The following is a 225,719-nucleotide window of genomic DNA, read 5'->3' as shown; positions in this document are numbered from 1 at the left end:
CCGGTCCCGGAACCCACCGCGTTCACGGTGCTCGTCCACCTCGCCCGCGGCCGGATCACCGTCCGCGGTGACCTCGACCGTGCGCACGTCTCCCAGCTCCTCGACGCAGTCGACGTCCTCTCCTGCTCCCACGCCGCGCAGTGGACCATCGACGCCGCCGGGATCACCTTCTTCGACGTCGCCGGGTTGCGCGGTCTGCTCCACGCCCGCGCGGTGGCGGAGCAGGCCGGGTGCACCCTGGTGGTGACCCGACCGGGCGGCATGCTGGCCCGGATGTTGGCCCTGGCCGAGGCGGGCACCGCCCAGCCGCGGCGCTGACGGGCCCCCGGCCGCCCTCGCCGGCCGGCGGTCAGATCGGCTCGACGACCTCCGCCTCACGCGGGACGCCCTCATCGACGACGAACGGCTCACCGCGGCGCGGCCACACCCGGTAGTCCCGGAACGTCATGGGCAACGCCGTCGCCTTCACGGCGTCCGCGCGGTCCATGACCTGCACGTGCACGTGGGGCTGCGTGGAGTTGCCCGAGTTACCGCAGCTCCCCAGCTCCTGGCCGGCCTCCACCACCTGTCCGGGGGTCACCTGGAGCGAGCCGGCGCGGAGGTGGGCGAGGAGGACGTAGCCGCCGTCCGCGCACTCGAGGACGACGTGGTTGCCCGCGATCGCGCCGGCACCGCCGCGCACCCGGGCCGCCTGGGTCAGGGCGTAGGGGATCAGCGCCGGCTGGGATCGCCGCGCCTCGTGATCGGGCTCGCCCTCGTGCACCGAGACGACCCGCCCCGCCGCGGGTGCGAGGATCGGTTGCCCGAAGGCGAGGAACCGGTCGACGGGTTCGGTGGACAGCACGGTCCGCCAGTCCCGCGTCGTGGCGGTGCGCCGCCCGCGGACCGCGACGAAGTCCATGGCGTAGGTGGTGGCGAACAGATCCGTGCCGTGGCTGGGCACTCGCCGGGCGGGGCTGTTCTGCGCGATCCAGGTGCCGCGGAACGGCAGGGCGAGCGCGACGGGGTCGGTCGTGCCCATCGCGCACCCTCCCGGGCCGTGGCCGGTGTTCCTGCCGACGACCATGATGCCGGTGGAGCAGACCGGCGCGGCGCGAGCCCCGGCAAGGACCCGGGGTCAGGCGGCGGTGCGCTCCCTGCTCCGGGTGGGGACGGAGGGCGCCTGCCCCGGTGTCGTCCGGCCGAGCCGACCCTGGAGGCGTTCCAGGTAGGCCCGGGCATGCTGATGCAGGGTGGCGGAGGACGGGACGACCGGTGCCGGCCCGGTCTCCAGCTCCGCCCGGAGGGCGTCGCGCCGGTGCTCGAGCTCGGCCGTCTCCGCGAGGAGGGCGGCACGTCGGGTGGCGGCATCCCGGTCGAGGCCCTCGCGGATCGCAGCCGCCTCGGCGTCCGCCCGCCGCCGCTGCTCGCGGGCGCCGTCCAGCATCCGCACGATCTCGGCACGGGCCTCGAGCCGGGCGGCCAGCGCCTCGGCGGCCGCCTGCTGCCTGATCCGGTCGGCCTGCTCGAGAGCGCGGGCCTCCACGGCCCGTGCCTCGTCGAGGAGGGCCGCCGCTTCGGCGCGTACGGCCTGCCCGGCCCGCTCCGCCTCGGCGGCGACGAGCTCCGCCTGCGCGGTCGTGTCGGCCAGCTGGACGGCGGCGCGGGCGGCCGTCCGCGCCGCCTCGGCCTCCGCCTCGGCGAGCACGCGTCGGGCGTCGCCGGTGACGACGGCTGCCTGGGCGCAGGCGACGGACCGGTGGTTGTCGGCCTCGGCCCGGATGTTCTGGGCCTCGTCCGCCGCGGCCGCGAGCATCGCGCCGATCCGCTTCGACACCCGGAGGAACTCACCGCCGGCCGCCGAGTGGGCGGCCAGCGTCCGGGCATCGGCGAGGGCCGCCTGCGTCTCGAGGTGGCGGGCCAGCAGGTGCTCGCGCTGGCGATCCGCGGCCGCGAGCTCGTCCTCGGCCCACCGCACGTACGTGTCGACCTGGAAGCGGTCGTAGCCGGCGACGGTGCGGCGGAACATCGGCCCGGCCTGGAACAGCGTGGGCAGGTCGCCGGAGAGGTTCGGACGCGCGCGGTCCGGTGAACCGGCGACCGCGTCCGGAGCCCCCGTCGCCTCGCCGTCGATGTGCAGTTCGTTGCTCAACCCAGCCGCCTTCCGACGCTCGTCGCTCCCACTGCAGGAAACGCTACGTTCCGTGGTGGCTCGATGACATGCCGTACTGCCTGGCCGTCACCCGGAGGAGCGGGGTGGGGCGGCCGACTCCCTTCCGCCCGGGCCGGGCGACGTCGGAGGAGATCTCGCTCCCGGGGGTGAGGGAGGGGCGCCGGGCGTTTCGGGGACCACGACGGAGGCGCACTCTCGTCGCATGACCCCCGCGACCACCCCGCCGGCTCCCGGCAGCATGACCGTCCCGTTCCTGTTCGGGTGGGAGGTCGTCCTGGTGGGGCTGGTCCTGCTGGTGGTGGTGGCCGTCGCGTTCCTCGCATTCGGTGCCCTGCGGGCCGGACGCGACGACCGGACGGAGTGGCAGGCCTGGCTGGACGCACGGTCGAGCCCGCGGCCCGACCCGGCGACCGACGGGCACGACCGGGTCGCTCCGCGGGGATGACCCCGCGCCGGGTCAGGCCGGGCTGCCCACCGGAGCCGCCGCACGAGCGGCGTCCATGCGGCCGGCCCGGGCGATGACCCGGCGGCAGCGCAGCTCCAGGAGCACGACCGCGACGCCGAAGAGCCGGAACTGCTTGTTCGTCGTCTGCCGGGTCATGTACCGCTGGTAGACCTGCTGGGCGATCACCGCGACGCGGAACAGGCCGAACACCTCGTACCAGGCCCAGTCGCGGTGGCTGACCCGCTGCCCGGTGCGGTCGGCGTAGTGGGCGACGACCTGCCGGCGGGTCATCATCCCCGGCAGGTGGGTGGGCTGGCGCCGGAAGGCCTGCATGAGCCGGCCGTCGTCGGCCTGCAGCCAGTAGCCCAGCGAGCCGGCGAGGTCCATCAGCGGGTCGCCCACGGTGGCCAGCTCCCAGTCCAGCAGGCCGATCGGGCGCATCGGGTCGTCCGGGTCGAGGACGACGTTGTCGAAGCGGAAGTCGTTGTGCACCAGGGTGTGCGGCCGGTCCGCCGGCTGGTTCTCCTCGAGCCAGCGCATGACCCGCTCGAAGCTCCCGACGTTCCAGGTGCGCGCCCGACGGTAGCGCTCGGTCCAGCCCTCGACCTGCCGCCGGACGTAGCCGGGACCCTTGCCGAGATCCGCCAGGCCAGAGGCGGCGACGTCCACCGAGTGCAGCTCGACCAGCAGGTCCACGACGTTCCGGCAGAGGTCGGCGACCTGCTCCTCGGTCAGCCGCATGCCGGGTGGCAGCTCCTTGCGCGGGATCGGACCGTCGATCCGCTGCATCACGTAGAACGGCGTGCCGATGACCGAGGCGTCCTCGCACAGCGCCACGGTCCGCGGCACGTAGGGCAGGACCCGGCCGAGCTCGGTCTGGATGCGGTGCTCGCGGGCCATGTCGTGCGCGCCCTTGTGGTGGGTGCCGCCGGGCGGGCGGCGCAGGATCAGGTCACCGTCGGGGTAGCGCAGCAGGTACGTCAGGTTCGAGACCCCGCCGGAGAACTGGCGCACCTCCGGCACCGCCGACACGTCGACGCCGGCGCGCGCCGGGTCGGCGGACGCCGCCAGCCACGCGGCCACCGCCGGGACGTCGAAGGCGTCCTCGGCCCGGACGTCCCGGGCGCCCGCGGTGTCCGGAGCCGTCACGCCAGCTTCCGGACGACGGACAGCGGCAGCACGCGCATGGCGAACCCGATCGGCACCCACGGCCAGGCCGGGACGTAGGCCTTCGCCCGGCGGGCCTCGATCGCGGCGACCATGCTCCGCACACCGGTCGCGGTGTCGACCATGAAGCGGGTCTTCTGCTGCACGTGCGCGTTCATCTCGGAGCGGATGTAGCCCGGGTAGACCACCGACACGTCCAGGCCGGGGATGCGCTCCGACCGCAGGCCCTCGGCGATCGCGGCGACGCCGGCCTTGGTGGCCGCGTAGGTCGTCATCGACCTCCGCATACCCCGCAGCGCCGACATGGAGGAGATCAGCACCAGGTGCCCGCGCTGCTGCCGGCGGAAGATCTCCAGCGCCGCCTCGGTCTGCGCCAGGGCGCCGACGAAGTTGGTCATCGCGGTCTCGCGGTTGGCGTCGGCCCGGCCGGTGCCCAGCGGTGCGCCCTTGCCCAGGCCCGCGTTGACGACCACCCGGTCGATGCTGCCGAAGGAGACCGCGAACCGGGCGAAGACGGCGGGGACGGCATCGGCGTCGGTGACGTCGAGGGCCGCCGTCTCGACCCGTCGTCCGGTCGCCGTCCGGATCTCGGTCGCGAGCGCGTCGAGCCGCTCGGTCCGCCGCGCGCACAGCGCGAGGTCGTAGCCCAGGGCGGCGAACTGGCGGGCCATCTCCTCGCCGAGGCCGGAGCTGGCCCCGGTGACGAGGACGGTGCGCGTGCTCACGCGTCGCTCTCCTGCCCGGCGCGGTGGATCCGGGCCCCCATGCCGCGCATCTGCCGGTCGTACAGCGGCCGGGCCAGGCGCTTGGTCCAGAACGCGAGGCGGGCGTTGCGGTCGGGGAGGACGAGGAACCGCTTCGCGTCGACCGCGGCCACCACCCGGTCGGCGATCTCGTCGGCGCCGAGCTTCGACCTCTCGATGAGCCGGGTCGCCACCGTGTTCATCAACGGGTCGTCGTCGCCCAGCGAGGCTGCCAGGTTCGTGCGGAAGAAGGTGGGGCAGACGACGGAGACGTCGATGCCCCACGGGCCCAGCTCCCAGCGCAGGCTCTCCGACAGCGCGACGACCGCGGCCTTGCCGGCGTCGTAGGAGGTCATCGCCGGCGGGTGCACGAGCCCGGCCGCGGACGCGACGTTGACGATGTGGCCCGCGCCCTGCTCCTTGAACAGCGGCACGAAGGTCCGGCAGCCGGTCACCGCGCCGAGCACGTTGATGTCGAGGACCCGTCGCCAGTGCTCGGCGCCCAGCCGGTCGATTCGCCCGCCGGCCGCGATGCCGGCGTTGTTCACCAGGACGTCGAGGCCACCGAGGTCGGCACGCACGCGTCCCAGGGCTGCTGCCCAGTCGTCCTCGGAGGTGATGTCCAGGCGCGCGTAGGTCGCGCCGGCCGGGACGTCCGCCGTCTCGGCCAGGTCGGTGACCAGGACGCGGTCGCCCCGGTCCGCGTACCGGGCGGCGAGGGCCGCGCCCAGCCCGGAGGCGCCCCCGGTGACCAGCACCCTGCGGCTCATCGGGCGCGGTCCGGCTGGGTTCCGACGGGCACGCCGCGGCGGGAGGTCATGCCGGCACGCTACGGAGGCGTCGCAGGTCCGCCGCGAGTGACCCGTGCGCGCGGTCGGGCGATGACTTCCCGGGATCCCGCCGGTCGGAGCTGCGAGGAGTCGGGAGAGGAGCGGTCATGGGCCGGGTCAGGCTGTACATGTCGATGTCGCTGGACGGGTTCATCAGCGGCCCCGACGACGGTCCCGAGCAACCGCTCGGGGTGCGTGGCGGACGCCTGTTCAACTGGCTCGACCATCGGCTGGAACCGGGGCCCAGCGGTCAGGTGTACGTGGAGGCGCTGGACACCGGCGCGGTGATCACCGGCCGGCGCACGTTCGAGCTCGCCGGACGATGGAACGGCGACCACCACGACCAGGTGCCGATCCTGGTCCTGACGCACGAGATCCCGGACGACGATCCGCCGGGGTCGGCGCGCTACGTCACCGACGCCGCGGAGGCCGCGACCCTGGCCAGAGCCGGTGCGGGGGAGCGCGACGTGATGGTGCACGGCGCCGGCGCCGCGCAGGCGCTGCTTCGGGCCGGGCTGCTCGACGAGCTGGAGATCCACCTGGTGCCCGTACTGCTCGGCGAGGGACGGCGGCTCTTCGACCACCTCGGTCCGGACCACGTCGAACTCCGGCTGACCCGCACTCTGCACGCCCCCGACGTCACCCACCTGCGCTACGCGGTGGAGGGACGCCCGGCTCGGCCGATCCGCCGGTAGGTGAGGTCGAGGTCGTCGTCCCAGGTGACCCCGTCGCGCGACAGCTCGCCGTGCCCGACGATCGTGTCCGGGCTCAGGGTGCCGGTGAACCGCTGCGAGAAGCCGGGGGTGTCGTTCCGGTAGCGCCACGTGCCGGCGGTGATCTCGACCTCGAACACCCGGTGCACGCCGCGGGGGTCGAAGTAGTGCATCACCGGCTTCCCGTCGAGGATCCCCGTGACCGTGAGCCCGTCGGGGATCTCCGGGTGGTCGTAGTGCGAGCGCTGGATCAGGAACGCCTGGTCCGGCAGCCACTCGAACACGGCGTGCCCGTGGACGACGGTGCCGGGCAACCCCGGGTGGGTCCCCTCGATCGACCACTCCCCGAGCAGGGGTCCCCACGGGTGGGGTCCGCCGGACCGACGCTGTGGCTGCGTGGGTGGCTCTGTGTGTGGCTGCATGGCGGCTCTCCTCGACGGGTGGCTGCTCCTAGGACGTGTCGAGCGGCGAGAACTCAGCGGGCGCCGGCTCAGGGCAGGGCGGCCCAGGGGTCCTCGCGCCGCCACACGGTGGGCAGGTGCAGGCCGATGCCCTGCTCGCCGGCGAGGCGGGTCAGCACCCGGAGGGTGACGTCGAGGTCGTCGCCGGCATAGGGCAGGGCCCGCAGCGGCCGGTCGAGGGGGCGGAAGAAGTCGTCCCAGTGGGTCAGGACGACCACCTTCGCGCCCACCGCCTCGACGGTGTACCGCCAGTAGTCCCGGAGGTACGGCTCGTCCAGCACGCCGAGCTGGCCGACGCCCAGGTAGGCGACATCGGCCGGGCAGCCGTCGAGTGCCCCGGGCACGAAGCCCGCGCTGCCCTGCACGAGCGCGGTGCGGCCGCTGTGGTGGCCGACCAGCAGCGACCACGCCTCGCCGCACCGGTAGGCGGCGGCTCGTACGGGTGGGACGACGGGCTCGGTGATCTCGCCGGGAAAGCGGTCGGGCGGGCAGTGGTCGGACACCACGGCGGTCACGGTGAAGCTGCCGAAGGTCATCGGCTCGTGCGGTCGCGCGACACGGATCCGTTCGGCCGGGAGACCGGCGCCGCGGCCCACGTTGGCCGCGGATGATCCGCCCACGAGCACGGCCCCGGTGCGCTGCGCGACGACAGCGGAGTCCAGGACGTGGTCGACGTGCGTGTGCACCGGCAGGACGGCGCGCAACCGATCGCCGAGATCCAGTCGCCCGAGGGCGGCGTCGATGCGCGCGTCGTCGGGGGCGATCGTCCGCAGCCCCACCCGCAGCAGCGACGGGCGGGAGAAGAACCCGTCGGTCATCAGCGCGTGCTCGCCGTCGTCGAACAGCAGGCTCGAGACGCCCAGGAAGGTGACGCCCACGGGCCCGGTCGCCGCCGGGACGTCGAACCGGTCGGCGTAGGCGGTCAGGTCGGGGCGGCCCCGCTTCAGGCGCACGGCCCCTCCTCGAGGATCTGCCGGACGTGCGCCAGCGCCGTGGCCAGCTCGCCGAAGCTGGTGCTCAACGGCGACAGCCCGACGCGCAGGCCCCGGGGAGGGCGGAAGTCGGGGATGACGCCGCGGCGCCACAGCTCCTCGACGACGGTCCTCATCGCGTCGTGCTCGAGAGTGACGTGCCCTCCTCGGACGGCGGCGTCCCGCGGTGAGGCGACGACGACGCCGAGCGGGGCGAGGACCTCGTCGGCCACCTGGATCGCGTACTCGGTGAGCCGCACCGATTTCTCGCGGACGGCGGGCATCCCGGCCCGCTCGATCAGCGCCAGCATGTCCTCGATCGGGATCATCGACAGGATCGGGGGAGTGCCGCTCAGGAAGCGGCGGATGCCGGTCGCCGGCACGTAGTCGGGCCCCATCGCGAACGGCTCGGCGTGCCCCATCCAGCCCGGGATCGGCTGGGTCAGCTCGTCCTGCAGCCGCCGGGCGACGTAGCCGAAGGCCGGTGCGCCCGGCCCGCCGTTGAGGAACTTGTAGGTGCAGCCGACGGCGAGGTCGACGTCGGCGGCGTCCAGCTCGGTCCCCACCACGCCGGCCGAGTGGCAGAGGTCCCAGAGGACCAGCGCTCCGGCCCGGTGCGCGGCGGCGGTGATACCGGGCAGGTCGGCGATGTAGGCCGACTTGTAGGCGACGTGGCTGAGCACGACGAGCGCGGTCCGGTCCCCGAGCAGCGCGTCCACCTCGTGCCTCTGCACGCCGGTCGCCGGGTCGGGTTCGATCCAGCGGATGGTGCGGCCGGTCTCCGCCGCGATCCGCGCGAGGACGAAGCGGTCGGTCGGGAAGTTCTCGGTGTCGGCGACGATCTCGGTGCGCTCGGGCCGGGCGTCGACCGCGGCGCGGATGAGCTTGTAGAGCATCACGGTGGTCGAGTCGCCGACCACCGTCTGTCCGGGCGCGGCACCCAGGACGGCGCGCCCGACCTGGTCGCCGACCGTCGTGGGGCGGTCCATCCACGACTCGTCCCAGGCGCGGATCAGCCGCTCGCCCCACTCGCCGTCCACGAATCCGGCGAGACGCTCGCGGGTGACCCGCAGCGGCCGGCCGAGGGAGTTGCCGTCCAGGTAGGCGAGCACCCCGTCGGGCAGCACGAACTCCGACCGGTGGGCGGCCAGCGGGTCGCGTCCGTCCAGCTCCGCGGCGAGGTCGACGAACTCCGATGGCAGCCGCACCTCGTCTTCGGGCACGGTGCCGTCCGTGGCCACACCGACGTCGACGGCACGGACCCCGTCCTCGATCGTCATGGCGCCTCCCTGGTCCGCTCCGGACGTTATCCGGCGTGTCGATCGGCCGTCGTCCCGGCAGGAAGGACGCCGGCCGCGGCGAGCAGCACCGCCGCGCCGGCCCAGAACGCGGTCTGGGTGCCGGCCTGGTCCGCGAGGACGCCGGTTGCCAGCGCGCCGACGGCCTGCCCGGCCGTCAGGGCGGTGAACAGGGTGGCCGTCCCGCGGCCCGCGGCGGCCGGCCGCAGGACACCGGCCCAGGCGATGAGCACTCCGCTGAGCGCGGTGTACGCGCCGCCGAACACCGCACCGGCGAGAGCTGCGCTCGGCGCCGAGCCGGGCGCGAGGGCGAGCACGGCGGTACCGGCGGCGGACAGCGTCGCGGTCAGGCCCCATGCGCGCCGGAGGCCGAGCACCCGGACGGCGTCGCCGCTGAGCGCCCCGAGCACGGCCGCCGCACCGAGCAGGCACCAGAGCACCGCGGTGGTCCGCTCGGGCAGGCCGCCGGTGGTGGTGATCAGGTCGCGTCCGAAGGTCCACACCGCCGCGCTGCCGGTCCCGGCGACGGCCGCGGCGAGGACAGGACGCCGCATCGGCGTCGCGGGGGAGTGCGCCGTGGCTGCCGGACGCTGGGCGACCGCGGGCCAGCGGGCGCGGCGGTCCACCGCCGCGGCGGTGAGCAGGGCGGCGGCAGCGGCGCCGACCCAGACCGGGCGCCAGGCCTGCGGCGCGGCCAGGACCGCGGCGCCGGTCAGCGCGACGCCGAGGCCGGTGCCCGCGTTGACCACCGCCTGCGCCCGGGCGGCCAGCGGGTGGCGCACCGTCGAGGCGATGGCGACGACCAGGGCCGGAGAGGCGGCGCCGGCGGCGCTGCCCGCCACGAGGACGCCCAGCGCCAGGGTCGGCGCGGACCAGGACAGCGCGACCAGGAGGGCCCCCGACGCCGCCAGACCGGCGGCCAGCCACAGGAGCACCCGGGCTCCCCGACGGGCGATCATCCGCTGGGCGGCCAGGGCAGCGGCGCAGTAGGCGGCGAAGCTGCCCGCTGCGATGGCGCCCGCTGCGCGCGGCGACAGCGAGAACTCCGCCGTCAGCCGAGGGAGCTGCAGGCCGTACCCGTAGCGGACCACCCCGTAGGTCACCGCGATCAGGCCCGCTCCCGAGGCCACCAGGGCCGGTGCCCCGGTCGTGGCCGTGCCGGACTGAAACGATCGCTTCACCATAGTGATCGTTACAGTAGGGGACGTGGTCGGGGACAGCGGGCGGGCACCGGCGCGCGAGCGTCTGCTGGACGCCGCCGAGGAGCTGTTCTTCGAGCGCGGCATCGCGGCGACCGGTGTCGACGCCGTCCTCCGGCGAGCCCGGGTGGCACCGGCGACGCTCTACGCGCACTTCCCGGGCAAGGACCACCTCGTCGCCGCCTACCTGCGCCGCCGGCACGAGCGGTGGCGCGCGGCGTGGGACGACGCGCTGCAGCGTTGCGGCGACGACCCCGACGCGCGCGCCCTGGCGGTCTTCGACGCCCTGGACGTGTTCCCGGGCCCCCAGGGGTCGACGCGGGGGTGTGCCTTCCTCGCCGCCGCCGTCGAGATCTGCGACTCCGGGCATCCGGCGCAGGAGTGGCTCGTCGCGGACACCCGGCTGCTCGACGACCGGTTGCGTGCGCTGGCCGCGGACGCCGGTGCTGCCGACCCGGACGCCCTCGCTGCCGAGCTCCTCCTCCTCTACGACGGCGCCCTCGCCGCGCGCACCCGTCACCGCCTCGTGCCCGGTGGGACGCCACCGCGGGCGCGCGCCCTGGCCGCCGCCGCGATCGCCCGGCACCGCTCCTGACCTGCCCCGGCGCCGGGCGGGGTACTACTGGCGCATGGGGAGCCGCGCGGAGGACCGGTCGGTGCTGAGTCGTCCCGCGCCGGCACCGGACGCCGTTCGGGCGTTCGGCACCGGCGACCAGGTGGCCGACGTCCGGTTCGCCGGGGGATCGGCGGCCGACCGGCCGGTGCTCGTCGTGGTGCACGGCGGGTTCTGGCGCCCGTCGTTCGACCGGGTGCACCTGAGGCCGCTGACCGAGGCCCTCGCGGCGGCCGGGTGGGCGTCGGTCATGCCGGAGTACCGGCGCGTTCCCGGCCGGCCGGACCTCGCCGTGCGAGACGTCCACGAGGCGGTACGGATGGTCGCCGGTATGCCGGAGTTCGCGAGCCGGCGGGTCGTCCTCGTCGGGCACTCGGCCGGAGGCCACCTGGTGCTGCAGGTCGCCGCAGCGCTCGAGGAGCCGGCCGGCGTGCTGGCGCTGGCTCCGGTCGCGGACCTCCGTCTGGCCCAGCAGCTGCGGCTGGACGGGAACGCGGTGCCGGCCTTCCTGGGGGAGGACGCCGACGCGCGCGCGGACCTCGATCCCGCGCGGCTGCCCGCACCCGCGTGCCCGGTCCGGATCGTGCACGGCATCGAGGACGGCATCGTGCCCCTGGAGGTGAGCGAGTCCTACCGGCGCTCCCACCCCGGGGCGGTGCTCACCCGCGTCGACGGCGGGCACTTCGCGCTGATCGATCCGCGCAGCGCAGCCTGGCCGGCGGTGCTGGGCGCCCTCGGCGACCTGGGCTGATCAGCCCCCGTCGGTCACCAGGGGGATTGACGTCGCGGATCACCACTCCGCGAACGAGCCGTCGGGATGGCGCCAGACCGGTCCGCGCCATGCGTGCCCGGTCTCAGCCGCCCGCCGGACGGCGGCCTCGTCGATCTCGATGCCGAGGCCGGGACCGGTGGGACGGGCGCACCACCCCTGGTCGAACGTGAACACGGTCGGGTCGACGAGGTAGTCGAGCAGGTCCGAGGTGGTGTTGTAGTGGATGCCCAGGCTCTGCTCCTGGATCAGCACGTTGGGTGTCGCGAAGTCCACCTGCAGGCACGCGGCGAGCGCGATCGGCCCGATCGGGCAGTGCGGCGCAAGGAGGACGTCGAACGTCTCCGCCAGGGCCGCGATCCGGCGGCACTCGGAGATGCCGCCCGCATGGGACACGTCCGGTTGGGCCACGGCGATCCCGGCCCGGAGGACGGGGAGGAACTCGGTGCGGCTGTAGAGGCGCTCGCCCGTGGCGATAGGGATGGTCGTGGCCCCGACGACGTCGCGGAGACGGTCGCCGGCGTACTCCGGGAGAACGGGCTCCTCCACGAACAGTGGTCGCAAGGGCTCGAGCTCCGCCACGACGCGACGCGCCATCGGCGTCGTGAACCGGCCGTGGAAGTCCAGGGCGAAGTCGCCGTCGGGCCCCATGGCCTCGCGGGCCGCGGCGGCCAGCCCGAGGGTGTGGTCGATCGCCGCCGACGTGTCAAGCAGGCCCATCCGGCCGGACGCGTTCAGCTTCACCGCGGTGAAACCCGCGGCCCGTTGCGCCGCGGCCCGATCGGCCACCTCCGCCGGCTCGTCGCCACCGATCCAGCTGTAGACCCGCACGCGGTCGCGCACGGGGCCACCGAGCAGCTGGTGGACCGGCGCGCCGTAGGTCCTGCCGGCGATGTCCCACAGCGCCTGGTCCAGCCCCGCGACGGCCGACGCGAGCACCGGCCCGCCGCGGTAGAAACCGGACCTGGTCATCACCTGCCAGTGGTCCTCGATCCGGAGCGGGTCACGACCCACGAGGAGGTCCGCCAGCTCCTGGACCGCCGCCTGGACGGTGGCGCTGCGTCCCTCGAGCGTCGCCTCGCCCCAGCCGCTGACGCCCTCGTCGGTGGACACCTTCACGAACAGCCAGCGGGGCGGTACCAGGAACGTCTCGATCTGCCTGATCCTCATCCGGCCGACCGTCCGGCGGGTCCGGCGCTTCCCGGGCCCCCCAGGAGGACAGCTGTGCGGCCGCTCTGCACGATGGCAGTGTGCTGCGGCCGGGCGGGTCCCGCCATCGCTCCGCGCACGACGGAGGCCGCCCCGGCGCCGTCGGACCGATGGAGGCGGTCATCCGATGAAACTGCTGCTGCCGGACTCGCTCCCACTCGACCCGACCCTGCCCGAGGGGGTCGAGGCGGTGACCTACGACGTCTCGGCCCCGGTCCCGGACGAGCACCTGGACGCCGAGGCGCTGGTGGTCTGGGGCAATGCGGTCGACGACCTCGCCACCGTCTCCGGCCGGATGCCAGGGCTGCGCTGGGTGCAGACCCTCGCGGCCGGGCCGGACGCCGTCCTCGCCGCGGGCTTCCCCGGCAGCGTGCTCCTCACCTCCGGCACCGGTCTGCACGACCGCCCCGTCACCGAGCACGCGCTGGCGCTGGTGCTCTCCCTGGTGCGCCGGCTGCCCGCCGCGACGGCGGCGCAGACCGCACACCGCTGGGCCGACGAACTGGGTGGCCTGCAGCCGCTGCACCCGGCCGGCGCGGTGACCACCCTGCTGGACGCCCGCGTCCTCGTCTGGGGCTTCGGCAACATCGGGCAGACCCTCGCCCCCCTGCTGCGCCGGCTGGGGGCCCGCGTCCGGGGGATCGGCCGCAGTGCGGGGGAGCGGTCGGGGTTCCCCGTGGTCACCGAGCACGACCTGGAGGCGGAGCTCGGCCCGACCGACGTCCTCGTCATGATCCTGCCCTCCACCGCGGGCACCCGGAACGCCCTGGACGCCGCCCGGCTGGCCGCTCTCCCGTCGCACGCCCTCGTGGTCAACGTCGGGAGGGGCTCCACCGTCGACGAGCCGGCGCTGGTCGCGGCGCTGGCGGAGGGGCGCATCGCGGGGGCCGCGCTCGACGTCACCGCCGTCGAGCCGTTGCCGGCCGACTCCCCGCTCTGGGACGCGCCGAACCTGCTCCTCACCCCGCACGCAGCCGGCGGCCGGCCGGTGGGTGCGGACGCGCTGATCTCGGCCAACCTGGCCGCGCTGCTGGCCGGTGAGGAGCTACGGAACCCGGTCGAGCGCTGACGCGGTCGGCGTTGCCGGGGGACGCGGCGGAACGGCGCCCGGACCGCCGAGCTGACACTCTGGGTGCACCCGTCCCACACCGGGACGACGACGCGAACGCCCGATGGACACGGGGGTGAGGGACATGGGGGCCGAGGAGCCGCTTCCGCCGGTCCGGACCGTCCGGCAGGTGCCGAGGTGGTCCGAGCTCCGGGAGCTCGTGCAGTTCCGGAGACCCCGGTTCGGCCGGACGGCACGACGTCTCGACGGCGCGCTCACCGTCCGCGACCTCCGTGCGGCGGCGCAGCGGACCACGCCGCGGGCGGTCTTCGACTACGTCGACGGCGCGGCCGAGGAGGAGATCACCGCGGCCCGCAACGTGGCGGCCTACCGGCGGGTCGTGTTCCGGCCGGACGCGCTGCGCTCGGTCGCCGATCCCGACACCGGCGTCGAGCTGCTCGGTCGGCGGCTGCCGCTGCCGCTCGTCTTCGGGCCCACCGGCTACACCCGGATGATGCACCACCACGGCGAGGCGGCCGTGGCGCGCGTTGCCCAGCACGTCGGGGTGCCGTACGCGCTGTCGACGGTGGGTTCCACGTCCATCGAGGACGTGCGCGCCGCCGCGCCCGGGGCCGAGCTGTGGTTCCAGGTCTACTACACGTCGGACCGGGCGATGAACGAGATGCTGCTCTCCCGGGCCGAGGCGCAGGGCTACTCCACCCTCGTGCTCACCGTCGACACCTCGGTGTCGGGCATGCGTCTCCGGGACGTCGTCAACGGCCTGACGATCCCGCCGACGCTCACGGCGAAGACCTTCCTCAACATGTCGCGCTTCCCGGGATGGTGGTTGCACAAGCTGACCACCCCGACCATCGGCTTCGCCTCGCTGGACGAGGTGGAGGGGAACCCCTCCCCGGCCGAGGTGGCGAGCATGCTCTTCGACCCCGGGCTGGACTTCACCTCGCTGGACTGGCTGCGTGCTCGATGGGCCGGCCCGATCCTGGTCAAGGGGGTGACGAACCCGGCGTCGGCCCGCGAGATCATGGACCACGGCGCCGACGGGGTGGTCGTGTCCAACCACGGCGGGCGGCAGCTGGACCGCACCCCCGCGACGCTGGACGTCCTCCCCGCCATCCGGGCGGCCGTGGGACCGCGGGCCACGGTGCTCATCGACGGCGGGATCCTGCACGGCCAGGACATCGTCGCCGCCCGCGCACTCGGTGCCGACGCCGCGATGATCGGCCGGGCGTACCTGTACGGGCTCATGGCCGGCGGCCAGGAGGGCGTGCTGCGCGCGTACCGGATCCTCGCCGAGGAGTACCAGCGCTCGATGCAGCTGCTGGGCGTGCGGCGCACCGAGGACCTGTCCGACCGGCACGTCGGCTTCACGCCGCACGGAACCGGCGGCTACCCGGACGTCTCGGGCTGATCACCGCGCCGGGGTTGCCGAGCGGCTCCCGACGTGGCAGGAATGACCCGCTCGCATGTGACCCTGGGCACAGGAGACGAGATGGCCACGACCCGTCAGTCGGAGGGGCGCCCCTCCTCCGTGGTGGACCGGTTCCCGACCAAGTACCTGGCCGCGCCCGCGGTCCGGGACATGCCGGAACCGCCGTCCAGCTTCCGCAAGGTCATCGGGCCCGGCATCATCGCCGCCGGCGTCGGCATGGCCAGCGGTGAGTTCATCCTCTACCCGTACATCGCCTCCCAGGTCGGGCTGGTGTTCGTCTGGGCCGCCTTCGTCGGCCTGGCGACCCAGTACTTCCTCAACATGGAGATCGAGCGGTACACGCTCGCCACCGGGGAGACCGCGCTCACCGGCTTCAGCCGCTACTGGCGGCACTGGGGCCTGGTGTTCGCGATGCTGGCGTACTTCGCGAACATCTGGCCCGGCTGGGCGACCAGCTCCGCCACGCTGGTGACCTACCTGGTCGGCGGCAGCGTGGTGCCGATCGCGATCGGCATGCTGCTGGCCATCGGCCTGATCCTGACGATGGCCCCGGTGGTGTACCAGGCCCTCGAGAAGATCCAGATGGTCAAGGTGGCGGCGGTGCTGCTGCTGATCGTCGTCGCCTCGTTCGCCGCCATCGGCGCGTCGACGTGGGCCGACACACCCCAGATCATCACCGAGGCCGGGCTGCCCGCCGAGGAGCTCGGATTCGCGCTGCTCATGGGAGCCCTGGCGTTCGCCGGGGCCGGGGGCGGTCAGAACCTGTGCCAGAGCAACTGGATCCGCGACAAGGGCTTCGGCATGGGCGCCTACGTGCCGCGGATCGTCAGCCCGGTGACCGGCCACCCCGAGGCCGCGCCGTCGACCGGCTTCGTGTTCGAGCCGACCCCCGACAACCTGGGCCGGTGGCGGCGCTGGTGGAGGTTCGCCAACACCGAGCAGCTGACCACCTTCGTGCTGATCAGCTTCCTCACCATCCTCTTCACCTCCCTCCTCGCCTATGCCACGGTCTTCGGCCAGGAGGGGTTGGCCAGCGACATCTCCTTCCTCGAGGCGGAGGGCGACGTCCTCAACGACACCGTCGGTGGCTGGTTCGGCACCTTCTTCTGGATCATCGGGGCCTTCTCGCTGTTCGCGGCGGCGCTCGGCATCGTCGACTACACCAGCCGCCTCGGCGCCGACGTCCTCAAGACCGCCTACCTGAAGGACGCGAACGAGAGCAAGATCTACTTCGGCCTGGTCTGGGGCCTGGTCCTCATCGGCGTCGTGGTGCTGCTGTCGGGGCTCGACCAGCCGCTCGTGCTGCTGGTCATCGCCGCCGTCACCGGTGGGCTGATGATGTTCATCTACTCGGCCCTACTGCTGCTGGTGAACCGGCGGACGCTGCCGAAGGAGATCCGGCCCGGCGCCGGGCGCATCGCGGCGCTGGTCTGGTCCTTCCTCCTCTTCGGCTTCCTGTTCGTCCTCACCTTCAACGAGCAGATCCGCAAGCTCTTCGGTGAGTGAGCCGACGGCGGACGCGGCACAGGTCCGGGTGGTCACCGCGGGTGAGACGATGGTGCTCGTCGTCCCCACCGCTCCGGGCCGGCTCCGTCATGCGGGGGCGGTGACGCTGTCCATCGGCGGTGCCGAGAGCAACGTCGCCATCGGTCTCTCGCGGCTCGGCGTCCCGGCCGCCTGGGTGAGCGCGGTGGGGGAGGACGAGCCGGGGGAGCTCGTCCTGCACCGGATCCGCGCCGAGGGCGTGGACACCAGGGCCGTGCGGCGGGTGCCCGACCGGCCCACCGGGCTGTACCTGCGCGAGGAGGTGGCCGGCGCCCACCGGGTGTACTACTACCGGCGCGGATCGGCGGCCTCGACGCTCGCGCCGGGCGCGTTCGACCCCGCGGTCCTCGGGGGTGCCGACTTCCTGCATCTCACCGGGATCACCGGCGCGCTGTCGCCCGAGGCGGCCGAGTTCCTGCCGTGGGCGGCGCGGACCGCCCGGGCGGCGGGTGTGCGGGTGAGCTACGACGTCAACTACCGGAGCCGGCTCTGGGACGCCGCGGCGGCGCGCGCGGCGAGCGAGGCGATGCTGCCGCACGTCGACGTCCTGCTCGTCGGCGACGAGGAGGCCCGGGCCCTGTGGGGCTGGGACGAGGACACCTGCCTGGACCACCTGGCCGACCGGGGCCCCGGGGAGGTCGTGCTGAAGCTCGGCGCCCGGGGCTGCGCGGCGGTCGTGGACGGGGAGCGGCTGAGCTCTCCCGGCTTCCCGGCGCGCCAGGTCGACCCGATCGGCGCCGGCGACGCCTTCGCCGCCGGCTATCTCGCCGCCCGGCTGTGGGACATGGACCCGGCGGAGCGCCTGCGGACGGCGAACGCCATGGGCGCCTACTGCGTGCAGAGCCTGGGCGACTACGAAGGGCTGCCCAGCCGCCGCGAGCTGACCTCGTTCCTCGACCGGACCGTCGACCTCGGGAGATGACCCACCCGATGACCATGCCCCCGGCCCCAGCGGCCAGCGTCCTGCAGGGTGTCTACGCCGCCAACGTGACGCCGTTCCGCGACGACGACCGGTTCAGCATCGACGTCGACGCCTACCTGGGTCACGTCCGGTGGCTGGCCGCATCCGGCGTCACCGGCGTGATCCCGTTCGGGACCAACGGCGAGGGGCCGTCGATCGCCACGCACGAGAAGCGCGCCGTGCTGGACGCACTCGTGCCGGCGGCGGGCTCCCTGCACGTGGTCCCCACGGTCGCCGAGGGGAACCTCCCCGACACCCTGGACCTGCTGGCCTATCTGGACGACCTCCCGGTGCGGGCGGTCCTGGTGCTGCCGCCCTACTACTTCAAGCCGGTGTCGGCCGAGGGGCTGCGGCTGTTCTACGACCGCGTCCTGGCCGCCACCCGCCACCCGGTGGTCATGTACCACATCCCGAAGTACGCGGTCCCGCTCCCGGTCGACCTCGTCACCGGCCTGCCCGCGTGGGGCGTGAAGGACTCGGGCGGCGAGGCCGGCTTTGCCGAGGCGGTCCATGGCGCGGGGAAGGGGGTGCTCGTCGGCACGGAGGACGACCTTCCGGGGCGGTTGCCGACCGCCCAGGGCTCGATCTCCGCGCTCGCCAACATCGTCCCCGAGCAGGTCGTCGCGCTCTACCGGCACGTCCGAGAGGGACGCCGGGCCGAGGCGGCCGCGCTGTCCGCGCACCTGCAGCAGGTCCGGGCGATGACGAAGGAGTACGTCTCCGCCGGGGTGCTCAAGCGCGTCGCCGAGGCGCGGCACGGCCACCCGATGGGCACCGTCCGGCCGCCGCTGGAGCCCCTGCCGCCGTCGTTCGACGCGGCCGCCGCGGCCGCGCGGGCCACGACGGCGCCGACCGGCTGAGGAGCACCGGCGTGCGCGTGCTCGTCACCGACGCGGAGTACGACGTGCTGGACATCGAGGAGGAGGTCCTCGCCGCCGCCGGCCACGAGCTGGTCACCGCCCGATGCCGGACCCCGGCGGACGTCATCGCGGCGGCACGCGACGTCGACGCCGTCCTCGTGCAGTACGCCCCCATCACGGCCGGCGTGCTCGAGGCGCTGCCGGGGCTGCGGCTGGTCAGCCGCTACGGCGTGGGCGTGGACGTCGTCGACCTCGAGGCCGCCAGGGCGCGAGGCGTCTGGGTGTGCAACGTGCCCGACTACGGGACCGTCGAGGTGGCGCTGCATGCGGTCGCGATGCTGCTGGCCCTGCTGCGCGGCCTCCCGGAGCACGCCCGGAACGTCCGGGCGGGACGGTGGGACTACCGGCTCGGCGGGCAGCTCCGGCGACCGGGGGAGCTGACCCTGGGGGTGGTCGGCCTCGGCCGGATCGGACGGATGACCATGGAGCGGGCGTCCCCGTGGTTCGGGACGTGCGTGGGGTACGACCCGCACCTGCCGGACGACGCCTGGCCCGCCGGCGTCGAACGGGTCGGGCTCGAGGAGCTGTTCACCCGCAGCAACGCGGTGACCCTGCACCTGCCGCTGACCGCGGAGACGCAGGGGCTGGTCGGGACCGACCTGCTGGAGCTCCTGCCGGCCGGGGCCTACCTCGTGAACACCGCCCGGGGCGCGCTGGTCGACGTCGACGCGGTGCTCGGGGCGCTGACCGGAGGTCGGCTCGGGGGCGTGGCCCTGGACGTGCTCCCCGAGGAACCGCCGCCGGCGGACCATGCCCTGCTGACGCACCCGCTCGCCCTGGTCACCCCGCACGTCGCGTGGTTCTCCGCGGAGTCCGAGCGGGAGCTGCGCCGCAAGGCGGCGCAGAACGTCGTCACGTGGGCGCGGACGGGGCGCCCCGACCACCCCGTCGTCGAGGGTCGCTGACGGTGGGGCCTCCGGGGGACGGCGGGGGATTGCCCGCCGCCGCCGGACGCACCAGGCTCGCCCGGGATCCGGCCGCGGAGCGGACCGCGTCGGGCGAAGACATCGGAGGGGGCGCGGTGCAGACCTACGACGTCAAGAAGGAGCGCAGGGACCTCTACGCCCCGAGACGGGGCGTCATCGAACTCGTCGACGTCCCGGAGATGGGCTTCCTCATGATCGACGGGCACGGCGACCCGAACACCTCCGTGGCCTACCGGGACGCGGTCGAGGCGCTGTACACGCTCTCCTACGCGGTCCGGGCGGTCGCGAAGGCGGAGCTGGGGACGGTGCACACGGTGGCGCCGCTCGAGGGGCTCTGGTCCGCAGCGGACCTCGACGTCTTCCGGACCCGGGACAAGAGCGCCTGGGACTGGACGATGATGATCGCCCAGCCGGACTGGATCACGGCCGACATCGTCGACCACGCCCTGGGCACCGTGCGGGAGAGGAAGCAGCTGCCCGCCGCGGGTCTCGTCCGCGTCGAGCGGTATGCCGAGGGGCCGAGCGCGCAAGTCCTGCACATCGGCTCCTACGACGACGAGGGCCCGGTGCTGGCACGCCTCCACGACGACTTCCTGCCGGCCAACGGTCTCGCCCCGGGAGGCCCGCACCACGAGATCTACCTCTCGGACGCGCGGCGCACCGAGCCCGCGAAGCTCCGGACCATCCTGCGGCAACCGGTCACGGCGGCCACCCGAGCGGCCACCACCGGCGCCAGGCGGCCGGTGCGCTAGCTGGCCTCCGGCGGTCGGCGCGGCCGCGACCTGCACGTCTGGACTCAACTCCCGGTCGTGCCGGCCGTAGTCAGACGTGCGCGCCGCGGGGGCGTCGATGGACGGAGAAGCGCAGCCATGAGGATCGCGACGAACATCGCCGCGCTGAACGCCTCCCGCATGCTGTCGCTGACCGACGCCTCCCGAGCCGACGCAGTTCGTCGGCTGTCCTCGGGGCAGCGCATCACGAGCGCCGCCGACGACGCGGCGGGGCTGGCCATCTCCGAGGGGCTGCGGTCCCAGGTCCGCGGGATGGCGCAGGCCGTCGACAACGTGCAGAACGGCATCAACGTCGTCCGGACGGCGGAGGGCGCGCTGCACGAGGTCTCGGCGGTGCTGCGTCGCATGCGGGACCTGGCCGTGCAGGCAGCCAGCACCGGCGTGATGGGTGCGGACCCGACACGGGCCGTCGGCGTGGAGTTCGAGCAGCTGAAGGCGGAGATCGAGCGGGTCGCGCGCACCACCGCGTTCAACGGCATGGCGCTGCTGGACGGGAGCTACGACGGGATCCTGCAGATCGGATCCGCCCCGGGTGACACCCTGCGGATCGCCATCGGGTCCGTCGGCGAGGGGATGGGCGCCGTCGATCTCGGGCTGTCCGCGGTCCACATCACCCGGTACCGGAGCGAGGAGACGGGTGAGTGGGGGAACGGCTGGGTCGGCGTCCAGGCGGGGCGCGTCCCGGCTGTCTCCGACGACGAGGGCACCCCGGCGCCCGGCACGCTGACCCTGCACGGCGGTGACTTCGTCACCGGCGAGTACGAGGCCGGCTTCCGCGCGTTGACGGGCTGGGTGCGGTACGGCGACGACCACCTCGACCTGTCCGCCGTCGACTACTCCGGCGCGGACACCGCGCAGGAGCACCTCGACGCGCTCAACGCGGCGGCGCAGGCGGCGCTCGGCCCCGGGTTCACCCCGTTCACCGCGACCGCGACGGGGCTGACCACGACCGGCGCGACCCCCGGTCCCGGCTCGACCGCGGAGGACGCGGTCGCCGTCAGCCCCCGGTACTACGTGCATGGCGGGATGGCCGCGGTGATCCGGGCGGTCGACGCGGCCATCGGGCGGGTGTCGGAGGTGCGGGCCGACCTCGGTGCCTACGAGAACCGGCTGGAGCACACCGTCCGGCGGCTGGGCGTGTCGATCGAGAACGGGACCGCCGCCGAGTCGCGCATCCGCGATGCGGACATGGCCGCCGAGATGGTCCTGCTCAGCCGGAGCCAGGTCCTCGCCGAAGCCGGTACGGCGATGCTGGCGCAGGCGAGCAAGGCGCGGGAGAACGTGCTCCGGTTGCTGGGCTCCCCCTGAGGCCCCGTGCCTAGCGGGAGCCGGCGAAGTCGGCGGGCGTGAAACGCCCGTCGGACAGCCGCTTCTCGATCTGCTCCAGGCTGCGGCCGGTGAGCTCGGGCATGCGCCGGTAGAGGAAGACGAAGCCGGCGACGTTGAACGCGGCGTACAACCAGAAGGTCTGGCCGGTGCCGATCGTGTCGATGATGCTCAGCAACGTCAGGGTGATGAGCAGGTTGGTGCCCCACAGCGACGCCGACTGCGCGGCGGCCCCGGCCTCGCGGGTGGCGAGCGGGTAGATCTCCGACCCGGTGAGCCACCCCATGAGCTGGATGCCGCCGGCGGTGAAGGCCATGAAGACGATCAGGGTGGCGACGATGTAGGGCACCTGCGCCTCCCCGTCGTTGCCGGTGACGAAGAAGGTGCCCAGCACGATCAGCGCCAGCGCGGCGCCCGGCAGGGTGAGCAGGGTCAGCCGCCGACGGCCGACGCGGTCGATGATCGCCAGCCCGATCAGCTGGGTGATCAGGTACGTGGCGCCCAGGGCGACCGACACCCGCAGTGCCGCGCTGTCGGAGAAGCCGTTGTCGGTCAGGATCGTCGGCGAGTAGTAGACGATCATCTCGATGCCCGAGAGCTGGGTGAAGATCGCCAGGCCGCACCCGACGATCAGCGCCGGGCGGACCCAGGGCTTCCGGAGCCCCCGCCAGCCGCTGGTGCTCGCCGAGCGCTCGGCCTCGACCAGTTCCTCGATGTCGCGCAGCTCGGGGGAGACGTCGGTGCCCTGCGGGCGCACGTCCTCCAGCGCCTGACGCGCGCGGTCGTCCTGGCCGGCCTTGACCAGCCAGCGGGGGCTGTCGGGCAGGCGCAGCATCAGCAGGAGCATCAGTGCGCTCGGTACCACGGCCGCGCCGATGGCGAGCCGCCAGTCGACGCGCTCCGTCGCGCCGACGATGGTGGCGATGAGGATGCCGACGCCGATGGCGATCTGGAAGAACAGCACCAGGCGGCCGCGGTACTTCGAGGGGGCCAGCTCCGCGACGTACACCGGGGCGGTCTGCGTGGCACCGCCGACGGCGAAGCCGAGCACGACCCGGGCCACCGACAGCGTCACCGGGTTCGGCGCCAGGGATGCCGCGAGCGAGCCGACGACGAACACCGCGGCGACGATCAGCAGCGTGGTGCGCCGACCCAGCCGCTCGCTGAGCCTGCTGCACACGAGGGCGCCGATCACCGCGCCCGCCAGGATCGAGGCCGCGATCACCTGCTCCCAGCCGCTGCCGATGCCGAACTCGTCACTGATCTGCAGCAGCGCCCCGGAGATGATCCCGGTGTCGTAGCCGTACAGGAGACCCGAGATCGCCGACACCAGGGCCACGACGACGACGGCACCGGTGAGCCCACCGCCGTCGTGCTGCTCCGCGTCGCCGGTGGTCGTGGTGGACGGACTGGGGGCCTGGCCCTCGGACGCGGTAATCGGATTCTCCCGGTGGGCGTGAACGTGCGGCGTCCGCCACCGTACGGCCGCCGGCAGGAGGTCGCCTGCCCGGACCGCGCATCCCCGCTGCTCAGGCGGGTACCTGCTCGTCGAGCCAGTCGAAGATCCGCTCGCCCCGCAGTCCCGACGCCACCGGTTCGCAGTGCGAGTCCGCCCCCTCCTCCGCGGTGAACGGCAGCAGGGTGACCGGGCAGGTGAGTGCCGCGGCCAGCCGCGCGGACTGACCCGGCCAGAACTGCTCGTGCTCGGGATCGGTGATCAGCACGGGACAGGCGACCGCGGCCAGCTGCTCGTCCGTCAGCGCGTACTCGCGGGCCGCGGTGAAGAAGTCGAAGGGCGAGGTGACGCCGTACGGGCGCATCCGCCAGCGCAGCAGGGTGCGCGTGGCAGGGGAGACCTTCAGCGCCCAGGCCATGTCCGCGTCGAAATTCTCCCGGTTCCCGGCGTCGAGGAGCTTGATCAGGAAGTGGGGCAGCTGGGCGAGCATGGTGGTGGAGACGTCGACGACCCCGGGATCGGCGACCGCGGCGGCGATGCGGTGCTCGAAGGCCGCCGCGCGGGGGACCCAGTAGCCGCCCTGACTGATGCCCATCACCGCGATCCGTGCCGGGTCGACGTCCGCCCGCTTCGTCAGGTGGTCGAGGACCGGCGTGAGCACGTTCTCCCAGTCGGGGCGGAACGGCAGCCCCTGACGCATCAGCGCGGCGTTCTGGCCGGGGCCGTCGTAGGTCATCGCGTTCCAGCCGCGGGCGAGCGCGTCGGCGATGCCGCGGCTCCACGCGCCGGTCACCGAGCCGTCGCTGCCGTTCGTGTGGACGAGGGTGCGTCGGGCACCGTCGGCCGAGGCCCGGCGGAAGAAGTAGCCGGGCAGGGTGGTGCCCTCGTAGGGGATCTCGAGGCGCTCGACGGCGATGTCGCCGATCTCCGCGGTGAGGTCCACGAAGCGGTCCCACGCATCGCGGTGCCGCTCCCACAGGTCTGCGAAGCCGCCTGTGGCGTCGGCCTTGTCGGACGCCTCGGAGTAGTAGCTCGAGGCACGCAGCCAGCGGGCGGCGGCGGTGCGGACGTGGCCGGCGGCCTCGGCCGCCCGCGCCTCGGCGGCGATCCGGTCGGCCGTGGCGCCCCACTGCTCGACCCAGGCCTTCGCCGAGCGGTTGGGGATGCGGTCGACGGTCGTCAGGACCTCGCCGATGTCGGCCGCCCGGGTGTAGGCGCTGCCGAGGACGTTCTCGACGGCGAACTGGAAGTCGTCGTCGGTGAAGAAGGCGTGCACGTCGGTCTCTCCGATCCCGGGAGGCGGTGTTCCCGCCAGCTGAGCGGACTGTGCAGGTGCCGGCTCCAATGCGTCTCCAACGGCGTCGCGGGATCCCGACCGCATGCGTCCGGAGCGCCGCTCGGGTCGGCCGGGCTCAGGCGGGCACCGGCCGCCCGGGCCCGTTCGGCCTCGACGGGTTCCAGCGAGCTGGTCACCTCGGGCGGGACCCTGGCCGTCGGCCCCGTCGCCGGCCGGCGCGGGCCGTTGCGCGGGGCCTGGAGGCGGGCGGCGCAGAACGACCGGACCGCCTCCCGGTGACGTCCGCCGCGGCCTCTGGGCCGGCAGCCCGGCGTCGTCGGCGAGGATGCGGCCGTGCAGCTCACGCAGCTCGCGGCCCGGTTCGAGGCCCAGCTCGTCGAGCAGCATCGCGCGGATCCCGGCGTAGCTGCGCAGAGCCTCCTCGGTACGGCCCAGGCGGTGCTGGGCGAGCATCCGCAGGACCCACAGCCGCTCGCGCAGCGGGGTGTGGGCCAGGCCCGGGGCGATCGCGAGGAGTGCCCGCTCCGGCGATCCGGAGGACAGCAGTGCCTCGGCCTGCATCTCGCGCAGCTGGTCGCGGACCTCGGTCATCCGGGCCACCGCCGGGACGGCCCAGGGCTCGTCGTCGAAGCCGGCGTAGGGCCGGCCCCGCCAGAGACGGAGCGCCCGCTCGGTCTGCCGGAGGGCGTCGATGGTGCGGCCGGCGGCGAGCAGGTTCCGCGCCTCGTCGGCCGCGGCGCCGAACGTCAGCGAGTCGATGGTCGCGGCATCGGCCACCAGCCGGTACCCGCCGAGGTCGTGGCGCAGCACCGTCGACGGGGCGCCGCGCTCCCGGTGGGGTTCCAGTGCCTTGCGCAGCCGCCAGATGTGCGAGTCGAGGGTCGAGGACGAGCGGGCCGGGGACTGCGCCCCCCACATCGCGTCGGACAGGGCGTCGACGCCGACGTGCTGTCCGGCGTTCACGAGCAACAGGGACAGCGCGGCGCCGAGCCGGGTGCCGGCCAGGCCGACCGGGATCCCGGAGCGTTCGACCTCGAGCGGGCCGAGGTCACGGATGTGCAGAGGACCGCCGGGGGGTTCCGACAGCACCGGGGCCTCCTACCGAGCCGTCCCCGTGACGTGGTGGAGGTGGGCGTCCCCACCTCGGTCGACGTGAGCGCCGCGAGGCCGCTCGGTCACCGGGTGTCCCGATGCGTCGTCGGACCCCTGCGTACCGCATCCGACGCGACGGCGGTAGGGGGCCGGCGGCGGCGCGCCACGGGGGACCAGGGCCCGTGGGACGACGCGGTCATCGTCCGGGACCGACCGGGCCTCCGGGTGACGGCTGGGGCGACGGCTCGGCGGCGCGGCGCGCGAGCGTGACCACGAGGGCCGGCAGCACCAGCACCGTCACCGCGCCGGCACCGACGAGCGCCGCGGCGTCCTCCGAGGTCAGCGTGCCGCTGCGGACGGCGATCTCGGTGAGCGCGACGAGCACCGGCAGCGCCGTCGCGCTCACCAGAGCGCACTGGCAGCGCTCGCGCCAGGCCAGCGCTCCGCGGTGGACCAGCAGGACCGGCCCGCCCCGGACGGCCAGGAGGAGGAGCAGGAACATGACCACCGCCAGCGGGGCCTCGCCGATCGCGTGCAGGTCGAGGCTCATGCCGGAGTAGACGAAGAACAACGGGACGAAGAAGCCGTAGCCCACGGCGTCGAGCTTCGACTCCAGCAGCGGGGCGGCGGTGCCCACCCAGTGCCGGAGCACCAGGCCGGCGAGGAAGGCGCCGAGCACCGCGTCGAGGTGGAACCGGTCGGTGACGGCGACGAGCGCCAGCAGCAGCAGGATCGTGCCGCGCAGCGTGATCTGGGCGGTCTCGTTCTGCCCCGCACGGACGACGTCGGCCAGGCGGCTGCCTTCACGCACGCCGTGCCGCAGCAGCCCCAGTGCGAGGGCGAGGACCGCCACCCCACCGAGGGCGACGACGGCGCTGGCGCGGCCCTGGCTGCCGAGGAAGACGGCGATCACCAGCACCGGCAACAGCTCACCGACGCCGCCGGTGGCCAGCAGGTACCGCCCGAGCCGGCCGCGGAGGAGACCCGCCTCCCGCAGGACCGGCAGCAGCGTCCCGAGGGCCGTGGTGGTGAGGCCCAGGGCGATCGGGAGGAAGGACTCCACCACCCCGGCGGCGCCGAGGAGGCCGACGACGCCGGCTGCGAGTCCGAAGGAGACCGCCCACGCCAGCAGCGCGCGCCGTCCGGCGTCCTCCCGGAACAGCCGCAGGTCGATCTCGTAGCCGGCCAGCAGGAAGACGAAGCCGAGCCCGACGTCGGCGAGCACCCGCACGTCGGCCGGCGTGCCCAGCGCCAGGACGTCGGGTCCGATCAGGATTCCGCCGGCCAGCAGCAGCACCACCTGCGGCACCGGAAGGCGGGGGAGCAGCCCGGCCAGCACCGCCGCGATCAGCGCGACCGCGGCGACGGCGGCGAGCGTGTCGATCGAGACGACGTCGTCCACCGCTCCTCCTCACGGCCCCCGCGGCCGGCGGCGTGCGGGCCATGCTGCCGTGCGGTGCTCCAAGCGGGCGCCAACGCGTCGCGGCAGCCGGAGGCGCCGGGCGCCCTGCGCCGGCGGTTGGAGTGCGCTTGGAGAGGGCGGGGGCAGCGTGAGGAGCATGAAGCCCGCTGCCTTCGTCTCCGGATTCCTGCCCTGGATCGCGTTCACCGTCGTGGCCCACCGGCCGGCGGCCGACGCGGTGGCCTGGGGCGCCGTGCTCGCGGTGGCGATGACCGTCGTGGCGCTCGCACTCGCGGGGCGAGGGCACGGACCGGTGACCCTCGACGCGGCCTCCCTCGTGCTGTTCGCCGTCGTCGCGGTGGCCGGTTTCATCGGTGGCCGTGACGTGGACGACTGGCTCTACACGTGGGGACGGCCGCTGGTCGGGGTGGTCCTCGGCCTGTTCGTCCTCGGGACCGCGTCGGTGCGGCCGTTCACGGAGGAGTACGCGCGGCAGTCGACCCCCCGTGAGTACTGGGGATCGCCGACCTTCCGCTCCGTCAACCGGGTCATCAGCGCGGCCTGGGGTGGCGGGCTCGTGGTGATCGGGTCGGCGGGAGTCCTGGTCACGGTGCTGGACGCGCACGCCACGAGCCGCGCGTCCGGTCACCTGCTCGAACTGGCGCTGAACTGGGTCGTGCCGATCGCCGTCCTGTGGGGCCTGGCGGAGTTCACCGGGCGATATCCCGACCGGGTGACCGCGCGACGACAGGCCGCCGTGCCGGCCGACGACCGCGCCCACCGGACTGCCTGACCCCAGCGCGCGAGCGCGTGCGCGCTCCGGCAACCGGGTGCGGCACCGTCGCCGCGTCACTCCGGGGCTGCCCCCGGTGTCGGCGACGGAGCCGGGAGGAGCGCGAGCCCGGTAGCCACGGCGCCGTAGACCAGGGCCGGACCGGTGTGCGGCAGCCGCTTGCCGGCCGCCGCCCGCGCCTCGCCGTGCCGGAAGGCCCAGCGTTCCGCGATGCGCGCGCCGCTGACGGCGCACGCGAGCGCAGCGCCCACGACGCCGAACACGACGACCTTGCTCCGGAGTGGCAGCGAGCCGAGTGTCACGCCGTCGGGGTCCTGCTGCTCGCGGGACCCGGCCCATGCTGCCCGTACCTCCGGCACGGCCGCGGCGGAGGAGATCGCGACCAGTCCCGCCTTGACCCAGCCGCGCGCCCGGCGGGACGTGACGAGATCCGGCGTGGCGTAGTACGCCGTCGTGGCCGTGCCCGCGACCAGGGCCGCAACGGTTCGTGACGGCTTCGGAGGAACGTTCATGCCGCCATCCTGCCGGAGGAGGCACGGGATCCGGGTCCGGCCAGGGTCGGGCCGCCGGGTGTCCGGACGCGGCCGGGTCGGGGCCGGCCGGGCCATGCCGAGGAGCAGTCGGTCGTTGGTTCCGTCCACCGCGACGGGCAGACTGCCGACGTGATCGACGGCGGCGAGGCGACGACGGAGCCCGATACGGACCCGGGTATCGCGCTGCCCACGCAACAGGACGCCCGCGACGACGGCCGGCCCGAGCAGGGTGCACCGCTGCTGATCCCCGGGGAGACCTGCTGGCGGGTCGAGCGGGCCACCCGCTTCGGGATCTTCGTCGACGCCGCCGGCTACTTCGCCACGTTGAAGCGTGCCGTGCTCCAGGCCGAACGACGGGTGCTCTTCATCGGCTGGGACTTCGACCCGCGGATCCGGCTCGATCCCCTCGGCGGCGGCCGGCCGGAGGACGATCGGCTGGGGGCCGTCCTCGAGACGGCGGTGCAGGCCGAGCCGCGGCTGGAGATCGGGGTCCTGCAGTGGGACCTCGGCATGCTGCGCGCGCTCGGTCGGGGCCTCAAGCCCATCGTGCTCCTCGACCGCCGCACGCCCGACCGGCTCACCTTCACCGTGGACACCCACCACCCGGTCGGCGGCGCGCACCACCAGAAGATCGTCGTGATCGACGACTGCCTGGTCTTCACCGGCGGCATCGACGTCACCGCCGACCGGTGGGACACCTCCGACCACACCGACGCCAACCCGCACCGGCGCCGCCCGGCGACCGGGCGCGTCCCGGGCCGGCTGACCGGGCCCTGGCACGACGCGACCAGCATCATGACGGGGCCCGCCGCACGGGCAGTTGCCGAGCTCGCGCGCGAGCGGTGGCAGAGCGGCACCGGGGAGCGGCTCGAGCCGATCCCCGAGTCGCGGGACTGCTGGCCCCAGGACGTCGAGCCCCTGCTCACCGACGTCGACGTCGCCATCTCCCGCACCCACCCCGAGCACGGCGGGACGAGCCTGGTGCACGAGGTCGAGCTGCTGTGGCTGGCCGCGATCGCCGCTGCCGTCCGGTCGATCTACGTGGAGAGCCAGTACTTCGCCAGCCGCCGCATCGCGGAGGCGATCGCCGAGCGGCTGCGCGAGCCGGACGGGCCGGAGGTCGTCGTGCTCAACCCGTGGACCGCCGACGGGTGGCTCTCCGAGAAGGCGATGGGAACCGCGCGGGCCCGGGTCCTGGAGATCGTCCGCGAGGCCGACGTCCACGACCGGTTCCGGCTCTACACCCCGGTGACGGAGCAGCGCGAGCACATCTACGTGCACGCCAAGGTGACCGTGATCGACGACCGTCTGCTGCGCCTGGGATCGAGCAACGTGAACAACCGCTCGATGGGCCTGGACACCGAGCTCGACGTGGCGGTGGAGGCGGTCGAGGGGCGACCGGGTGCCGACCGGCTGGCCGCGACCATCGTCGGCATCCGGGACCGCCTGCTCGCCGAGCACCTCGGCTGCGAGCCGGACGAGGTCGCCGCCGCGGTCGCCGACACCGGCTCGCTCGTGCGGGGCATCGAGCGACTGCGCCGGCCGACCGGTCGCTCGCTGGTGCCGTTCGAACCGCCCGAGCTGGGTCCGGCCGACCGGGCGCTCGCCGAGTCCGAGCTGATGGACCCGGAGAAGACGCCGAACCGCTGGCGACGGGTGGAGCGGTTCTTCGCCCGCCGCCGGAAGCCGCGGAACCGGACGCGCTCCTGACGGTCGAGCTACCGGGCGGCCTGTTCCCGGAGGGGCTGACGCCCGGAGTCCTGGTGCTCCTCCTGGTGGCGGCGCTCGCGGCCGGGTGGATCGACGCGGTCGTCGGTGGCGGCGGTCTCCTGCAGCTGCCGGCCCTGTTGCTCGTTCCCGGGATGAGCCCGGTGCAGGCCCTGGCGACGAACAAGCTGGCCTCGGTCTTCGGCACCACGACCAGCGCCGTCACCTACTACCGCCGGGTGCGCCCCGACCTGCGGACCGCGCTGCCGATGGCCGGCGTCGCCCTGGTGAGCAGCTTCGCCGGGGCGTCCGTCGCCGCGGCGCTGCCGGCCGAGGTGTTCAAGCCGGTCATCGTCGTGGCACTGGTGGCCATCGCGACGTTCACCGTGCTGCGCCCGGCACTGGGGGAGGTGACCGCGTTGCGGCACACCGGGCGGCGACACCACGGCGTCGCCGCGGCGGTGGGCGGCGGCATCGGCTTCTACGACGGCGTCCTGGGCCCCGGGACCGGTTCGTTCCTCGTCTTCGCCATGGTGTCGCTGCTGGGCTACGACTTCCTCAACGCCAGCGCCAAGGCCAAGATCGTCAACGTCGCCACCAACGTCGGGGCGTTGCTCTACTTCGCGCCCTACGGAGCGGTCTTCTGGGGCCTGGGGCTCGTCCTGGGTGCCGCCAACATGCTCGGCGGCTATCTCGGTGCCCGGACGGCGACCGCCCGGGGCAGCCGCTTCATCCGGGTCGTCTTCCTCGTGGTCGTGACGGCGTTGATCGGCCGGCTGGGCTGGGACGTGTGGGTGGAGAACATCCGGCCACTGCTGGGGTGAGGCGCCGTCGGCTCACGCTCCCGGCCCCTCCCCGGCACCGCGTGGCGGTGCCGACGTCATGGCGGCGTCGACCAGCCGGACGACCAGGTCCTCGTACGACACCCCCGCCGCCGCGAACATCATGGGCACCTGGGACCGGGCGGTCATCCCCGGCATCGTGTTGACCTCGTTGAGCACGGGGCCGTCGTCGGTGAGGAAGAAGTCGACGCGCGCGACCCCGGCGCAGCCGAGGGCGTCGAACATCCGCAGCGCCGCGCGCGTCAGTGCGGCGCACTCCGCGTCGCTCAGGTCGGCGGGCACGGTGAACCGTGCGGTGCCGTCGTACTTCGTGGCGGTGTCGAACAGCCCGTCGGCGTGGATCTCCAACGGCGGCGGCGCCCAGCAGCGCCCGTCGGCCTCCCGCAGGACGGCGACGTCGATCTCGCGGCCGCGGACCACCCGCTCGACCAGGATCCGGTCGTCGTGGCGGGCCGCGGCCCGAAGCGCCACCGCGAGCCGGCCGGCGTCGCGGGCGAGCCCCACGCCGTGGCTCGACCCGGCAGAGACCGGTTTGACGACGACCGGCTCGTCGAACTCGATGCCGGCCACGTCGCCCGCGTGCACCAGCCGTCCGGGGGCGGTGGGTATCCCGATCGCCTCGGCGACGAGCTTGGTGGCCCACTTGTCCATGCCGATCGCGCCGGCCCGCGTGCCCGAGCCGACCACCGGGGTGTGGGTGAGGGCGCACAGCGCGGCGAGCGTCCCGTCCTCGCCCAGCGGGCCGTGGATCGCCGGGAAGACCACGTCGGCCCGGGCGAGCAGCGGTAGGGCCGCGACCACGGAGTCGGCCGCGTTCGCGCCCAGCGGTTCCGCCTGGTGCCTCCATCGCCCGTCGCGGCCGACGGTGACGGCGGTGACCTCGATCCCGCGGCTGCGCAGCGCCTCCTCGACGCCCGCTGCCGATCCGAGGGAGACGTCGTGCTCGGCGTTCTGCCCGCCGCCGATGACCAGCACGTGCGGGGTCATGCGACCGTCCGTCGCACGCGGGGGCCGATGCCCGTGACGACGGTGTGCGGGATGGTCCCCGCCCAGCGGGCCCAGTCGTGGACGGTCGGTGCCGCGCCACCCCGTGGGCCGAACACCGTCGCGGTCGTGCCGAGCGGGAAGGCGTCCGCACCGGTGTCGATGACGATCTGGTCCATCGAGACCCGCCCGACGACCGGGTACCGCCGTCCCCGGATCTCCACCGAGGCCGCGGAAGCGATCTCCCGCGGGATCCCGTCGGCGTACCCGAGTGGCAGGACGCCGAGGTTGGTGGGCCTCGTGGTGACGAATGCTCCGTCGTAGCCCACCGGTGTCCCCGGACCGGCGGTCGTCCGGTGCACGATCGGGGCGGTCAGCCTCGACGCGCCGTGCAGGTCGGTCGTCCCCGACGGGTCGATGCCGACGAGGCCGGCGCCCACGCGGACCATCCCGAAATGGGTGGCCGGGTCCGTCAGCGTTCCGGAGGTGGCGGCCAGGTGGGTGAGCGGCGCGCCGAAGCCCGCCGCCGTGAGCGCTCGCCCGGCGCGCCTCAGCTGCACGACGGCTGCCTCGTTCGCCTCGGGTCGTGCCCGGTCGGCCGACGGGAGGTGTCCCATGAGGCCGACGACGCGGATCCTGCCCTGTCGCTGTGCCTGCTGGGCCCGCGCGATCAGTGCCTCCCATTCGGGTGGAGGGCACCCCTCCCGCGCCATGCCGGTGTCCATGTTCAGGTGGACCCGGACGCTGCGGCAGGCGTCCGGCAGCCATGCCTCCAGTTCGTCGACGGAGCCGACCGCGACGTCGATCCGGTCCACGGCGGCGGTCTCGGCGTCCACGCCGGAGGGGTGCAACCACGTCAGGATCGGCACGGTGAGCCCTGCCGCGCGCAGCGCGGACGCCTCGGCGACGTCCGTCGTCCCGAGCCAGTCCGCGCCGGCCTCGACCGCGGCGTGCGCGACCGCGCGGGCACCGTGCCCGTACCCGTCGGCCTTGACCACCGCCATGACCCGGGCGCGGGTCCGTCGCCGGACGATCGCGAGGTTCTCCGCCACCGCCGCGGGCAGCGTCTGCAGCGTCGGCGGGACGACGCCGCCGAGGTGAGGGCGCGACCGGGCCAGGGTGCCGGTCACTGCTGCGTCCTCGGGTCGTGGGTGGGGTCGGCGTACATCCGCGGGCACCCGTGGTCGATCGCCTGGGGACGCAGTTCGTAGTGCCAGGGCTCGTTCCGGTAGATCTGGCACAGCCCGTACCCGGCGCCGTGCTCCGACAGCCAGTCCGTGGCCTCGGCGGGCCCGAGATCGACCCCGTCCCCGGTCACGTGGGTGGACGTGTCCGGGGTGGAGACCCAGCGGGCTGCCTCCTCGGCCGAGCCGTACTCGGCGATGGCCTCGCGGAGGAGTTCCTCCTGGTACTCGGGGGAGCGCCAGCCGCTGTTGACGGTGAACCGGACGCCGTCGTCCTCCGCTGTGCGCGCGGCCTGGCGGAGGGCGGCCAGGAGCGCCGGATCGAGGTTGGCCACGGCGGGTACTCCGTCGTCGAAGACGGTCACGCCGGCCGGGACGACGCCGTCGTCGACCGTCAGGCCGCCGGGGACGGCCCGCCCGGGCGCACCCGGCGGGCCGTGCGCATCGGGGACGGTGCTCCGGGCCTCCGGTGGGTGCGGGCCGGGGGTGTCGCCGAGCGCGACGAGCGGCGACGCCGTCGAGGAGGACGGGGCGGTCACCGCCTGGTACCCGAGGATCGCTCCGACGATCGCCGCGATCGCCGCGGCCAGGACGACGACGGGGGTCGATCGGCGGTGGTGGGTCGTCGTCCGTTCCTGCGTGGTGTTGGACATGCCGACAGCGAAGCCAGCGGCGTGTTGTCACCCCGTACGCGCATTTCGATACGCCGGCGATATGCACCGGCGCTCTAGCCTCGGAGCCGTGCGCGTGCTGATCGTCGAGGACGAACCCTTCCTGGGTGAGGCCATCCGGGACGGGCTGCGTCTCGAGGCGATCGCGGCCGACCTCGCCGGCGACGGGGACACCGCACTGGAGCTGCTGGGCATCAACGCCTACGACATCGCCGTGCTCGACCGCGACATCCCCGGCCCCTCCGGTGACGAGATCGCCACGCGCATCGTCGCGTCCGGCAGCGGCATGCCGATCCTGATGCTCACCGCCGCCGACCGCCTCGACGACAAGGCCTCCGGGTTCGGGCTCGGCGCCGACGACTACCTCACCAAGCCGTTCGAGCTGCGGGAGCTCGTGCTCCGGCTCCGGGCACTGGACCGCAGGCGTGCGCACAACCGACCACCCGTGCGGGAGATCGCCGGTCTGCGGCTGGACCCGTTCCGCCGGGAGGTCTATCGCGAGGGCCGCTACGTCGCGCTCACCCGGAAGCAGTTCGCCGTGCTCGAGGTCCTCGTCGCCGCCGAGGGCGGTGTCGTCAGCGCCGAGGAGCTGCTGGAACGGGCGTGGGACGAGAACGCCGACCCCTTCACGAACGCGGTCCGCATCACCGTCTCGGCACTGCGCAAACGCCTCGGTGAGCCGGGGATCATCGGCACGGTGCCCGGCGTCGGGTACCGGATCGACACGGCCCCGGGCGCCGGGCGCGCGGAACCGGGCCGTGGATAGAGATGCAGGTGGATAGAGCAGCAGGTGGATAGAGCAGCGGGTGGATAGAGCAGCGGGTGGATAGAGCAGCAGGTGGATAGAGCAGCGGGTCCCAGTGCACGCCTACGGCTCACCCTCAGCTATGCCGGCTTCCTCCTGCTCGCCGGAGGCCTGCTCCTGGCGGTCGTGTGGGTGTTCCTGCTGCGGTACGTGCCCGACGGCGTGCTCAACGTCCCGTCGCGGCCCGGTAGCGGCCCCGCGCCCTTCATCCCGAGCCGGTCGGACCTCCAGCGTGCCTTCGCGCCGAGGGCTGCGGCCGCGATGGCGTTCCTGCTCGTGCTCGGTCTGGCGGGAGGCTGGATCCTCGCCGGCCGGATGCTCGCCCCGCTGACCCGCATCACGGACGCGACGCGGTTGGCCGCCGCCGGATCGCTGTCCCACCGGATCCGGCTACCGGGCCGGAGCGACGAGTTCCGGGAGCTGGCCGACGCCTTCGACGGCATGCTCGCCCGGCTGGAGGCGCAGGTCGCCGAGCAGCAGCGGTTCGCCGCCAACGCCTCCCACGAGCTGCGCACCCCGCTGGCGGTCACCCAGACGCTGCTCGACGTCGCGCGCAAGGACCCCGGCCGCGACACCGGCGAGCTCCTCGACCGCCTCTACACCGTGAACGCGCGGGCGATCGAGCTCACCGAAGCGCTGCTCCTGCTCAGCCGCGCGGATCAACGGTCCTTCATCCGGGAGGACGTCGACCTGTCCCTCCTCGCGGAGGAGGCCACCGAGACCCTGCTCCCGCTCGCGGAGGAGCGCGGCGTCACCATCACGACCTCCGGCGGCATCACCCCCGCCTGCGGGTCGCGCGCGCTCCTGCTGCAGATGATCACGAACCTGCTGCACAACGCGATCGTCCACAACGTCCGCGAGGACGGCGCCGTGTGGATCAGGACCGGCGTCCGACCCGGCGCCGCGGTGCTCACCGTCGAGAACACCGGCGCGACGCTGACGCCCGGGCTGGTCTCGACGCTCGCCGAGCCCTTCCAGCGCGGCACCGAACGCATCCGCGGCGACCATGCGGGCGTCGGGCTCGGCCTGGCGATCGTCAAGAGCATCGTGCAGGCGCACGACGGGGAGCTCACGATCGCTCCGCGCCGAGGCGGCGGGCTCCGCATCACGGTCGAGCTGCCCTCGGCGGGCGGCCGGGGAACCGCTCCGTAGCCGTGGTGGCACGGCGCCGGCTCCGCCGATCGCTTGCGCCCCCGAGAAGTCGGGTCGGCCACCGGGACGCGGTCCGGTCTCCCGGCTCCGGTCCCCGGCCGGTTCGCCCTGCCCGCACGGCGCGAACGGGGCACCATCGCTTCGATCGACGGAGGTCCCTCCCTGTTCCTACGGGCCCGGCGAAGGAGTCGCGATGACTGAGCAGGAGCACGGCGGATTCATCCGGACGCTCGGCCGGTGGGACGTGCTGGCGGTGGCCTTCGGCGCCATGATCGGCTTCGGCTGGATCGTCCTCACGGGCGGCTTCCTCGAGGGCGCCGGCACGCTCGGGGCCGCCCTCGCCTTCGTCATCGGCGGAGTTGTGGTCGCCCTGGTCGGCCTGACCTACGCCGAGCTGGTCTCCGCGATGCCCCACGTGGGTGGAGAGCACAACTACGCCCTCCGTGCGCTGGGCAGCCGACCGGCGTTCGTGACCTCGTGGGCGCTGGTCCTCGGGTACGTCTCCGTCGTCGCGTTCGAGGCGGTCGCCCTGCCGCAGACCATGCTCTACCTCTTCCCCGACATGCTGGCCGGGCGGCTGTGGACCGTTGCCGACTACGACGTGTACGCCAGCTGGGTCGCGATCGGCGTGGGCGCGGCCGTGGTGATGACCGCGTTGAACTACGTCGGAGTCCGGCCGGCAGCGGTCTTCCAGACCGTGGCGGTCCTGTTCCTGCTCGGGGTCGGGCTCGCCCTGGTCGTGGGGAGCTTCGTCGGCGGTGACACCGCGAACATGCAACCGCTGTTCACCGGGGGCCTGGCCGGCCTGATCACGGTGCTGGTCGCGACGCCGTTCCTGTTCGTGGGGTTCGACGTCATCCCGCAGTCGGCGGAGGAGATCGACATGTCCTACCGCCGGATCGGTCAGCTGCTCCTGGTCTCCGTCGCACTGGCCGTCGGCTGGTACGTGATGATCATGCTGACGGTCGGCTCGTCGCTGCCCGCCGGCGAGCTCGCCGCCTCGGACCTGGCCGCCGCCGACGGCATGACGGCACTGTGGGGCAGCGGCCTGATGGGTGACGTCCTGGTGATCGGCGGCATCGCGGGCATCCTGACCTCGTGGAACGGCTTCCTCATCGGGGCGAGCCGACTCCTCTACGCGCTGGGTCAGTCCGGCATGGTGCCCGCCTGGTTCGGGCGGTTGCACCCACGCTTCCGGACGCCCGGCAACGCGCTCCTGTTCATCGGAGCGCTGTCGGTGATCGCGCCGTTCTTCGGACGGCAGACCCTGGTCTGGATGGTCGACGCCGGCGGGTTCAGCATCGTCGTCGCCTACGTCATGGTCGCGGTGAGCTTCGTCGTGCTCCGGCGCCGGGAACCGGACATGGACCGCCCCTTCCGCGCGCCGGGGGGCCAGACGACCGGCGTCCTCGCGGCCGTGCTGGCCATCGGCCTCGGTGTCCTCTTCCTGCCCGGGATGCCGGCGGCGCTGATCTGGCCCTACGAATGGCTGGTCCTGGCGGCCTGGTGGGCACTGGGGCTGTTCTTCCTGCTGCGCCTGCCCTCGGTCGGCCCGGGGCCGGATGCCGAGGCCCGCATCCTGGCCGCGCGCGGCCGGTGACGCCGGGGGAGTTCAGCGCGGGGAGACGCGGAAGACCGGCCAGCCGATCTCGGTGCGCCAGGCGCCCGGGTCGGCCGTGTCGCGCGGGCCCACCAGGTAGGTCTCGCGCACCGGGCCGGCCACGGCGAGCGCGTTGCCCACCACCCAGGAACCCAGCTCGCCGTAGGTGACGTCGATGTCGTGGTGCTCGCCGACGTGGGTGGTGACGGCCAGTTCGGCGGCCGGGAGGGTCACCGGGTGCACGCGGCCGCTGCGCGGGGGGCGTGCCGTCGGCCGGTACACGAGCACGTGCCCCCGGCCGTCCTCGAACAGGGCGTTGTCGTACAGCCCGCCCGGCGCGCCGGTCGGTTCGTCGACGACGGCGTCCAGCTCGGCCATGGCGCCGGCGTACCAGGCGAGGACCTGGTCGTGCGCCACGTCGTCCTCCACCGCGGCCACCGTCGTCGCCGGGACCGCGCGCAGCTCGACGGCCAACCGCGCCGGCTCGGGTCGCAGCAGGCGGCGCAGCGAGGCCACCGCGGAACGGGTGCGGTCCAGCTCCACCTCGAGACGGCGCAGGTGGTCGGCGACGAGGCCGGCACGGGCCCGCGGGTCGGGGGAGCGCAGGATGCGCTGCACGTCGGGCAGGGGGACGTCGAGCTCGCGCAGGCGGTGGATGACCTGGGCGGTCGGGATCTGGTCCGCGCTGTAGTAGCGGTAGCCGGTCACGTCGTCCACGGTCGCCGGCTCGAGCAGGCCGGCGTCGTGGTAGCGGCGCAGCGTGCGCACGCTGAGGTGGGTCAGCCGGGAGAACTCGCCGATCGCCAGCACCCCCGCACCCTGCACCCTCCCCCCGGGGGAAGGTCCAGATCTTGACCCTCCCGCGCCGGGAGGCCGCACCGTGGAGCCATGACCACACCGACCAGCATCCAGCCGGATCAGCTGCCCGCCACCATCCGCGGCTTCCTCACCGCGCACGTGACCCGGAACGCCGACACCGCCCTCCGCGCCTTCACCCCGACCGCTGTGGTCGTCGACGACGGCACCACCTACCGGGGGTCCGAGGAGGTCTGGCGGTTCCTCACCGAGTCGGGAACCGAGTTCAGCTACACCACCCAGCTCGTCGGAGCCGAGCGCGTCGACGAGGCGCACTGGGTCGCCGTGAACCGCCTGGAGGGCGACTTCCCCGGAGGCGTCGTCGAGCTCCGCTACCGCTTCGCCCTGGACGGCGACCTCATCGCCGAGCTCGTCATCGCGCCATGACGACGAGGGGCCGCGAGCAGTCACCCCTCGCCGCTCGGCAGGCTGTGCCAGGTGTCGTAGGCGACGGCGGCCGCGCCCTCGGTGTCCCCGGCGGCGCAGAGCCGGATGAGCTCCTCGTGCTGGGTGACCGACACGGCGCCACGGGAGCCGAACCGCATCCGTTCGGCGCGACGCACCGTGGGCGTGAACTGCTCGAGCACCGTCGCGACCGCGCGATTTCCGGAGAGGCGCACCAGCACGCCGTGCAGCTCGTCGTCGACGCGGACGGCGGCCTCCACGTCGCCGGACCCGACGGCGGCGGCGAACCGGCGGTTGGCGTCGCGCATGGCATCCAGGTCCGCCTCGGTGACCACGGGCACGGCCTCGCGGACCGCGAGCTCGTGCATCGCCGCGACGACGTCCCGGGCGTCCCGGACCTCGCGGACGTCGAGCGGGCTCACGACCGTCGACCGGCCCGGGTGGGCCAGGACCAGCCCGCTCTGTGCGAGGCGCAGCAGCGCCTCGCGGACCGGTGTCCGGCTGACCCCGAGCCAGGCGGCCAGCTCGAGGTCCTTGAGCTGTTCGCCGGGGGCGAAGGTGCCGTCGACGATCGCGTCCCGGAGGTGGCGGTAGACGTCGTCGCGGAGCAGACCGCGGTCCAGCCCGGGGTCCGTCGGGGGGATCGGCATGTGGGGCCTCTCGGGGCGGGAACCGGGTGCTCGCTGCGGAACGAAGAAGGGCGGAAAGAAGTCTTCCGGACCACCTATTCAGCATGCAATATATCGCATACCAGCAGCGTTGGCGGGGGACGGCGCACCTGGAGCCCAACGGACGGGCGAAGGAATCGTCCGCAACCCAGAGAGGACCGACCCATGACCAGCAGCACGCTCGACTCCCGCACCGGCACGACCAAGCCCACGGTGGTGCTCGTGCACGGCGCCTTCGCCGACTCGTCGAGCTGGAACGACGTGATCGCGCGGCTCCGGCAGGACGACTATCCGGTGATCGGGGTGGCCAACCCGCTCCGCTCGCTGCACGGCGACGCAAGGTTCCTGCGCGACGTCCTGGACGGCGTCGACGGGCCGATCGTCCTCGCCGGCCACTCCTACGGCGGCAGCGTGATGAGCGAGGCAGCCGACGGGCACCCGCAGGTCAAGGCGCTGGTGTACGTCGCCAGCTTCCTCCTCGACGAGGGGGAGAGCACCGGCGAGCTGGCCGGGAAGTTCCCCGGCAACGAGCTGGGGTCGGCGCTGCGCCCGGTGACCGTCCGCGGTCCCGGCGGGCAGTCCGTCGACGACCTCTACATCGAGCAGGAGAAGTTCCGGGCGATCTTCGCCGCGGACGTGCCGGCGGACGTCGCCGAGCTGATGGCCGTCACGCAGCGGCCGATCATCGGGGACGCGCTGGCCGACAAGGCGACCGCGGCGGCCTGGAAGACCATCCCGTCCTGGACGCTCGTCACGCTCCAGGACCTGGCCGTCCCGGCCGAGGCCCAGCGCTTCATGGCCGAGCGGGCCTCGTCGACCGTCGTCGAGGTCGACGCCTCCCACGCCGTGACGGTCTCCCGGCCCGACGTCGTCGCGCGGCTCATCGACGACGCCGCACGCGCGACGGCCGCCTGACCCAGGACGGGCCGGGTCCGCTCCGTCGTCTGGGCAGGGCAGCGGAGCGGCCCGGCGCCGACCCGGAGCAACCGTGCAGACCATCGATCTGATCGGCGTCTTCGCCTTCGGGGTCTCCGGAGCCCTGATGGCCGTCCGCCGCGACTTCGACGTGGTGGGCATCGCCATCCTGGCGGTGGTCACCGCGCTCGGCGGCGGGATCGTCCGCGACCTCGTGCTCGGCGACACGCCACCTCCGGCCTTCACCCGGTGGGAGTACCTGGTCGTGGCGCTGGCAGCAGCGGCGGTCACCGCCGTCGGGCACCGCGTGTTCACCCGGCTCGCACGGCCCCTGCTGGTCTTCGACGCGGCCGGCCTGGGGCTCTTCTGCGTGGCCGGTACGGAGAAGGCGCTCGACCACGGGCTCGCACCCGTGGCGGCGGCCTGCCTCGGGGTCACGACCGCCGTGGGCGGCGGCGTGCTGCGGGACGTCATCGCGCGCGAGGTCCCTGCTCTGGTCCGCGCGGACTCGGAGCTCTACGCGCTGCCGGCGGTGGCCGGAGCGCTCGTCGTCGGCATCGCCCCGACCGTCGATGCCGACAGCACGGCGCTGCCTGGGCGTCGCCGCCGCCGTCTTCGTCGTCCGCGTGCTCGCCCTGCGGCGCCACTGGCGCGGTCCGCGGGCACGAAGGCGGCGGTCCCCGGTCGGCCCGCCCCCGGTGGACCGACCCCCGACTCACTGACGGAACGAGAGGACACGAAGACATGACGAGCGACGAGAGGTACGACGTGGTGGTCGTCGGCGGGGGCGCCGCCGGCCTGGGCGGGGCGCTGGCCCTTGCCCGGGCGCGGCGCAGCGTGCTGGTGGTGGACGCCGGCACCCCGCGCAACGCCCCCGCAGGGCACGTGCACAACGTGCTCGGCCGCGAGGGGACGCCACCCGCAGAGCTCGTGGCGATCGGTCGCCGCGAGGTGGAGGGCTACGGGGGCACCGTGGTGGACGGCTGGGTCTCCGCGCTGAGCCGGGGGGAGGGCGACTTCCGCGTCGACCTGGCCGACGGGCGGTCGGTCCGGGCGCGCCGGCTGCTGGTGGCGACCGGCCTGACCGACGAGCTGCCCGACGTCCCGGGCGTGGCCGAGCTGTGGGGGAGGAGCGTCCTGCACTGCCCGTACTGCCACGGCTGGGAGGTGCGCGACCGGGCCATCGGCGTGCTGGGCTCCGGACCGCAGAGCACCGTCCAGGCCCTGCTCTGGCGGCAGTGGAGCGAGGATGTCGTCCTCTTCCCGCACACGGGCTCGCTGCCGACTCCGGAACAGCAGGAGCAGCTCGCGGCCCAGGGGGTGCGCGTGATCGAGGGCGCGGTCGCCGCGCTCGACATCACCGACGGGGCGCTCTCCGGCGTCCGGCTGACCTCGGGCCAGGTGATCGCCCGCGAGGCCCTCGTGGTGGCGCCGCGGTTCACCACCAATGCCGGACTGCTCGGCGGACTGGGCATCCAGCCGGTCGACCAGGTGGTGCACGGTGCCGTCCGCGGTACCCGGATCCCCGCCGACCCGACCGGCCTGACGGAGGTGCCCGGTGTCTGGGTGGCCGGCAACGTCGCCGACGTGACGGCCCAGGTCATGGCCTCGGCGGCGCAGGGGATGGCCGCCGCGACGGCGATCAACGTCGACCTGGTGTTCGCCGACGCCCAGGCCGCTGTCCAGCTGGGGCGGAGTCGGCAGAAGGCGTCGTAGGACGCGGTCGCGCGGCCGGGGAGCCCCGGCCGCGCGGCCCCCGCCCCACGTCCCAGGCCGGTGTCGTCCGTGCCGGGGTCGCGTGCCGGGGTCGCGAGCCGGGGTCGCGAGCCGGGAGGAGGGAGGACATGCTCGTGGTGCCGCCACCGGGACGTCGAACCGTGCGCCCGGACCACAGAGGGAGGGCCTACGTGAGGATCACCGCTGCCGTCGTCGAGGAACTGCACGGCCCGTTCGTCGTGCGGGAGGTCGACCTCGACGAGCCCGGTCCCGGCGACGTGCTGGTCAAGGTCGCCGCCACCGGCTTCTGCCACACCGACGGCATCGCCCGGGACGGCGACCTGCCCTTCCCGCTGCCCGGTGTGCTCGGCCACGAGGGATCCGGCACGGTGGTGGCGGTCGGCGACGGCGTCACCGGGGTCAGCGAGGGACAGGACGTCGTCCTCGGCTGGCCGTCGTGCGGAGCCTGCCGCAACTGCCAGGCAGGCGAGCCGCGCTATTGCCTGCGGATGGGGGAGCTGGTCGCCGGGGGACGCCGCCTCGACGGGTCGTCGGCACTGCGCGGCACCGATGGTTCCCCGCTGGCCAGCCACTTCTTCGGGCAGTCGTCGTTCGGCACCTACGCGATGGCCACCGCCGCCTCGCTGGTCCCGGTACCGGCGGGGCTGCCGGTGGAACTCATGGGTCCGGTTGCCTGCGGGCTGGCGACCGGCGCCGGGGCGGTCTTCAACACGCTGCGGCCCGAGCCGGGGAGCTCGATCGTCGTCTACGGCGCCGGCACCGTCGGCCTGGCCGCGGTGATGGCCGCCCGCAACTCGGCGGCGACCACGATCATCGCCGTGGACCGGCACGCCGCGAGGCTGCGGCTGGCCGAGGGACTGGGCGCGACGCACACCATCGACGCGACCAGCGCCGACCCGGTGCAGGCCGTGAACGACATCTGCGGCGGCCCCGCTGACGCGTCGCTGGACTGCACCGGCATCGTCTCGGTCATCCGCCAGGCGATCGACTCGGTGGGCATGCTCGGGACGGCTCTGCTCATCGGCGGTGCCCCCGCGGGGGCGGAGTTCAGCGCCGACCACCTGACCACGCTGTGGGGCAAGACCATCCGCGGCACCCTGGGTGGCAGTGGCCACGGCCAGCAGCTGATCGCCGCCCTGATGGACCTGCATGCCCAGGGGCGGTTCCCGTTCGACCAGCTGGTCCAGTTCTTCCCGCTGGACCGCATCGAGGACGCCGTCGAGGCCTCGTACAGCGGAGCGGTGGTCAAGCCCATCCTGACCATGCCGCACTGACCCCCGCCCTCGCCCCGACACTGGCTGGGGCGGGTCGGCGCGATCGACGGCCGCGCCCGGCCGGGCAGAGCGACCGGCATGACCGTCAGGACCGGGGCAGGCGGGCGAGGATCTCGGCGGTCGTCGCGTGCAGGACGCCCATCCGGGCCGCCTCCTCCAGGTGCAGCGGCTCCACACCCGAGATCGCGTCCTGGGCGATCAACGTCCGGTAGTCGTGCTCGCTGGCCCCGTACACGGTCGCCCGCGGACAGTTGGCGTAGTTGCAGCCGGCGACCACGACGGTGCTGACGCCGAGCGCACGCAGGTGGGCGTCCAGCGGCGTGCGGTGGAAGGCCCCCCAGCGCGGCTTCCACATCGCCCACTCCCGGGGGCCCAGGGGTTGCAACTGTCCGGCCAGCAGGTCGCGTGGCGACAGTCGGGCGTCCGGCGCAGGCCGCAGCTGGGGGGCGAGCTGCGACCCTGCGGAACCCGGGCGCACCACGGGGGCCCCGGAAGCGACGAGCGAGCGGCGCGGCAGGTCGACGTCGTCGCCCTCGTAGAGCCGGACGACGTGCACCACCGGGCGCGCGGCATCCCGGAAGCCACGCACGAGGCGCGAGATGGTCGGCACGACGGCGCTGGTGCCGGCAATGGGGCTGCTGCCCCCGTCGAGGAAGTCGACCTGCGTGTCGATCACCAGCAGCGCGGACCGTTCCGGCTCCGGGGCGATGTGCGGGTCGACGTCGGCCGGCCAGTGGGACACCACCGCACCTCCCGTTGAGCGGGCGACGTCTGCCGGAGGTCACCGAGGAACGATGCGGTTCCGTAGCCTTGACCTGCACCGACCCGGCCATCATGATGCCGCACGTGACGCAGATCACCACGCCCACCGCTGTCGGTCCACGCTCGGACGCACCCAGGCCGGGGGCCGCACGATGAGGCTGGTGTCCTTCCACGGGGACGGGGGGCTGCGGCTCGGTGTCGAGACGGAGGCGGGGGTCGCCGACGTCACCGAGGCCGCGGGGGACGGCAGCCGCGCGTCGGTCCGGTCGCTCGCCGGCGCAGGGCCCGAGGCCCTGCTGCGGGTGCGACAGGCGGCCGAGTCCACCTCCGACGTCGTCGCCGTGGAGCAGTTGCGGCTCGCACCCGCGGTGCCCGACGCCGGCAAGATCATCTGTGTCGGCCTGAACTACCGCAAGCACGCCGCGGAAGGCGGCATGCCGGTACCCGAGCGCCCCATCTACTTCGCCAAGTACGCGAACAGCCTTGCTGCCTCCGGGGAGGCGGTGGTCATCCCCGCCGTCGCGGAGAAGGCCGACTACGAGGTCGAGCTGGTGGCCGTGATCGGACGGCGCGCCCGGAAGGTGAGCGAGGACCGCGCGCTGGAGCACGTCTTCGGGTACGCGACCGGCAACGACCTGTCCGCGCGCGACCTGCAGATGCGCAGTTCGCAGTGGATGTACGGCAAGGCGATCGACGGCTTCGCCCCGCTGGGGCCGTACGTGGTCACCAGCGACGAGGTCCCCGACCCGCAGGCCCTCGACCTGCGGTGCTCGGTCAACGGCGACCTGCGCCAGGACTCCAACACCAGGGACATGGTCTTCTCCGTCGCCGAACTGGTCAGCGACCTCTCCCAGATCATGACCCTGGAGCCGGGGGACGTCGTCTACACCGGCACGCCGGAGGGCGTGATCCTCGGGATGCCCGAGCAGGTCTGGCTGCAGCCGGGCGACGAGGTGGTGTGCGAGATCCAGGGCCTGGGGCGCCTGGTCACCCCGTTGGTCGCCGACCCCGGCTGAGCGCTGTCCCGCTCCGCGGCCGCCGGCAAGCAGCACCGCCGTAGACCAGGGGGCACCACACCCGCACCATCGAGGAGGGCTCGTGGAACCGTCGATCCTGTCGCTGCTGCCGCCGCTCGTGACCATCGTCCTGGCGATCGCCACCCGCCGGATCCTGATCTCCCTCGGCGTCGGCATCGTGCTCGGTGCCCTGATGTACGCCGAGTGGGACGTCCTGGGCGCCCTGGAGTTCGTCTGGGAGGCTGCCTCGGGCCTCATCGTCGCCGAGGGTGAGATCGCCGAGGAGGTCTACATCCTCGTCGCCGTCGTCCTCATCGGCGTCCTCACCTCGCTGATCTACGTGTCCGGTGGTCTGCTGGCCTTCGCCGCATGGGCCGTGCGCCGGGTGCGCACCCGCAGTCAGGCGCAGTTCGTGCCGGTCGTCACCGGCATCGTGATCTTCTTCGACGACGCGTTCAGCAGCCTGGTCGGTGGCACGGTCAGCCGCTCGATCACCGACCAGCACCGGGTGTCCCGCGCCAAGCTCTCCTACCTGGTGGACTCGACGGCCGCCCCGGTGATCATCCTGGTGCCCATCTCCGGCTGGGCGGCGTTCATCGCCGCGACCATGACCGGCATCCTCGACGAGAACGAGGTCGGCGGGCTCAGCGGATACGAGGCCTACCTGCAGTCGATCCCGGCGATGCTCTACCCGATCACCGCCCTGCTGCTGGTCGTCGCGGTGGCGTGGTTCAGCATCGACATCGGCCCCATGCGCCGGCACGAGCGGACCGCCATCGAGCAGAACGTGCTGTTCGACGCCGCGCACGGCCTCCCGCCCGGCGAGACGGACCGAGACCTGCCGGTGCGCGAGGACGGCCGCGTCCGCGACCTGGTGTGGCCCATCGTCACCCTGATCGCGGTCACGGTGGCCGGCGCACTGTGGATCGGCATCGCCGGGGCCGAGGGCTCGCTGGCGCCCATGGACATCCTGGCCGCCACCGACGTCATCCTGGCGCTCTTCTACGGCACCATCGTGGCCTGTCTGGTGGCCGCTGCGATGCTGCTGGTCCGGCGGACACCGGGCCGCGTGATCGGCAAGGCCGCGGTGTCCGGGGTTCGGTCGATGTTCTTCGCGGCCGCGGTGCTCTTCCTCGCGTGGATCACCGCCGAGGTCATCGGGGAGCTCGGCATCGGCGAATACCTGGCCGGCGTGATCGACGAGGCCCTGCCGCTGGCCCTGCTGCCGGTCATCCTCTTCGTGCTTGCCTCCTTCATCGCCTTCTCCATCGGCAGCACGTTCGGGACCTTCGGTCTCCTGCTGCCGATCGCGGCCGAGATCGCGCTCTCCCTGGACAGCGCGCTGCTCATCCCGGTCTTCGGAGCGGTGCTCGCCGGCGCGATCTTCGGCGACCACACGTCGCCGCTGTCGGACACCACGATCCTGTCCTCGATCGGGTCCGGGGTGCACCTCATCGACCACGTGACCACCCAGTTGCCGTATGCCCTGGTGGCCGCCGCGGCTTCGGCGGTCGGCTACCTGGTCTCTGGCCTCACGGAGAGCACCGGCCTCGGACTGCTGGCTGCGGTCGTGGCCCTCGCGGTGGCTGTCCTCCTGCTCAAGGGGCACAGCGCCGCACGGGGTGCGGAGCCGCAGAGTGCGCCGCAGATGGGCGGCGTCCAGGGCTGAGGGGGCACCGGGTGGTCGGCCGTCCGGACCGGCTCACCGATCCTCCCGCTCCCCGCTGCCGCGGCGCACCAGACCGCTCTCGTACGCGCGGATGACGATGTGCACCCGGTCGCGCAGACCGAGCTTGGCCAGGATCCGGCCGACATGGGTCTTGACCGTCGGCTCGGCGAGGAACAGGCGTGCCGCGATCTCGCCGTTCGTGGCGCCGTGGGCGATCTCGACCATGACGGCACGCTCGCGTTCGGTCAGGGCAGCGAGCGCGTCGTCCTCGCCCAGCGGGGTGGGCAGGTCCGCGGCGACGTGCTCGAGGAGGCGGCGGGTCGTCGAGGGCGCGATGACCGCGTCCCCGGCGTGCACCGTCCGGATGGCGGCGAGCACGTCCTCGGCCGGGGCGTCCTTGAGCAGGAACCCGCCGGCCCCGGCCCGCAGGGCGGCGAAGGCGTGCTCGTCGAGGTCGAAGGTGGTGAGCACGACGACCTTCGGTCCCTCCGGGTGCCGGCGGAGCAGCTCCCGGGTCGCGGCCACCCCGTCGAGCTTCGGCATGCGGACGTCCATCAGGACGACGTCGCAGGTGGTCCCCGCGACGACGTCCAGGGCCTGCGCCCCGTCGGCCGCTTCGCCCACCACGCGCATGTCGTCCTGCGCGTCGACGATCATGGCCAGACCGGTGCGGATCATCGCCTGGTCGTCGACGAGGACGACCCGGATCTCGGGGGCGCTCACCGGCGCCCGCCACGGGCGCGGCCCGCTCCCGCGGTCGGGATCTCGCCGACGACCGAGAAGCCGCCCGACTCCGCCGGGCCCACGCTCAACCGGCCACCGACCAGGTGCAGTCGCTCCCGCATCCCGGTCAGCCCCCGGCCTCCGGCAGGGACGCCGTCCGTGGCACGGGGCGGCGTTCCCTGGTCGGTCACCTGCAGGCGGAGCGCCTGCCGGTCCCAGGTGAGGACGACCTCCGCCTCGACGTCGGGGCCGGCGTGCTTGACGACGTTCGTGAGCGCCTCCTGCACGAGCCGGTAGGCGGCCAGGTGCGCCGCCCGGTCCAGCGGCCGCGGGTCGCCGTCGATCCGGAGGGTCACCGGCTGGCCCGACGCGCGGATCTGCCGCACCAGCTCGGGCAGGTCGTCGATGGTGGGTTGCGGGGCCGCGGCGGCCGGGCCGGTGGCCGGGTCCAGCACGCCCAGCAGGGACCGCATGTCGGTCAGGGCCGTCCGGCCCGTCTCGGCGATCGTGGCCAGCGCCGTGGCCGCGGCGGCCGGATCCGTCGCCGCGACGTACCGGCCGCCTTCGGCCTGCCGCACCATGACCGTCACCGAGTGCGCCACGACGTCGTGCATCTCCCGGGCGATCCGGGCCCGCTCGTCCGCCGCGGCCTGTCTGTCCCGTTGCTCACGGTCGGCCTCGGCCCGCCGGGCCCGTTCCGCGAGGGCGGCGAGCTGGTCGGCCCGGACCCGGCGGAAGCGCCCCAGCGCCCACGCGGCCGTCACCGCGCCCAGCACCGCGACGGCCAGGAGGAGCAGCTCGCCGGCCCCGTCGGTACCGAGTGCCGTCGTGGGACCGGGGACGGTGGCCACCCGGACCGTGACCAGCAGCCCGCCGACGAGCCCGACCAGGAGCGACAGCTCCGGCCACCGCTGCCGGCCGTAGGCGCTGATCGAGTACGCGCCGATCAGGTAGGCGAGGCTCGACGGCAGCAGGACGGCGGGATAGGTGGTGGCGGGCGCGTCGTCGCCGGACAGGAACGGGGCCAGGGCCAACCCCAGCTCGGCCGTCGCGAGCACCAGGAACGCGGGAACCGGCGCCGACCGGCGGAAAGCCACCGCGAGGTGCAGGCTGCCGAGCAGGCACCAGAGTGCGACCGTCCACCCGCGGTCGAGGCCGGCGGCCGCCACCATGGTCACCGAGACCGGTGCGACCAGGCCCGCGAGGACGGACGCGAGCAGCAGGTCGGTCACCCACTCCCGGCGGCGGACCCAGGCGTCCACCCGCTCCATGGCCGCCCGGTCCGCATGCACGGCTGGAGCCTAGGCAGCGGGGGAGGGCGGCGGATCAGACCACGGTCCCTGCCGTCTCGTCCCGCGGTATCGGAGGCCGGATCCTGCGGTCCGATGTGGTGGCAGGGTGCCGGCGGCCAGGTTCGGAGCATGACATCGAACCCCACCCGGCATCGCACCTTCCGGCCCGCGCCCCGGCGTCCGTTCCCCGGGGAACGCCGACCGTCGCCGCCCGCGCCCCGCATCGTCGTCGTCGGCGGTGGCTTCGTCGGACTCACCCTCGCCCGGCGGCTCGAGCGGCGACTGCGCCGTGGCGAGGCGGAGGTCGTCCTCGTCGACGCCTCGCCGTCCATGACCTACCAGCCGTTCCTCGCCGAGGTGGCCGGCGGCCGGATCGAAGCGCGGCACGTCGCCGTGCCGTTGCGGACGACGCTGCGGGGGACCCGTGTGCTCACCGGACGGGCGACGGCGGTGAACCACGACCAGCGGCGGCTGCACGTCACGCTGCCCGACGGGACGACCATGGGGCTCGACTACGACGAGCTCGTCCTCGCCCCCGGGTCGGTCAGCCGGACGCAGGCCGTGCCCGGGCTCGCCGGGCACGCGATCGGCTTCACCACCCTCGCCGATGCCCTGCGGCTGCGGGACGCGGTGCTCACCCGCCTGGCCCTGGCCGCCGACACCGAGGACGTCGAACGGCGACGGGCGGCCCTGGCCTTCGTCGTCGTCGGCGGCGGCTACACGGGCGTGGAGGCAATGGCGGAGCTGCAGGACCTCGCCCGCTCGACGGCCCGCCGGTACCCGGGCCTGGACACCGGCGAGCTGCGCTTCGAGCTCGTCGAGACCGACGCCGAGATCATGCCGGAGTTGCCGTCGCGCCTCGGGGCCTACACCCGTGCCCGCCTGGCCGGCAGCGGGATCACCGTGCGTTTGAAGACGCAGGTCACCTCGATGGTCGACGGCCTGGTGGAGCTCTCCGACGGCGAGCGGTTCCGCGCCGACACGGTCGTGTGGGCAGCCGGCGTCCGGGGCAACCCGCTCCTCGCGCGGATCGGCCTGCCGGTCGATCCCCGGGGCAGGCTGCGCACCCGCCCGACCCTGCAGGTGGACGGGGTGGCGCACCTGTGGGCCGCCGGCGACGGCGCGGCCGTACCCGACCTCGCCGCAGCCGGGCCGGCGGACGTCTCGGCTCCGATGTGCGGCGCGACCGCCCAGCACGCGGTGCGGCAGGCGAAGGTGCTGGCGCGGAACCTCCTCGCCACGCTGCGCGGCCGGGACCTGGTCGAGTACCGGCACCGGGACGCCGGCTCGGTGGCCGGCCTGGGACTGCACCGCGGGGTCGCCCGCATCTACGGGGTGCCGCTGCGCGGGCTGCCCGCCTGGCTGCTGCACCGCGTCTACCACCTGGCGATGATGCCGACCTGGGGGCGCAAGGAGCGGATCGTGCTGGACTGGACCGCGGCACTCCTCGGCCGCCGCGATCTGACGGCAGCGGACCTGGTGCCGGGCGGCCTCGCCGCACGCACCGACGCCCGCGCGGAGGTGCCGGCATGACCGCGCCGGTGTCGCCCACGGCGACCTCCCGGATCGCCGTCTCGACGGCGGCCTGGGCGCTGTCCTGTGCCGCGCTGGGCCTGTGGTGGCTGCTGGAGCCGGGCGCCTACGTCCTCGACGACGTCACGAACGAGCCGACGTCGCTGATGATGGTGCTCTCCCCGGCAGCCGGATCCCTGCTGTTCCTCGTGCTCGGCCTCCTGGGCGCAGGACTGGCCGTCTCGCTGGTGCAGGCGGGAACGGGCAGCGCCGGTCGGCGGGCGCTCGCGGCGGGCGGGGCCGGGTTCGCGGTGTTCTTCGGCGTGGTCGTCCCCGACCTGCAGGTGCTCAGCCTGCTCGGCTACGCGCTGGCGATCCTCGGGGGTCCGATCCTCGTCGCGATCCTCCTGGCCGGATCACGTCGGCACCGGCGGAACCACCTGGTCCTGGCGCTGATGGCCGCGGTCGTCGGCATCGGTGTCGGAACGGGGCAGATCGGGGCGCCGACGGTCGAGCTGTTCCGCAACATCCGCGACGGGCTGGCCACCGTGGGGCCGCGCCCGCTGGTGCTCGCGTTCATGCTCGCCGGCGGCCTGCTCTTCGCCGCCACGACCGTGACCGCTGTGCACTCAGCGGACGGACACGGCGACTCCCCGGAGCGGCTGCGGCGGTGGGGCCGGCGCGCCACCATCCTGGCCGCGGTGTGCCCGCTGCCCTACGCCCTCCTCCGGATGACCTGGCTGACGCCGTGGCCGCAGGGGCTGGGGGAGGGGCACGAGGAGATGCTCGACGACGGCGTCCGGGTGTTCGGCGTCTCCCTGGGCCTCGCCGCGGTCGGCGGTGCCTGGCTGACCCTCGGCTTGATCTCCCGCTGGGGCGAGGTGTGGCCGGCCTGGCTGCCCGGGCTCCGCGGCCGGCCGGTCCCCGTGCTCGCCGCGGTCGTGCCCGCCTCCGTGGTGGCCCTGGCGCTCAGCGCCGCGTCCGTCAGCCTGGTCGTGATGTCGCTGCAGAACGACGTGCTGTGGCTGCTCCTCATGCTCCCGGCACCGATCTGGGGTCCGGCTCTGGGCCTCGCCACGTATGCCTACTACCGGCGCCGCACCGCTCCGACCGGAGATCCGCGGGCCCTGAGCCGGCAGCCGGCGCCGGACGCCCGGGTCACCTGAGTCGCCGGACCGCCGGTCGCCCACCGTCCGTCCCGGCCCCGCCGGCACCGTCGACCGGCACAGGGGGCGCCGTCGGGTGGTCGCTGGCAGGGTGGAGGGCATGGTGGATGCCTCTCCCGTCGTCGTGGTGACCGGCGCGAACGGTCTGGTGGGCACCGCGGTGTGCCGGGCGCTCGTCGAGCGGTCGGCGCAGGTGCGGGCCGTCGTCCGCCGCGCCGGCAGCGCGCCTGCGCTCGACGGGGTCACCGAGCACGTCGGGAACTTCGCCGACGAGTCCCTCGCCCGCACGGTGACCCAGGGCGCCGACGCGGTGGTCACGACCGTCCACCCGATGGGCTCCCCCCGGGAGGTGCAGCACCGGGTGGGCGTCGAGGGCACGCCGGTCCTCGCCCGCGCCGCCCGGGACGCCGGAGTCGCCCGCCTCGTGCACGTGTCCACGGCCGGGGTGTACGACCGGTCGGCCGGCGTCGGCGACGTGGCCGAGGACGGTGCCCTCGTGCCCGAGGGGAGCGACGACTACGCCGACACCAAGAACGCCACCGACGCCGCGCTGGCGCAGGTGGGCGGGCTGACGACCGTGCTGGTCCGACCGCCGGCGGTCATGGGCGCCGGTGAGACCTCGATCTGGAACTCGCTGCGACCGCAGGACGTCCGCGGCGGTGGGCTCCGGGTGAACCCGGCGAAGACCTGGGGCTGGGTGCACGTCGACGACCTGGCGGCCCTGATCGCCGACGTCGCCACGGGCGCGGTCGCGACGGCCGACGATCCGGAGCGGGGTCCCGTGGCCGGGAGCACGACCGCGGTCATCGTCGCTGGTGAGCCTGCGACGTGGCGGGACTACCTGGGCACGGTGACCGACGCGCTGGGTGTCGAGCCCGAGTGGTCGGACGAGCCGGTCTGGACCGGGCAGCTGCGCTCGGACCGCGCGAGGGGCTGGGGCTGGGCGCCGCGGGTGAGCCTCGCGCAGGCGATGGACGAGCTCCGGCAGGGCCTGACGACTCGCGGCTGACAGCGTCGGGGTCTCCCCGAGGCCCGGTCCCGGTCGGCGGCCCGGCCGTGGGCGCTGACCGGGCGTCCGTCAGCGAGGACCGGGTCCGCGGTCGGGGTCGGGGCCGGCACGCAGGGCGTTCGCGGGTCGCCGTCGGTCCTCGAAGAGGTAGCCACTGACGAGTTGCTCGGCGGTGGAGGAGGTGGCGGAGAACCCGGTGACCGCCGGGACGAGGTGCCTTGCCGCTCCGCCCGCAGCAAGAACGTTGTGAGTTCGCAAACGTTTCACGTCCCGGACAGTTGCAAGGCCGTTAGTATCTCCGGGTGCCCCATCGACCTGACGAGCTCGACGACGTGCTCGTGGACTTCGTGACGCGGCTGATGAGCGGAGGCGAGTCCGACGGGCTCGACGCGCTGATCGGGAGCGACCTGTCGTTCTCGCAGGCACGCACGCTGTTCCTGCTGGCCAAGACGGCCGAGTCGATGCCCATCCACGCCATCGCCGAGGGCCTCGGTCTCTCGGTGGCTGCTGCGGGACGCAACGTCGACCAGCTCCTCGGTCTGCACATGGTCGAGCGGCGGGAGAGCACGAGCGACCGGCGGGTCAAGCTCGTGTCGCTGACGTCGACCGGCGAGCAGCTCGTGGCCCAGCACGTCGAGGCCAAGCGCGAGTCGGTCAAGGCGTTCACGCGCGCCCTTCCCCCGGAGCAGCGCGATCAGCTGCACCGGGCACTCACGGACATCCTCGCGGGCGGCGTCCTCCGCCCACGTACAGACCAGGAGAACTGCCTGTGACCAGCCAAGCCCCGCCGACCGGGCCGGCGTACCCCGAGAAGATCGACGGAGCGGTCCTCAAGATCGCCGGTGTCGTCGTCCTCGGCGCCATCATGTCGATCCTCGACATCACGGTGGTCAGCGTCGCGCTGCCGACCTTCCAGGACGTCTTCGACGCCACCTACGCGACGGTCGCCTGGACCATGACGGCGTACACGCTGGCTCTCGCCACCGTCATCCCGCTCACCGGCTGGGCCGCGGACCGCTTCGGGACGAAGCGCCTCTACCTCGCGGCCCTGTTCCTCTTCACCGCCGGGTCCGTGCTGTGCGCGATCGCCACCTCGGTCGAGATGCTCATCGCCTTCCGCGTCCTGCAGGGTCTCGGCGGCGGCATGCTCATGCCGCTGGGCATGACGATCCTGACCCGCGCGGCAGGCCCCGACCGCATCGGCCGACTCATGGCCGTGCTCGGCATCCCCATGCTGCTCGGCCCCATCACCGGCCCGATCCTCGGCGGCTGGCTCATCGACATCGCCTCGTGGCACTGGATCTTCCTGATCAACCTGCCCATCGGGATCGCCGCTCTCGTGTACTCGCTGCGGGTGCTTCCCAAGGACGAGCCGAGCACCACGGAGCCGTTCGACTTCCTGGGCATGCTGCTGCTGTCGCCCGGCCTCGCCCTCTTCCTGTTCGGCGTCTCCTCGATCGCCGAGGGCGGCGAGGGTGCTTCCTTCGGCCCGAGGGTGTGGATCTCGGGCACTCTCGGCGTGCTGCTGATCATCACCTTCGTCCTCCACGCCCTGCGGGCGGAGAAGCCGCTGATCGATCTGCGCCTGTTCAAGAACCGCCGCCTCACGATCGCCACGGTGTCGATGTTCGTCTTCGTCATCGCGTTCATGGGTGCCGGCCTGCTGTTCCCGTCCTACTTCCTGCAGGTGCGCGGGGAGACGACGCTGATGGCCGGTCTGCTGATCGCCCCGCAGGGCCTGGGCGCCATGGTGACGATGCCCATCGCCGGCATCCTCGCCGACAAGGTGCCGATCGGTCGCACCGTGCCGGTCGCCCTGCTGGTGATGGCGAGTGGGTTCTTCGTCTTCACGCAGGTCGGCGCCGACACGTCCTACCTGGTGCTGTGCAGCGCGCTGTTCGTGATGGGTCTCGGCATGGGCGGCACGATGATGCCGATCATGACCTCGGCGCTGAAGTCGCTGACCAACTCCGAGGTCGCCCGCGGCTCGACGCTGGTCAACATCGTCCAGCAGATCGGTGGGTCCATCGGTACCGCCGTGCTGGCCGTGGTCCTGACCAACCAGCTCACGTCCACGCCGTCGGGCCCGGTGGAGCCGCTGGAGTTCATGGCCGACGGCTTCGGGGCGACGTTCACCGTCGCGTTCGTCCTGATCCTCCTCGCGCTGATCCCGGTCGCGTTCCTTCCCCGCAAGAAGGAGCGGTCGCACCTGCTCGACGACGAGGACGGCGCGACCGCGACGCCGGTGATGATGCACTGACCCAGCGGCACGACGCAGCGACGGCCCCATCGGTTTCCCGGTGGGGCCGTCACCGCATCCGGCGTGCCTCCGCACGGGGCCCGTCGCAGGTCATCCGCCCTGTGCGACGTACCCCGCCGGCGGGTGGACGTCGTCCTCCCGGACCAGCCCCTGCACCAGCAGCCCGAGGCAGCTGACCAGCGCGCCCAGTGCCACCGGGGTGACCAGCAGGACGGCAGCGACCACCTCGGCGAGGCCACCGGTGAACAGGCCGCGCAGCAGGTCGTCGAATGCCGACCACCACACGAAGGCCCCACCGGCGAGCAGTGCCAGGCCGCCGACCACGGTGACGCCGCCGTAGATGGCCATCCACGTGGGGGTCCCGGGCCGGGATACGCCGCGGAGCGAGTCGGCGAAGGCGGCGCGGGCCCGGGGCGCGAGGTCGGGTTCGTCGAGGTAGTCGGCCAGCGCCACGTGCCCGTCGAGCTCGAGCACGGGAAGGAGGTTGGTGACGAGGTCGAGGAGGACCAGCACGGCCAGCCGCCACGCCACACCCGTGACCAGGACCCACGAGCTGAGCTGCGCCACGGTGGCGAGGACGCTGATGCTGACCACGTCCACCGCGAGCCCGGCCAGCGCCTGGACGACCCGCGCGCGGCGCGGCAGGGCCATCGCCTCGGTGGAGTCGACGTAGAACGAGACCGCGCCCCAGTAGAAGCCGAAGCCGGCACGGCGGGGACGGCGCCCGTAGTGCACCAGCGCGACCGCGTGGGCCAGCTCGTGCAGGGCGCTGAGCAGCAGACCGACGACCAGGCCCACCACCGCGTCCACCAGGGGACGGTCGCTCACCGTGGGGCCCGCGGGCTGGCCCTGGAGCAGCGAGACGAACCCGGCGAGCACGACCGCCACCAGCAGGACCCGTCCGGGCGCCGACCCCAGCAGCGGTACCAGGTGCCGGTCGATCCAGCGGGCGGGACGCTCGATGCCGGTGACCTCCAGCCCTGACCTCGTGAGCACGACGCGCCGGCTCGCGGGGCCGGTGGGGTTCGGCCGGGCCCCTCCCGCGCCGTCGGTCAGCACGCCGGCGGCGACCAGTTCACCCACCAGCCGTTCGCCGGCCGGGAGGCCGAGCCGTGCAGCGAGCGTGGGGTGGTCCGGTTCGTCCTCGAGGAACTCCGGTAGCCGGCAGGCGCGGGGGTGGTCCAGGAGCGCGGCGTCCCCGTCGGGAACGGAGATCACCAGACCTCGCTTGCTCGCGCGCCAGACGACGCCCTCGGCGAGTCGCACAGCGGCCCTCCTGCGGATCGGTCCGGGCGTGGCCGACGCCGCGAGCACCGGAACGGGCCGGATGCTCGCGGCGCCTCGAAACGGCTCGGTCCCGAGACGCGGCTCAGGGACGAGCCATCAACGCCAGGATCGGGCGCGAGCGAGTCGACGAAGACGACGCAGCATGTTCCACCCCTCTCACCACCAGGGCGCGCGAGACGCTCCGTCGGGTCCGGCGGAGCCGGGCGGGAGCGTATCCAGCCGACCGCCGCGAAGACAGCAGATACGCAGGAGGGAAGACGTTCCACGCCGATCGGGTGAGGGTCGGCCTGCTGGGGGGACCCGGTCGGGGCGCCCGGGCGCCGTGGCGTGGATGTCCGGCGGAGTCACCCGCCGGTACCGAGTCCCGCGCATGTCGATCCCGTCGTGCGCGCGCGACGAGGAAGCCGAAGCCGATCGCCTCCAGCTCGGCGCGGAGCTGCTCCGATCCGTGGGGGCGGTGATCCAGGATCCGGAGCACGACCCCGATGGCGCCGGCTGCTCCACACATGTCGGCAACCGGCGCCCGAGCAGGTGCGGCCTGGGACGGGGTGCCGGCTGCTCAGGTGCGTGCTCTGTGGCCCAGTGCCTGTACGACGCCGGCGGCGATCTGCAGGTCCTCCCGGGCGCGGACCACCAGCGTGCGCACCCGGGAGTCCGCCCCGGTGATGTCGGCGTCGGGGTTGTCCCCGTCGATGGACCTGACCGCGTCGTTGCGGTCCGGGTCGACGGCGACGCCGAGGTGCGCCAGCCGTTCCGCCGCACCGGACCGGATCGCCGGCGCACGCTCACCGACGCCGCCGGTGAAGACGAGGGTGTCCAACCCGCCGAGGGCCACGGTCATCCCGGCGACGTGGGTCGCCAGGCTGTGCAGGTACACGTCCAGCGCCAGACGGGCCCGCTCGTCGCTGCGGGTCAGGATCTGGCGCATGTCGGCGGTGCCGGCCAGCGCGAGCAGTCCGGAGGCGTGCTCGAGGGCGTCGGCGACCTCGGCCGGGCGCAGACCTTCGTGCTCCTCGAGCCACAGCAGCAGGCCGGGGTCGATCGAGCCGCTGCGGGTGGCCATGACCAGGCCGGCCAGCGGGGTGAAGCCCATGGTGGTGTCGACGCTGCGCCCGTCCAGGACAGCGGCCAGCGACGCGCCGGCGCCGAGATGGCAGGTGATCACCCGCCGGGCGCCGGGGACCAGCTGCCCGGCCCGGGACGACGCCCAGCTGTGGGACAGGCCGTGGAATCCGTAGCGGCGCACGCCCCAGCGTTTCCGCCACTCCTGCGGGAGCGCGAATGTGGACGCAGCTGCGGGCAGGGTGGTGTGGAACGCGGTGTCGAAACAGGCGACGTGCGGCACGTCCGGCAGCAGCTCCTGCGCCGCGGCCAGCCCGTCCAGCGACTTGGGCTGGTGCAGCGGCGCCAGTTCCACCAGGTCCCGCAACTGCTGTTCCACGGCGGCGTCGAGGACGACCGGGTCGACCAGGTCCGGGCCGCCGTGCACGATCCGGTGCCCGACGGCGTCCACCTCGGGTGGGCGGTCGGGCAGCCCGTCGTAGGACGTGACCGCGCGCCCGTCCTGGACGAGGTCGACCTTCAACGAGCTGGAGCCGGCGTTGACGACCAGGACCCGCAGGCCGGCGGTCATCGGTCCGACGAACCGCTCCGTGCGGCGAGGCCGGTCACCCGCCCCACGTCCAGTCGCGGACCTCGGGCATGTCCTCCAGGTGCTCGCGCACGTAGCCGGCGTGCCTCGCCAGCTGGTCCCGGCAGAACCGGGCCAGCTCCTCGCCGCGCTCGGGCACCCGCCGGGACCGGCGCAGCGCCTCCAGCACCAGGTGGTAGCGGCTCATCCGGTTCAACACCACCATGTCGAAGGGGGTGGTCGTCGTCCCCTGCTCCTCGAAGCCCCGGACGTGGAAGCGGCCGGGATTGGTGCGGCCGTGCAGCAGCTGGTGCACCGCCCGCGGATAGCCGTGGAAGGCGACGATCACGTCGGTGTCCCGGGTGAAGAGCTCGAGGAACCGGTCCTCCGAGAAGCCGTGCGGATGGTCGTCCTGGGGGAGGAGCGCCATCAGGTCGATGACGTTCACCACCCGGACCCGCAGGTAGGGCACCCACTGCCGCAGCAGCTCGGCGGCGGCGAGGGTCTCCATGGTGGGCACGTCGCCGGCCGACGCGAGCACGATGTCGGGCTCCCCCCGGACGTCGACGCCGCCGTCCTCGCCCTCGGTGCCGGCCCACGACCACACGGAGGCCCCGGCCGCGGCGTGCGCGGCGGCCTCCTCCAGCGTCAGGTACTGCAGGTGCGGCTGCTTGTCGGCGATCAGCAGGTTGACGTGGTCGGTGCTGCGCAGGCAGTGGTCGGCGACCGACAGCAGGGTGTTGGCGTCCGGCGGCAGCCAGACCCGCACGACGTCGGGTGACAGCGGGATCACCGTGTCCAGCAGCCCGGGGCCCTGGTGGCTGAACCCGTTGTGGTCGTTGCGCCAGCAGGTGCTGGTCAGCAGGATCGTCAGCGAGGAGACCGGCGCCCGCCACGGCAGGGTCGCCGCATGCTGCAGCCACTTGACGTGCTGGATCACCATCGAGGCGCTGACCATCGCGAACGCCTCGTACGTGGCGAACACGCCGTGCCGGCCCGACAGCAGGTAAGCCTCCAGCCAGCCCTGGCACAGGTGCTCCGACAGGACCTCCATCACCCGGCCGTGCGGGGACAGGTGCTCATCGGTGGGCAGCGCCTCGGCCTGCAGGCAGCGGTCGGTGACCTCGAAGACCGCCTGCAGCCGGTTGCTCGCCGTCTCGTCCGGACAGAACAGCCGGAAGGTGCCGCCGCCGTCCGCGGTGGTGGTCCGGGCGTAGACGTCGCGCAGCAGCTCCCCGAGCGGGTGCGTGGTCTGGTGGAACGTGGTGCCGGGGGAGGGCACGTCGACGGCGTAGGTCTCCAGCGGCGGGAGGTCCAGCGGGGTGCGCCGCCGGCCGCCGTTGGCGTAGGGGGTCGCGCCCATCCGCAGGTCGCCGTCCGGGGCCAGCGCAGCGAGTTCGGGCACCAGCGCGCCGTCGTCGGTGAACAGCGTCTCCGGGGAGTAGGAGCGCATCCAGTCCTCGAGCAGCGCGAGGTGCGCGTCGTCGGTCTGGACGCCGGACAGCGGCACCTGATGGGCGCGGAAGGTCCCCTGGACCTGCACACCGTCCACCTCGTCCGGTCCGGTCCAGCCCTTCGGCGTGCGCAGCACGATCGCCGGCCAGCCCGGCCGCAGGTCCTCGCCGCCGTGGCGGGCGGCGGCCTGGATCTCCCGGATCCGGTCGTGCGCGGTGCGCAGTGCCGCCTCGAGGTCGCGGAACACCTGACGGGGATCGTCACCGGCGACGAAGACCGGCGCCCAGCCCTGACTGGTCAGGTAGCCGGCGACCTCGTCGTCGCTGGACCGGCCCCACACGGTCGGGCTGCTGATCTTGTAGCCGTTGAGATGCAGCACCGGGAGCACGGCGCCGTCGCGGCGCGCGTCGAGGAATGCCGGGATCTTCCACGAGCCGGACAGCGGTCCGGTCTCGGCCTCCCCGTCCCCGACGACGCAGGCGACCAGCAGGTCCGGGGAGTCGAACGCGGCACCGGCAGCGTGCACGAGCGCGTAGCCGAGCTCCCCGCCCTCGTGGATGCTGCCGGGGGTCTGCACGCTGACGTGGCTGGGGATCCCGCCCGGGCTGGAGAACTGGCGGAAGAGCCGCAGCACGCCCTCGGCGTCCTGGCTCACCGCCGGGTAGACCTCGCTGTACGTGCCCTCGAGGTAGGTGCCCGCGACGAGCGCCGGACCGCCGTGCCCGGGGCCGGCGATGTAGACGCACGGCGTGCCCGTGCGCCGGATCAACCGGTTCAGCTGCACGTAGAGCGCCGACAACCCGGGACTGGTGCCCCAGTGGCCGAGCAGCCGCGGTTTGACGTCGCTGTGCTGCAGCGGCCGGCGGAGCAGGGCGTTGTCCCGCAGGTAGATCTGCCCGACCGTCAGGTAGTTGGCCGCGGCCCACCACCGCAGGTCCAGTTCGAGGTCGTCCGCGGAGTACTCCGTGAGCTCGGCCGTGCCCTCCCGCATCGCCATGGACCGACCCTGCCGCATCCAGGTGAACACCGCACAGCCCTGGGGTGGCCGGCGACCACGACCCGGCGGGCCCAACCCGCCGCCCGGGGCCGCCGCCCGGCTACCTCGTTCTGGGCGGTCGTCGGCAGGGTCGCAGAGTTCCGGGCGGACGGCTCGGAGCGTCGCCCGAACGGCGGTTCAGCCGATAGCGTCGGGTCAGGGCGGCCGTGGTGCCCGGGTGTGATCGGCGCAGCGGGAAGGAGCACGGGCATGCCCGAGGGTCGACGGCCGACAGGGCGCCCGACGACCCGGCCGGGCCCCCCGCCGGTCCGGGCCGCCGGGCGGGACCGTGAGCCGGGTCCGGTGTCAGAGCCGCGGACCGTGGCGCCCGGGACAGGCGGCGCCGGCGAGGTGCGGGAGCCCGGCGCCCCGGTGCCGGACACGACCGGGCGGCAACGGCGGACCGCGGGGCGGGTCGCGGCGGCGGATCGCCTCCGCCCGTGGTGGGGAGTCACGCTGCCGGCCGCGTGGGGCGCGCTCCTGCTGGTGTCGCTGTCGCTGACGCCGTCGCTGCTGCCGCGGGACGGCCCGGTCCAGGGCGTGGTCAGCGGGATCACCGCCGCGCTGGGCCATGCCCTGGGGCTGGCTGTGGCCGCGGGCTGGCGTGCCTTCGCCGACCGGGATGCCCGGCCGGCACGGCGGGCCGCGTGGTGGGGACTGGCCCTGGGCGGGGGTGTCCTGCTGCTCGTCGCGCTCGTGCTGGGACGGCGCTGGCAGGGACAACTGCGCGCGCTCATGGGGGTGCCGGGCGAGCCGCTGTGGCGCTGGCTGCTGTGGCCGGTCGTCGCCCTGGTGGTCTACGCCGTCCTCATCGCGGTGTGCCGGACGGTGTACGTGCTGGCCGGCCGGACGGGGCGGCTGCTGTCCCGGTGGATGGGGCGGCGGGCGGCCCGTGCCCTGGGGGCGCTGACCGTGGGCGCCGCCGTCCTCCTCCTGGTGACCGACGTCGGCGTCAACGCCTTCGTGACCACCGCCGACAACGCCTTCTCGCTGGCCGACGGGACCACGCCCGACGGCGTCCGGCGGCCGGACAGCGCCCAGCGATCCGGTGGTCCGGGATCGCTGGTCGACTGGGACGAGCTCGGGCGGGAGGGGCGGGTCTTCGTCGACCGCGGTCCGTCGCGGGCGGACATCGCGGCGTTCACCGGGGGCCCGTCCCCGGAGCCCCTCCGGGCCTACGCGGGCCTGGGCTCCAGCGACGACGTCGAGGAGCGGGCGCGGGTGGCGGTGGCAGAGCTCGACCGCACCGGCGGATTCCGGCGTGACCGGCTGCTGGTCGCCACGACGACCGGCAGCGGATGGCTGGACGGGAACTGGATGTCGGCCTTCGAGTACCTGTCCGGCGGCGACTCGGCGATCGTGTCGATGCAGTACTCGTACCTGCCCTCGCCGTTGTCCTACCTGTTCGACCAGACACGGGCGCGCGCGGCGGGCCGGGAGCTGTTCGACGCCGTGTACGAGCGGTGGAGCGCGCTGCCGCCGGAGGACCGGCCGGAGCTGTACGTGTTCGGCGAGAGCCTGGGCTCCTTCGGGGCGGAGGCGGCGTTCAGCGGGGAACACGACCTGCGCAACCGCCTGTCCGGGGCGGTGTTCGTCGGGCCGCCCGAGTTCAACGTGCTGTACGGCGAGTTCCGCGACGACCGCGACCCGGGCAGTCCGGCCGTCGAGCCGGTCTACCGGGACGGGCGCACGGTGCGCTTCAGCACCGATCCCGACACCGGGGCCCCGCCGCGGGGGGAACCCTGGTCGGGCACCCGGGTGCTGTACGTGCAGCACGCATCCGACCCGGTGTCGGTGTGGACCCCCGACCTGCTGGTCGAGCGCCCGGACTGGCTGGCCGAGCCGCCCCAGGCGGACGTGCTGGAGGAGATGGTGTGGCTGCCGCTCGTCACCTTCTGGCAGGTCACCCTGGACATGCCCTTCGCCGCGGACGCCCCACCCGGGCACGGGCACCACTACAGCGCCGAGGCCGTCGACTCCTGGGTGACGGTCCTGCGACCGATCGGCTGGACCGACGCCGACTCCGACCGGCTGGAGCACCACCTGCGGAACTGACGAGGTCCCCGGTCCGGCGCCTGGCACGCCGCTGCGCCCGGCGGCCCGAGTCGGCATGCTCTGTCGCGTGGACGGGCAGAGCGCGAGCCGAGCGCCGGTCGTCGGCGAGGGAGCGATAGGCCCTCCCACGCCGGCGGACCGGCCGGTCACCGGGCCGGCCGGGCTCTCGGTGGCCGAGGTCGCCGAACGGGTCGCGGCCGGGCTGACGAACGCCACGACGGTCCGGACCAGCCGGACGGTCGGCCAGATCGTCCGGGCGAACGTCCTCACCTTCTTCAACGGCCTGCTCACGGCGCTGTGGGTGGTCGCCGTCGCCACCGGGCGCTGGCAGAACGCCCTCTTCGGCGGGGTCGTCATCGCCAACGCGGGGATCGGCATCGTGCAGGAGTTGCGCGCGAAACGGACGCTCGACCGGCTGGCGGTGCTCAACGCCCCGCGGGCGCGCGTGGTCAGGGAAGGCGTCGTCACCGAGCTCGACGTGGCCGAACTCGTGCTCGACGACCTGCTGGAGATCCGTGCAGGGGACCAGGTCCCGGCCGACGCCCTGGTCCGTTCCTCGGTCGGCCTGACCGTGGACGAGTCGCTGCTCACCGGGGAGTCCGAGCCCGTGACGAAGGCGGCCGGCGATCCGGTGCGGTCGGGGTCGGTCGTCGTCGCCGGTAGCGCGCGGGCGCAGACCACCGCCGTGGGGGACGACGCGTACGCCGCCCGGCTGGCCACCGAGGCCCGGCGGTTCACCACGACCTACTCGGAAATGGTGGCCGCGACGAACCGCCTGCTGCGCTGGATCGCCGTCGTCCTGGTGGTGGTGAGCCCCGCGGTGCTCTGGAGCCAGTTCCGCAGCGAGGACAACGAGGGGTGGGCCGACGCAGTCACCGGCACGGTCGCCGCGCTGGTCGGGATGGTCCCCGAAGGACTGGTCCTGCTGACGACGCTCGCCTTCATGGTGGCGTCGCTGACGCTGGTCCGGCAGCAGACGCTCGTGCAGGAGCTGCCCGCCGTCGAGGGGCTGGCGCGGGTGGACGTCGTCTGCCTGGACAAGACCGGCACCCTCACCCACGGCGACGTCCGTTTCGACCGGCTCGACCTGCTCGACGGCGCTGATGCCGACGGCGTGCGGAAGGCCCTGGGCGCCCTGGCCGGTGCCGACGCCGCGAACGCCACCGCGGCCGCGATAACCGCTGCCTTCCCGCCCGCTGCAGGGGCGACGGTGGTCGGTGCGGTCCCGTTCTCCTCGGCCCGCAAGTGGTCCGCGGTGAGCCTGGCGGATGCCGGCACCTGGCTGCTCGGGGCGCCCGAGATGGTGCTGGCCGGAGCCGCCACCGGGGCGGCGGGGACGGCGCGCCACCGGGCCGATCAGCTGGCCGCGGAGGGGCGGCGGGTGCTCCTCCTGGCGTCGTCGCCGCACCCGCCTCCGGGTTCGGGGGAGGACGTCGGCCTCCCGCAGGACCTGCGGCCCGTCGCGCTCGTCGTCCTGGCCGAGCGGATCCGGGAGGACGCCGCCGAGGTGCTGGGCTACTTCACCGAGCAGGGTGTCGCGCTGAAGGTGATCTCCGGCGACAACCCGCGCACCGTGGGCGCCGTCGCGGCCGCCGTCGGCGTGCCCGGTGTGTCCGGGGCGGTCGACGCCGTGGACGCGCGCACCCTCCCCGAGGACGACGACGCGCTGGCCGCGGTCGTGGAGACTGCGAGCGTCTTCGGGCGGGTCACGCCGCACCAGAAGCGGGCCATGGTCCGGGCACTTCAGCGACGGGGCCACGTCGTGGCGATGACCGGCGACGGCGTGAACGACGCGCTGGCGCTCAAGGACGCCGACATCGGAGTGGCCATGGGCAACGGGTCGCCGGCCACGCGCGCCGTCGCCCAGTTGGTGCTGCTCGACGGCCGCTTCGCCCACCTGCCGGCCGCGGTCGCGGAGGGGCGGCGGGTGATCGCCAACATCGAGCGGGCGGCCAGCCTCTTCCTCGTCAAGAACGTCTACTCGCTGGTGCTGGCGCTGGTCACCGTCGTCACCGTGGCGGCCTACCCGCTGGAGCCGGTGCAGCTGACGCTGATCTCGACGGTGACGATCGGGGTCCCCGGCTTCTTCCTCGCCCTGTTGCCCAACCGGCGGCGGTACGTGCCCGGTTTCCTCCGCCGGGTGCTCTGCTTCGCGGTGCCGGTAGGGGTGCTGACGGGCATCGCCGCCTACGCCGGATACGCGCTGACCCGGTGGCTCGTCCCGGGGGCGGGCGTGCCGGCTGCGCGTACCGCGGCCACGCTCGTCGTCCTCGCCCTCGCCCTCTGGACGCTCCTCGTGCTGGCCCGCCCGCTGGACGGTGTCAAGGCGGCACTCGTCGCCACCATGGCCGCCGTCGTGGTGCTCGTGCTCGCCCTTCCGGCTCTGGCCGAGGACGTCGTATTGCTGCAGGTGTCGGCGGCGGTGCTGGGGATCGCGGCGGCGCTGGCCGTGCCGGCGGCGGTCCTGGTGGAGCTGGCCGGCCGGTGGGCACTCGCCGCGGCACGGCCGGACGCGGCGGGCAGGGACGGTTGAGCCGTTGTGCCGGAGGCCCGTGCCCGCCGACGGATCCGCCTGCAGGAGCCGAGTCGACCGCAGCGACGCCGTCTCGTCGATCACCACGAAGTGGACGAGCGCCCCGGGCGCGCGGTCGACAGCGTGCGCCGGCCGCTGGTCCGCTCAGTTCGCCGTGACCGCTGTCTGCGTGCTCACCGCCTGCACCACGTCCTCGATGGCGGCGACGCTGAAGGCGGAGTCGGAGGCGTCGAGGAGCAGGGACGAGCGCGTGGCCGATACGGGCCGGTGGCTGCCCGCGGAGTCGCCGTCGTCACGTTCCCGTCCGCGCAGATCCTGGACGTGATTGGTCCGCAGGAGGTCTTCTCCAGCGCCAGCCGCCTGCTGCCGGCCGCGGAGTACTCCACGCAGGTGGTGAGTACGTCGGGCGGTCCGGTGCTGGGCCAGCTCGGGTCTGTCGTTCGGCACCACGGCGCTCGCCGATGTCGTGGCGCCGGTCGACACGCTCGTGGTGGCCGGCGGTCGGGACATGGACGAGGCAACTGCGGACGAGGAACTGGTGGCGCACGTCCGGCGGCTGGCGGACAGCGCGCGACGGGTCACCTCGGTCTGCTCCGGCGCCTTCGTCCTGGCAGCAGCCGGCTTGCTGGACTTGCGTCGGGCGACCACCCACTGGGCGGAGTACCAGCAGCTGGCGACCGCCCACCCGCAGGTGTCGGTCGACAATGACGCGATCTACGTGCGCGACGGCGACGTCTGGACCTCCGCCGGCGTGACGGCGGGCATCGACCTGGCACTGGCCCTCGTCGCCGACGACCACGCTGCGGGGGCAGCGGCGGCGGTCGCCCGCCACCTGGTGTCTACCTGCGGCGGTCCGGCGGGCAGGCGCAGTTCTCCACGCTGCTCGCCGCCCAGGCGGCCGAGAGCGAACCGGTGCGGGAGCTGCTGGCGTGGCTGCCGACCACCTGACCGCAGACCTGTCCGTGCCCGCCCCGGCCCACCGCGTGCGACCTGTCCGAGCGACAGTTCAGCCGGGTGTTCAAGGCCGAGGTCGGCGTGACACCGAGCGAGCACGTGGAGGGGGTGCGCCTCGAGGCGGCCTGCCGGCTCCTCGAGACCACCAGCCACGCCGTCGACCACATCGCCCGGATCTGCGGCTTCCGGGTGCCGGAGACGATGAACCGCTCGTTCCGTCGTCGGTTGAACACGACCCCGGGAGACCACCGCCGCCACTTCGGCTCCCTCGCCGAGCAGTAGACGTCGCCGTCATCGACGGACCCGCGGGGCCGACGTCGACTTCGCCGGGACCCGCGTCATCCTCCGTGCGGTCGTCACCACCCGACCCGCAGGTCCGCGAGGATGACGACGGCGAGGAGGGCGGCAGCGACGACATCGACGGTGGCGCAGAACGGCGGCCACCACCGGGTGTTCGCCACGAACCCTGTCCGGTGCTGCCAGAGGTCCTTGAGACCGTGCCCGGCCAGCCCTGCGACGAGCAGCCAACCCGACCCGGTCACCCCCGCCGCTGCGACGACGACGAAAGCCGATGCGACGCAGGTCTCGACGGCGATGACCTTGGTCCGCCCGTCGGCGACGCCGAACCCGAGGTAGACCGCGGCGATGAGCACGAGGCCAAGCGCGTAGACGGTTGCCGGCTCGATCCAGAAGAAGGCGAGAGGCGACGCAGCCTGCAGGCAGCCCCCCAGGACTCCCCAGCCCACCGGCGTGCGAAGGGCGGTGAGCGGGCCGAGCCGGCCGAGGTGGCCGCCGGCCGAGCGACGTGCGGAGGCCCGAGCGGCCCCTCGCCGCGCCGAACCGCCCGCGGCGGGTTCCGTCCTCGTGGGTTGCGCAGGCGTCGTCGGCACGGAGCGATCCTGGGTCAGCCGCATCCACGGCGCCAGGACGAGATATTGACGGTCTCGGCCAGGCAGACTCCGTGCGCGTCGAGGGGAGCAGGTGAACGCCACGGCGCTCCGTCCGCGTTGCCGGTCCTGCTGGTTCTGTGGTGCGGCCCCACCCGAGGGTGGCACTGCAGCGCGACCGGAGGCAGCAGGCGGCAGCGGCGAGCGCATGCGCCGACGACTCCGGAAACGACGAAACCCACGGCCTGGGAGCCGTGGGGGTCCAATTCGAAGTGTCCGAGGGGGGACTTGAACCCCCACGCCCGATAAAGGGCACTAGCACCTCAAGCTAGCGCGTCTGCCATTCCGCCACCCGGACGAGTGCCTGACCAGACTACCGGAGCGGCTGCGGCGTTCGAAGCACCCCCCGGCGTTCAGGTCGCGGCGACCGACACCCGACCGCGGCCGGCCCGCTTGGCGTCGTAGAGCGCGGCGTCGGCAGCCGTGTACAGCCCGCGCCGATCGCTGGAGTGCTGCGGCACATGGGCCACGCCCACGCTGATCGACAGCGCCAGGAGCGTCCCGTCGGCCAGGGTCATCGGCGCGGAACGGACGGCGTCGAGCAGATCCTTGGCCCGGTACTCGGCGATCGTGCGGTCGCAGCCGGGCATGAGCACGGCGAGCTCGTCGCCGCCCAGGCGCGACAGCACGGCGTCCTCGGCCCGGACGCGGCCGCGCAGGACGGTCGCGAGGTGCACCAGGACGTCGTCGCCGACGGGGTGGCCGTGGGTGTCGTTGATCGACTTGAACGAGTCGACGTCGATGAGGACCAGGGCGGTCCCGCCCGGGACCGACCGGCTCATCGCCGTCTCGAGGGCACCGTCGAAGGCGCGACGGGTGGCCAGACCGGTCAGCGAGTCGACGGTGAGCTGCTCCTGCAGGGCGGCGACCAGCCGTTCCTGCGTCGTGTTCGCGCGGACCAGCATGACCGCCATGACGACGAGCACGGTGCCGAAGAAGACGAGGTCGGTCATCGCCGCGTCGAAGGGCAGCAGGAGCAGGAGGGCGACGCCGTCGCCGACCACCGCGGTCCCGGTCACCAGGACGACGGCGCCGCGCTCCAGGTGGGATGCCGCCCAGAGCACCGGGAAGGCGAGGAACGCCTGCGACGCGGCGGACGGGTCGTTCGTCAGCACGTTCAGGCCGCAGATCAGCAGCACGCCACCGACGGCGATCATCGTGTAGACGCCGATGCGGTTAAGCTTCTCGGCGGAGACCACCGCGACGGCGGCGGCGACCAGGAGCACGAAGGCGACGGCCGACCAGGCGGCCACCTTCGCCCACATGTTGTAGGGCAGGGGCTGGAAGGTGTTGAACGCGGCGAGCACGAGTGCCGCCACGACCAGGATCAGCACGCCGCTGCGGGCAGCCGACTCCGGCTCCCGCGCCCGCATGCTCGTCCCCGTCACACGAGGAGCATCGGTCGCCGCGCCCGCCAGGACGAGGGGCTCTCACTCCTCCGAGGGGCCCCTCTTGCACAGCGATGCGGACGTCCTCGTACCGCAATCAGACCGCGGATGCCCGGCCCGGACAGCGGACGTCGACGCAGCCGGATCGCAGGGCGGCGACTAGCGTCGGACGGCATGCCGATCGACTTGCCGGAGACCCTGTCCGGGCCGGTCGTCCCGAGCCCGTCGTCGCGGGCTGACGACGACGAATCACCGCTCGCCCCGTCGATCCCCTCGTTAGCGTCGCTGCGCGGTCGGCGGCAGGCGGATGCGATCGACCTGTTGTTCGCCGGGGCGCCCACCGGTCCGTCGGACGCAGCGCCCGCGGCGTCGAAGTCCCCGGCGCCGCGTCCGGCCCAGCCGCGGCCGGCCCAGTGGGGTGACCTGTGGGTCCTGGGCGTGCGCGTCGCCGGGTGGTGCCTCGACCGCTCGGTGGGGCGGGTACGGCGCCTGCTCGGCTGACCGCCGCCGCGACCCCGGTGGCAGGATCGCGGGCATGGCCGAGACCACCCCGCCCCGCCTCGCCGGAGCCCAGGACGAGGTCGCCGAGCTGCTCTCCGACCTGATCCGGATCGACACGACCAACACCGGCGACACCAGCACCAGCGCGGGTGAGCGCACTGCCGCGGAGTGGGTGGCGTGCAAGCTGGCCGACGTCGGCATCGAGTCGGAGATCCACGAGTCCGAGCGCGGCCGGGCCAGCCTCGTCGCGCGCATCCCCGGCGCCGACCGGAGCAGTCCCGCCCTGCTCGTCCACGGGCACCTCGACGTCGTCCCCGCCGATCCCTCCGAGTGGAGCGTGCACCCCTTCTCCGGCGAGGAGCGCGACGGCTACATCTGGGGCCGCGGCGCGGTGGACATGAAGGACATGGACGCCATGGTGCTGGCGCTGGTCCGCGACTGGGCCCGCACCGGCGTGCAGCCGCCGCGCGACATCGTGCTGGCCTTCCTCGCCGACGAGGAGGCCGGCGGGAAGCTCGGCGCCCGCTGGATGGTCGACGAGCACCCCGACCTGTTCGAGGGTTGCACCGAGGCGATCAGCGAGGTCGGCGGCTTCAGCATCACCGTCCGCGACGACCTGCGCCTCTACCTCGTGCAGACGGCGGAGAAGGGCCTGGCCTGGATGCGCCTCACCGCCCAGGGGAAGCCGGGCCACGGCTCGTTCGTGCACGACGACAACGCCGTCACCCGGCTCTGCCAGGCGGTCGCGCGCCTGGGCTCGGCCCGCCTGCCCACGGTCCTCACCCCGCCGATGCGGCAGTTCCTCGCGGAGGTGGAGGACGCCTACGGCATCGAGATCGACCCGGACGAGCCCGAGGAGGCGCTCGCCCGGCTGGGCAGCATCAGCCGGATGATCGGCGCGGCCCTGCGCAACACCGCGAACCCGACCATGGTCGACGCCGGCTACAAGGCGAACGTCATTCCGGGGACGGCGTCCGCGACCGTCGACGGCCGCTTCCTCTACGGCCAGCACGAGGAGTTCGAGCGCCAGCTCGCCGGGCTGATCGGCGAGGGCATCCAGCGCGAGTGGCTCGTCCACGACAGCGCGGTGGAGACGACGTTCGACGGCCCGCTCGTCGACCAGATGGTCGCCGCGCTCAAGGCCGAGGACGACGGCGCGCGCCCGGTGCCGTTCACCATGAGCGGCGGCACCGACGCCAAGAGCTTCCAGACCCTCGGCATGCGCTGCTTCGGCTTCTCGCCGCTGCGGCTGCCGCCGGACCTCGACTTCGCCTCCTTGTTCCACGGCATCGACGAGCGGGTGCCCGTCGAGTCGCTGAGGTTCGGCGTCCGGGTGCTGGACCGGTTCCTGCGCAACGCCTGAGACCGGGCGGGAGACGGCCGGGCGGGAGACGGCATGGTGTGATGCCGTGGTGACGACTCCCACACCCGCGCCCGGCTCCGTCGCTCTGATCACCGGTGGGACGGGGGGCTTCGGCCGCGCGCTCGCCACGAAGCTGCGGGGGCTCGAGGTCACCGTCGTCCTGACCGACCTCGACAGCGAGCGCAACCGGCAGGTCGCCGCCGACCTCGGTTGCCCGTTCCTGCCCCTCGACGTCACCGATCCGGCCGCCAACCAGGCCGTCGTCGCCCAGATCGAGGCCGAGCACGGACGGCTCGACGCCGCCTTCCTCAACGCCGGGATCTCCGCGGCCAAGTCCGACGACGCCCTGGACCTCGACGAGTTCATGAAGGTCGTGAACATCGACCTGTTCGGTGTCGTCTATGGCGCCCAGGCCGCGCGGCCGGCCATCAAGCGGGCCGGGGGAGGGGCGATCGTCGTGACGGCGTCCCTCGCCGGGCTCTCGCCGATGGCCGGAGACCCGGGGTACAGCGTGGCCAAGGGCGGGGCCATCGCGTTCGTCCGCTCCATGGCTCCCCGGCTGGCCGCCGAGGGGACGACGATCTCCGCCATCTGCCCCGGCTTCGCCGACACCGCGATCATCGACCGGATCCGCGACGAGTTCACCGCGGCCGGCTTCCCGGTGCTCACTGCCGAGGAGGTGGCCGACGCGATGGTGATGGCCTGGACGTCGGCCGAGCCGGGCGCCGCGTACGTGATCCAGCCCGGCGTGGGCGTGGTGCCCTACAAGTTCAAGGGCGTGCCGGCTGCGCGGACGGAGACCGGCGAGACCGCCGTCGTCCCCGAGGCACTGCGCCCGCCGTCCATGCGCTGAAAAAGGACCACCCTTCCCCCCACGCCTCGCACGCTCGGCACGGGCCCCTGAAGGGTGGCCGTAGGGTCGGGGCATGCGTGCATGGCGGGTACACGAGCTCGGTGATCCCTCGAAGGTGATGAGCCTGGACGAGGTCGACCAGCCCACCCCGGGCGAGGGTCAGGTGCTGGTCAAGGTGCGCGCGGCGGCGCTGAACTTCCCCGACGTCCTCATGGCCATGGGGATGTACCAGGAGAAGCCGCCGCTGCCGTACACGCCGGGCGTGGAGCTCTGCGGCGAGATCGTCGGGACCGGCCAGCGCGTGATCGGCTCACCGTCGGGCGGCCCGGGTGCCTTCGCCGAGTACGCGCTCATGGACGAGAACAACGCCTGGCCCGTGCCCGACTCGATGACCGACGAGAAGGCGGCGTCGCTCTACCTGACCTACCAGACCGGCTACGTCGGCCTGCACCGCCGCGCGCACATCCAGGCCGGCGACTGGGTGCTCGTGCACGCCGGTGCCGGGGGAGTGGGGACGGCGGCCATCCAGCTCGCCAAGGCAGCCGGGGCGAAGGTCATCGCGACGGCCGGCGGCGCCCGCAAGACCGAGGTGTGCACCCAGCTCGGCGCCGACCACGTCATCGACTACACGACCGAGGACTTCGTCCCGATCGTCAAGGAGGTCACCGGCGGGCACGGGGCGGACATCGTCTACGACCCGGTCGGCGGCGACGTCTTCGACAAGAGCACCAAGTGCATCGCGTTCGAGGGCCGGCTCGTCGTCGTCGGCTTCACCAGCGGGCGGATCCCCGAGGCGAGGGCCAACCACCTGCTGGTGAAGAACTACAGCGTCGTCGGCCTGCACTGGGGCCTGTACCGCAAGTACGAGCCCGCGATCTTCGGCCAGGTCCACGACGAGCTCGTGGCGCTGGTCGGGTCCGGCGCCGTCGACCCCCTGGTCGGCTCCGTGCATCCGCTGGACGAGGCGCCCCAGGCGCTGATGAAGCTGGCCTCCCGGGACACCGTGGGCAAGGTCGTCCTCGTCCCCTGAGGGTGCGCACCTAGCCTGGCGGGGTGACCGAGCTCCCGCTGATCGATGCGCGGGCGCACCTGCGAGCGGACTGCTCGCGGTGCGCCGGGCTGTGCTGCGTCGCCCCGGCGTTCGCGGCCTCGGCCGACTTCGCCATCGACAAGCCCGCCGGGGTGGCGTGCCCCAACCTGCGCGAGGACTTCCGCTGCGGCATCCATGCCCAGCTGCGGGAGCGTGGCTTCCCCGGCTGCACGGTGTTCGACTGTTTCGGCGCCGGACAGCGGATCACGCAGGACACGTTCGGTGGCCGGAGCTGGCGGGAGGCGCCGCAACTGGCCGCCGCCCAGTTCGCCGTCCTCCCGGTGGTCCGCCAGCTGCACGAGGCGCTCTGGTATCTCACCGAGGCGGAGTCGCTGAGCGGTGCGCCGGAGGTACGGGAGCTCCGGGAGCTGACCGAGCGGCTGGCGGGCGGCACGCCGGACGACCTCTCCGTTCTCGACGTCGGCGTCCACCGGGCGCGGGTGGGCGAGCTCCTGTCCCGGGTCAGCGAGGACGTCCGCGGACCCGGCCGTCCCGACCGGCGGGGCGCCGACCTGATGGGGCGGAACCTCCGCCGCGCGAAGCTCAGGGACGGGAGCCTGCGCGGTGCCTACCTGATCGGCGCCGACCTGCGGGGCGTCGACCTGGGGACGGCGGACCTGCTCGGCGCCGACCTGCGCGCCGCCGACGTCCGCGGCGCCGACCTCAGCCGCTGCCTGTTCCTCACCCAGCCGCAGGTGACCGCCGCGCGCGGCGACAGGTCCACCTGTCTTCCGGTTGCCGTGTCGGCGCCGCCGCACTGGGCGGACGGCGTCAGATGACCGGCAGCGGCAGGTAGGACAGGCGGGCGCGGCGGCGCAGGATCACCTTGCGCGTGCCGTCGGCGTGCAGCTGCAGCCGGGCCAGTTCCCACCCACCGGTGTCGGCCTGCAGGCTCAGCATGGTCGCCGCTGCGGACCGGGACGTGCCCGGCGGGATCCGCAGCGGCGCGTACTGGTAATCCGCGGCCGCCTCCATCAGCCCGATTGTGCACGGGCGGCGCCGCGAGGTCACGCGATCGTGGCCCGGCCGACATCTCCGGTCTGCCGCGGCCTCCGACCTTCGGCAGGATGGGGAGGACCCGCCAGCGCACGACGAGGGAGGACGACGTGACCGGACCCGGCATGCCGAGCGAGGCTTCCGACGCCGACCGCGCGGAGCAGGACGCGCTGCTCGACCCGCCCGCCGTCGGCTCGGCAGGAGAGGCCAGCACCCCTGGCGACGGCGTGCCCGAGGCGGACGCGCTGGAGCAGCAGCTGTCGGCGCGCCCCGGGGAGACCGGCAGCCCCGCCCGCCCGGTGGGTGACCTGGAGGCGAACGAAGCCGACGTCCTCGAGCAGGACGCGGACGTCCCCCTGGACGAGGACGACGTCCTGAGCTGACCCGTCCTGAGCCGACCCGTTCCCTCCGGACGCGGGAGGGATCGTCACCTCCTGGGCTGAGACCGCGCCTCGGCGGGCGATCCGGCGGAACTCGGACCGATCCCTACCGACGCCTCCTTCGTATGGTTAGGCTGCCCTAACTGATGGAGGAGGGGTGTCATGGCGACCTGTCCGAGCCGCCCGGCGCCGGAGCCGCAGCGCGATCTCGACCTGTTGCGCCCCGGCCCGGCAGAACGCGCCCGTACGGTCGCCGGCCGGCACGGTGCCACCGTCTGCGCCGCCGGTGTCGAGAGCAGCAGGGTGCTGGCCCACGCCGTCACCGACGCCGACCAGGTCCTGGTCGCCCTCCCTGCCGGCGGTGACCTCGTGGGCGCCGTCCGGGCCGCTCCCGGCGCCGACCTCTCCGCACTGGTCATGGTCTCCGACCACGCCCCGGTGCCCCTCCGGCGGCCGCTCCGCGCCCAGCTCTGGCTCTCCGGCTGGCTGACGCCGGTACCCGACCGGGACCAGCGGGCCGCCGTGCTCGCCTTCGCCGAGGCCCGGCCCGCCGAGGTGCTGCTGGACGTCGGGCGGTCGATCACCCTGCTCCGCCTCGACCTTGCCGAGGTCGTGCTGGGGGAGGGAGGCCCGGCGGTCGACGTCAGCCCGCTCGAGTTCCTGGCTGCCCGGCCCGACCCGCTCGCCGCCCTCGAGGCCGACCACCTGGCACACCTGGACGGCGACCATCCCGAGTTCCTGGCGCTCCTGAGCCGGCTGCTGCCGGCCGGTGCCCTGGGTCCGGCCGATGCCCTGCGGCCGCTGGGCCTCGACCGGTTCGGTTTCCGACTGCGGGTGGAGCGCCCCGGCGGGCACCAGGACGTGCGGGTGCCCTTCGGCCGGCCGCTGACCTGCCCGGGCGAGCTCGGACCGGCGATCGGCCGGCTCGCCTGCGCGGCGCGGAACCGGCTCCGACCCGCCTGACGCTCAGCCGGCGAGGTCGCCCAGCTCGGCGAGCAGGGCGGCCAGCCGGGTGCGCCGCGGCCGGACGTCGATCTCCCGCACCGCCCGGGCCAGGGCGGCGCCGCTGGCGTGCACGATCGACAGATGGCTCTGCGCCCGGGTCAGTGCGGTGTAGATCAACGGCCGCGACAGCATCCCGCCGGCCTCGGGCGGCACCACGACGACCACCCCCGGCCACTCGGAGCCCTGCGCGCGGTGGACGGTGATCGCCCAGCCGTGCCGCAGGTCCGACATCGCCTTGCCCGTCACCGTGACCGGCCCCGAGGCGAACGTGACGTCCAGGGAGCCGTCGCCGGTCTTGGTCACCACTCCCACCTCGCCGTTGGCGAACCCGGTGGGCTCCAGTTCCAGGTGGTTCGCCGTGGCGACCACGCGATCCCCGGCGTCGAAGCCCCAGACGGTGCCCTCGCCGGGGTTGAGGACGGCCTTCAGCGCCTTGTTCAGCTCGATCGTGCCGGCCGGCCCGCGATGCACGGGCGTCACGACCTGCACCGCGGCCGGGTCGATCCCCAGGGCCCGCGGGATCGAGTCGGTGACCAGCTGGACCACCCGCCGGGACGCCTCCGCGCTCCCCGTCGCCGGCACGACGACGACCTCGCGGTCGGGGGAGTCGACGGGCGGCAGCTCCCCGCCCCGGACGGCGGTGGCCAGCCGGGCGATCGCGCCGCCCTCGGCCTGCCGGTAGAGCGTGGTCAGCTCGGTGACCGGGACGGCACCGGAGTCGATGATGTCGCCCAGCACGTGCCCCGGCCCGATCGACGGCAGCTGCGCCGGGTCGCCGACCAGGAGCAGGTGGGTGCCGTCGGGGCAGGCCTCCAGGAGGGCCGCGGTCAGCTCGACGTCGAGCATCGAGGCCTCGTCGACGACGATGACGTCGGCGTCGAGCGGCCACTCCTCGTTCCGCGCGAACCCGCCGGTCATGCCCTGCGCGCCGAGCAGCCGGTGCACCGTCGTCGCCGGGTGGTCGGTGAGCTCCTCGAGGCGCTTGGCCGCCCGGCCGGTGGGGGCGGCCAGCGCGATGTCGCTGCCCTTGGCCCGCAGCAGCTTCACCACCGCCGCCACGGTCCGGCTCTTGCCGGTGCCGGGCCCGCCGGTCAGCAGGCTGACGCCAGACCCCAGGACCTGGGCGACGGCGGCCAGCTGCGCCTTGTCCAGGCCCTTGGCGACGCTGCGCACCGACGCGGGGTCGGCGATCCGTTCCGCCGAGGCGGCCAGCCGTGCGATGCCCTCCGCCACGGCCTCCTCGGCCATTCCGTACCGGGCCAGCGACAGCGACCGCAGCGCGGGATCGGGCTCGGCCTCCGGATCCTCCGGCTCGGGGGGTTCGTGCTCCAGCACGTCGCCGGACTCCACGGCCGCCACGATCGCGGCCGCCGGGTCGGCGATGCCCTCGGCCTGCAGCGCGGCGACCACCAGGTCGGCCGGCAGCACGGTGTGCCCGTCGCGGGTCGCCGTCCGCAGGGTGAGACCGACGATGGCGCGGCCACGGCGGCCGTCCTGCCGGTCCGCGCCCTTGAGGACGGCGATGGCCAGCCGGTCGGCGTCGCCGAGGGTGACGCCGGTGAGCGCGAGCAGCGCCCACGGGTCGTCGCGCAGCCGCCGGGCGGCGTCCGGGCCGAGCGTGTCGGCGACGCCCGCCGCCAGCTTGGCGTTCAGCCCCGCGCCCACGAGCAGCTCGACGACGTCGTAGGTGGGCTGCGCGGCCAGGAAGCTGGAGAAGAGCCGCTCGGCGCGCTGCCGCCCCACGAGCGGGATCTTCACCAGCCGGTCGGCCGAGACGTGGTCGGGGGAGGTGATGCCCGCCCCGGGGAGCTCCGCCGCCGTCCGCCGGCCCAGCCCCGGCCACAGGCCCGCCGCGCAGAACGCGGCGAAGACGGGGTCGCCCCCGGCCGCCGGGGTCTCAACCGCCGTCACGTGTCCGACCGGCGTTCGGGGTAGCTGAAGGCCGGCGCGGAGACGTCCTCCAGGGCGGTGCGGATGGCGGCCGGCAGGCGCACGCCCTCCGCGTCCAGGCTCGCCTGCAGCTGCTGGGCCGTGCGCGCGCCCACGATCGGCGCCACCACGCCCGGGCGATCGCGGACCCAGGCCAGCGCCACCGCCAGGGGAGTGGTGCCCAGACCCTCCGCGGCGGTGATCACGGCCTCCACGATCCGGTCCGCCTTCGCCGAGCGCAGACCGTCGATGAAGCCCTGCCACTGCGGGGAGGCGCCCCGGGACTCCGTGGGGGTGCTGTGCCGGTACTTCCCGGTGAGCAGGCCGCGTCCGAGCGGGGACCACGGCAGGACGCCGAGCCCCAGGGCCTCGGCCGCCGGGATCACCTCGCGCTCGACGCCGCGCTGGAGCAGGGAGTACTCGACCTGGGTGCTGACGAGGGGGGTGCGGCCCGGCCAGGCACGCTGCCAGGTCGCCGCCTGGGCGGTCTGCCAGCCGGTGAAGTTGCTGACGCCGACGTAGCGGGTGCGGCCCGAGGAGACGGCGGCGTCGCAGGCGGCGAGGGTCTCCTCCAGCGGCGTCGACTCGTCCCAGGCGTGCAGCTGCCACAGGTCGACGTGGTCCAGGCCCAGGCGCTCCAGCGACGCGTCCAGGGCGGCCAGCAGGTGCCCGCGGGACGCGCCGCGGCCCATGGGCCCCGGCGAGGTCCGGCCCACCGCCTTGGTGGCGACCAGCACGTCGGACCGCGGGACGACGTCGGTGAGCAGGTGGCCGAGGGTGCGCTCGCTCTCGCCGTCGCAGTACACGTCGGCTGTGTCGACGAGGGTGCCGCCGGCGTCCACGAAGGCCGTCAGCTGCATGGCGGCCTCGTCCTCGTCGGTGTCCCGGCCCCACGTCATCGTCCCCAGCGCCAACCGGGACACGACCAGACCGCTTCGTCCCAGCGCGCGCTGCTCCACGAGGTGCCAACCTACCGGCGAGGGCTGCCCGCCACCGGGGAGCACCCGGGCGCCCGGAGCGGCGCGTCGGGTCGCCGCGCCGCCCCGCCTAGGGTGACCGGTCGTGCCTGCCTGCCCCGCCCGCCGACCTGCCCGCACCCTCCCGACCGGGACACGCCGATGAGCTGGATCGAGGCCGTGGTCCTGGGCGTGGTGCAGGGGCTGACCGAGTTCCTGCCGATCTCCTCCAGCGCCCACCTGCGCCTGGTCGGCGAGCTGTTCGGCTGGGAGGACCCCGGCGCCGCCTTCACCGCGATCATCCAGATCGGCACCGAGGCCGCGGTCCTCCTGTACTTCCGGAAGGACATCGGGCGGATCATCGTCGCCTGGCTGGGATCGCTGGCCGGCCGGCGGAAGGGCGACCCCGACGCCCGGATGGGCTGGCTGATCATCGTCGGCAGCATCCCGATCGTCGTCCTCGGGCTGCTCTTCCAGGACGACATCGAGACGACGCTGCGCGACCTGCGGATCGTGGCGATCTGCCTCGTCCTGTTCTCGCTGATCCTGTTCTGGGCCGACCGGGTCGGGGCGAAGCAGCGGGAGCTCGCCGACCTCACCGTCCCGCACGGCATCGGCTTCGGGTTCGCGCAGGCGATGGCGCTGATCCCCGGCGTCTCGCGCTCCGGCGGGACGATCACCGCCGGGCTCTTCCTCGGCTACTCCCGGGCGGCGGCGGCCCGCTACTCGTTCCTGCTCGCCATCCCCGCCGTCCTGGGCTCCGGCGTCTTCCAGGCGTACGAGGCGCTCACCGGCGACGTCGCCGGCCAGGGCGTCGCCTGGGGGCCGACGATCCTGGCCACGGTCATCGGGTTCGCTGTCGGCCTCACGGTCATCGCCTGGCTGCTGCGCTACCTGGACCGGGGCAGCTTCACCCCGTTCGTCGTCTACCGGATCGTGCTCGGGCTGACCGTCCTCGCCCTGGTCGGCGCCGGGGTGCTCGACCCGACCTAGGCTCCTGCCTGTGACCACCGTGATCCTGCTCCGGCACGGCCGGACGACGGCCAACACCGGTGGCGTCCTGGCCGGCTGGACCCCGGGTGTGCAGCTCGACGAGACGGGCACGGCTCAGGTCACCGCGGCGGCGGAGCGGCTGGCGAAGGTGCCGCTCGCCGCCGTCGTGAGCAGCCCGCTGGAGCGCTGCCGGCAGACCTCGGCGGCCGTGGTCGCGGGGCGCGACCTCACCGTCGAGCCCGACGACCGGCTCGGCGAGGCGCGCTACGGCGACTGGACCGGCCGGACGATCAAGGAGCTGGCCAAGGAACCGCTCTGGAAGGTCGTCCAGCAGCACCCCTCGGCCGCCGTCTTCCCGGGACCGGAGGGGGAGGGGCTGGCCCAGACCCAGGCCCGCGCCGTGTCGGCGATCCGCAGCTGGAACGCCCGGCTGGGCCCCGACGCCGTCTGGCTGGCCTGCAGCCACGGCGATGTGATCAAGGCGATCCTGGCCGACGCGCTCGGCCTGCACCTCGACCAGTTCCAGCGCATCGTCGTCGACCCGGCCTCGATCTCGGTCGTCACGTACACCGACACGCGTCCCTTCGTCGTGCGGATGAACGACACCGGCGGCGACGTCTCCGCGCTCATCCCGCCGCCCCGCAAGCGGCGCCGCGGCAAGGCGTCCTCGGACGCAGTCGTCGGGGGCGGCGCAGGCACGACGGTCTGACCTCGGTGTCGTCGCGGCCGGCCGTCACCCGGCCCGCGTAACCTGGTCGCGTGCCCCGTCAGGTCCATCTCTTCGAGCGTCCGAGCCGTTTCGTCGCCGGCACCGTGGGCCAGCCCGGCGACCGCACCTTCTACCTGCAGGCCTCCGACGAGACCGGTCGCACGGTCAGCGTCGCCCTGGAGAAGAACCAGGTGCAGGTCCTCGCCGACCGCATGAACGAGCTGCTGGACGAGGTCGCCGGCCGCGCGAGCACGGTGATCCCCGAAGCGGCCGAGGTCGACGACCTCGAGCCGCTCACCGCTCCCGTCGACGAGGAGTTCCGGGTCGCCGCCATGGGGCTGGCCTGGGACGGCTCGGCCGAGGCGGTGGTCGTGGAGGCCGTCGCCGCGGGGGAGGAGCCCATCGACGAGGAGGCCATCCTCTCCGACAGCGACGAGGGTCCCGACGCCCTGCGCGTGACCATCACCCCGGTCGCCGCCCGTGCGTTCGTCGCCCGCGCGCGGCGCGTCATCGCCGCCGGCCGGCCCCCGTGCCCGCTGTGCTCCCTCCCGCTGGACCCGGCCGGGCACGTCTGCCCTCGGCAGAACGGCTACCGCCGCTGACCGGCGGCTCCCCATGAGCGAGCAACCGGTCGAGCCGGACCTGCGGCCCCCGGCGGACGACGACGAGGCGCGGCAGCTGCTGCGCGACGGCGTCATCGACCTCGAGGGCCGGATGCTGGACGCGTCGAACGTGACGCTGGTCGGCACCATCCGCACCGGCGAGCTGGTGGGAGAGTGCGTCTACAAGCCCGTGGCGGGCGAGCGGCCGCTCTGGGACTTCCCCGACGGCACGCTCGCCGGCCGGGAGATCTCCGCGTACCTGGTGTCGGAGGCGACCGGCTGGCGGGTGGTCCCGCCCACGGTGCTGCGCGACGGGCCGTTCGGGCCCGGGATGGTGCAGCTGTGGATCGACGGCGACGAGGACGTCGACCTGGCGGCGTTCGTGCGGCGTGACGACCCCGCACTGCGCCGCATGGCCGTCTTCGACGCGGTGGTGAACAACGCCGACCGCAAGGGCGGGCACATCATCCCGATGCCGGACGGCCACGTCTACGGCGTCGACCACGGCATCTGCTTCTCCGTCGACCCCAAGCTGCGCACCCTGCTGTGGCGGTGGGCCACCAAGCGGCTGACCGAGGAGGCCATGGCGGTACTGGAGCGCCTCGGCGAGGAGCTGCGGGGAGACCTGGGCGAGGAGCTGCACGAGCACCTGACCCGCACCGAGGTGCGCGCCACCCAGCGGCGGGTCGCGGAGCTGCTGCGCTCCGGCCGGCACCCCGAGCCCAGCGGCGAGTGGCCCGCCCTGCCCTGGCCGCCCTTCTGAGCCCGACGAGATCTGCACACTCGCCGCCATCAGCGCCCTGGAGCGGGCGAGTGTGCAGATCTCGTCGGTGCCGCGGTCCAGGATGCGATCCATGCCGCATCGCAGCCGCCTGTCGATCCTGTTGCTGGACCTGCCGCCGGAGCACCACGTCGCCGGCACCGACTTCTGGGCCGGGGCCACCGGACACCCCGCCGAACCCGACCACACCGACGAGGACTGGGCGTCGCTCGGCTCCTTCGCCGACGGCTGGCACGTCGAGATCCAGCGCACCGGCGAGGGGACGCAGCCGCGCTGGCACGTCGACATCGAGACCGACGACATCCCCGCCGAGGTCGCCCGCCTGGAAGCGCTCGGGGCGACGCGGCACCGGGACATGGGCTCGTTCTGGCAGATGCTCGACCCCGCCGGGCTCGTGTTCTGCGTCGTCGGCATCCAGACCGGTGAGGCCTTCGAGCGTTACGCGGTGAGCTGGCCGTGAGCACCACCCGGGTGAGCGCTCGGCTGCGGGCGCCGCGGGCCGCGGTGTACCGGGCGCTCACCGATCCGGCGCTGCTCGCCCGGTGGCGGTTCCCCGACGGCATGACCAGCGTCGTCGAGCCACAGGAGCACGGCGCGTTCCGCGTCACGCTGAGGTACGACGCTCCGGATGCGCAGGGCAAGACCACCGCGCACAGCGACGCCTACACGGCCCGCTTCACCCGGCTGGTCCGCGACGAGTTGGTGGTCGAGGTCGATGAATTCGACACCACCGACCCCGCGTTGGCCGGGCCGATGACCCTCACGGTCACGTTGCGCGACCACGACGGCGGCACCGAGCTGCTGGCCGTCCACGAGGGCGTCCCCGCCGCCATCGCACCGGAGGACAACGCGCTGGGCTGGCGGATGGCGCTCGACCGGCTCGCCGCCCTCCTGGCGGCCTGAGCTACTCCAGCTCCACGAGGCCGATCATCGCGGCGGCCTGCAGCCCGTCCCCGTCGACGGTGAGCACCTCCAGCGGAACCCGCCGCCAGGCCGCCAGCAGGAGGTCGCCGGCCGTGCCGGTGAGCGCGGCGATCGGGAACGGTCGCGTGCCGGGGAACAGCGTGCGCTCGGCGTCCGCGTCGACGGCGTGGAAGACGACCGGGTGCGCGTCCGGGGGAGGACCGCCCGGCAGGGCGCCGGGGACCATCACCTCCAGCCACTCGTCCAGCCCGTCGAGGCCGACGTCGGCCGGGATGGGCCGCACGTCACCGAGCACCTGCTCGACGTCCACGGTGTGCACGGTGGCCTCCTGCACCTGCCGGCGGAGCACGAAGGCGACGTCCTGCTGCGGCGCCCACGTCCACACCCGCTGGGCGGGGTCGGCACCGGCGAGGACCGTCTCCAGCTCCGCGTTCTGCGCGGCGATGAACCCGAGCAGCTCGTCGTCCGGCCGGCGCGCGGGCTCCACGTAGGTGCCCGGGTCGGGGGCCCGCGTGCGCACCACCCAGGACCAGAAGTGCTGGACCTCGGACAGGTGCCAGACGAGGTCGGCGAGCCGCCAGCCGGGGCACCCGGGGACCGGGGCCTGCCAGCCGTGCGCGAGCACGGACTCGGCGGCAGCGGCGGTGAAGCGCGCGTTGGTCTTCTCCAGCACCGGCAGGTACTCGTCCAGCTGCATGCATCCTCCTCGTGGCGCCGCCGCCCGGAACGCTAGGGGAGCGGGGCAGCGAACGGGGCGCTCGCGATGCGCGGCGAAAGATGGTCGGCGCCCCGAACTAGGCTCGCCCCGTGCTCTCCTGGCCCGCTCCGCTCCTGCCGACTCTGCCCGGGACCGGGCCCGCGCTCAAGGTCCACGACACCGCCCGCGGCGAGGTGGTGTCCACCAGCCCAGGTCCCACCGCCCGGATGTACGTCTGCGGCATCACGCCCTACGACGCCACCCACCTCGGGCACGCCGCCACCTACCTGGCGTTCGACCTCGTCAACCGGGTCTGGCGCGACGCCGGCCACGCGGTCCACTACGTCCAGAACGTCACCGACATCGACGACCCGCTGCTCGAGCGTGCCGCCCGCGACAACGAGGACTGGGTCGTCCTGGCCATGCGCGAGACGGCCCTGTTCCGCGAGGACATGACCGCGCTGCGCGTGCTGCCCCCCGAGGACTACGTCGGCGCGGTCGAGTCCATCCCGCGCATCGTCGCCCACGTCGAGGACCTGCTGGCCGAGGGGCTGGCCTACGTGCTGGACGACGGCACCGGCGACATCTACCACGACGTCGCCCAGGCGCCCGGCTTCGGCGGGGAGTCCCGGTACGACGAGACGACGATGCTGGGCTTCTTCGCCGAGCGCGGGGGAGATCCCGACCGCCCGGGGAAGCGCCAGCCGCTGGACCCGATGCTGTGGCGCGGGGAGCGCCCCGGCGAGCCGTCCTGGCCCGGTCCACCCGGCACGGCGGGCCGGCCGGGCTGGCACATCGAGTGCGCCACGATCGCGCTGGACACCATCGGCATGGGCTTCGACGTGCAGGGCGGCGGCAGCGACCTGGTCTTCCCGCACCACGAGTACTCCGCGGTCCACGCCGAGGCCCTGACGGCGACCAAGCCGTTCGCCCGCGCCTACGTGCACGCGGCGATGATCGGGCTCGACGGCGAGAAGATGAGCAAGAGCCGGGGCAACCTGGTCTTCGTCTCCAAGCTGCGGGGCGAGGGCGTCGACCCGATGGCGATCCGGCTGGCCCTGCTGTCCGGTCACTACCGCACCGACCGTGCCTGGACGGCGGACCTCCTCGCGACCGCGGAGGAACGGCTCGCCACGTGGCGCCGGGCCGTCGCGCTCGACGCCGGTGCTCCCGCCGCTCCGCTCTTGCTCGGCATGCGCGAGCGTCTCACCGACGACCTCGACAGCCCGGGCGCGATCGCGCTCGTCGACGCCTGGGCGCACCGCACCCTGACCGGCGGGGACGACGTCGAGGAGGAGTCGCCGCGGATCGTGTGCGACGCGATCGACGCCCTGCTCGGTGTGGCACTAGGCGACTGCGGATGAGCACACCCGGTCCCTTCCGGTTCACCGACCGGGCGGCACGGGAAGCTGCGGAGGACCAGCTGGCCCCGGCGGCCACCCGCGCTGTCGCCAGCCGGGGCCGCGTCCGGCCCGAACCCGAGGACCCGTTGCGCACCGCGTTCGAGCGGGACCGGGACCGGATCCTGCACGCCAAGGCCTTCCGCCGGCTCAAGCACAAGACCCAGGTCTTCCTGAATCCCGACGGCGACCACTTCGTCACCCGGCTCACCCACACCCTCCAGGTCACCCAGGTCGCGCGCTCGCTGGCCCGGGCGCTGGGCCTCAACGAGACGCTCGCCGAGGCGATCGCGCTGGCGCACGACGTCGGCCACTCGCCCTTCGGGCACCTGGGCGAGGACGCGCTGGAGCCCTACGTACCCGGCGGCTGGCACCACGCCGCCCAGGGCGTGCGGATCGTGGAGGTGCTCGAGCACCTCAACCTGACCTGGGAGGTGCGCGACGGGGTCCGGTCGCACAGCTGGAAGATCGACCCGCCGCCGTCGACGCGGGAGGGTGAGTGCGTCCGCTACGCGGACCGGATCGGCTACTTGTCCCACGATGCGCTGGACGCGATCCGGGCCGGCGTGATCGAGCTGGGAGACCTGCCGGTCGGTGCCCGTGACGCCTTCGGCGCACCGGGCAGCGAGATGGTGGGCAGGATGATCGCCGCCGTCGTCGAGGGATCGCTGTCGCCGGAGAACACGGCCGGCGCCGTGGTGATGGCGCCTGGTCCCCTCGTGGCGATGCACGAGCTGCGGGCGTTCATGTTCGAGCGCGTGTACGCCTCGGAGACCGCGGCGGGCCAGAAGCACGTCGCCATCGACGTGATCCGCCGGCTGGTCGACCACCACCTGGCACATCCGGAGCTGATCCCCGCGTCCTACCGGGACAGCGAGGCCGATGCGGTCACCCAGGTCGTCGACTACGTGTCGGGGATGACCGACCGCTTCGCGCTGGCCATGCACGACCGGCTCTTCGACGCCGACGCCACGTCGCAGATGACGCCGCTGTTGGGTTGATCTGTCGTGAGGAGTGGGGGCCCGGAGGGTCTCCGCGATCGAACGACGCAGCGGCTCAACGCGGCAGGGGACGGCACGTGGCCGCGGTGCGTCGCAGAGCGTCGCAGGGTGCTCAGCCTCCGGAGGCGCCGCGGCGGCGGAGGTAGCGCTCGAACTCCTTGGCGATCGAGTCGCCGTTGGCCTGCGACAGGTCGACCTCGGTTGCCCGCTCCTCGAGTGAGCGCACGTACTCGACGACCTCGTCGTCCTCGTTGGCCATCTCGTCGACGGTCTTCACCCAGTCCTCGGCCTGCTGCGGCAGAGCACCCAGCGGCACGGTGAGCTCGAGGACCTCCTCGACGCGCTGCAGCAGCGCCACCGTCGCCCGCGGCGACGGAGGCTGGGAGACGTAGTGCGGCACGGCCGCCCAGAAGCTGATGGCCGGGAGTCCGGCCTGCACGCAGGCGTCCTGGAAGACGCCGAGGATGCCGGTGGGCCCCTCGTAGCCGGAGGTCTCCAGGCCGAAGTTCCGGGCCGACTCGGCGTCGTAGGCGGAGCCGGTGACCGGCGTGGGCCGGGTGTGCGGCGTGTCGGCGAGCAGCGCGCCCAGCGCCACCACGATCGAGACGTCCAGCTCGGTCAGGATGGCGAGGAGCTCCTCGCAGAAGCCGCGCCAGCGCATGTTCGGCTCGATGCCGCGGATGAGGACGACGTCCCGCTCGCTGCCGGGCGGCCGGGCCACCGAGATCCGCGTCGTCGGCCATTCGATCCGGCGGCTCACCCCGCCGACGAGGGAGACCGTCGGGCGGTTCACCTGGAAGTCGTAGTAGTCCTCGGGGTCCAGCGCGGCCAGCGGCTTGGCGTCCCAGATCAGCTCGAGGTGCTCCACGGCGCCGGTCGCGGCGTCCCCGGCGTCGTTCCAGCCCTCGAACGCCACGACCACGAGCGGGTCGGTCAACTGGGGCAGATCGTCTGCGGGCGACTTCGGGTCGGTCACCCGTATCAGCCTACGTCGATGCCGGCGCCCCGCCCCGCGGGACGACTCTCGCGGGTGACTGCGGGCTCGCCTCCCGCCACGCGGGCGCGCGGGTGACAGAATGTCCGCGACATCGGGAGCGCCCAAGCCTGGGCCAGCCCGCCGGGGTGCCGGAGCTCCACATCCAGAGCCCGCAGACCCACAGCCAAGCGCCACTGGGGATCACCTGTGTCCGAGAATCCCATCCTCCGCCCGGACGCCACCGCTGAGCTGACCGCGCTGCTCCGGCAGCGCATCCTCGTGCTCGACGGCGCCATGGGCACCGCGATCCAGCGGAACCGTCCCGACGAGGCCGGCTACCGGGGCGAGCGGTTCGCCGACTGGCCGAGCGACGTGCAGGGCAACAACGACCTGCTGAGCATCACCGCGCCCGACATCATCACCTCGATCCACCGCGAGTACCTCGAGGCCGGGGCGGACCTCATCGAGACCAACACGTTCAACGCCACCACGATCTCGCTGTCGGACTACGGCATGCAGGAGCTCGCCTACGAGCTCAACGTGGCCTCCGCGCGCCTGGCGAGGCAGGAGTGCGACGCGATGACCGCGCGCACCCCCGAGAAGCCACGCTTCGTCGTCGGGGCGATCGGCCCGACCAGCCGGACGGCGTCCATCTCACCCGACGTGAACGACCCCGGCGCGCGCAACGTCACCTTCGACGAGCTGGTCGAGGCCTACCTCGAGCAGGCGAACGGGCTCGTCGACGGCGGGTCGGACGTGCTGCTCGTCGAGACGATCTTCGACACCCTCAACGCCAAGGCGGCGATCTTCGCCCTGGAGACGCTGTTCGAGCAGCGCGGGCGGCGCTGGCCGGTCATGGTGTCGGGCACGATCACCGACGCCTCCGGCCGCACCCTGTCGGGGCAGGTCACCGAGGCGTTCTGGCACTCCGTGCGGCACGTCGAGCCCCTCCTGGTCGGGCTGAACTGCGCGCTGGGCGCCAAGGAGATGCGGCCCTACCTGGCCGAGCTGTCCCGCATCGCCGACACGTTCGTCTCCTGCTACCCGAACGCCGGGCTGCCCAACGCCTTCGGCGAGTACGACGAATCGCCGGAGGAGACCGCCGGGATCCTCGCCGAGTTCGCCCAGAGCGGCTTCGTCAACCTCGTGGGCGGCTGCTGCGGCACGACCCCGGCCCACATCGGCGCGATCGCCCGGGTGGTCGACGGCGGGGCGCCCAGGACCCCCGTCGAGACGGCGCCGGCGCTCCGGCTGTCCGGCCTCGAGCCGGTGACGGTCACCGAGGACAGCCTCTTCGTCAACGTCGGCGAGCGCACGAACATCACCGGCTCGGCCCGCTTCCGCAACCTCATCAAGGCCGGCGACTACACGGCGGCGCTCGCGGTGGCGCGGCAGCAGGTCGAGGCCGGGGCACAGGTCATCGACATCAACATGGACGAGGGGATGATCGACGGCGTCGCCGCGATGGATCGCTTCACCAAGCTGATCGCGAGCGAGCCCGACATCTGCCGGGTGCCGACGATGATCGACTCGTCGAAGTGGGACGTGATCGAGGCGGGCCTGAAGAACGTCCAGGGCAAGGCGATCGTCAACTCGATCTCGCTGAAGAACGGCGAGGCGGAGTTCGTCGAGCACGCCCGGCTGTGCCGCAAGTACGGCGCGGCGGTCGTCGTGATGGCCTTCGACGAGGACGGCCAGGGGGACAACCTGGAGCGGCGCACGCAGATCTGCCGGCGCGCCTACGACATCCTCACGGAGCAGGTCGGCTTCCCGGCCGAGGACATCATCTTCGACCCGAACATCTTCGCCGTCGCGACCGGCATCGAGGAGCACGCGAACTACGGGCTGGACTTCATCGAGGCCACCCGCTGGATCAAGCAGAACCTGCCCGGCGCGCTCGTCTCCGGCGGCGTCTCGAACGTGTCGTTCTCCTTCCGCGGGAACAACCCGGTGCGCGAGGCCATCCACTCGGTCTTCCTGTACCACGCGATCGCGGCCGGACTGGACATGGCGATCGTCAACGCCGGCCAGCTCGAGGTCTACAGCGAGGTGCCGGAGCTGCTGCGCGAGCGCATCGAGGACGTCATCCTCAACCGCCGGCCCGACAGCACCGAGCGGCTGCTGGAGATCGCCGGCGACTTCGCCGGTGACGGCTCGGTCAAGGAGGTCGCCACCGAGGAGTGGCGGTCGCTGCCGCCGGGGGAGCGCATCACCCACGCCCTGGTGAAGGGCATCGACGCCTTCGTCGAGGACGACACCGAGGAGCTGCGGGCGCTCATCAGCGAGCGGGGCGGCCGGCCGATCGAGGTGATCGAGGGCCCGCTGATGGACGGCATGAACGTCGTCGGCGACCTGTTCGGCGCGGGGAAGATGTTCCTGCCGCAGGTGGTCAAGTCCGCGCGGGTGATGAAGAAGGCCGTCGCCTACCTGATCCCGTTCATCGAGGCGGAGAAGCAGCCCGGTGACGCCGAGCGCACCAACGGCAAGGTCGTCATGGCGACGGCGAAGGGCGACGTCCACGACATCGGCAAGAACATCGTCGGCGTCGTCCTCCAGTGCAACAACTACGACGTCGTCGACCTCGGTGTGATGGTGCCACCGCAGAAGATCCTGGATGCGGCCAAGCAGGAAGGGGCCGACATCATCGGCCTGTCCGGGCTGATCACGCCGTCGCTGGACGAGATGGTCACCCTGGCGTCGGAGATGGAGCGGCAGGGCTTCGACATCCCGCTGCTCATCGGCGGGGCCACCACCTCCCGCGCGCACACCGCGGTCAAGATCGCGCAGAAGTACCACGGGCCGGTCGTGTGGGTGAAGGACGCCTCGCGCTCGGTGCCGGTCGTCGCGGCGCTGCTCTCGGACGAACAGCGGCCCGCGCTGCTCGCCGAGACCGCGACCGAGTACGAGGCGCTGCGGGAGCGGCACGCCGCCCGTCAGGACAGCCGGACCATGCTCCCGATAGCCGCCGCCCGCGCCGCGGCCACGCCCATCGACTGGAGCAGCTACTCACCGCCGCGGCCGCGGATGCTGCTCCAGCAGGCGATGGACGTGTGCACCGGCCCTGCCTGCGACCACGTGCACCACGCGGCGACGCAGTTCGTGCGGACGTTCACCGACTACTCCCTGGAGGAGTTGCGCGGCTACATCGACTGGCAGCCGTTCTTCAACGCCTGGGAGATGCGGGGCCGGTTCCCCGACATCCTGCACAACCCCACCACCGGTGAGGCGGCCCGCCGGCTCTACAAGGACGCCCAGGTGATGCTCGACCAGATCACCGCGGAGAAGTGGCTGACCGCGAACGGCGTCTTCGGGCTGTTCCCGGCCAACCAGGTCGACGGCGACGACATCGAGGTCTACACCGACGAGTCGCGCTCCGCCGTCCGCACGACGCTGCACCAGTTGCGGCAGCAGACGGAGGGTCGGGACGGCTCGCCGCGCAAGTCGCTGGCCGACTACGTGGCGCCCAGGACGACGGGTCTGCGCGACTACGTCGGGGCGTTCGCGGTGACGGCCGGGCTGGGGTCGACCGAGCGGGTGATGGCGTTCAAGAAGGCGAACGACGACTACAGCGCCATCCTGCTGGAGTCGCTGGCCGACCGGCTGGCGGAGGCGTTCGCCGAGCGCCTGCACGAGCGCGTGCGCAAGGAGTTCTGGGCCTACGCACCCGACGAGCACCTCGATGCCGGCGGGCTCATCGCCGAGAAGTACCACGGCATCCGCCCGGCCCCGGGCTACCCGGCCTGCCCCGAGCACACCGAGAAGCAGACGATCTGGGAACTGCTGGACGTCGAGGCCAACGCCGGGATCCAGCTGACCGAGAGCATGGCCATGTGGCCCGGAGCGGCGGTCAGCGGGCTGTACTTCTCGCACCCCGAGTCGCGGTACTTCGTCCTCGGGCGCCTCGGCCGCGACCAGGTCGAGGACTATGCGGCGCGCAAGGGCTGGACGGTGGCCGAGGCGGAGAAGTGGCTCTCCCCGAATCTCGGCTACCGGACCGAGGACGAATGAAGGACCCCGGTGCCCCCCACCACTCGCTCGCGGCGGAGGCCCTGCACCGGGGCCATAGGCGCTTCCTGACTGTTGCGCGTCCCACTGTTCAGCAAGCTTCTCGGGCGCGTCGCGTGGCTTCGTAGTAGTTTCGTCATCTGTCCGCCGAGCCCTGCTCCTCGACCGAGGACCTCGGCCGGACACCGTCGAACCGGACGCGGCAGAGAGCTGCGACCGGACCGGGGACCCACGGTTCCTCTGGGGTGAATCCTGCGCGCGTCCTCTCGCCGCAGGTAGGGCAACTTCCGGCCCGAACCCGTCAGCTAACTCGGTAGGCGGCTGAGGAAGAACGGAGAGCCGCCCCCGGGCGCCCTTGAACATGCACATTGCACAGACGCACGCTGCACGGAACGACCCGGCACAGAACGACCCGGCACACACCGACCTCGTCGGCGACGACGACGGTTCCGGTGCGACGACGTCCTCCCACGGCACCCACGGCCGGCGTCGGATCTCCGCGCCGCACTCCCGCATCGCGTACTCGCTCGGCATCTCCATGGTCTGCGCCCTGGCCGCGGTGAACCTGCTGACCGGCGGCCCCCGGCAGGCGACCGCCGACGAGCAGTCGTCGGTCGCCGTGGCCGACGCCCTCGGGATCACCGGCTCCGGCATCGAGGTCTCCCCCTCGGAGGACGCCGCGGTGCTCGAGCAACTGGCCGCCAGCAGGGCCCAGCGCGACGGCGAGCAGGCCGCTGCCGCCGCCTCGCAGGCGCAGGCCGAGCAGGCCGCCGCCGAGGCGAAGGCCGCGGAGGAGGCCCGGCTCGCGGCCGAGGCCGCCGCAGCTGCCGAGGCGGCGGCGCAGGCCGAGGCCGCGGCCCAGGCCGAGGCAGCGGCCGCCGAAGAGGCAGCCACCGCTGCTGCGGCGACGGCGGTCAGCGTGATCGCCAAGATCAGCAACAGCTCCGGGCCGGTTCGGCCGCAGGCGCAGGAAGCCGCCAACAAGGTCGTCTCGAACGTGCCCGGCGCGGACGGGATCACCATCGGCGGCACCCGCGCCAGCGCGGCCGACCCGGGCGGGCACCCCTCCGGCCTCGCGCTGGACTACATGTGCAGCCCGTCGCTGGGCGACGCGATCGCCGAGTACCACATCGCCCACTGGGACGAGCTGGGCGTGGAGTACATCATCTGGCAGCAGCGGATGCTGAGCTCGCCGGGCGGGTCCTGGAAGATGATGGAGAACCGGGGCAGCCCCACGGCGAACCACATGGACCACGTCCACGTGAACTACCGCTGACCTGGTCGGGCGGGCGCCCGGCCGGGGCGCCCGCCCGATCGTCGTGGGGAGAGCGACCGTGCGCCTGCTGGTCACCGGCAGCGCCGGACATCTCGGCGAGGCGCTGGTGCGCACCCTGCGCGACGTCGGCCACGAGACGGTGGGGCTCGACCGGCTGGCCTCTCCGCACACCGACGTGGTCGCGTCGATCACCGACCGTGGGGCGGTCCGCTCGGCTCTCGCCGGTGCCGACGCCGTGCTGCACACCGCCACGCTGCACAAGCCGCACGTCGGGTCGCACTCCCGCCAGGAGTTCGTGGACACCAACGTGACCGGCACGCTGGCCCTCCTCGAGGAGGCCGTCGCCGCCGATGTCGGTGCGTTCGTCCAGACCAGCACCACCAGCGCCTTCGGCCGGGCGCTGACGCCCGGGGAGGGCGCTCCCGCGGCCTGGATCACCGAGGACGTCGTGCCGCGACCCAGGAACATCTACGGCGCGACGAAGGTGGCCGCTGAGGACCTGTGCGAGCTGGTGGCGCGCGATCACGGGCTGCCGTGCGTGGTCCTGCGGACGTCCCGCTTCTTCCCCGAGGCCGACGACAGCGAGCAGGTCCGCTCCGGGTATGCCGACGGGAACGCCAAGGTGAACGAGCTGCTGTACCGCCGCGTCGACCTCGCGGACGTCGTCGAGGCGCACCTGGCGGCGGTGCACCGGGCAGCGGCGATCGGGTTCGGCCGGTACGTCGTCAGCGCGACGACGCCGTTCACGCCCGACGACCTGCCGGAGCTCCGCACGGACGCGCCGGCCGTCGTCGAGCGGCTGTTCCCCGACCAGGCCGAGGTCTACGGCCGGCTCGGCTGGCGGATGTTCCCGGGCATCGACCGGGTCTACGACAACGCCCGGGCGCGGCGCGACCTGGGCTGGACGCCCCGGTACGACTTCCGCCACGCGCTGGACCTGCTCGCGGCGGGGGAGGAGCCCCGCAGCGCGCTCGCCCGCAGCGTCGGAGCCAAGGGCTACCACCCGGAGCCGACGGGCCCGTACACCACGCGCTGACGGATCGGGCCGACACGGCTGCCTACTGTGGGCGGCGATGGCTCAGCGACTCCCGGACACCGCGACGGCTCCTCCCACCACGCTGCGGGCGGTGCTCTTCGACATGGACGGCACCCTCGTGGAGACCGAGGAGTACTGGGGCGAGGCGATGTTCGAGCTCGCGGATCGGCTCGGCGGCCGCATGTCGGCCGAGGCCCGCGCACAGACGGTCGGCTCCACCATGCGGCGCTCGATGCAGGTGCTGCACGCCGACCTCGGCGTGACGCGCACCGAGGACCAGTTGCAGGCCGACGCGCGGTGGGTGGAGGACCGCACGGCGCAGTTGATGGGCGCCGGCATCTCCTGGCAGCCGGGCGCGCGGGACCTGCTGGTCGCCGTGCGGGCCGCGGGGCCGGCAACGGCCCTGGTGACGACGACACCGCGGCGCCTGGCCGAGATCGTGCTCGGCTCGATCCGTGCGGACCTCGGCGCCGACCCGTTCGACCTGACCATCTGCGGCGACGAGGTGCCCGCCCGCAAGCCGGACCCGGCGCCCTACCTGCAGGCCATGGCGGAGCTCGGCGTGGACCCGGCGGAGTCGGTGGTGATCGAGGACTCCGTGGCCGGCATCGCCTCCGGACTGGCCGCCGGCGCCGCCGTCCTCGGTGTGCCCGCCCTCCAGGAGGTGGCGCCGGCCCCGGGCCTCGTCCTGCGCGAGGGATTGCTGGGGGTGGGCGTCGCCGAGCTGGAGCAGGTCCTCGCGGCGGCGCGGCTCGGCCGGCGTCCCGCCTGACCACGCCCGCTCCCGTCCGCGTCCGGCTGGGAACGATCCGGCGCCGGGTGTCCCCGGCACGCCTCTAGCCTTCGGCCGTGCCTGAACTCCCCGAGCTCCCGGAGCCCGCGCCCACGACCGACGAGCGGGACCTGCTGCTGGCGTGGCTGGACCACCTGCGGACGTCGATCGTGCGCAAGGTGGCCGATCTCGACGAGCAGCAGTCCCGGTGGACGCCGGACGGTGCCCTCATCCCGCTGCTGGGGATCGTCAACCACCTGACCTGCGTCGAGTGGCGGTGGATGGACGGCATGATGCTCGGGCTTGCGACGTCGCGCAGCGAAGCGGAGTTCCGGCCCGGTCCGGAGCTCTTCGTGGCCGACGCCGTCGCCGCCTACCGGGAGCGTGCCCGGGCCACCGAGGAGCTGGTGCGCAGGCTCCCGCTCGACCGGAGGACCACGGACGGCAGCGGCCGCGACCTCCGCTGGGTGCTGCTGCACCTCATCGAGGAGACCGCCCGGCACGCCGGCCACGCCGACGCGACCCGCGAGCTGCTGGACGGCACCGTGGGATGACCGGGCGTCAGACGGCGACGCCGAGGAGGTCAGCCAGCGTGCGCCGACCGTGCGGAGTGATGGTCAGCGCTCGCGGCACCGCCGCATCCCGGAGGAACCATCCGTCCTCGAGACCTCTCCGCAGCAGGGCCGCGCCCGCTGCGCCGCCGAGATGGCTCCGTCGCTCCGTCCAGTCCAGGCAGGCCCGGACGGCCGGCCGCCGTCCCGGGGCCGACACCTCCGGCTCGGCGCACACCTCGGCGAACCAGGCCCGCCCGGCCGGGGTGAGCACGACGCCGTCGACGGTGCGGAGGAGCCCCGCGCGGGTCAGGCCCTCGAAGACGGCGACGCCCCATGCGCCGGCCAGGTGGTCGTAACAGGTGCGCGCCGCCGCCAGCCGACCCGTGGCCCGCGCCGTCCGCAGGGACGTGGGCCGCACCGGTACACCTACGACGGAGCCGAGGGTCTCGATCACCTCGGCGACCTCCGGGCCGGCCAGCCGCACGTAGCGGTGCCGTCCCTGGCGCTCGTCGGTGACCACACCCGCCGCCAGCAGGGCGCTGATGTGCTCGCTCGCGGTCGATCGGGCGACCTCCGCCGTCCGGGCCAGTTCCCCGGCGGTCCAGGCGCGACCGTCGAGCAGCGCGAGACACATGGCGGTCCGGCTGCGGTCGGCGAGCACACCGGCGAAGGCACTGATCGACTCGGCGGTCACGGGCACGTCCGGCATCCTGCCGCAGGTCGCTGACTGTTCGGTGCCGGCCGAACGGTCCGTGCGCCACGCTCGGCCGGTGGAACTCCTCTCCTCCGCCGTCCTCGACGACGAGCGCTACCGGATGCCCCCGGTGGTGGCCGGCCCGACCGGGCTCGCCTGGTTGCGCGGGCACGTGGCGCGATTCAGCGACGGCGAGGACCATGCCCGCCGACGCGCCCTCGTCGAGCAGATCCTGAGCGGCCTGGCGCTGGAGCCCTCGGCGGACCCGACCGCAGCGCTGGTGGCGGCGATGGGCCTGCCACCGGAGTGCGCCCGGGACGTCGCCCTCGCGGCCGGTGCCTACCAGCCGCACCTGCCGCAGTCGGCGGCGGCCGACGCCGCTGTCGACCGTCTGGTCGCCGTCTGCGGGTCGCGGGACGAGATGACCGCGGCCCGGATCTGCGTCCTCGTCCAGGCGCACGCCGCGACGGCGGCCCTGGTCAGCAACCTCCGTCGAGGATCGACGGCGCCACCGGTACCGACCACCCGCAGGGTGGGTCCGGACGGTGCCCTCGTCGAGGTCGACCTGTCCGACGCCCCGTTCGGCCGGGGGCGCCATGCCTGCCCGGGCGAGGCGATCGCCAGGGACCTGACCCGGGCAGTGACCCGATGACGCCCGCTCACGCTCGGGTGTTCCGCGACCTCCACGCCGGCCCCGGTCCGTTGCTGCTGCCGAACGCCTGGGACGTCGCGTCGGCGCTGGCGTTCGTGGCCGACGGAGCCCCCGCGGTGGGCACCACCAGCCTGGGGATCGCCGCCGCCGCCGGACGGGCGGACGCCACTCGGGCCGTCCGCTCGCTGACGATCGACCTGGCGCACCGGCTCGCCGGCCTTCCCGTCCCGGTGACCGTCGACCTGGAGGACGGCTTCTCCGACGACCCGGGGCAGGTCGCCGACCTGGTCGCGGCGCTGCCGGTCGCCGGCCTCAACCTGGAGGACAGCTCCGCCGGGAAGCTGGTGGCCCCCGCTGCCCATGCCGCCAAGGTGGCAGCGGTCAAGGAGCGGTGCCCGGACGTCTTCGTCAACGCGCGGGTGGACACGTTCTGGCTCGGCGAACGCGCCTCGGCGGAGGCGACGGTCGGTCGCGCGCTGCGCTACGTGGACGCCGGCGCCGACGGCGTGTTCGTCCCCGGCCCGCTCACCGAGGCCCAGGTCCGCGAGCTGACCGGTGCCCTCCCGGTGCCGGTCAACGTCCTCGCGACGCCGCAGCACACCGTGCCGCGTCTGGCCGAGCTCGGCGTGCGCCGGATCAGCACCGGTTCGCTGCTGTTCCGTGCCGCCCTCGACGAGGCGGTCGGCGTCGTCCGCCGGTTGCGGGCCGGCCGGCCGGCCCCGAGTGCCACCGCCTACCGCGACGTGGACGCCCGTACTGCCACCCTCGGCTGACGGTCAGTCGCGCTCGACGATCGGCAGCGTCTGCCAGCCCGCGGCGGCAGCGGCCTCGGCCGGGAACGGCGGGGGAGTGCCACCCCACTCGGGGCAGACCGCCTGGTGGTCGCACCACCCGCAGAGCCGGGTCTTGTTCGGGCGGAAGTCGCCGGTGGACACCGCCCGCTCGATCGCCGCCCAGATGGCCAGCAACGTGCGCTCGAAGCGGACCAGCTCGGCCTCGTCGGGCGCGTAGGTGAGCGTGTCGCCGTCGCCCAGGTAGATGAGCTTCAGCTGGGCGGCCACGACACCGCGGGTGCGCCAGAGGACCAGCGCGTAGAACTTCATCTGGAACAGCGCCTTGGCCTCGAATGCCTCGCGAGGCATGGAGCCGGTCTTGTAGTCCACGACCCGCAGGGCGCCGTTGGGCGCCACGTCGACGCGGTCGACGTATCCGCGCAGCAGCAGGCCGTCGGGCAGGGTCACCTCGACCAGCTGCTCGCGCCCCTCCGGCTGGATGCGGGTCGGGTCCTCCAGGGCGAAGTACTTCTCGACCAGCTTCCCGGCCGACGCCAGCCACGCCTCCACGGACTCGGGCGCGTTCGGATCGGTCTCGGCGCCGTCGTCCTGGGCGACCTGGAAGAGATCGGCGATGCCCGGCTCGTCGCGGAGGTCGGCCCAGGCCGGCTCGATCAGCTCCTGCGCCGCCTCGACCGTGCGGCCGGCCGGCGGGAGGTCGTAGAGCCGCTCGAGCACCGAGTGCACGAGGGTGCCCCGGACGGCGGCGAGGCTCTTGCGCTCGGGCAGCCGGTCGATGGTGCGGAAGCGGTAGAGCAGCGGGCACGTCTTGAAGTCGGCCGCGCGGCTCGGGGACAGCGACGGGCGGCGGGGGGCGGTCGCGGCGTCGTCGACCGTCTCCGCGGAGACCTCGTCAGCAGTGACCTCGGCAGCCGGTTCCGTGTGCAGGATCGCCGTCATGCACCCGAGGCTAGGTCGCGCCTCCGACAGTTCCGAGTCCCCGCGCCGCACCAGGGGGCAGGGTCACAGTTCTCCCGTCCGTACCCTCGTCGTACGTGGACACCCAGCAGGAGCCGACCGACGCCGCCCTTTCCGCGCCGGAGGCGGTCGACGGGACGCCCCGCGAGCCAGTGCTGGGCGCGTTCGTCGCCGGCGACCGGGTGCAGCTGACGGATCCGAAGGGCCGGCTGCACACCGTCGTCCTCGAGCCGGGCAAGCAGTTCCACACCCACCGGGGCGCGATCGAGCACGACCACCTCATCGGGGCTCCCGAGGGCTCGGTGGTCATGTCCACCGCGAACACCGGCTACCTCGCGCTCCGGCCGCTGCTGGCCGACTTCGTGCTCTCGATGCCCCGCGGCGCCCAGGTGATCTATCCCAAGGACGCCGCGCAGATCGTCGGCTTCGGTGACGTCGGCCCCGGCATGCGGGTGCTCGAGGCCGGCGCGGGGTCCGGGGCGCTCAGCTGCTCGCTGCTGCGCGCGGTCGGGTCCTCGGGGTCGCTCACCAGCTACGAGCGCCGCGAGGACTTCGCCGACGTCGCGCGCGGCAACGTCGGGGCGTTCTTCGGCGAGGTGCCGGACAACTGGTCGCTGCGGCTGGGCGACCTCGCCGACCACCCGGCCGAGGAGGTCGTCGACCGCGTCGTCCTGGACATGCTGGAGCCGTGGGCCGTCCTGCCGACGGTCGCCGCGGCGCTGCGGCCCGGCGGCGTCCTGGTCGGGTACGTGGCCACCACGACCCAGCTGTCCACCTACGTCGAGGCGCTGCGGGCCCAGGGCGTCTGGACCGAGCCGCACGCCTGGGAGTCGCTCCTGCGGCCCTGGCACGCCGTGGGCCTCGCCGTCCGCCCGGAGCACCGCATGGTCGCGCACACCGCGTTCCTTGTCACCTGCCGCAGGCTGGCGGAGGGGACCGTCGCGCCGATCCGGCAGCGTCGCGCGCAGAAGCACTGAGCCCCGCACGGGTTCGTGTGACAGGCCGGTCACGGCCTCCCGCGAGCCCACGGCGAAGTGTCCGGTCGCGTGTATAGATTTGCGTCTTGAACTCCCTCGGAGTGTGTGGAGGTGCGCGATGAGTCTGGGTCCCGACGAGATTCGAGCGCGGCGTGAACGAGACGTCGCGGCACTGCTCAGCCAGATCTCCTACCTCGAGGAAGAGATCGGCCTCCTCCGCCGGAAGGTGGCCGACAGCCCGCGGCAGGTGCGCCTGCTGGAGGAGCGGATCGCCGAGGCCGAGGGGCGTGCGGCGTTCCTGTCCGAGCGCAACGACAAGCTGGCGGGCACCCTGCGTGACGCCCGCGAGCAGCTGGTCTCCCTCAAGGAAGAGGTCGACCGGCTCGGCCAGCCGCCGTCGGGCTACGGGGTCTTCCTCACCCGCTTCGACGACGGCACCGTCGACGTGTTCACGGGTGGGCGCAAGCTCAGGGTGTCGGTCTCGCCGAACGTCGAGGTCGAGAGCCTGCGCACCGGCCAGGAGGTCATGCTCAACGAGGCGATGAACGTCGTCGAGGCGCGCGACTTCGAGCGCGCCGGCGACGTCGTCATGCTCAAGGAGCTGCTCGAGCCCGTCGACGGCGTGACGCCGCGCGCGCTGGTCATCGGGCACACCGACGAGGAGCGCGTGGTCTTCCTCGCCGACTCGCTGACCGGCCAGCCGCTGCGCGTCGGCGACTCGCTGCTGCTGGAGTCGCGGTCGGGCTACGTCTACGAGCGGATCCCGAAGAGCGAGGTCGAGGAGCTCGTCCTCGAAGAGGTCCCCGACATCGACTACAGCGACATCGGTGGCCTGTCGCGGCAGATCGAGCAGATCCGCGACGCCGTGGAACTGCCGTTCCTGCACGCCGACCTGTTCCGCACCTACGAGCTGCGCCCGCCCAAGGGCATCCTGCTGTACGGGCCGCCCGGGTGCGGCAAGACGCTGATCGCGAAGGCGGTCGCGAACTCGCTGGCCAAGAAGGTCGCGGCGATCCGCGGCGACGGCGACACGAGCCAGGGGAAGTCCTACTTCCTCAACATCAAGGGCCCGGAGCTGCTGAACAAGTACGTCGGCGAGACCGAGCGGCACATCCGCCTGGTCTTCCAGCGGGCGCGGGAGAAGGCCAGCGAGGGCACGCCGGTCATCGTGTTCTTCGACGAGATGGACTCGATCTTCCGCACCCGTGGATCGGGGGTGTCCTCCGACGTCGAGTCGACGATCGTGCCGCAGCTGCTGAGCGAGATCGACGGCGTCGAGGGCCTGGAGAACGTCATCGTCATCGGTGCCTCCAACCGCGAGGACATGATCGACCCGGCGATCCTCCGGCCCGGCCGGCTGGACGTGAAGATCAAGATCGAGCGTCCGGACGCGGAGGCCGCGCGCGACATCTTCAGCAAGTACCTGACGACGACGCTGCCGATCAGCCCGGACGACCTCGCCGAGCACGGCGGCAGCCGTGAGGCGACGATCGCCGGGATGATCCAGCGCACCGTCGAGCGCATGTACACCGAGAGCGAGGAGAACCGCTTCCTCGAGGTCACCTACGCCAACGGTGACAAGGAGGTCCTGTACTTCAAGGATTTCAACTCCGGCGCCATGCTGCAGAACATCGTCGACCGGGCGAAGAAGATGGCGATCAAGGAGCACCTGGAGACCGGCACGTCCGGTCTGCGGGTGAGCCACCTGACGGCCGCCTGCCTCGACGAGTTCAAGGAGAACGAGGACCTGCCCAACACGACCAACCCCGACGACTGGGCGCGGATCTCGGGCAAGAAGGGCGAGCGGATCGTGTACATCCGCACGCTCATCAGCGGCAAGGGCAACGAGTCCGGCCGCGCGATCGACACGGCGACGAACACCGGCCAGTACCTGTAGCGACGTCGTCGCGGCGGAGGAACCCGGTCCCGGTGGGGCCGGGTGCCTTCCCGCGCCCGGCGGGCGCTACGTGGCGTCCCCGGCGATGGCCCGCAGCGCCTGCATGTGCCGGGCATAAGCCTGCCGGCCGTCCGCGGTGAGGGAGAGCCAGGTGCGCGGGCGCTTGCCCACGTAGCCCTTCCGCATCCGCACGTAGCCCGCTGCCTCGAGCTGCGTCGCCTGCTTGGACAGCGCCGAGTCGGAGATCTCGATGATGTCCCGGACGTGACCGAACTCGGCCTCGTCGACCCCGGCGAGGGCCGCGACGATGCTGAACCGCACCGGCGAGTGGATGACGGCGTCCAGCTGGTGACGGGCGTGGCGGCCTGCGGTCGCGGTCACGTGCGTCGCCGTGCGATGACGACGGCCGCGAGCAGGCTGGGGGCGGCGACGAGGACTGCGCCCCCGAGCACCATCGGCACGGTGTTGGGGCTGGTCTGGGCCTGGAGATTGAGCCAGGGCAGCACGACCCCGAGCGCCAGGACGAACGATGCGCCGATCCCCGTGCGGGACCAGAAGCGGGCCCGGAGGGGCACGGTGCGGGCGGCGCGCTCCACCACGACGGCCTCGGCGACGAAGATCGCCAGCACGACGCAGGAGAGCACCACCTGAGCCGCCCCCGTCACCACGTTCTGGGTCGTCATGTGCACGGCGGCGGTCAGCCCGAAGACCGCGGTCCCTGTCGCGTGGATCCTCCGGTCGCGGGCGAGGTGCAGCGACCGGCCACCGACGGCGGCGAGCTGCTCGCGTGCCTGCTCGGGGGTCAGCAGCGGGTGCTCGGTGCTCATGGGATCTCCTGTTCGACGAGGGCCCGACCAGTACAGCAAGTAGTTGCCAGCCTGGCAAGTACATGACGGCACGACATCCGGTGGCGAAGGAACCGGCACGCGAGGGAGCCCGGCACAGTCGCCCCGGCGGATCGGCCCGCCGTCCGGGCGCCGCCTAGGGTTGGGTCATGAGCGTGCGGCGGGTCATGGGCACCGAGGTCGAGTACGGCATCTCGGTGCCGGGGCAGCCGACGGCGAACCCGACGACGCTGTCCAGCCAGGTGGTGAACGCCTGGTCGGTGGCCGAGGCCCCGACGCCGCGCCGTCCGCGCTGGGACTTCGAGGAGGAGTCGCCGCTGCGCGACGCCCGTGGCTTCGACCTCTCGCCGGCGCAGGCGCTGGACCACAACGACCTCGACGAGGACACCGGGATGGCCAACGTCATCCTGACCAACGGGGCCCGGCTGTACGTCGACCACGCGCATCCGGAGTACTCGACGCCGGAGGTCACCAACCCGCGCGACATCGTCCTCTGGGACAAGGCGGGGGAGCAGGTGATGGCCGAGGCGGCCCGCCGCGCCGCCCGCATCCCCGGCCAGCCGACGATCCAGCTGTACAAGAACAACACCGACGGCAAGGGCGCCTCCTACGGGGCGCACGAGAACTACCTGATGGACCGCAGGACGCCGTTCATCGACATCATCCGTGGTCTCGTGCCGTTCTTCGTCACGCGGCAGGTGTTCGCCGGAGCCGGACGGGTGGGGATCGGCACAGAAGGCCGGACGCAGGGCTTCCAGCTGTCCTCGCGGGCGGACTTCTTCGAGGTCGAGGTGGGCCTGGAGACGACGCTCAAGCGGCCGATCATCAACACCCGCGACGAGCCGCACGCCGACGCGGACAAGTACCGCCGGCTGCACGTGATCATCGGCGACGCGAACCTGGCGGAGCTGTCGACCTATCTCAAGGTCGGGACGACGTCGCTGGTCCTGGCGATGGTCGAGGCGCGGGCACTGCCGGGGGACCTCGCCCTCGAGGAGCCGGTCGAGGCGCTCCAGGCGATCAGCCACGACCCGACGCTCACCCACCTGGTGCGACTGCGCGACGGCCGGCGGATGACGGCCCTCGACCTCCAGCGGATCTACCTGGAGCAGGCCGAGAAGTTCGTGGCCACCCAGGGGGAGTCCGACGAGCAGACCGCCGACGTGCTGCGGCGCTGGGCCGAGGTGCTCGAGGACCTGTCGATCGACCCGATGCGCTGCGCGGACCGGCTGGACTGGCCGGCGAAGCTCCGGCTGCTCGAGGGCTACCGCACGCGTGACGGGCTCTCGTGGGGGGACTCGCGGCTGCACCTGGTCGACCTGCAGTACTCCGACATCCGGCCGGACAAGGGGCTCTACAACCGTCTGGTGGCGCGCGGGTCGATGCAGCGGCTGCTCAACGACGACGAGGTGACCCGGGCGATGGTCAACCCGCCGGTGGACACCCGCGCGTTCTTCCGCGGTGAGTGCCTGCGGCGCTACCCGGCCCAGGTGGCCGCGGCGTCGTGGGACTCGGTGGTCTTCGACCTGGGCCGGGAGAACCTCGTGCGCATCCCGACGATGGAGCCGCTGCGGGGCACCCGGGAGCACGTGGGAGCCCTGTTCGAGTCGACGTCGACGGCGCAGGAGCTTGTCGACACCATCACCGGATCGTGACCTCCAGCCCGTCCGACTGACCGTGGATGTCACCGGCGGCGGGTAGCTTTCAGGCAGCAGTAGTTCCGTAGAACCGGAGGGCAAGCCATGGCCACCAGGGACACCGGCGGACAGCAGAAGGCGACGCGTTCGCGCGAGGAGACCGACGAGGTCGAGGCCTCGGTCGACACCGAGGTCGCCGAACGTCACAAGGAAATGACGGAAGACGTCGATTCTCTCCTCGACGAAATTGACGAGGTATTGGAGGAGAATAGCGAGGAATTCGTGAGGCAATATGTACAAAAGGGGGGCCAGTGAATAATCTCGTGCAAAATCGGCACAATGGCTCTCAAGTATTGCAAGGACTGTGACGACTATCGCCCCCTAGCGCACTTCTCGCGGAATGCTAGGACGAGGGACGGCCTCGCCTTCTACTGTCGTGAGCACCTGGCCGAGCGCGCCCTTCGCAGCCGCGAGGCCCGGCGGACTCGCCCGCGTGTGCAACGGCGTCCGGCGGAAGAGGTCGCTGTCCCCGACGGACACAAGTGGTGCGGTGACTGCGATCGCGTCCTGCCGGTCGACGACTTCGTCCGAACCGTCGCGTCGGCCACCGGCTTCGGCTCCTATTGCAAGCCTTGTCACAACGCGAGAGGAAAGCGCGCGAAGGACAAGGTCGGCGGTTCTCGTACGTACCACCTGACCCGTCGTTATGGAATCACGGCCGCGGAGGCCGATCACATGCTCCGCAATCAAGGCGGACTATGCGCGATCTGTCGGGCCGCCCCGGCGGTGCATGTCGATCATGACCACGCGACGGGTGCAGTCCGAGCCCTGCTGTGCTTCAACTGCAACGGCGGGCTGGGGCAGTTCAAGGACGATCCGGACGTGTTGCGCGCCGCGGCCGAGTACGTCCGGTTCCACACCCTGAGTCAGCGCGTGATCGCTCTCGCAGCCGCTGCCGGCCTCGGCCCGGTCCGACCCGTCCGGCCGGGGGAGCCGCCGGTAGGGTCGCAACGACGCCCAGGAGCCCCCGGCACGAGCACGCGGAGCACCGGGCGGAGCAGCGGTGCACGCCGGCAGACGCAGGCGGGAGAGGCGGATGGGTGAGCGAGCAGTCGATCGGTCGGAGCGGGTTCCCGCCCGCCTACCTGGACCGGGTGGGCTCGTCGTTCACCGACTTCCTCGCCACCGCGGCGCCTGATCTCCTGCCGGGCCGCCGTCCCGTGCCGACGCTTCCCGTGGGAGACATCGCGCCGCACGGCACGACGATCGTCGCCGTCACCTACGAGGGCGGCGTCCTCATGGGCGGCGACCGTCGCGCCACCATGGGCAACCTGATCTCCAGCCGGGACATCGAGAAGGTCTACCCGGCCGACTCGTACAGCGCGATCGGCATCGCCGGCGCCGCGGGCATCGCCATCGAGATGGTGAAGCTGTACCAGGTCGAGCTCGAGCACTACGAGAAGATCGAGGGGCTCACGATGTCCCTCGACGGCAAGGCGAACCGCCTCGCCCAGATGATCCGCGGCAATCTCGGCGCCGCCATGCAGGGCCTCGCCGTCGTCCCGCTGTTCGCCGGCTTCGACCTCGACGCCGCGGCGGGCACCCCGCCCGGCCGGATCTTCAGCTACGACGTCACCGGCGGGAACTACGAGGAGCGCGGGTACGCGGCCGTCGGATCCGGCTCCCTCTTCGCCAAGAACAGCCTCAAGAAGACCTGGCGCAGCGGCCTGCCCGCCGACGCCGCCACCCGCACGGTCGTGGAGGCCCTCTACGACGCCGCCGACGACGACTCGGCCACCGGTGGCCCGGACCCGGTGCGCCGGCTCTACCCGATCGTCTACCGCGTCGACGCCGAGGGTGCCGTCCGCCTCACCGAGGCGGAGATCGCCGCCGTCGCCGACACCATCGTCACCGAGCGCGCGGCCGCCGACCGCCAGAACATGGACCGGGAGGCCTGAGCACCATGACCATGCCGTACTACGCCTCTCCCGAGCAGCTCATGCGGGACCGCTCGGAGTACGCCCGCAAGGGCATCTCCCGCGGCCGCAGCGTCGCCGTCCTCACCTACGCCGACGGCGTCCTGTTCATCGCCGAGAACCCCAGCTCCACCCTGCACAAGGTCGGCGAGCTCTACGACCGCATCGGCTTCGCCGCCGTCGGCCGCTACAGCGAGTTCGAGAGCCTCCGGGTGGCCGGCGTCCGCCTGGCCGACGTCCGCGGCTACTCCTACAACCGCCGCGACGTCACCGGCCGGGTCATCGCCAACGCCTACGCCCAGACCCTCGGCGAGATCTTCACCCAGCAGACCAAGCCGTTCGAGGTCGAGCTCTGCGTCGCCGAGGTCGGCGACCGCCCCGAGAACGACCAGCTGTACCGGCTCACCTTCGACGGCTCCATCGTCGACGAGCCCAAGTTCGTCGTCATGGGTGGCCAGGCCGAGGCCGTCACCGGCAACCTGCGCGAGCACTTCCACGAGGGCATGGGGCTCTCCGACGCCCTCGAGGTCGGCGTCCGCGCGCTGTCGGCGGTCAGCCCCGTCACGGCCGGCGCCACCAACGGCGGCCCCACCCGCCTGACCGGCGCCCAGCTGGAGGTCGCGGTCCTCGACCGTCGCCGTCCCAAGCGCGCCTTCCGGCGTGTCACCGGATCCGCCCTGCGCCGGCTGCTCGGCGACGAGCCGACGCCCGACGTCACCGAGGACGCGCCGCCGCACCCGCACGCGCCGAGCGTCCCGGAGCCGGGCACCCCGGCCGGCCTGGGGGACCCGGCCAACCCGGACACCGCCGGCGGCGCCGAGCACGGCGGCACGCACCGCGACGACGAGGGCTGACCTCGTGCCGTCCTACCGCGTCAACCAGGACGCCGTGAAGCAAGCACGCCAGCTCATCGACGACGGGAAGGTCGACGTCGAGACCGAGTGGTCCGACGCCGCGCCGTCGGCCGACGAGGGGAACGCCGAGATCGAGGAGCACGGCTACGAGGGCTACGGGGCGTGGCACCTGGCTGTCGACCCGGACGCGTCGGAGGAGACGAAGGGCCGCTACAAGTTCCCCTACGGCGACTTCGCCAAGGTCAACCGGGCGGCCCTCATCCACGGCAAGCAGCGCGCGGCCCAGAACGACCACGATGCGATCGAGAAGGCGTTCGACGAACTCCTGCAGCGGCTGGACGCCAAAGACTCCTGACGGGGACAGGCTTCACCGGCTCGTGACCGGCGATGTGGCCCGCGACGCGCCTTCTGTCGCTCCCGGCGCCTAGTCTCGGATCGTGGACCGACGGATCTTCGGGATCGAGACCGAGTACGGCGTCACGTGCACCTTCAAGGGCCAGCGCCGGCTGTCGCCGGACGAGGTCGCCCGCTACCTGTTCCGGCGGGTGGTCTCCTGGGGCCGCAGCTCCAACGTCTTCCTCCGCAACGGCTCCCGGCTGTACCTCGACGTCGGCAGCCACCCGGAGTACGCCACCGCCGAGTGCGACGACCTCACCGAGCTGGTCGTCCACGACAAGGCCGGCGAGCGGATCCTCGAGGGGCTGCTCGTCGACGCCGAGCAGCGCCTCGCCGAGGAGGGCGTCACCGGCGACATCTACCTGTTCAAGAACAACACCGACTCCGCGGGCAACAGCTACGGCTGCCACGAGAACTACCTCGTCGGGCGGCACGGCGAGTTCAGCCGCCTGGCCGACGTCCTGATCCCGTTCCTCGTCTCCCGCCAGATCGTGGTGGGCGCCGGCAAGGTCCTGCAGACCCCGCGCGGGGCCATCTACTGCGTCAGCCAGCGCGCCGAGCACATCTGGGAGGGCGTCTCCAGCGCCACCACGCGCTCCCGGCCGATCATCAACACGCGCGACGAGCCGCACGCCGACGCGGAGCGCTACCGGCGGCTGCACGTCATCGTCGGCGACTCGAACATGAGCGAGACGACGACGCTGCTCAAGGTCACCATGACCGACCTGGTGCTGCGGATGATCGAGGCGGGCACCCCGATCAAGGACATGACGCTGGAGAACCCGATCCGGGCCATCCGCGAGATCAGCCACGACATGACCGGACGACGCAAGGTCCGCCTGGCCAACGGCAAGGAGATGTCGGCGCTCGAGATCCAGTCCGAGTACCACTCCCGGGCCATGGAGTTCGTCGACCGCGAGGGCTGCAGCCCGGTGCACCGGCAGATGCTGGAGTTGTGGGGACGGGTGCTCAAGGCCGTCGACTCCGAGGACCTCTCCCTCATCGACCGCGAGATCGACTGGGCGATCAAGTTCAGCCTGCTGGAGCGCTACCGCGCCAAGCGCGACCTGCCCCTCAGCTCGCCGCGGATCGCGCAGATGGACCTCGCCTACCACGACATCAGCCGGCGCCGGGGCCTGTACTACCTGCTCGAGCGGGCCGGTCAGGTCGAGCGCGTGGCGCACGAGCCGCGCATCTTCGAGGCGAAGAACGTGCCGCCGCAGACGACGCGGGCCCGGCTGCGCGGCGAGTTCATCCGCAAGGCCCAGGAGAAGCGCCGGGACTTCACCGTCGACTGGGTCCACCTCAAGCTCAACGACCAGGCCCAGCGCACCGTGCTGTGCAAGGACCCGTTCAAGGCCGTCGACGACCGGGTGGAGAAGCTCATCGCCTCGATGTGAGGCGTCAGGGCTCCTCGACGGCGGAGATCCGGTACTTGCGGACGTCGGCGGAGACGATCTCCGGGAGGTCCGGTCCGGCGTCGTCCGGGTCACCGGAGCTGCGGAAGCGCTGGAGGTCCTCGTCGGACTCCCAGCGCTCGAGGACGACGATGCGCTCCGGATCGAGCGGGTCGGCCGCCTGCACGAAGTCGAGGCAGCCCGGCGCCTGTCGCGCCTGCGCGGTCACCTCCGCAACGGCGGCCAGGTAGCGATCCCGGTCGACGGACGCCACCCGGAGCTCGCCCGCGACGACGATCACGACGCTTCGGGCACCGGCACCTGGAGGGCCGCGAACCGGCCCGCCGCCGCGGCGGCCAGGAAGTACGCGCGCTCCTCGGGGTAACCCCGGCCCATGGTGCGCAGCGGCACGGGGGAGAGGACGAGCGCGTCGTCCAGCCCGTCGGTGTCCACCCAGACGACGGGATTGCGCGCGGGCTGACCGGCGAGGTCCTGGTCGACCTGTCCGCCGAGCTCCGAGGTGAGGCCTCGAGGGGCGACCAGGGTGACTCCGCCCAGCGCGACCCGGCCGAACGCCGTCAGCGAGTGGTGGGAGACGCCACGGTGCCGCGTCCGCTCGTCCGCGTCCGAGATCCGCAGCGCACCGATCGCCGCCCCGCCCAGCACCGTCACCGCGTTGCAGGCCTCGCCGGCGGCCACTCCCGAGAAGCCCCAGGGCGTCCCGGTGCCGAGATTGCCGGGCCCCTGGGTGACGATCGCCAGATCAGCGCCCAGCACGTGCCGCGCCGCCAGCAGCCCCGTGTGGACCGTGACGGCTTCCAGGTCACCGCCGAACGCCTGCCCGACCGTGATCACGCCGACGAAGGACTTCGACAGGGCGTCCAGCGTCCGGGAGAACGCCGCCGGGAGTGCCCCGCCGTCGGTCATCACGTAGGCGACCTTCAGGTCGGGGTCGGTGGCGAGCATCCCGATGAGGATCGCCGGCAGGGCCGAGTGGAGGTCGGCGACGACGACCGGCATGCCGCCGAGGTCGTCGGCCTCGGTCATCAGGCCGTGGTGCTCGGTGCCCTGCTCGTCGACGCCGCTCACCGTGACCTGCAGCGGCGTGTACCGGGCCTTCACCAGGTGGCCGGGCCCCTCCGGGTCCGGCGGCAGCCGGTCGGGGACGGCGACGACCAGGGCGACCCCGCCGGTACCGAGGCCCTGCGCGAGCGCCGTGGTGTTCAGCAGCACCTCGTCGCCGACCTGCGGGATGCCGACCAGTGACGGGTAGGCGAGCGCCGGCAGCCGGCCCTCGTCGGGGACGTCGACGGTGAGCTGGACGGAGTCGCGGCCCCGGCGACCGGTCTCCGTGACCCGCCCCCGGCGCCAGCGGATGCGCGAGGGCAGGGGAGGGGCCGAGGAGAAGGGCATGCCAGGAGGCTAGCCAGCGCGGCCGACACCGGCGCACCGGAGCCGCGGCGGCTGACTAGCCTGAGCGGCATGGCGGCCAAGCGGGCAGAACGACTGGTGAACCTGGTCATCGCCCTGCTCAGCACGCGGCAGTACGTGACGGCCGCCCGGATCCGCGCGATCGTCCCCGGTTACGAGGCCGACGACGGCTCGGAACGGGCCGACGAGGCCTTCAAGCGGATGTTCGAGCGCGACAAGGCCGAGCTCCGGGAGATGGGCGTCCCGCTGGAGACCGGCCGCACCAGCGCCTTCGACACCGAGGACGGCTACCGGATCGCCCGGGCGGACTACGAGCTGCCCGAGATCCGGCTGACGGGGGAGGAGGCCGCGGCGGTCGGCCTGGCGCTGCGGCTCTGGGAGTCCGCGCAGCTCGCCGGGCCGGCGCACAGCGCCCTGGTGAAGCTCAAGGCCGCCGGCATCGACGTCGACAGCTCGCGCACGATCCCGCTGCAGCCACGTCTGGACGCCGGTGAGCCGGCTTTCGAACCCGTGTACGCGGCGGCCCGCGACCGCCGTCGGCTGGAGTTCGGCTACCAGCGCCCCGACGAGGACACCCCGGCCGCGCGCCGCGTGCAGCCCTGGGGCGTGGTGGCCTGGCACGGCCGGTGGTACCTCGTCGGTCAGGACCTCGACCGGGCCGCGCCCCGCGTCTTCCGGCTCTCCCGGGTCGTCGGCACGCCGAAGGCGGTGGGTCCTCCCGCCGCCTTCGAGCCGCCCGAGGGGCTCGACCTCGCCGAGGTCGTCGCCGGTCAGGTGACCGGCGACGAGCAGCTCGTCGTCGTCCGCGCCCGCCCGGGGACGGCCATCGGCCTGCGCCGGCACGCCACGCCGCTGGGGACGGCCGACGACGGCCGTGGCGGCACCGAGGACCGCCTCCAGCTGCGGACGACCGAGCCCTCCGGTCTCGCCGACCAGCTGGCGGCCTACGGCGCCGGCATCCTGGTGGAGGCCCCGCCGGAGATGCGCGACGCCGTGATCGCCCGGCTGACCCGGCTCGCCACGATGGGGGAGTCCGCATGAGTGTCACCGGCACGACCGACCGCATGACACGGCTGCTGGCCCTGATCCCGTACCTGACCGCGCGCGAGGACGGCGTGGCCGTGGCCGAGGCCGCCCGCGACTTCGGTGTGCCCGAGCGGCAGCTGCGCAGCGACCTGGAACTGCTCTGGATGTGCGGTCTGCCGGGCTACGGGCCGGGTGACCTCATCGACCTCTCCTTCGAGGGCGACCGGGTGCGGGTGACCTTCCCGGCCGGGATGGTCCGCCCGCTCCGGTTGTCCACGGACGAGGCGGTCGCCCTGCTCGTGGCCCTGAAGACGCTGCTGGAGCTGCCGGGCCTCGCCGAGCGCGACGCGGTGGGCCGCGCCCTGGCCAAGGTCTCGGCCGTCGCCGGGCACGCAGCCGACCGGGTCACGCCGGTGGCGGTCAGCGTCGACGCCCGGGAGGAGGCCCTCGCCGTCGTCCGGGACGGCCTGGAGCGCAAGCGCGCGCTGCACCTGCACTACTACGTGCCGACGCGGGACGAGCGGACCGAGCGCACGGTGGACCCGATGCGGCTGCTGCTCGTCGACGGCAAGTGGTACCTGGAGGCCTGGTGCCGCCGGGCGGAGGGGGTGCGCCTGTTCCGGCTCGACCGGGTGGACGACGTCGTGGTCCTCGACGAGCGCGCGGCACCCCCGCCGCAGGCGCACGAGCGGGACGTCGACAACGGCGTCTACCAGCCGGACCCCGAGTCGCCGGCCGTGCGCCTCCGGCTCTCCCGCAGCGCCCGCTGGGTGGCCGACTACTACCCGGTGGACACCGTGGAGCCCGTCGACGACCCGCCGGGCGGTCTGGCGGTGACGGTGCGGACGCAGGACCTGGCGTGGGCCCGGCGGCTGGTCGCCTCGCTGGGCGGCGAGGCGCAGGTGGACGAGCCGGCCGAGCTCGCCGCGCAGGTGGTCGCCGACGCCCGGGCAGCGCTGGCGCGGTACGGCGCCGCACCCACCGGCTAGGGTCGGCCCGTGCTCTTCTGGGTCGTGCTCGGCGTGGTGCTCCTGCTCGCGCTCGTCGTGCTCGGGGTCGTCGGCTACGTCGTGCTCGGCGCGTTCGGCCGGCTCGACCGGGAACTCGCCGCGGCCGAGCGGGACGTCCGCCCGCTGCTCGACCAGGCTCAGGCGACCTCCGCCCGGGCCGCGGAGATCGGCGACCGCTCGGCGAACCGCGGCTGAACCATCGGTGACACCGGGCCACCCATCCGTGGAGAGGGCCGGGAACGAAGGCCTCTCGGCGTAGCATCGCCGCAGACCCCACCCCTGGAGGACCAGTGAATCTCGGCCCGCTGGAGATCGCCCTGATCGTCCTGGCGATCCTGCTGCTCTTCGGCTACAAGAAGCTGCCGGACGCGTCCCGCTCCCTCGGTCGCTCCCTGCGCATCTTCAAGGGCGAGATGAAGGGCATGAAGGACGACGACGTCCGCACGCGGGACGCCGCCCAGACCTCGGCCACCCCGGTCCGCGGCGAGATCGTCGCGCCCGCCTCCCCGGCGACCCCGGCCGACGGCGACCTGGCCGCACAGCTGCACGAGGAGGCCCGCGTCGCCGAGGCGCGCGCGGCCGAGCTCCGGGCGCGCGCCGAGCAGACCCGCGCGGCCGACGGCTCCCGCTGACCCACCCGCACCAGGCAGGACGACGGTGAGCGGTCCCCGGCTGCGACGGCGCCGCGCCTCGCGCGACGCCGCGGCGACCATGTCCCTGGTCGCCCATCTCACCGAGCTGCGCAACCGGATCTTCAAGGCGCTGCTGGCGCTGCTCGTCGCCACCGCGATCTCGTTCTGGTGGTACGAGCACGGCCTGGGCGAGTTCATCCGCGCCCCCTACTGCGGCCTCGACGAGGAACTGCGCTACGGCGGCACGGACTCCGGCGGCTGCGGCCTGCTGATCACCGACGTCTTCGGCGGCGTGTTCATCCGCCTGAAGGTCGCGTTCCTCGCCGGCGCGGTGCTGTCGGCGCCCTTCTGGCTGTACCAGCTCTGGGCGTTCGTCACCCCGGGGCTCAAGCGCCAGGAGAAGCGCTACGGGATCGGCTTCGTCGCCGTCTCCTCGCTGCTGTTCGCGCTCGGCGCCTTCCTGGCCTACGTCTCCCTGGCCAAGGGCCTGGAGCTGCTGCTCACGCTGGCCGGCGACGGCGTCGTCATCGCGCTCACCGCCCAGGACTACATCGGGTTCGTGCTCTCGCTGCTGGTCGCGTTCGGGGTCAGCTTCGAGGTCCCGCTGATCGCGATCGCGCTGAACCTGGTCGGCGTGCTCAGCCATGAGGTGCTCGCCCGGAGCCGGCGCTGGATCTTCTTCCTGACCATCGTGTTCGCCGCGTTCGTGACGCCGACCCAGGACCCCTTCACCATGCTGCTCATGGCCGGGCCGATGATCGTGCTGTTCGAGCTGGCCATCCAGATCGCCCGCGTCGTCGACAAGCGGCGGGCGAAGCGGGAGGCGATCGAGGGCTTCCACGACATCGGCGACGACGAGGCGTCGCCGCTGGACGCCACGCCGTCGCCCCTCGACGACGCGTCGCCGGCCCCGCGCGGCTGAGCGTGAGCTCCCCGGCGGCCGATGTCGCCGTCCTCGTCAGCCCGGCCGCCGGTCGGGGCCGCGGCACCGCACTGGCCGGCGCCGTGCTGGGCGCCTTCCGGGACGCCGGGTTCGCGCCCGGGCTGCTGCCCGCCACCACCGGCGCCCAGGCGGAGCGCCAGGCGGGCGAGGCGGTGGCCGCCGGTACCCGGGCGGTCGTCGCCGTCGGGGGCGACGGCACCGTGCACGCCGCGCTGCAGGCCGTCGCCGGCACGACCACACCGTTGGCCCTCGTCCCGGCCGGCACCGGCAACGACCTCGTCCGTGCCCTCGGCGGGCCGACCGACCCGATGGCGGCCGCCCGTGCCGCCGCGGAGGACCTGGAGGCCGGTACCGTCCGCACCGTCGACGCCGGGCGCACCGGCGACCGCTGGTGGGCGACGGTCCTGTGCTGCGGGTTCGACTCCGCCGTCAGCGACCGGGCCAACCGGATGCGCTGGCCGAGGGGCCGCCGCCGGTACGACGTCGCGGTCCTCGCGGAGCTGGCCCGGCTCCGGCCGCGCGAGCTGACCCTCGTGCTCGACGGCGAGTCGCAGACCCTGCCGATCACGATGGTCGCCGTCGGCAACACCGCCTGGTACGGCGGTGGACTCCGGATCTGCCCGGGTGCCGATCCCACCGACGGGGTGTTCGACGTGACCGTCGTGGGCGCGACCAGCCGCCTCGAGCTGATGCGCACCAAGCCGCGGCTGACCGAGGGCACGCACGTGGACCACCCGTCGGTGTCGGTCTTCCGTGCGTCCCGCGTGCGGCTGTCCAGCCCCGGCGTCACCACCTATGCCGACGGCGAGCCGGTCGCCCCGTTGCCCGCTGTCGCGGAGTGCGTCCCGGGTGCGCTGACCGTGATCGGTACCCACCGGACCTGAGCCCGACGGCCTGTCTGCAGGGGGGCGGGAACGTCCTTACTGTGGAGGCATGTCCAGCCCCGCTGAGCGGTACGCGGCTGCCCGGCGGCGGACCGCGCACCCCACGCTGTCGGACTTCACCGCCGAACTGGGCTTCTCGCTCGACCCCTTCCAGGTGGAGGCCTGCGAGGCCCTCGACGAGGGGTCCGGCGTCCTGGTCTGCGCGCCGACCGGAGCCGGCAAGACGGTCGTGGGTGAGTTCGCCATCCACAAGGCCCTCGCCGAGGGCCGCAAGGCGTTCTACACGACGCCGATCAAGGCGCTGTCCAACCAGAAGTACGCCGACCTGGTCGAGCGGTACGGCGAGAAGAACGTCGGCCTGCTCACCGGGGACAACGCGGTCAACGGCGGGGCGCCCGTGGTGGTGATGACCACCGAGGTGCTGCGCAACATGCTCTACGCCGACTCCCCGGCCATCGACGGCCTCGGCTACGTCGTCATGGACGAGGTGCACTACCTCGCCGACCGGTTCCGCGGCGCGGTGTGGGAGGAGGTGATCATCCACCTCCCGCAGTCGGTCACCCTCGTCTCGCTGTCGGCCACGGTGAGCAATGCCGAGGAGTTCGGGGACTGGCTGGTCACGGTCCGCGGGCACACGACGGTGGTGGTCAGCGAGGTCCGCCCCGTCCCGCTCTGGCAGCACATGCTGGTCGGCAACCGGGTGTTCGACCTGTTCTCCCTGCGCCCCGCCGCGCACGCGGGGGAGCAGGGGGAGAACCCACGCGAGCTGTCCACCCGCGAGCGCGGATCGTCCGTCGTCGACCCCGAGCTGGTCCGTTACGTGCGCGAGCACGAGCGGCGGCTCGACTCCTGGCACGGCGGCGGGCCGGGGAACTCCCGCCGCGAGTCCTTCGCCAGGCCGCGCTACCGCGCGCCGTCGCGGCCCGACGTCGTGACCCGGCTGGACGCCGCCGGTCTGCTGCCGGCGATCACCTTCGTCTTCAGCCGCAACGGCTGCGACGCCGCCGTCCACTCGTGCCTGATGGCGGGCCTGCGGCTCACCGACGAGGCCGAACGGGCCGAGATCGCCGAGATCATCGACCGGCGCACCGGCTCCCTGCCGGAGGAGGACCTGCACGTCCTGGGCTTCTGGGAGTGGCGCGAAGGCCTGCTGGCCGGCCTCGCCGCGCACCACGCGGGACTGGTGCCCGCGTTCAAGGAGACGGTCGAGGAGTGCTTCGTCCGCGGCCTGGTGAAGGCCGTGTTCGCGACGGAGACCCTCGCCCTGGGCATCAACATGCCCGCGCGCAGCGTCGTCCTCGAGCGGTTGACGAAGTGGAACGGAGAGGCGCACGTCGACGTCACGCCGGGGGAGTACACGCAGCTCACCGGCCGCGCCGGGCGCCGGGGCATCGACGTCGAGGGCCACGCGGTGGTCGTCTGGGCGCCGGGGATGGATCCCTCCGTCGTCGCCGGCCTGGCCAGCACCCGCACGTTCCCGCTGCGCTCGTCGTTCCGGCCCAGCTACAACATGGCGGTCAACCTGGTCAGCTCGTTCGGTCGGGCCCGGGCGCGCGAGCTCCTGGCGCAGTCGTTCGCCCAGTTCCAGGCCGACCGGTCGGTGGTGGGGCTCGCCCGGGCCGCCGCCCGGCACGAGCAGGACGCGGAGCGGAACGCCGCGGACATGCACTCCGACCGGGGGGACGTCGCCGCGTACGCCCGGATCCGGCGGGAGATCGCCGACCGGGAGAAGGAGCTGTCCCGGGACTCGCAGGCCAAGCGGCGCATGGCGGCCGCCGAGGCGCTGGCCGCCCTGCGCCCCGGCGACGTCATCCGGGTGCCGTCGGGCCGGCGGCAGGGGCTGGCCGTCGTCATCGACGCCGGGATCACCGACCTGGCGGATCCCCGTCCGCTCGTGGTGACCGAGGACAAGTGGTCCGGCCGGCTGGGCTCCGTCGACTTCCCGACGCCCGTCAACGCCCTCGCCCGGGTCAAGGTGCCCAAGAACTTCAACCACCGCAGCCCGCACGCCCGGCGGGACCTGGCCTCCACCCTGCGCAACGCCCGCGTGGAGAACGACCTGGGGGCGCGGCGGATCAAGAACCGGTCCGCCGCGGCCGACGACCCGGTGCTCGCCGACCTGCGCCAGGCGCTGCGCAACCACCCGGTGCACCAGCTGCCCGACCGCGAGGAGCGGGTGCGGGTCGCCGAGCGTTGGCTGCGGTCGGTCCAGGAGGCCGACGCCCTGCACCGGAAGATGACCGATCGGACCGGCTCGCTGGCCCGCCAGTTCGACGCGACCTGCGACGTCCTCGAGGAGCTGGGCTACCTGGTGCCGGAGGCGGTCCCGTTGGTCCCGGCCGACACCGCGGAGGTCGGCGCGCTGGACGACGTCCCCGTGGTCACCGACGACGGACGCCGGCTGGCCAGGATCTGGTCGGAGGCCGACCTGCTGGTCGCCGAGTGCCTCCGCTCCGGCGCGTGGCGCGGGTTGAACCCGGCCGAGCTGGCCGCCGCCGCGTCCACCGCGGTCTTCGAAGCCCGACGGGACAACCCTGCCCTGCCCGCGGTGCCGGCCGGGAAGGTGGCCGCCGCGATCGCCGAGATGCGCCGGATCAGGGCCCGGCTGCACGACGTCGAGGCCGACCACGGCGTGCGGGTGACCCGCGACCTCGATCTCGGCTTCGCCTGGGCGGCCTACCGGTGGGCCGACGGGCAGAGCCTGGACCGGGTCCTGGCCGGCGCCGAGCAGGCCGGCACCGAGCTCTCCGGCGGCGACTTCGTGCGGTGGATGCGCCAGCTCGTGGACCTGCTCGACCAGCTGGCGAAGGTGGCCGAGGAACCGGTCGCCGGGGTGGTCCGGGCCGCCGTGGCCCGGGTGCGCCGCGGTGTGGTGGCCGTGGCCGTCGGCGGCTGACGGGCGGGTCGGGGCGGGCCGCGAGGCGTCGTCGTAGGGCAGAATTCCACCGCCCCTGGCCGCAGGGGGAGGACGCCGGACCGGGGAGCGACCATGACCAACCCGCCGCAGGGCAGCGACGAGCCGGGCCGCCCCGGGGAGCGTCCGGATGCCGATCGCCACCCCACCCAGCCGGTGATCCCGTACGGCCAGCCGCAGCAGCAGCCCCCACCCCAGCCCTACGGCCAGCCCGCCCCCGGGCAGCAGCCGCAGTACGGCCCGCCGCAGCAGTCCGGCCAGCAGCCCTACGGGCAGCAGCCGCAGTACGGCCCGCCCCAGCAGGCCGGTCAGCAGCCCTACGGCGCGCCCCAGCAGTATGGCCCTCCGCCGCAGTACGGGCAGCCGCCGTACGGGCAGCAGGGCCCGTACGGGCAGCCGCCCTACGGCGGGCCGGGCGCCCCCTACGGGCAGCCCGCGCCCGCGAAGAAGTCCCGGGTGGGACTCATCGCCGCGGTGACGGTCGGCCTGCTCGTCCTGATCGGCGTCGGCGTGGTCCTGGCCATGACCATGTCGTCGACGGTGCTCGACCGGAACGCCGTCCAGCGCGACGTCGCCGCGCAGTTCGAGGAGCGGGAGGGGGTGGCCGTCGAGCTGGAGTGCGCCCAGGAGATGAAGGTCGAGTCCGACGCCACCTACGAGTGCACCGGCACGACGGCGGACGGCGAGGACGTGACGCTGCAGATCGCCATCACCGACGAGGACACCGCCGCGTACACGTGGACCGAGCCCTGATCGTCAGCCCACCGCGTCCGCGGGCCAGCCGAGGGCCGCTCCCAGCCGCTTGAGCGACGACTCGAGCCCGTGCCGCTCGGCCAGTTCCCCCAGGGCCCGCGGATCCGTCGGGGTCCGGGGGAGCGTGCCCTCGACCGGCGGCAGGTCGATCGTCTTCGCGACGGCCACGACCACGGGCGCGGCGTCGAGGTAGTCGGCGGCCGCGTGCATCTTCTTCAGGACGGCGGCGGTCAGCGGTGGCTTCGCGACGACGGTCCGCGCCACGGCGGCGCGGATCCCCGCGAGGTCGCCGAACTCGTTGATCAGCGCGGCCGCCGTCTTGGCGCCGACGCCGGACACCCCGGGCAGCCCGTCGCTGGGGTCCCCCCGCAGCACCGCGAAGTCGGCGTAGGCCCGGCCCGGGATGCCGTACTTGGCCGCCACCGCCGCCTCGTCGACGAACTCGATGTCGGTGATCCCGCGGGCGGTGTAGAGCACCCGGATGCCGCGGGCGTCGTCGACCAGCTGGAACAGGTCGCGGTCGCCGGTGACCACGTCGACCGGCCCGCGGGCGCGGGTCGCGAGCGTGCCGATGACGTCGTCGGCCTCGTAGCCGGGGGCACCGACGCGGTGGATGCCGGCCGCGGCGAGGACCTCGACGAGGATCGGCACCTGCGGGCTGAGCTCGTCGGGCACCTCCTCCCCGCCGGCGGGCGCGACGCGGTGCGCCTTGTAGGACGGCAGCGCCTCGACACGGAAGGCCGGCCGCCAGTCGTCGTCCCAGCAGGCGACGAGCCGGTCGGGCCCGTGCGTGGTGAGCAGCCGGGCCGTCATGTCGAGGAATCCGCGGACGGCGTTGATCGGCCGGCCGTCCGGCGTGCTCACGCTGGTGGGCACGCCGTAGAAGGCCCGGAAGTAGAGGCTGGCCGCGTCCAGCAGCATCGTCGTCACGGAGGCGGACGGTAGCGGTCTGGAAACGATTGCGGAGAACGGCGGTGCCCGTGGCTACTCTGCGCGGGTGGGAACCGCGACTGCACCGGCCGGAACCGGCCCTCTCGTGACGATCGACCGGGTGCACGCCGCCCGAGAGATCGCGGCCGAGACCGGCGTCGACCTGATGGTGCTGACCCCCGGGTCCGACCTGCGCTACCTGGTGGGCTACAACGCGCACCCGCTGGAGCGGCTGACCGCCCTGGCGGTCCCCGCGCGCGGCGAGGCCTTCCTGGTGGTGCCGCGCCTGGAGGCGCCGATGGTCGCGGCGAGCCCCGCCGGCAGCCTGGGGCTCGACGTGCTGGCCTGGGACGAGACCGACGACCCCTTCGCGATGCTGGCCGGCGCCGCCACGGCGCGGCTGGGGCGCGCGCCTGGCCGGGTGGCCGTCGGCGCGCGCAGCTGGGCCGAGCACGCCCTGGGCGTGCAGTGCGCGGTGGCCGGGTCCGAGCTCGGCCTGGCCAGCCCCGTCATCGACCGGCTGCGCATGGTCAAGTCGGCGGCGGAGGTCGAGGAGCTCGCCGTCGCCGGTGCGGCGATCGACCGGGTGCACGCCCACATGGGGGAGTGGCTCCGCGTCGGGCGCACCGAGGCCGAAGTGGGCGCGGACATCGCGGCGGCGATCCTGGACGAGGGCCACGTGAGCGTCGACTTCGTGATCGTCGGCTCGGGCCCGAACGGGGCGAGCCCGCACCACGAGCTGTCCGACCGCACGATCGAGGCCGGGGACGTCGTCGTCGTCGACCTCGGGGGCGGCATCCCCACGGGCTACCGCTCCGACTGCACCCGCACCTACACCGTGGGCGGCCCGCCGAGTGCCGACGTCGCCGAGTGGTACGCGGTCCTGCAGGCCGCCCAGTCGGCATCGGTCGCCGCCGTCCGCCCCGGCGTGACCGCGGAGGCGATCGACGAGGCGGCCAGGACCGTCATCGCCGACGCCGGCTGGGGTGAGCACTTCATCCACCGGACCGGCCACGGCATCGGTCTGGACACCCACGAGGCGCCCTACATCGTCGCCGGCAACGACATCCCGCTCGTCCCGGGCATGGCCTTCTCGGTGGAGCCGGGCATCTACCTGGCCGGGCGCTGCGGTGCCCGCATCGAGGACATCGTCGTGTGCACCGAGGACGGCGTCCGCGTACTCAACGAGGGCCCGCGTGAGCTCGTCGAACTCCCCGGCTGAGCCCGGCGGGGTCACCCCCGCCGTGGACGTCGACCGCGCCCTGCTCGCGGCCCTCGCCCGCGACGGCCGCGCCAGCTACACCGACCTGGCCGAGAAGGTGGGGCTCTCGGTGTCCGCCGTCCACCAGCGGGTGCGCCGGCTCGAGCAGCGCGGGCTGATCACCGGCTACCGCGCCACCCTGGACGCGAAGGCGCTCGGGCTGCCGCTCACCGCGTTCGTCTCCATCACGCCGATCGACGTCGCCCAGCCCGACGACGCACCCGCCCGGCTGGCGCACCTGTCCGCCATCGAGGAGTGCCACTCGGTGGCGGGGATGGAGAGCTACATCCTCAAGGTGCGGGTGGCGTCCCCGGACCTGCTCGAGACCCTGCTGCAGGACATCCGGGCGGCGGCCAACGTCACCACGAGGACGACGGTCGTGCTGTCCACGTTCTACGAGGACCGCCCGCCCGTCTGATGGCCGGCGGTCCTGCGGTCAGCTCCTGTTCAGCTCTTCGGCGAGCATCACGATGATGCCGCTGGGGCCGCGGACGTAGGAGAGCTTGTAGACGTCCCCGTACGTCGCCACGCCGCGCAGCGGGTGGCAGCCGTGCCACCCGCTGCGATCGCCAGCGCCTCGTCGATGTCGTCCACGGAGAACGCGACGCGGTGCATCCCGATCTCGTTGGGCTGGGTCGGGTTCGTCTCGATCGCGTCCGGGTGGATGTACTCGAAGAGCTCGAGGCGACCGTTGCCGTCCGGCGTCTGGAGCATGGCGATCTTGGCGTGGTTGCCGTCGAGGCCGACGGCGGTGTCGGTCCACTCTCCACTGACCGTGTCACGACCGAGGACGGTCAGGCCGAGGTCGGTGAAGAAGGCGATCGTCTCGTCGAGGTCGCGGACGGCGATGCCGACGTTCTCGAGCTTGATGGACATGACTCCTGCTTCCTGTGTCTCGTGCTGTTCGTGGCGCGGGCCGTGGTCGGCAAGGCCAGTAGCCGGGTCGATGGCTCGGTCCCGAGCCGCAACCAGTACCTGTGGTGCGGAGCCGTCGCGCTGATCTCGACATCCTGGCTCGTGCGCCGGGGACGTTGCGGTGACCGTGTCCGAGCGCGCCGATCCCGCCTCGCACGCACTGAGGGGACGAGTCGGCGGTACCACCTGCCGGAAATGTGGGCGAGCACCATGGACATGCGTTCGAACATGTGTTCGCATGGACGTCATGCGATGGGATGCGCAGCGACTCGACCTCGAGGAGCCCACGACGCTGCCCGGCATGCCGAGCATCCGCGGGCTGCTGCGGAGCGTCCAGGTGCCGGAGTTCCCTGGGTTGACGTTCCACGAGGTGCGCGCGAAGAGCGCCCTGAACCACGTGCCGGGCGAATCGGCGATGCCGTTTCCATGGACCATCAATCCGTACCGCGGATGCAGTCATTCCTGCGTGTACTGCCTGAGCGGGGACACCCGGATCCTGATGGCGGACGGAAGCCAACGGAATCTCTCGGACCTACGTGTCGGCGACCGCATCGTCGGGACCGAGAAGCGCGGGACGTATCGCCACTACGTCGAGACCGAGGTCCTGGCTCATTGGTCGACGGTGAAGCCCGCGCACCGGGTCATCCTCCGCGACGGGACGGAGATCGTGGCCAGCGGGGATCATCGATTTCTCACCGGCCGCGGCTGGAAGCACGTCACCGGGTCGATGAGCGGTGCGGGCCAACGGCCCTACCTCACAACCAACGACAGCCTTCTAGGCTTCGGGAGGACCGTGGGCGCGCTCGACGCGTGCGACGACTACCGTCGCGGTTACCTCACCGGAATGGTGCGGGGAGACGCCGACCTCAAGGTGTATCGCTACGCCCGTTCCGGACGGAAGCACGGCGACGTCCACCGGTTCCGACTGGCACTCGCCGATCGCGAGGGCCTACATCGAACGCACGCCGACCTGACGCAGGAGGGCGTGACCACTGACTGGTTCGACTTCACGCCGGCCACCGAGAGGCGCCGGGCGATGACGGCCATCCGAACCTCGGCCGCGGCCTCGGTCGCCCGGATCATGCGCCTCACCGAATGGCCTGGAGAGACCACCACGGCATGGCAGCGGGGATTCTTGGCCGGGATCTTCGACGCCGGAGGTTCCCGCAGCCAGGGTGTCCTGCGGATCAGCAACGCAGACGACGAGATCCTTCGCCGGACCGGGGAAGCATTCGCGGCGTTCGGCTTCGACGCGGTGCTGGAGGACACTGGCCTGACCAACCGCGTACGGACGGTCCGCCTACGCGGAGGACTGCGAGAGCACCTGCGGTTCGTCCACCTGGTCGATCCGGCCGTCCGGAAATGCACCGTCGACGGAATGGCCGTCAAGAGCGACGCCGATCTCCGGGTCGTGTGTATCGAGGATCTCGGCCGCGAGATGCCGATGTTCGACATCACCACCGGCACCGGGGACTTCGTCGCGAACGGGGTGATCAGCCACAACTGCTTCGCCAGGAAGACGCACGAATGGCTGGAGATGGACTCCGGGCGCGATTTCGACTCGCAGGTGGTCGTCAAGACCAACCTCGCCGACGTCCTGCGCCGCGAGCTGTCGCGACCGTCCTGGAAGCACGAGCACGTGGCACTCGGTACGAACACCGACCCGTACCAGCGGGCCGAGGGTCGGTACAAGCTCATGCCGGGCGTCATCCGGGCGCTGGCCGACTCCGGGACGCCGTTCTCCATCCTGACGAAAGGCACCCTGCTGCGCAGGGACATCCCGCTTCTCGTCGAGGCGGCCGGTCAGGTCCCGCTCGGGCTCGGCGTCTCCCTGGCGATATGGGACGACGAGCTGCACAACGGACTGGAGCCGGGCGTCCCGACCCCGAAGGCCCGCCTCGACCTGGTCCGGGCGCTCGCCGATGCCGGGCTGCCCTGTGGTGTCTTCCTCGCGCCGGTGCTGCCCGCCCTGACAGACGGCGTCGACGATCTCGACGCTGCCCTGGGAGCGATCGCTGCGGCGGGGGCCACCGGGGTCACGGTGATCCCGCTGCACCTGCGCCCCGGTGCCCGCGAGTGGTTCATGGCGTGGCTGGCGCGGGAGCACCCCGAACTCGTCCCGCGCTACCAGCAGCTCTACGCGCGGCGCGCGTACGTGCCGGCCGAGTACCGCACCTGGCTGGCGCAGCGGGTCGCGCCGTTGTTGACGAAGCACAGCCTGGACCGGCACAGCGGCGGCACGGCCCGGAAGGTGGTCGACCCCGTCATCACCAGCGGCGTCCCGGGCGACCCGGAGGTGGGCTTCCCGGACGGCAGCCTGCCCACCGGTGGCATGCCGGGGGTTCGGCCGAAGAGCGAGTTGGCCTCGGTCCTGCGTGCCGGTACGGCCCCGGACGAGGGCGATCAGCTCACCCTGCTCTGACGGACCGTCGTGTCGGCCAGACGGGCCGATCGGGCGACGGCACGGGTCGCCCGCACGACACCGCGCGGCGAGACAGGGGGAGCCCCCGCGGCGAGCGCCAGCCGCCGGTAGGAGTCGTAGGACAGGTCGCGGTACGCCACCGCCAGCTCGTCCGCCCAGGCGGCACGGGACGGCGGGGCGGTCGCCCGCAGGTGCTGCGCGGTCCGGACGGCGTGCTTGGCGAAGGTCGTCTGCAGCGCCTGGTTGGACAACCGTCCCCCGATGCGCGAGTCGAAGCCCGGCCCTCGCCGCAGCGCGGGGAGCACCCACGGGCTCTCGGCGAGCGCCGGGAACCGGGACCGCACCGACTCCCAGGCGTGCCAGGCGGTGAGGGCCCCGGGTACCGACCACTCGCCGTCGTCGGTCGACACGATCAGCCGTCGAGCGGTGGCACGCACCTGATCCCGGCGCAGCGACCGGAACGCCCCCACCGGCGCCGGCCAGCCCAACGCCATCGCGCACCAGGCGACGGTCCTCAGGTGCTCGGGATCCTCGTTGCGGATCCGGGTGAGCGGCCGCAGGTCGAGCTCCGGCGGATCGGGTTCCGGCGTGGCCACCCGCGGCAGCGCCACCCCGCCGTACCGCAGGACCTTCGTGTACAGCGCCACCGTCGCCGGCTTCCAGCCGCGGGCCGCCGTCAACGGATCGAGGCCGGTCTCGCTCAGCTGCTCGGGGCCCAGCCCCAGCTCCAGTGCGGCCTCGCACAGGCGCCGCCACTGGACCTCGTAACCCGGTGGGGCGTCCAACCGGCGCCAGGCACGCGCCGCCGGAGGAGCCGGCATGTCGGGCAGCGGCTGCTGCCACCCACCTCGCATGTCGCAATACTACCGTTATGCCCAACAAGAACGCGCCCGAACTTTGTGGGCACCTGCCGACGCCGAGTGCCGGCGCCCTCCGGGCGCCGCGGCAGCAATGGCGAACCCCGCCGTGGGCGACGCAGGGTGACCAGGGGGAGTGGCGGGACCACAGGTCCCGTCATGCACCTCGATGTTGGGCATAACGGTGCAGCACTGTCCGCTGCCCCGATGGAGTGGCGTCGTCGTCACCTCGGCCGACCCGTGGGGAAGGAAGGCGATCATGGACGACGTGCGGACGGTCGGGGTCGAGGAAGAACTGCTCGTGGTCGACGACACCGGGCGACCCGTCGCCTGGGGACCTGCCGCGCTCCAGGTCGCCTCCCGGCGCGGTGAGGGCGAGACCCCGCAGGAGCACGAGCAGGCGGAGCGGGCCGACGACGACGGATCGACCGCACACCTGATGCCGGAGCTCAAGGCCCAGCAGCTCGAGCTCGGGACCCCGGTCTGCTCCACGCTCCCCGAGGTGGCACAACAGCTCCGGCACTGGCGGGCCCGCGCGGAGTCGGCTGCGGCGTCGACCGGAGGCCACGTGGCGGCGCTCGCCACCTCACCGCTCGCCGTCGACCCGGTGCCGACCGCCGGGGACCGCTACGCCCGCATGCTCGACGCCTTCGGGGTCACCGCACGCGAGATGCTCACCTGCGGCTGCCACGTGCACGTCTCCGTCGCCGACGACGAGGAGGGCGTCGCCGTCCTCGACCGCATCCGCGGGTGGCTGCCCGTGCTGACGGCGCTCACGGCGAACTCGCCGTTCTGGCAGGGCGAGGACACCGGCTACGCCAGCTACCGCTCGCAGGCCTGGCGCCGTTGGCCGTCGGCCGGGCCGAACGAGGTCTTCGGGGACGCCGCCGCCTACCACCGCCTCGTCGAGCAGGTGCTGGCCACCGACACGGTCCTCGACGACGGCATGGTCTATTTCGACGCCCGGCTGTCGGCCACCTGGCCCACCGTCGAGATCCGCACGGCCGACGTCGCCCTCCGGGTCGAGGACGCCGTCACCCTCGCCGGGCTCGTCCGGGGACTGGTCGAGACCGCGGCGCAGCACGCCCGCGCCGGGAACCCGCCACCCGACGTGCCGGCTGCCGTGCTGCGGATGGCCGCCTGGCGGGCCGGCCGCTCCGGGCTGACCGGCGACCTGGTCCATCCGCTCACCGGCCGCCCGGCTCCGGCGAACGACGTCGTCGACGCACTCCTGGCGCACGTCCGGCCCGCCCTGGCCGACGCCGGCGACGAGCTCCGGGTGACCGAGGGGGTGCGGGAGATCCGGCACCGGGGGACCGGGGCCGACCTCCAGCGCCGGGTCCACCGGGAGACCGGCGATCTGACTGCCGTCGTGCGCGCGGCGGTGGCGCTGACGACCGAGCCGCCCGAGCGCTCCGCTCGGGCGACGCACAGCGCGACGGGCTAGATTCCGATCATGTACACCGCGAGCTGGCGCGACGTCGTCCGCCGTGACCTGTTCGGCCCGTCCCCGGACCCGCGGGACAAGCCCTACCGCGTCATCGACCGCATCGTCCTGCTGGTGTTCAAGGCGTTCGGCTTCCGCTTCGACGTCCGCGGCTCGGAGCACGTGCCCCTCAGCGGCGGCGCGATCATCTCCAGCAACCACGTGAGCTTCTTCGACTTCATGTTCCTGGGCCTCGGCGCCCTCCCGCGGTTCCGTCTGGTCCGGTTCATGGCGAAGGCCGCCGTGTTCCACCACTGGCTCTCCGGCCCCTTCATGCGGGCCATGCAGCACATCCCGGTCGACCGCAAGGCCGGGACCGCCGCCTTCGAGTCCGCGGTGCGGGCGCTCAAGGACGGCGAGGTCGTCGGCGTGTTCCCCGAGGCGACGATCAGCACCAGCTTCACCGTCAAGGACCTCAAGGCCGGGGTCGCCCGGATGGCCGTGGACGCCGGCGTACCGATCATCCCGGCCGCGGTCTGGGGCGGGCAGCGCATCGCCACCAAGGGCCACAAGGTGCAGTGGCGCAGGGGCGTCCAGGTGACCGTTCTCCTCGGCGAGCCGCTCGTGCCGGAGCCGGGGGAGCGGCCGCAGGCCCTGCTCCGCCGCACGCGGACCGCGATGGAGGCGCTGCTCGACGAGGCCCAGCGCAGCTATCCGCAGCAGCCGGCCGGGCCGGACGACCGGTGGTGGCTGCCCGCGCACCTCGGCGGCACGGCACCGACGCCCGAGGAGGCGTCCGTGAGCGACTCACTCCGTGCCGCGGGCAAGGAAGTGACCGCGGAGCGACCGCACCCGGTGAAGCGGCTGACCGCGCGGCTCCGTCGCCGGCGCTGACCTCGAACCCGTCGGCGACCGGCCGCGGTCAGGCCGGTAGGTCGGCCACCGACGCGGCCCGCGAGCCGGCCGCGCGCGCTTCCGCCGCGACCGGGTCGCTGTCCCGCTCCGCCCACCAGGCCCGGCCGCTCTCCGGCAGCGTCGAGATCGGGTCGTAGTACGTGTACCGGCGGTCGAGCGCGGCCTCGTCGGTGCGCTCGATGCCGGTGCGGTAGTTCTTCGTCCAGTAGCTGATGCCGCGCTCGCGGTCGTACTCGGCGACCTGGTGCACCCAGCGCTTGCCGACGTAGGGGACGTCGCAGACGATCCGCGGCGTCGCGAAGCCCGGCAGGTAGCCCATGATGTCGTGCTGCAGCGTCTGGGCCTGGGCCAGCGACACCCGCCAGTGCTCGGCGCTCGGGATCATGTCGCACATGTAGAAGTAGTACGGCGTGATCGAGGCGCCGTCCTGGAGCGCGAAGCAGAGGTCGAGCAGCTGCCCGGCGGTCGCGTTGACGCCCTCGAGCAGCACGCCCTGGTTGCGCACGTCGCGCACACCGGCCGCGAGCATCGCCTGCGCCGCCTCGGCCACCAGCGGGGTCACCGACTGGGCGGAGTTCACGTGGGTGTGCACGGCGAGGGACACGCCGCGCTCGCGGGCGGTGGTCCCGAGCCGGCCCATGCCCGCGACGACGTCGTCCTGCAGCCAGTGCTGCGGGAGACCCATCAGCGCCTTCGAGGCCAGCCGGATGTCGCGGACCGACTCGATCTCCAGCAGGCCGGCGACGAACGCCTCGAGGTTCTTGAACGGCAGGTTGGCGACGTCGCCACCGGAGACCACGACGTCGCGGACGCCGGGGGTCCGGCGCAGGTAGTCGAGCATCGCCGTCTGCCGGTCGACCGGCTTGAGCTCGAATTTCAGCTTCGGGACGGCCGGCGTCGAGTTGCCCACGAGGTCCATCCGGGTGCAGTGGCCGCAGTACTGCGGGCAGGTCGACAGCAGCTCGGCGAGGACCTTGGTCGGGTACCGGTGGGTCAGCCCCTCCACGGCCCACATCTCGTGCTCGTGCAGCGAGTCGCGCGCGGCGTAGGGGTGGCTGGCGGCTGCGCCGGGCAGCCGGTCGGAAGCCACGGGGAGCATGTACCGGCGCACCGGGTCCGCCAGCATCGCCGCGGTCGAGGGCACCTCCGCGGGCACCATCGTGTTGAGCATCTGCGGCGGCAGCAGCAGCGACATGGTCGCCCGGCCGGCCTGGTCGGCCTCGACGTCGGCGTAGAAGGACTCGTCGAGCAGCTCGCCGTAGACCCCCCGCAGCTGCCGGAGGTTCTTCACGCAGTTGACGCGCTGCCACTGGGCGCTGCGCCACTGCTCGTCGGTGACGTCCGCGAAACCGGGGAGCCGCCGCCAGTCGGGCTCGACGAGCTCACGTGCGACGTACTCGTAGGGCTGTTCGAGCACGGTGCCGCCTCCTGGGTCCGGTCACGCTTCTCCGCAACACGGGTGAGCCTACGGGAGGATCTTCGGCAGAACGTGTCGCACGCGATAGGTTCTTCTGCATCGAACGGGTGAGGCGGGAGAGTCACGTGGGTGGATCGGTCGAGCGGGCCCTCGGGGTGCACCGCGTCCTGGAACCGCGGGACGTGCTGCCGCAGGCGGCGTTGCGTCTGGACGCCGAACCGGCCGTCGGTCCCGACGAGGTGCGGATCGCGGTGCAGCGGCTCAACCTCGACGCCGCGTCGTTCCGCCAGCTCTCGGAGTCCTGCCACGGCGACGGCGACGCCGTCCGCGCGGCCGTCCTGGAGATCGTCGCCAGCCGCGGGAAGATGCAGAACCCGGTGACGGGCTCGGGCGGGATGCTGATCGGTGTCGTCGACGCCGTCGGCCCGGAGTCGCCGCTCGGTCTGGCCGTGGGGCAGCGGGTCGCCACCCTGGTGTCGCTGACCCTCACCCCGCTGCGGATCACCGACGGCCTGACCGGCTGGGACGGCCGCAGCGAGCAGGTGCCGGCCACCGGCACCGCGATCCTCTTCGCCCGGTCGATCGCCGCGGTGCTGCCCGACGACCTGCCCGATCCCGTGTCCCTCGCCGTGCTGGACGTCTGCGGCGCGCCGGCCGCGACCGCCCGCGTGGTGGCGCGGACCGGGGCGCGGTCGGTCGCGGTGCTGGGTGCCGCGGGGAAGTCGGGCTGCCTGTCGCTCGCCGCCGCCCGTGCCGCCGGCGCCTCGCAGCTCACCGGACTGGTCCGGGACGACGCCGAGGCCGCCGCGCTGCGCGCCACCGGACTGGCGGACCGCGTCGTGGTCGCCGACGCGACGGACCCGCTCGCCGTGGCGGCGGCGGTCGGCGCCCCGGCCGACCTCACCGTCGTGTGCGTCGACGTGGCCGGCGCCGAGCACGGGGCCGTCCTGGCGACGGCGGACGGCGGCACCGTGGTCTTCTTCTCCATGGCCACGTCCTTCTCGGCGGCGGCACTGGGCGCGGAGGGGATGGCGGCGGACGTGACGATGCTGGTCGGCAACGGCTACACGCCCGGGCATGCGGCCCTGGCGCTCGACCTCTACCGGCGCACGCCGGGCGTGCGTGCGCTCATCGATCCCCGGGTGCACCTGTGAGCGGGCTTGCGAGCGCACCGAAGGCGGAGCAGCCGAGGGTCAGGCAGCTGACGAGCGCCAGCGAGGAGGCGGAGTGAGCCTCCTGATCACCGACGTGACCGTCGGGGACCGTCCGGGGCGTGCGGTGTCCGTGGTCGACGGCCGCATCGCCTGGCTCGGCGACGCCGCGGACGCCCCGGCGGGGGACCGGGTCATCGCCGGTGCCGGGGCGCTGGTGACGCCGTCCTTCGTCGACGCGCACGTGCACGCCACGGCGACCGGCCTCGCGCTGACCGGCCTCGACCTCCACTCGAGCCTGAGTGTGGCCGATGCGCTGGCCGCTCTCCGCGCGCACGTCGGACGCACGCCGACCGGCATCGTGCTCGGCACCGGCTGGGACGAGACGGGCTGGCCGGAGGGGCGCGGGCTGACCCGCCACGACCTCGACGCCCTCGTGGGGGACCGGCCCGCTTACCTGGCGCGGGTCGACGTGCACTCGGCGACGGTCTCCACGGCCCTGCTCGACCGCATCCCCGGCATCACCGGCCTACCGGGGTACGACCCCGACGGGCAGCTGCGGATCGACGCCCACCACGCTGCCCGCCAGGCGGCCTACGGAGCGGTCGGAGCCGACCAGCGCCGGGCGGCGCAGCGCGCCACCCGCGCAGCCGCCGCGGCGCTGGGCATCGGCAGCCTGCACGAGATGAGCGGCCCGGAGATCGCCGGCGCCGACGACCTGGCCGGCCTCCTGGCCGTGGCGGCGGAGGAGCCGGGCCCCCTGGTGACCGGCTACTGGGGCGAGCTCGCCGAGCGCGGCGGGCTCGACGTCGTGCGCGAGCTCGGCCTCGCCGGTGCCGGCGGCGACCTGTTCTGCGACGGCGCCTTCGGATCGCACACCGCCGCACTGAGCGCCCCCTACGCCGACCGGCCGGACACCTCCGGCGCACTCCGCTTCGAGACCGCCTCCCTCGTCGACCACGTCCGCGCGTGCACGCAGGCATCGATCCAGGCGGGGTTCCACTGCATCGGCGACGCCGCGGTGGGGCAGGTGCTCGACGCGGTCGGCGCCGTGGTCGACCAGCTCGGCGTCGCCGCCGTCCGCGCCTGCCGCCACCGGCTCGAGCACCTGGAGATGTGCGACGACGCCGTGCTGGACCGGATGCGGGCCTGGGGCATGGTCGCCAGCGTGCAGCCGGCGTTCGACGCCGCCTGGGGCGGCGACGCGGGCATGTACGTCGAGCGGCTCGGCCTGGACCGGGCCCTGGCCACGAACCCCTTCGCCGATCTCGCCGACGCCGGCGTGCCGCTCGCCCTCGGCAGCGACGCACCGGTGACCCCGCTGGACCCGTGGGGCGGCGTGCACGCCGCCGTGGACCACCGGACGCCGGGCTCCGGGCTGCGCCCCTTCGACGCGTTCGACGCGCACACCCACGGCGGCTGGTACGCCGCCCGGGCCGAGCACCCCGTCGGACCGCTGGCCGTCGGCGCCCCCGCGCACCTGGCGCTCTGGGCCACCGAACAGACCCTCTCCGCCGTCCTGTCGCAGCGCGCGGTGCCGTCGTGCCGCGGCCTGCTCGTCGACGGCGAGCCGATCGGAGACCTCGCGTGAGCACCCTCGACCTCGACCCGACGCTGGTGGCCCGCGCCCGCGAGCTGGCCGCCCGAGCCGCGCAGCCGGTGATCGACCTGGCCTCCCGGCACACCACCGTGTCGGTCGAGCGGGCGGTGCTCCGGCTCGCCGGCCTGACGGGCACCGACCCGGTGACGGGGGAGGGGAGGCTGGAGGACCGGGTGCCCTGGGCCAACCGGGTCGTCGACGCCGTCCGCGACCAGGTGGGCCTGGAGTCGGGCGCGGCCCTGCCGGTCTGGCACGCCCTCGCCCCCGGCAGGACGCTGCAGCAGCTCGCCGAGGACGTCGGCGCCGGGACGGCACGCTTCGAGATCCCCACCGGCGCGGACGCCGACCGGGCACGCGTGGCCGCCCGGGACGCCGCCGCCGCGGGCATCGCGCGGATCGACGCCAACCGCCGGCGGCGGGAGGAACTGGTCGCCACCCACGGAGACCCGCCCCGCCGTCCCTGGATCTACCTGATCGTGGCGACCGGGGACATCCACGAGGACATCCCGCAGGCCCAGGCGGCCGCCCGGGCCGGGGCCGACGTCATCGCCGTCATCCGCTCGACCGGGCAGTCGCTGCTGGACTACGTGCCCGAGGGCGCCACCCGCACCGGCTACGCGGGCACCTACGCCACCCAGGAGAACTTCCGGCTCATGCGGGCCGCCTTGGACGACGTCAGCGCGGAGCTCGGCCGCTACGTCCGGCTGACCAACTACGCGTCGGGGCTCTGCATGCCGGAGATCGCCGTCCTGGCCGGGCTGGAGCGGCTGGACATGATGCTCAACGACGCCATGTACGGGATCCTCTTCCGCGACATCAATCCGCGGCGCACCTTCGTCGACCAGCGGTTCAGCCGGATGGTGCACGCCCGTGCCGGGATCATCATCAACACCGGCGAGGACAACTACCTCACCACCGCCGACGCCGTCGACGAGGCGCACACCGTCACGGTCAGCCAGCTGCTCAACGAGACGCTGGCCAAGGAGGCCGGCCTCGAGGACTGGCAGCTGGGCCTCGGGCACGCCTTCGAGATCGACCCCGGCGTCCCCGAGTCGTTCCGGCTGGAGCTGGCGCACGCCCTGCTCGCGCGGGGGCTCTTCCCGGACGCGCCGCTGAAGTGGATGCCGCCCACCAAGCACATGACCGGCGACGTGTTCCGCGGCTACCTGCTCGACGGCTTCTTCAACCTCGCCGGGGCGCTCACCGGCCAGGGCATCCTGCTGGTCGGGATGATGACCGAGGCCGTCGTCACCCCGTGGCTGTCCGACCGCGACCTGGCGCTGCGCAACGTCCGCTACGTGCTGAACTCCGCAGGGAACCTCGCGGAGGACTTCGCACCCCCACCGGGCGGTTTCATCGACCGGCGGGCGCACACCGTGCTCAGCGAGGCCGTGGGTCTGCTGGAGAAGATCGCCGACCACCCGGAGGGCCTGATCCAGGCGATCGCCGACGGCACCTTCGGCATCACGAAGCGCCCGGCCGACGGCGGCAAGGGCCTGGACGGCGTCGTCGCCACCGGGCCCGACGCCTACAACCCCGCCCTGGAGCTGCTGGAGGAGGGGGTCTCCCGTGCCTGAGCAGGGCCATAGTGGCCACAAGGGCCCCGCGGGGATCGTGCGGCCGTACGGGGACACCACGGGCGACGGGATGGTGCAGACCTCCTTCACCCTGCCTGTGCCCGCCGGTCCGAAGGCCGAGGGCGCCGCGCTGCAGCTGGCGGACAAGATGGGCATCCGGCCGGCGATGGTCGTGCACAGCCACGCCATCGACAGCGGCTACACCTTCTTCGTCGTGTACGGCAGCGTCCAGCACCTGGTCGACCTCGACGCCGTCGTCGTCGAGGAGCGGGCCTACCCGCTGCTGTCGTCGTCGGAGATCAACGCCGCGATCCGCACCGGGCTGAACCGCAAGCTGGTCGTCCTGGGCGCGTGCATCGGCACCGACGCCCACACGGTCGGCATCGACGCGATCCTCAACGTCAAGGGCTTCGCCGGGGAGAAGGGCCTGGAGTACCTGCGCGAGATGGCCGTGACGAATCTCGGCGCGCAAGTGACGGTGCCCGAGCTCGTCGCCAGGGCGCGCGCCGCCCGTGCCGACGCCGTCCTGGTCTCGCAGGTGGTCACCCAGAAGGACGCGCACCTGCGCAACACCCGGGAGCTCGCCGCCGCCTTCCGCGAGGCGATGGGGGAGTCGCGCCCGCTGCTGGTCGTGGGTGGCCCGCGCTTCGACCCGGCGATGGCGACCGACCTCGGTGTCGACAAGGTCTTCGGCCGGGGGACGACCCCCGGAGAGGTGGCCAGCTACCTGGTCCACGCACTGGTGAAGGAGCCCGCATGACCGAGCCCGACCCCCGCGATGACTCCCGTCTGGGGCTGACCGTCACCCACCGCCGGTACGTCCCGTACGCCCACGCCCACTACGGCGGCGCCCTGGTCGACGGCGCCTACACGCTCGGCCTCTTCGGCGACGTGGCCACCGAGGTCGCGATCGTGATGGACGGCGACGAGGGCCTGCTGGCCGGCTACTCGGAGGTGTCCTTCCTCGGTCCGGTCCGTGCCGGCGACGTCCTGGAGGCCACCTGCGAGGTGGTCCGGATCGGCCGCCGCAGCCGCGAACTGCGCTGCACGGCCCGGGTCGTGGCGCGGGCCGAGCCGGAGCGCGGGCCGTCGGCCGCGGCGGTCCTCGACCCGCCCCTCCCGGTGGTGGAGGCGACGGCGACGCTCGTCGTCCCGACCCCTTGACGGCGCGATAACGATTCAGTCACAGTAGCTCCCGCAGTCACCGCAGGTACACGCGCAGCAGCGTGCAGTTCCTACAGTCGCTGCAGTTCCATTCGGGGGCACCGTGATGCGCTCCTCCGGATCGAGCCGCGACGCCCTCCGGTCATCCCGGGTCGAGGGAGCGCGCGGCCCGGGTCGGAGACGTGCGGATCGGCCACTCCGGCGGGGCCTGCTCGGATCCGCGTCATCAGACAACGGTCGAGCCGATCGCGACCAGCGACCGGCCGTCCGGCCCGAAGATGCGGAGACGGCGCGGAGCACCTGCTGGCCCGCCGACCCGGATGGATGACGGACCGGCGGCAAACGTGCGCCGGATGGGATGCTGGGTCAGGACCGCAGCCGACGGCGCGGCGGTCCGGACCCCGTCCGACCGGCTCGGGGGAGTGACCGGTACCCGGGTGACCACCCCGGGCGCCGGAGCCGTTCCGGGAGGCTGTGGGTGTCGGCAGGGGCAGGGGCGCCGGCAGGAGCAGGGGAGCCGGCGGTCGGCACGCTGCCGCGGCCGAACCCGCCGACCACGTGGGCCGCCCGGCCCGCGGCCCGGTCCCGATGGCCCTGGCGCACCCTCCTCGCGGTGGCCGGAGGGCTCGTCCTCGTCCTGGCGTTCCCGGGCTACGACCTGGTGGGCCTGGCGGTCCTCGGCCCGGCCGCGCTGGCCCTCGCCGTGCACGGCCAGCGACTGCGCTCCGGACTGTGGCTGGGGCTCGCGTTCGGTCTCGCGTTCTTCGTCCCGCTGCTGTCCTGGACGGGCATCTACGTCGGCTCCTTCCCGTGGCTGGCGCTCGCCGGCTGGGAGGCCGTGCACCTCGCCCTGCTGGGCGGCGCCACCGCCCTCACCTCCCGGCTGCGCCTCTGGCCGGTCTGGACGGCGGCCCTGTGGGTGGCCGACGAGGCCCTGCGCGGGCGGTTCGTCCTGGACGGCTTCCCGTGGGGCCGGCTCGGCTTCAGCCAGACCGAGGGACCGCTGCTGGCCCTCGCCGCGTACGGCGGCGTCCCGTTGGTCACCTTCGCCGTCGCCCTCGTCGGCGCGCTGCTGGCCGCAGCCGTGCTCGCCCTCCTCCGGGCCCGGCGAGAGGCTGGAACGACCGCGCTGCAGGTGCCCGCCGCGAGCCTGCGAGCGGTGGGGGGCAGCGTGGTCCTTCTCCTGGCCGTGCCGCTCGTGGGCATGCTCGCGTGGCTCCCGCTGCCCGGCAGCTCGCTCACCGCGGGCGGACCCGCCTCGACGGTGGCCGTGATCCAGGGCGACGTGCCCCGCGCCGGGCTGGACTTCAACGCCCAGCGGCGGGCGGTCCTCGACAACCACGTGCAGCGGACCCTCGAGCTCGCGGAGGCCGTCGCGGCGGGGAAGGAGCCGCAGCCCGACGTCGTCGTGTGGCCGGAGAACAGCTCCGACATCGACCCGTACACGAACGCCGATGCCGCGCGCCAGATCGACCGGGCGGCCAGCGCCGTCAGCGCGCCGATCCTGGTCGGCGCCGTCGTCGAGGGGCCGGGGGAGAACCTCAGCAACACCGCGATCGTCTGGGACCCCGAGGAGGGGCCGGGCGACACCTACGTCAAACGGCACCCGGTCCCGCTGGCCGAGTACGTGCCCGCACGCGACTTCTTCCGGTTCTTCAGCGACAAGGTCGACCTCGTCCGGCGGGACTTCATCGCCGGCGACGAGGTCGGCGTGCTGGACATCGGCGGCACCCGGCTCGGCGACCTCATCTGCTTCGAGGTCGTCTACGACGGCCTGGTGCACGACGTCGTCGACGACGGCGCCGGGATGATCGTGGTCCAGACGAACAACGCGACCTTCGGGTACACCGACGAGAGCGCCCAGCAGCTGGCCATGAGCCGGCTGCGGGCCGTGGAGTTCGGGCGGACCGTCGTCGTGGCGGCGACCAGCGGCATCTCGGCCATCGTGGCGCCCGACGGCTCGATCACCGAGTCCTCGCAGCTCTTCACCCCCGACGTCTTCGTCGAAGACATCGCCCAGCGGAGCTCCGCCACCGTCGCCCAGCGGATCGGCGCCGCGCCCGAGTGGGCCCTGACGGCGGTGGGGGCCGGGGCGCTCGTCGTCGCCCTCGGCCTGCGGCGGCGGGCGGCGCGGTGACCGACCGGGTGCTGGTCGTCGTCCCGACCTTCAACGAGGTGGAGAACCTCGAGGCGATCCTCGACCGGCTGCACGCGAGCGTTCCCGAGGCGCACGCCCTGGTCGTCGACGACGGGTCGCCGGACGGCACCGGTGAGCTCGCCGAGAAGCTCGCCGCGGCCGACGACCGCGTCCACGTCCTGCGCCGCACCGCCAAGCTGGGTCTCGGCCGGGCGTACGTCGCCGGCTTCGCGTGGGGACGGGAGCGCGGCTACGACGTGCTGGTCGAGATGGACGCGGACGGCTCGCACGCCCCCGAGCAACTGCCCGACCTGCTGGCCGCCCTGGGCACGGCCGACCTGGCCCTGGGGTCGCGCTACGTGCCCGGGGGAGCGGTGACGGACTGGCCGGCGCACCGCCTGCTCCTGTCGCGCATGGGCAACCGCTACACCCGCTGGGCGCTGCGGCTGCCGCTGAGCGACGCCACCGGCGGGTACCGGGCGGCGCGCGCGGAGCTGATCGACCGGCTGCCCTTCGGCGACGTCGCCAGTCAGGGGTACTGCTTCCAGGTCGACTGGGCCTGGCGGGCGGTCCGGGCGGGGGCGACCGTCGTGGAGGTGCCGATCACGTTCACCGAACGTGCCTTCGGCAGGAGCAAGATGAGCGGCTGGATCGTTAGGGAGGCATTGGTACGGGTCACCGTGTGGGGCCTGCGGGACCGGCTGGCCGACTGGCTGCCGGGCCGCGTGCGCCGTCCGGTACCGGCGCGAGCCGGCCGCAGAGAGGCAGAACAGCATGAGTGACACCGTGGGGCGCCGGATCCGGATGGTCGCCGGGCTGCTGGTACTGGCCGAGCTGGTCGTCTACGTGCTCGTGGCGCAGTGGATCGGCGTCGGCTGGACGATCCTGGCCACGCTGGCGACCAGCGTGCTCGGCTGGGTGCTGCTGGCCCGCCAGGGCACCAAGGCGCTCGCCGACCTCCGCGAGCGAGCCCGCACCCGCCGCTCGCCCGGGACGGAACTGGGCAACGCGGGGCTGGTCGCCGCCGGGGGCCTGCTCATGGTCCTGCCCGGCTTCATCGGCGATGTGGTGGGCCTGCTCTGCCTGCTGCCGGGCACGCGGAACCTGGTGCGCGGCGCCCTCACCCGGCTCGTGGTCGCCCGTCTGCCGGATGCCCTCCGGCCTCCGGTGCGGGTGGAGAGCGTCCGGACCGCCGAGGTGCCCCGCGCCGCTGACGACGTCCCGCCCCACGGCTCCGGCAGCACCCGCCTGGTCATCGAGGGCGAGGTCGTGCGCGGCCCCGACGGGCGCCCGCTGACCTGACGGCGGACGCAGAACGGCCCCGGTGGATCGCTCCACCGGGGCCGTTCGGGTACTGCTGTGGGTCAGCTGGCGCGGGTCCGCCGGCCGCGGAGCACGTCGAGGCGCTCGGCGAGCACCTCTTCGAGGTCCTCCACGGAACGACGCTCGAGCAGCATGTCCCAGTGGGTGCGCGGGGGCTTGACCTTCTTGGGTGCCGGCTCAGCGCCGCCGACCAGCTTCGCCGCCGAACCGTCGAACTTGCACTCCCAGGTGTCGGGGAGCTCGGCGTCGTCGGCGAAGGGCACCGTGAACAGGTGACCAGACGCGCAGCGGTACTCGGCGTACTGCCGGTCGATCGGTGCGGTGTTCCGCTCCGTCTCGTAGCTGACGCTGCCCAATCGGCTGCCGCGCAGGGAACGCTCGCCCATGGCACACCGTCCTCTCGTTCGTGGTGTCGGTCGCGACTCGATGTCCAGCTGCCGGGGGCCATACCCACGGATCAAGGAGTCACTGAGATGAACGACAGAAATCACGGAAGGATTCCGTCGAACCAGTGAGGAATCATCGCATGGGGGCAGATCAGGCGCCCGGGTGCCCCTCGGAGGGGTGAGCCCCGCGATGCCCGGGCCGTCAGGACAGCGCCAACTGGCCCGGTCCGGCCGGGGTGGGGCCCAGTTCACCGCGCACGTAGTGCCTCCGGCAGAGCACCTGGTAGCGGACGGCGGGGGAGGCCGAACCGCTCCCGGGCAGCTCGGCCGGTGCCGTGTCGGCGACCACGACGGTCTCGCCCGACCGCACCATCGCCCCGTCGACCACCCGGGCGTTGAGCAGCCCGGGGAGGCCGCACCAGCACAGGACCTCCACCTGCACCCGCTGCACGTCGTCGGCGACCTCCAGCAGCCGCTGGGTGCCCGGGAACAGCCGGGTGCGGAAGTCGGTGGTGAGCCCGAACGCGTAGACGTCGACGTGCCACTCGTCGACCAGCTGGGCGAGCTGGTCGACCTGCGCGGAGGTGAGGAACTGGGCCTCGTCGACGATCAGGTAGTCCACCCGCACACCCGCCCGCCAGCGGTCGCGGACCAGCCGGCGCAGGTCCGTGTCCTCGCCGATCTCGGTCGCCTCCCGGGAGAGGCCCACCCGCGAGCTGATCTGCGGCGCGGCCGAGCGGTCTCCCTGGGTCACCAGCAGCCCGTGCCGCCCCTGCCGGCTGTGGTTGTGGTCCACCTGCAGCGCGAGGGTCGACTTCCCGCAGTCCATCGGGCCGTGGAAGAACCGCAGGTGCGCCGGTGCCGGATGGCGCCGCCGGTCGCCGGACGCCGGCACGGAGGAGAGGCCGGGCACGGGGGAGGGGGCATCCGCGGGATCCTGGGCGGACACGGTCACAGGCGCTCCGGTGGGGTGTTGCCGGCCGCCACGACGGCGCGTCGCAGCGGCAGCGCGGCCAGGGCGATGAACCCGGCCACGAAGAAGACGACGAGGCTGACGATCGCCAGCCGGTAGGACCCGGTCAGCTGGTAGGTGAGCCCGAAGGCCAGCGGCCCGAGCCAGCTGGTGCCACGGTCGCTGATCTCGTAGAAGCCGTAGTACTCGGCCTCCTTGCCCGCCGGGATGAGCTGGCTGAACAGCGACCGGGAGAGCGCCTGGGTGCCGCCCTGCACGAGGCCGATGACCGCCGCCAGGGCGTAGAACTGGGCGACCGCCCCGGTCTGCAGGAAGAACGCGGCGAACAGCACCCCGATCCAGGCCACCAGCGCGCCGAGGATCACCCGCTTCGCGCCGTAGCGGCCGGCCATCCGGCCGAGCCCCAGCGCCCCGAAGATGGCGACGACCTGCACCATGAGGATGGCGCCGGTGAGCACGTCCTGGCTGAGGTCCAGCTCCTCGGTGGCGTAGGTCGCCGACAGCGAGATGACGGTCTGCACGCCGTCGTTGAAGAGCAGGTAGGCGCCGAGGAACCACAGGGTCAGCGGGAACGCGCGCATGTCCCGGAACGTGGACGCCAGCTGCCGGAAGCTGCTGCCCGACCGGGCCACGGACGCCGCGACGGGCCGGTTGCGCAGGCGGGAGACGGAGAACAGCGTGAACGCTCCCCACCACAGGCCGGCGGTGGCCAGGCAGATGCGCACGGCCTCCCCGGTGGTCAGGCCCAGGTCCTCCGCGGCGACCACGAGCCCCAGGTGGACGGCGAGCAGCAGCGCGCCGCCGACGTAGCCGAAGGCCCATCCCTTGCTCGACACGGCGTCGCGGTCGTCGGGCCCGGCCAGGTCGGGCAGCCACGAGTAGTAGACGACGGTGGCGGCACCGAAGGCGATGTTGGCCACGACGAACAGCACGGCGCCCAGCAGCCAGCGGCCGTCGCCGACGAAGAACATGGCCGTGGTGGCCAGGGCGCCGAGGATCGCGAAGCCGGTGAGCATCTCGCGCTTGCGGCCGGTGCGGTCGGCGACGGCGCCGGTCAGCGGGAGCACGAGCACCTGCAGGATCACCGACGCCGACAGCACGTAGGAGAACCAGCTGCCGGCCGCGATCGACAGCCCCAGGAAGGACAGCCGCTCGTCGGGTCCGGCGGCGTCCCGGGCGATCGCGGTGAGGTACGGGCCGAGGAAGACCGTCGTCACCGAGGTGTTGAAGACCGACATCGCCCAGTCGTAGGAGTACCACCCGAACCGCTCGCGCTTCACGGCGCTGTCGTCGGTCGGGCCGCCGGGAGGGTCGGCGGCCCCGGCTCCGGTGGCGGGCGTCGCGGTGGTCACGGGCGCAGGTTCCCAGCCGCCGGACGGCCGGTCCAGCACCGAGCCGGGACGGTCACGGAATGTCCTCCGGAACCACACCACCGGGGTACGCGGCCACGGCCGTCGTCGGCCGGGTCGGGTCGTCGAACGCCGGCCGGTCCCGCTCACCCGCCCGCAGCGGCACGAGCCCGCGGGTGATCGCGGCCGCGATGCGGTAGCGCGCCCGGTTGGCGTCGCCGACCCGGCCCATCTGCAGGTCGTCCAGCCGCACCGGCGTCCCGAGGTGCACCTGCAGCCGGGGACGCCGCAGCACCGCCCGCGCCGCGGTGCGCAGCTTCCCCCAGTCGTTGCCGTACTGGAGGACCTCGTGCGCCCCCCACTGGCTGACGGGGATGACCGGGACACCCAGGCCGAGGGCGAGGCGCGCCATGCCGGTCCGGCCCCGCTCCGGCCACGCGTCCGGCGCCAGGCCGACCCGCCCCTCGGGGTAGGCGACGACGTGCCCACCGGAGACGAGGGCGACCTCGGTGACCCGTACCGCGTGGCGGGCGAGCTCCGTGCCTCGCTCGACCCGGATGGCGCCGGTCCGTTCCAGCAGCGGGCCGACCACGGGCGCGGAGAGGATCCCGCCGGTCGCCATGATGCGTGGCGTCACGCCGGCCTTGTGCAGGGCGACCGCGACGACGAACGGGTCGAAGTCGCCGATGTGGTTGGCGGCCAGGAGCAAGGGCCCGTCCCGGAGCCCGTCCTCGACGCCGCCGGTGACCTCGACCCGACCGAAGATGCCCACGAGCCACGAGAAACGGCGCAGCACGAACAGCCAGAACCACCAGGGTGGTGCCGCCGCGATGGCCAGCTCCCGGGCGAACCAGTCGGGGTCGTCCGACCGGAGCAGTCGGGCGAGGTCCTCGGGCAGGGCCGGTGGGCGCGGGTGCCAGGTGCGCAGTCGCTCGCCGAGGCTCACCGCGGGGACCACTGGCCGCGCTTCTCCAGCAGCTCCCGGAGCATGGCCGGCCGGTCCGTCATGACGCCGTCGACGCCGAGATCCAGCATCCGGGAGGCCTCCGGCTCGGTGTCGACCGTCCACACGTGCACCTGCAGCCCGCGCGCATGGGCGGCGGCGAGGAACCGCTCGTCGACCAGGGCCCGCCCGCCCAGCTGGAGCGGCACCTGCGCGCACCCGGCCTGGATGCGCACCAGCCCCGCTGCCCTGGGGGAGTAGGAGGACAGCCGGAGCGCCGCCACCCCGCGCGGGCCGAGGGACGTGCACACCGACGGGCCGAACAGCCGCCGGGCCGCGGCGATGCGGGCGTCGGAGAACGACCCGAGGCAGATGCGGTCGGCGACCCCCAGCCGCCGGACCGTGCGCACCAACGGCGCCAGCACGCCGGCGGCCTTGATGTCGAGGTTGAACCGCACGTCGGGCCAGGCGCCGAGCAGGTCCTCCAGGCGCAGGATCGGCTCGCGGCCCCCGATGCGGGCCTGCGAGACCTCGGCCCAGGACAGGTGCTCCACCCGCCCCGTCAGGTCGGTGACCCGCTCGAGGGTGGGGTCGTGGAAGACGACGAGGACGCCGTCGGCGGTGACCCGGACGTCGGTCTCCAGGTACCGGTACCCGAGGTCCACGCACGCCTGGAAGGCCGGCATCGTGTTCTCGAGGTGCTCGATGGCGCCGCCGCGGTGCGCCATCGCCAACGGCGTGGGCCCGTCGAGATAGGCGTAATGCGCGGCGGGCACGCCGTCCACGCTAGTGGCACCCCCCGACGCCGGCGCGGGGCCCCGGATCCCGCCGGGGAGAGCCGTGATCAGCTGCGGAGCACCGCGTCGGCCATGCGCTCGACGATGGTCGTCAGCACCGGCCGGGGCGTGGCGAGGTTGAGCCGCACGTGCCCGGCGCCCGGTGCCCCGCACTCGGGTCCGTCCACCATGGCCACGCCTGCCTGCTGGAGGAAGAACGCGCCCGGCGACGCGGGCAGGTCCAGGGCGCGGCAGTCGAGCCAGGCCAGGTACGTGCCCTCGGGCGGGGTCCAGCGGACGCCGGGGAGCCGCTCCGTGAGCAGCGCGCCGAGGTGCTCCCGGTTGCCGTCCAGGTACGCCAGGACGCCGTCCAGCCAGGGGCCGCCGTCGTCGTAGGCGGCCGTGCTGGCCAGCACGCCGGGCGTCGAGGCACCGTGCGTGGCCAGGAAGCCGACCCGCTCCCAGTGGGCGGCGTCCTCGTCGTTGCTCAGGAGCAGCTGCGCCGCCTTGAGGCCCGGCAGGTTCCACGCCTTCGACGCCGACGTGGCCGTCACCGTGTGCCGGGCCGTCGCCGCCGACAAGGAGGCGTAGGGGCGGTGGGCCGCCCCCGGGAGCACCAGCGGGGCGTGGATCTCGTCGGCGAAGACCCGGACGCCGGCCGCCTCGACCACGTCCGCGAGGGCCAGCTGCTCCTCGGCGCCGAACACCCGCCCGAGCGGGTTGTGCGGGTTCACGTGCACGAACAGCTGCCCGCCGCGACCGAAGGCGGCGGCGGTCGCGTCCAGGTCGTAGGCCATCCGGCCGTGCCGCTCGACCATGGGGACCTGGATGAGCTCCCGGCCCATCAGCCCCGGGACGGCCAGGAACGGCATGTACGCGGGCGTGGGGAGCACGACCGCGCCACCGGGCGGGGTGAAGTGCTCGATGGCGGCCTGGAGACCCGCGACGACGTCGGCGAGCGGCGTGATGCGGTGCGGAGGCACCTCCCAGCCGTACCGTCGCCGCTGCCACCCGGAGCAGGCCCGGGCCATGTCCTCGGCGGCCTCGCTGGTCAGGTAGCCCAGCCGGCCGCGGTCGACGGCCTCGTGGAGCGCCGTGGTGACCGCCGGTGCGGTACCGAAGTCCATCTCGGCGACGAAGGCCCCGATCGCCGGCCCGTAGCGCGTCCACTTCAGGCTGCCGGCGGCCCGCAGCGAGTCCTCGGAGAGGGCGTCGAAGCCGAGCGGGGAGTCGGTGTCGTCCATGTGATGCGCCTTCCGTCGTCGCGGATCGAGCGTTCACCGCCCGTTCGCTGTGGCGTGTCCCCGGGAGCTGTCGTCCCGGGCGTCTACCGTGCGAAGACGTGGCAGAACGACACGCAGCAGGCACGCTCACCGAGACGCCGATGTCGCCGATCCCGAACCGGGGGAGCGACGAGCAACGGCGCTGCGGATGGTGCCGCCGGGTCCTGCCGTCCCAGGGATCCGTCGGCCGGCCCCGCCTGTACTGCGGGCAGGCCTGTCGTCAGCGCGCGTACGAGCAGCGCTCCGCCACGGCGAAGGCCGGCCTGCCCGGCGACGTCGTCCTGGTGTCGCGCAACGAGCTGGACGGGCTGCAGGACCGGCTGTACCAGCTCCGCTGCGCGCTCGAGGACGCCCAGACCCTGCTGACCGAGAAGCCGACCAAGGCCGAACTGGAACGGCAGCTCGCCGAGCTGGTGCGCTCCACGGGTCGGCTGGACCGGCTCTGGGTCAGCGAGCGCGCCGGCTGACCCGGATCAGTCCGGGTCCTGCTGGTCGTCGCCGTCGTCCTCGTCGTTCGGCTCCTGGTTGCTGTTGTCCGGCAGGTTCTCGCGGTCCGACTCCTCGTCGCTGACGTCGCTGCCGCCGGAGTTCTCGCTGTCGTCGGTCGTTCCGTCGTTCTGCCCCTGGCCGGCCGACTCGCAGGCGGTCATCGTGACGCCACCGCCGAAGAGCGCCAAGGCGGTGAACAGAGTGGCGATCGGGCGTCGGAGTTGCATGACCCGACCCTACGAACACTCGGCCGTCGGCGCCCGTCGAGCCGCCCACATCACCGTCATTACGTCACCGTGACGTAATGACGGTGATGTGGGCGGACCAGGGAGGCGGGAACCGGTGGCGCCCTGAGCGTCGACGGGCGACCAGGACGGCGCCGAACGTCCGAACCAAGATCAACCAATGCAAGATCAACTCGGACAAGATCAACTCATGGGGGAGTCGTCCACCGGAGTGGCGGGGTCTGCGACCGTCAGGGTCGGTCGCCGAACTCCCGCATCACGCTGGAGGTCCCGCGTCGCGCTGTGGCTGCCAGGTGCGCCGTCCTGGCGGCGGCCGCGCGGGCCGGCGCAGCGCGTCGACATCGCGCACAGGTGGAGGATGGTCGAACGGGACGGTGACTGATGATCATGGCCCGGGACGAGCCCCTTCCGACGCTCGTCCGCGTGCGCCGATAATGCACATTATGTCAACTCATCGTTCGTCGGCGGGCAGCGCGGCCCCTCCCCGGCGACTCAGCCGGTGAACGAGACGTCCGCGGTCGCGGCGACCCGTGCGGTTCGGCCGGGCGCCGCCTGGTAGCCCCAGTAGAGGTTCGTGTGCGCGACGACCTGCTCGGGCGCCGGTGCTCCCCAGGCGCTCTGGTCCTCCGTCGTGTGCGCGTCGCCGACCAGCGTGACGTCGTAGCCCCGGGTGAACGCGCCGTGGATGGTCGACCGGATGCACGCGTCGCTCTGCGCGCCCGCGACGACCAGGTGGCCCACTCCTGCCTGCGCCAGCGTCTGCTCCAGGTCGGTGCCCTCGAAGGAGTCGCCGAAGTTCTTGTGCACCAGCGGCTCGCCGGGATCCGGGTCGAGCTCGGGGACCAGTTCCCAGCCGGCGCTCCCCTGCTCGAGGTGCTCGTCGGAGTGCTGGACCCAGACGACCGGCACGCGGTGCGCCCGCGCCCGGCCCACCAGCGTGCCGATGTTGGCCACCACGTCGTCGCGTCGGTGGGCTCCGCCCACCACGTCGTTCTGCACGTCGATGACCAGGAGCGCGGTGTTCGGACGATCGGAGATCGTGGTCATGCCGGCAGCCTAGGAGCAGCCACCGCCCGTGTGCGGACAGGCCGCAGACTGGTGCCCATGCCGCGCACCTGGTCCCACGTCGGCCGCTGCTGGACCAACGGCGAGCCCTTCCTGGCGCTCGACGCCGATCTCCTCGGCGAGTGGTTCGGCATGAGCGGCGGCGCCTACGAGCGGCTCGTCCCGGACCTCTCCTACGAGAAGACCAGCGTTCCCATCGGGCGCGGCTCGGCGGCGCTCGTCCTCACCGACGGGGACGTCGGTGACGAGGGCTGGCTCGAGGTCTTCCGCGACGACGACGGCGCGATCGCGATCATCCAGGCCGGTGGACCCGACTACCCCGGCATCCTCGGCGCCGCGCTCGCCCATCCCACCGACGACGACGAGGACGGCGACTCCCTGTCGGTACCGACCGGGCGTCTCGCGCTGATCAGCGCCGCGCTCGACGGCTGGGGCCCGGACGGCGCTCCCCTGGCGCCCGAGTCCTCGGGCCCGGCCCCGACGTCGTCCGAGTACGACGCAGCGGCCGACGACGCCGGCGGTCCGCTCCTGCGCGTCCTGCCCGGGACCTACCGGTTGTCCATCCGCTGGATGGTGGAGCTCGACGACGAGTCGGCCTTCGCCCGCTGGCTCCTCACCCCGGCCTGACTCCGGGCCGGGCGCCGCTCCCCTGCAGCGCCCGGCCTTTCGTCACGGCTTTCGTCAGCCGATCTCGCTGCGCTCGATGCGTAGCCAGCCCGCCACCATCGGCAGCGCTCCCCACAGCGCCACCGAGGTCCCGACCTGGAGCCAGCCCTGGCCGTCGAGGGCACCCTCGTACATCGGCACCGTCGTCGAGGTCAGGTCCAGCCAGTCGCGGACCCAGTCCAGCGCCCCGACCGCGTTCACCAGGATCGTGACCACGGTCGGCAGCACGAAGTACAGGACGATCGCCAGGGGCGAGCTGAGCAGCAGCATGCCGAACGCCACCCCGACCAGCACCGTGATCACCTGCACGATCACCACCTGGCCCACCTGGGCGGCCGACAGCGACCAGTCAGCCGCGTTCTCGGTGAACAGGGGCGTGAGCAGTGTTCCCAGCGCGGCGGCCACGGACGCGGCGGCGACCCCCAGCACGGCGAGGACCGAGGCGGCCAGCACCTTCGCCGTGAGCACGCGCGACCGGACGGGGACCAGCGTGAAGGTCGTCATCGCGGTCCGCTGCGACCACTCGCTGGTGACGAGCAGGATGCCGAGCACCGGCAGCAGCACGCCCACCGGAAGCTGCGTCGTCGCGAAGTAGCCGGCGAAGGTCCGGTTCGGGCCGTCGTCGAAGAACAGCTGCAGCAGGACGACGGCCAGCGAGGCGAGCCCGATGACGACCAGCAGCCAGAAGCCCGCCCGGGTGTCGTAGGACTTCCGCAGTTCGACCCGGGTGAGGGTCGCCAGCGACGGGGCGGCCGGCTCGGCCGCCGCCCGCCGATCGGGCGTCGCGGGAAGGGTGGTGGTGGTCATGCCCGGGCCTCCTGGACCTGCTGTGCGGCCGGGACGGTCCCCGCCGGTGAGCCTGCGGTGAGCGAGCGGAACAGCTCCTCGAGCCCCTCTCCCCCGGCGGGGCGCAGTTCGCGGAGCACCACTCCTGCGGCTGCGGCCGCCTCGCCGACGGCGTCCGCGGTCGCGTCGGTTACCAGCGCGTCGCCGGATCCGCCTCCCACGGCGATGCCGGCCGCCGCGAGGGCCGCCGCGAGGGCGGCGCGGTCCCGGGCCCGCACGAGCGTTCCGCTACCGGCCAACAGCTCCTGGGTGGTGCCGGCGGCCACGATGCGGCCGCCCGCGATCACGACGAGCTGGTCGGCGACCGCCTCCACCTCGCGGAGGAGGTGCGAGGAGAGGAGCACGGTGCCGCCACGGTCGGCGAAGCCCCGGAGCAGACCGCGCATCCAGAAGATGCCCTCGGGGTCCAGGCCGTTGGCCGGCTCGTCGAGGACGAGCACCTGCGGGTCGCCCAGCAGCGCCGTCGCCAGGCCGAGCCGCTGTCGCATGCCCAGGGAGTACTGCCGCAGCCGCTTGTCCGCGGGCCGCCCGGCGAGACCCACCTGCTCCAGCACCTCGTCCACGCGGGTGCGGGGTACGCCGAGCACCGCCGCGGACAGCCGGAGGGACTCCCGTCCCGTGCGTCCCGCGTGCTGAGCGCCGGCGTCGAGGAGGACCCCGACCGTGCGGCCGGCGTTGGGCAGGTCGCGGAACCGCCGGCCGCCGACCACCGCGCTGCCGCTCGTGGGGGTGGTGAGTCCGCACAGGGCCCGCAGCGTCGTGGACTTGCCGGCGCCGTTCGGCCCGAGGAAGCCGGTCACGGTGCCGGGCGGACAGGAGAAGGAGACGTCGGAGACGGCCACTTGGGCGCCGTACCGCTTGGTGAGGGAGTCGACCGAGATCATGGGCCGACCCTGGCGGCGACGGCCGGGCCCGCGCATCGGCCGGGCGGCCCTGCTCCACCGACTTCGGTATCCCCGCCCCGGGGATGGATCTCGACCTTGGTCGGTATCGATCGGCCGCCCGCGCTCGTAGCCTGCTGAGGTGAGCACCGCCATACGCCCCGTCAGTCCGCCACCCGGGGTGGAGCACCCCTCGCTGGTGCCGGCGTTGCTGCTGGCCGACTCGCTGTCCGGGGACCCCGCCGGCGGCGAGGCCCGCCCGGGCGGACCGGTCCGCCGAAGCGTGCGCGACTGGCTCGTCGACGGAGTGCTCTTCGTCGTCGCGGTCCTGTTCGGTCTGCTCGTCGTCGCCGAGGCCTGGAGCCGGCCGGACCCGCCGACCGACGGCCTGCTGTTCCTGGACCTGGTGGTCGGCTCGCTGGGCTGCGTCGCCCTGTGGGGACGGCGGCGCTGGCCCGTGGGCGTCGCGCTGCTGCTGGCACTCATCGGCACCTTCTCCGACATGGCCGGCGCCGCGGTGCTCATCACCCTCTTCACCGTCGCCGTCCACCGGCCCTGGCGGACGGTGGCGCTGGTGGCCGCGCTCAACGCGGCGGCCGCCGGCGTCTACGTCTTCCTCCGGCCGGACCCGGACCTCCCGGTCCCCGTCGTCGGGGCACTCCTGGTCGTGCTGACCGCCGCCGTCGTCGCCTGGGGCATGTTCGTCCGCGCGCGGCGGCAGCTCGTGCACTCGCTGCGCGAGCGGGCGGTCCGCGCCGAGGAGGAGCAGCGGCTCCGGGTGGACCAGGCCCGGCAGCTGGAGCGCACCCGCATCGCGCGCGAGATGCACGACGTCCTGGCGCACCGGCTGTCGCTGCTGAGCATGCACGCGGGCGCCCTGGAGTTCCGTCCGGACGCCCCACCGGCGGAGGTGGCCCGGGCCGCCGGCGTGGTCCGAGCCAGCGCCCGCCAGGCGCTGGAGGACCTGCGCGAGGTCGTCGGGGTGCTGCGGGACACCGCCGAGACGGGCGCCGAACGGCCGCAGCCCACCCTGAGCGACGTGCCCGCGCTGATCGAGGAGAACCGCCGGGCCGGCCTGCGGGTGCGGGCGGAGTACCGGGTCGCCGACCTGGCCTCCGCGCCGGCATCGGTCGGCCGGACCGCCTACCGCGTGGTGCAGGAGGGTCTCACCAACGCCCGCAAGCACGCCCCCGGCGCCGTCGCGACGGTCACCGTCACCGGCGGCCCGGGCGACGGGGTGACGGTGTGCGTCGCCAACCCCGCCGGCCTGGGTCAGGAACCGGACGTCGCGCTACCGGGCGCCGGGACGGGCCTGGTCGGCCTGCTGGAGCGGGTCGGGCTCGCCGGCGGCCATCTCGAGCACGGCTGGACGGCGGACAGCGACTTCCGGCTGCGGGTGTGGCTGCCCTGGGCGGCCGACGGAGCAGCAGCGTGACCGCACCGGTGCGCGTGCTCGTGGTGGACGACGACCCGCTCGTCCGGGCCGCCCTGGCCATGGTGCTGGGCGGCGCGGAGGGGCTGGTCCTGGTCGGGGAGGCCACCGACGGCGACGAGGTGGCCGCGGCGGTGTCCGCGACCGCGCCGGACGTCGTCCTCATGGACATCCGCATGCCGCGCACCGACGGTCTGACGGCGACCGAGGAGCTCCGCTCGCGGCCGGGTGCTCCGGAGGTCATCGTGCTGACCACGTTCGACGCCGATGCCTCCGTGCTGCGTGCCCTGCGGGCCGGCGCCAGCGGGTTCCTGCTCAAGGACACCCCGCCCGCGGCGATCGTGGCGGCCGTCCACCGGGTCGTCGCCGGGGAGCCCATGCTCTCCCCCACCGTGACCCGCCAGCTCATGAGCCACGTCGCATCGGCCGACGCTGCGACCGGGGCCGACGACGGCGCCGCCCAGGCCCTCTCCCTGCTGGCCCGACTCAGCGAGCGCGAACGGGAGGTGGCCCTCGCCGTGGGCCGGGGGCTGTCCAACGCCCAGATCGCCGCGGAGCTCTACATGAGTGTCGCAACGGTCAAGGCGCACGTCTCCCGCCTGCTCACCAAGCTCGAGGCGGCGAACCGGGTACAGGTGGCGCTGCTCGTCCACGACGCCGGCCTCCTCTGACACCGATGAGTTCCCGGGGGCGTCGGCGTCCTCAGGAGGGAACCGCTCCCCCAGAACTGGAGGCACCATGCCGTCGACCATCCGGCCGATCATCGTCAGCGAGGACCTGGAGCGGCTGCGCGCCTTCTACACCGGCCTCTTCGACGCCCACGAGGTCGTGCGGATGCCGGAGGACGGACCGGCCTTCTACGTGGGCCTGGCGTGGGAGGACGCGGAGCTGGGGCTGACGACGGGCTCCGGTGCGCCGCCCGGGAAGCCCGGCCGCATGCTGCTGAGCATCGAGGTGGCCGACGTCGAGGCGCTGCTGCCCACGGTCGAGGAGCTGGGTGGTTCACCCGGCGGCGGGGCCAACGACATGCCGTGGGGGCAGCGAGTCGCGCACATCACCGACCCGGACGGCAATGCGGTCAACCTGACGCAGCAACTCTGATCAGCGGGCCGGACGGTCCTCGTCGTCCGGTACGCGCGAGAAGGTGGCCAGGGAGCCGTTCTTCGCGAAGGCCGCCCAGAGGTTGGATCCGACGACCGCTACGCCGGCGACGCACCACAGGATCAGGAAGGCCAGTCCCCCGCCGTCCTGTGCGGCCCCGCCGTCCAGCATGCGGACGAGCCCGAACACCAGGATGGCCGCGCCGATCACGGCGCCGAGGACCGCGACGGGCTTGCTGGGCCGGTACCGGTAGTTGCTCACCGGGCGATGCTGGCACGGCGGCCCGTCGGAACCCGCGGTCCCACTCGATCGTGGAGGCGTTTCCGCTGGTGCTGCCGGGTAGCGGAGCTCGCATGACCGATCAGCGACCCGACACCGACGAGCGAGGCGAGCCGGCCGGCACGCCCTCCCCCGGCCCGGACGACCTCATCCAGAAGCCCGCGACGCCGGGCAGCGACGACGACGGTCCGACCGCCGTCCCGGGCGCCTACGAGGCCGACGACGCCGAGCAGGAGCGCGGAAAGGCGGTCAAGCCCGGCAACTGACCCGTCAGCGGCCGGAGACCGCGACCCGCAGGCCGAGCGCGATGAGCACCGAGCCGCTCACGGCCTCCAGCCGGGTGCGGATGCGCGGCCGTCGGAACCACGCACCCGCGCGCGCCACACCGGCGGCGAGCGCGAGGTAGAGCCCCGTCTCCAGGGTCACCTGCAGCAGCCCGAGCACCGCCGTGGTGGCGAAGACCGGTCCGTCGGCCGGGACGAACTGCGGATAGAACGCGATCATGAAGACTGCGGCCTTCGGGTTGGCCAGCTGCACCACGACGCCCTCGCCGAACGCCGACCACCAGCGCCGTCGGCCCGGAGGCGGGGCCGGTCCGGGCTCGATCCGGCCCCCTCTCCCCCGCCACGCCGCCCGCAGCGCCCGGAGGCCGAGGACGAACAGCACCGCGGCACCCACGATCCGCAGCACCAGGTAGGCGACCTCCGACGCCGCCACCAGCGCCGCGAAGCCCGCTCCGGCGAGGAGCGCCCAGACGTACAGCCCGGCCTCGAGCCCGAGCACCGTCGGCACGGCGCCACGCAGACCCCGCAGGGCGGCACGGCGGACGATCAGCGCCATCGCCGGCCCGGGCGAGGCGGAGATCAGCAGCACGGCCAGCAGGAACGCCGGCAGGGAGACGAGCAGGTCCACACCCGCAGATTGGCACTCCGCTCCCCCGCCGTCGAGCGACTATGACCGGTCGCGGAAGCGCCGTCCCTCGAGCCACCAGCCCAGCCGCGCGGTGATCCACGGCAGCAGGGCGTAGGTCATGATCGGCGTCAGGGTGAGGGTCACGGCCGCCACCCGCAGGACCACCGGGACGTCGTCCAGCAGCCGGCCCAGGGTGAGCGTCGCCAGCAGGTTGAGCGGGAAGAAGACCAGCCAGATGGTCGTCGCCTGCTTCCAGCGGGGCGGCGCCGGCCGGGTCACCGGAGCGCTCACCTCCGCCGCGACCGGGGCGTCGAACCACCCCTCGATGCCGGTGCGCCGCTCGGTGCGGGTCACCTCGGCCAGGCCCTGTCCCGAGCGCAGCCACCACTGCCGTTCCGGCGAGGAGTCCCACGCGGCCAGCGACCGCTGGTCGGCGAAGCGGCAGAGCATGTGCCACTCGTCGGCGTCCCCGCGCGGACGCACCCAGCCGCCCCCCAGGAATCCCGGGAAGCCCTCCGCCATGCTCAGCCCGGCGCGGATCCAGGCGGTCATCTCCCGCGCGTGACCGGGATCCGCGCGTCGCGTGAACGACACCGTGACCGGGAGGTCCTGCGGCAGGACGGGGGTCGGGGTGCTCACCGCTCCAGGATCGCGGCCCGCGGGCTCCCCGTCGTCCCCGATCGGGTGTGAGTCCGGCCGCAGTGCGACACGCTCCGCTCCCCCGGGTTCCCCAGGCAGGTGCGGTTGACTCGGTGCCGTGGACGTCGTCGGCCGGTTCTGGACCCGCGTCACGGTCACCGTCCCCGACCTGTCCCTCACCGTCCTGCTGCTCACCGCGGCGGTCGCCCTGGTGCTGATCCTGCACCCGGTCACCTGGCGGGCCACCCGGCACGCGGTGACGATCGCGCACGAGGGGGCGCACGGGCTGGTCGCCCTGGCGGCCGGCCGGCGACTGGCGGGCATCCGGCTGCACTCGGACACCTCCGGGGTCACCGTCTCCGCGGGACGGCCCACCGGGCTCGGCATGGTGCTCACCTGTGCCGCCGGCTACACCGGACCCGCGCTCTTCGGCCTGGGTGCGGCGGCCCTGCTCGACGCCGGGCACGCGATCGGTCTGCTCTGGGTCCTGCTGCTCCTGCTGGCGCTGCTGCTGGCGCAGATCCGCAACTGGTACGGGCTGTGGTCGGTGCTGGTCACCGGCCTGCTCGTCCTCGCCGCGACCTGGTGGCTGCCGCCCGAGGGCCAGGCCGTGTTCGCCGCCGGGGCGACCTGGTTCCTGCTGCTCGCCGCACCGAAGACGGTCCTGGAGCTGCAGGCCAAACGCCGCCGCCGCGGCGGCGCACCGGACTCCGACGCCGACCAGCTCGCCCGCCTCACCCCGTTCCCGGGGCTGTTCTGGGTGGGCGTCTTCCTGCTGGTCGACGTCGGGGCGCTCGTGCTCGGTGCCCGCTTGTTATTCCTCTGACCGGCCCTCCTGCAGGGGCCCGCCGCGAGCTCGCGAGTGGCGGGGGGCAGGGGGGTCCTTCCGCTACTTCCGGGCGCGGCGGCGCGGTCCGAGGCCCACCGGCTGACGGACCGGCTCGACCTGCGGGGGCGGCGGGATCTCCAGCACCAGGTCGGAGTGGTCCACGGTCACCTGACGGCCGTGGTGGCGGATGTCGAGCGGTTCGCCGTCCTCCAGCCGGTAGGTGGCGCACTCGTGCGTGACCGTCACCGTCAGCTTGCGGCCCCGGTAGACGACGCGGAAGCGCATGCGGGTGATCCGCTCCGGCAGCCGCGGGCCGAAGGTGAGCTCACCGTTGTGGTCGCGCATTCCGCCGAACCCGGCGACCGCGACCGTCCAGCCCCCCGCCAGCGACGCGATGTGCAGCCCGTGCCCGCTGTTGTGGTGCAGGTTCTGCAGGTCGGTGAGCGCCGCCTCGGCCCAGTAGTCGTAGGCCAGCTGCAGGTGGCCGGTCTCGGCCGCGACGACGGCCTGCTGGCTCGCCGACAGCGACGAGTCCCGCGTCGTCCGCTCCTCGTAGTAGGCGAAGTTGGCGATCTTCTCCTCGAGGGTGAACGCATCGCCCCGCAGGTGCAGGGCCATGACCAGGTCGGCCTGCTTCACCACCTGCTTGCGGTAGATCTCGAAGTACGGGTAGTGCAGCAGCAGGGGGTAGTTCTCCATCGGCGTGTTCGCGAAGTCCCACTCCTCGTGGTGGGTGAACGCGTCGGACTGCATGTGCACGCCGCGCTGGGTGTCGTAGGGCACGGCCATCAGCGAGGCGGCCCGCAGCCAGACCTCCACCTCGTCGCCGGTGACGTCCAGGCGGCCCGCGACGTCCGGCTGCCGCTTGACCGCCTCGGCGGCCTCGCGCAGGTTCCGCTGCGCCATGAGGTTCGTGTAGACGTTGTTGTCGACGACCGCGGTGTACTCGTCGGGCCCGGTGACGCCGTCGATGCGGAAGCCGTGCTCGGTGTCGAAGTGCCCGAGCGACGCCCACAGCCGGGCGGTCTCGATGAGCAGCTCCGCACCGAAGTCGCGGTCGAAGTCGTCGTCGAGGGTGGCGTTCCAGTAGCGGACGACGGCATCGGCGATGTCGGCGTTGATGTGGAAGGCCGCCGTGCCCGCCGGCCAGTAGCCCGACGTCTCCTCGCCGCGGATGGTCCGCCAGGGGAAGGCCGCTCCCCGGCGGCCCAGTTCCCGCGCCCGCGCCCGCGCCATCTCCAGCGTCGAGTGCCGCCACCGGAGCGCGTCGCGGACCGCGTGCGGTGCGGTGTAGGTCAGCACCGGCAGGACGTAGGTCTCGGTGTCCCAGAAGGTGTGCCCGTCGTAGCCGGGACCGGTGAGCCCCTTCGCGGGGATCGGCTGCCGCTCGGCGCGCAGCCCGGACTGCAGGACGTGGAACATGCCCACGCGCACGGCCTGCTGCAGCTCGTCGTCGCCCTCGATCTCGACGTCGGCCTCGTCCCAGTGCTGGTCCAGGATCTCCCGCTGCTCGCGGGCGAGACGGTCCCAGCCGGCCAGCTTCGCCGTCGCCAGGGCGGCCTCCACCTGGTCGCGCAGGGCCGCGCCGGACCGGCGGGAGGACCAGCCGTAGGCGAGGAACTTGACCAGCTTCAGGCTGCCGCCCTGCGGGATCCGCGCGGCGAGCGTGTAGCGCGCGAGGTCGCCGGAGGCCTCGATGTCCTCGGTGCTGCTGTCGGGGATCTCGATGACGTGGTCCATGCCGGCCGCCATGCGCAGCTTGCTGCGCTTGGTCTGGTGCACGAGGACCGCACGCCGGCCGCGCCCGACCGCCTGCTCGCACGTCAGAGGCTTGGCCAGGGCCGCGGCCGCCCGCGGGTCGTCGTCCCCGTCGCTGTGCACCGCCTCGTTGGCGAGCAGGTCCGACTGCAGGGCGACGTAGAGGTCGCCCAGGTCGTCGGTGAGCTCGACCTTGTACTCGATCGCGGCGATGGAGCGGCGCGCGAGCGACACCAGGCGGGTGCTGGTGACCCGGACCGTCCGGCCACCCGGCGAGCGCCACTCGGTGGACCGGCGCAGCACGCCGGCCCGCAGGTCCAGGGTGCGCGTGTGGTCGATGATCTCGCCGTACTCGAGGTCCAGCGGCGAGTCCTTCACCAGCAGCCGGATCAGCTTGCCGTCGGTGACGTTGACCATCGTCTGGCCCTGCTCCGGGAAGCCGTAGCCGGCCTCCGCGTAGGGCAGCGGGCGCTCCTCGAAGAAGCCGTTGAGGTACGTGCCGGGGACGACGACGGGCTCGCCCTCGTCGAACGATCCGCGCATCCCGATGTGGCCGTTGGTCAGTGCGAACACGGACTCGTGCACCGCGAGCGAGGCGTGATCGAGCCCGACCTCGGTGAGCGACCAGGGCTCGATGGGGAAGGTCGCGCGGCCCTCCGTCATGCCCGGTCCCCCAGCAGCTCCGCGAGGTCCTGGACGACGACGTCCGCACCCTCGGCCGCCAGCGCGTCGGCCTGGCCGACGCGGTCGACGCCCACGACGTAGCCGAAGCCGCCGGCCCGGCCGGCGGCCACCCCCGACAGCGCGTCCTCGAAGACCACCGCGGCCTCCGGTCCCACCCCCAGCAGGCGCGCGCCGGCGAGGAAGGTGTCGGGCTCGGGCTTGCCCCGCAGGCCGTCCCGCGCGGCGACGACACCGTCGACGCGGACGTCGATCAGGTCGGCGAAGCCACCGGCGGCGATCACCTTCTCGCCGTTCGCGGACGCGGTCACGACCGCGGTCGGGATGCCGGCCTCCTTGACGGCGCGCAGGTAGTCGACCGAGCCGGGGTAGACCTCGACACCGTGCTCGTCGAGCTCGCGCAGGACCATGTCGTTCTTCCGCGTCGAGAGGGCCTGCACCGTCGCGGCGTCCGGCGGGTCACCGGCAGCGCCCTCGGGCAGCGTGATCCCGCGGCTGGCGAGGAAGCCGCGCACCCCGTCGGCCCGGTGCTTGCCGTCGACGAAGCTGTTGTAGTCGAGCTGGCTGAACTCGGGCTGGTCGGGGTGGTCGCGGCGGAGGAACTCGTCGAAGGTCCGCTTCCAGGCGGCGAAGTGGACCGTCGCCGTCCGGGTGAGGACGCCGTCGAGGTCGAAGAGGCACACGCGGATCGAGTCCGGGAGGCCGAGGGGTCCGGGAACGGGCACGCGCGCGACGCTACCGGCGGGACGCATCGTCCACGTGTCGGAACCGCTGCAGGCGTGCAACGCCGATCGCCGAGGAGCGCGCCCGGGGCTGCGTGCCTAGGGTCGCGGCGGGAGCCGCACCGTGCGAACCGAGCCCGTCCGAGAAGAGGAGAGCCCGCCATGGCCGACCGGCCGCTGACCTACGACCCCTACGAGCACCTGCCCAGCGTGCCGTCGTTCACCGTCACCAGCAGCGACTGCGCCGACGGGGCGACGCTGGCGATGCCGCACGTCAGCGGGGTCATGGGTGCCGGTGGCGAGGACCGCTCCCCCCAGCTGAGCTGGTCGGGCTTCCCCGAGGGGACGAAGAGCTTCGCCGTCACCGTGTTCGACCCCGACGCGCCCACGGCCAGCGGCTTCTGGCATTGGGCGGTGGCCAACATCCCGGCGTCGGTCACCGAGCTGTCCAGCGGCGCCGGCGACAAGGACGCGCCCACCCTGCCGCAGGGTGCCCTCCAGCTGCGCAACGACAGCGGCTTCGCCGGCTACGTCGGGGCCGCTCCCCCGTCGGGCCACGGTGCCCACCGGTACTTCGTGGTCGTGCACGCCGTCGACACCGAGGCCCTCGACGTCACCGCCGACACCACGCCTGCGGTACTCGGGTTCAACCTGTTCTTCCACACGCTGGCCAGGGCCACCATGGTGGTGACCTACGAGGAGGACTGATCGCCATCGCGCGCGCACGCCGCGTCAGGGCCACGGAAACGGTCCATGAACGGTGAAGCATCCCCCCGTTCCAGGGGGACGATGGGGACATGGCGTCCGCCAGCGCTCCCCCGGTCGGCCGCGCCCGTGCGGTGCGCCGGCGGGTGCTGCTGTCGCTGAGTCTGCTCTCGCTGGTCGTAGCCGGGACGCTGCTACCGCACGACCGGCGGGCGGCGGCGGGCGGTCCGCCCGCCGCCCAGGTCGTCCCGGCGGTGGTGGCGGCCTATCCCCCGCTCGGGACGCTCGCGGTGGTGGTCGCGAAGCAGCAGGTCCCGGTCGACGGGCTGTCCGTCCGGGCGGCGGAGGCGCGGAGTGCCCGGCTGGCCGCCTCCACCGCCGGTAACGCGGCGGCCGACCGGCCCTTCCCCACGGCGTCCATGGTGAAGCTGTTCATGGCGGAGGACATCCTGCACCGCGCGCGCGCCGGCAGGCTCGTGCTGCGCCCCGACGACCCGGCGCTCCTGCGGGAGATGATCCGCAGCTCCGACGATCCGGCCGCCTCGGAGCTGTGGGTCCGCTACGGCGGCGGGCAGATGGTCATCGACGTCGCCCGGCGCTACCGGCTCACCGGCACCGCTCCGCCGCAGGTGCCCGGTCGATGGGGCGAGGCGACGACGACGGCGAGGGACCTCGCCAGGTTCCTGGCGACCCTGCCCTCGGCAGCCCATCCCGACGACGCCGGCGCCCTGCTGGGGTGGATGCGCGAGGCCACGCCGCTGGCCGCCGACGGCTTCGACCAGCGCTTCGGGGTCCTCGGGACGGCGCCGCCGCAGACGGCGGTCAAGCAGGGCTGGATGTGCTGCGTCGGCGGCAACCGGCACCTGCACTCGGTGGGGATCGTCGGGCACCGCGTCGTCGTGCTGCTCAGCGAGGTGCCCCGCGGGACGGGCTACGACGACGCGTGCGGCGCACTGACCGCTGCGGCGTCCGCCGTCCCGGCACCCGCCGGGCCCTGAACCCGGCTCAGCAGGAGGGGCTGCGGTCGGCGACGGCGGAGGTCGCCAGGCGGGCGAAACCCACGCGCTCGTACACCCGGGCGACGTCGTCGTCGCCCGCGGCGAGGAAGACCGTGTCGGCGGTCTCGGTCGCGTGCGCGGCGAGCGCCGAGGCCAGGCCGGCGCCCAGACCCCGGCCCCGCAGCCGCGGCGAGGTCGCCACACCGACGATCTCGCTGACCTCGGTGCCGTCGACGTCCACCGGCTGGTGGGAGCCGACGGCGACCGCCTCGCCGTCGTCGACCGCCACCATCATCACGGTGCGCCCCGAGGCGATCCGCTCGCGCAGCGCCCGGGTGCGCGCCCGAGCCGTCTCGGAGGTGTCGAGCGGCACGTCGTGCACGTCGGCGGGGCCGCCGGGATGGGCGAAGGCCGTGGCCGCCACCCGCTGGTAGTGCGGCAGCTCCGGGTCGTCGGCGCCGACGACGTAGAGCCGCACCCCGACGGGCAGGAGCAGTTCGACCGGGTCGACCGCGACCAGCAGCGGCAGCTCCTCCACCGTCAGCCCGGCCGCCCGGGCCGCCGCGGCGGTCCCGGGCGAGCGCTCGGGCACCCACTCCAGGGCAGCGGGCAGTCCTGCCTCCTCCTGGAGGGCCGCAGCCGCGCGCACGTCGTCGGCCGTCACCGGCCCGCCGTCCCGGCGGGGCCGTGCGGGATAGGGCCACGCCGGGTCACCGATGGGGACGTCGAGTGCGCCCACCGCCTCGATCCGCGCGTCCGGGAGCGGAGCGGCGGCGAAGTAGCGCTCGATGCACTCGAGCAGCCCCGGTCGGGTCGGCACAGCGAAACCCTAGACGCGCGGGGGCTCTGCGTCCGCCTGCCGTCCGTCCGGAGGGCCTCCCCCACCCGCCCGGGTGACCCGGAGGAACGGGAGCGGCCGACCGGACGGCACGATGGGCGCGTGACGGCCGGTCCGAGCAGCTCCATCTCGCCCTACGCGGTGTTCGACCGCGCCTCGTGGCGCGCGCTCGCCGCCGGGTCGCGGCTGCCCATGGACGAGGCCGAGCTGCGCGAGCTGGCCAGCCTGGGTGACCGCATCGACCTGGACGAGGTGTCCACGGTCTACCTGCCGCTCGCCGAGCTGCTCGGCCTGCACGTCGCCGCCAGCCGCCGGCTCTGGGCCGCGCAGAGCGAGTTCCTCGGCAACACCACCGCCAAGGTCCCCTTCGTCATCGCGGTGGCCGGCAGCGTCGCCGTCGGCAAGAGCACCACCTCGCGTCTGCTGCAGCACCTGCTGGCGGCCGCACCCGGGGCGCCCCGGGTCGACCTGGTGACCACCGACGGCTTCCTGCTGCCCAACGCCGTCCTGGAGGCGCGCGGGCTGCTCGGCCGGAAGGGCTTCCCGGAGAGCTACGACCGTCGTGCGCTGGTCCGCTTCCTCGCCGACGTGAAGTCCGGCCGCGACGAGGTGTCCGCGCCGGTGTACGACCACCAGGCCTACGACATCGTCCCGGGAGCGCGGCAGGCCGTGGACCGGCCGGACATCCTGGTCCTGGAGGGGCTCAACGTGCTGCAGGCCGGGGGCCGCGCCGACGGGACGGCGCCCCAGGTGTTCCTCTCGGACTTCTTCGACTTCTCCGTCTACGTCGACGCTGCCGAGGGCGACATCCAGCGCTGGTACGTCGAGCGGTTCCTCGCGCTGCGCCGGACCGCCTTCCGCGACACGACCGCCTACTTCCACCGGTTCGCCGAGCTGACCGACGACCAGGCCCGCGAGACGGCGCTCGGCATCTGGGGTGCCGTCAACGGCCCCAATCTGCGGAGCAACATCGCGCCCACCCGGTCGCGGGCCCGGCTGGTCCTGCAGAAGTCGGCAGACCACTCCGTGCGCCGGGTCCTGCTCCGCAAACTCTGACCGCCCGGGGATCGGACACGCCGCCCGCGAGCTGGGCGGACGCCGCTCCGGCCGCGGACGTATGGCAGGACCTGCCGACTCGTTGGGGTGATCTGGTGACCCACTTCACTCCGGGATGCTCCAGTTCGCCCGCACACTTGCCGAATCCAGTGAGTAGACGAGCGCGTTGCGTGACTACGGAGCGGCTCGTGGATACCGGACGAAGAGGAAACACCATGTGCCACCACCCCAGGCCCTGTCCCGAGGTCACCAGCGACGCGCGTGACCTCGCCGCCGTCGTCAGCAGCCACCCCGAGCAGGGCTGGCGCCTGCTGTGCAACGGCGTCGTCCTCTTCGACGACGACGGCGAGCTGCTGCCGGATGGCAGCGCCGTCCCCGACCACCACACCTGGCTCGCCCCCGCCTGAGGCTTCAGGCCGTCCCGGCCTCCCGCGCGGCCTGCTCCAGCCGGTCGCGGTAGCGCGCCCACCAGTCCTGGTCGGCGCCGTCGGGGAGGTTGTCGTTGCCGGGTCGCAGGCCGGCGGCGCCGTCGATCAGCTCCCGCACCACGTCGGCGTGACCGGCGTGCCGGTCGGTCTCGGCGATGACGTGGACGAGCACGCGGTGCAGCGTCACCGAGGCGCGGTCGCCGGGCCACCAGGGCACCCGCCCCGGAGCATCCAGCGGGAGCGCCGCGATCGTGGCGTCCGCATGTGCCCACGCGCCGCGGTACATCCCCACGATCTCGTCGCGTGACTCCGCCGCGGTCGCCCACATGTCCCAGTTGGGGTCCGAGCCGTCGTCCTCGATCCAGCCGACCGCCTCGGGCACCGGCCGGCCGAACGTCTCCCCGAAGTAGCCGAGCTCCACATGGGCCAGGTGCTTGACCAGGCCCAGGAGGTTCGTGCCCGTCGCCGTCATCGGCCGCCGGACGTCGTACTCCGACAACCCCTCGAGTTTCCAGAGCAGCGCGTCGCGGGCGCTCTGGAGATAGCGCTGCAGGTCGGCCTTGGCGTCCGGGCTCGTCATGGTCGACACCCTGCCAGCCTCCCCCGACGCTTCCGCAGCGGCGCTCAGGCCTGGGCGCCCACCACGTCGGCCGTCGTCCCCATGTCGTCCGGGGCGCCCTGGCCGCGGCTGGGCACCGAGCCGTCCACCGCCGGCGCGTGCGTCCCGAAGTCGTGCTCCTCGAACGCCTCGGGCGGCGGGCACGCGCACACGAGGTTGCGGTCGCCATAGGCCTGGTCGATCCGTCGGACGGGGCTGAGGTAGCTGCGGCCCTGCAGACCGCGGACCGGGTACACCGCGGTGGTGCGCGGGTAGGGCCGCTCCCACTCCCCCGCCAGCATGGCCAGCGTGTGCGGGGCGTTGCGCAGCGGGTTGTCGGTCGTGTCGTACTCGCCGGTCGCCACCTTCTCGATCTCGGCGCGGATGGTCACCATCGCCTCGACGAACCGGTCGAGCTCGGCCTTGCCCTCGCTCTCGGTGGGCTCGACCATCAGCGTGCCGGCCACCGGGAAGCTCATCGTCGGGGCGTGGAAGCCGAAGTCGATCAGCCGCTTGGCGATGTCGTCGTTGGTCACGCCCGTCGCCTTGGTGAGCGGCCGGATGTCGAGGATGCACTCGTGGGCGACCAGCCCACCGGCGCCGGTGTAGAGCACCGGGAAGGAGTCGCGCAGGCGCACGGCCAGGTAGTTCGCCGCGAGGATGGCGTGCTCGGTGGCCTTCAGCAGGCCGTCGGGGCCCATGAGCCGGACGTAGGCCCACGAGATCGGCAGGATGCCCGCGGAGCCCCAGGGTGCGCCGGACACGACCGGGCCGGAGCTGCCGGTGTCGACGAGGGGGTGGCCGGGCAGGAACGGCACCAGGTGCTCGCGGACGCCGATCGGCCCGACCCCCGGGCCGCCGCCACCGTGCGGGATGCAGAACGTCTTGTGCAGGTTCAGGTGGCTGACGTCGGAGCCGAACCGCCCCGGCTTCGCCAGCCCCACCATGGCGTTGAGGTTCGCGCCGTCGACGTAGACCTGGCCACCGGCGTCGTGCACGGCCCCGCAGATCTCCTGGATGTCGACCTCGAAGACGCCGTGCGTCGACGGGTAGGTCAGCATGATCGCGGCCAGTCGGTCGGCGTGCTGGGCGACCTTCGCCCGGAGGTCGGCGACGTCGACGTTGCCCGCCTCGTCGCAGGCCACCACGACCACGCGCATCCCTGCCATGACGGCGCTGGCGGCGTTGGTGCCGTGCGCCGAGCTCGGGATCAGGCAGACGTCGCGCTGGTCGTCGCCGCGCGAGCGGTGGTACCCGCGGATGGCCAGCAGTCCGGCGAACTCGCCCTGCGACCCGGCGTTGGGCTGCACGCTGACCTTGGCGTAGCCGGTGACCTCGGCCAGCGCCGAGCACAGCTCGTCGATCAGTTGCGCGTAGCCGCGCGCCTGCTCGGCCGGCACGAACGGGTGCAGGCCGGCGAACTCCGGCCAGGTGATGGCCGCCATCTCGGTCGCGGCGTTGAGCTTCATGGTGCAGGACCCCAGCGGGATCATCGTCCGGTCGAGCGCGAGGTCCTTGTCGCTCAGGGCCCGCAGGTAGCGCAGCATCGCCGTCTCCGACCGGTGCGCGGAGAAGACGGGGTGGGTCAGGAACTGCGTGCGGCGCCGGAGGTCGGCCGGCAGCGCGTCCGCGCCCTCGTCGTCCAGTGCCGCGTCGTCCACGGGAACGCCGAAGGACTCGGCGACGGCCCGGAGGACCGCGGGGGTGGTCGTCTCGTCGCACGCCACCTGCACGGTGTCGGCGTCGACCTGCCAGAGGTTGATCCGGCGCTCCGCCGCCGCCGCGACCACCTCGGCCGCGCGGCCGGGGACGGCCACCCGGAGCGTGTCGAAGAACTGCCCGTGGACGATCCCCAGACCGCCGGACCGGAGCCAGCCGGCCAGCACGGTGGCGCTCCGGTGCACCCGGGCGGCGATGGCCGCCAGCCCCTCGGGCCCGTGGTAGACCGCGTAGGCACCGGCCATGACGGCCAGCAGGACCTGGGCGGTGCAGATGTTGCTGGTCGCCTTCTCGCGGCGGATGTGCTGCTCGCGGGTCTGCAGCGCCAGCCGGTAGGCGACGTCGCCGTCGGCGTCCACGGAGACGCCGACCAGGCGACCGGGCAGCTGGCGGGCGAGTCCCTCGCGGACCGACAGGTAGCCGGCGTGCGGACCGCCGTAGCCCATCGGGACGCCGAAGCGCTGGGTGGTGCCGCAGGCGACGTCGGCGCCCCACTCCCCCGGCGCCTCCAGCAGCGTGAGCGCGAGCAGGTCGGCGGCCACGACCACCGCGGCGCCGGACTCGTGCGCGGCGGCGGCCAGCGCCCGGTGGTCTCGGACGGCGCCGCTGGCACCCGGGTAGGAGAGCAGCACACCGAAGGCACCGGCCTCGGGCAGGTCGGTCGGCCAGCCGGCCGACAGATCGGCGACGTGCAGGCGGATGCCGAGCGGTTCCGCGCGGGTCCGCAGGACGCCCAGCGTCTGCGGGAGGGTGTCGGCGTCGACGACGAAGACGGCGTCGGCCTTCGCGCGCCCGGCCCGGCGGACCAGGGTCATCGCCTCCGCGACCGCGGTCGCCTCGTCGAGCATCGAGGCGCCCGAGACGTCGAGGCCGGTCAGGTCGGCGACCATCGTCTGGAAGTTGATCAGCGCCTCGAGCCGGCCCTGGCTGATCTCCGGCTGGTAGGGCGTGTAGGCGGTGTACCAGGCGGGGTTCTCGAGGACCGTCCGCTGGATGACCGGCGGGGTGAAGGTGCCGTAGTACCCCAACCCGATCATCGAGGTGTGGACGTCGTTGGCGGCGGCCCGCTCGCGCAACGCGGTCAGGACCGCGGCCTCGTCCTGGGCTGCGGGAAGGTTCAGCGGGGTCCGGTCGCGGACGCCCTCGGGGACACAGGCGTCGACGAGGGACTCCAGCGTCTTGTGGCCCACCACCTCGAGCATCGCCGCCGTCTCCGCCTCCCGCGGCCCGATGTGCCGGGCGGCGAACCCACCGGAGGGGTTCAGGGAGGTCAAGGACGGGAGCGACCCGGTCAGCGGCGGGAGGGTCTCCCCCACCGGCCTGCCCGCGGTCTCAGCACGGTCTGCCACTGCATGAACGCTACAACACTGTCGTCCTTCCGGACGACACCGATCAGCAGCCGTACCCCATGACGTGGCGCCGCTGCATCACGCCTGCGCGGACCCCTCCGGGGCCCACTCAGCGTGTTCGAGCAATGCTCAGACCGCGGCGCGGCGGCGGCGGCGGAGCGAGAGCTCGTCGTCCGCCGCGTGCACGGGGCCGCCGTCGAGGCGTTCGGCAGGCAGCTCGGCCAGTTCGCCGGAGAGCTCGCGCAGCGCGCCCGAGACGGCGATGCCGAACACACCCTGGCCGCCGGCCAGGAGGTCGACGACCTCCTCGGCCGACGTGCACTCGTACACGGTGGCGCCGTCGGAGAAGAGCGTGACGTTCGCGAGGTCCTTGATCCCCCGCGTCCGCAGGTGGTCGACGGCCTTGCGGATGTTCTGCAGCGAGACACCGGTGTCGAGCAGCCGCTTGACGACCTTCAGGACCAGGATGTCGCGGAAGGAGTACAGCCGCTGTGTGCCCGAACCCGTGGCGCTGCGCACCGACGGGGCCACGAGACCCGTACGGGCCCAGTAGTCCAGCTGGCGGTAGGTGATCCCTGCAGCGGCACACGCCGTCGGGCCGCGGTAACCCACGAGGTCGGTGTCGACCTCGTCGTACGGCGGGGCCCCGACTGCGGCATCGCTGAACAGCTGACCCTGGGAGCCGTCCCTCTGGTCGCTCACTCCAGCGTCCTCCTCTGGTCCCGCCCCGCTCACGCGGTCCGGGTCGACGGCTCGCACCCGAGGGGGCGACTGCACCCACTGACCGCGGATGTCACACCGTTGTTGTTCGCCGACCGTAAGCCGGGCCAGGGGTGGGGTCAACTGAGCGGGACGGCGTGTCGGCCCGCTCATCATTTCGAGTGGAGGACACCCGGGGAGCTGCCGATCATCAGAACTTGCCAGAGATGTGACCGGTGGGACGGGTGAGGTGATTCCTCACCTCACGCAGGACCGCCCGAGCCGGAGCCGGCTCCGAAGTCCTCGGGCGAGATCTGGTCGAGGAACTCGCGGAACTTCTCGACCTCGTCCTCCTGCTCGTCGGGGATCTCGATCCCCACCTCGTCGAGCAGGTCGTCGGCCCCGTAGATCGGGGCGCCGGTGCGGACGGCGAGGGCGACGGCGTCCGACGGCCGCGCGCTGACCACGCGCTCGTCGCCGAAGACGAGCTCGGCGATGTAGATGCCGTCGCGCATCTCGGTGATGTTCACGGCCTCGAGGGTCGCGCCCAGCGCGGTGACCACCTCGCGGAGCAGGTCGTGCGTCATGGGCCGGGCCGGCCGGACGCCCTGCTGCTCGAAGGCGATCGCGGCGGCCTCGACGGCGCCGATCCAGATCGGCAGGTACCGCTCCCCCTGCGTCTCCTTGAGCAGCAGGATGGGCTGGTTCCCGGGCAGCTCGACGCGGACACCGACGACTCGAAGCTCCTGCACGGTGCGACTCCTCGGCTGCGGCCCGGGGGAAGTGGGCGGCTCGTTCTGGTCAGGCGGCGGTCGGACGCCGTGGACGGTCGGGAACGCCGGGCGGCCCCGTTCCGCGGCTTCTGTTCTGCCGCGTTCACGGTACGCCCGACTCAGGGACGCAGGAGATCCCGGAGGCGTGCTTCCAGGAGGGCGGTGTGCAGCTGGGCGGACAGCGTCGCGAGTTCGCGCAGCTTCTCCGTGGCGCGGGTCCGGGCCTCCTCGGAGCGGGCGCGCAGCACCGGGGCGACCAGCTGCTCGACGAGCCCGGCCTCGCGCTCCACCCCGCTGCGGTAGACCCGCAGGTGCCGGGGCTCGATGCCGTGCCGGGCCAGCCCGGCGGCGGCGCGCGCGACCGGGAGGTCCCCGGCCGGGTGCCGACCGTCGGCGTCCGTGGCGAGCAGGCCGAACTGCACCAGGTCGGCCAGCTGCTCGGGCTCGAGGCCCGCCGCCCGGGCGAACTGCTCCGCGGTCAGCGGGGGCACCCCGGCCACGCCGTCGCCGTCGCCGTCGCTGTCGACGGCGGGTGGCGGCGGGGTCGAGCCGCCGGTCGCGGCGGGCAGGGGTTCACCGCGGTCGAGGGCCTCGAGGTGCTCCTTGATGACGCGCAGCGGCAGGTACTGGTCGCGCTGGGCGGCCAGGACGTACCGCAGCCGGCTCACGTCGGCGCGCGAGAACTTCCGGTACCCCGACGGCGTCCGCTGCGGGTGCACCAGGTCCTCGGACTCCAGGTACCGGATCTTGCTGATCGTCACGTCGGGGAAGTCGTCGCGAAGAACAGCCAGCACCTCGCCGATGGTCAGACGAGGCGTGCGCTGATCGGCGGCGTCCCCGAGCGCGCTCTCGCGCTCGGGCACGCTCACTAGCGAGCGGCCGGCTCGCCGGTGCGGGGGCCGGTCAGGTAGACGAGGCGGAACTTGCCGATCTGCACCTCGTCACCCCCGGCGAGACTGGCGACGTCGACCGGCTCGCGGTTGACGTAGGTGCCGTTGAGGCTGCCGACGTCGTGCACCGAGAAGCCGCCGCCCTCACGGTGGAACTCCACGTGCCGCCGGCTGACGGTGACGTCGTCGAGGAAGATGTCGCTGTCGGGGTGGCGGCCCGCCGTGGTGACGTCCTGGTCGAGGAGGAAGCGGCTGCCCGCGTTCGGTCCACGCTTGACGACCAGCAGGGCCGAGCCCGCCGGGAGCGACTCGACCGCGCCCGCGTGGGCATCGGCCGCCGACTCGGTGATCTCGGGCTGCTCGGCCGAGTCCTCCCCGCCGACCTTGGGGATCACGCTCGTCGACTCACCGACCCGCTCCTGGGCGAGGGCCGAGCCGCACTGCGCGCAGAAGCGACTGCCCTCGGGGTTCTCGTGGCCACATCGAGTGCAGTGCACGTCTGTCTCCTCCTGTGCGAGGGGCCCCGCCGCGGGCCTCGGAACGGGCCGCGAGCGGCCGGCGGACGACGAGCCGGACGGTCCGTCGTGGGTCGGCCGCCGCGGAGGCGGCGGACCGTGGTCATGGAACCAGCCGGTCGACCCGAGGGTCAACCGGACGTTCAGGGTGTGGGACCGCGGTCCCCGTGCTGGTCACCGGGGTTCCGGCGCTCCCACGAGATCCGCTCCCACGAGATCATAGTGATCGCCGCGCCGCCATGGCCGGACGGCGGGGCCGTCACGAGCCGTCGACCACGGCCTGGTAGGCGTCGGCGTCCAGCAGGCCGCCGATGGGGTCGCCGCCCTCGCCCGGCACGCTGATGTCGATCAGCCAGCCCGCGCCGTACGGATCGGCGTTGATCGTCTCGGGAGCGTCCGTGAGCGCGTCGTTCACGGCGGCCACGACGCCGGCGACCGGCGCGTAGATGTCGGACACGGACTTGGTGGACTCCACCTCCCCGACCGGCGTGCCGGGGGCCACCTCGTCGCCCACGGCGGGCAGCTGCACGAAGACGATGTCGCCGAGGGCGTCCTGCGCGTGGTCGGTGATGCCCACCCGGACGACCGTGGAGGTGCCGTCGGTGCCCTGGACCAGCGCCCACTCGTGCTGGTCGGTGTAGCGGCGGTCGTCAGGCGTTGCCATGTGGGGCGTCTCCAGGCGTCGTGGTGGGGGCACCGAGGTCCTTTGTCAGTCGTCGGTGTCGGGCGAAGCGTATTGAGGCGTGTCGAGGGGTCGCAACGCGTCCACCACGACGAGGTCGGACGGCTCGATGTCGACCGTTGCCCCCTGCCGGGTCAGATCCTGCACCACGCCGCCCGGGATGTTGAGGGCGGTCTGCATGCTCTCCGGCGCGCCGATGACGACGAACTCGTAGGGGGCGGTGATCGGCCGGCCGTCGACCATGAGCTCCCCCGGCCGGCCGGTGATCGCGGAGGAGACGCCGACCCGGACGTCGTCGATCTGCATCGTCTCCGCACCGGCTCCCCGGAGCTCCTGGATCGCGTCGACGACGTCGCTGACCCGCACGTCGTCGCCGGGGTCGCGGATGGTCATGGTGAGGCCGGGGCCCTGCGCGGCGATGGTCCCGTTGAGGATGCCGATCGCCTCCGCCCGGGCCCGGGCCTCGTCCAGGGCGGCGGCGGACTGGCTGTCGGAGTTGGTGAGCTGCTGCAGGGCGTTGCGCTGGTCGGCGATCTGCTCGCGCAGGCGCTCCTCGCGGGCGTCGAGGTCGTCCAGGATCCGGACCAGGTCCTCCTCGCGGGCGCCGGCGTACTCCTGGTCGTCGCCCACGCTGCGCACCTGCACGGCGAACGCGAAGCCCAGCAGCAGGGTCAGGACGCCGATCAGCGCGGCAGCGAGCGGATCGCGGGTGCGGCGCGGCTTCGCGGCCGGCCCGGGAACCGGCACCGCGTCGGTGGCCGCCGGTTCCGGCTCGACGTCCTCGGGAAGGGTCGCGTCGACGACGGCGGCGTCGGACACCGGGGCGTCCGCCGCCTCCGCAGCCGGCTGCTCCGGTTCCGCGGGGGCCTCGACGGGCTCGTCCGCCTCGCCCGCCGGGGCCTCCCCCGGCTCCTCGCCGCGGTTGCCGGGCCCGAAGGGGTGCGGGACGACGACCTGGTCGTCCGACGGCTCCGGCCCCGTCACGGGCGGCTGGTCGCCGCTCATGCGCGGAACACGTGCCGTCGGATGGCGGCGGCATTGCCGAAGATGCGGATGCCGAGGACGACCACGACCGCCGTCGACAGCTGCGCACCGACGCCGAGCTGGTCACCCAGGAACACGATCAGTGCCGCGACGACCACGTTGGAGACGAAGGAGATGACGAAGACCTTCGCGTCGAAGATGCCGTCCAGCCGCGCCCGGAAACCGCCGAACACCGCGTCGAGGGCGGCGACGACGGCGATGGGCAGGTAGGGCTGCAGCCACAGCGGCACGGTCGGGTCGAAGAAGAGGCCGAGGAGGACGCCCGCCGCGAGTCCGAGGATCGGGATCACGGGGTCAGCCTCCAGGCACGGGGTCGGGGGTGGGGGCCGGCGGGTCGCTGCCCTCCGGTACTGACGAGCGCAGTTCGGGGATGCTCGCCGCGGGGACCGTCAGCTCGTCCTCCTCGGCGTAGTCGAACCGCAGCCCGAAGGTCTGGGAGATCACCGCGAGCGCGTTGACCTCCGGGCTGGTGAGGAACCGGGTGGCCAGGGTGTTCGCGTCGCCCAGCGCCCTGATCTCGTACGGGTTGGTGACCGGCCGGAAGTCGACGAGGACCGCCTCGCCGGCGAACCGGATGGCGGTCGTGGGACCGAGCCGCTGGCCGTTGATGCTGACCGCCTCCGCCCCGGCCGCCCAGAGCGCGTTGACGACCAGCTGCAGGTCGCCGTCGCGCACCCGGCCGCGCGGGTCCGACTCCTGCGTGCCGCCGCCCACGGGGTCCTCGTCGGCGGTCGGGTCGGCATTGGCCAGGGTCACGAGGAGACCGGGCCCGGTGAGGGGCACCGCGGCCGCGCCCAGCTCGGCCCGGGCCAGGGCGTCGCCGGCCCGCTGGCCGACGGCGCTGGCCGCGAGGAGCTCGTCGCGGGTGCTGGTGACCTCGGTCCGGAGCGTCTCGAGCTGGGCGGCGAGGTCGTCGGTGACGTCCGAGCCCTGCTGGATGTCGTCGACCAGCGCGGCGCGGACCTGCTGGCGGCCCTGGACGGTCGCCGCGGCCTGGTCGTAGGTGACGGCCAGCAGGAGCCCCGCCACGACCATCGTCAGCGCGACCGTCACCCGACCGCGCAGGCGGGGCCGGGTCCTGCCGCCCGCTCTCCGGGCAGCCGCTGCCTGGGCGTAGGCGGGGTCGAGCGTCTCGTCGAGCACGGCGTCGAGGAGCGAGGCGCCCATCGAGCGCCGTCCGCCGCCCCGCGGAGGTGCGGTCACCGCGCCGGCCGGGACGCGGCCGCCCGCTCGGCCCGCACGATGCCCACCACCTGGATCAGGTAGAAGACCCCGGCCAGGACGTAGAGCGCGGTGCCCCAGATCGTGAAGGCCCAGGCGAACGGCTCGATGACCGTGGCGAGCCAGCCGGTGCCGTCGGCCAGCAGCAGGCCGGGGAAGGCGTACAGCAGGAGCAGGGTGGCGGCCTTGCCCAGGTAGTGCACCTGCAGCGGCGGGTACCCGTAGCGGCGCAGCACGAGGAGCATGACGGCGAGGACCACCTCACGGCCCACCAGCACGGCGACCAGCCAGATCGGCACGATCTCGCGGAGCGCCAGCGCCACCAGCGTGCTGACGATGTACAGCCGGTCGGCGGCCGGGTCGAGGAGAGCACCCAGCTTGCTGCTCTGGTCCAGCCAGCGGGCGAGCTTGCCGTCGAGCCAGTCGGTGAAGCCGGAGACCATGAGGATGGCCACGGCCCAGCCGTCGGCCTCGGGCCCCAGCAGCAGCCAGAGGAAGACCGGCACACCCAGCAGCCGGAGCGCCGACAGCGCGTTCGGCCACGTCCACACGCGGTCGGGCAGGCTCTCGCGGTCCGTCACCGGAGGCGACCCGGCGGTCGGCAGCGACCCTGGCGGCGGAACCGGGATGGCCGCCGACGGACCGTTGGACGACGTCACTGCTTCCCCACCTCGCCCGACAGCCCGCTGCACACCGCCCACGAGGCTAGTGGACGGACACAGCTGCCCCGTTCAGGCCGACACGGCGAGGTTCGCCGGCGCCGGCTCGTAGCCCAGAGGACGGCGGGCGAAGCTGCCCGTGCCGTGGGTGACCGATCGGAGCACGCCGGGATAGGTCAGCAGCTCCACCTCGGGCACCTCGGCGCGCACCGTCGTCCGGTCCCGTGCCGGATCGGCCTCGCTGCCGGTGACCCGGGCCCGGCGTCCCGACAGGTCGCTCATGACCGCACCGACGTACTCCCCCGGCACGACGACGTCGACCTCGCACCACGGCTCGAGCAGCCGCGTGCCGACGGCGGCAGCCAGCTCCCGCAGGGCCAGGGCGCCGGCGGCCTGGAAGGCGGCGTCGGAGGAGTCGACGGAGTGGGCCTTGCCGTCGACGAGGGTGAGGCGGACGTCGACCAGGGGGCGGTCGCCGGTGATGCCCCGCTCGGCCTGGCTGCGGATGCCCTTCTCCACGCTGCCGTGGAACTGGCTCGGGACGGTGCCACCGACGATCCGCTGCTCGAACACGATCCCGGAACCCGGCGCTCCGGGCTCGGCGTCGACCACGACGACGGCGTACTGGCCGTGCCCCCCGGACTGCTTGACGTGCCGGCCGGTGACCCGGGCCGCGCCGGCCAGCGTCTCCACCATCGGGACGCGGACGGGGACGGTGGTGACGGCGACGCCGTGCCGGGTGCGCAGCCGCTCCAGCAGGACCTCGGCGTGCGCGTCGCCGACGCACCACAGCAGGAGCTGGCCGGTGTCGGGCCGGCGGTCCAGGCGCACGGTGGGGTCCTCGGCGACCAGCCGCGCCAGCGCCGTCGCCAGCCGGTCCTCGTCCGACCGTGACGCGGCCTCGAGGGCCACCGGCAGCTGTGGCGTGGGCAGGTCCCACGGCGGGACCAGCCGCGGGTCGTCCGGGGAGGAGAGCGTGTCGCCGGTCTCCGCGCTGGCCAGCCGGGCCACCGCGCAGATGTCACCGGCCGGGCAGGAGGCGACGGTCCGCAGGGCCGCACCCAGGGGTGAGGAGAGCGCGCCGATCCGCTCGTCCACGTCGTGGTCGGGGTGCCCGCGCTCGGTCATCCCGTGTCCGGAGACGTGCACCGGGACGTCGGGGCGGAGGGTTCCGGAGAAGACCCGCACGAGGCTGACGCGGCCCACGTAGGGGTCGGTCGTCGTCTTCACGACCTCGGCGACCAGCGGGCCGTCGGGGTCGCACTCCAGCGAGGAGGTCGCCGACCCCTCGGGCCGGGAGACCGGCGGGCAGCCGTGCTCCATCGGGCAGGGGAAGCCGCTGACGATCAGCTCGAGCAGGTCGGCGATGCCCACGCCGGTCAGCGGGGCCGCGCAGAGCACCGGGTGGAAGTGCCCGCGGGCGACCGCCGTCTCCAGGTCCGCGATGAGGTCGGCCTGGACGAGCTGGTCGCCGGCAAGGTAGCGCTCCATGAGCGCCTCGTCCTCGCTCTCGCCGATGATGCCTTCGATCAGCTCGGACCGGAGGCGGTCGGCGTCGGGGGCGTCGACGTCGGGCTCGAGCAGGTTCACCAGCCCGCGGACCGACCCGTCGGCGGCGCGGTCGACCAGGTGGACCGGGTAGACGCCCTCTCCGAGCAGCAGCTGGCAGAGCCGGACGGCGTCGTCGACGTCGGCACGGGCCCGGTCCAGCTGGGTGACGACGACGGCCCGCGGCATGCCGACCGCCGCGCACTCCTCCCACAGCTGCACGGTCGCCGCATCGACACCGTTGACCGCTGACACGACGAACAGCGCGGCGTCCGCCGCGCGCAGGCCGGCCCGGAGGTCACCGACGAAGTCGGGCGACCCGGGGGTGTCGAGCAGCGTGATGCGGTGCCCGGCGTGCTCGACGGTCGCCACGCCGAGGGACACCGACCGCTGCTGCCGGACCTCCACCTCCTCGGTGTCGAGGGCGGTGGTGCCGTCCTCGACGCGTCCAGCCCGCGGCAGGGCGCCTGCCGCCACCAGGAGGGCCTCGGCGAGGGTGGTCTTGCCCGCCCCGGCGTGGCCGACGAGGGCCACGTTGCGCACCTTCTCCGCCGGCCGCGGGGCCGGCGCCGTCCCGGTGTCCTTCGCCATCGGCCGGGGCTCAGCCGCGCGCGGCTCCGGCACGGACCACCGAGGCGGTGCCGGCCGGGTAGAAGAGGGCGGTGTGCCCGTCGGGTTCCCACCGCACCCGGTAGGGCGGTCCTCCCCCGGGCTCGGCGCACTCGATGACCTCGCCGACCCGTTCGGGCTCGCCCTGGTGGGTGGACCGCACGAGGATCCGGTCTCCGACATGAGCTTCCACGGCGGCCTCCTGGAGGTTCGACTGTGGTGTGCCTCACAGCCTGCCCGTCCGGTGGAGCCCGATCAAGAGTCCTCGGGACGCCGGCCCCGCGGAGTGCCGCGTGCTGCGGCACGGGCCTCCAGCGTGCGGGCGCCGCGCCGGTGCACCGCCCAGCCGACCGCGATCAGCAGCACGCCGGAGGCCAGGAAGCCGAGGTCCCAGCTCAGCGGCGCGCCCAGGTCGTCCCGGACGTGGTGGACGCCGAGCAGCTGGTGGTCGATCAGGCCCTCCACGAGGTTGAAGATCCCCCAGCCGGTGAGGACCAGGCCGACGTGGAACGGGTAGCTCGGCGCCAGTCGCCCCTGCCGCCACGCCCTGATCGAGGTGATCGACGCGGCCACCACGCACAGCCAGGTGGCCAGGTGGAAGAAGCCGTCGGCGACCGTGTTGACCTCCAGCCCGGCCAGCGTCGTCGGGGGCGTCTCCGCGCTCACCATGTGGTGCCATTGCAGGATCTGGTGCAGCACGATGCCGTCGACGAAGCCACCGAGCCCGAGACCGAACAGCAGCCCCGATGTCCGCGGTGGCAAGTCCCGCCGCGCCGTCGTCCACTGCTCCGCCGTCGCCATGCGGCCGGGACTACCCCGCTGCCGGGCCGGGCACCCGCTCGCGCATCCTGGGGGCATGAGCCCGAGCGACCACGCGGCCGGCCGCGACCAGGAGACCGGGCGGGCACACGCCGTGCTCGCCGAGACGGCGGACCTGCCGGCGCCGTGGGCAGCGATCTGCGGAGCATCGGTCGGCGTCGTGCAGGGCAGGTGGAACGGCCCGCGGGGCCTCGGCTCCGCCGACCCCTGCCCGGACTGCGTCCGCCTGTCGCAGGGGTGACGTCGGCTCCGGCGGTCGTGGCCGCCCGTTCGTCTTCCCTGCGGACGACCCATCGGTGTTGGGGATAACGGTTCACGCCCGACGGGTCTCGACGAGCTGGATCAGCGCTGCGCGATCGCCGCAGCCACCGTCCCGAGCGAGTTGGTCGCCAGGTGGAGCAGCACCGGTGCGAGCAGGCTGCCGCTGCGCAGGCGCAGCCAGGTGAACAGGAGCCCCGCCACCGCCGTCCCGGCGCAGACCAGCACCACCGCCCCGACGCGGGCCGGACCGTCCGCCAGGTCGTCGGCGACCAGCTCGTTGGCGGCCAGGCCGCCGAGCGTCGGTCTGATGTGCCAGAGGCCGAAGGCCGCGGCAGCGATGAGCGCCGCCCGGCGCACCGGCACCATCCGGGCCAGCGCCGCGACGAGCACCCCCCGGAAGGCCACCTCCTCCCAGACGACCGTGCCGAACGGCACCCGGACGAGGACCCGGACGGCGAGCTCGCCGAGATCGATGCCGGCGCTGCGGTCGTCGGCCAGCAGCGGACGCAGCGCCGGTACCGCCAGCGCCACGGCGTACCCGGCGGCGACGAGGGCCAGGGCGGCACCGCCCCACCGGAGCCCCGGGCGGAGCCGGCGCCGGGCCATGCCGAGCTCGTCCCAGGACAGGCCGGATGCCCGCGCCACCGCGAGCAGCACGGCGGTCGCCAGGGCGTTGACGAGCGGATAGGACGCCGGATGCCCCGGAGTCCGGGTGATGACGACGTTGTTCCACAGCAGCAGGACGACGAGCAGGACGGCGACCGCGAGAACGGGCAGCGGGCGAGGAACGGGCCGGGCCTGCGGATCGGGCACCACGGCAGGCTGCCAGACGCGCAGGAGCCGGGCCCGCCGCCGGGCGGACTCCCCGGGCGGGAGCAGCCCGGCGTCGGGCGGGCGGTCCTCTTGCTCGGAGAGGGAGCATGGCCGTCCGCGGTGCCCGGGCAGGTCCCGGGCCGGCGATCCCCGCCCGGCGGTTCCCGTCATGGCGCCCACTCCGTCCGGCCGGCCGGGGGCCGACGTCCTGCCCAGACCGTCGGGCACGGATCGGGTCGCTCGCCTCGCCCGTGCCGGATGAGCCCTCTCCTGCGTCCACGCAGATCCCATCCCGGGCCGGCTGGGCCCACCCGTTGACACGGGCGCGGCCAGGCCCAATAGTTTACCGAGTGGTTCACCGTCAGTTCGCGGCCCTGGGGGACCCGACCCGCCTGGCCATCGTCGAGCGGCTCGCCCGCGGGCCGACCTCCGCCGGGGACCTCGCGGCGCCCACCGCGATGACGCTGCCGGCCGTCCTCAAGCACGTCCGCGTGCTGGAGGAGGCGGGGCTCGTGACGACCGCCAAACGCGGCCGCGTCCGCGAGTGCCGGCTGCGCGACGACGCGCTCGTCGACGTCGCCGCCTGGACCGCACAGCAGCAGGCGCTCTGGTCGACCCGGCTCGACGCGCTCGGCAGCCTCCTGGAGGACACGTGACCACCGCCCCGCTCCTGTCGTTCGACCTCGAACGCACCTACCCGGTACCCCCAGAGCGGGTCTGGGCCGCCTGGACCCGTGCCGACCTGCTGCAGCGGTGGGTCTGCCCGCACCCGGACTGGCGCGTGGCGACGTGCTCGGTCGATCCCCGCCAGGGTGGGGGCTACCGGGTGCGGTTCGGCCCCCGGCCGGACGGCGACGCCTACCGCGAGACGGCGACGTTCGCCGTGTTCGAGCCCGTGGAGCGCCTCGTGCTCGACGTGCTCACCTCGGGCGAGGACACCGCCCAGAGCTCCCGCTGCACCGTCCTCCTCCTGCCGGTCGAGGGCGGGACCCGGCTCGAGCTCCGGGTCGAGGGGAAGTCGGGGCCGCAGACGGCCGAGCACATGCGGATCGGCTGGCAGTGGTGCCTCGAGGGCATCGCCGAGCAGCTCGACGTCGCAGCCTGATCACCACCCGTCCCGAGCCACACCTCCGGAGGAGCCATGACCGCCCCCGTCCCCCGCACCCGCGTGCGTCGCGTCGCGCCGATGCCGTTCCGCAGGAGCGGATCGAGCCACCCGTGCTGAGGCAGGTCGCCGACGGCGTCCTCGTCCACCGGAGCGAGCTGCTCCGGAACAACACCGTCGTGGTGCAGGGCCGGGCCGGCGTCCTGCTCGTCGACCCCGGGATCACCGGCGCCGAGATGACCTGCCTCGCGAACGACCTCCGCGGGCTGGGGCAGGAAGTCGTGGCGGGCTTCGCGACCCATCCCGACTGGGACCACGTGCTCTGGCACGCCGCGTTCGGCGCCGCGCCCCGCTACGGCACGGCCCGCTGCGCGGTGTTCCTGCGGGATCTGCTGTCGCACGCGGACTGGCCGGCCCGCGTCGCCGAGGGGTTGCCGCCGGAGATCGCCGACGACATCCCGCTGGGCGGGTTCGGCCTCGTCACCGGCCTGCCCGCCGGAACCGCACGCATCCCCTGGGACGGCCCCGAGGTCCGGATCATCGAGCATCCTGCGCACGCCGAGGGGCACGCGGCGCTGGTGATCGGGGGACGGGAGATCGAGGGACAGCACGTCCTCGTCGCCGGCGACATGCTCTCCGACGTCCTGGTGCCGTTCCCCGACCTGGACGCCGCGGACCCCATCGAGGACTACCTCGAGGGGCTGCGGCGGCTCGAGGCTGTGGCGGGCGACGTCGAGGTCCTCGTCCCCGGTCACGGGTCGGTGGGCGGGCCGGATCAGGTGCGCGCACGGATCGAGCTGGATCGCGCATACGTGCAGGCCCTGGGCGACGGCCGGGCTCCCGAGGATCCGCGGACCGGGCCGTCGGCCACGTTCGGCAGGGGTTGGCTCCCCGGCGTGCAGGCCTGGCAGGTGGAGCAGCTCGCCCGCACGAGAGCGCAGGACCGGACGCTCGACTAGAGAACCGTGCGACGGGCCGACGCTCCGACCGGCAGGCCGCTCAGACCGCTGGTAGCGACGTCCACACGAACTTCCGGCCGCCTTCGACGAACCAGCCGTGCGCGCTCGAGAGGCTCGCGACGATGTGGAGGCCCATGCCACCCAGCGCAGGGTCCCGGCCGACGGCCGGCTCGGGAGCCGCGGCCGAGGCTTGATCGCCTACTTCCACCACCCACTCACGGGCGGATCGCCGGACCTCGGCCGTGACCGGCGGGTTGCCGTGCCGGAGGCCGTTGGCGAGGAGCTCATCGAGGAGGAGGGGCAGGACTTCCTCCAACTCCGGCTGCCGGTGTCCTGGCAACCTGGCCAGGCCCTCCCGCAGTTCGCTGCGGATCCGGGGCAGGTCGGCCACCGTCTTCGGAGCCCAGTGCCACAACGCCTTGCCCGACGGAGATGGCCGCGGGGGCCACGGCCCGGCGCGTTCGATCGTCATCGCCCCCAGCATGTCGGGCACCGACTGTTTCAGCGCTCGCCCGTGCGAGGCTAGGTGACACCACCGAGGACCGCCGACCATGTCCCGGTGTCGAGACTCCGCGGCGCCCCTGCCCGCTGTCCGGGCCGGACCGCCACGATGGCGACGTCGTCCTCCCCCGCCTCCGGGACCATGGCGCCCAGGACCGCGTCGCACAGCGTCTCCAGGTCCGCTCGGGCGTGCGTCTCGACCGCCCGGAGCAGGCGGGCCAGGCCCTGGTCGAGGTCCTGTCCGCGCCGCTCGACCAGCCCGTCGGTGTAGAAGAGCAGCGTCGAGCCGGCGGGCACCGTCATGTGAGCGGTGGTGCGACGGGTGGCGGGATCGACGCCGAGCAGGAGGTCCGCCTTGCCGTCGGCCGGCTCGAGGGCCCTGGCCCGTCCGGCGGCGTCGAGCAGGACCGGGGGCGGGTGGCCGGCGTTCGACCAGGACATCCGGGCTCCGCCCGCATCGCTCGTGACCGACAGTTGGGCGAGGACGGCGGTGGCCATCGTGTCCAACTGCAGGCCTTGGATGGCCTCGTCGACGGAGCCGAGCAGTTGGCTCGGTGTCTCCGCGGCGGTGAAGCAGATGCCACGGACCACCCCCCGGAGCTGCCCCATGGCCGCGGCGGCGTGCGTGTCGTGCCCCACGACGTCCCCGATGACGAGGACGAGGTTCCCGTTGCGCTGCCGGAAGGCGTCGTACCAGTCCCCACCGACCTGTGCCTGCTCCGCGGCCGCGACGTAGCGGACGGCGATGTCGGCGAAGTCGACCTCCGGCGGTTCCGTGAGCAGACTCTGCTGGAGCTCGGTCGCCAGGTGCCGCTGTCCCGAGTACAGCTGCGCGTTGTCCAGCGCGATGCCGGCCCGACGGCCGATCTCGATCGCCAGCGCGCGATCGGCCTCGACGAACGGCGGGCTGTCGCTCCCGTTGACCAGGAGCAGGGAGCCGAGGACGCCGGCCCGGCCCGGGACCGGGACCGCTATCAGGCTGACGGCGCCGAGCTTCTGGACGAGGACGCGCAGCCGGTCGTCAGGGACGTGCCCGGCGAGCTCGTCGTCGCCGACGTCCGGGAGCAGCACGGTCTCCCCGGCGGCGGCCCGGCGACCCGGTTCGGTCATCACCCCGTGGCGGGACTTCAGCTCCTCGACCTGGCGCGCGACCGGCGCTGCGGCCGGATCCCCGTGGCGGACCAGGACGCCACCCGGTTGGTCGCGGACGTCCCAGAGCTGGATGCTCGTCCAGTCCGCGAAGGAGGGCACCAGGACGTCGGCCAGCCGGGATCGCGTCTCGACGGGGTCGAGGGAGGCCATGAGCGACTCGGACACACGCCCGAGGAGCTCCAGCTGCGCCACCAGACGGTCCCGGTCCCGCTCGGCGCGACGTTGAGCGGTCACGTCGACGGCGAGCAGCAGCACGACGGCCCGACCCTGGTCGGTCTGGCTGCTGATGGCGCTGAGCTCGACGTCCACCCGCCCGGCCAGGCGCATCTGCAGCGGTACGCCGGACGCGCCCCCCGGCGCCTCACGGCCCGCCGACGTGGTGACCGACCGGACGAGTGCACCGGACCCGGGGACGACGTCCTCCACGGGGCGCCCGCTCGTCGCCGGCCGGAGACCGAACAGGTCCTCCGCCCGGCGGTTCCACCCGACCAGGTCCCCGGCGGCGTCGGTGACCAGCACGGCGAGCGGCGCGTGCTCCAGCAGCGCGCCGACGGCCGTGACGCCCGCGGGTGACGTCTCGTCGTTCCGGCCCGCCGAGCGCGCCACGGCCGCGAGCACGGCGCTGTGCTGCCGCCGCTGGACCGTTGCGGCGCGGAGGCTCTCCAACCGACCGGGCAGGTCGACGTCGTCGACGGCGAGCACCAGGACGTCCAACGGCACCCCGGGGGCGAAGTCGATCTCCCGCCGGACGGCGCGCGAGTCGTGCGCCAGCACGGCCACGGCCGCGTCGGGGACGAGGCGGTGGGCCCGCTGCACCGCCGCAACGGAGGAGCCGGAGAGCGACCCGATCACCACGAGGTCCACGTGGGTGTCCGTCGTCCCGGAACGGTCGGCCAGCTCCTCGAGCGACACGCGGATACGGCCCGGGAGGTCATCGAGGAGCGCCACCTCCTCGGCCGAGACGTCGACGAGGAGGCAGCAGCCGAGGCGGCCCGCGCCGGTCAATCGCCCAGCAAGGGCAGACCGAGGGCCGCTCGCCCCGTCCATGTCCGGAGGATGTCGGTCGTCGGGCTCATCACGTCCGCGGCACGCGCGTCACGCAGGTGCCGCTCCAGCGGGGAACGGTCCCGGTAGCCGATACCGCCCACCAGCGTCATGGCCTCGTTGGTGACCTCGACCGCGCACTGCGCCACCTCCGCCTTCGCCGACGTCAGTCCCAGCAACGCAGACGGACCTCCGGCGTCGCCCTCCTCGGCTGCCCAGTGGACGAGGCGGCGGGTGCGCTCCACCTGGGCCCACAGGACGCCCAGCCGGTGCTGCAGGATCGGTTCGGTGGCCAGCCGGCGACCGGTGTGGGCGTGCGCGCGGCGCCCCAGGTGCGCCGTCGCCTCGTCGAGGGATGCCTGTGCGACGCCGAGGTACCCGCCCGCCATCGCCATCAGGAAGTAGGGGGCGACGACCTCGAACACGTACCAGATCTGGTCGCCCTCGGCACCGAGCAGGTGGTCGACCCCGAGGTGGACGCCGTCCAGGCGGGCCCGCCGGGAGGAGTTCCCGCGCATACCGATGCCGTTCCAGGCGTCGGTCCACGTCAGGCCGTCGGAGTCACCGGGCACGAGAACGCACGAGAACTGGCCGACCGGCGCCTCCGGGTCCGCCGCCACGGTGCTGACGACGTAGGAGTCGGCTTCCCCGCCATTGGTGACGAAGGACTTCTCCCCGTCGACCCGCATGCCCGTGTCGATCTGGGTCATGGTGGTCTGGGGCAGCCAGAACGCGGCTCCCGTCCCCGGCTCGGACAGCGCCAGTGTGGTGAGGTGCTCCCCCGCCACGATGGCGTCCAGGAACTCCTTGCGCTGGCGATCGGTCGGCTTGGCGGCGATGACCGCCGTCGCGACGCTGTGCATGCCGAAACACAGCGCGGTGGATGCGCAGACGCGGCCGAGGACCTCCCCGACGGCCGCAACCCCGCTCAATCCCAGCCCGGCGCCGCCCAGCGCGCGGGGCGCAGCCATGCCGCCGAGCCCCGAGGCCTGCAGAGCCCGCAGCGCCTCGGCCGGCCAGACACCCGAATCGGTGCGGTCGACCAGCGGCCGGGCCACGTTCTCAGCCACGTCGGCGGCCCGCTCCACTGCCTCCGCGACACTCACCGGCGGCGCAGTCATGGTGGCCACCATAGGCGAGCAGCCGCACTGCGGTCGCGCCCCAGTGAGCCGCCGCACCTTCCTGGCCTGGGGCCTCGCCGAGCCGCTCCACGATCGCGATCGACCGCCGCGATGCGGTCGATCCTCGCCATGGGGACTCCTCGAAGCGTCCGTCCGGGGTCGTGCGGCTCGATCACACTGCTCCACGCGATGGCCGACCGCATGTCGGTCAGCGGCGATGTGATGGCGCCACCCAACGCCTTGAGCGCCTGTCGCGTGGGCAGCGCACCCGTGTGACCGCTCGGCTGTCCTGCGCATGCAGCCGCATGGTGGTGATGGGCGGCGGCTGGGTAGCTGACACCGGTGACCGACGACAGGAAGAACCCGGCGGCCGACATCGCCTACATATCGGAGGTCCGGGTCGAGCGCCTCGGTGGACCGCTGCGCGCGGCCCACCTGCCAGGCGACGAGGAACCGACCGTCTATGGAATGCACGGGGCCATTGCCGAGCACTACGGGATGGAGCCGGGCACGGCCCCCAGTCATGCCAGCACGATCGATCACCTGGTCGGCGCCGCTCTCGGTTAGCTGACCGGGACGTTCGCCGGCGCCCTCGCGGCCCGGCGGATCGACCCCACCGGTCTGGTGGGGCATGCGCGCGGTGAGGTGGAACTGGAAGGCAAGGTGCTGGTGGTGAAGCGCATCAAGGTCACCTACAGCGGCCTGAGCATCGCCGCCGAGGACACAGAGAAGGTGCAACGGGTGCTGGCGTTCCACGCCGATGGCTGCCCGGTGGCCCGCAGCCTGAAAGGTGCCATCGACATCACCACGCAGCTTGGCTGAACGGTTCGCCGTCCGGCACGTGACCGATCCTCGATCCAGGGAGCACCGTGGCCGATTCCCCTTCCGTCGTCGTGTTCGACGTCAACGAGACGCTCTCCGACATGGCGCCCATGGCACAGCGGTTCGCGGACGTCGGTGCGCCGGAGCACCTGGCGAAGCTGTGGTTCGCCATGGTCCTGCGCGACGGGTTCGCCCTGATCGCTGCCGGCTCGCAGCAGCCGTTCGCGAAGCTCGCGGCAGGCGCTCTGCGGACGCTCTTCAGCGGCCTGGATGTGGAACGGAACAGCGACGCAGCGGTCGACCACATCATGTCCGGCTTCGGTGAGCTTCCGGTACACGCAGACGTCGCCGACGGCGCGAGGAGCCTGCAGGACGCCGGACTGCGACTGATCACCTTGAGCAACGGCTCCAGCCAGGTGGCCGACCAGCTGCTGACCCGGGCGGGCATCCGCGACTGCTTCGACCGGCTCCTGTCGGTCGAGGACGCCCCAGGGTGGAAACCCGCGCGCGGAGCGTACGAGTACGCCGCCGGGGCCTGTGGGGCGGAACCTCCCGACATGCTGCTCGTGGCCGTGCACCCCTGGGACATCCACGGGGCCGCACGTACCGGCATGCAGACGGTGTGGATCAACCGCACCGACGCCCCGTATCCCGACTACTTCACGCCACCCACGCACACCGTCTCGGCGCTCACCGAGATCGTCGGCCTCCTGGCCTGACCCGACGCGCGACCTCAGTCGCGAGTCGGTGTGGAGCCGGTTACCCCACCGATGCCCGGAGTCCTTCGGACGCCAGCGGTGACGGCTGCGGCGTCTGGCGGGGACCCACGGTGGGGCCTGGTCAACCAGGACATCGGGTTCCTCCGTCGCTGCGCGGACCCCGGCGGCCCCACTCGCTGCTACCGCATCAGCGTCGCGACCGCCTCCGGCAGCCCCACCAGGTCAGGGATCTCCAGCCCCGGCAGCGGACCGTCGGGGTCCACCGAGTGACCCGGGCGCTGCACACGCACCACGACGATGCCCGCCTCGAGTGCTCCGCGCGTATCACGCGCGGACGCCGGCACGTGCACGTCGACACCCGCCTGCGCCGCTCTCCGGTAGATCGCCGGATGCGGCTTGTAGGCGTGGAGCCGCTCACTGGTCAGCACGTCGACCGCTTCCACGAGCGGCGCCACCCGCGTCCGGGCGAAGACCGCGTCGTCCACGTTGGACAGCACGCCCACCCGGTGAGCGGTCCGCAGGCGGTCCCAGGCGGTCGTGACGTCCGGCCAGAGCGGCCAGTCGGCCACGCTCTCCAGCAGCCGCCGGGCATCAGCGTCAGCATCTCCGCGAAGACCGAGCTCCCGGTACGTCGCGCTCAGCGCGCGTCGCGAGTGCTCTGCGAACGGCACCCATTCGACGGTGTCCTTCTGCGACGCCTTGTTGCGCGCGTCCCACGCGTCGTAGGCCTCCGCCGCGTCCACCGGCCACCCGCGCCGGCCACCGATGTCGTCCAGGGCCGCCGTCCCGCCCGCCCGCGAATCCAGCAGCGCGCTGAACAGATCAAGGGTCACGAAGGCCATGAGCCATCGTGCCGTGGCGCTGCGCTGCCGTCAGCGGGCGGTCGCCGTACGGCGAACACCGCAGTGCCCTAGGGGGTCGCGGCGATCAGGTCGACGACGACCCGGGCGAGCGCGGGGCCGACGTCCTCCTGCAGGAAGTGCCCCCCGCCGGCGAGCGTGGTGTGCGGCATGCCGTCCGCTCCCGGTATCCGCTTCTGGAACACCCGGTCACCGCCGCCGGTGATGGGGTCGCCGTCGGAGAAGGCGGTGAGGAACGGCTTGTCGAAGCCGGTGAGCACCTCCCAGGCTGCGCGATTGGCCACGGAGGCCGGGTCGTCCGCCCGCGTGGGCACCAGGCTGGGGAACACCCGGGCGCCCGCCTTGTACGAGTCGTCGGGAAACGGCGCGTCGTAGGCGGCCACGACGTCAGCCGGAAGGTCGGTCAGCGTGCCGTTCTGCACCACCCGGCCGGCGTCGAACCGCTCGGCGGTGGCGGCGAAGCGCTGCCAGGTCAGGAACGCCTCGCTCATCGGGTGATCGCCGGTGGGCAGGCCGGTGTTGGCCGCCACTACGCGGGTGAACCGGTCGGGGTGCTCGGCGACCAGGCGCAGGCCCAGCAGGCCTCCCCAGTCCTGGCAGACCAGCGTGACCTCGCGCAGGTCCAGGCGGTCGAACAGCGCTTGCCGCAGCCACCCGACGTGGCGGGCGTAGCTGTAGTCCGACTGCCGCGCCGGCTTGTCCGACCGCCCGAAACCGACCAGGTCCGGGACGACGACGCGCAGCCCCGCGGCGGCCAGCACCGGGATCATCTGCCGGTAGAGGAAGGACCAGGACGGCTCGCCGTGCAGCAGCAGGACCGTCTCGCCGTCGGCGGACCCCTCCTCCACGTAGGCGATCCGCAGGCTGCCGCCGTCGAGGTCGTCGACCTCGACGTACCGCGGCGGGTACGGGAAGTCCGGCAGATCGGCGAACCGCTCGTCGGGCGTACGCAGGGTCTCCATGGCCCGACGCTATTGCCGGCCGCCCGACCGGTGAAGACCACCGCGGTGTCCGGGTCGCAGCCAGGACCCGCCGACCGCGACATCGACGTCGGCCCACCTGGAGCGCGGAAGCCATGGACCGGCTCGACCGGGCGCGATGCTGCGGCCACGCGAGAGGCGGGCCGACCGACTCGGTCGACCCGCCTCTGAACTGCGTTTCGCTGTCGGGCTGACAGGATTTGAACCTGCGACCCCTTGACCCCCAGTCAAGTGCGCTACCAAGCTGCGCTACAGCCCGCGAGCCGAACATCTGCCGGGCTGTACCCGGACCGCGTGTCGACCGCCTGAGCAGGTTACCGCACCGGTCGGTGACCTCCGGCGCCCCCTCGACGGCCTCGCCGCCCACCGCGCGGAAAGGCGGTGACAGCCCGCCGAGCCCCTCGCTAGCGTCGACGGCACGGGGTTCCACCGCGTAGTCGAGCGCGGCACCAGCAGTGCAGTGCCGGAGGTCTCCGCCATGGGCAGGTCGTTCGCATCCCGGGTCAGCCACCCGAAGCTGAAGTGGGTCGTCCTCGTCCTCTGGCTGGTGCTGGCGGGGGCCGCCGCTCCCCTGGCGGCCGGCCTCACCGACCAGCAGGACAACGAGATCTCCTCGTGGCTGCCCGGCGACGCCGAGTCGACCCTCGCGCTCGAGCGGCAGATCGCGCTCGGCTCCGACCCCGACGTCGTCCCCGCCGTGGTCGTCTACGAGCGGGCCGACGGCCTCACACCGGCCGATCTGGAGGCCATCGAGCAGGACGCCGCGGCCTTCGGCCGGACCGACGGCCTGGACGGCGAGGTGGTCGGGCCGATCCCGTCCGAGGACGGGCAGGCGGCCCAGCTCATCGTGCCGCTCAACGGCGGCGCGGACGGCTGGGAGGCCATCGCGCCCCTCGCCGAGGACCTGCGCGCCGAGGCGGCGGACGCACCCGACGGGCTCGACGTCTACGTCGCCGGTCCGGCCGGCCAGGCGGCCGACTCGCAGGAGGCCTTCGAGGGCATCGACGGCACGCTGCTGTTCGCCGCGCTCGGCGTCGTCATCGTGATCCTGCTGTTCACCTACCGCAGCCCCGTGCTGTGGATCCTGCCCATCTTCTCCGCGGTCGTCGCGCTCTACTGCTCGCAGGCGCTCATCTACCTGCTCGCCCGCTACGCCGACCTCACGGTCAACGCGCAGAGCGCGAGCATCCTCACCGTCCTCGTGGTGGGCGCCGGCACCGACTACGCGCTGCTGCTCGTCGCCCGGTACCGCGAGGAGCTGCGGCTGCACGCCGACCGGCACGAGGCCATGACCGAGGCGGTCCACCGCGCCGGGCCCGCTGTCCTCGCCAGCGGCGGCACGGTGATCCTCGGCATGCTGTGCCTGCTGGCCGCGGACATGAACTCGACCCGCGGCCTGGGTCCGGTGGCCGCGATCGGCGTGGGCGTCACCCTCGTCGTCCTCATGACCCTGCTGCCCGCCCTGCTGGTCATCTGCGGGCGCTGGGTGTTCTGGCCGGTGCGCCCGGCGCTGGGCACCCCCGAGCCGAGCGCGACCGGCCTGTGGTCCCGGGTCGGCTCGCTGATCCGGCCGCGCCCGCGGGCGGTCTGGGCGGTCACGACCGGGCTCCTGCTGGTGGCCTGCCTGGGCCTGTTCAGCCTCAACTCCAAGGGCCTCACCCAGGCCGACTCCTTCCGCGGGACGCCCGAGTCGGTGGCCGGCGAGGAGGTGGCGCTCGAGCACTTCCCGGCCGCCGCCGGCAACCCCGTGTACGTCCTGAGCACCGCCGACACGGCCGACGACGTCGTGAGCGCCGTGGCCGCGAACGACGGCGTCGGCGAGGTGGAGGAGCCTCAGCTGACCGGGGACGACGCGCTGATCGAGGCGTCGCTCGCCGACGCCGGCGACAGCGACGCCGCCTTCGACACCATCCGTTCCCTGCGCGCGGAGCTGGACGACGTCGGCGACGGCGCGGCGCTGGTCGGCGGGAACACCGCCATCAACCTCGACATCCAGACCGCGAGCCAGCGGGACAACCGCGTGATCATCCCGCTGATCATGCTCGTGGTGCTGGCCGTGCTGGGGGTGCTGCTGCGGGCCCTGGTCGCACCGCTCATCCTCGTCGCCACCGTGGTGCTGTCCTTCGGTGCCGCGCTGGGCATCAGCGCGCTGATCTTCGACTGGGCGCTCGACGTGAGTGCCACCGACAGCGCCTTCCCGCTGTTCGTCTTCGTGTTCCTCGTGGCGCTGGGGATCGACTACAACATCTTCCTGATGACCCGGGTCCGCGAGGAGGCCCACGACCACGGAACCCGGCGCGCGGCCCTCATCGCGCTGGCGGCGACGGGCGGGGTCATCACGTCGGCCGGCCTCGTCCTGGCAGCCACGTTCGCCGTCCTGGGCACGCTGCCGCTGACCTTCCTCACGCAACTGGGCATCGCGGTCGCGCTCGGGGTGCTGCTGGACACCATCGTCGTCCGCTCGGTGCTGGTCACCGCGCTGAACCTGGACGTCGGCCGCTGGATGTGGTGGCCGAGCAGGCTGGCGCAGCGCGGCGACGAACCGTTGTCGACGAGCGACGGGGACGACGGCGCCCGCGTGCCCGCTCCGCGCGGGACCACGGACGTCACCCAGGAGGTCCGCCCCGGGAGCTGAGCGGCGTCAGCCCTTGGGCCGGTCGCTCCCCCGGCCCTCGCGCACCTTGATCGAGACCTCGATCGGCGTGCCCTCGAAGCCCCAGCGCTCGCGGATCTTGCGCTCGAGGAAACGGCGATAGCCGCCTTCCAGGAAGCCGGTCGAGAACACCACGAACCGCGGCGGCCGGATGTCGGCCTGCGTCACGTACTTGATCTTCGGTGCCCGCCCCCCGCGCGCCGGCGGCGGCGTCTCCTGGACCAGGGCCCGGACGAACGTGTTCAGCTCCGACGTGGGCACCCGCGACTCCCACGAGGCGAGGGCCGCACGGAGGTGGTCGGCGAGCTTGTTCACACCGCGGCCGGTGCTGGCCGAGATGTTCACCCGGCTCGCCCACTTGACCCGGGCGAGCTCGCGCTCGATCTCCTTCTCCAGCTGGAAGTGCCGGTCCTCGTCGAGGGTGTCCCACTTGTTGATCGCGATGACGAGGGCGCGGCCGGCGTCGACGACCTGGCTGATCACCCGCTGGTCCTGCTCGCTGATGACCTCGTCCGCGGCCAGCAGGACGACGGCGACCTCCGCGGCCTGGATCGCGGCCTCCGTGCGCAGGCTGGCGTAGTACTCCATGCCGCTGGCGGTGTTCACCTTGCGGCGCAGGCCGGCCGTGTCGACGAAGCGCCACTCCTCGCCGCCCAGGGTGACGAGGGAGTCGACCGGGTCCACCGTCGTCCCCGCCACGGAGTCGACGACGGAGCGCTCCTCCTTGGCCAGCCGGTTGATGAGGCTCGACTTCCCGACGTTGGGCCGGCCGACCAGCGCCACCCGGCGCGGGCCGCCCTCCAGCTCCTGTTCGCGGGGCGCGTCCGGCATCGCCTCGAGGACGAGGTCGAGCAGGTCGCCGCTGGAGCGGCCGTGCAGGGCGCTGACCGCCTGCGGCTCCCCCATGCCGAGGGACCACAGCTCGGCGGCGTTGGCCTCGCTGCGCTCGTCGTCGACCTTGTTGGCCACGAGGATCACCGGCCGGTCGCTGCGCCGGAGGATGCGGGCGGCGGCGAGATCGGTGTCGGTGGCGCCGACCTGGCTGTCGACGACGAAGACGATGACGTCGGCGGTCTTCATGGCGTACTCGGCCTGGCGGGTGATCGCCGCGCCGAGGCCGGTGGCCTTGGGCTCCCAGCCACCGGTGTCGACGACGGTGAACCTCTTGCCGTTCCAGAGCGCCTCGTAGCTGATCCGGTCCCGCGTCACGCCCGGGACGTCCTGGACGACGGCGGCGCGGCGGCCGAGGAACCGGTTGACCAGCGTGGACTTGCCGACGTTGGGCCGGCCGACGATCGCGACGACGGGCAACGGCCCGCTCTGCTCCTCGCTCATGCCCGCTCCCCCGCTCCGACCGCCGACGCCGCCAGCTCCACGATGCGCGCGATCACGCCCTGCTGGTCCAGCTCGGTGCTGTCCACCACGACGGAGTCCTCCGCCGGGCGCAGCGGGCTGTCGGCCCGGCTGCTGTCGTACTCGTCGCGACGGCGCAGGTCCGCGGCCAGCGCGGCGACCTCCGACGCGTCGGTGATGCCCAGCTGACCCGCCCGCCGCTCGGCCCGCACCTCGGGCGCCGCGGTCAGGTAGACCTTCAGGGTGGCGTCGGGCAGGACGACGGTGCCGATGTCGCGGCCCTCGACCACGACGGCGTCGGCCGCCGCGACGAGCGATCGCTGCTGGTCGACCAGCTGCCGCCGGACCGCCGGAACCGCGGAGACGGCGGAGACGGCGCGGGTCACCTCGGCGCCGCGGATGCGGGCGGCGACGTCCACGCCGTCGACGAGCACCACCTCCGCGGCGGACTCGGTACCGACCTCGATGCGGGCCGCGGCCACGGTGCGCGCGACCGCGTCGGCGTCCTCCGGGTCGACGGCCGCGTCCAGCACGGCGACGGTGGCCGCCCGGTACATGGCGCCGGTGTCGAGGTAGGCCGCGCCCAGACGGGCCGCGACCCCGCGGGCCACGGTGGACTTGCCGGTGCCCGAGGGTCCGTCGAGGGTGATCTGCCCCCGGAAGCTGCCGGTCACTGGGCGATCGCCCAGCCCAGTGGTGTCCGCTCGCTGGCGCTCGCTCACTGGGCTATGTCCCGTCGCAGGGCGGTCGCGCCGCGCAGGTACACGTGCTGCACGTCCGACCGCGGCTTCGTCGTCTCGACGTGGGCCATCAGGCGCAGCACCCGCGGGAGGGCGTGCGGGACGCCGATCTCGGTGGCGCACATCAGCGGCACGTCGCCCATGCCCAGCTCCCGGGCGGCGAGCGCGGGGAACTCCGACACCAGGTCCGGCGTGGCCGTGAACAGGATGCTGATGACGTCGTCGTGTCCCAGGTCGTTGCGCTCCAGCACCGCGCTGACGAGTTCACGGGTGGCCTCGAGCACCTGCTCCCGGTCGTCGGCGTCGACCTGCGTCGCGCCCCGGATGGCTCGGACGGCCATGCACTACTCCTCGATCGATCCACGCACCCGGATCGCCGGGGCGCTGTCGAGTCTAGGGAGGCCCCGCCACCGGGCTCGTGGCGGAGCCGGATCCGGCCCGGGACCGCTACCGTCCCGCCATGACTGGGCACCGGCACGAGGTCGTGGACCGGTACGGGCACTACAACGCCGTCTGCAACCGGCACGCGTTCGGCGAACTGGCGCCGTTCCTCGCCGACGTCGTGCTGGTGAACGGTGCGGAGCGCACGGCGCAGCAGTACATCGACGACCTGTTCGTCGTCTCCCGCGCCTTCCCCGACTACCGCTGGGAGATCCAGCGCACGGTGTTCGAGCACCCGTGGCTGGCCGTCCACTTCCGCGACACCGGTACCCACCTCGGGACCTGGCGCGGCGTGGCGGCGACCGGCCGGGCGGTCACGACCGACGAGTTCTCGATGTACCGCTTCGCCGGCGACCGCATCACCGAGGTCTGGGTGACCGCGGACAACGCCCGCCTCCCCTGAGCCGACCCCGCGGCGCCCGCGGATCAGCCGCCGAGGCGCTCACCGGTGCCGACGTCGAACAGGTGCACGTGACCCGCCCGTGGGGCCACGTGGAGCACCTCGCCCTTGCCCGGCGGACGGCGGCCGTCGACCCGGGCGGTGATCTGGTGCTCCCCGTCGCCCAGCTTCGTGCGGCCGTAGACGTAGGCATCGGCGCCGAGCTCCTCCACGACGTCGACCTCGACCGCCGGTCCGTGCTCGGCGAGCTCGAGGTCCTCGGGCCGGACCCCCAGCACCACCGACGAGTTCCCCGCCCGCCCGAGCACGTCCCGCGCCACCGGGTGGACGACGTCGCCGAAGGCGACGCCGCCGTCGACCACCGGCAGGGTGAACAGGTTCATCGCCGGTGAGCCGATGAAGCCCGCGACGAAGACGTTGCTCGGGCGGTCGTAGAGCTCGCGCGGCTTGCCGACCTGCATGAGCAGGCCGTCCTTGAGCACGCAGACGCGATCGCCCATGGTCATGGCCTCGACCTGGTCGTGGGTGACGTAGACGGTGGTGACGCCCAGGCGGCGCTGCAGCTGGGCGATCTGGGTGCGGGTCTGCACCCGCAGCTTGGCGTCGAGGTTGGACAGCGGCTCGTCCATGCAGAACACCTGCGGCTGGCGCACGATCGCCCGGCCCATCGCGACCCGCTGCCGCTGCCCGCCCGACAGCGCCTTGGGCTTGCGGTCCAGATAGGGCTCCAGGTCCAGCAGCGTCGCGGCCTCGTGCACCCGGCTGCTGATCTCGGACTTGTTCAGCCCGGCGATCTTCAGCGCGAAACCCATGTTGTCGGCCACGGTCATGTGCGGGTACAGCGCATAGTTCTGGAACACCATCGCGATGTCCCGGTCCTTGGGCGGCACACCGGTGACGTCGCGGTCACCGATCAGGATGCGCCCCTCGGTGACGTCCTCCAGGCCGGCGAGCATCCGCAACGACGTCGACTTGCCGCACCCGGACGGCCCGACGAGGACGAGGAACTCCCCGTCCTCCACCTGCAGGTCCAGCTCGTCCACCGCCGGCCGCTCGGCACCGGGGTAGACGCAGCTCGTGCGGTCGTAGGTGACCGAGGCCATGGGTTTCCTCTCCAGCGGGACGGGCCGGCTACTTGCCGGCGCCGGCGGTCAGGCCGCTGAGCAGGTAGCGCCGGCCGACCAGGTACAGGACGAAGATCGGGACCACCGACAGCGTCACGGCGGCCAGCAGCGCGGGCACGTTCGTGCCGAACTGCCCCTGGTAGTCCCAGAGGCCGAGGGTGAGCACGCGCGTCCCGACGGACTGGGTGAGCACGAGGGGGAACAGGAAGCCGTTCCACGCGGTGAGCGAGGTGAACACCGCGACGGTGGTGATGGCCGGCTTGGCCAGCGGGAGCACCAGGTGGCGCAGCGCCGCGAACGGGCCGGCGCCGTCGAGGGTCTGCGCCTCGTACAGCTCCCGGGGGATGTCGCGCAGGCTGTTGGTCATCACCAGCAACGCGACGGGCATCGCGAAGGCCGCCGTCGGCAGGATGACCGCGAGCAGGGTGTCGTACAGGTGCAACTGCGTGATCATCAGGTACACCGGGATGATCGCCGCCTGCGCGGGGATGGCCAGCCCGACGAGCATGAGCGAGAAGCCCCGCTGCACGCCCCGCCCGGCGTTGCGGGCCACGGCGTAGCCGGCCGGCACGGTCAGCCCGACGACGATCGCGACCGTCACGACGGTGACGATCACCGTGTTCAGCAGGTAGGTCGGGAAGTCGCCGGTGAGGACCGTCTCGTAGTTCTCGAGCGTCGGGCTCGGCGGCGGGGCCAGCGGGTTGTCGGAGAGGTAGTCCGAACGGGTACGGAAGCTCGCCGCGACGAGGAAGTACAGCGGGACGGCGACCAGGGCCAGCCAGATCGTCGCCAGCACGCCGGCCAGCACGTTGGGCCGGCCGCGATGGCCGCCGGCTCGCGGGCGTCGCCGGCGGCGTCCGTCCTGCAGCATGTCGGGCACCGGCGCCAAGGGCGCCGGAGTCGCCTGGGTCGTCGTCACACGCCCTCCTGCTGGCTCTGCATCTTCCGGAATCCGGTCGCGCGGGTGACCGCGAGGGAGAGTCCCGCGCCGAGGAGGAGCAGCAGCACCGAGATGGCGCTCGCGTAGCCGAACTCGAACCCGCTGAACCCGGTGATGTACATGTGCAGCGGCAGCACGCGGGTCGCGGTGCCCGGGCCTCCACCGGTGAGGATGAGGATCGTGTCGAAGGTCGTCACCGAGCCCACGAGCATGAGCACCGTCGAGGTGATGATCGTGTACTTGAGCAGCGGCAGGGTGATGGTGAAGAACTGCCGGTAGCGACCGGCCCCGTCCAGGGTCGCCGCCTCGTAGAGGCTCTCGGGCACCTGCCGCGCGGCCGCTTGGTACAGCAGCGTGTGGAACGGCACGTACTGCCAGCTGATCACCCAGACGACGGTGTAGACGACCAGCTCGGTGTCCCCGAGGAAGTTGAACCCACCGAGCACCGGCAGCGACTGAGTGACGCCGAAGTTCGGGTCCAGCACCGACGACCAGAGCAGGGCGATGGCCGCCGTCGACAGCAGGAGCGGCAGGAAGAACAGCGAGCTGAGGATCGCCCGGTTCCGCTGCCGTCCGGCCGCCCAGACCCCGATCAGCATCGCGATCGGGGTCTGGACGAGCCAGGTGAGCACCATGAACACCAGCGTCAGCCAGAGCGAGTCCCAGGCCCGGCCGTCCTCGATCAGCCGGGTCCAGTTCTCCGTCCCGGACAGCTCGGGGGTACCGAAGCCGTCCCAGGACGTGAAGCTGAGGTAGACGACCAGGACCATCGGCAGCACGGCGAATGCACCGAAGAACACCAGCGCCGGCGCCAGGTACCAGCCCGAGGGCCGGTCCTGCCGGGTCACCGTCGTGCGTGCCGTTCCCGCCCGGGTCCTGGTCTTCTCCGCCGTGATGGTCATGGTGCGCGCTGTCCGGGGCCGGTCAGAGAGCCGACATGGCGTCGACGAACCCCTGCGGCGTCTGGGCACCGAGGAACAACTGCTCCAGCTGGGTCAGCATCTCGGTGGCCTCGTCGGCCGGGAGGTCCTGGTCCCAGGACAGCTGGAAGTTGCCCGCGTCGACCGTCGCGTCGTAGATGAACGTGGCGTAGTCGCCGTTCTCCGTCTCGGCCAGCTGGTCGCGGACGCCCTGCACCGGCGGCACGTCACCGGCCTCGATGAGGTCGGAGATGTACTGGTCGTCGGTCAGCGCGGTCGTCAGGAACTCCCGTGCCGCCTCCTTGTTGCCCGACGAGCTGGTGAGCGAGTAGAAGTTCGACACGTTCCCCACCAGGTTCGACGGGTCGCCCGCGCCACCCTCGATGGCCGGGAAGGTCGTCCACCCCAGGTCACCGGACTCGACGAAGTCGGGGCTGTCGTTGAGCTGGTTGGTGTACTCCCACGATCCCATGAGGTGGAACGCGGCGTCGCCCTGCGCGAGGATCGTGGACGCACCGCCGACGTCGTAGCCGACGGAGGCGAACTCGGTACCGAAGGCGCCCCGGTCGATGAGGTCGCGCAGCATCGTCAGCGACTCGAGGACCGCCGGGTCCTCCCACGCGCCCTCCTCGCCGTCGCGGATGGCCTGGAAGACCTCCGGGCCGCCGACGCGGTCGAGGATGTACTCGATCCACATCAGCTCGGTCCACGGCTGGGTGCCGGCCAGCGCGACCGGCGTGACACCCGCGCCCTTGAGCGTGTCGACGGCGGCGAGCAGGTCGTCCCACGTCTCCGGCACCGCGACGCCCGCGGACTCGAGGACGGCGTTGTTGTAGAAGAGCATGACCGGCTGCATGCCGCGCATGGGCAGGCCGTAGGTCTTGCCGTCGAGCTCCGCGCCGGCCAGCACGCTGGGCAGGAAGGCGTCGCGGAGCTCGGGGTTCTCGTCGAGCAGCGGCGTGAGGTCCTCGACCTGGTCGGCGTCCACCGACTCCTTGAGGTTGCCGCCGCCCCAGTTGAAGAACAGGTCGGGGGCGTTGGGCGAGCCCAGCGCGACACGGAGCCGCTGCTTGTAGGGGTCGTTGCCGAAGGTGGCCAGCTCGGCCTCGCCGGCGTCCGAGCTCTCGTTGAAGCGCTCGATGGAGGCTTCCTCGATGGGGTTGAGGGCCGCGTCCTCCAGTGCCCAGACCTGGACGGCGTCGCTGTCACCGCCGCCCCCGCCGCTGGGTCCGGAGGAACCGCAGGCGACCAATGTGCCTGCCATGACGAGAGCGCCGGCCTGCCAGGCCGCACGGGTCAGACGCCGGGAGGACATCCCCACCGCCACCTTCCTGTTTCGTCGTTGGAACCGAAAGTTTCGAGCAGTTGCGAGAATGTAAGCCGGGTCACCTTGGGTGTCAACGCACCCCGTCACGCGGCGCGTACGTCATCGTTGACAGGTGCCGGGCGCCGCGGTCTACGGTCCCCGTCAGGGTGGATGAGCTGGTGCGTTTTCGAAAGTTTCGATAACGTGACGTGATCTTCGGAGTGGTAGGGACCACTCCCCCCGCGGGTACCGCGGGCGGACGGGAACCGGAACAGGAGGACGGCGATGGCGTCTCAGCAGCTCGGTCGGCCCACGTTGGCCAGCATCGCGGCGGCGGCCGGCGTCTCCCTGCCGACCGTGTCCAAGGTCGTGAACGGACGCCAGGACGTCTCACCCGCCACCCGGGCGCACGTCCTCCAACTCCTCGAGGAGCACCACTACGTCCCCCTGGCGCGGAAGAACGCCGAGCCGCTGACCCCGCTCGTCGACGTCGTCTTCACCGCGCTGGACAGCCCGTGGGCCGTCGAGATCCTGCGCGGCGTCACCGAGAGCGGTCTCGACGTCGTCGTCAACACCCTGGCCCGGTCCCCGGGGGCCGACTGGGTCCAGTCGCTCATCGCCGGCGGCCGACAGGGCGCACTGGTCGTCACCTCGCACCTCACGGCCGCCGACCAGCGCCGGCTCGGGCAGTCGCACCTGCCCGTGGTGGTCATCGACCCGGTGGACATGCCGGGGCAGGACGTGCCGAGCGTCGGTGCGACCAACTGGGCCGGCGGGCTGTCGGCCACCGAGCACCTCGTGGAGCTCGGCCACCGCCGGATCGCCGTCGTCGGCGGTCCCGAGGACTTCCTGTGCAGCCGGGCCCGCATCGACGGCTACCGCGCCGCGCTCGAGCGGGCCGGGATCGGGGTCGACCCGGCCCTGGTGCGGCACGGCAACTTCCACCACGAGGGCGGGTACGACCAGGCCCGGGCACTGCTGGAGCTGCCGGACCCGCCCACGGCGATCTTCGCCGGGAGCGACGAGCAGGCGTTCGGCGTCATGGAGGCCGCCCGGCAGGCCGGCCTCTCGGTGCCGCTCGACCTGAGCGTGGTCGGCTTCGACGACCTGCCCATGGCCCGCTGGTCCTCGCCGCCGCTGACCACCGTCCGGCAGCCGCTGGCCGACATGGGCCGGATGGCGGGACGGATCCTGCACCAGCTGATCGACGGCCAGCCGCTCGACACCCAGCGCGTCGAGCTCGCGACCCACCTGGTTCCCCGGGCCTCGACCGCACGCCCCCGCTGACCGCACCCTCTCCCTGGAGCACCTGTCGTGATCGAGTCCGTGGCCAGCGCCGCCAGCTCCGACGTCCCCGAGCCGGTGGACCCCGCCTCGTCCGCCGTGTGGCGCGACCCGTCCCGGCCGCTGCCGGAACGGGTCCGGGCCCTGCTGGCGGTGATGACCACGGAGGAGAAGGTCGCCCAGCTCTACGGCGTGTGGACGGCGATCGGTGACGGCGAGGAGGTCGCCCCCAACCAGCACGACTTCGCCGAGCCGCTGCCACCGTGGGACGAGCTGACCAAGCCCGGGCTCGGCCAGCTCACCCGGATGTTCGGCACCGTCCCGGTGGAGCCGGAGACGGGGGCACGCGTGCTGGCCCAGACGCAGCGCGACCTGGTCGCCGGCTCCCGCCTGGGCATCCCGGCGATGGCGCACGAGGAGTGCCTCACCGGGTTCGCGGCCTGGCAGGCCACCGTCTTCCCCACTCCGCTGGCCTGGGGAGCGTCCTTCGACCCGGGCACCGTCGAGGCGATGGCGCACGGCATCGGGGAGCTGATGCGGTCCGTCGGCGTCCACCAGGGCCTGTCCCCCGTCCTCGACGTCACCTTCGACTACCGCTGGGGCCGCACCGAGGAGACGATCGGCGAGGACCCGTACCTCGTCTCGATCCTGGGCTCGGCCTACACACGGGGACTGGAGCGGGCCGGGATCGTCGCCACGCTCAAGCACTTCGCCGGCTACTCGGCCTCGGCTGCCGGCCGCAACCACGCCCCGGTCCACCTCGGCCCGCGCGAGTTCGCCGACGTCGTCCTGCCCCCGTTCGAGGCTGCGCTCCGCGACGGCGGTGCGCGCTCGGTCATGAACTCCTACGCCGCCGTGGACGGCGTGCCGCCGGCCGCCGACCCAGCCCTGCTCACCGACCTGCTCCGCGGCCGCCTCGGCTTCGAGGGCGTCGTCGTCGCCGACTACTTCGCCGTCTCCTTCCTGGAGACGACGCAGGGACAGGCGGGCTCGCCGGGCGAGGCCGCCGCGCTGGCGCTCACCGCCGGCATCGACGTGGAACTGCCGACGGTCCGGTGCTACGGCGAGCCGCTGCTCGAGCTGGTCCGGTCCGGTCGCGTGCCGATGGCCGTCGTGGACCGCTCGGTGGAGCGCGTGCTGCTGCAGAAGGCCGAGCTCGGCCTCCTCGACCCCGACTGGGACCCGGAGCCGCCGGCCCTCCGCGCCGGCGGGCCGATCGACTTCGACCCACCGCCGATGCGCGAGCTTGCCCGGTCGCTCGCCGAGCGGTCCGTCGTCCTGCTGGACAACCGGTCGGGGATGCTGCCGCTGGCCCACCCGGCGCGGGTGGCGGTCGTGGGTCCGTGCGCCGACGACGTCCTCTCGCTCATGGGCTGCTATGCCTTCCCCAACCACGCCGGTGCGCACCACCCGGGGATGCCGGTGGGCGTCGAGATGGCCACGGTGCTGGAGGCGGTGCGCGCGGAGTTCCCGGGGGCCGTCGTGGACACCGCCCTCGGCTGCCCGGTGCAGGAGGTCGATCCCAGCGGGATCGCCGACGCGGTGCGGACGGCGCGGGAGGCCGACGTCTGCCTGGCGGTGCTGGGCGACCGAGCGGGCCTCTTCGGGCGCGGCACCTCGGGCGAGGGGTGCGACGCCGACGACCTGCGCCTCCCCGGCTCGCAGGCAGCGCTGCTGGACGCCCTCCTCGACTCGGGCACCCCGGTGGTCGTGGTGCTGCTGGCCGGCCGGCCCTACGCGCTGGGCGACGTCGTGGCCCGGGCCGCCGCGGTCGTGCAGGCCTTCTTCCCCGGCGAGGAGGGGGCCGGCGCCGTCGCCGGCGTCCTGAGCGGACGGGTGAACCCGTCCGGCCGCCTACCGGTCCAGGTGCCCCGTTCCCCCGGTGGCCAGCCCGGCACCTACCTGGGCGCGGCCCTGGCCCGCCGCAGCGACATCAGCACCGCCGACCCGACACCGGCGTTCCCCTTCGGGCACGGCCTGAGCTACACCGCGTTCGCGTACGCCGACCTCCGCGTCGACGACCGGCCGGTGGGCGACGAGCCGGTGCCGGTGCCGACCGACGGCGCCCTGACCCTCTCCTGCACGGTGACGAACACCGGGTTCCGGGCCGGAGCCGAGGTCGTCCAGCTGTACCTGGAGGATCCGGTCGCCAGCGTCGTCCGCCCCGTGCGCCAGCTGGTGGGCTTCGCACGCGTCGACCTGGCGCCCGGCGGCTCGGCGGACGTCCGCTTCTCGGTGCACACCGACCGCGCGTCGTTCACCGGCCGCGACCTCCGCCGGGTGGTGGAGGCGGGCGACCTCGTCCTGCGGGTCGGCTCCTCGAGCGAGGACCTGCGGCTCGACGCGCGCGTCGTGCTCACCGGACCCGACCGGCTGGTGGGCGCCGACCGGGTGCTGACCACCCCGGCGGAGGTCACCCTCCACTGATGGAGTCGCAGAGGGGGAGTTCTAGAGGCCGACCAGCTCCTGGAGCGCGCCGACCTCTTCGCGGCTGAGCCGGCGGATCGTGCCCGAGCGCATGGCCCGCAGCTCGATCGGCCCGACGGCGGTGCGGGTCAGCCGCGAGACGGGCAGCCCGACGTGCGCGAGCAGCCGACGGACGATGTGCTTGCGGCCCTCGTGCAGCACCACCTCGACCACGGACTGCCCGGCGTGGGTGTCCACGACCCGGAACGAGTCGGCCTTCACCGGGCCGTCGTCCAGCTCGACACCACCGCGCAGGCGGCGGGCCATGTCCCGCGGCACCGACCCCGACACCTGGGCCAGGTAGGTCTTGCGGACCCCGTAGGACGGGTGGGCCAGACGGTGCGCCAGCTCGCCGTCGGTGGTGAGGATCAGCAGGCCCTCGGTGTCCTGGTCCAGGCGTCCGACGTGGACCAGCCCCTTGGCCAGGTCGCCCACCATGTCCCCCACGGTCGGGCGGTTGCGGTCGTCGCTCATGGCGGTGATCACGCCCGGAGGCTTGTTCATCGCGTAGGTGACCCGGTCCTCGCGGATCTCGATCCGCACGCCGTCGACGGCGATCTTGTCGCGACCAGGGTGGACCCGCATGCCCTGCACGGCGACCTGCCTGCCGTTCACGCTGATCCGGCCGGCCTCGATCATGTCCTCGCACACCCGCCGGGAGCCGACGCCCGCCCGGGCCAGGACCTTCTGCAGGCGCTCGCCCTCGCGGTCGTCGTCGGCGTCGTCCGCCGGCCGGTCACCGGGGTGGACCGGGGCGAGCTCCATGTCCTCCGACCAGCCGTCGCCGGCTGCGGTCGAGGTCTCGTCGGTGGGGTCCAGGTCGTCCGGTACGGCGTTCATCACCGCCCAGTCTCCCACCGCGACGACGCGGCTCCCCCGCCGGAGTGACACCCACCTGCTGGGGCCGACGCATGCAGCAGGCTGGACGCGTGAACAGAACACGCAGGATCGGGCTGGGAATCGCCGCCGTGGCCACCCTCCTCTGGCTGCTCTTCCTCGTCGCGGTGCTCACCGGGGACCCGGCCGACGGCGCCGACATCGGCGCGGGCCTGGCGGCGCTGCTCGCGCTGTCGCTGTCCCTGGGCGCGTCGCTCGTGCTGCTGCTCTCCCTCCGCTCCGGGCGGTCCTCGTCGAGCGCGCCGGCTCCGCCGCGCCGGGCCTCCGAACGCGCCGCCGCCGCGCTGGCGGGCGTCTCCATGGCCGGTCTGCTGGCCTTCCTGCTGCTCGATCCCTACGCGGAGTCCGACGTCCTCCGCCGGGCCGCGCTGGCCGTCGGGGTCGGGGCGTTCCTGCTCTCGTCGGCGACGTTCGCGTTCACGACGCGCGCCGGTCACGCCTCCGCGTGACCGCTCGCGCGCGCCCGACGGGCAGCCGGTAGGACGGTCGCGTCCGGTGGGATCGGAGACAGGAGGTGGGGACGTGATCGGAGGTCGTCGACCGCCGGCGGACGCGGCAGCCGTGCGCGCCTGGCAGCGGACCGGTCTCGCCTTCGGGATCCCGGGCGCCGTGCTGCTGGCCGCAGCGCTGGTCGTGCGCCTGATCCACGGACGCGCGGGCTGGAGCTACCTCGCGCCGGCGTTGCTCGGGCTGTTCGCGGGCCTGGTCGCCGTCGTCTACCTGCGCCGGGTGTGGTCGGAGGCCGCGCACGTCCGGACGCCGCTGACACCGTGGGGCGTCCGGTCGTCGTCGGCCTTCCTGGTCCTCTGGGGCCTGGGCGTCCTGCTCAACGGGAGTCCACCGCTGGTCGTGCAGGTGCCGTCCTGGGTGCGGACGCTCCTGGCCGTGGGCATGCTCCTCGCCCTCGGCGTGACCGTCGTCGTCGCCGCGCTCGAGCGCCGGGCCGAGTCGCCCTCGCCCACCCCCTGAGCGTCAGCTGTCGGGGTGCTCGTCGAGCATCGCGGCGGTCTCCGGCAGGAACGGCGCGAGCTCGGGCAGGTCCGCGAGGGTCTCCAGTCCGAGCCGCTCCAGGAACAGCGGCGTCGTGGCGTACAGACCCCCGCCGCTGTCGGGATCGCTGCCCACCTCGTGCACGAGGCCCCGGGTGAGCAGCGTGCGCATGACGCCGTCCACGCCGACGCCGCGGATCGCCGAGACGCGGGCGCGGGTCACCGGCTGGCGGTACGCGATCACGGCGAGGGTCTCCAGCGCGGCCTGCGTCAGCCGGCTCCGCTGCCCGTCGACCAGGTAGCGCTCCACGACGGGTGCGTGCTCCTCCCGGGTGTAGAGCCGCCACCCCTCCCCCACCCTGCGGAGCGCGATGCCGGCCCGCCGCTGCTCGTAGCCGTCGGCCAGACCGGCGAGCCCGGTGCGCACCTGCTCGCGGGAACAGCGCAACGCGGCGGCGAGGGTCTCCTCGTCGACCGGGTCGTCCATGACGAACAGCAGCGCCTCCAGACCGCCGTGCAGCTCCTCGGGGGCGAGCAGCTCCAGCTGCTCCGCGGCCGGCTCGTCGGGCGCCGGCTCCCCGGCCGGGACGTCGGCCGGCGTCGGGTCCTGCCCGGCCGGCTCGTCGTCCGGGTCGGGCTCCTGCGGGACGGGCGCCGGCTCCGGCGGGGCCTCGACCGGCTGGTCGGCGACCCGCGCGGCCAGCTCCGCCGCGACGGCGTCCCACGTACCCGGCTCCTCCTGCCCACGGCTCTCCGCGAGCTCCCGGGTGGCGGCCAGCTCGGCGGCGAGGGCGTCCCAGGAGATGGGGGCCCGGTCGTCGGGTCCTGCCGGCTCGTCGCTCACCCGTACTCCTCGTCCACGTCCGCTGCTGCGTCGGCAGCATCCCCGACGGCGCCGTCGACGTCGTCGCTGTGCCGGTCGTCCGGCACGGAGCCGCCGGTCCACCGGACGTGCAGCTCCCCCAGCGGTGTCAGCTGCTCGAACACCACCCGTTGCTGCCGGTACAGCTCCAGCAGCGCCAGGAAGCGGGCCACCACCTCGAGGGTGTGCCCGCAGTCGGCGGTGAGCGCCCGGAAGGTCGCCGTCCCGGACCGGACCAGGTGGTTGCGGATGGCGAGCAGCTGCTCGGAGACGCTCACCGGTGGAGCGTGCAGATGGGACACGCTCACCACCTCCGGCGCCTTGGGCGCCAGCACCCGAGCGGCCAGCCGGGCGAACGCCTCGGGGCTCAGGTCGAGGACGACCTCGGGGGCCAGGTCGGCGAACCGCGGCTCCAGCGCGGCCGCCCGGGGGTAGCGCTGCGCGGCCTCGGCCTCGCGCTCCCGCAGGAAGCGCGCCGCCTGCTTGTAGGCCTTGTACTGCAGGAGCCGGGCGAACAGCAGGTCGCGCGCCTCGAGCAGCTCGAGGTCGTCCTCGTCCTCCACGTCGGCGGCCGGGAGCAGCCGCGCGGCCTTCAGGTCGAGCAGTGTGGACGCGATGACCAGGAACTCGCTGGCCTGGTCGAGGTCCAGCTGGTCGCCGAGGGCCCGGAGGTGCGCGATGAACTCGTCGGTGACCCGCGACAGGGCGATCTCGGTGACGTCGAGCTTGTGCTTGCCGATCAGCTGGAGGAGCAGGTCGAACGGGCCCTCGAAGTTCGTCAGCTTCACCGTGAAACGCGACGGCGCGGCGTCGGAGGCGATGGGTGCCTCCGACGCCGCGCCGGTCTCACTGCTCACGGACGCCGAGCTTATGGCTCTCCTACTTGGCGCGGAGTCGGTGCACCAGGACGGAGTCCTCGCCGCGCTCGCCGAGGTCGGCCAGGAGGACCGAGATGGCCTCGCGCACGATCCGGCCGCGGTCGACCGCGACACCGTGCTGGCCGCGCAGGGTGAGCCGCGCGGACTCCAGGGCGAGGAGCTCGTCCTGGGAGATGTACACGGTGATCTTCTCGTCGTGTTTGGTGCGGTCGGTCCGCCGGACCGGTCGTCCGCGGGTGGGCACGTGCGGCTGCAGGGTGGCCACCGGCTGGGCGGAACGGAACCCGGCGAGGTCGTCGTCGTGCACCGCACCGCCGGGGACCAGGGTGAGGGGCGCGCTCGCGACCTCCTCCGGCTGCCGTGCGGCACCGCGCAGGGCGGGCGAGCTGGCGGTGGCGCTCAGGCTGGGCAGCTCGGTGACCTCGGGGGCCGAGGCGGTCGAGTCGGTGCGACGGAACAGCTCCGAGGCACCGGGCAGAACTGGCCGGCGGGTCATAGAGCCAGCACCTCCTTGGCGAGGTCGCGGTACGCCGAGGCGCCCGACGACGTGGGGGCCCACGTGGTGATCGGCTGACCGGCGACCGTGGTCTCCGGGAACCGCACGGTGCGCTGGATGACGGTCTGGAACACGACGTCGTCGAAGGCCTCGACGACGCGGCTGAACACCTCGCGGCAGTGCACCGTCCGCGAGTCGTACATCGTCGCGAGGATCCCGGAGATCTCCAGCGACGGGTTGAGCCGTTCCTTGACCTTGTCGATGGTGTCGACGAGCAGGGCCACGCCGCGGAGGGAGAAGAACTCGCACTCCAGCGGGATGATCACGCCCTGGGCCGCCGTCAGCGCGTTGACCGTCAGCAGCCCCAGCGAGGGCTGGCAGTCGATGAGGATGTAGTCGTAGTCGTCGCGCACGTCGGCCAGCACCCGCAGCAGGGTCTGCTCACGCGCGACCTCGCTGACCAGCTGGACCTCGGCGGCCGACAGGTCGATGTTGCTCGGCACGAGGTCCAGGCCCGGGATGTCGGTGGGCACGCGGACGTCGGCCAGCGTGGTCTTCCGCTCCATGAGGGCGTTGTAGATCGTCCGGTCCATGTTCTGGGCGGGGATGCCCAGGCCGACCGAGAGCGCGCCCTGCGGGTCCAGGTCGATGAGCAGCACGCGCCGGCCGTACTCGGTCAGCGCCGCACCCAGGTTGATGGTCGACGTGGTCTTGCCGACGCCGCCCTTCTGGTTGCACATCGCGATGATGCGGGCCGGCCCGTGCTCCGTGAGGGGCTTGGGCTCGGGCAGGGGGCGCTGTCGTGCCTTCGCCGGGTCCTGACGCGAGATCGCCCCCATCTCGGGGCCGCTGTCGTGCGGGCGCGCGACGGCAGAGGCCGCGTCCGCTCGGGTAGCCATGGGTCTGTTGCCTCCACCTCGTGCCCGATCCCGGTCGTTCCGGGTGCGGTCAGCCGTCCTGTCCGCTCGGGTGATGGAGACGCTACGAAGGGTGGCGGAGGTTCCCAAGGCGGCACGCCGGACCACTTGTCGACATGGCGCTAAATGACAACGTGTGTGACTGCTCAACCGGAACGCGCTCCAGAAACTGCCAAGAAGCACGGCAGCCCGGTGTCAGGTGAGCGCCCTCGGGTGACTGGTCGCGTAGACCTCGCGGAGTCGGTCCACGGTCACCAGCGTGTAGACCTGCGTCGTCGTGACCGACGCGTGCCCGAGCAGTTCCTGGACGACCCGGACGTCGGCGCCGCCGTCGAGCAGATGGGTGGCGAAGGAGTGCCGCAGCGTGTGCGGGGAGACGGTCGCGGGATCCAGGCCGGCGCGCTCGGCGGCCGAGCGCAGGATCGACCACGCGCTCTGCCGGGACAGCGGACCACCCCGCGCGTTGAGGAACAGCACCCCGCCGCGGACACCACCGCGGGCGCCGGCCGCCAGGGCCGGACGGGCCCGGACGAGGTAGTCCTCCACCGCCCGCAGCGCATAGCTGCCGACGGGAACGACGCGCTCCTTGCCACCCTTGCCCGCCAGCCGCACCGCCGCCTGCCCGCGATCGAGGTCGTCGACGGCGAGACCGACCGCCTCGGAGATGCGGGCGCCGGTGCCGTAGAGCACCTCCAGCAGGGCGCGGTCGCGCAGTCCCCGCGGGCCCTCGACCGACCCGGCCGCCTCGATCAGGGCCACCACGGACTCCACCGGGACCGCCTTCGGCAGGCGCCGGGCCGGCGTCGGCGGGCGGACCTCGTGGGCGACGTCGTCCGGCACCAGCCCGTCGAGCAGGGCGAACCGGTGCAGGCCGCGCACGGCCACGACCGCGCGGGCCGCCGACGTCGCCGACAGCGGCGGATGGTCCACGTCCCCCACCCGGCCACCCTCGCGCAGGGCGGAGAGGAACCCGGACACGTCGGACCCGGCGACCTCGCGCAGCCCGCGGACGCCCGCGGCGGTCAGGTACTCCGTGTACCGGCGCAGGTCCCGCCGGTAGGAGGCGATCGTGTTGGCCGCCAGTCCGCGCTCGACCGTGAGGTGGTCCAGGTAGCCGGTGACCACGCGCTCCAGCGCGGGACCGGCGTCCAGCGCGCTCGTCAGAGCAGGACCTCCTCGAGCGGCACGGCGGTCATCCCGTGGGCGTCGGCGACCTCCGGGAGGACTACCTGACCGGCGACCACGTTGACACCGTGCGCCAGCGGGCGGTTGCCCCGGACCGCCGCCGCGGTGCCCTCGGTGGCCAGCGCCATGACGTAGGGCAGCGTCACGTTGGTCAGCGCGTGGGTCGAGGTGTTCGGCACGGCGCCGGGCATGTTGGCCACGCAGTAGAGGACGGAGTCGTGCACCCGGAACGTCGGGTCGTCGTGCGTCGTCGGCCGCGTGTCCTCGAAGCAGCCGCCCTGGTCGACCGCGATGTCGACGAGCACCGACCCGGGCTTCAGCCGCGACACCAGCTCGTTGCTGATCAGCGTGGGCGCCTTGGCGCCCGGCACCAGCACCGCGCCGATGACCAGGTCGGCGTCGAGGACCGCCCGCTCGACCTCGTAGGCGTTCGACGCCACCGTCTGCAGGTGTCCCTGGTAGATCCGGTCCGCGGCGCGGAGCTTGTCGATGTCCCGGTCCAGGACGACGACCTCGGCCTGCATCCCGAGCGCGATCGCGGCCGCGTTCATCCCCGAGACCCCGGCGCCGATGACGACGACCTTGGCGGCGTAGACCCCGGACACGCCACCCAGCAGGACACCCCGCCCGCCGTGGGCCCGCTCGAGGCTGTGGGCGCCCACCTGCGGGGCCATCCGGCCGGCCACCTCGGACATGGGCGCCAGCAGCGGGAGCGCGCCGTCTGCGGTCTGGACGGTCTCGTAGGCGATGGCGGTCGTCCCGGAGGCCACGAGCGCGTCGGTGCACTCCTTCGACGCCGCGAGGTGCAGGTAGGTGAAGAGCGTCTGGTCCGCCCGGAGGCGGCCGTACTCCTCGGCGACGGGCTCCTTGACCTTGAGCAGCAGATCGGCGTCGGCCCACACGTCGTCCGCCGAGGCGACGATCCGCGCGCCGGCGGCGGTGTAGTCGCCGTCCGGGATCGAGGACCCTTCCCCCGCCGCCTGCTCCACGAGCACCTCGTGCCCGGCCCGGACCAGCTCGGTCACACCGGCCGGGGTGAGCGCCACCCGGTACTCACGGTTCTTGACCTCTCGGGGGACCCCGACCCGCATCTTCGACTCCCTGGCGTCCGGCGGTGGGCTCCCCCGAGGTGACGGTGGGCCGACCCGCGACGTGGGCGGCCCGGTCGGGGCGCGCCTCGGCCGGAGTCTAGGCACGGCGCCGGCACCGCACCCCGCACGCCGCCGCCACGGCGCCCCGCCGGCGCCCCTCCTCCGCCCCTCCTGCGCGCGCGGCCGGCGGCCCGGAGGATGCAGCGATGCAGCTCTACGCCCAGCACCCCGCCCAGCGCACCCGCCAGCTGCTGGCCGACGTGGGCCTGCTCGCCTGGGCCCTGCTGTGGGTGCTCGTCGCCCGCACGGTCCACGGCGCCGTCCTGGTGCTGGCCGAGCCCGGCCGGGCGGTGGAGGACCTGGGCGAGTCCGTGGCCGGGAACATGGGATCCGCGGCCGGTGTCGCCGAGGACGTCCCCGTCGTCGGTGACGAGCTGTCAACGCCCTTCGACGCGCTGGCCGATGCGGGCGGCTCGGTCACCGGCGCCGGTCAGGCCGCGCAGGACGCCGTGGGCACGCTGGCCACGGTGCTCGCCGTCGTCCTCGTGGTGCTGCCCGTCGGCTGGCTCGTGCTGCGCTGGCTCCCGTGGCGGCTGCGCTGGGCCCGGGAGGCCGCCGCCGCGCAGAGCCTGCTGCGGGGCACCCCGGACCTGTACGTCCTCGCCGCCCGGGCCCTGGCGACGGCGCCTCTCCCCCGCCTCGCCGCGCTGCCGGCCGGCACCGGGGCCGCCTGGCAGGCCGGCGACCCGGCCGCCGTCCGCGCCCTCGCGGCCGTCGAGCTGGACCGCCTGGGGCTCCGGCTACCGGGCTGACAGCGGGCCGGAGCGGCGGATCTCAGGCAGATGCCCGCCCCTCGACCATGTCCAGGTAGTGCTGATTCGCCATCACGCCCAGCACGTTGCCGAACGGGTCGACGACCGACGCGGTGACGTACCCGGGCCCGCGCTCGATGGGTTCCTGGTGCACCGTCGCACCGAGGGCGAGCAGCCGGTCGAAGGCCGCCCGGGCGTCGTCCACCGCCCAGTAGGTGACGACGCCGCCCCCGGCCGGGCCGGTGGCCGCGGGCGCGTACCGCCGGTCGAGGATGCCCAGCTCGTGCTGGAGGTCGCCGAGGCGGAACTCGACGTAGGCCGGCGGCCCCTCCTCGGGGCGGACGAAGTACGGGTCCGCGCCGGCCACCTCGGCGTACCAGCGAACGGCGGCCGGCACGTCGTCGGCGAAGTAGGTGACGGTGGTGAGTCCTCGCAACATGGCAGTCCCTCTCGAAGCGGTTGTAGCTCCCATGCTGGCGGCTAAAGTGCTCACCAACTGAGCACTTTCCGCGCCCGGATCGAGGGTCGTCGTGCGTGCTGACCGCCTCGTCGCCACCGTCCTGCTCCTGCAGGCCCGCGGCCGGGTGACCGCGGCCGAGCTCGCCCGCGAGCTGGAGGTGTCCCTCGCGACCGCGCGCCGCGACCTCGAGGCGCTGTCCACCGCCGGAGTCCCGGTGTACCCCCAGGCCGGGCGCGGCGGCGGATGGTCGCTGGTGGGCGGCGCGCGAACCGACCTCACCGGCCTCTCGGCCAGGGAGGCGCAGGCGCTGTTCCTGATCGTCGGGCCGGCGGCCTCGGTCTCCGACGAGGCCCGGACGGCGCTGCGCAAGCTGGTGCGGGCCCTGCCCCAGACCTTCCGCGCCGACGCGGAGGCCGCCGCGACCGCCACCATGAGCGACCCGACGCGGTGGGGCGAGCGGGACCGCGACCGGCCCGTGGTCGTCGACCTGCTGCAGACGGCCGTCGTCCGGCGCCAGAAGGTCCGCATCACCTACGTCGACGCCGCCCGACGACCGTCCGAGCGCGTCGTCGACCCGTGGGGGCTCGTGGACAAGGACGAGACCTGGTACCTGGTCGCGGGGACCAACAAGGGGCAGCGGACTTTCCGGGTCGACCGCATCCGCACGGCCGAGCCGACCGGCGAGCAGGCCGAGCGGCCCGACGACTTCGCCCTGGCGGGGGCCTGGCGCGACGTCGTCGGAGAGGTCGAGCAGCGGCGCTCGCGCACGGAGGCGACCGTGCTCGTCGACACCCGCTTCGTGCACGTCCTGCAGGACCAGTTCGGGCGGCACTGCGAGCCGGACGGCGAGCACGAGGACGGCCGGGCCCGCGTCCGGCTGGGCGCCCCGACCGCGCTCGACATCGCCCGCACGCTCGCGGGCTGGGGCACCGGGGTCGAGGTGCTCGAGCCGTCGGCGGTCCGGTCCGAACTGGCCCGGATCGGTGCCGAGCTCAGCGCCCGGTACCGCTCCTGAACCGCAGGTCAGTCGGCCGGGCGCAAGCGCCGGGAGCCGCTGCGGGCCTGCGCCGCGGCCAGCACCCCGGCGACCGCCGAGGAGTTGCGGATGTCGCCGTCGAACACCCGCTGGACGGCGTCGGCGAGCGGCACGCGTTCGACGGTCATGTCCGCCTCCTCGTGCTCGACGACGAAACCGTCGGGGCGGGCGACGTCGGTGAGCTCCTCCGCGAGGTAGACCTCCACCAGTTCGTCGCTGAAGCCCGGCGAGTTGTAGACGCTCACCAGCAGGGACCAGCGCCCTGCGGCCAACTGAACCTCCTCGGCGAGCTCGCGCTGGGCGGTGCGCAGCGGCGGCTCGCCGTCGGCGTCGCGCAGCCCGGCCGGCAGCTCCCAGAGGTGGCGGCCGACGGGGTGGCGGTACTGGCGCAGCAGCACCACGCGGTCCTGGTCGTCCAGCGCCACCACGGCCACGGCACCGGGGTGGGTCACGATCTCCCGGACGCTGTCCCCACCGCCGGGCATGCTCACGGTGTCGCGGCGCAGCGAGATGACCCGGCCCTCGAACAGCGTCTCGCTGTCGAGCACCCGGAACTCGTGCGGGGCCGGCTCTCCGCTGTCCCCCATCAGATGCCGACCTTCTCCGCCTCGTCGAACGTGACGGGCAGGCGCGCCGCCTCCTGGTAGTCGATCGACGCCTGCACGAACGCCGCGAACAGCGGGTGCGGTCGCGTGGGGCGGCTCTTGAGCTCCGGGTGGGCCTGGGTGCCGACGTAGAAGGGGTGCGCCTCGCGGGGCAGCTCGGCGAACTCCACCAGCAGGCCGTCGGGCGAGGTGCCGGAGAACACGAGGCCGGCATCGGAGAGCCGGTCGCGGTAGGCGTTGGCGACCTCGTAGCGGTGCCGGTGCCGCTCGGTGATCTCGGTCGACCCGTAGGCGGCCGCGGCGACCGAGCCCTTCTGCAGGCTCGCCGGGTAGCTGCCCAGACGCATCGTGCCGCCGAGGTCGCGCTCGCCCGCGATGACGTCCACCTGGCTGGCCATGGTCGCGATGACGGCGTCGGGCGTCTCCGGGTCGAACTCGGCCGAGTTGGCGTGCTCGAGACCGGACACGTTGCGCGCGTACTCGATGACCATGCACTGCAGGCCGAGGCACAGACCGAGGGTGGGGATGCCGTTGGTCCGGGTGTACTTCAGCGCCCCGAGCTTGCCCTCGATGCCGCGGACGCCGAAGCCACCGGGAATGCAGACGCCGTCGACGCCGGCCAGCGCCTTCTCGGCACCCTCCGGGGTCGAGCAGTCGTCGGAGGGCACCCACCGGATCTGGACCCGGCTGCGGTGGGCGAAGCCACCGGCGCGCAGCGCCTCCGTGACGGACAGGTAGGCGTCGGGCAGGTCGATGTACTTGCCGACCAGCGCGATGGTGACGGTCTCCTTGGGCGCGTGCACCCGGTCCAGCAGGTCGCCCCACACGGTCCAGTCGACGTCGCGGAAGGGCAGCCCCAGCCGGCGGACGACGTAGGCGTCCAGGCCCTCGCGGTGCAGCACCTTGGGGATGTCGTAGATCGACGGCGCGTCGGGGCAGGACACCACGCCCTCGACGTCGGTGTCGCACATCAGGCTGATCTTCCGCTTGAGCCCCTCGGAGATCTCCCGGTCCGACCGGCACACGAGCGCGTCGGGCTGGATGCCGATGCTGCGCAGCTGGGCTACCGAGTGCTGCGTCGGCTTGGTCTTCAGCTCGCCCGACGGCGCGATGTAGGGGATCAGCGAGATGTGCAGGAAGAAGCAGTTGTCCCGGCCGATCTCGTGCCGCACCTGGCGGGCGGCCTCGAGGAAGGGCAGCGACTCGATGTCGCCGACGGTCCCGCCGATCTCGGTGATGACGACATCAACCCGGTCATGGCCGCCCCGCTCGGGCCCCCCGGCGCCGGCCAGGATCCGCGACTTGATCTCGTTGGTGATGTGCGGGATGACCTGCACGGTGTCGCCCAGGTACTCACCGCGCCGCTCCTTGGCGATCACGTTCGAGTAGACCTGCCCGGTGGTGACGTTGGCCCGGCCGGAGAGGTCGATGTCCAGGAACCGCTCGTAGTGCCCGACGTCCAGGTCGGTCTCGGCACCGTCCTCGGTGACGAAGACCTCGCCGTGCTGGAACGGGTTCATCGTCCCGGGGTCGACGTTGAGGTAGGGATCCAGCTTCTGCATGGTGACCCGGAGGCCACGGCTGGAGAGCAGGGCGCCCAGCGAGCTCGCTGTCAGTCCCTTGCCGAGAGAGGACACAACGCCGCCGGTGACGAAGACGAACTTCGTCGGCTGGGAGTTGTGCAGCAGGCCCCGGGTCGAGAGGGACGGCGATGAGAGGGATTCAGGCGTTCCCGACGGTCGATCCACGGGAGACGACCGTAACACGCTCGGCGCCCTCGACCGGCCCGGAGTGGGGAGCGCCACCCGCCGTCTCCCCCGAACCGGTACCGCTGGGGCCCGCTCCGGCCGCCAGCCAGACGAGCAGCGGCACCAGCAGCGCCGCGGCCGCCGCGGGCAGCGCGACACCGGAGTCGTTCACCGCGGCCCCGAGGGCGAGGCTGAGGGCGCCGGCGAGCAGGCCGGCCCGCAGGACGGCGACGTCGGCGGGCGGCAGCCCCGCGCGCCCGCGGAGCAGCCCGCCGGGCCGCAGCAGCCAGACGCCCGCCACCAGGGCGACCGGCAGCATCCAGGCGAGCGGACTGCCCAGCAGGATGTCGACGTTGGCCTGGGCCTTGCGGCTGACGACCGTCCATGCCTCACCGGTGAGCACCTGCTCGACGAACCGGCCCAGGTGGCTGCGGTCGTCGGCCGGACCGCTCCAGTCCAGGACGGCGACAGTCCCGACGGCCAGCACCGCCAGGGCGAGGATGGCGGCGAACCGCAGCACCGTCACCCGGACGCGGGCGAGCAGCATCGCCAGGAGCAGGAAGCCGGGCATGGCCGACAGCACGCCGCCGAAGTCCCGGCCGAGCGCCGGCGCCCCGATGACCGCGACGGTGAGCAGGCCGATGCCGACGACGGTGGCGCCGGTGACGAGCCGGGTGCGCGCCGGTGCGGCCCGCCGGCCGACGGCCGTCGCCACGGCCGCGGTGACCAGCAGGGCGCTGACCGACAGGAGGCCGAAGCTGAGGTTGCCGTAACCGGTGAACCGGCCGGCGACGACGGCGTCGTAGCCCAGGAAGCCGTTGATCTCCAGCGTGGACCCGGTGAGGACGTCGAGCAGCAGCGTCGCGAGCGTGACCGCGAGGACGACCAGAGGCGGCCCCACCGGGTGCCGGCGCCACGGCCCGGCGAGCGCGAGGGCGACGACGGCCAGGGCGGCGACGACGACGGCGGTGACGAGCGTGGCTCCCGGCGCGCCCGTCCGCTCCCACGGGACGAGCCCACCGAGGTAGGTCGCGACCGGCAGGGCGGCGGCGGCCAGGGCCAGGGTGCGCAGCAGGGCCCGGGTCCGGGTGCCGGGCGCCGCGCCGACCGGCCGGCGCTGCCACCCTCCGAGCACGACCACGCCCGCCGCGACGACGACCGCCGACACGGCGACGAGGACCCAGAAGAACGCGCCGACGTTGCGGTGGTGCACGGTGGCGGCGGTGTTGAGGTCCCGCAGCTCCTGGACGGCGGCCGACAACTCCGGCCGCTCGCCGTCCGAGCGCATCGGCTGCCCGTTCATCGACGACGGCCGGTCCAGCCCGAGGGCCCGCAGCGCCGTGGGGGCCAGGTCGATGAGCTGGACGTAGGGAGCCCGCCCGGTGCTCGCCGAGCTCAGCCAGGCGTCGTCGCCGAACCCGGGGCCGGCGGCCATGCCGACGTGCAGCTGTGGCCGGCCGTCGTTCACCTCCGAGATGCCGGCGAGCAGGAGCAGCGTCTCCCCCGGCAGCGCGTCGACCGCGGCACGGAGCTCGCCCACGGCGCGGTCGATGCGCAGCAGCGCGGCGGCGCGGGGCGCGGGGTCGGTGCCGTCGTCGGTCTTCTCCGCGCCCGGCTGGCCGGCATCGGTCAGCTGGTTCAGCGTGACGAGCGACAGGCGGCAGGCCGCGAGCACTTCGGCCAGCTCGACGGGGTCGGACGGCAGGTCGTCGACGCGGGTGAGGGCGACGTCGGGCACCGCCGCCGCGAGCGTCGCCGCCCGTCCGGAGACGGTCGCGCACCCGACCGCCGACGCGAGGGCACCGGGCTCGGCGCCGAAGCGCCGCGTGCCCTCGTCCTCCGCCGTGCGGGCCGCGGTCGCCTCGGGGTCGACGAGCGCGACGCTGGCCGCGCGCTCCTGCAGCCCGCAGTAGGACAGCGAGGTGTCCAGCTGCGGCTCCGGGGCCGGTGCGCCGTCCTGCCCCGGCGGCTGGGTGGCGGGCGGCGCCTCCTCGTCGGGCAGCGGCACGGTGGGCAGGGGAACCGGCGGGAGGCCTTCGTCGGGCCCGGGCACGCGTGCCCGGTTGCCGGCGCCCAGGGTGGCCCAGCCGTCGAGGACGCAGGTCGTCCCCCGGGCGGCGCGCACCGAGACGGCGCCGATCGCCGATTCCCCGGCCAGTGCCCAGAGCTCCGGCGTCCCCTCGGGGTCGACGTCCCTCCAGGTGAGGCCCGGCACGCCGACCACCAGGACGCTGTCCGCCGACGGGTCGCCCGCGCCTTCCTCGGCCGCGGCGAGCGGTCCTGCCGCGCCGAGCAGCAGCGCGAGCAGGACCGCGAGGAGCACGGCGGCGCGGCCGGCGGGTCTCATGCGGCGCCTCCGGGGGCGCCGAGCAGCTCGCGGTAGACCGCGGCGATCTGCCGGCCCGCGGCCTCCTCGTCCGGCCATCCCGCGGCCTGCAGCGGGCCGGCCGCGGCCAGCTGGTCGGCGCGGGCGGGGTCGTCGAGGACCGCCACGACGGCGTCGGCCAGGGCTCCGGCGTCGCCCACCGGGACGAACGCCGCGGCGTCGCCGAACAGCTCGGGCATGCCCCCGGCTCGGGTGGCGACCAGCGGGGTGCCGGCGCGGAGCGCCTCCTGACCGGTGAACGGGCTGCCCTCCCAGCGCGAGGGCAGGACGCAGAGGTCGGCGGCACCGAGCAGGTCGGCCACGTCGGACCGTCGGCCCAGGAGGAGCACCGGGAGCCGCTCCGCGCGGATCCGCCCGGCCAGCTGCTCCTCGAGCGGTCCGTCGCCGGCGATCGCGACCAGCGGGGCGGGCCGGAGCCGGCCGTCGGACTCCCACCGGGCGACGGCGTCGAGGAGTACGTCGTAGCCCTTCTGCGGGTGCAGGCGCCCGACGGCGACGACGAGGGGCCGGCCCGCGTCCAGGCCGAGCTCCTCGCGCACCTCGTCGCGCGAGCGGGCCGCCGGTGCCAGCGCGGGGGCGAGCGCGGGGACGACGCGGACGTCGCGGGCGCCCAGCCGCCGGGCGTTGTCCGCGAGGTCGCCGGAGACGGCCAGGACCATGTCGGCCGCGCGGATGGTGCGGCCCTCGAGCGCCCGGAGCAGCCGCTGCTTCGGGCCCGAGTTCTCCTGGAGGGCGTTGTGCAGGGTCAGGACCAGGGGCCGGGCCGGGGCGCCGGAGGCGCGGCGGGCGACGGCGGCCACCAGCCCGGCCCGCAGCCCGTGGGCGTGCAGCAGGTCGGCGCCCTCGAGGGCGCCGCGGAGCTGGAGGACAGCGCGGCCGTCGGCGAAGGGGTCGAGCCCGGAGGAGATCCCCACCGGGCGGAAGTCGGCGCCCGTCGCGGTGAAGCCGAACAGCTGCTCGGTGGCGGGTGCACCGCAGACCCGCACCGAGGCACCGGCGGCACGGATGGCGGGCACGATCGTCCGGATGTGGCTGCCCACGCCACCGGCGCTCGTGGCGAGCACCTCGACGATGCGGCGACCGCGCAGGGGCGACTGCTCAGTCACCGTGCACCTCCTGTCGGTCCGCTGCGCCCCGGACGGCGCCCGTGGCCGTCGGGTCCGTGGTCTCCGGCGCACGGAGTGCGCGCCACGCCTGGGCCAGGGGGCGTCGTGCCGTTCCCATGATGACCGCCAGTGCGACGACCAGCAGGATCGCCGCTCCGGCCAGACCGCCGACGACGGCCGTGAGCACGTCGTCGGGAACGGGGTCGGCGTCCAGCGCGCGCACGGCGAACAGACCGGCCGCAGTTCCCAGCGCCGCCCCGGCCAGCACGGGCACGCCGGCCCGGCCGGCCCCGGCCAGGGCGTCCCGCCCCGCCGTGCGGGCGACCACCGCGAGGAGGCCGAGCCCGGCGACGGTGACCCCCACGCTGTGGCCCGCGCCGAGCGCGAGCGCACGGTCGTCGGCCGGCAGCACCCGCGCCAGGACGACGTCGGTGACGACCGCCAGGAGCCAGCCACCCACGACACAGACCGTGGGCGACCTCCAGAGGCCGCGCGCGTACAGCGCCCGGGTCAGCAGGGCCACGAGCGCGTAGCCGGGCAGGCCGGGCGCGAAGGCGATGATCGTGTCCCGGAGGGCGGCGACCACCGGCGCCTCCTGGCTCGCCAGGAAGACGCGGGCCATGGGCCCCGCGACCGCGACCAGCAGGCCCGCCGCCACCGCGGACGCGGCCACCACCAGCACGGCGACGGGCGCCAGTGCCCGCCGGAAGCCCGGCTCGTCCCCGGCGTCGGCCCGCTCGGCCAGGCCGGGGTAGGCGGAGGTGGCCAGCGGGACGGCGAGCGCCGCCCACGGGACGAGGAACAACGTCAGGCCGGCCGCGTAGACGACCTGCGTGCCGTCCGGGCCGTCGGCGGCGAGCCGGATGGCCACGGCGGCGACCAGCTGCTGGCCGGCCAGCGTGAGGATCCCCGCCAGGGCGAGCCGGCGGACCCGCGGCGCGGCGCCCACCGGGAAGCGCAGCGTCGGACGGAGACCGAGCCGCAGACCCCGCAGGGGGACGAGCAGGCTCAGGCTGAGCGCCACCACACCGAGCGTCGTCCCCACCGACAGGACCAGCTCCGCCGGGCGGGACAGGTCGTCGACGTCCGGAGCGCCCCCGATGGCGGCGAAGGTCAGGTAGGCGCCGGCCACCACCAGGCTGGAGAGCAACGGCGCTATGGCCGGGCCGGCGAACCGTCGGTGGGCCTGCAGGATGCCGGTCAGCACGATGCCGATGCCGTAGAGCACCACCTGCGGGGCGAACACCAGCAGGAACCGGGCGGCCACGGCGATCTCGGCCTCGTTCCCGCCGCCACCGAGCAGGAGCCGCGCGATCGGCTCGGCCAGCAGGGCGATCGCCACCGCCAGCGGCGTCAGGACCAGCAGCGTCCAGCCCAGCAGCGCCGACGCCGTCCGGCGCACCTGGTCGGTGTTCCCCGCTGCGATGCCACCGGCCAGCATCGGGACGACGAGACTGGCCAACGCACCGCCGGCGACGACCTCGAAGACGATGTTGGGGACGGTGTTCGCCGCCTGGTACGTGTCGCCCGTGCTGTTCGCGCCGACGGTGTTGGTGAAGACGAGCGTGCGTCCGAAGCCGGCGAGCCGGGCGAGCAGCGTCAGGACGGCGATGAGCGCGGCGGCGCCGGCGACGCCCTGCGCGACCGAGCGGCGGCTCACGACGTGCGGCGGCCGAGGAGGTCCAGTTCGCGCAGTCCCGGCGTCGCCTCGATGACCTTCGTGAAGCTGACCTTCTCGCTGGCGAGGGTGAGCCCTACGACGCCGGCGAGCAGCACGGACCGGGAGGCGCGGGCCGGGATGGCGGCCAGGCGCAGCCCGAGCAGGGCGCCGAGCGCGTTGGCCCCGGCGTCCCCGAGCATCACCTGCTCGCCGAGGTCGGCCGGCAGCACTGCCAGCGTCGCGCCGAGCGGGCCGGCGACCAGGGCACCGGCCGGGCCGCCGATCCCGGCGGCGGCCGCGAGGACGCCGGCCTTGCCCGCGCGACCGGGCCGCAGGTCGAGCAGGTTGACCAGGTTCGCCGTCCCGGCCACGAGCCCGGTCGTCAGGACGCCGTCGACCAGCGCGCCCGGTCCCGTGCCGCGGCGGGTGAGGACGGCGGCGACGGCGGCAGCCGCGCCGATGCCGGCGACCTTCACGGCGCCGGCCGAGACCCGCCCGGCCCGCAGGGCGGCGAAGTGCCCGGCGAGCCCCTTGTCGCGCGCCTGTTCGGGGCGTGCTCCGGCGAGGTCGTCGTAGGCGCCCACCGCACCGGAGACGGCGCCGACGACGGCGGCGGCGGCACGAGTCCCCGCGGGGGCGCCGAGGACGGCGGACGCGGTGGCGGAGAGGGCCAGCGCAGGGCCGCCCAGCAGGGTGACCGGGCGCCCGGCGTAGTTCGTCCGGCGCCACGCCGCGCCGGCGGGCCGTGCGGTCAGCGCCCCCGCGCCGGCCAGTGCCGCGCGCGCGGCGCCAGCACCCGCCAGCGCGAGCCGCACCTTCCGGCCGGCCGTGCTCCCGGCGCCGGCCGTCATGGCGCGGCGGCGGGCACCGGCGGCACCGGCTGGGTGTCCTCGCCGGTGCCGTACTTGCCGGAGGTGCCCTCGCTCTCGGAGCCCAGCGCCAGCACGGTGCTGATCCGGCCTGCGGCGCTGCCCACGTTGTCCACCGTCGAGATCGCGGCCGACAGCTCGGGATCGGCGCGGATGACGCCCACCAGACCGGCCTCGCCGGCGGACGCGGCGTCGCCCGCCACGACGGCACCCGAGCCCGCCGTGTCGAGGGCGGACACGAGGTCGACCAGGGTGGCGTTGCGCTCCTCGGCGTCGTCCCCGGAGAAGGCACCGGTGGTCAGGACGACCGCGTAGTCCGACGGCGTCACGGTGTCGGTGTCGAGGGACAGCACGTCGAGCGATGACAGCCCCGAGACCACCGAGGACACGGCGGCGGCGTCCGGCGCCGGCAGGCCGGGCCGGGTCATGAGGACCTGACCGACGAGGCCGGCGACCAGCTGACCGGCGTCGTCGGTGGGCGAGAGCTCGATGCCCGGCGGCAGCCCGCCGCCGGTGGCGTAGTTCTGCAGGCTGGAGGCGGTGGCCTGGTCGCTGTACTCCGGTCGCAGCGAGATGGTGCCTCCGACCGTGCCGCCGGCCTCGGTGATCAGCGCGGTCACCTGCTCGACGACCTCGGGGGTCACGTCCTCGTTGGTGCGCACCAGCAGGACGCTGCGGCCGGCCAGCGTGCCGGCGACCAGGGGCCCGGCGACGGCCTGCTCGAAGGCCTCGGTGGTGTCCAGCTGCGCCTGCAGCTGCTGCGTGCGGTCCTCGAGGGCGCGCTTGTCCTGCTCGAGGTCGGCCACCTGGTTCTCGATGTCGGCGAGGATCGGCTCGTTGAGCGCGGTGGTGCCGATGATGATCCCGAGGGCGACCGCCAGGAAGACGGCGATCAGCGAGACCAAGTGGTAGCGGAAGTCGATCACGAGAAGAGGTTCTCCAACCAGAACACGAAGCTGTTCCATTGGTCGAGCAGGAGGTCGAGGTAGACCCGGCCGGCCGCGGACACGGCCAGCGCGGAGCCGATGGCCAGGAAGGCGGCGAGGACCAGGATCACCAGGGCAGCGGTGGAGATCCGGCTCTTGTAGAGGCGGCTCACGCCCTTGGCGTCGACGAGCTTGCCGCCCAGCCGCAGCCGGGTGAGGAACGTGGAGGCCATCCCGCCACGCCCCTTGTCGAGGAACTCCACGAGGGTCGCGTGCGTGCCGACGGCCACGATGAGCGTGGCGCCTTTCTCGTCGGCGAGCAGCATCGCGATGTCCTCGCTGGTGGCCGATGCCGGGAAGGTGATCGCCTCGACGCCGAGGTCCTGCACCCGCGCGAGGCCGGGCGCCCGGCCGTCGGCGTAGGCGTGCACGACCACCTCGGCGCCGCAGGTCAGCGAGTCGTCGCTGACGGAGTCCATGTCGCCGACGATCATGTCCGGCTGGTAACCCATCTCGCGCAGCGCGTCCGCCCCGCCGTCGACGCCGATGAGCACCGGCCGGTAGTCGCGGATGTAGGGACGGAGGGCCTGCAGGTCCTCCTTGTAGTCGTAGCCGCGGACGACGACCAGCACGTGCCGGCCCTCGATCTGCGTCGTGACGTCGGGGACGCCCACGCCGTCGAGCAGGAGCGCGCGCTCCCGCTTCATGTACTCCATCGTGTTGGTGGCGAAGGCCTCGAGCTGGGTGGACAGGCCCGCCTTGGCCTCGGCCATCGCCATGGCGACCGAGGGACGGTCGTGCAGCTTGCCCTCGGCGACGACCTGGTCGTCGTCGGTGAGCAGCTGGTTGCCCTCGAGGCGGACGTGCGCGCCCTCCTTGACCCGGCCGAAGACGTCCTTGCCGACCTCGTCGAGCAGCGGGATGCCGGCGGTGATGAGGATCTCCGGGCCCAGGTTGGGATAGCGGCCGGAGATGCTGGCGCCCGCGTTGACCACCGCGGCGACCTTGCGACCCACCAGCGCGTCGGCGGCGACGCGGTCGATGTCCACGTGGTCGATGACCGCGATGTCGCCGGGCTGCAGCCGCTTCGTGAGGTTCTTCGTGCGGCGGTCCAGGCGGACGGTGCCGGAGGTGCCGGGCCCGGCGTCCTGTCCCCGGCCGCGCCGAAGGGTGCCGATGCGCATGCCACCGATGCTTTCACGCTGACCTGGGAGGCCCGTCCTCCGACGCGCCTCGGCGACCTCTCAGTTACGCACCGTGTCCGACACCACGGTGGCAACGACACGCCCGCTCCGAGCCGGTCGTCACGTGAGCGGGATCGTTACCGAGCCGTGACTAACGTTGCGGCTGTGACTGGAGTGGCCCACGCCCTGCCCCGTACGACCCCCGCCCCGGCCTCCCCCGCCGAGGGCGACACCCCCGAGGGCAGCACCGCCGCGACCCCGGCCGGGGCCGTGATCAGGGCAGTTCCGTCGGTGCGCCCCGACGTGCCGGCCGAGCCCGCGGGGCGGCGGGGCCGCAAGGGCGGCGAGCCCGGCGCGCGGGAGCGGCGCCGCCAGGAGACGCGGGAGAAGATCGTCGATGCCGCGGCCGAGTTGTTCGCCGAGCGGGGCTTCGACGCCGTCAGCGTGATGGAGATCGCCCGCCGGGCCGGGGTGGTCGAGAAGACGGTGTTCAACCACTTCCCGGTCAAGGAGGGGCTGGTCTTCGACGCCGACCCGCCGATGCGGGCAGCCCTCCTGGACGCGGTGCGCCGCCGTCCGGCCGGCGAGTCGGTGTCCGCCGCCGCGGGGAGCTTCGTCGTCGGCGCGGTGAGCCTGCTCGGCTCCCCGGAGGCGGCGACGGGCGTGGCGCAGATGGCCCGGGTGATCCGCGGCAGCCGCACGCTCCAGGTGCGGGAGCGGGAGATCCTCGGGGAGCTCACCGACGCGCTGGCCGGGCTGATCGCGGAGGAGACCGGCGCCCGCCCCGGCCAGGTGGAGCCGTGGCTGGCCGCGCACGCCGTCCTGGGTCTCTACGCGTCGCTGCTCGAGCTGGCGCGCGACCGGGTGCTGGCCGGTGTCGGCGGGCTGGAGCTCTCGGCGGAACTGCGCCGCCAGGGGCGGCGCGGCCTGTCGCTGCTGCAGTTCGGCCTGGCCGGGTACGCCAAGCGCCGGTGACCCAGCGGCGCTGACGCCTCAGACGGCGATCTGGAGCGCCCGCAGGAGCTGCTCCGCGCGGTCGCCGGGCACATCGGGGTTCCGGGTGAACAGGGCGATGGCAACCATGTACTGGTCGTCCCCGGCCCAGCCCCGGCCCTCGGCGCACAGCCGGCGGATGTGGTCGCGGACCTTGGGCTCGCTGCTGTAGGTGCCGTAGTCCAGGCCCATGGCGAGGAAGTTGACGACGCGGTAGCCGAGGTCCTCGGCGGTGCGGACGGTCTCCAGCGGGTCGGAGTAGCTCGCGACGGCAGTGATGACGTTGTCGTAGCCGGCCTTCAGCAGCCGCAGGACGAGATCGTTGCCGCGCACGCCGCCCCACAGCTCGGGCATGACGATGTCGCCGTCGGGTGCGGGGATGTAGGGCGGGTTCGAGATGACCGTCGACACCGGCGGGCCGCCCGCTGCGTCAGCCTGGTCGAAGAAGTCGCCCGGCTCGACGGTGTACCGGTCCGCCACGCCGCGGTCGGCGATGTTCGCGCGCGCGGCCTCGACCGAGGTGGCGCTGATGTCGTAGCCGGCCACGCGCAGGCCGGGCAGTGCGCGCACGACGTCACTGATGGCCGTGGCGTCCCCGCTGCCGAGCTCGACGACGCCCTCCTCCTCCCAGCGCAGCCGGGAGCGGTACTGCTCGAGCAGCATGCACACCGAGAAGCCGTAGTGGGCGGACTCGTCGGTGGAGGAGAAGCAGGTCACGCCCGATCGCCTACCCCGCGGCCGGAGCCGGCACTCCCGTGCTCATCCTTCCGTGGCAGGCGCCACTCCCCCGTCGGCGGTCAGCCGCGGGCGGCGGCGGCGACGGCCAGCAGCTCCCGGGCGTGCGCCTGGCCGGTGCCGCTGTCGGTGAGCCCGGACAGCATCCGGGCCAGCTCCCGCACGCGGTCCTCCCCGTCCACGGCGCGGATGTCCGTGGCGGTCACGCCCGCAGCGGTGTCGGGCGACTTGTCCACGACCAGGTGCGTGTCGGCGAAGGCCGCCACCTGCGCCAGATGGGTGACGACGACGACCTGGTGGTCGCGGGCCAGCTGCGCCAGGCGGCGGCCGATCTCACCGGCGGCCTGACCGCCGACGCCGGCGTCCACCTCGTCGAAGACCATGACCGGCACCGGGTCCGCGCCCGCGAACACGACCTCGATGGCCAGCATGACGCGGGAGAGCTCACCACCCGACGCGCCCTTGTGCACCGGCCGCGGCGGGGCGCCCGGGTGCGGCGCCAGGAGCAGTGCCACCTCGTCGATGCCCTCGGCGCCCGGCTGGTCGGGGTGGCTGTCGATGGCGAACGAGACGCGGGCGCTCTTCATGGCCAGGCCCGCCAGCTCGGCACCGACCTCGGCGGCGAACCCGTCCGCAGCGGCACGGCGCCCGGCCGACACCTGCGCCCCGAGGTCGTCGACCTCCGCCCTGGCGGCGTCGCGCGCCTTCCCGAGCGCCTCCAGCGCCTCGTCGGAGACGTCCAACTGGGCGAGGCGGCCGGCAGCGTCCTCGGCCCAGGCCAGCACCCCGGCCAGCCCCTCCCCGGGGGCTGCGTACTTGCGCACCAGGCCGGTGATGACCGAGCGCCGGTCCATCACCTCGGCCAGCCGGCCGGGATCGGCGTCGAGGTCGGCGACGTACCCGGCGAGCTGCCCCGCGACGTCGGAGACCACGGCGACGGCGTCGGCGAGGTCCTGCGCGAGGAGGACGAGAGTGGGGTCGTCGGAGGCGGCGAGAGCGCGTTCGGCGATGGCCAGCGCGGCGGTGGCGTCCTGCGGCAGGTCGGCCCCGCCGAGGTCCCCGGTGACGTCGCCGACCAGGGCCATGCGTGCCTGGTCGGCCGCGGCGCGCAGCGCATCCGCGTCGGCCAGCCGCTTGGCCTGGGTGTCGAGGGCCTCGTCCTCACCGGGCTCGGGGCCGACGGCCTCGATCTCCTCCAGCCCGTGCCGCAGGACGTCGGCGGCCTGGGCGAGCTCGCGTGCCTGGGTGTGGCGCCGCTCCAGGTCGGCGGCCAGCTGCCGCCAGCGCTGGTGCGCCTCGCGGTAGCGGTCCAGGAGTGCGAGGTGGCCGGCGCCGGCGTACCGGTCCAGGGCCCGGCGCTGCTCGGCCGGGCGGGACAGCCGCTGCTGGTCGGTCTGCCCGTGCACGGCGAGCAGCCCCTCGGACAGCTCGGAGACGACGCCGACGGGGACGCTGCGGCCACCGAGGAACGCCCGGGACCGGCCCTCTGCGCTGACCGTGCGGGCGAGGATGAGGCTGCCGTCGTCGTCGGGGTCCGCGCCCGCGTCGGCCGCCCGCTCCCAGGCCGGCGAGTCCGGCGGGAGGACCAGGCGACCCTCGACGCCGGCCTTGCCGCTCGCCCGCACGCGACCGGGGTCGGCGCGCCCGCCGAACAGCAGGGTCAGGCCGGTCACGACCATCGTCTTCCCGGCGCCGGTCTCACCCGTGACGACCGTCAGCCCGCTGCCGAGCTCGAGGGTGGCGTCGTCGATGGAACCCAGCCCGCGGATGCGCAGCTCGGTCAGCCGGCCCGGGTGCTGGTCGGCGGCCGCGGCGACAGGCCGGTCAGTCGTCGTGCGAGCCGGCACCGGTCACCTCCGTCGAGGGGGCGCCGTTGCCGGTCACGACGTCGCGGGTGAGCACGTTGCGGCTGGTGAAGAGCTCGTGCCCCGGGCCGGCGTGCCGCGCGTCGCGGAAGCCGCGGACCGGCAGGCCGAACTTGGCGACCAGCCGGTCACCGAAGGTGGAGGCGTGCACGCGGGCGATGCGCACCGGGCGGTCGGCCCGGCGGACGTCGACCCGACCGCCGTCGGGCACTTCCAGGACGCGCCTGCCGTCGGCCGACACCCGCGACCGGTTGCCGTCGGCCGGCACGGCGACGGTGAGGACCGAGTTCGGCGAGGTGACCAGCGGCCGGGCGAACAGCGCATGGGCGTTGCTGGGCACCAGGAGCAGTGCCTCGACGTCGGGCCAGACGACGGGGCCGCCGGCGGAGAACGCGTAGGCCGTCGAGCCGGTGGGGGTGGCGCAGAGGACACCGTCGCAGCCGAAGCTGGTGAGCGGGCGGCCGTCGATGGCCAGGACGACGTCGAGCACCCGCGAGCGCTGCGCCTTCTCCACCGAGACCTCGTTGAGCGCCCAGGTGCCGCTGACCACCTGGCCGCTGCCGTCGAGGACGTCGACGGCCAGGGCGAGCCGTTCCTCGACGGAGTACTCGCAGCGCTCGATGGCCAGCAGGGTCTCCTCCACCGCCTCGGGCTCGGTCTCGGCGAGGAAGCCGACGCGGCCGAGGTTGACGCCCATGAGGGCGGCATCGGTGTAGCGGGCGAGCTCGGCGGCACGCAGGAAGGTGCCGTCACCACCGAAGACCATGACGATCTCCGCGCCGGCGGCCGCCGAGGAGTCGGTCTTCACGACCTCGGCGTCGGCGATGTCGAGGTCCCCCGCCTCGTCGTCCAGCAGGCGCACCACGATCCCGGCCGCGCTGAGCCGGGCGGCCGAGGTCCGCGCGAGGTCGACGATGTCGCGCCGTCCGGTGTGCACCGTGAGCAGGACGCGGCGTGGCTCCTCCTGTGGCGCGGACGTGGACTCGCTCGGCTGGCTCACGGTGTCTCCTCGCTGGCGCTCGTCGTCTGCGTTCGCAGCTGCTCTGTCCCTGCGCGAGCTCGCGGGCTCGCTCCCGTCGGTCCTTCCTGGACCGCTCGACGGATGTCGTCCTCCTGCGGTGGTGGCGCGGCACGGCGCAGCCAGAGGAAGAACTCCACGTTCCCCGCGGGGCCGGGCAGCGGACTGGCCACCACGCCGGCGGTGCCCCAGCCCAGCGCGGCGGCCGCGGTACCCACCTCGAGGACCGCCTGCACCCGGTGCTCGGGGTCGCGCACCACGCCACCGGCGCCCAGGCGCTCCCTGCCCACCTCGAACTGCGGTTTGACCATCGGCAGCAGGTCGGCGTCATCGGTGGCGCAGGCGGTGAGCGCGGGCAGCACGAGCCGTAGGGAGATGAAGGACAGGTCGGCGACGACGACGTCCACCGGCCCGTCGATGGCCTCCGGGGTCAGGGTGCGGACGTTGGTCCGCTCGTGCACCCGCACGCGCTCGTCGGTGCGCAGCGACCAGGCCAGCTCGCCGTACCCGACGTCGACGGCGACCACCTCGGCGACGCCGCGGCTGAGCAGGACCTCGGTGAAGCCGCCGGTCGAGGCGCCCGCGTCGAGGGCGCGGCGCCCCTCGAGTGCGACGGGGAAGGCCTCCAGGGCTCCCAGCAGCTTGTGCGCGCCGCGGGAGACCCAGCTGGGCTGGTCCGGGTCCGTCCTGACGACGACGGGGGTGCCTGCCTCGACGCCGGTGGCCGGCTTGGTGGCCGCCTGCCCCGAGATGGCGACCCGGCCCTCGGCGATCAGGGCCACCGCGTGCTCGCGGGACCGTGCCAGGCCCCGCCGCACGAGCTCCGCGTCGAGCCGGCTGCGGCGGGGCATCAGAGCTGGTCGATCGTGCCGAGCTCGCGCTCGAGCCGGGCGTGCTCGGTCTCGTAGACCGCCACGTGCTCGGCGACGGGGCGCTCGTCGAGGCCGGCGAAGGGGTCCTGCGCGGGCGCGGCGGGGTCCTGCGTCGGCGCGAGGGGCCCCGGGGCCGCAGCGGCCTCGCCCGGTCGCGGGCCGGGCCGCGGAGGGCCCGGGACCGGTGACGGCGGCGTGGGCTCGGTCAACGTGTCGCCCTCCGCTGTCGTGAGGACCGGTGCGGCGCGGGAGGTCCCGGGCTACACGGTCGGCTGGTTCGTTCGGCTGGTCCGGTTCGCCCGCGAGGTTACCGGCCGGGGCGGACGGGCACGGTCGGACGGACGGGCGATAGCGTCCCAGGGTCCGACCGCACACCTGCCAGGCTTGGAGGACCGCCCGCGTGGCGACGATGGATCAGTGCATGACGGCCCTGCAGGGCATCCTCGGCAAGCTCGCGTCGAACCCCGCCGCCGAGGGCCTGGACCGCAGCCTCTCCTGCCGGCTGACCGACCTCGACCAGGTCGTCCTCGGGCGGCTCGGCTCGGGCGCGGTCCGCGACCTGCACGCGGTCCCGGACGGAGCGGCGGTCCCGAAGGCCGACATCCGCCTCACGATGACCAGCGACGACCTCGTCGCCCTGACGGATGGGCAGCTGCACTTCGGGCAGGCGTGGGCGACGGGGCGGGTGAAGCTCGAGGCGGGCCTGCGCGACCTGCTGCGGCTGCGCAAGCTGCTCTGACCCGTCTGCAGCGGCGCCCACTGCAGACCCCCCCCGCTCCGGCCCCTGTCGTGGCCCGCTGCGGTCAGGCCGCCCTGTCGGACGCGGACGCCAGGTCCCAGCGGGCCAGCGCCTCCTCCGCCGGTGCGCCGACGCCGAGGATGCGAGCAGGTGCCGCGCTGTCGGGATGCCGCGACCAGTGGGCGACGCAGAGCGCGCGAAGCCCGTCGAGGCCGTCGCCGTCGCCCCCGTCGGCGGCCTCCAGGACCAGCACGTCGTGGCCCTCCCCCGCACGGGCCGTCCATCGTCCGCAGCTCCACTGCGAGCCGTCGGTGGTGACGGCGGGGTGTGCCTGCAGCAGGCCGGCGGCGTCCTGGGACAGCAGGTCGGGGCGGTGCTGCGGACCGGCGGCGAGCAGGACGCCGGGATCGGTGACGCCAGTGAGGACGAGCAGGCTGTCGGCGCCGGCCCGCCGGGCGCCCTCGATGTCGGTGTCGAGCCGGTCACCGACCACCAGCGGGCGTCGTGCACCGGTCCGGCGGACGCACTCCGCGTGCATGGCGGGGTCGGGCTTGCCGGTGATCAACGGCTGCCGGCCGGTGACGCCGCGGACGACGCCCACCATCGCGCCGTTGCCCGGCAGGGGCCCCCGCGGCGAGGGGATCGTGGCGTCGGCATTGGTGGCGACGTGCCGGGCGCCGTTGCGGACGGCGACCACCGCCTCCGCGAGCTGCGCCCAGCCCACCTCGCGCCCGTAGCCCTGGACTACGGCGGCGGGTTCCTCCTCGGCGCTCCCCACGACGGTGAGACCCGCTGCGGTGAGCGCAGCGGCGACCCCGGGCCCGCCGACCGGGAGGACGTTCGCGCCGGGACCCAGGAGGTCCGCGACCACCGTGGCGGCAGCCTGGGAACTGGTGATGACGTCGTCGGACGCGGCCGGCACGCCGAGTTCGGTGAGGTGGGCGGCCACCTCCTCGGGCGTGCGGGCGGCGTTGTTCGTGACGAAGCCCAGCCGCATGCCCGCCGCGCGCGCTCCGGACAGCGCGTCCGGCACGCCGGGGACGGCGTCCGGACCGACGTAGACGACGCCGTCGAGGTCCAGCAGGGCGACGTCGTAGATCTCCGCCGGCGGTGCGCTGCTGCCCGCCGTGAGGGGGCCGGCTCGGAGTGGGCCGGGGGCACCCGGAGTCGGAGTGCTCACGTGGGCTCGGCCGCCTGCCGCGCCCGCACGCCCCGCAACGCACGCGTGTAGTGACCGACGTCGGGCCGCATCGCGACGGCCAGGGCAAGGTGCTCGGCGGCGAGCCTCAGCTCCCCCGCCCGGCTGGCCGCCAGTCCGAGCCCGAAATGGGCGTAGTCGTCGGTCGGGCTGACCGCGGTGAGTGCGGTGAAACTGATGACTGCCTCCTGGAAACGACCTGCGTCGTACTGTGCGCGCGCCAGCGCCTCGAGGATGCTCCGCGACTCCGGCTCCGCGGTGGCGGCACGGCCGAGCAGGGTCGCCGCCGCCGCCGGATTGCCGTCCCGCAGCAACTGGACCCCGCGCTGGAACCACTCGTACACGTCACCGTCCGGAGAACTGTCCGGCATCGCCGCCCCTCTCCTCCGCACCGACGGTGCCCGACCGGTCCGGCGCTCGTCGGGCCGGTCGGGACGGCTCCCGCCGGACACGAGCAGAGCGCTCCTACGATCGACTCCGTGCCCGAATCGTCGTCGTCCCGGTCGTCCTCGTCGGCGACGGGACTCGACGTCCGTCCCTTCCGTGCCCTGACCTACCGGCAGCAGGACCCCGGGCACCTCGCCCGTGTCAGCTCGCCAGCGTACGACCTGGTGACGCCCTCCGGCCGTGAGCGGCTGGCCGGCACCGATCCGCACAACGTCGTGCGGCTGATCCTTCCGCGCGTGGACGGCACGACCGGCGGTCCGCCGCGCAGCTCCGCCGAGCTCGCGGCTGCGACCCTGCGCCGCTGGCAGGACGACGGCGTCCTGGTCCGTGACGCCGAGCCGGCGCTGTGGCTGTACGAGCTGCGTCCTGCGGGCTCCCCGCCGACCGCAGGCTGGCTCGGGGCGGTCGCGCTCCCCCCGGCCGGTTCCACTGCGGTCCTCCCCCACGAGAACACGTACCCGGGCGCCGTCGAGGGCCGACGGGAACTGCTCGCCGCCACCGGGACGGACCTCGAGCCGATCGTGCTCGCTCACGATCCGGAACCGGAGGTGGCGGCGCTGACCGATCAGGTCCGGAACGGTCCCCCCACGATGACGGTGGACGACGGGGACGGGGTCGCCCACCGTCTCTGGCGGGTGACCGACCCCCGACTGCTCGACCGGCTGGCCACCGTCCTGGCGCGGACGGAAGCGGTCATCGCCGACGGCCATCACCGCTTCGCGGCCGCACGCGCGAACCAGCGCTCCAGCCCCGCTACCTCCGGCAGCGACAGCGTGCTGGCGCTGGTGACGCCGATGGGGCCCGGCGGCCTCCGGGTCGATCCGATCCACCGCGTGGTCCCCGACCTGGATCTGGACACGGCCGTCCGGACCGCCGCCGGAGGGTTCCGCGTGACCGAGCTGCCCACAGGGGGCCTGCCGCCCGCCGATGCGGTGCGTCGCTGGATCGCCACGCCTGAGGCGACCGGCATGCTGCTCAGCGACGGGGAGCGCCTCGTGCAGCTCAGCGAGCCCACCGCGGAGGTCCGGGCAACCGTGCCGTCGGAGGCCCCTGCGGCCTGGCGGCGTCTGGACGTGGTGCTGGCGCACCTAGGCCTGATGGCGGGCGCGTGGCAGCGCCCCGACGACCCGGATTCGGTGCTCATCGCGCACAGCGTGGACGAGGCGCTCCAGACAGCGTCCGACCGTGCCGGGGTCGCCGTCCTCCTGCGGGCGCCCTCGCCGAGCGACGTCGCTGCGGTGGCCAGGGCGGGTGCGCGGATGCCACGCAAGTCGACGCTCTTCGTGCCGAAGCCGCGGACGGGACTGGTGCTGCGACCGCTGGCCGACTGACCGAGACCGGGGCTCATGCCGTCCGCTCGGCCGCACCAGCCGCCGCCCGCGGGACCTTGCGGCCCTTGCGGCAGTTGACCTCGCACACCGAGGCGGTCCCGCTCCCGGTCCGCCAGAATCTCCGCTGCAGGGCTCCCTCGACCTCCACGACGTCGCCCGGTTGCCACAACGCCGCCCGGCGCTGCAGCCCGCGGTCGTAGGTGATGCAGGTCAGTACGTCGACCGACTGGCCCCGTGCCCGGGGCTCGGGCCGGCGCACGACCAACCGGAAGGTCAGCAGCGGGTCTCCGCTGGGCAGGGTCCTGAGCTCCGCGGGGGCGGACAGCCGCCCACGGAGCACCACATCGTTCCGATCTATGACAGCGACGCTCATGGAAGGAGCCTGCTGCCCTGAGGGCCGTGCGCACGTCGCCCGGCGTCATCTGTGGACGCCGCCGGGCGATGTGGACGAATCGACCCCGATCGTCGGCGGTCAGTGCTCGCGCGTGTCCTCGTCGCCGGTCTCACCGAGGAGTTCGGCGACCTCGGCCTCGACGTCCTCGTCGAAGCTGCGGCCGAGCCCGTGCTCGTCCTCCGGCAACGGCGTGACGACCTCGGGAGCGACGGGCGGTTCGGCCTGCTCGTCCTCATCGGCGTCGCCGTCCAGCGGCTGCGCGCCGTCGAGCTGCTCCTCGACGAGCTCGTCCTCGAGGTCGGTGAACTCGATACCGAGGCGGTCGACGGCGCCGGTCACGTCGTCGGTATCCGCTCCGGCGATGGCAACGAGCCACTCCATGGCCATCTCGCCGTCCCCCTGCATCTCCAGCAGGTCCGCGTAGGCGGCGGCGATGCGCAGGCGGCCGGTGTCCCCCGGCTGGAGGGAGGCCGGGTCGGGCCGGTCGCCCAGCGCAGCCTCGAGGACGAGCCGTGCTGCCGCGTCCTCGCCGAGGTCCAGCCGGGCTCCCGACTCCACGATCCTCAGCTCGGCCGTCTCCTCGGGATCGGGCGAGTCGGCGAGCGCCTCGGCGACCAGCCGGAGCGCGACCTCCGGACGGCTGAGGGCGCGCTCGCAGTCGGCGAGAACAGCGCGGTAGCTCTCGTCACCGCTCATCCGACGGTAGGCGCGCAGCTCGCGGGCCGCTTCGGCGTAGTCCTCTGCGTGGTAGGCAGCGACACCCACAGCCTCCCGAACCGCCGCTACCCGCGAGGCACGGTCACGAGCGGCGCGGGCATGCGCCAGAGCGGCGGCGGGGTCGTCCTCGACCAGGGTGCCGGCGGCGACGAGGTGACTCGCGACCCGCTCGACGTTGCGTGGGTCCAGTCCCCGGAGGGCGGTGCGCACGGCCGGGTCCAGGTCGCGGGCGTCCACCCAGTCAGGGATCTCCGGCCCGGGCGGCAGCGGCGGACGGCGCTCCTCACCGGCCGCAGGACGTGCCGTTCCTCGCGCAGGCCCACGGCGGTCGTCGGACGGACGGCGCTCACGCCACGTGCCGCGATCACCTCCGGCACTTCCGGAGCGCTGCGGCCGGTCCGTGGCCGGACGATCGCCGCCACCGGGGCGACGGTCCTGCCACTGCGGACGTTCACCCTCCGGCCGGCCCTGAGCACGCTCCTGCCACTGGCCGGCGGCGTTGCGCGAGCCGGTGGTGCGCTGCGGCCGCTCCGTGCGTGGCCGGCGCTCCTGCGAGCCGTCGCCCCCGGCCCACGGGGTCTGGGCGCGCTCCGGGCGGTCACCGGCGGGGCGGTCGCCCTGCGGACGGCGGTCCTGCCACTGCGGCCGGTCACCCGAGGGACGCCCACCAGCGGGGCGGTCACCCTGCGGACGGCGGTCCTGCCACTGCGGCCGATCACCCGAGGGACGTCCACCGGCGGGGCGCTCACCCGAGGGACGTCCACCGGCGGGGCGCTCACCCTGCGGACGGCGGTCCTGCCACTGCGGCCGATCACCGGAAGGACGCCCACCGGCAGGACGGTCGCCCTGCGGACGGCGGTCCTGCCACTGCGGCCGATCACCGGAAGGACGCCCACCGGCAGGACGGTCGCCCTGCGGACGGCGGTCCTGCCACTGCGGCCGATCACCGGAAGGACGCCCACCGGCAGGACGGTCGCCCTGCGGACGGCGGTCCTGCCACTGCGGCCGATCACCGGAAGGACGCCCACCGGCAGGACGGTCGCCCTGCGGACGGCGGTCCTGCCACTGCGGCCGATCACCGGAAGGACGCCCACCGGCAGGACGGTCGCCCTGCGGACGGCGGTCCTGCCACTGCGGCCGATCACCCGAGGGACGCCCACCGGCAGGCCGATCACCGGAAGGACGCCCACCCGCAGGGCGCTCGCCCTGCGGACGGCGGTCCTGCCACTGCGGCCGATCACCCGAGGGACGCCCACCCGCAGGACGTTCCCCCTGCGGACGGCGGTCCTGCCACTGCGGCCGATCACCCGGGGGACGCCCGCCCTGAGGGCGCCGCTCCAGCGAACCGGGCCTTTCGTCACGAGACGATTCCCCGCGCGTACCCGCGGGACGGCCAGCACCGGTGCCGCGGCGAGGCGCTCCGCCGGACGCACCCCCACCGGTGCGACTGGCCGGACCACCTCGGGAGCCACCGGCGCTTGCCCTGCCGGCGGATCCCTTGTTCGCTCCCGAGCCGCGGTCGTCCCGCGCTCCACCGGAGCCGCGTCGCGGTGATGTCATGAGTGAGCAGTACCTCTTCGATTGGCGGCGCTCATCGGCAGAACGCCGACGGCAGAACCGGACACAAACACGCGAACGGGGGTCAGAGCCTGTGGCTCTGACCCCCGTTCGGTAATGGTTGTCCGGCGGCGTCCTACTCTCCCACCCCGTCTCCAGGGCAGTACCATCGGCGCTGAGAGGCTTAGCTTCCGGGTTCGGAATGTTGCCG

Annotated in this window: 227 protein-coding genes, 2 tRNA genes, 1 rRNA gene and 1 riboswitch (1 of these 231 running past the window's edge); of the genes, 116 read left to right on the top strand and 114 right to left on the bottom strand. The window is 73.6% G+C overall.

The window, feature by feature from the left end:
• Positions 1-318, top strand: the 3' portion of a protein-coding gene (locus CRP30_RS07690) for an STAS domain-containing protein (protein WP_097183376.1). Its footprint begins 36 nt before the window's first position; only the last 318 of its 354 coding nucleotides appear in the window; its start codon lies beyond the left edge, outside the window; it ends in the stop codon at positions 316-318.
• A 31-nt stretch (positions 319-349) separates the two neighbouring features.
• Here the strand turns inward: CRP30_RS07690 and CRP30_RS07685 are convergent, their stop codons facing one another.
• Positions 350-1,021, bottom strand: coding sequence for a M23 family metallopeptidase (locus CRP30_RS07685; RefSeq protein ID WP_097183375.1), 672 nt, complete (start codon positions 1,019-1,021; stop codon positions 350-352).
• A 96-nt stretch (positions 1,022-1,117) separates the two neighbouring features.
• Positions 1,118-2,131 (bottom strand): hypothetical protein, encoded by a 1,014-nt coding sequence (locus CRP30_RS22470; protein WP_097183374.1) that lies wholly within the window; start codon positions 2,129-2,131, stop codon positions 1,118-1,120.
• A gap of 223 nt (positions 2,132-2,354) precedes the next feature.
• On the opposite strand from CRP30_RS22470, the gene CRP30_RS07675 reads away from it, so the two are divergent.
• Positions 2,355-2,597, top strand: coding sequence for a hypothetical protein (locus CRP30_RS07675; protein WP_097183373.1), 243 nt, complete (start codon positions 2,355-2,357; stop codon positions 2,595-2,597).
• 12 nt (positions 2,598-2,609) lie between these two features.
• Here CRP30_RS07675 and CRP30_RS07670 read toward each other — a convergent pair whose 3' ends face one another.
• Genes CRP30_RS07670 through CRP30_RS07660 form a run of 3 tightly spaced genes read right to left on the bottom strand, consistent with a single transcriptional unit; the run spans position 2,610 to position 5,277 of the window.
• Positions 2,610-3,746, bottom strand: coding sequence for a phosphotransferase family protein (locus tag CRP30_RS07670; RefSeq protein ID WP_097183372.1), 1,137 nt, complete (start codon positions 3,744-3,746; stop codon positions 2,610-2,612).
• A complete protein-coding gene (locus CRP30_RS07665; RefSeq protein ID WP_097183371.1) occupies positions 3,743-4,489 on the bottom strand; it encodes an SDR family oxidoreductase in 747 nt (248 codons plus the stop codon). Before CRP30_RS07665 ends, CRP30_RS07670 begins: the two co-directional genes overlap by 4 nt.
• Positions 4,486-5,277 (bottom strand): SDR family NAD(P)-dependent oxidoreductase, encoded by a 792-nt coding sequence (locus CRP30_RS07660; protein WP_097183370.1) that lies wholly within the window; start codon positions 5,275-5,277, stop codon positions 4,486-4,488. The genes CRP30_RS07665 and CRP30_RS07660 overlap by 4 nt, the downstream gene beginning before the upstream one ends.
• 167 nt (positions 5,278-5,444) lie before the next feature.
• Between CRP30_RS07660 and CRP30_RS07655 the strand changes: the two genes are divergently transcribed.
• Positions 5,445-6,032: a dihydrofolate reductase family protein gene (locus CRP30_RS07655; RefSeq protein WP_097183369.1), complete on the top strand. Its 588-nt coding sequence runs from the start codon at positions 5,445-5,447 to the stop codon at positions 6,030-6,032.
• On the opposite strand, the gene CRP30_RS07650 is transcribed toward CRP30_RS07655, so the two are convergent.
• The 4 genes from CRP30_RS07650 to CRP30_RS07635 form a co-directional block, all read right to left on the bottom strand.
• The gene (locus CRP30_RS07650; RefSeq protein WP_143278419.1) at positions 5,990-6,472 is read right to left on the bottom strand and encodes a hypothetical protein; all 483 of its coding nucleotides are present in this window, start codon (positions 6,470-6,472) and stop codon (positions 5,990-5,992) included. The two genes, CRP30_RS07655 and CRP30_RS07650, sit on opposite strands and share 43 nt — an antisense overlap.
• 68 nt (positions 6,473-6,540) lie before the next feature.
• Positions 6,541-7,464, bottom strand: coding sequence for an MBL fold metallo-hydrolase (locus CRP30_RS07645; RefSeq protein ID WP_097183367.1), 924 nt, complete (start codon positions 7,462-7,464; stop codon positions 6,541-6,543).
• A complete protein-coding gene (locus CRP30_RS07640; RefSeq protein WP_097183366.1) occupies positions 7,455-8,762 on the bottom strand; it encodes a kynureninase in 1,308 nt (435 codons plus the stop codon). Before CRP30_RS07640 ends, CRP30_RS07645 begins: the two co-directional genes overlap by 10 nt.
• 26 nt (positions 8,763-8,788) lie before the next feature.
• Positions 8,789-9,964 carry a YbfB/YjiJ family MFS transporter gene (locus CRP30_RS07635; protein WP_235003258.1) on the bottom strand — a complete coding sequence of 392 codons (1,176 nt, stop codon included), beginning with the start codon at positions 9,962-9,964 and terminating at the stop codon, positions 8,789-8,791.
• Between the two features lie 22 nt (positions 9,965-9,986).
• On the opposite strand from CRP30_RS07635, the gene CRP30_RS07630 reads away from it, so the two are divergent.
• Both CRP30_RS07630 and CRP30_RS07625 read left to right on the top strand, forming a co-directional pair.
• Complete coding sequence (locus CRP30_RS07630) at positions 9,987-10,574, top strand: TetR/AcrR family transcriptional regulator (RefSeq protein ID WP_097184048.1); 588 nt, start codon at positions 9,987-9,989, stop codon at positions 10,572-10,574.
• A 61-nt stretch (positions 10,575-10,635) separates the two neighbouring features.
• A complete protein-coding gene (locus CRP30_RS07625; protein WP_200814610.1) occupies positions 10,636-11,343 on the top strand; it encodes an alpha/beta hydrolase in 708 nt (235 codons plus the stop codon).
• A gap of 39 nt (positions 11,344-11,382) precedes the next feature.
• Here CRP30_RS07625 and dgoD read toward each other — a convergent pair whose 3' ends face one another.
• The gene (gene dgoD, locus CRP30_RS07620) at positions 11,383-12,531 is read right to left on the bottom strand and encodes a galactonate dehydratase (protein WP_097183363.1); all 1,149 of its coding nucleotides are present in this window, start codon (positions 12,529-12,531) and stop codon (positions 11,383-11,385) included.
• Between the two features lie 166 nt (positions 12,532-12,697).
• Between dgoD and CRP30_RS07615 the strand changes: the two genes are divergently transcribed.
• From CRP30_RS07615 to CRP30_RS07580, 8 genes are all read left to right on the top strand, one after another.
• Positions 12,698-13,639 carry an NAD(P)-dependent oxidoreductase gene (locus tag CRP30_RS07615; RefSeq protein WP_097183362.1) on the top strand — a complete coding sequence of 314 codons (942 nt, stop codon included), beginning with the start codon at positions 12,698-12,700 and terminating at the stop codon, positions 13,637-13,639.
• Between the two features lie 169 nt (positions 13,640-13,808).
• The gene (locus tag CRP30_RS07610; protein WP_235003257.1) at positions 13,809-15,047 is read left to right on the top strand and encodes an alpha-hydroxy acid oxidase; all 1,239 of its coding nucleotides are present in this window, start codon (positions 13,809-13,811) and stop codon (positions 15,045-15,047) included.
• Positions 15,048-15,128: 81 nt separating this feature from the next.
• A complete protein-coding gene (locus CRP30_RS07605) occupies positions 15,129-16,574 on the top strand; it encodes an Nramp family divalent metal transporter (RefSeq protein ID WP_097183360.1) in 1,446 nt (481 codons plus the stop codon).
• Positions 16,567-17,535 carry a sugar kinase gene (locus CRP30_RS07600; RefSeq protein WP_235003256.1) on the top strand — a complete coding sequence of 323 codons (969 nt, stop codon included), beginning with the start codon at positions 16,567-16,569 and terminating at the stop codon, positions 17,533-17,535. The genes CRP30_RS07605 and CRP30_RS07600 overlap by 8 nt, the downstream gene beginning before the upstream one ends.
• Positions 17,536-17,543: 8 nt before the next feature.
• Positions 17,544-18,434 (top strand): dihydrodipicolinate synthase family protein, encoded by an 891-nt coding sequence (locus tag CRP30_RS07595; protein ID WP_159961599.1) that lies wholly within the window; start codon positions 17,544-17,546, stop codon positions 18,432-18,434.
• 11 nt (positions 18,435-18,445) lie between these two features.
• Positions 18,446-19,399 carry a C-terminal binding protein gene (locus tag CRP30_RS07590; RefSeq protein WP_235003255.1) on the top strand — a complete coding sequence of 318 codons (954 nt, stop codon included), beginning with the start codon at positions 18,446-18,448 and terminating at the stop codon, positions 19,397-19,399.
• A gap of 116 nt (positions 19,400-19,515) precedes the next feature.
• Entirely contained in the window at positions 19,516-20,172 is a 657-nt protein-coding gene (locus CRP30_RS07585; protein ID WP_097184045.1) for a GyrI-like domain-containing protein, read from the top strand.
• Positions 20,173-20,289: 117 nt separating this feature from the next.
• Positions 20,290-21,519 (top strand): flagellin N-terminal helical domain-containing protein, encoded by a 1,230-nt coding sequence (locus CRP30_RS07580; RefSeq protein ID WP_097183358.1) that lies wholly within the window; start codon positions 20,290-20,292, stop codon positions 21,517-21,519.
• Between the two features lie 10 nt (positions 21,520-21,529).
• Here CRP30_RS07580 and CRP30_RS07575 read toward each other — a convergent pair whose 3' ends face one another.
• From CRP30_RS07575 to CRP30_RS07565, 3 genes are all read right to left on the bottom strand, one after another.
• Positions 21,530-22,975: a sugar porter family MFS transporter gene (locus CRP30_RS07575; protein ID WP_097183357.1), complete on the bottom strand. Its 1,446-nt coding sequence runs from the start codon at positions 22,973-22,975 to the stop codon at positions 21,530-21,532.
• Between the two features lie 91 nt (positions 22,976-23,066).
• Positions 23,067-25,379 (bottom strand): BTAD domain-containing putative transcriptional regulator, encoded by a 2,313-nt coding sequence (locus CRP30_RS07570; RefSeq protein WP_097183356.1) that lies wholly within the window; start codon positions 25,377-25,379, stop codon positions 23,067-23,069.
• 199 nt (positions 25,380-25,578) lie between these two features.
• A complete protein-coding gene (locus CRP30_RS07565) occupies positions 25,579-26,784 on the bottom strand; it encodes a cation:proton antiporter (RefSeq protein ID WP_097183355.1) in 1,206 nt (401 codons plus the stop codon).
• Positions 26,785-26,941: 157 nt separating this feature from the next.
• Here CRP30_RS07565 and CRP30_RS07560 point away from each other — a divergent pair, with 157 nt between their 5' ends.
• Entirely contained in the window at positions 26,942-27,577 is a 636-nt protein-coding gene (locus tag CRP30_RS07560; protein WP_097183354.1) for a DUF3159 domain-containing protein, read from the top strand.
• A 56-nt stretch (positions 27,578-27,633) separates the two neighbouring features.
• Here CRP30_RS07560 and CRP30_RS07555 read toward each other — a convergent pair whose 3' ends face one another.
• The gene (locus tag CRP30_RS07555; RefSeq protein WP_143278418.1) at positions 27,634-28,089 is read right to left on the bottom strand and encodes a hypothetical protein; all 456 of its coding nucleotides are present in this window, start codon (positions 28,087-28,089) and stop codon (positions 27,634-27,636) included.
• A 150-nt stretch (positions 28,090-28,239) separates the two neighbouring features.
• Here CRP30_RS07555 and CRP30_RS07550 point away from each other — a divergent pair, with 150 nt between their 5' ends.
• Entirely contained in the window at positions 28,240-29,820 is a 1,581-nt protein-coding gene (locus CRP30_RS07550) for a phospholipase D-like domain-containing protein (RefSeq protein ID WP_235003254.1), read from the top strand.
• 53 nt (positions 29,821-29,873) lie between these two features.
• The gene (locus tag CRP30_RS07545; protein ID WP_235003253.1) at positions 29,874-30,641 is read left to right on the top strand and encodes a sulfite exporter TauE/SafE family protein; all 768 of its coding nucleotides are present in this window, start codon (positions 29,874-29,876) and stop codon (positions 30,639-30,641) included.
• Between the two features lie 12 nt (positions 30,642-30,653).
• Here the strand turns inward: CRP30_RS07545 and CRP30_RS07540 are convergent, their stop codons facing one another.
• Genes CRP30_RS07540 through CRP30_RS07530 form a run of 3 tightly spaced genes read right to left on the bottom strand, consistent with a single transcriptional unit; the run spans position 30,654 to position 33,480 of the window.
• Positions 30,654-31,646: a D-alanine--D-alanine ligase family protein gene (locus CRP30_RS07540; RefSeq protein ID WP_097183352.1), complete on the bottom strand. Its 993-nt coding sequence runs from the start codon at positions 31,644-31,646 to the stop codon at positions 30,654-30,656.
• Positions 31,643-32,773 (bottom strand): alanine racemase, encoded by a 1,131-nt coding sequence (gene alr, locus CRP30_RS07535; protein ID WP_097183351.1) that lies wholly within the window; start codon positions 32,771-32,773, stop codon positions 31,643-31,645. The genes CRP30_RS07540 and alr overlap by 4 nt, the downstream gene beginning before the upstream one ends.
• The gene (locus CRP30_RS07530) at positions 32,770-33,480 is read right to left on the bottom strand and encodes a M15 family metallopeptidase (RefSeq protein ID WP_097183350.1); all 711 of its coding nucleotides are present in this window, start codon (positions 33,478-33,480) and stop codon (positions 32,770-32,772) included. Before CRP30_RS07530 ends, alr begins: the two co-directional genes overlap by 4 nt.
• A gap of 88 nt (positions 33,481-33,568) precedes the next feature.
• On the opposite strand from CRP30_RS07530, the gene CRP30_RS07525 reads away from it, so the two are divergent.
• From CRP30_RS07525 to CRP30_RS07515, 3 genes are all read left to right on the top strand, one after another.
• Positions 33,569-34,264 (top strand): response regulator transcription factor, encoded by a 696-nt coding sequence (locus CRP30_RS07525; protein WP_097183349.1) that lies wholly within the window; start codon positions 33,569-33,571, stop codon positions 34,262-34,264.
• A gap of 72 nt (positions 34,265-34,336) precedes the next feature.
• Positions 34,337-35,455 carry a sensor histidine kinase gene (locus tag CRP30_RS07520; protein WP_097183348.1) on the top strand — a complete coding sequence of 373 codons (1,119 nt, stop codon included), beginning with the start codon at positions 34,337-34,339 and terminating at the stop codon, positions 35,453-35,455.
• Between the two features lie 193 nt (positions 35,456-35,648).
• Positions 35,649-37,055, top strand: a complete 1,407-nt coding sequence (locus CRP30_RS07515; RefSeq protein WP_097183347.1) for an APC family permease — start codon at positions 35,649-35,651, stop codon at positions 37,053-37,055.
• A 12-nt stretch (positions 37,056-37,067) separates the two neighbouring features.
• On the opposite strand, the gene CRP30_RS07510 is transcribed toward CRP30_RS07515, so the two are convergent.
• Complete coding sequence (locus tag CRP30_RS07510; protein ID WP_097183346.1) at positions 37,068-37,865, bottom strand: MerR family transcriptional regulator; 798 nt, start codon at positions 37,863-37,865, stop codon at positions 37,068-37,070.
• A 78-nt stretch (positions 37,866-37,943) separates the two neighbouring features.
• Between CRP30_RS07510 and CRP30_RS07505 the strand changes: the two genes are divergently transcribed.
• On the top strand, positions 37,944-38,297 hold the full coding sequence (locus tag CRP30_RS07505) for a nuclear transport factor 2 family protein (protein WP_097183345.1): 354 nt from the start codon (positions 37,944-37,946) through the stop codon (positions 38,295-38,297).
• A 20-nt stretch (positions 38,298-38,317) separates the two neighbouring features.
• Here the strand turns inward: CRP30_RS07505 and CRP30_RS07500 are convergent, their stop codons facing one another.
• On the bottom strand, positions 38,318-38,965 hold the full coding sequence (locus tag CRP30_RS07500; RefSeq protein ID WP_097183344.1) for a GntR family transcriptional regulator: 648 nt from the start codon (positions 38,963-38,965) through the stop codon (positions 38,318-38,320).
• A gap of 183 nt (positions 38,966-39,148) precedes the next feature.
• Between CRP30_RS07500 and CRP30_RS07495 the strand changes: the two genes are divergently transcribed.
• The 4 genes from CRP30_RS07495 (at position 39,149) to CRP30_RS07480 (ending at position 42,909) form a co-directional block, all read left to right on the top strand.
• The gene (locus CRP30_RS07495; protein ID WP_097183343.1) at positions 39,149-39,898 is read left to right on the top strand and encodes an alpha/beta fold hydrolase; all 750 of its coding nucleotides are present in this window, start codon (positions 39,149-39,151) and stop codon (positions 39,896-39,898) included.
• Between the two features lie 73 nt (positions 39,899-39,971).
• A complete protein-coding gene (locus CRP30_RS07490; protein ID WP_235003252.1) occupies positions 39,972-40,646 on the top strand; it encodes a trimeric intracellular cation channel family protein in 675 nt (224 codons plus the stop codon).
• The gene (locus CRP30_RS07485; RefSeq protein WP_097183342.1) at positions 40,643-41,614 is read left to right on the top strand and encodes an NAD(P)/FAD-dependent oxidoreductase; all 972 of its coding nucleotides are present in this window, start codon (positions 40,643-40,645) and stop codon (positions 41,612-41,614) included. Before CRP30_RS07490 ends, CRP30_RS07485 begins: the two co-directional genes overlap by 4 nt.
• 191 nt (positions 41,615-41,805) lie before the next feature.
• A complete protein-coding gene (locus CRP30_RS07480) occupies positions 41,806-42,909 on the top strand; it encodes an NAD(P)-dependent alcohol dehydrogenase (RefSeq protein ID WP_097183341.1) in 1,104 nt (367 codons plus the stop codon).
• A gap of 85 nt (positions 42,910-42,994) precedes the next feature.
• On the opposite strand, the gene CRP30_RS07475 is transcribed toward CRP30_RS07480, so the two are convergent.
• On the bottom strand, positions 42,995-43,651 hold the full coding sequence (locus tag CRP30_RS07475; RefSeq protein WP_097183340.1) for a cysteine hydrolase family protein: 657 nt from the start codon (positions 43,649-43,651) through the stop codon (positions 42,995-42,997).
• 181 nt (positions 43,652-43,832) lie between these two features.
• Between CRP30_RS07475 and CRP30_RS07470 the strand changes: the two genes are divergently transcribed.
• Together CRP30_RS07470 and CRP30_RS07465 are read left to right on the top strand one after the other, a co-directional pair.
• Positions 43,833-44,687 carry a fumarylacetoacetate hydrolase family protein gene (locus CRP30_RS07470; protein WP_200814607.1) on the top strand — a complete coding sequence of 285 codons (855 nt, stop codon included), beginning with the start codon at positions 43,833-43,835 and terminating at the stop codon, positions 44,685-44,687.
• A gap of 82 nt (positions 44,688-44,769) precedes the next feature.
• Positions 44,770-46,356 (top strand): Na+/H+ antiporter NhaC family protein, encoded by a 1,587-nt coding sequence (locus tag CRP30_RS07465; protein WP_097183338.1) that lies wholly within the window; start codon positions 44,770-44,772, stop codon positions 46,354-46,356.
• Positions 46,357-46,389: 33 nt separating this feature from the next.
• Here CRP30_RS07465 and CRP30_RS07460 read toward each other — a convergent pair whose 3' ends face one another.
• Positions 46,390-47,079 (bottom strand): response regulator transcription factor, encoded by a 690-nt coding sequence (locus tag CRP30_RS07460; RefSeq protein WP_200814606.1) that lies wholly within the window; start codon positions 47,077-47,079, stop codon positions 46,390-46,392.
• Positions 47,076-48,371, bottom strand: a complete 1,296-nt coding sequence (locus CRP30_RS07455; RefSeq protein WP_143278417.1) for a sensor histidine kinase — start codon at positions 48,369-48,371, stop codon at positions 47,076-47,078. Before CRP30_RS07455 ends, CRP30_RS07460 begins: the two co-directional genes overlap by 4 nt.
• 129 nt (positions 48,372-48,500) lie before the next feature.
• On the opposite strand from CRP30_RS07455, the gene CRP30_RS07450 reads away from it, so the two are divergent.
• The 5 genes from CRP30_RS07450 to CRP30_RS07430 all read left to right on the top strand — a co-directional run bounded on the left by CRP30_RS07450 (position 48,501) and on the right by CRP30_RS07430 (position 54,318).
• The gene (locus CRP30_RS07450) at positions 48,501-49,904 is read left to right on the top strand and encodes an NAD(P)/FAD-dependent oxidoreductase (RefSeq protein WP_159961596.1); all 1,404 of its coding nucleotides are present in this window, start codon (positions 48,501-48,503) and stop codon (positions 49,902-49,904) included.
• Positions 49,901-51,049: a hypothetical protein gene (locus CRP30_RS07445; protein ID WP_097183335.1), complete on the top strand. Its 1,149-nt coding sequence runs from the start codon at positions 49,901-49,903 to the stop codon at positions 51,047-51,049. Before CRP30_RS07450 ends, CRP30_RS07445 begins: the two co-directional genes overlap by 4 nt.
• A 100-nt stretch (positions 51,050-51,149) precedes the next feature.
• On the top strand, positions 51,150-52,058 hold the full coding sequence (locus CRP30_RS07440; protein ID WP_097183334.1) for an NAD-dependent epimerase/dehydratase family protein: 909 nt from the start codon (positions 51,150-51,152) through the stop codon (positions 52,056-52,058).
• A 302-nt stretch (positions 52,059-52,360) separates the two neighbouring features.
• Entirely contained in the window at positions 52,361-52,831 is a 471-nt protein-coding gene (locus CRP30_RS07435) for a MarR family winged helix-turn-helix transcriptional regulator (RefSeq protein WP_097183333.1), read from the top strand.
• Positions 52,828-54,318, top strand: a complete 1,491-nt coding sequence (locus CRP30_RS07430; RefSeq protein ID WP_097183332.1) for a DHA2 family efflux MFS transporter permease subunit — start codon at positions 52,828-52,830, stop codon at positions 54,316-54,318. The genes CRP30_RS07435 and CRP30_RS07430 overlap by 4 nt, the downstream gene beginning before the upstream one ends.
• A 90-nt stretch (positions 54,319-54,408) precedes the next feature.
• Here the strand turns inward: CRP30_RS07430 and CRP30_RS07425 are convergent, their stop codons facing one another.
• The 3 genes from CRP30_RS07425 to CRP30_RS07415 form a co-directional block, all read right to left on the bottom strand.
• The gene (locus CRP30_RS07425; protein ID WP_097183331.1) at positions 54,409-55,584 is read right to left on the bottom strand and encodes a hypothetical protein; all 1,176 of its coding nucleotides are present in this window, start codon (positions 55,582-55,584) and stop codon (positions 54,409-54,411) included.
• A gap of 580 nt (positions 55,585-56,164) precedes the next feature.
• The gene (locus CRP30_RS07420) at positions 56,165-57,238 is read right to left on the bottom strand and encodes an acetate/propionate family kinase (RefSeq protein ID WP_200814605.1); all 1,074 of its coding nucleotides are present in this window, start codon (positions 57,236-57,238) and stop codon (positions 56,165-56,167) included.
• A 34-nt stretch (positions 57,239-57,272) separates the two neighbouring features.
• Complete coding sequence (locus CRP30_RS07415; protein WP_235003251.1) at positions 57,273-59,687, bottom strand: phosphoketolase family protein; 2,415 nt, start codon at positions 59,685-59,687, stop codon at positions 57,273-57,275.
• A 342-nt stretch (positions 59,688-60,029) separates the two neighbouring features.
• Between CRP30_RS07415 and CRP30_RS07410 the strand changes: the two genes are divergently transcribed.
• Entirely contained in the window at positions 60,030-61,781 is a 1,752-nt protein-coding gene (locus CRP30_RS07410; protein WP_235003250.1) for an alpha/beta hydrolase, read from the top strand.
• A 67-nt stretch (positions 61,782-61,848) separates the two neighbouring features.
• Positions 61,849-64,314 carry an HAD-IC family P-type ATPase gene (locus tag CRP30_RS07405; RefSeq protein ID WP_159961592.1) on the top strand — a complete coding sequence of 822 codons (2,466 nt, stop codon included), beginning with the start codon at positions 61,849-61,851 and terminating at the stop codon, positions 64,312-64,314.
• 144 nt (positions 64,315-64,458) lie between these two features.
• Here CRP30_RS07405 and CRP30_RS22725 read toward each other — a convergent pair whose 3' ends face one another.
• Complete coding sequence (locus CRP30_RS22725) at positions 64,459-64,896, bottom strand: hypothetical protein (protein WP_200814705.1); 438 nt, start codon at positions 64,894-64,896, stop codon at positions 64,459-64,461.
• Here CRP30_RS22725 and CRP30_RS23320 point away from each other — a divergent pair.
• Both CRP30_RS23320 and CRP30_RS22715 read left to right on the top strand, forming a co-directional pair.
• Entirely contained in the window at positions 64,823-65,353 is a 531-nt protein-coding gene (locus CRP30_RS23320) for a DJ-1/PfpI family protein (protein ID WP_369406761.1), read from the top strand. The two genes, CRP30_RS22725 and CRP30_RS23320, sit on opposite strands and share 74 nt — an antisense overlap.
• Positions 65,305-65,550 (top strand): helix-turn-helix domain-containing protein, encoded by a 246-nt coding sequence (locus tag CRP30_RS22715; protein WP_255407335.1) that lies wholly within the window; start codon positions 65,305-65,307, stop codon positions 65,548-65,550. Before CRP30_RS23320 ends, CRP30_RS22715 begins: the two co-directional genes overlap by 49 nt.
• 74 nt (positions 65,551-65,624) lie before the next feature.
• On the opposite strand, the gene CRP30_RS22250 is transcribed toward CRP30_RS22715, so the two are convergent.
• The 3 genes from CRP30_RS22250 to CRP30_RS07385 all read right to left on the bottom strand — a co-directional run bounded on the left by CRP30_RS22250 (position 65,625) and on the right by CRP30_RS07385 (position 67,603).
• A complete protein-coding gene (locus CRP30_RS22250; RefSeq protein ID WP_143278416.1) occupies positions 65,625-66,158 on the bottom strand; it encodes a hypothetical protein in 534 nt (177 codons plus the stop codon).
• Between the two features lie 270 nt (positions 66,159-66,428).
• Positions 66,429-66,513, bottom strand: a tRNA-Leu gene (locus tag CRP30_RS07390).
• Positions 66,514-66,568: 55 nt separating this feature from the next.
• Positions 66,569-67,603 (bottom strand): GGDEF domain-containing protein, encoded by a 1,035-nt coding sequence (locus tag CRP30_RS07385; protein ID WP_235003249.1) that lies wholly within the window; start codon positions 67,601-67,603, stop codon positions 66,569-66,571.
• Between the two features lie 174 nt (positions 67,604-67,777).
• Between CRP30_RS07385 and CRP30_RS07380 the strand changes: the two genes are divergently transcribed.
• The 5 genes from CRP30_RS07380 (at position 67,778) to CRP30_RS07360 (ending at position 72,189) form a co-directional block, all read left to right on the top strand.
• A complete protein-coding gene (locus CRP30_RS07380) occupies positions 67,778-68,104 on the top strand; it encodes a hypothetical protein (protein ID WP_097183326.1) in 327 nt (108 codons plus the stop codon).
• Between the two features lie 34 nt (positions 68,105-68,138).
• Complete coding sequence (locus CRP30_RS07375; protein ID WP_097183325.1) at positions 68,139-69,467, top strand: M20/M25/M40 family metallo-hydrolase; 1,329 nt, start codon at positions 68,139-68,141, stop codon at positions 69,465-69,467.
• Positions 69,468-69,516: 49 nt separating this feature from the next.
• Entirely contained in the window at positions 69,517-70,320 is an 804-nt protein-coding gene (locus CRP30_RS07370; RefSeq protein ID WP_097184039.1) for an SDR family oxidoreductase, read from the top strand.
• Positions 70,321-70,393: 73 nt separating this feature from the next.
• Positions 70,394-71,350 (top strand): NADPH:quinone oxidoreductase family protein, encoded by a 957-nt coding sequence (locus CRP30_RS07365; RefSeq protein WP_097183324.1) that lies wholly within the window; start codon positions 70,394-70,396, stop codon positions 71,348-71,350.
• 23 nt (positions 71,351-71,373) lie between these two features.
• The gene (locus CRP30_RS07360) at positions 71,374-72,189 is read left to right on the top strand and encodes a pentapeptide repeat-containing protein (protein ID WP_200814601.1); all 816 of its coding nucleotides are present in this window, start codon (positions 71,374-71,376) and stop codon (positions 72,187-72,189) included.
• Here the strand turns inward: CRP30_RS07360 and CRP30_RS07355 are convergent.
• Complete coding sequence (locus tag CRP30_RS07355; protein ID WP_097183323.1) at positions 72,182-72,385, bottom strand: DUF5703 family protein; 204 nt, start codon at positions 72,383-72,385, stop codon at positions 72,182-72,184. The genes CRP30_RS07360 and CRP30_RS07355 overlap by 8 nt on opposite strands.
• 131 nt (positions 72,386-72,516) lie before the next feature.
• Here CRP30_RS07355 and CRP30_RS07350 point away from each other — a divergent pair, with 131 nt between their 5' ends.
• A complete protein-coding gene (locus tag CRP30_RS07350; RefSeq protein WP_097183322.1) occupies positions 72,517-72,789 on the top strand; it encodes an Rv3202a family protein in 273 nt (90 codons plus the stop codon).
• A gap of 159 nt (positions 72,790-72,948) precedes the next feature.
• A complete protein-coding gene (locus CRP30_RS23265; protein WP_097183321.1) occupies positions 72,949-73,749 on the top strand; it encodes a DUF2470 domain-containing protein in 801 nt (266 codons plus the stop codon).
• 3 nt (positions 73,750-73,752) lie between these two features.
• Here CRP30_RS23265 and CRP30_RS07340 read toward each other — a convergent pair whose 3' ends face one another.
• Complete coding sequence (locus tag CRP30_RS07340; RefSeq protein ID WP_097183320.1) at positions 73,753-75,702, bottom strand: AAA family ATPase; 1,950 nt, start codon at positions 75,700-75,702, stop codon at positions 73,753-73,755.
• Complete coding sequence (locus CRP30_RS07335) at positions 75,699-76,679, bottom strand: aldo/keto reductase (protein ID WP_097183319.1); 981 nt, start codon at positions 76,677-76,679, stop codon at positions 75,699-75,701. The genes CRP30_RS07340 and CRP30_RS07335 overlap by 4 nt, the downstream gene beginning before the upstream one ends.
• A gap of 159 nt (positions 76,680-76,838) precedes the next feature.
• Between CRP30_RS07335 and CRP30_RS07330 the strand changes: the two genes are divergently transcribed.
• From CRP30_RS07330 to CRP30_RS07305, 6 genes are all read left to right on the top strand, one after another.
• Complete coding sequence (locus CRP30_RS07330; RefSeq protein ID WP_097183318.1) at positions 76,839-77,669, top strand: undecaprenyl-diphosphate phosphatase; 831 nt, start codon at positions 76,839-76,841, stop codon at positions 77,667-77,669.
• A gap of 10 nt (positions 77,670-77,679) precedes the next feature.
• Positions 77,680-78,378 carry a histidine phosphatase family protein gene (locus CRP30_RS07325; RefSeq protein ID WP_097183317.1) on the top strand — a complete coding sequence of 233 codons (699 nt, stop codon included), beginning with the start codon at positions 77,680-77,682 and terminating at the stop codon, positions 78,376-78,378.
• A gap of 50 nt (positions 78,379-78,428) precedes the next feature.
• Positions 78,429-78,980 (top strand): DUF3090 family protein, encoded by a 552-nt coding sequence (locus CRP30_RS07320; protein WP_097183316.1) that lies wholly within the window; start codon positions 78,429-78,431, stop codon positions 78,978-78,980.
• A 13-nt stretch (positions 78,981-78,993) separates the two neighbouring features.
• Positions 78,994-79,743, top strand: coding sequence for an SCO1664 family protein (locus tag CRP30_RS07315; protein WP_097183315.1), 750 nt, complete (start codon positions 78,994-78,996; stop codon positions 79,741-79,743).
• A gap of 91 nt (positions 79,744-79,834) precedes the next feature.
• Entirely contained in the window at positions 79,835-80,221 is a 387-nt protein-coding gene (locus tag CRP30_RS07310) for a VOC family protein (protein WP_097183314.1), read from the top strand.
• Positions 80,218-80,664 (top strand): SRPBCC domain-containing protein, encoded by a 447-nt coding sequence (locus CRP30_RS07305; protein ID WP_097183313.1) that lies wholly within the window; start codon positions 80,218-80,220, stop codon positions 80,662-80,664. Before CRP30_RS07310 ends, CRP30_RS07305 begins: the two co-directional genes overlap by 4 nt.
• 1 nt (position 80,665) lies before the next feature.
• On the opposite strand, the gene CRP30_RS07300 is transcribed toward CRP30_RS07305, so the two are convergent.
• On the bottom strand, positions 80,666-81,382 hold the full coding sequence (locus CRP30_RS07300; protein WP_097183312.1) for a maleylpyruvate isomerase family mycothiol-dependent enzyme: 717 nt from the start codon (positions 81,380-81,382) through the stop codon (positions 80,666-80,668).
• A 110-nt stretch (positions 81,383-81,492) separates the two neighbouring features.
• On the opposite strand from CRP30_RS07300, the gene mshC reads away from it, so the two are divergent.
• Both mshC and CRP30_RS07290 read left to right on the top strand, forming a co-directional pair.
• Complete coding sequence (gene mshC, locus CRP30_RS07295) at positions 81,493-82,746, top strand: cysteine--1-D-myo-inosityl 2-amino-2-deoxy-alpha-D-glucopyranoside ligase (RefSeq protein ID WP_097183311.1); 1,254 nt, start codon at positions 81,493-81,495, stop codon at positions 82,744-82,746.
• Entirely contained in the window at positions 82,743-83,783 is a 1,041-nt protein-coding gene (locus CRP30_RS07290) for an HD domain-containing protein (RefSeq protein ID WP_097183310.1), read from the top strand. The genes mshC and CRP30_RS07290 overlap by 4 nt, the downstream gene beginning before the upstream one ends.
• Before the next feature lie 112 nt (positions 83,784-83,895).
• Here CRP30_RS07290 and CRP30_RS07285 read toward each other — a convergent pair whose 3' ends face one another.
• Positions 83,896-84,759, bottom strand: a complete 864-nt coding sequence (locus CRP30_RS07285) for a PAC2 family protein (protein WP_097183309.1) — start codon at positions 84,757-84,759, stop codon at positions 83,896-83,898.
• Between the two features lie 207 nt (positions 84,760-84,966).
• Between CRP30_RS07285 and metH the strand changes: the two genes are divergently transcribed.
• The 5 genes from metH to CRP30_RS07260 all read left to right on the top strand — a co-directional run bounded on the left by metH (position 84,967) and on the right by CRP30_RS07260 (position 92,402).
• A complete protein-coding gene (metH, locus tag CRP30_RS07280; RefSeq protein ID WP_097183308.1) occupies positions 84,967-88,767 on the top strand; it encodes a methionine synthase in 3,801 nt (1,266 codons plus the stop codon).
• 179 nt (positions 88,768-88,946) lie between these two features.
• A riboswitch (cyclic di-AMP (ydaO/yuaA leader) is annotated at positions 88,947-89,099 on the top strand.
• Between the two features lie 26 nt (positions 89,100-89,125).
• Positions 89,126-90,040, top strand: coding sequence for a VldE C-terminal domain-containing protein (locus CRP30_RS07275; protein ID WP_235003248.1), 915 nt, complete (start codon positions 89,126-89,128; stop codon positions 90,038-90,040).
• Positions 90,041-90,098: 58 nt separating this feature from the next.
• Positions 90,099-91,076 carry an NAD-dependent epimerase/dehydratase family protein gene (locus CRP30_RS07270; protein WP_097183307.1) on the top strand — a complete coding sequence of 326 codons (978 nt, stop codon included), beginning with the start codon at positions 90,099-90,101 and terminating at the stop codon, positions 91,074-91,076.
• Between the two features lie 37 nt (positions 91,077-91,113).
• Positions 91,114-91,848 (top strand): HAD family hydrolase, encoded by a 735-nt coding sequence (locus CRP30_RS07265; protein WP_097183306.1) that lies wholly within the window; start codon positions 91,114-91,116, stop codon positions 91,846-91,848.
• A 77-nt stretch (positions 91,849-91,925) separates the two neighbouring features.
• Positions 91,926-92,402, top strand: a complete 477-nt coding sequence (locus tag CRP30_RS07260; RefSeq protein WP_097183305.1) for a mycothiol transferase — start codon at positions 91,926-91,928, stop codon at positions 92,400-92,402.
• A gap of 7 nt (positions 92,403-92,409) precedes the next feature.
• On the opposite strand, the gene CRP30_RS07255 is transcribed toward CRP30_RS07260, so the two are convergent.
• Positions 92,410-93,102: an ArsR/SmtB family transcription factor gene (locus CRP30_RS07255; protein ID WP_235003247.1), complete on the bottom strand. Its 693-nt coding sequence runs from the start codon at positions 93,100-93,102 to the stop codon at positions 92,410-92,412.
• A gap of 70 nt (positions 93,103-93,172) precedes the next feature.
• Between CRP30_RS07255 and CRP30_RS07250 the strand changes: the two genes are divergently transcribed.
• Together CRP30_RS07250 and CRP30_RS07245 are read left to right on the top strand one after the other, a co-directional pair.
• Complete coding sequence (locus CRP30_RS07250) at positions 93,173-93,748, top strand: hypothetical protein (RefSeq protein WP_200814600.1); 576 nt, start codon at positions 93,173-93,175, stop codon at positions 93,746-93,748.
• 17 nt (positions 93,749-93,765) lie between these two features.
• Positions 93,766-94,521 (top strand): isocitrate lyase/PEP mutase family protein, encoded by a 756-nt coding sequence (locus tag CRP30_RS07245; RefSeq protein ID WP_200814599.1) that lies wholly within the window; start codon positions 93,766-93,768, stop codon positions 94,519-94,521.
• A gap of 3 nt (positions 94,522-94,524) precedes the next feature.
• On the opposite strand, the gene CRP30_RS07240 is transcribed toward CRP30_RS07245, so the two are convergent.
• Complete coding sequence (locus tag CRP30_RS07240) at positions 94,525-95,481, bottom strand: RecB family exonuclease (RefSeq protein ID WP_097183302.1); 957 nt, start codon at positions 95,479-95,481, stop codon at positions 94,525-94,527.
• A gap of 95 nt (positions 95,482-95,576) precedes the next feature.
• On the opposite strand from CRP30_RS07240, the gene CRP30_RS07235 reads away from it, so the two are divergent.
• Positions 95,577-96,476 (top strand): tRNA (adenine-N1)-methyltransferase, encoded by a 900-nt coding sequence (locus CRP30_RS07235; RefSeq protein WP_304528895.1) that lies wholly within the window; start codon positions 95,577-95,579, stop codon positions 96,474-96,476.
• A 118-nt stretch (positions 96,477-96,594) separates the two neighbouring features.
• On the top strand, positions 96,595-98,373 hold the full coding sequence (gene arc / locus CRP30_RS07230; RefSeq protein WP_097183301.1) for a proteasome ATPase: 1,779 nt from the start codon (positions 96,595-96,597) through the stop codon (positions 98,371-98,373).
• Between the two features lie 66 nt (positions 98,374-98,439).
• Here arc and CRP30_RS22965 read toward each other — a convergent pair whose 3' ends face one another.
• Positions 98,440-98,754: a winged helix-turn-helix domain-containing protein gene (locus CRP30_RS22965; protein WP_097183300.1), complete on the bottom strand. Its 315-nt coding sequence runs from the start codon at positions 98,752-98,754 to the stop codon at positions 98,440-98,442.
• Positions 98,751-99,200, bottom strand: coding sequence for a hypothetical protein (locus CRP30_RS22960; RefSeq protein ID WP_097183299.1), 450 nt, complete (start codon positions 99,198-99,200; stop codon positions 98,751-98,753). The genes CRP30_RS22965 and CRP30_RS22960 overlap by 4 nt, the downstream gene beginning before the upstream one ends.
• Before the next feature lie 167 nt (positions 99,201-99,367).
• Here CRP30_RS22960 and dop point away from each other — a divergent pair, with 167 nt between their 5' ends.
• The 7 genes from dop (at position 99,368) to pafA (ending at position 105,481) form a co-directional block, all read left to right on the top strand.
• Positions 99,368-100,873 carry a depupylase/deamidase Dop gene (gene dop, locus CRP30_RS07215; RefSeq protein WP_097183298.1) on the top strand — a complete coding sequence of 502 codons (1,506 nt, stop codon included), beginning with the start codon at positions 99,368-99,370 and terminating at the stop codon, positions 100,871-100,873.
• An 87-nt stretch (positions 100,874-100,960) separates the two neighbouring features.
• Positions 100,961-101,170, top strand: coding sequence for a ubiquitin-like protein Pup (locus CRP30_RS07210; RefSeq protein WP_097183297.1), 210 nt, complete (start codon positions 100,961-100,963; stop codon positions 101,168-101,170).
• A gap of 24 nt (positions 101,171-101,194) precedes the next feature.
• Entirely contained in the window at positions 101,195-101,959 is a 765-nt protein-coding gene (locus tag CRP30_RS23205; protein ID WP_097183296.1) for an endonuclease VII domain-containing protein, read from the top strand.
• Positions 101,956-102,813 (top strand): proteasome subunit beta, encoded by an 858-nt coding sequence (gene prcB / locus CRP30_RS07200; protein WP_200814597.1) that lies wholly within the window; start codon positions 101,956-101,958, stop codon positions 102,811-102,813. The genes CRP30_RS23205 and prcB overlap by 4 nt, the downstream gene beginning before the upstream one ends.
• A 5-nt stretch (positions 102,814-102,818) precedes the next feature.
• Positions 102,819-103,685 carry a proteasome subunit alpha gene (gene prcA / locus CRP30_RS07195; RefSeq protein WP_097183295.1) on the top strand — a complete coding sequence of 289 codons (867 nt, stop codon included), beginning with the start codon at positions 102,819-102,821 and terminating at the stop codon, positions 103,683-103,685.
• Positions 103,686-103,719: 34 nt separating this feature from the next.
• Positions 103,720-104,040 (top strand): hypothetical protein, encoded by a 321-nt coding sequence (locus tag CRP30_RS07190; protein ID WP_235003246.1) that lies wholly within the window; start codon positions 103,720-103,722, stop codon positions 104,038-104,040.
• A gap of 82 nt (positions 104,041-104,122) precedes the next feature.
• Positions 104,123-105,481 carry a Pup--protein ligase gene (pafA, locus tag CRP30_RS07185; RefSeq protein WP_097183293.1) on the top strand — a complete coding sequence of 453 codons (1,359 nt, stop codon included), beginning with the start codon at positions 104,123-104,125 and terminating at the stop codon, positions 105,479-105,481.
• A gap of 4 nt (positions 105,482-105,485) precedes the next feature.
• On the opposite strand, the gene CRP30_RS07180 is transcribed toward pafA, so the two are convergent.
• Together CRP30_RS07180 and CRP30_RS07175 are read right to left on the bottom strand one after the other, a co-directional pair.
• Positions 105,486-105,779, bottom strand: a complete 294-nt coding sequence (locus CRP30_RS07180) for a putative quinol monooxygenase (protein ID WP_097183292.1) — start codon at positions 105,777-105,779, stop codon at positions 105,486-105,488.
• A complete protein-coding gene (locus CRP30_RS07175; protein ID WP_097183291.1) occupies positions 105,776-106,891 on the bottom strand; it encodes a DUF3866 family protein in 1,116 nt (371 codons plus the stop codon). Before CRP30_RS07175 ends, CRP30_RS07180 begins: the two co-directional genes overlap by 4 nt.
• Positions 106,892-106,960: 69 nt before the next feature.
• Here CRP30_RS07175 and CRP30_RS07170 point away from each other — a divergent pair, with 69 nt between their 5' ends.
• The 8 genes from CRP30_RS07170 (at position 106,961) to CRP30_RS07135 (ending at position 115,071) form a co-directional block, all read left to right on the top strand.
• Positions 106,961-107,950: a helix-turn-helix transcriptional regulator gene (locus CRP30_RS07170; protein WP_097183290.1), complete on the top strand. Its 990-nt coding sequence runs from the start codon at positions 106,961-106,963 to the stop codon at positions 107,948-107,950.
• Positions 107,947-108,924, top strand: a complete 978-nt coding sequence (locus CRP30_RS07165) for a helix-turn-helix transcriptional regulator (RefSeq protein WP_097183289.1) — start codon at positions 107,947-107,949, stop codon at positions 108,922-108,924. Before CRP30_RS07170 ends, CRP30_RS07165 begins: the two co-directional genes overlap by 4 nt.
• A gap of 9 nt (positions 108,925-108,933) precedes the next feature.
• The gene (locus CRP30_RS07160) at positions 108,934-109,140 is read left to right on the top strand and encodes a hypothetical protein (protein ID WP_097183288.1); all 207 of its coding nucleotides are present in this window, start codon (positions 108,934-108,936) and stop codon (positions 109,138-109,140) included.
• 95 nt (positions 109,141-109,235) lie between these two features.
• Positions 109,236-109,577 (top strand): Sec-independent protein translocase subunit TatA, encoded by a 342-nt coding sequence (gene tatA, locus CRP30_RS07155; RefSeq protein ID WP_097183287.1) that lies wholly within the window; start codon positions 109,236-109,238, stop codon positions 109,575-109,577.
• 25 nt (positions 109,578-109,602) lie between these two features.
• The gene (gene tatC / locus CRP30_RS07150) at positions 109,603-110,499 is read left to right on the top strand and encodes a twin-arginine translocase subunit TatC (RefSeq protein WP_235003245.1); all 897 of its coding nucleotides are present in this window, start codon (positions 109,603-109,605) and stop codon (positions 110,497-110,499) included.
• Between the two features lie 2 nt (positions 110,500-110,501).
• A complete protein-coding gene (locus CRP30_RS07145; protein WP_097183286.1) occupies positions 110,502-111,404 on the top strand; it encodes a diacylglycerol/lipid kinase family protein in 903 nt (300 codons plus the stop codon).
• Between the two features lie 49 nt (positions 111,405-111,453).
• Positions 111,454-114,300, top strand: a complete 2,847-nt coding sequence (locus tag CRP30_RS07140; protein ID WP_097183285.1) for a DEAD/DEAH box helicase — start codon at positions 111,454-111,456, stop codon at positions 114,298-114,300.
• A 93-nt stretch (positions 114,301-114,393) separates the two neighbouring features.
• Positions 114,394-115,071, top strand: coding sequence for a DUF4333 domain-containing protein (locus tag CRP30_RS07135; protein ID WP_097183284.1), 678 nt, complete (start codon positions 114,394-114,396; stop codon positions 115,069-115,071).
• Positions 115,072-115,074: 3 nt separating this feature from the next.
• On the opposite strand, the gene CRP30_RS07130 is transcribed toward CRP30_RS07135, so the two are convergent.
• Positions 115,075-115,992 carry a 5'-3' exonuclease gene (locus CRP30_RS07130; protein ID WP_097183283.1) on the bottom strand — a complete coding sequence of 306 codons (918 nt, stop codon included), beginning with the start codon at positions 115,990-115,992 and terminating at the stop codon, positions 115,075-115,077.
• 130 nt (positions 115,993-116,122) lie between these two features.
• Between CRP30_RS07130 and CRP30_RS07125 the strand changes: the two genes are divergently transcribed.
• The gene (locus CRP30_RS07125; protein ID WP_235003244.1) at positions 116,123-117,223 is read left to right on the top strand and encodes a M24 family metallopeptidase; all 1,101 of its coding nucleotides are present in this window, start codon (positions 116,123-116,125) and stop codon (positions 117,221-117,223) included.
• A complete protein-coding gene (locus CRP30_RS07120; RefSeq protein ID WP_097183281.1) occupies positions 117,198-117,680 on the top strand; it encodes an Lrp/AsnC family transcriptional regulator in 483 nt (160 codons plus the stop codon). The genes CRP30_RS07125 and CRP30_RS07120 overlap by 26 nt, the downstream gene beginning before the upstream one ends.
• A gap of 47 nt (positions 117,681-117,727) precedes the next feature.
• On the opposite strand, the gene CRP30_RS07115 is transcribed toward CRP30_RS07120, so the two are convergent.
• The gene (locus CRP30_RS07115) at positions 117,728-118,138 is read right to left on the bottom strand and encodes a VOC family protein (RefSeq protein ID WP_235003243.1); all 411 of its coding nucleotides are present in this window, start codon (positions 118,136-118,138) and stop codon (positions 117,728-117,730) included.
• Positions 118,139-118,415: 277 nt separating this feature from the next.
• Here CRP30_RS07115 and CRP30_RS07110 point away from each other — a divergent pair, with 277 nt between their 5' ends.
• Positions 118,416-120,599, top strand: a complete 2,184-nt coding sequence (locus CRP30_RS07110; RefSeq protein ID WP_235003242.1) for an intein-containing Rv2578c family radical SAM protein — start codon at positions 118,416-118,418, stop codon at positions 120,597-120,599.
• On the opposite strand, the gene CRP30_RS07105 is transcribed toward CRP30_RS07110, so the two are convergent.
• Positions 120,581-121,453 carry a hypothetical protein gene (locus CRP30_RS07105; RefSeq protein WP_097183280.1) on the bottom strand — a complete coding sequence of 291 codons (873 nt, stop codon included), beginning with the start codon at positions 121,451-121,453 and terminating at the stop codon, positions 120,581-120,583. The genes CRP30_RS07110 and CRP30_RS07105 overlap by 19 nt on opposite strands.
• 262 nt (positions 121,454-121,715) lie before the next feature.
• On the opposite strand from CRP30_RS07105, the gene CRP30_RS07100 reads away from it, so the two are divergent.
• Positions 121,716-122,903 (top strand): glutamate--cysteine ligase, encoded by a 1,188-nt coding sequence (locus tag CRP30_RS07100; RefSeq protein ID WP_097183279.1) that lies wholly within the window; start codon positions 121,716-121,718, stop codon positions 122,901-122,903.
• 9 nt (positions 122,904-122,912) lie between these two features.
• Complete coding sequence (locus CRP30_RS07095; protein WP_097183278.1) at positions 122,913-123,776, top strand: lysophospholipid acyltransferase family protein; 864 nt, start codon at positions 122,913-122,915, stop codon at positions 123,774-123,776.
• Positions 123,777-123,804: 28 nt separating this feature from the next.
• On the opposite strand, the gene CRP30_RS07090 is transcribed toward CRP30_RS07095, so the two are convergent.
• Complete coding sequence (locus CRP30_RS07090) at positions 123,805-125,214, bottom strand: KamA family radical SAM protein (protein WP_097183277.1); 1,410 nt, start codon at positions 125,212-125,214, stop codon at positions 123,805-123,807.
• Between the two features lie 125 nt (positions 125,215-125,339).
• On the opposite strand from CRP30_RS07090, the gene kdd reads away from it, so the two are divergent.
• The 8 genes from kdd to CRP30_RS07050 all read left to right on the top strand — a co-directional run bounded on the left by kdd (position 125,340) and on the right by CRP30_RS07050 (position 134,145).
• On the top strand, positions 125,340-126,368 hold the full coding sequence (gene kdd, locus CRP30_RS07085; protein WP_097183276.1) for an L-erythro-3,5-diaminohexanoate dehydrogenase: 1,029 nt from the start codon (positions 125,340-125,342) through the stop codon (positions 126,366-126,368).
• 73 nt (positions 126,369-126,441) lie between these two features.
• Positions 126,442-127,956, top strand: coding sequence for an amidohydrolase (locus CRP30_RS07080; RefSeq protein WP_235003241.1), 1,515 nt, complete (start codon positions 126,442-126,444; stop codon positions 127,954-127,956).
• The gene (gene kamD, locus CRP30_RS07075) at positions 127,953-129,542 is read left to right on the top strand and encodes a lysine 5,6-aminomutase subunit alpha (protein ID WP_097183274.1); all 1,590 of its coding nucleotides are present in this window, start codon (positions 127,953-127,955) and stop codon (positions 129,540-129,542) included. Before CRP30_RS07080 ends, kamD begins: the two co-directional genes overlap by 4 nt.
• Positions 129,535-130,302 (top strand): lysine 5,6-aminomutase subunit beta, encoded by a 768-nt coding sequence (gene kamE / locus CRP30_RS07070; RefSeq protein WP_235003240.1) that lies wholly within the window; start codon positions 129,535-129,537, stop codon positions 130,300-130,302. Before kamD ends, kamE begins: the two co-directional genes overlap by 8 nt.
• Entirely contained in the window at positions 130,299-130,706 is a 408-nt protein-coding gene (kal, locus tag CRP30_RS07065) for a 3-aminobutyryl-CoA ammonia lyase (protein WP_097183273.1), read from the top strand. The genes kamE and kal overlap by 4 nt, the downstream gene beginning before the upstream one ends.
• A gap of 613 nt (positions 130,707-131,319) precedes the next feature.
• Positions 131,320-132,843, top strand: coding sequence for an apolipoprotein N-acyltransferase (lnt, locus tag CRP30_RS07060; RefSeq protein ID WP_235003239.1), 1,524 nt, complete (start codon positions 131,320-131,322; stop codon positions 132,841-132,843).
• A complete protein-coding gene (locus tag CRP30_RS07055; RefSeq protein ID WP_200814596.1) occupies positions 132,840-133,625 on the top strand; it encodes a polyprenol monophosphomannose synthase in 786 nt (261 codons plus the stop codon). The genes lnt and CRP30_RS07055 overlap by 4 nt, the downstream gene beginning before the upstream one ends.
• Positions 133,618-134,145 (top strand): FxsA family protein, encoded by a 528-nt coding sequence (locus CRP30_RS07050; RefSeq protein ID WP_097183271.1) that lies wholly within the window; start codon positions 133,618-133,620, stop codon positions 134,143-134,145. Before CRP30_RS07055 ends, CRP30_RS07050 begins: the two co-directional genes overlap by 8 nt.
• Positions 134,146-134,207: 62 nt before the next feature.
• Here CRP30_RS07050 and CRP30_RS07045 read toward each other — a convergent pair whose 3' ends face one another.
• From CRP30_RS07045 to CRP30_RS07020, 6 genes are all read right to left on the bottom strand, one after another.
• Positions 134,208-134,552, bottom strand: coding sequence for an RNA polymerase-binding protein RbpA (locus CRP30_RS07045; RefSeq protein ID WP_097183270.1), 345 nt, complete (start codon positions 134,550-134,552; stop codon positions 134,208-134,210).
• Positions 134,553-134,754: 202 nt separating this feature from the next.
• Positions 134,755-135,507, bottom strand: a complete 753-nt coding sequence (locus tag CRP30_RS07040; RefSeq protein WP_097183269.1) for a thymidine kinase — start codon at positions 135,505-135,507, stop codon at positions 134,755-134,757.
• Positions 135,504-136,877 carry an MFS transporter gene (locus tag CRP30_RS07035; RefSeq protein WP_235003238.1) on the bottom strand — a complete coding sequence of 458 codons (1,374 nt, stop codon included), beginning with the start codon at positions 136,875-136,877 and terminating at the stop codon, positions 135,504-135,506. The genes CRP30_RS07040 and CRP30_RS07035 overlap by 4 nt, the downstream gene beginning before the upstream one ends.
• 52 nt (positions 136,878-136,929) lie before the next feature.
• A complete protein-coding gene (locus CRP30_RS07030; protein WP_097184028.1) occupies positions 136,930-137,820 on the bottom strand; it encodes a lysophospholipid acyltransferase family protein in 891 nt (296 codons plus the stop codon).
• A complete protein-coding gene (locus CRP30_RS07025; protein WP_097184027.1) occupies positions 137,817-138,593 on the bottom strand; it encodes a glycerophosphodiester phosphodiesterase family protein in 777 nt (258 codons plus the stop codon). The genes CRP30_RS07030 and CRP30_RS07025 overlap by 4 nt, the downstream gene beginning before the upstream one ends.
• A 68-nt stretch (positions 138,594-138,661) precedes the next feature.
• On the bottom strand, positions 138,662-139,837 hold the full coding sequence (locus CRP30_RS07020; RefSeq protein ID WP_097183268.1) for a MalY/PatB family protein: 1,176 nt from the start codon (positions 139,835-139,837) through the stop codon (positions 138,662-138,664).
• A gap of 98 nt (positions 139,838-139,935) precedes the next feature.
• On the opposite strand from CRP30_RS07020, the gene CRP30_RS07015 reads away from it, so the two are divergent.
• The gene (locus CRP30_RS07015) at positions 139,936-140,343 is read left to right on the top strand and encodes a hypothetical protein (protein WP_235003237.1); all 408 of its coding nucleotides are present in this window, start codon (positions 139,936-139,938) and stop codon (positions 140,341-140,343) included.
• Positions 140,344-140,349: 6 nt separating this feature from the next.
• Here CRP30_RS07015 and CRP30_RS07010 read toward each other — a convergent pair whose 3' ends face one another.
• Positions 140,350-140,592: a hypothetical protein gene (locus CRP30_RS07010; protein ID WP_097183267.1), complete on the bottom strand. Its 243-nt coding sequence runs from the start codon at positions 140,590-140,592 to the stop codon at positions 140,350-140,352.
• 510 nt (positions 140,593-141,102) lie between these two features.
• Complete coding sequence (locus CRP30_RS07005) at positions 141,103-141,657, bottom strand: cysteine hydrolase family protein (protein WP_097183266.1); 555 nt, start codon at positions 141,655-141,657, stop codon at positions 141,103-141,105.
• A gap of 57 nt (positions 141,658-141,714) precedes the next feature.
• On the opposite strand from CRP30_RS07005, the gene CRP30_RS07000 reads away from it, so the two are divergent.
• A complete protein-coding gene (locus tag CRP30_RS07000; protein WP_097183265.1) occupies positions 141,715-142,302 on the top strand; it encodes a hypothetical protein in 588 nt (195 codons plus the stop codon).
• A 54-nt stretch (positions 142,303-142,356) separates the two neighbouring features.
• Here the strand turns inward: CRP30_RS07000 and CRP30_RS06995 are convergent, their stop codons facing one another.
• Positions 142,357-143,148 carry an ABC transporter permease gene (locus tag CRP30_RS06995; RefSeq protein WP_097183264.1) on the bottom strand — a complete coding sequence of 264 codons (792 nt, stop codon included), beginning with the start codon at positions 143,146-143,148 and terminating at the stop codon, positions 142,357-142,359.
• Positions 143,145-144,071, bottom strand: coding sequence for an ABC transporter ATP-binding protein (locus tag CRP30_RS06990; protein ID WP_097183263.1), 927 nt, complete (start codon positions 144,069-144,071; stop codon positions 143,145-143,147). The genes CRP30_RS06995 and CRP30_RS06990 overlap by 4 nt, the downstream gene beginning before the upstream one ends.
• Positions 144,072-144,210: 139 nt before the next feature.
• Here CRP30_RS06990 and CRP30_RS06985 point away from each other — a divergent pair, with 139 nt between their 5' ends.
• The 3 genes from CRP30_RS06985 (at position 144,211) to CRP30_RS06975 (ending at position 146,601) form a co-directional block, all read left to right on the top strand.
• The gene (locus CRP30_RS06985; protein WP_235003236.1) at positions 144,211-145,503 is read left to right on the top strand and encodes a sensor histidine kinase; all 1,293 of its coding nucleotides are present in this window, start codon (positions 144,211-144,213) and stop codon (positions 145,501-145,503) included.
• The gene (locus tag CRP30_RS06980; protein WP_097184024.1) at positions 145,500-146,171 is read left to right on the top strand and encodes a response regulator transcription factor; all 672 of its coding nucleotides are present in this window, start codon (positions 145,500-145,502) and stop codon (positions 146,169-146,171) included. Before CRP30_RS06985 ends, CRP30_RS06980 begins: the two co-directional genes overlap by 4 nt.
• A gap of 67 nt (positions 146,172-146,238) precedes the next feature.
• Positions 146,239-146,601 (top strand): VOC family protein, encoded by a 363-nt coding sequence (locus tag CRP30_RS06975; RefSeq protein ID WP_097183262.1) that lies wholly within the window; start codon positions 146,239-146,241, stop codon positions 146,599-146,601.
• Here CRP30_RS06975 and CRP30_RS06970 read toward each other — a convergent pair whose 3' ends face one another.
• The gene (locus CRP30_RS06970) at positions 146,602-146,862 is read right to left on the bottom strand and encodes a hypothetical protein (protein WP_097183261.1); all 261 of its coding nucleotides are present in this window, start codon (positions 146,860-146,862) and stop codon (positions 146,602-146,604) included.
• Positions 146,863-146,954: 92 nt separating this feature from the next.
• Between CRP30_RS06970 and CRP30_RS06965 the strand changes: the two genes are divergently transcribed.
• The gene (locus tag CRP30_RS06965) at positions 146,955-147,146 is read left to right on the top strand and encodes a hypothetical protein (protein ID WP_097183260.1); all 192 of its coding nucleotides are present in this window, start codon (positions 146,955-146,957) and stop codon (positions 147,144-147,146) included.
• A 4-nt stretch (positions 147,147-147,150) separates the two neighbouring features.
• Here CRP30_RS06965 and CRP30_RS06960 read toward each other — a convergent pair whose 3' ends face one another.
• On the bottom strand, positions 147,151-147,792 hold the full coding sequence (locus CRP30_RS06960; protein WP_097183259.1) for a LysE family translocator: 642 nt from the start codon (positions 147,790-147,792) through the stop codon (positions 147,151-147,153).
• 39 nt (positions 147,793-147,831) lie between these two features.
• Positions 147,832-148,431: an antibiotic biosynthesis monooxygenase gene (locus tag CRP30_RS06955; protein ID WP_200814595.1), complete on the bottom strand. Its 600-nt coding sequence runs from the start codon at positions 148,429-148,431 to the stop codon at positions 147,832-147,834.
• A gap of 118 nt (positions 148,432-148,549) precedes the next feature.
• Here CRP30_RS06955 and CRP30_RS06950 point away from each other — a divergent pair, with 118 nt between their 5' ends.
• Entirely contained in the window at positions 148,550-149,257 is a 708-nt protein-coding gene (locus CRP30_RS06950; protein WP_097183258.1) for a M50 family metallopeptidase, read from the top strand.
• 63 nt (positions 149,258-149,320) lie between these two features.
• Here CRP30_RS06950 and CRP30_RS06945 read toward each other — a convergent pair whose 3' ends face one another.
• Together CRP30_RS06945 and CRP30_RS06940 are read right to left on the bottom strand one after the other, a co-directional pair.
• Complete coding sequence (locus CRP30_RS06945) at positions 149,321-151,681, bottom strand: glycoside hydrolase family 65 protein (protein WP_097183257.1); 2,361 nt, start codon at positions 151,679-151,681, stop codon at positions 149,321-149,323.
• A complete protein-coding gene (locus tag CRP30_RS06940) occupies positions 151,678-152,424 on the bottom strand; it encodes an HAD family hydrolase (RefSeq protein WP_235003235.1) in 747 nt (248 codons plus the stop codon). The genes CRP30_RS06945 and CRP30_RS06940 overlap by 4 nt, the downstream gene beginning before the upstream one ends.
• Positions 152,425-152,583: 159 nt before the next feature.
• On the opposite strand from CRP30_RS06940, the gene CRP30_RS06935 reads away from it, so the two are divergent.
• Together CRP30_RS06935 and CRP30_RS06930 are read left to right on the top strand one after the other, a co-directional pair.
• Positions 152,584-153,129 (top strand): YbhB/YbcL family Raf kinase inhibitor-like protein, encoded by a 546-nt coding sequence (locus tag CRP30_RS06935; protein WP_097183255.1) that lies wholly within the window; start codon positions 152,584-152,586, stop codon positions 153,127-153,129.
• An 89-nt stretch (positions 153,130-153,218) separates the two neighbouring features.
• Complete coding sequence (locus tag CRP30_RS06930) at positions 153,219-154,124, top strand: serine hydrolase (protein ID WP_097183254.1); 906 nt, start codon at positions 153,219-153,221, stop codon at positions 154,122-154,124.
• 7 nt (positions 154,125-154,131) lie between these two features.
• Here CRP30_RS06930 and CRP30_RS06925 read toward each other — a convergent pair whose 3' ends face one another.
• The gene (locus CRP30_RS06925; RefSeq protein ID WP_097183253.1) at positions 154,132-154,944 is read right to left on the bottom strand and encodes a GNAT family N-acetyltransferase; all 813 of its coding nucleotides are present in this window, start codon (positions 154,942-154,944) and stop codon (positions 154,132-154,134) included.
• A 120-nt stretch (positions 154,945-155,064) separates the two neighbouring features.
• On the opposite strand from CRP30_RS06925, the gene coaA reads away from it, so the two are divergent.
• The gene (gene coaA / locus CRP30_RS06920; protein WP_097183252.1) at positions 155,065-156,018 is read left to right on the top strand and encodes a type I pantothenate kinase; all 954 of its coding nucleotides are present in this window, start codon (positions 155,065-155,067) and stop codon (positions 156,016-156,018) included.
• Positions 156,019-156,233: 215 nt separating this feature from the next.
• Positions 156,234-156,425 (top strand): DUF5999 family protein, encoded by a 192-nt coding sequence (locus CRP30_RS06915; RefSeq protein ID WP_097183251.1) that lies wholly within the window; start codon positions 156,234-156,236, stop codon positions 156,423-156,425.
• A 4-nt stretch (positions 156,426-156,429) separates the two neighbouring features.
• On the opposite strand, the gene CRP30_RS06910 is transcribed toward CRP30_RS06915, so the two are convergent.
• From CRP30_RS06910 to CRP30_RS06845, 14 genes are all read right to left on the bottom strand, one after another.
• The gene (locus CRP30_RS06910) at positions 156,430-157,026 is read right to left on the bottom strand and encodes a DinB family protein (protein ID WP_097184022.1); all 597 of its coding nucleotides are present in this window, start codon (positions 157,024-157,026) and stop codon (positions 156,430-156,432) included.
• 44 nt (positions 157,027-157,070) lie between these two features.
• Entirely contained in the window at positions 157,071-160,112 is a 3,042-nt protein-coding gene (gene gcvP / locus CRP30_RS06905) for an aminomethyl-transferring glycine dehydrogenase (protein ID WP_235003234.1), read from the bottom strand.
• Between the two features lie 129 nt (positions 160,113-160,241).
• Complete coding sequence (locus CRP30_RS06900) at positions 160,242-160,814, bottom strand: MerR family transcriptional regulator (protein ID WP_097183250.1); 573 nt, start codon at positions 160,812-160,814, stop codon at positions 160,242-160,244.
• A gap of 260 nt (positions 160,815-161,074) precedes the next feature.
• A complete protein-coding gene (locus tag CRP30_RS06895) occupies positions 161,075-161,563 on the bottom strand; it encodes a bifunctional nuclease family protein (protein WP_097183249.1) in 489 nt (162 codons plus the stop codon).
• Positions 161,564-161,703: 140 nt separating this feature from the next.
• Positions 161,704-162,447 (bottom strand): transcriptional regulator FtsR, encoded by a 744-nt coding sequence (gene ftsR, locus CRP30_RS06890; protein ID WP_097184020.1) that lies wholly within the window; start codon positions 162,445-162,447, stop codon positions 161,704-161,706.
• Between the two features lie 5 nt (positions 162,448-162,452).
• On the bottom strand, positions 162,453-162,971 hold the full coding sequence (gene odhI / locus CRP30_RS06885) for an oxoglutarate dehydrogenase inhibitor Odhl (RefSeq protein ID WP_097183248.1): 519 nt from the start codon (positions 162,969-162,971) through the stop codon (positions 162,453-162,455).
• Positions 162,972-163,248: 277 nt separating this feature from the next.
• Positions 163,249-163,653, bottom strand: a complete 405-nt coding sequence (gene gcvH, locus CRP30_RS06880) for a glycine cleavage system protein GcvH (protein ID WP_097183247.1) — start codon at positions 163,651-163,653, stop codon at positions 163,249-163,251.
• A 45-nt stretch (positions 163,654-163,698) separates the two neighbouring features.
• Positions 163,699-164,676 (bottom strand): DUF881 domain-containing protein, encoded by a 978-nt coding sequence (locus tag CRP30_RS06875; RefSeq protein WP_097183246.1) that lies wholly within the window; start codon positions 164,674-164,676, stop codon positions 163,699-163,701.
• A complete protein-coding gene (locus CRP30_RS06870; RefSeq protein ID WP_097183245.1) occupies positions 164,673-165,005 on the bottom strand; it encodes a small basic family protein in 333 nt (110 codons plus the stop codon). Before CRP30_RS06870 ends, CRP30_RS06875 begins: the two co-directional genes overlap by 4 nt.
• 4 nt (positions 165,006-165,009) lie before the next feature.
• Positions 165,010-165,882 (bottom strand): DUF881 domain-containing protein, encoded by an 873-nt coding sequence (locus CRP30_RS06865; protein ID WP_097183244.1) that lies wholly within the window; start codon positions 165,880-165,882, stop codon positions 165,010-165,012.
• Between the two features lie 32 nt (positions 165,883-165,914).
• Positions 165,915-166,517: a cardiolipin synthase ClsA gene (gene clsA, locus CRP30_RS06860; RefSeq protein WP_097184019.1), complete on the bottom strand. Its 603-nt coding sequence runs from the start codon at positions 166,515-166,517 to the stop codon at positions 165,915-165,917.
• A gap of 150 nt (positions 166,518-166,667) precedes the next feature.
• Positions 166,668-168,734 (bottom strand): elongation factor G-like protein EF-G2, encoded by a 2,067-nt coding sequence (locus CRP30_RS06855; RefSeq protein ID WP_097183243.1) that lies wholly within the window; start codon positions 168,732-168,734, stop codon positions 166,668-166,670.
• A gap of 10 nt (positions 168,735-168,744) precedes the next feature.
• Positions 168,745-168,945, bottom strand: coding sequence for a DUF1918 domain-containing protein (locus CRP30_RS06850; protein WP_097183242.1), 201 nt, complete (start codon positions 168,943-168,945; stop codon positions 168,745-168,747).
• Between the two features lie 62 nt (positions 168,946-169,007).
• Positions 169,008-169,553: a DUF2243 domain-containing protein gene (locus CRP30_RS06845; protein ID WP_097183241.1), complete on the bottom strand. Its 546-nt coding sequence runs from the start codon at positions 169,551-169,553 to the stop codon at positions 169,008-169,010.
• Positions 169,554-169,608: 55 nt separating this feature from the next.
• Between CRP30_RS06845 and CRP30_RS06840 the strand changes: the two genes are divergently transcribed.
• Positions 169,609-169,812, top strand: coding sequence for a hypothetical protein (locus tag CRP30_RS06840; protein WP_097183240.1), 204 nt, complete (start codon positions 169,609-169,611; stop codon positions 169,810-169,812).
• A gap of 101 nt (positions 169,813-169,913) precedes the next feature.
• Here the strand turns inward: CRP30_RS06840 and CRP30_RS06835 are convergent, their stop codons facing one another.
• Positions 169,914-170,645: a CPBP family intramembrane glutamic endopeptidase gene (locus CRP30_RS06835; protein ID WP_235003233.1), complete on the bottom strand. Its 732-nt coding sequence runs from the start codon at positions 170,643-170,645 to the stop codon at positions 169,914-169,916.
• A gap of 350 nt (positions 170,646-170,995) precedes the next feature.
• On the opposite strand from CRP30_RS06835, the gene CRP30_RS22950 reads away from it, so the two are divergent.
• The 3 genes from CRP30_RS22950 to CRP30_RS06820 all read left to right on the top strand — a co-directional run bounded on the left by CRP30_RS22950 (position 170,996) and on the right by CRP30_RS06820 (position 172,709).
• The gene (locus CRP30_RS22950) at positions 170,996-171,301 is read left to right on the top strand and encodes an ArsR/SmtB family transcription factor (RefSeq protein ID WP_235003232.1); all 306 of its coding nucleotides are present in this window, start codon (positions 170,996-170,998) and stop codon (positions 171,299-171,301) included.
• Entirely contained in the window at positions 171,298-171,750 is a 453-nt protein-coding gene (locus tag CRP30_RS06825; RefSeq protein ID WP_159961589.1) for an SRPBCC domain-containing protein, read from the top strand. Before CRP30_RS22950 ends, CRP30_RS06825 begins: the two co-directional genes overlap by 4 nt.
• Before the next feature lie 113 nt (positions 171,751-171,863).
• Positions 171,864-172,709 carry an MBL fold metallo-hydrolase gene (locus CRP30_RS06820; RefSeq protein ID WP_097183238.1) on the top strand — a complete coding sequence of 282 codons (846 nt, stop codon included), beginning with the start codon at positions 171,864-171,866 and terminating at the stop codon, positions 172,707-172,709.
• A gap of 40 nt (positions 172,710-172,749) precedes the next feature.
• On the opposite strand, the gene CRP30_RS06815 is transcribed toward CRP30_RS06820, so the two are convergent.
• Genes CRP30_RS06815 through CRP30_RS06805 form a run of 3 tightly spaced genes read right to left on the bottom strand, consistent with a single transcriptional unit; the run spans position 172,750 to position 176,527 of the window.
• Entirely contained in the window at positions 172,750-173,181 is a 432-nt protein-coding gene (locus CRP30_RS06815) for an ATP-binding protein (protein ID WP_143278415.1), read from the bottom strand.
• Positions 173,182-173,231: 50 nt separating this feature from the next.
• Positions 173,232-175,367, bottom strand: a complete 2,136-nt coding sequence (locus CRP30_RS06810; RefSeq protein WP_159961586.1) for a SpoIIE family protein phosphatase — start codon at positions 175,365-175,367, stop codon at positions 173,232-173,234.
• Positions 175,364-176,527: an acyl-CoA dehydrogenase family protein gene (locus CRP30_RS06805; protein WP_097184016.1), complete on the bottom strand. Its 1,164-nt coding sequence runs from the start codon at positions 176,525-176,527 to the stop codon at positions 175,364-175,366. Before CRP30_RS06805 ends, CRP30_RS06810 begins: the two co-directional genes overlap by 4 nt.
• A gap of 342 nt (positions 176,528-176,869) precedes the next feature.
• Between CRP30_RS06805 and CRP30_RS06800 the strand changes: the two genes are divergently transcribed.
• The 3 genes from CRP30_RS06800 to CRP30_RS06790 are packed head-to-tail and all read left to right on the top strand — an operon-like array spanning position 176,870 to position 178,068.
• Entirely contained in the window at positions 176,870-177,094 is a 225-nt protein-coding gene (locus CRP30_RS06800) for a hypothetical protein (RefSeq protein ID WP_097183235.1), read from the top strand.
• On the top strand, positions 177,095-177,349 hold the full coding sequence (locus CRP30_RS06795; protein ID WP_097183234.1) for an OsmC family protein: 255 nt from the start codon (positions 177,095-177,097) through the stop codon (positions 177,347-177,349). It begins immediately after the preceding gene.
• Between the two features lie 47 nt (positions 177,350-177,396).
• Positions 177,397-178,068 (top strand): haloacid dehalogenase type II, encoded by a 672-nt coding sequence (locus tag CRP30_RS06790; RefSeq protein WP_200814591.1) that lies wholly within the window; start codon positions 177,397-177,399, stop codon positions 178,066-178,068.
• A 179-nt stretch (positions 178,069-178,247) separates the two neighbouring features.
• On the opposite strand, the gene CRP30_RS06785 is transcribed toward CRP30_RS06790, so the two are convergent.
• The 3 genes from CRP30_RS06785 to CRP30_RS06775 all read right to left on the bottom strand — a co-directional run bounded on the left by CRP30_RS06785 (position 178,248) and on the right by CRP30_RS06775 (position 180,167).
• On the bottom strand, positions 178,248-178,910 hold the full coding sequence (locus CRP30_RS06785; protein WP_097183233.1) for an HAD family hydrolase: 663 nt from the start codon (positions 178,908-178,910) through the stop codon (positions 178,248-178,250).
• Positions 178,911-178,978: 68 nt separating this feature from the next.
• Positions 178,979-179,890: a haloalkane dehalogenase gene (locus tag CRP30_RS06780; protein ID WP_097183232.1), complete on the bottom strand. Its 912-nt coding sequence runs from the start codon at positions 179,888-179,890 to the stop codon at positions 178,979-178,981.
• Positions 179,891-180,093: 203 nt separating this feature from the next.
• Positions 180,094-180,167 (bottom strand) — tRNA-Pro (locus tag CRP30_RS06775).
• Positions 180,168-180,386: 219 nt separating this feature from the next.
• Between CRP30_RS06775 and CRP30_RS06770 the strand changes: the two genes are divergently transcribed.
• Positions 180,387-182,543: an MMPL family transporter gene (locus tag CRP30_RS06770; RefSeq protein ID WP_097183231.1), complete on the top strand. Its 2,157-nt coding sequence runs from the start codon at positions 180,387-180,389 to the stop codon at positions 182,541-182,543.
• Between the two features lie 6 nt (positions 182,544-182,549).
• Here CRP30_RS06770 and der read toward each other — a convergent pair whose 3' ends face one another.
• From der to aroH, 3 genes are read right to left on the bottom strand one after another with little or no spacing between them, the layout of a single operon-like run.
• Positions 182,550-183,896 carry a ribosome biogenesis GTPase Der gene (gene der / locus CRP30_RS06765; protein ID WP_097183230.1) on the bottom strand — a complete coding sequence of 449 codons (1,347 nt, stop codon included), beginning with the start codon at positions 183,894-183,896 and terminating at the stop codon, positions 182,550-182,552.
• Positions 183,893-184,588 (bottom strand): (d)CMP kinase, encoded by a 696-nt coding sequence (cmk, locus tag CRP30_RS06760; RefSeq protein ID WP_097183229.1) that lies wholly within the window; start codon positions 184,586-184,588, stop codon positions 183,893-183,895. The genes der and cmk overlap by 4 nt, the downstream gene beginning before the upstream one ends.
• Positions 184,589-184,632: 44 nt before the next feature.
• Positions 184,633-184,995, bottom strand: a complete 363-nt coding sequence (aroH, locus tag CRP30_RS06755) for a chorismate mutase (RefSeq protein ID WP_097183228.1) — start codon at positions 184,993-184,995, stop codon at positions 184,633-184,635.
• Positions 184,996-185,114: 119 nt separating this feature from the next.
• On the opposite strand from aroH, the gene CRP30_RS06750 reads away from it, so the two are divergent.
• On the top strand, positions 185,115-185,498 hold the full coding sequence (locus CRP30_RS06750; protein ID WP_097184014.1) for an ester cyclase: 384 nt from the start codon (positions 185,115-185,117) through the stop codon (positions 185,496-185,498).
• A 23-nt stretch (positions 185,499-185,521) separates the two neighbouring features.
• Here the strand turns inward: CRP30_RS06750 and CRP30_RS06745 are convergent, their stop codons facing one another.
• Genes CRP30_RS06745 through CRP30_RS06730 form a run of 4 tightly spaced genes read right to left on the bottom strand, consistent with a single transcriptional unit; the run spans position 185,522 to position 189,794 of the window.
• Entirely contained in the window at positions 185,522-186,598 is a 1,077-nt protein-coding gene (locus CRP30_RS06745; protein ID WP_097183227.1) for an ABC transporter ATP-binding protein, read from the bottom strand.
• Positions 186,599-186,626: 28 nt separating this feature from the next.
• The gene (locus tag CRP30_RS06740; RefSeq protein WP_235003230.1) at positions 186,627-187,538 is read right to left on the bottom strand and encodes a carbohydrate ABC transporter permease; all 912 of its coding nucleotides are present in this window, start codon (positions 187,536-187,538) and stop codon (positions 186,627-186,629) included.
• Positions 187,535-188,461, bottom strand: a complete 927-nt coding sequence (locus CRP30_RS06735) for a carbohydrate ABC transporter permease (RefSeq protein ID WP_097183226.1) — start codon at positions 188,459-188,461, stop codon at positions 187,535-187,537. Before CRP30_RS06735 ends, CRP30_RS06740 begins: the two co-directional genes overlap by 4 nt.
• A gap of 22 nt (positions 188,462-188,483) precedes the next feature.
• Positions 188,484-189,794 carry an ABC transporter substrate-binding protein gene (locus CRP30_RS06730; RefSeq protein WP_097184012.1) on the bottom strand — a complete coding sequence of 437 codons (1,311 nt, stop codon included), beginning with the start codon at positions 189,792-189,794 and terminating at the stop codon, positions 188,484-188,486.
• Positions 189,795-190,070: 276 nt separating this feature from the next.
• On the opposite strand from CRP30_RS06730, the gene CRP30_RS06725 reads away from it, so the two are divergent.
• A complete protein-coding gene (locus CRP30_RS06725; protein ID WP_097183225.1) occupies positions 190,071-191,072 on the top strand; it encodes a LacI family DNA-binding transcriptional regulator in 1,002 nt (333 codons plus the stop codon).
• Positions 191,073-191,099: 27 nt separating this feature from the next.
• Entirely contained in the window at positions 191,100-193,496 is a 2,397-nt protein-coding gene (locus CRP30_RS06720) for a beta-xylosidase/alpha-l-arabinosidase (protein ID WP_235003229.1), read from the top strand.
• Between the two features lie 21 nt (positions 193,497-193,517).
• Here CRP30_RS06720 and CRP30_RS06715 read toward each other — a convergent pair whose 3' ends face one another.
• Complete coding sequence (locus CRP30_RS06715; RefSeq protein ID WP_235003228.1) at positions 193,518-194,375, bottom strand: pseudouridine synthase; 858 nt, start codon at positions 194,373-194,375, stop codon at positions 193,518-193,520.
• Between the two features lie 89 nt (positions 194,376-194,464).
• Between CRP30_RS06715 and CRP30_RS06710 the strand changes: the two genes are divergently transcribed.
• Positions 194,465-194,881 (top strand): hypothetical protein, encoded by a 417-nt coding sequence (locus tag CRP30_RS06710; protein ID WP_143278414.1) that lies wholly within the window; start codon positions 194,465-194,467, stop codon positions 194,879-194,881.
• Positions 194,882-194,954: 73 nt separating this feature from the next.
• Positions 194,955-195,401 carry a hypothetical protein gene (locus CRP30_RS06705; protein ID WP_097183223.1) on the top strand — a complete coding sequence of 149 codons (447 nt, stop codon included), beginning with the start codon at positions 194,955-194,957 and terminating at the stop codon, positions 195,399-195,401.
• A gap of 3 nt (positions 195,402-195,404) precedes the next feature.
• Here the strand turns inward: CRP30_RS06705 and scpB are convergent, their stop codons facing one another.
• The 6 genes from scpB to ald form a co-directional block, all read right to left on the bottom strand.
• Positions 195,405-196,265 carry an SMC-Scp complex subunit ScpB gene (gene scpB, locus CRP30_RS06700; protein WP_097183222.1) on the bottom strand — a complete coding sequence of 287 codons (861 nt, stop codon included), beginning with the start codon at positions 196,263-196,265 and terminating at the stop codon, positions 195,405-195,407.
• Complete coding sequence (locus CRP30_RS06695) at positions 196,262-197,140, bottom strand: segregation and condensation protein A (RefSeq protein ID WP_097183221.1); 879 nt, start codon at positions 197,138-197,140, stop codon at positions 196,262-196,264. Before CRP30_RS06695 ends, scpB begins: the two co-directional genes overlap by 4 nt.
• A 22-nt stretch (positions 197,141-197,162) precedes the next feature.
• Positions 197,163-197,657, bottom strand: coding sequence for a hypothetical protein (locus tag CRP30_RS06690; protein WP_097183220.1), 495 nt, complete (start codon positions 197,655-197,657; stop codon positions 197,163-197,165).
• Positions 197,654-198,556, bottom strand: a complete 903-nt coding sequence (locus tag CRP30_RS06685; protein ID WP_097183219.1) for a ParA family protein — start codon at positions 198,554-198,556, stop codon at positions 197,654-197,656. The genes CRP30_RS06690 and CRP30_RS06685 overlap by 4 nt, the downstream gene beginning before the upstream one ends.
• Before the next feature lie 213 nt (positions 198,557-198,769).
• A complete protein-coding gene (locus CRP30_RS06680; protein ID WP_200814590.1) occupies positions 198,770-199,699 on the bottom strand; it encodes a site-specific tyrosine recombinase XerD in 930 nt (309 codons plus the stop codon).
• 35 nt (positions 199,700-199,734) lie between these two features.
• Positions 199,735-200,850 (bottom strand): alanine dehydrogenase, encoded by a 1,116-nt coding sequence (gene ald / locus CRP30_RS06675; RefSeq protein ID WP_097183218.1) that lies wholly within the window; start codon positions 200,848-200,850, stop codon positions 199,735-199,737.
• A 206-nt stretch (positions 200,851-201,056) separates the two neighbouring features.
• Here ald and CRP30_RS06670 point away from each other — a divergent pair, with 206 nt between their 5' ends.
• Positions 201,057-201,662: a hypothetical protein gene (locus CRP30_RS06670; protein ID WP_097183217.1), complete on the top strand. Its 606-nt coding sequence runs from the start codon at positions 201,057-201,059 to the stop codon at positions 201,660-201,662.
• A gap of 22 nt (positions 201,663-201,684) precedes the next feature.
• Here the strand turns inward: CRP30_RS06670 and CRP30_RS06665 are convergent, their stop codons facing one another.
• Positions 201,685-202,101 (bottom strand): VOC family protein, encoded by a 417-nt coding sequence (locus CRP30_RS06665; RefSeq protein WP_097183216.1) that lies wholly within the window; start codon positions 202,099-202,101, stop codon positions 201,685-201,687.
• 91 nt (positions 202,102-202,192) lie between these two features.
• On the opposite strand from CRP30_RS06665, the gene CRP30_RS06660 reads away from it, so the two are divergent.
• Positions 202,193-203,137, top strand: a complete 945-nt coding sequence (locus CRP30_RS06660) for a helix-turn-helix transcriptional regulator (RefSeq protein WP_097183215.1) — start codon at positions 202,193-202,195, stop codon at positions 203,135-203,137.
• A gap of 8 nt (positions 203,138-203,145) precedes the next feature.
• On the opposite strand, the gene CRP30_RS06655 is transcribed toward CRP30_RS06660, so the two are convergent.
• Genes CRP30_RS06655 through steA form a run of 8 tightly spaced genes read right to left on the bottom strand, consistent with a single transcriptional unit; the run spans position 203,146 to position 213,642 of the window.
• Entirely contained in the window at positions 203,146-203,745 is a 600-nt protein-coding gene (locus tag CRP30_RS06655; RefSeq protein ID WP_097183214.1) for an NUDIX domain-containing protein, read from the bottom strand.
• The gene (gene pyrG / locus CRP30_RS06650; RefSeq protein ID WP_255407332.1) at positions 203,745-205,511 is read right to left on the bottom strand and encodes a CTP synthase; all 1,767 of its coding nucleotides are present in this window, start codon (positions 205,509-205,511) and stop codon (positions 203,745-203,747) included. Before pyrG ends, CRP30_RS06655 begins: the two co-directional genes overlap by 1 nt.
• Positions 205,486-207,858 (bottom strand): hypothetical protein, encoded by a 2,373-nt coding sequence (locus tag CRP30_RS06645; RefSeq protein ID WP_097183213.1) that lies wholly within the window; start codon positions 207,856-207,858, stop codon positions 205,486-205,488. Before CRP30_RS06645 ends, pyrG begins: the two co-directional genes overlap by 26 nt.
• Complete coding sequence (locus CRP30_RS06640; protein ID WP_097183212.1) at positions 207,855-209,003, bottom strand: glycosyltransferase family 4 protein; 1,149 nt, start codon at positions 209,001-209,003, stop codon at positions 207,855-207,857. Before CRP30_RS06640 ends, CRP30_RS06645 begins: the two co-directional genes overlap by 4 nt.
• Complete coding sequence (gene murJ, locus CRP30_RS06635) at positions 208,996-210,663, bottom strand: murein biosynthesis integral membrane protein MurJ (protein ID WP_097183211.1); 1,668 nt, start codon at positions 210,661-210,663, stop codon at positions 208,996-208,998. Before murJ ends, CRP30_RS06640 begins: the two co-directional genes overlap by 8 nt.
• Entirely contained in the window at positions 210,660-211,514 is an 855-nt protein-coding gene (locus tag CRP30_RS06630; RefSeq protein ID WP_097183210.1) for a hypothetical protein, read from the bottom strand. Before CRP30_RS06630 ends, murJ begins: the two co-directional genes overlap by 4 nt.
• The gene (locus CRP30_RS06625) at positions 211,511-212,458 is read right to left on the bottom strand and encodes a copper transporter (protein ID WP_097183209.1); all 948 of its coding nucleotides are present in this window, start codon (positions 212,456-212,458) and stop codon (positions 211,511-211,513) included. The genes CRP30_RS06630 and CRP30_RS06625 overlap by 4 nt, the downstream gene beginning before the upstream one ends.
• Positions 212,455-213,642 carry a putative cytokinetic ring protein SteA gene (gene steA / locus CRP30_RS06620; RefSeq protein ID WP_097183208.1) on the bottom strand — a complete coding sequence of 396 codons (1,188 nt, stop codon included), beginning with the start codon at positions 213,640-213,642 and terminating at the stop codon, positions 212,455-212,457. The genes CRP30_RS06625 and steA overlap by 4 nt, the downstream gene beginning before the upstream one ends.
• 165 nt (positions 213,643-213,807) lie before the next feature.
• Here steA and CRP30_RS06615 point away from each other — a divergent pair, with 165 nt between their 5' ends.
• Positions 213,808-214,617 carry a TetR/AcrR family transcriptional regulator gene (locus tag CRP30_RS06615; protein ID WP_235003227.1) on the top strand — a complete coding sequence of 270 codons (810 nt, stop codon included), beginning with the start codon at positions 213,808-213,810 and terminating at the stop codon, positions 214,615-214,617.
• 18 nt (positions 214,618-214,635) lie between these two features.
• Here the strand turns inward: CRP30_RS06615 and CRP30_RS06610 are convergent, their stop codons facing one another.
• The 5 genes from CRP30_RS06610 to CRP30_RS06590 all read right to left on the bottom strand — a co-directional run bounded on the left by CRP30_RS06610 (position 214,636) and on the right by CRP30_RS06590 (position 219,334).
• Positions 214,636-215,352 (bottom strand): class I SAM-dependent methyltransferase, encoded by a 717-nt coding sequence (locus tag CRP30_RS06610; RefSeq protein WP_097183207.1) that lies wholly within the window; start codon positions 215,350-215,352, stop codon positions 214,636-214,638.
• An 80-nt stretch (positions 215,353-215,432) separates the two neighbouring features.
• Positions 215,433-217,217 (bottom strand): DNA repair protein RecN, encoded by a 1,785-nt coding sequence (gene recN, locus CRP30_RS06605; protein WP_200814589.1) that lies wholly within the window; start codon positions 217,215-217,217, stop codon positions 215,433-215,435.
• On the bottom strand, positions 217,195-218,235 hold the full coding sequence (locus CRP30_RS06600) for an NAD kinase (protein WP_097183206.1): 1,041 nt from the start codon (positions 218,233-218,235) through the stop codon (positions 217,195-217,197). Before CRP30_RS06600 ends, recN begins: the two co-directional genes overlap by 23 nt.
• The gene (locus tag CRP30_RS06595) at positions 218,232-219,104 is read right to left on the bottom strand and encodes a TlyA family RNA methyltransferase (protein WP_304528894.1); all 873 of its coding nucleotides are present in this window, start codon (positions 219,102-219,104) and stop codon (positions 218,232-218,234) included. Before CRP30_RS06595 ends, CRP30_RS06600 begins: the two co-directional genes overlap by 4 nt.
• A complete protein-coding gene (locus tag CRP30_RS06590) occupies positions 219,104-219,334 on the bottom strand; it encodes a hypothetical protein (protein WP_097183205.1) in 231 nt (76 codons plus the stop codon). Before CRP30_RS06590 ends, CRP30_RS06595 begins: the two co-directional genes overlap by 1 nt.
• A gap of 212 nt (positions 219,335-219,546) precedes the next feature.
• Between CRP30_RS06590 and CRP30_RS06585 the strand changes: the two genes are divergently transcribed.
• Positions 219,547-219,864 carry an alkyl sulfatase C-terminal domain-containing protein gene (locus CRP30_RS06585; RefSeq protein ID WP_235003226.1) on the top strand — a complete coding sequence of 106 codons (318 nt, stop codon included), beginning with the start codon at positions 219,547-219,549 and terminating at the stop codon, positions 219,862-219,864.
• 64 nt (positions 219,865-219,928) lie between these two features.
• Here CRP30_RS06585 and CRP30_RS06580 read toward each other — a convergent pair whose 3' ends face one another.
• Positions 219,929-221,044: an HAD-IIA family hydrolase gene (locus CRP30_RS06580; RefSeq protein ID WP_097183203.1), complete on the bottom strand. Its 1,116-nt coding sequence runs from the start codon at positions 221,042-221,044 to the stop codon at positions 219,929-219,931.
• On the bottom strand, positions 221,041-221,433 hold the full coding sequence (locus CRP30_RS06575) for a tetratricopeptide repeat protein (RefSeq protein WP_097183202.1): 393 nt from the start codon (positions 221,431-221,433) through the stop codon (positions 221,041-221,043). The genes CRP30_RS06580 and CRP30_RS06575 overlap by 4 nt, the downstream gene beginning before the upstream one ends.
• 108 nt (positions 221,434-221,541) lie before the next feature.
• On the opposite strand from CRP30_RS06575, the gene CRP30_RS06570 reads away from it, so the two are divergent.
• A complete protein-coding gene (locus CRP30_RS06570) occupies positions 221,542-222,840 on the top strand; it encodes a DUF1015 domain-containing protein (RefSeq protein WP_097183201.1) in 1,299 nt (432 codons plus the stop codon).
• A gap of 13 nt (positions 222,841-222,853) precedes the next feature.
• Here the strand turns inward: CRP30_RS06570 and CRP30_RS06565 are convergent, their stop codons facing one another.
• From CRP30_RS06565 to rrf, 3 genes are all read right to left on the bottom strand, one after another.
• Complete coding sequence (locus tag CRP30_RS06565; RefSeq protein ID WP_097183200.1) at positions 222,854-223,213, bottom strand: single-stranded DNA-binding protein; 360 nt, start codon at positions 223,211-223,213, stop codon at positions 222,854-222,856.
• A gap of 99 nt (positions 223,214-223,312) precedes the next feature.
• Positions 223,313-224,188, bottom strand: coding sequence for a tetratricopeptide repeat protein (locus CRP30_RS22465; protein WP_159961583.1), 876 nt, complete (start codon positions 224,186-224,188; stop codon positions 223,313-223,315).
• 1,443 nt (positions 224,189-225,631) lie between these two features.
• A 5S ribosomal RNA gene (rrf, locus tag CRP30_RS23415) occupies positions 225,632-225,719 on the bottom strand; the annotation flags it as partial.

Origin of the sequence: Blastococcus haudaquaticus (assembly GCF_900230285.1) — a bacterium.
Lineage (GTDB): Bacteria > Actinomycetota > Actinomycetes > Mycobacteriales > Geodermatophilaceae > Blastococcus_B > Blastococcus_B haudaquaticus.
Note: the sequence above shows the minus strand (reverse complement) of the source record. Positions and strands in the feature narration are given on the sequence as shown.

What these genes read in the sequence shown, in the direction of transcription:
- CRP30_RS07685 (WP_097183375.1), bottom strand. Translation starts at nt 1,021, where the DNA reads ATGGGCACGACCGACCCCGTCGCGCTCGCCCTGCCGTTCCGCGGCACC.
- CRP30_RS07675 (WP_097183373.1), top strand. Translation starts at nt 2,355, where the DNA reads ATGACCCCCGCGACCACCCCGCCGGCTCCCGGCAGCATGACCGTCCCG.
- CRP30_RS07660 (WP_097183370.1), bottom strand. Translation starts at nt 5,277, where the DNA reads ATGAGCCGCAGGGTGCTGGTCACCGGGGGCGCCTCCGGGCTGGGCGCG.
- CRP30_RS07655 (WP_097183369.1), top strand. Translation starts at nt 5,445, where the DNA reads ATGGGCCGGGTCAGGCTGTACATGTCGATGTCGCTGGACGGGTTCATC.
- CRP30_RS07650 (WP_143278419.1), bottom strand. Translation starts at nt 6,472, where the DNA reads ATGCAGCCACACACAGAGCCACCCACGCAGCCACAGCGTCGGTCCGGC.
- CRP30_RS07640 (WP_097183366.1), bottom strand. Translation starts at nt 8,762, where the DNA reads ATGACGATCGAGGACGGGGTCCGTGCCGTCGACGTCGGTGTGGCCACG.
- CRP30_RS07635 (WP_235003258.1), bottom strand. Translation starts at nt 9,964, where the DNA reads ATGGTGAAGCGATCGTTTCAGTCCGGCACGGCCACGACCGGGGCACCG.
- dgoD (WP_097183363.1), bottom strand. Translation starts at nt 12,531, where the DNA reads ATGAGGATCAGGCAGATCGAGACGTTCCTGGTACCGCCCCGCTGGCTG.
- CRP30_RS07615 (WP_097183362.1), top strand. Translation starts at nt 12,698, where the DNA reads ATGAAACTGCTGCTGCCGGACTCGCTCCCACTCGACCCGACCCTGCCC.
- CRP30_RS07605 (WP_097183360.1), top strand. Translation starts at nt 15,129, where the DNA reads ATGGCCACGACCCGTCAGTCGGAGGGGCGCCCCTCCTCCGTGGTGGAC.
- CRP30_RS07595 (WP_159961599.1), top strand. Translation starts at nt 17,544, where the DNA reads ATGACCATGCCCCCGGCCCCAGCGGCCAGCGTCCTGCAGGGTGTCTAC.
- CRP30_RS07580 (WP_097183358.1), top strand. Translation starts at nt 20,290, where the DNA reads ATGAGGATCGCGACGAACATCGCCGCGCTGAACGCCTCCCGCATGCTG.
- CRP30_RS07560 (WP_097183354.1), top strand. Translation starts at nt 26,942, where the DNA reads ATGAAGCCCGCTGCCTTCGTCTCCGGATTCCTGCCCTGGATCGCGTTC.
- CRP30_RS07555 (WP_143278418.1), bottom strand. Translation starts at nt 28,089, where the DNA reads ATGAACGTTCCTCCGAAGCCGTCACGAACCGTTGCGGCCCTGGTCGCG.
- CRP30_RS07540 (WP_097183352.1), bottom strand. Translation starts at nt 31,646, where the DNA reads ATGACCCCGCACGTGCTGGTCATCGGCGGCGGGCAGAACGCCGAGCAC.
- CRP30_RS07530 (WP_097183350.1), bottom strand. Translation starts at nt 33,480, where the DNA reads ATGTCCAACACCACGCAGGAACGGACGACGACCCACCACCGCCGATCG.
- CRP30_RS07515 (WP_097183347.1), top strand. Translation starts at nt 35,649, where the DNA reads ATGACTGAGCAGGAGCACGGCGGATTCATCCGGACGCTCGGCCGGTGG.
- CRP30_RS07505 (WP_097183345.1), top strand. Translation starts at nt 37,944, where the DNA reads ATGACCACACCGACCAGCATCCAGCCGGATCAGCTGCCCGCCACCATC.
- CRP30_RS07500 (WP_097183344.1), bottom strand. Translation starts at nt 38,965, where the DNA reads ATGCCGATCCCCCCGACGGACCCCGGGCTGGACCGCGGTCTGCTCCGC.
- CRP30_RS07495 (WP_097183343.1), top strand. Translation starts at nt 39,149, where the DNA reads ATGACCAGCAGCACGCTCGACTCCCGCACCGGCACGACCAAGCCCACG.
- CRP30_RS07485 (WP_097183342.1), top strand. Translation starts at nt 40,643, where the DNA reads ATGACGAGCGACGAGAGGTACGACGTGGTGGTCGTCGGCGGGGGCGCC.
- CRP30_RS07450 (WP_159961596.1), top strand. Translation starts at nt 48,501, where the DNA reads ATGACATCGAACCCCACCCGGCATCGCACCTTCCGGCCCGCGCCCCGG.
- CRP30_RS07445 (WP_097183335.1), top strand. Translation starts at nt 49,901, where the DNA reads ATGACCGCGCCGGTGTCGCCCACGGCGACCTCCCGGATCGCCGTCTCG.
- CRP30_RS07440 (WP_097183334.1), top strand. Translation starts at nt 51,150, where the DNA reads ATGGTGGATGCCTCTCCCGTCGTCGTGGTGACCGGCGCGAACGGTCTG.
- CRP30_RS07420 (WP_200814605.1), bottom strand. Translation starts at nt 57,238, where the DNA reads ATGACCGCCGGCCTGCGGGTCCTGGTCGTCAACGCCGGCTCCAGCTCG.
- CRP30_RS07415 (WP_235003251.1), bottom strand. Translation starts at nt 59,687, where the DNA reads ATGGCGATGCGGGAGGGCACGGCCGAGCTCACGGAGTACTCCGCGGAC.
- CRP30_RS23320 (WP_369406761.1), top strand. Translation starts at nt 64,823, where the DNA reads ATGGACGAGGCAACTGCGGACGAGGAACTGGTGGCGCACGTCCGGCGG.
- CRP30_RS07380 (WP_097183326.1), top strand. Translation starts at nt 67,778, where the DNA reads ATGCCGATCGACTTGCCGGAGACCCTGTCCGGGCCGGTCGTCCCGAGC.
- CRP30_RS07375 (WP_097183325.1), top strand. Translation starts at nt 68,139, where the DNA reads ATGGCCGAGACCACCCCGCCCCGCCTCGCCGGAGCCCAGGACGAGGTC.
- CRP30_RS07365 (WP_097183324.1), top strand. Translation starts at nt 70,394, where the DNA reads ATGCGTGCATGGCGGGTACACGAGCTCGGTGATCCCTCGAAGGTGATG.
- CRP30_RS07355 (WP_097183323.1), bottom strand. Translation starts at nt 72,385, where the DNA reads ATGGAGGCGGCCGCGGATTACCAGTACGCGCCGCTGCGGATCCCGCCG.
- CRP30_RS23265 (WP_097183321.1), top strand. Translation starts at nt 72,949, where the DNA reads ATGGCGACCTGTCCGAGCCGCCCGGCGCCGGAGCCGCAGCGCGATCTC.
- CRP30_RS07330 (WP_097183318.1), top strand. Translation starts at nt 76,839, where the DNA reads ATGAGCTGGATCGAGGCCGTGGTCCTGGGCGTGGTGCAGGGGCTGACC.
- CRP30_RS07315 (WP_097183315.1), top strand. Translation starts at nt 78,994, where the DNA reads ATGAGCGAGCAACCGGTCGAGCCGGACCTGCGGCCCCCGGCGGACGAC.
- CRP30_RS07310 (WP_097183314.1), top strand. Translation starts at nt 79,835, where the DNA reads ATGCCGCATCGCAGCCGCCTGTCGATCCTGTTGCTGGACCTGCCGCCG.
- CRP30_RS07300 (WP_097183312.1), bottom strand. Translation starts at nt 81,382, where the DNA reads ATGCAGCTGGACGAGTACCTGCCGGTGCTGGAGAAGACCAACGCGCGC.
- CRP30_RS07290 (WP_097183310.1), top strand. Translation starts at nt 82,743, where the DNA reads ATGAGCACACCCGGTCCCTTCCGGTTCACCGACCGGGCGGCACGGGAA.
- CRP30_RS07275 (WP_235003248.1), top strand. Translation starts at nt 89,126, where the DNA reads ATGCACATTGCACAGACGCACGCTGCACGGAACGACCCGGCACAGAAC.
- CRP30_RS07265 (WP_097183306.1), top strand. Translation starts at nt 91,114, where the DNA reads ATGGCTCAGCGACTCCCGGACACCGCGACGGCTCCTCCCACCACGCTG.
- CRP30_RS07240 (WP_097183302.1), bottom strand. Translation starts at nt 95,481, where the DNA reads ATGACGGCGATCCTGCACACGGAACCGGCTGCCGAGGTCACTGCTGAC.
- arc (WP_097183301.1), top strand. Translation starts at nt 96,595, where the DNA reads ATGAGTCTGGGTCCCGACGAGATTCGAGCGCGGCGTGAACGAGACGTC.
- CRP30_RS22960 (WP_097183299.1), bottom strand. Translation starts at nt 99,200, where the DNA reads ATGAGCACCGAGCACCCGCTGCTGACCCCCGAGCAGGCACGCGAGCAG.
- dop (WP_097183298.1), top strand. Translation starts at nt 99,368, where the DNA reads ATGAGCGTGCGGCGGGTCATGGGCACCGAGGTCGAGTACGGCATCTCG.
- CRP30_RS07210 (WP_097183297.1), top strand. Translation starts at nt 100,961, where the DNA reads ATGGCCACCAGGGACACCGGCGGACAGCAGAAGGCGACGCGTTCGCGC.
- CRP30_RS23205 (WP_097183296.1), top strand. Translation starts at nt 101,195, where the DNA reads ATGGCTCTCAAGTATTGCAAGGACTGTGACGACTATCGCCCCCTAGCG.
- prcA (WP_097183295.1), top strand. Translation starts at nt 102,819, where the DNA reads ATGACCATGCCGTACTACGCCTCTCCCGAGCAGCTCATGCGGGACCGC.
- CRP30_RS07175 (WP_097183291.1), bottom strand. Translation starts at nt 106,891, where the DNA reads ATGCCCTTCTCCTCGGCCCCTCCCCTGCCCTCGCGCATCCGCTGGCGC.
- CRP30_RS07170 (WP_097183290.1), top strand. Translation starts at nt 106,961, where the DNA reads ATGGCGGCCAAGCGGGCAGAACGACTGGTGAACCTGGTCATCGCCCTG.
- CRP30_RS07165 (WP_097183289.1), top strand. Translation starts at nt 107,947, where the DNA reads ATGAGTGTCACCGGCACGACCGACCGCATGACACGGCTGCTGGCCCTG.
- CRP30_RS07140 (WP_097183285.1), top strand. Translation starts at nt 111,454, where the DNA reads ATGTCCAGCCCCGCTGAGCGGTACGCGGCTGCCCGGCGGCGGACCGCG.
- CRP30_RS07135 (WP_097183284.1), top strand. Translation starts at nt 114,394, where the DNA reads ATGACCAACCCGCCGCAGGGCAGCGACGAGCCGGGCCGCCCCGGGGAG.
- CRP30_RS07130 (WP_097183283.1), bottom strand. Translation starts at nt 115,992, where the DNA reads ATGCTGCTGGACGCGGCCAGCCTCTACTTCCGGGCCTTCTACGGCGTG.
- CRP30_RS07115 (WP_235003243.1), bottom strand. Translation starts at nt 118,138, where the DNA reads ATGTCCATCAAGCTCGAGAACGTCGGCATCGCCGTCCGCGACCTCGAC.
- CRP30_RS07110 (WP_235003242.1), top strand. Translation starts at nt 118,416, where the DNA reads ATGGACGTCATGCGATGGGATGCGCAGCGACTCGACCTCGAGGAGCCC.
- CRP30_RS07105 (WP_097183280.1), bottom strand. Translation starts at nt 121,453, where the DNA reads ATGCGAGGTGGGTGGCAGCAGCCGCTGCCCGACATGCCGGCTCCTCCG.
- CRP30_RS07100 (WP_097183279.1), top strand. Translation starts at nt 121,716, where the DNA reads ATGGACGACGTGCGGACGGTCGGGGTCGAGGAAGAACTGCTCGTGGTC.
- CRP30_RS07095 (WP_097183278.1), top strand. Translation starts at nt 122,913, where the DNA reads ATGTACACCGCGAGCTGGCGCGACGTCGTCCGCCGTGACCTGTTCGGC.
- kal (WP_097183273.1), top strand. Translation starts at nt 130,299, where the DNA reads ATGACCGAGCCCGACCCCCGCGATGACTCCCGTCTGGGGCTGACCGTC.
- CRP30_RS07050 (WP_097183271.1), top strand. Translation starts at nt 133,618, where the DNA reads ATGAGTGACACCGTGGGGCGCCGGATCCGGATGGTCGCCGGGCTGCTG.
- CRP30_RS07045 (WP_097183270.1), bottom strand. Translation starts at nt 134,552, where the DNA reads ATGGGCGAGCGTTCCCTGCGCGGCAGCCGATTGGGCAGCGTCAGCTAC.
- CRP30_RS07020 (WP_097183268.1), bottom strand. Translation starts at nt 139,837, where the DNA reads ATGGACGACACCGACTCCCCGCTCGGCTTCGACGCCCTCTCCGAGGAC.
- CRP30_RS07010 (WP_097183267.1), bottom strand. Translation starts at nt 140,592, where the DNA reads ATGCAACTCCGACGCCCGATCGCCACTCTGTTCACCGCCTTGGCGCTC.
- CRP30_RS07005 (WP_097183266.1), bottom strand. Translation starts at nt 141,657, where the DNA reads ATGACCACGATCTCCGATCGTCCGAACACCGCGCTCCTGGTCATCGAC.
- CRP30_RS07000 (WP_097183265.1), top strand. Translation starts at nt 141,715, where the DNA reads ATGCCGCGCACCTGGTCCCACGTCGGCCGCTGCTGGACCAACGGCGAG.
- CRP30_RS06995 (WP_097183264.1), bottom strand. Translation starts at nt 143,148, where the DNA reads ATGACCACCACCACCCTTCCCGCGACGCCCGATCGGCGGGCGGCGGCC.
- CRP30_RS06990 (WP_097183263.1), bottom strand. Translation starts at nt 144,071, where the DNA reads ATGATCTCGGTCGACTCCCTCACCAAGCGGTACGGCGCCCAAGTGGCC.
- CRP30_RS06975 (WP_097183262.1), top strand. Translation starts at nt 146,239, where the DNA reads ATGCCGTCGACCATCCGGCCGATCATCGTCAGCGAGGACCTGGAGCGG.
- CRP30_RS06965 (WP_097183260.1), top strand. Translation starts at nt 146,955, where the DNA reads ATGACCGATCAGCGACCCGACACCGACGAGCGAGGCGAGCCGGCCGGC.
- CRP30_RS06945 (WP_097183257.1), bottom strand. Translation starts at nt 151,681, where the DNA reads ATGACGGAGGGCCGCGCGACCTTCCCCATCGAGCCCTGGTCGCTCACC.
- CRP30_RS06935 (WP_097183255.1), top strand. Translation starts at nt 152,584, where the DNA reads ATGGCCGACCGGCCGCTGACCTACGACCCCTACGAGCACCTGCCCAGC.
- CRP30_RS06930 (WP_097183254.1), top strand. Translation starts at nt 153,219, where the DNA reads ATGGCGTCCGCCAGCGCTCCCCCGGTCGGCCGCGCCCGTGCGGTGCGC.
- CRP30_RS06915 (WP_097183251.1), top strand. Translation starts at nt 156,234, where the DNA reads ATGTGCCACCACCCCAGGCCCTGTCCCGAGGTCACCAGCGACGCGCGT.
- CRP30_RS06910 (WP_097184022.1), bottom strand. Translation starts at nt 157,026, where the DNA reads ATGACGAGCCCGGACGCCAAGGCCGACCTGCAGCGCTATCTCCAGAGC.
- gcvH (WP_097183247.1), bottom strand. Translation starts at nt 163,653, where the DNA reads ATGGCAACGCCTGACGACCGCCGCTACACCGACCAGCACGAGTGGGCG.
- CRP30_RS06875 (WP_097183246.1), bottom strand. Translation starts at nt 164,676, where the DNA reads ATGAGCGGCGACCAGCCGCCCGTGACGGGGCCGGAGCCGTCGGACGAC.
- CRP30_RS06865 (WP_097183244.1), bottom strand. Translation starts at nt 165,882, where the DNA reads ATGGGCGCCTCGCTCCTCGACGCCGTGCTCGACGAGACGCTCGACCCC.
- CRP30_RS06855 (WP_097183243.1), bottom strand. Translation starts at nt 168,734, where the DNA reads ATGGCGAAGGACACCGGGACGGCGCCGGCCCCGCGGCCGGCGGAGAAG.
- CRP30_RS06845 (WP_097183241.1), bottom strand. Translation starts at nt 169,553, where the DNA reads ATGGCGACGGCGGAGCAGTGGACGACGGCGCGGCGGGACTTGCCACCG.
- CRP30_RS06840 (WP_097183240.1), top strand. Translation starts at nt 169,609, where the DNA reads ATGAGCCCGAGCGACCACGCGGCCGGCCGCGACCAGGAGACCGGGCGG.
- CRP30_RS06815 (WP_143278415.1), bottom strand. Translation starts at nt 173,181, where the DNA reads ATGACGATCGAACGCGCCGGGCCGTGGCCCCCGCGGCCATCTCCGTCG.
- CRP30_RS06805 (WP_097184016.1), bottom strand. Translation starts at nt 176,527, where the DNA reads ATGACTGCGCCGCCGGTGAGTGTCGCGGAGGCAGTGGAGCGGGCCGCC.
- CRP30_RS06785 (WP_097183233.1), bottom strand. Translation starts at nt 178,910, where the DNA reads ATGGCCTTCGTGACCCTTGATCTGTTCAGCGCGCTGCTGGATTCGCGG.
- CRP30_RS06780 (WP_097183232.1), bottom strand. Translation starts at nt 179,890, where the DNA reads ATGGAGACCCTGCGTACGCCCGACGAGCGGTTCGCCGATCTGCCGGAC.
- CRP30_RS06770 (WP_097183231.1), top strand. Translation starts at nt 180,387, where the DNA reads ATGGGCAGGTCGTTCGCATCCCGGGTCAGCCACCCGAAGCTGAAGTGG.
- der (WP_097183230.1), bottom strand. Translation starts at nt 183,896, where the DNA reads ATGAGCGAGGAGCAGAGCGGGCCGTTGCCCGTCGTCGCGATCGTCGGC.
- aroH (WP_097183228.1), bottom strand. Translation starts at nt 184,995, where the DNA reads ATGGCCGTCCGAGCCATCCGGGGCGCGACGCAGGTCGACGCCGACGAC.
- CRP30_RS06750 (WP_097184014.1), top strand. Translation starts at nt 185,115, where the DNA reads ATGACTGGGCACCGGCACGAGGTCGTGGACCGGTACGGGCACTACAAC.
- CRP30_RS06745 (WP_097183227.1), bottom strand. Translation starts at nt 186,598, where the DNA reads ATGGCCTCGGTCACCTACGACCGCACGAGCTGCGTCTACCCCGGTGCC.
- CRP30_RS06735 (WP_097183226.1), bottom strand. Translation starts at nt 188,461, where the DNA reads ATGACCATCACGGCGGAGAAGACCAGGACCCGGGCGGGAACGGCACGC.
- CRP30_RS06730 (WP_097184012.1), bottom strand. Translation starts at nt 189,794, where the DNA reads ATGTCCTCCCGGCGTCTGACCCGTGCGGCCTGGCAGGCCGGCGCTCTC.
- CRP30_RS06725 (WP_097183225.1), top strand. Translation starts at nt 190,071, where the DNA reads ATGGCGTCTCAGCAGCTCGGTCGGCCCACGTTGGCCAGCATCGCGGCG.
- CRP30_RS06715 (WP_235003228.1), bottom strand. Translation starts at nt 194,375, where the DNA reads ATGAACGCCGTACCGGACGACCTGGACCCCACCGACGAGACCTCGACC.
- CRP30_RS06690 (WP_097183220.1), bottom strand. Translation starts at nt 197,657, where the DNA reads ATGACCCGCCGGCCAGTTCTGCCCGGTGCCTCGGAGCTGTTCCGTCGC.
- CRP30_RS06685 (WP_097183219.1), bottom strand. Translation starts at nt 198,556, where the DNA reads ATGGCTACCCGAGCGGACGCGGCCTCTGCCGTCGCGCGCCCGCACGAC.
- ald (WP_097183218.1), bottom strand. Translation starts at nt 200,850, where the DNA reads ATGCGGGTCGGGGTCCCCCGAGAGGTCAAGAACCGTGAGTACCGGGTG.
- CRP30_RS06670 (WP_097183217.1), top strand. Translation starts at nt 201,057, where the DNA reads ATGCAGCTCTACGCCCAGCACCCCGCCCAGCGCACCCGCCAGCTGCTG.
- CRP30_RS06665 (WP_097183216.1), bottom strand. Translation starts at nt 202,101, where the DNA reads ATGTTGCGAGGACTCACCACCGTCACCTACTTCGCCGACGACGTGCCG.
- CRP30_RS06655 (WP_097183214.1), bottom strand. Translation starts at nt 203,745, where the DNA reads ATGGGGGACAGCGGAGAGCCGGCCCCGCACGAGTTCCGGGTGCTCGAC.
- CRP30_RS06645 (WP_097183213.1), bottom strand. Translation starts at nt 207,858, where the DNA reads ATGAGACCCGCCGGCCGCGCCGCCGTGCTCCTCGCGGTCCTGCTCGCG.
- CRP30_RS06630 (WP_097183210.1), bottom strand. Translation starts at nt 211,514, where the DNA reads ATGACGGCCGGCGCCGGGAGCACGGCCGGCCGGAAGGTGCGGCTCGCG.
- steA (WP_097183208.1), bottom strand. Translation starts at nt 213,642, where the DNA reads ATGCGCATCGGCACCCTTCGGCGCGGCCGGGGACAGGACGCCGGGCCC.
- CRP30_RS06595 (WP_304528894.1), bottom strand. Translation starts at nt 219,104, where the DNA reads ATGCCCCGCCGCAGCCGGCTCGACGCGGAGCTCGTGCGGCGGGGCCTG.
- CRP30_RS06585 (WP_235003226.1), top strand. Translation starts at nt 219,547, where the DNA reads ATGACGGCCCTGCAGGGCATCCTCGGCAAGCTCGCGTCGAACCCCGCC.
- CRP30_RS06575 (WP_097183202.1), bottom strand. Translation starts at nt 221,433, where the DNA reads ATGCCGGACAGTTCTCCGGACGGTGACGTGTACGAGTGGTTCCAGCGC.
- CRP30_RS06565 (WP_097183200.1), bottom strand. Translation starts at nt 223,213, where the DNA reads ATGAGCGTCGCTGTCATAGATCGGAACGATGTGGTGCTCCGTGGGCGG.